The 230686-nt window shown below is 60.9% G+C and carries 198 protein-coding genes, 2 tRNA genes and 1 pseudogene (2 of these 201 running past the window's edge); 97 read left to right on the top strand and 104 right to left on the bottom strand.

Translation table 11 applies throughout. From position 1 onward, the window contains the following. Nucleotides 1-1181: the 3' portion of an ABC transporter ATP-binding protein gene (locus ACR0FC_RS14395; protein ID WP_170341933.1), read on the top strand. 586 nt of this gene lie to the left of the window's left edge; only the last 1181 of its 1767 coding nucleotides appear in the window; its start codon lies beyond the left edge, outside the window; it ends in the stop codon at nucleotides 1179-1181. Here ACR0FC_RS14395 and ACR0FC_RS14400 read toward each other — a convergent pair whose 3' ends face one another. The 5 genes from ACR0FC_RS14400 to ACR0FC_RS14420 all read right to left on the bottom strand — a co-directional run bounded on the left by ACR0FC_RS14400 (nucleotide 1182) and on the right by ACR0FC_RS14420 (nucleotide 10656). Next, nucleotides 1182-2492 (bottom strand): HlyD family type I secretion periplasmic adaptor subunit, encoded by a 1311-nt coding sequence (locus tag ACR0FC_RS14400; RefSeq protein ID WP_170341934.1) that lies wholly within the window; start codon nucleotides 2490-2492, stop codon nucleotides 1182-1184. Further along, nucleotides 2476-4623, bottom strand: a complete 2148-nt coding sequence (locus tag ACR0FC_RS14405; RefSeq protein WP_170341936.1) for a type I secretion system permease/ATPase — start codon at nucleotides 4621-4623, stop codon at nucleotides 2476-2478. The genes ACR0FC_RS14400 and ACR0FC_RS14405 overlap by 17 nt, the downstream gene beginning before the upstream one ends. A gap of 2 nt (nucleotides 4624-4625) precedes the next feature. Beyond that, nucleotides 4626-6008 (bottom strand): TolC family protein, encoded by a 1383-nt coding sequence (locus tag ACR0FC_RS14410; protein WP_170341938.1) that lies wholly within the window; start codon nucleotides 6006-6008, stop codon nucleotides 4626-4628. Further along, nucleotides 5950-6774, bottom strand: a complete 825-nt coding sequence (locus tag ACR0FC_RS14415; RefSeq protein WP_170341940.1) for a SapC family protein — start codon at nucleotides 6772-6774, stop codon at nucleotides 5950-5952. The genes ACR0FC_RS14410 and ACR0FC_RS14415 overlap by 59 nt, the downstream gene beginning before the upstream one ends. A 63-nt stretch (nucleotides 6775-6837) precedes the next feature. Further along, nucleotides 6838-10656 carry an Ig-like domain-containing protein gene (locus tag ACR0FC_RS14420; RefSeq protein ID WP_254437828.1) on the bottom strand — a complete coding sequence of 1273 codons (3819 nt, stop codon included), beginning with the start codon at nucleotides 10654-10656 and terminating at the stop codon, nucleotides 6838-6840. Nucleotides 10657-10891: 235 nt separating this feature from the next. Here ACR0FC_RS14420 and ACR0FC_RS14425 point away from each other — a divergent pair, with 235 nt between their 5' ends. Next, a complete protein-coding gene (locus ACR0FC_RS14425; protein WP_254437829.1) occupies nucleotides 10892-12931 on the top strand; it encodes a dockerin type I domain-containing protein in 2040 nt (679 codons plus the stop codon). A gap of 160 nt (nucleotides 12932-13091) precedes the next feature. On the opposite strand, the gene ACR0FC_RS14430 is transcribed toward ACR0FC_RS14425, so the two are convergent. Continuing rightward, a complete protein-coding gene (locus ACR0FC_RS14430) occupies nucleotides 13092-13967 on the bottom strand; it encodes a MurR/RpiR family transcriptional regulator (protein WP_170341384.1) in 876 nt (291 codons plus the stop codon). A gap of 104 nt (nucleotides 13968-14071) precedes the next feature. Here ACR0FC_RS14430 and ACR0FC_RS14435 point away from each other — a divergent pair, with 104 nt between their 5' ends. The 7 genes from ACR0FC_RS14435 to ACR0FC_RS14465 all read left to right on the top strand — a co-directional run bounded on the left by ACR0FC_RS14435 (nucleotide 14072) and on the right by ACR0FC_RS14465 (nucleotide 21946). Next, nucleotides 14072-14857, top strand: a complete 786-nt coding sequence (locus ACR0FC_RS14435) for an N-formylglutamate amidohydrolase (RefSeq protein WP_170341945.1) — start codon at nucleotides 14072-14074, stop codon at nucleotides 14855-14857. Nucleotides 14858-14873: 16 nt separating this feature from the next. Further along, complete coding sequence (locus ACR0FC_RS14440) at nucleotides 14874-15392, top strand: TRAP transporter small permease subunit (RefSeq protein WP_170341947.1); 519 nt, start codon at nucleotides 14874-14876, stop codon at nucleotides 15390-15392. Further along, on the top strand, nucleotides 15392-16717 hold the full coding sequence (locus ACR0FC_RS14445) for a TRAP transporter large permease (RefSeq protein WP_170341949.1): 1326 nt from the start codon (nucleotides 15392-15394) through the stop codon (nucleotides 16715-16717). The genes ACR0FC_RS14440 and ACR0FC_RS14445 overlap by 1 nt, the downstream gene beginning before the upstream one ends. A gap of 70 nt (nucleotides 16718-16787) precedes the next feature. After that, nucleotides 16788-17819 (top strand): TRAP transporter substrate-binding protein, encoded by a 1032-nt coding sequence (locus ACR0FC_RS14450; protein WP_093963096.1) that lies wholly within the window; start codon nucleotides 16788-16790, stop codon nucleotides 17817-17819. An 85-nt stretch (nucleotides 17820-17904) separates the two neighbouring features. After that, a complete protein-coding gene (locus ACR0FC_RS14455; RefSeq protein ID WP_170341951.1) occupies nucleotides 17905-19257 on the top strand; it encodes a glutamine synthetase family protein in 1353 nt (450 codons plus the stop codon). A gap of 94 nt (nucleotides 19258-19351) precedes the next feature. Then, complete coding sequence (locus tag ACR0FC_RS14460) at nucleotides 19352-20734, top strand: aldehyde dehydrogenase family protein (protein WP_170341953.1); 1383 nt, start codon at nucleotides 19352-19354, stop codon at nucleotides 20732-20734. A 66-nt stretch (nucleotides 20735-20800) separates the two neighbouring features. Further along, a complete protein-coding gene (locus ACR0FC_RS14465) occupies nucleotides 20801-21946 on the top strand; it encodes an iron-containing alcohol dehydrogenase (RefSeq protein ID WP_170341955.1) in 1146 nt (381 codons plus the stop codon). 43 nt (nucleotides 21947-21989) lie between these two features. On the opposite strand, the gene ACR0FC_RS14470 is transcribed toward ACR0FC_RS14465, so the two are convergent. Then, nucleotides 21990-23957 (bottom strand): RiPP maturation radical SAM C-methyltransferase, encoded by a 1968-nt coding sequence (locus ACR0FC_RS14470; RefSeq protein WP_170341957.1) that lies wholly within the window; start codon nucleotides 23955-23957, stop codon nucleotides 21990-21992. 6 nt (nucleotides 23958-23963) lie between these two features. Beyond that, complete coding sequence (locus tag ACR0FC_RS14475; RefSeq protein ID WP_170341959.1) at nucleotides 23964-24245, bottom strand: Os1348 family NHLP clan protein; 282 nt, start codon at nucleotides 24243-24245, stop codon at nucleotides 23964-23966. 151 nt (nucleotides 24246-24396) lie between these two features. On the opposite strand from ACR0FC_RS14475, the gene ACR0FC_RS14480 reads away from it, so the two are divergent. Then, nucleotides 24397-27273 (top strand): ATP-binding protein, encoded by a 2877-nt coding sequence (locus tag ACR0FC_RS14480; protein ID WP_170341961.1) that lies wholly within the window; start codon nucleotides 24397-24399, stop codon nucleotides 27271-27273. Nucleotides 27274-27324: 51 nt separating this feature from the next. Here the strand turns inward: ACR0FC_RS14480 and ACR0FC_RS14485 are convergent, their stop codons facing one another. The 13 genes from ACR0FC_RS14485 to ACR0FC_RS14545 all read right to left on the bottom strand — a co-directional run bounded on the left by ACR0FC_RS14485 (nucleotide 27325) and on the right by ACR0FC_RS14545 (nucleotide 46910). Continuing rightward, the gene (locus tag ACR0FC_RS14485; protein ID WP_170341963.1) at nucleotides 27325-28083 is read right to left on the bottom strand and encodes a maleate cis-trans isomerase family protein; all 759 of its coding nucleotides are present in this window, start codon (nucleotides 28081-28083) and stop codon (nucleotides 27325-27327) included. Further along, nucleotides 28080-29162, bottom strand: a complete 1083-nt coding sequence (locus tag ACR0FC_RS14490; RefSeq protein WP_170341965.1) for a pyridoxal phosphate-dependent aminotransferase — start codon at nucleotides 29160-29162, stop codon at nucleotides 28080-28082. The genes ACR0FC_RS14485 and ACR0FC_RS14490 overlap by 4 nt, the downstream gene beginning before the upstream one ends. Continuing rightward, nucleotides 29159-30808 carry a hydantoinase B/oxoprolinase family protein gene (locus ACR0FC_RS14495; RefSeq protein WP_170341967.1) on the bottom strand — a complete coding sequence of 550 codons (1650 nt, stop codon included), beginning with the start codon at nucleotides 30806-30808 and terminating at the stop codon, nucleotides 29159-29161. The genes ACR0FC_RS14490 and ACR0FC_RS14495 overlap by 4 nt, the downstream gene beginning before the upstream one ends. Continuing rightward, complete coding sequence (locus tag ACR0FC_RS14500; RefSeq protein WP_170341968.1) at nucleotides 30805-32904, bottom strand: hydantoinase/oxoprolinase family protein; 2100 nt, start codon at nucleotides 32902-32904, stop codon at nucleotides 30805-30807. Before ACR0FC_RS14500 ends, ACR0FC_RS14495 begins: the two co-directional genes overlap by 4 nt. A 227-nt stretch (nucleotides 32905-33131) precedes the next feature. Continuing rightward, nucleotides 33132-35792, bottom strand: a complete 2661-nt coding sequence (locus ACR0FC_RS14505) for a nitrate reductase (RefSeq protein WP_170341970.1) — start codon at nucleotides 35790-35792, stop codon at nucleotides 33132-33134. Then, complete coding sequence (gene nirD / locus ACR0FC_RS14510) at nucleotides 35792-36124, bottom strand: nitrite reductase small subunit NirD (protein ID WP_093963084.1); 333 nt, start codon at nucleotides 36122-36124, stop codon at nucleotides 35792-35794. The genes ACR0FC_RS14505 and nirD overlap by 1 nt, the downstream gene beginning before the upstream one ends. Beyond that, nucleotides 36121-38556 carry a nitrite reductase large subunit NirB gene (gene nirB, locus ACR0FC_RS14515; RefSeq protein ID WP_170341972.1) on the bottom strand — a complete coding sequence of 812 codons (2436 nt, stop codon included), beginning with the start codon at nucleotides 38554-38556 and terminating at the stop codon, nucleotides 36121-36123. Before nirB ends, nirD begins: the two co-directional genes overlap by 4 nt. A gap of 4 nt (nucleotides 38557-38560) precedes the next feature. Further along, nucleotides 38561-40240 carry an ABC transporter ATP-binding protein gene (locus tag ACR0FC_RS14520; protein ID WP_170341974.1) on the bottom strand — a complete coding sequence of 560 codons (1680 nt, stop codon included), beginning with the start codon at nucleotides 40238-40240 and terminating at the stop codon, nucleotides 38561-38563. A gap of 5 nt (nucleotides 40241-40245) precedes the next feature. Further along, complete coding sequence (locus tag ACR0FC_RS14525) at nucleotides 40246-41328, bottom strand: ABC transporter permease (RefSeq protein ID WP_170341976.1); 1083 nt, start codon at nucleotides 41326-41328, stop codon at nucleotides 40246-40248. A 72-nt stretch (nucleotides 41329-41400) separates the two neighbouring features. Continuing rightward, nucleotides 41401-42768 (bottom strand): CmpA/NrtA family ABC transporter substrate-binding protein, encoded by a 1368-nt coding sequence (locus tag ACR0FC_RS14530; protein ID WP_170341978.1) that lies wholly within the window; start codon nucleotides 42766-42768, stop codon nucleotides 41401-41403. A 294-nt stretch (nucleotides 42769-43062) separates the two neighbouring features. Beyond that, a complete protein-coding gene (locus tag ACR0FC_RS14535) occupies nucleotides 43063-44232 on the bottom strand; it encodes an ABC transporter substrate-binding protein (protein WP_170341980.1) in 1170 nt (389 codons plus the stop codon). Beyond that, entirely contained in the window at nucleotides 44229-44813 is a 585-nt protein-coding gene (locus ACR0FC_RS14540) for an ANTAR domain-containing response regulator (RefSeq protein ID WP_170341425.1), read from the bottom strand. Before ACR0FC_RS14540 ends, ACR0FC_RS14535 begins: the two co-directional genes overlap by 4 nt. A gap of 408 nt (nucleotides 44814-45221) precedes the next feature. After that, on the bottom strand, nucleotides 45222-46910 hold the full coding sequence (locus ACR0FC_RS14545; protein WP_170342991.1) for an RNA-directed DNA polymerase: 1689 nt from the start codon (nucleotides 46908-46910) through the stop codon (nucleotides 45222-45224). A gap of 247 nt (nucleotides 46911-47157) precedes the next feature. Here ACR0FC_RS14545 and ACR0FC_RS14550 point away from each other — a divergent pair, with 247 nt between their 5' ends. From ACR0FC_RS14550 to ACR0FC_RS14570, 5 genes are all read left to right on the top strand, one after another. Continuing rightward, complete coding sequence (locus tag ACR0FC_RS14550; RefSeq protein ID WP_170342993.1) at nucleotides 47158-47559, top strand: helix-turn-helix domain-containing protein; 402 nt, start codon at nucleotides 47158-47160, stop codon at nucleotides 47557-47559. A 1442-nt stretch (nucleotides 47560-49001) separates the two neighbouring features. Next, nucleotides 49002-49691 (top strand): helix-turn-helix domain-containing protein, encoded by a 690-nt coding sequence (locus ACR0FC_RS14555; protein WP_170342995.1) that lies wholly within the window; start codon nucleotides 49002-49004, stop codon nucleotides 49689-49691. 664 nt (nucleotides 49692-50355) lie between these two features. Then, nucleotides 50356-50766, top strand: coding sequence for a GFA family protein (locus ACR0FC_RS14560; RefSeq protein WP_170342997.1), 411 nt, complete (start codon nucleotides 50356-50358; stop codon nucleotides 50764-50766). A 443-nt stretch (nucleotides 50767-51209) separates the two neighbouring features. Continuing rightward, nucleotides 51210-52211 carry a tryptophan--tRNA ligase gene (gene trpS, locus ACR0FC_RS14565; protein WP_170342999.1) on the top strand — a complete coding sequence of 334 codons (1002 nt, stop codon included), beginning with the start codon at nucleotides 51210-51212 and terminating at the stop codon, nucleotides 52209-52211. A 314-nt stretch (nucleotides 52212-52525) separates the two neighbouring features. After that, on the top strand, nucleotides 52526-53029 hold the full coding sequence (locus ACR0FC_RS14570) for a hypothetical protein (protein ID WP_170343001.1): 504 nt from the start codon (nucleotides 52526-52528) through the stop codon (nucleotides 53027-53029). Between the two features lie 326 nt (nucleotides 53030-53355). Here the strand turns inward: ACR0FC_RS14570 and ACR0FC_RS14575 are convergent, their stop codons facing one another. Beyond that, the gene (locus tag ACR0FC_RS14575) at nucleotides 53356-54150 is read right to left on the bottom strand and encodes an SDR family oxidoreductase (protein WP_170343003.1); all 795 of its coding nucleotides are present in this window, start codon (nucleotides 54148-54150) and stop codon (nucleotides 53356-53358) included. A 228-nt stretch (nucleotides 54151-54378) separates the two neighbouring features. Here ACR0FC_RS14575 and ACR0FC_RS14580 point away from each other — a divergent pair, with 228 nt between their 5' ends. Further along, nucleotides 54379-55338, top strand: a complete 960-nt coding sequence (locus ACR0FC_RS14580; protein WP_170343005.1) for a TAXI family TRAP transporter solute-binding subunit — start codon at nucleotides 54379-54381, stop codon at nucleotides 55336-55338. A 72-nt stretch (nucleotides 55339-55410) separates the two neighbouring features. Next, nucleotides 55411-57204: a TRAP transporter permease gene (locus ACR0FC_RS14585; RefSeq protein ID WP_170343007.1), complete on the top strand. Its 1794-nt coding sequence runs from the start codon at nucleotides 55411-55413 to the stop codon at nucleotides 57202-57204. Nucleotides 57205-57344: 140 nt separating this feature from the next. Here ACR0FC_RS14585 and ACR0FC_RS14590 read toward each other — a convergent pair whose 3' ends face one another. The 5 genes from ACR0FC_RS14590 to ACR0FC_RS14610 all read right to left on the bottom strand — a co-directional run bounded on the left by ACR0FC_RS14590 (nucleotide 57345) and on the right by ACR0FC_RS14610 (nucleotide 61737). Continuing rightward, a complete protein-coding gene (locus ACR0FC_RS14590) occupies nucleotides 57345-57542 on the bottom strand; it encodes a hypothetical protein (RefSeq protein ID WP_170343009.1) in 198 nt (65 codons plus the stop codon). Nucleotides 57543-57908: 366 nt separating this feature from the next. Beyond that, on the bottom strand, nucleotides 57909-58835 hold the full coding sequence (locus tag ACR0FC_RS14595) for a porin family protein (protein ID WP_170343011.1): 927 nt from the start codon (nucleotides 58833-58835) through the stop codon (nucleotides 57909-57911). A gap of 427 nt (nucleotides 58836-59262) precedes the next feature. After that, a complete protein-coding gene (locus ACR0FC_RS14600) occupies nucleotides 59263-59595 on the bottom strand; it encodes a thermonuclease family protein (RefSeq protein ID WP_367646573.1) in 333 nt (110 codons plus the stop codon). Between the two features lie 82 nt (nucleotides 59596-59677). Further along, the gene (locus tag ACR0FC_RS14605; RefSeq protein WP_170343015.1) at nucleotides 59678-60457 is read right to left on the bottom strand and encodes a COG3904 family protein; all 780 of its coding nucleotides are present in this window, start codon (nucleotides 60455-60457) and stop codon (nucleotides 59678-59680) included. Next, nucleotides 60457-61737 carry a hypothetical protein gene (locus ACR0FC_RS14610; protein WP_170343017.1) on the bottom strand — a complete coding sequence of 427 codons (1281 nt, stop codon included), beginning with the start codon at nucleotides 61735-61737 and terminating at the stop codon, nucleotides 60457-60459. Before ACR0FC_RS14610 ends, ACR0FC_RS14605 begins: the two co-directional genes overlap by 1 nt. 200 nt (nucleotides 61738-61937) lie before the next feature. On the opposite strand from ACR0FC_RS14610, the gene ACR0FC_RS14615 reads away from it, so the two are divergent. The 7 genes and pseudogenes from ACR0FC_RS14615 to ACR0FC_RS14645 all read left to right on the top strand — a co-directional run bounded on the left by ACR0FC_RS14615 (nucleotide 61938) and on the right by ACR0FC_RS14645 (nucleotide 67833). Next, nucleotides 61938-62825, top strand: coding sequence for a LysR family transcriptional regulator (locus ACR0FC_RS14615; RefSeq protein ID WP_170343019.1), 888 nt, complete (start codon nucleotides 61938-61940; stop codon nucleotides 62823-62825). A gap of 107 nt (nucleotides 62826-62932) precedes the next feature. Then, nucleotides 62933-63556: an NAD(P)H:quinone oxidoreductase gene (wrbA, locus tag ACR0FC_RS14620; protein WP_170343021.1), complete on the top strand. Its 624-nt coding sequence runs from the start codon at nucleotides 62933-62935 to the stop codon at nucleotides 63554-63556. Beyond that, on the top strand, nucleotides 63556-64194 hold the full coding sequence (locus tag ACR0FC_RS14625) for a DsbA family oxidoreductase (RefSeq protein ID WP_170343023.1): 639 nt from the start codon (nucleotides 63556-63558) through the stop codon (nucleotides 64192-64194). The genes wrbA and ACR0FC_RS14625 overlap by 1 nt, the downstream gene beginning before the upstream one ends. Before the next feature lie 177 nt (nucleotides 64195-64371). Next, on the top strand, nucleotides 64372-65271 hold the full coding sequence (locus ACR0FC_RS14630) for an EamA family transporter (RefSeq protein ID WP_170343025.1): 900 nt from the start codon (nucleotides 64372-64374) through the stop codon (nucleotides 65269-65271). A gap of 116 nt (nucleotides 65272-65387) precedes the next feature. Then, entirely contained in the window at nucleotides 65388-65897 is a 510-nt protein-coding gene (locus tag ACR0FC_RS14635) for a hypothetical protein (RefSeq protein ID WP_170343026.1), read from the top strand. Nucleotides 65898-66697: 800 nt separating this feature from the next. Then, a pseudogene (locus tag ACR0FC_RS14640) lies at nucleotides 66698-66832 on the top strand (excisionase family DNA-binding protein); the annotation flags it as partial. Nucleotides 66833-66849: 17 nt separating this feature from the next. Then, nucleotides 66850-67833 carry a tyrosine-type recombinase/integrase gene (locus ACR0FC_RS14645; protein ID WP_170343028.1) on the top strand — a complete coding sequence of 328 codons (984 nt, stop codon included), beginning with the start codon at nucleotides 66850-66852 and terminating at the stop codon, nucleotides 67831-67833. A gap of 71 nt (nucleotides 67834-67904) precedes the next feature. On the opposite strand, the gene ACR0FC_RS14650 is transcribed toward ACR0FC_RS14645, so the two are convergent. Continuing rightward, nucleotides 67905-67981 (bottom strand) — tRNA-Pro (locus ACR0FC_RS14650). A gap of 105 nt (nucleotides 67982-68086) precedes the next feature. Beyond that, nucleotides 68087-69199: a THUMP domain-containing class I SAM-dependent RNA methyltransferase gene (locus ACR0FC_RS14655; protein WP_170341473.1), complete on the bottom strand. Its 1113-nt coding sequence runs from the start codon at nucleotides 69197-69199 to the stop codon at nucleotides 68087-68089. A 298-nt stretch (nucleotides 69200-69497) separates the two neighbouring features. Here ACR0FC_RS14655 and ACR0FC_RS14660 point away from each other — a divergent pair, with 298 nt between their 5' ends. The 6 genes from ACR0FC_RS14660 to nqrF are packed head-to-tail and all read left to right on the top strand — an operon-like array spanning nucleotide 69498 to nucleotide 75357. Continuing rightward, nucleotides 69498-70841: a Na(+)-translocating NADH-quinone reductase subunit A gene (locus tag ACR0FC_RS14660; RefSeq protein WP_170341475.1), complete on the top strand. Its 1344-nt coding sequence runs from the start codon at nucleotides 69498-69500 to the stop codon at nucleotides 70839-70841. A gap of 5 nt (nucleotides 70842-70846) precedes the next feature. Next, nucleotides 70847-72055, top strand: coding sequence for an NADH:ubiquinone reductase (Na(+)-transporting) subunit B (locus ACR0FC_RS14665; RefSeq protein WP_170341477.1), 1209 nt, complete (start codon nucleotides 70847-70849; stop codon nucleotides 72053-72055). Beyond that, nucleotides 72048-72863, top strand: a complete 816-nt coding sequence (locus ACR0FC_RS14670; protein ID WP_170341479.1) for a Na(+)-translocating NADH-quinone reductase subunit C — start codon at nucleotides 72048-72050, stop codon at nucleotides 72861-72863. Before ACR0FC_RS14665 ends, ACR0FC_RS14670 begins: the two co-directional genes overlap by 8 nt. Beyond that, nucleotides 72863-73516, top strand: coding sequence for an NADH:ubiquinone reductase (Na(+)-transporting) subunit D (locus tag ACR0FC_RS14675; RefSeq protein WP_170341481.1), 654 nt, complete (start codon nucleotides 72863-72865; stop codon nucleotides 73514-73516). Before ACR0FC_RS14670 ends, ACR0FC_RS14675 begins: the two co-directional genes overlap by 1 nt. Beyond that, nucleotides 73516-74124 (top strand): NADH:ubiquinone reductase (Na(+)-transporting) subunit E, encoded by a 609-nt coding sequence (gene nqrE / locus ACR0FC_RS14680; protein WP_152460185.1) that lies wholly within the window; start codon nucleotides 73516-73518, stop codon nucleotides 74122-74124. Before ACR0FC_RS14675 ends, nqrE begins: the two co-directional genes overlap by 1 nt. A 12-nt stretch (nucleotides 74125-74136) precedes the next feature. Beyond that, nucleotides 74137-75357 carry an NADH:ubiquinone reductase (Na(+)-transporting) subunit F gene (gene nqrF / locus ACR0FC_RS14685; protein WP_170341483.1) on the top strand — a complete coding sequence of 407 codons (1221 nt, stop codon included), beginning with the start codon at nucleotides 74137-74139 and terminating at the stop codon, nucleotides 75355-75357. A 205-nt stretch (nucleotides 75358-75562) separates the two neighbouring features. Here the strand turns inward: nqrF and ACR0FC_RS14690 are convergent, their stop codons facing one another. The 6 genes from ACR0FC_RS14690 to ACR0FC_RS14715 all read right to left on the bottom strand — a co-directional run bounded on the left by ACR0FC_RS14690 (nucleotide 75563) and on the right by ACR0FC_RS14715 (nucleotide 79900). Further along, complete coding sequence (locus ACR0FC_RS14690; protein WP_170341484.1) at nucleotides 75563-76042, bottom strand: polysaccharide biosynthesis protein; 480 nt, start codon at nucleotides 76040-76042, stop codon at nucleotides 75563-75565. Between the two features lie 39 nt (nucleotides 76043-76081). Next, nucleotides 76082-77365 (bottom strand): Vi polysaccharide biosynthesis UDP-N-acetylglucosamine C-6 dehydrogenase TviB, encoded by a 1284-nt coding sequence (gene tviB / locus ACR0FC_RS14695; RefSeq protein ID WP_170341486.1) that lies wholly within the window; start codon nucleotides 77363-77365, stop codon nucleotides 76082-76084. A gap of 22 nt (nucleotides 77366-77387) precedes the next feature. Further along, nucleotides 77388-78401 carry a GDP-mannose 4,6-dehydratase gene (locus ACR0FC_RS14700; protein WP_170341487.1) on the bottom strand — a complete coding sequence of 338 codons (1014 nt, stop codon included), beginning with the start codon at nucleotides 78399-78401 and terminating at the stop codon, nucleotides 77388-77390. Between the two features lie 113 nt (nucleotides 78402-78514). After that, nucleotides 78515-78943: a polysaccharide biosynthesis/export family protein gene (locus ACR0FC_RS14705; RefSeq protein WP_437342521.1), complete on the bottom strand. Its 429-nt coding sequence runs from the start codon at nucleotides 78941-78943 to the stop codon at nucleotides 78515-78517. 194 nt (nucleotides 78944-79137) lie between these two features. Beyond that, nucleotides 79138-79665: a polysaccharide biosynthesis/export family protein gene (locus tag ACR0FC_RS14710; protein ID WP_170341491.1), complete on the bottom strand. Its 528-nt coding sequence runs from the start codon at nucleotides 79663-79665 to the stop codon at nucleotides 79138-79140. Beyond that, nucleotides 79625-79900: a hypothetical protein gene (locus ACR0FC_RS14715; protein ID WP_170341493.1), complete on the bottom strand. Its 276-nt coding sequence runs from the start codon at nucleotides 79898-79900 to the stop codon at nucleotides 79625-79627. The genes ACR0FC_RS14710 and ACR0FC_RS14715 overlap by 41 nt, the downstream gene beginning before the upstream one ends. 158 nt (nucleotides 79901-80058) lie before the next feature. Between ACR0FC_RS14715 and ACR0FC_RS14720 the strand changes: the two genes are divergently transcribed. The 4 genes from ACR0FC_RS14720 (at nucleotide 80059) to ACR0FC_RS14735 (ending at nucleotide 83580) form a co-directional block, all read left to right on the top strand. After that, nucleotides 80059-80859: a metallophosphoesterase family protein gene (locus ACR0FC_RS14720; RefSeq protein ID WP_170341495.1), complete on the top strand. Its 801-nt coding sequence runs from the start codon at nucleotides 80059-80061 to the stop codon at nucleotides 80857-80859. 116 nt (nucleotides 80860-80975) lie between these two features. After that, entirely contained in the window at nucleotides 80976-81497 is a 522-nt protein-coding gene (locus tag ACR0FC_RS14725; protein ID WP_170341496.1) for a sugar transferase, read from the top strand. Between the two features lie 330 nt (nucleotides 81498-81827). After that, a complete protein-coding gene (locus tag ACR0FC_RS14730; RefSeq protein ID WP_170341498.1) occupies nucleotides 81828-83258 on the top strand; it encodes a GumC family protein in 1431 nt (476 codons plus the stop codon). Nucleotides 83259-83298: 40 nt separating this feature from the next. Beyond that, a complete protein-coding gene (locus ACR0FC_RS14735; protein ID WP_170341500.1) occupies nucleotides 83299-83580 on the top strand; it encodes a tyrosine-protein kinase family protein in 282 nt (93 codons plus the stop codon). A gap of 4 nt (nucleotides 83581-83584) precedes the next feature. On the opposite strand, the gene ACR0FC_RS14740 is transcribed toward ACR0FC_RS14735, so the two are convergent. Then, entirely contained in the window at nucleotides 83585-84109 is a 525-nt protein-coding gene (locus ACR0FC_RS14740; protein ID WP_093963355.1) for a CBS domain-containing protein, read from the bottom strand. 125 nt (nucleotides 84110-84234) lie between these two features. On the opposite strand from ACR0FC_RS14740, the gene ACR0FC_RS14745 reads away from it, so the two are divergent. The 7 genes from ACR0FC_RS14745 (at nucleotide 84235) to ACR0FC_RS14775 (ending at nucleotide 91534) form a co-directional block, all read left to right on the top strand. Then, nucleotides 84235-84420, top strand: coding sequence for a hypothetical protein (locus tag ACR0FC_RS14745; RefSeq protein ID WP_093963354.1), 186 nt, complete (start codon nucleotides 84235-84237; stop codon nucleotides 84418-84420). 66 nt (nucleotides 84421-84486) lie between these two features. Continuing rightward, a complete protein-coding gene (locus ACR0FC_RS14750; RefSeq protein ID WP_170341502.1) occupies nucleotides 84487-85512 on the top strand; it encodes an FAD:protein FMN transferase in 1026 nt (341 codons plus the stop codon). 15 nt (nucleotides 85513-85527) lie between these two features. Continuing rightward, complete coding sequence (nqrM, locus tag ACR0FC_RS14755) at nucleotides 85528-85773, top strand: (Na+)-NQR maturation NqrM (RefSeq protein ID WP_093963352.1); 246 nt, start codon at nucleotides 85528-85530, stop codon at nucleotides 85771-85773. Beyond that, on the top strand, nucleotides 85774-87441 hold the full coding sequence (locus ACR0FC_RS14760; RefSeq protein ID WP_170341503.1) for a sulfatase-like hydrolase/transferase: 1668 nt from the start codon (nucleotides 85774-85776) through the stop codon (nucleotides 87439-87441). A 92-nt stretch (nucleotides 87442-87533) separates the two neighbouring features. Continuing rightward, nucleotides 87534-89051, top strand: coding sequence for a 2,3-bisphosphoglycerate-independent phosphoglycerate mutase (gene gpmI, locus ACR0FC_RS14765; protein WP_170341505.1), 1518 nt, complete (start codon nucleotides 87534-87536; stop codon nucleotides 89049-89051). Next, on the top strand, nucleotides 89048-90181 hold the full coding sequence (locus ACR0FC_RS14770; RefSeq protein WP_170341506.1) for a murein hydrolase activator EnvC family protein: 1134 nt from the start codon (nucleotides 89048-89050) through the stop codon (nucleotides 90179-90181). Before gpmI ends, ACR0FC_RS14770 begins: the two co-directional genes overlap by 4 nt. A 6-nt stretch (nucleotides 90182-90187) precedes the next feature. Next, the gene (locus ACR0FC_RS14775) at nucleotides 90188-91534 is read left to right on the top strand and encodes a S41 family peptidase (RefSeq protein WP_170341507.1); all 1347 of its coding nucleotides are present in this window, start codon (nucleotides 90188-90190) and stop codon (nucleotides 91532-91534) included. Between the two features lie 54 nt (nucleotides 91535-91588). On the opposite strand, the gene ACR0FC_RS14780 is transcribed toward ACR0FC_RS14775, so the two are convergent. The 3 genes from ACR0FC_RS14780 to ACR0FC_RS14790 form a co-directional block, all read right to left on the bottom strand. After that, on the bottom strand, nucleotides 91589-93115 hold the full coding sequence (locus ACR0FC_RS14780) for an MFS transporter (RefSeq protein ID WP_170341509.1): 1527 nt from the start codon (nucleotides 93113-93115) through the stop codon (nucleotides 91589-91591). 110 nt (nucleotides 93116-93225) lie between these two features. After that, a complete protein-coding gene (locus ACR0FC_RS14785) occupies nucleotides 93226-93585 on the bottom strand; it encodes a hypothetical protein (protein WP_170341510.1) in 360 nt (119 codons plus the stop codon). Nucleotides 93586-93596: 11 nt separating this feature from the next. Then, nucleotides 93597-94358 carry a DUF6478 family protein gene (locus tag ACR0FC_RS14790; protein ID WP_170341512.1) on the bottom strand — a complete coding sequence of 254 codons (762 nt, stop codon included), beginning with the start codon at nucleotides 94356-94358 and terminating at the stop codon, nucleotides 93597-93599. A gap of 245 nt (nucleotides 94359-94603) precedes the next feature. Between ACR0FC_RS14790 and ACR0FC_RS14795 the strand changes: the two genes are divergently transcribed. From ACR0FC_RS14795 to ACR0FC_RS14810, 4 genes are read left to right on the top strand one after another with little or no spacing between them, the layout of a single operon-like run. Further along, entirely contained in the window at nucleotides 94604-97684 is a 3081-nt protein-coding gene (locus ACR0FC_RS14795) for an ABC transporter transmembrane domain-containing protein (RefSeq protein ID WP_170341514.1), read from the top strand. 1 nt (nucleotide 97685) lies between these two features. Continuing rightward, nucleotides 97686-98585 (top strand): CPBP family intramembrane glutamic endopeptidase, encoded by a 900-nt coding sequence (locus ACR0FC_RS14800; protein ID WP_170341515.1) that lies wholly within the window; start codon nucleotides 97686-97688, stop codon nucleotides 98583-98585. Nucleotides 98586-98643: 58 nt separating this feature from the next. Next, a complete protein-coding gene (gene accD / locus ACR0FC_RS14805) occupies nucleotides 98644-99588 on the top strand; it encodes an acetyl-CoA carboxylase, carboxyltransferase subunit beta (protein ID WP_170341517.1) in 945 nt (314 codons plus the stop codon). Continuing rightward, on the top strand, nucleotides 99585-100859 hold the full coding sequence (locus ACR0FC_RS14810; protein WP_170341518.1) for a bifunctional folylpolyglutamate synthase/dihydrofolate synthase: 1275 nt from the start codon (nucleotides 99585-99587) through the stop codon (nucleotides 100857-100859). Before accD ends, ACR0FC_RS14810 begins: the two co-directional genes overlap by 4 nt. 39 nt (nucleotides 100860-100898) lie before the next feature. Here ACR0FC_RS14810 and zapE read toward each other — a convergent pair whose 3' ends face one another. Beyond that, entirely contained in the window at nucleotides 100899-101957 is a 1059-nt protein-coding gene (zapE, locus tag ACR0FC_RS14815) for a cell division protein ZapE (protein WP_170341982.1), read from the bottom strand. A 145-nt stretch (nucleotides 101958-102102) separates the two neighbouring features. Between zapE and ACR0FC_RS14820 the strand changes: the two genes are divergently transcribed. Then, on the top strand, nucleotides 102103-103344 hold the full coding sequence (locus tag ACR0FC_RS14820) for an MFS transporter (protein ID WP_170341520.1): 1242 nt from the start codon (nucleotides 102103-102105) through the stop codon (nucleotides 103342-103344). A 2-nt stretch (nucleotides 103345-103346) separates the two neighbouring features. Here the strand turns inward: ACR0FC_RS14820 and ACR0FC_RS14825 are convergent, their stop codons facing one another. The 6 genes from ACR0FC_RS14825 to mbfA all read right to left on the bottom strand — a co-directional run bounded on the left by ACR0FC_RS14825 (nucleotide 103347) and on the right by mbfA (nucleotide 108849). Next, nucleotides 103347-103967 carry an HAD family hydrolase gene (locus tag ACR0FC_RS14825; protein WP_170341522.1) on the bottom strand — a complete coding sequence of 207 codons (621 nt, stop codon included), beginning with the start codon at nucleotides 103965-103967 and terminating at the stop codon, nucleotides 103347-103349. A gap of 73 nt (nucleotides 103968-104040) precedes the next feature. After that, nucleotides 104041-104496, bottom strand: a complete 456-nt coding sequence (locus ACR0FC_RS14830) for a YaiI/YqxD family protein (protein WP_170341524.1) — start codon at nucleotides 104494-104496, stop codon at nucleotides 104041-104043. After that, on the bottom strand, nucleotides 104493-105962 hold the full coding sequence (gene sthA / locus ACR0FC_RS14835) for a Si-specific NAD(P)(+) transhydrogenase (RefSeq protein ID WP_170341525.1): 1470 nt from the start codon (nucleotides 105960-105962) through the stop codon (nucleotides 104493-104495). The genes ACR0FC_RS14830 and sthA overlap by 4 nt, the downstream gene beginning before the upstream one ends. 3 nt (nucleotides 105963-105965) lie before the next feature. Next, nucleotides 105966-106799, bottom strand: coding sequence for an S-formylglutathione hydrolase (fghA, locus tag ACR0FC_RS14840; protein ID WP_170341527.1), 834 nt, complete (start codon nucleotides 106797-106799; stop codon nucleotides 105966-105968). Between the two features lie 101 nt (nucleotides 106800-106900). Then, the gene (locus ACR0FC_RS14845) at nucleotides 106901-107830 is read right to left on the bottom strand and encodes an AEC family transporter (RefSeq protein WP_170341529.1); all 930 of its coding nucleotides are present in this window, start codon (nucleotides 107828-107830) and stop codon (nucleotides 106901-106903) included. 44 nt (nucleotides 107831-107874) lie between these two features. Next, nucleotides 107875-108849 carry an iron exporter MbfA gene (gene mbfA, locus ACR0FC_RS14850; RefSeq protein WP_093963335.1) on the bottom strand — a complete coding sequence of 325 codons (975 nt, stop codon included), beginning with the start codon at nucleotides 108847-108849 and terminating at the stop codon, nucleotides 107875-107877. 127 nt (nucleotides 108850-108976) lie between these two features. Here mbfA and ACR0FC_RS14855 point away from each other — a divergent pair, with 127 nt between their 5' ends. After that, nucleotides 108977-109594 carry a TetR/AcrR family transcriptional regulator gene (locus tag ACR0FC_RS14855; RefSeq protein ID WP_170341531.1) on the top strand — a complete coding sequence of 206 codons (618 nt, stop codon included), beginning with the start codon at nucleotides 108977-108979 and terminating at the stop codon, nucleotides 109592-109594. Between the two features lie 9 nt (nucleotides 109595-109603). Here the strand turns inward: ACR0FC_RS14855 and ACR0FC_RS14860 are convergent, their stop codons facing one another. From ACR0FC_RS14860 to ACR0FC_RS14915, 12 genes are all read right to left on the bottom strand, one after another. After that, complete coding sequence (locus tag ACR0FC_RS14860; protein ID WP_170341533.1) at nucleotides 109604-110443, bottom strand: EamA family transporter; 840 nt, start codon at nucleotides 110441-110443, stop codon at nucleotides 109604-109606. Between the two features lie 175 nt (nucleotides 110444-110618). Further along, entirely contained in the window at nucleotides 110619-111254 is a 636-nt protein-coding gene (gene ureG / locus ACR0FC_RS14865) for an urease accessory protein UreG (protein WP_170341535.1), read from the bottom strand. Continuing rightward, nucleotides 111251-111904: an urease accessory protein UreF gene (locus ACR0FC_RS14870; RefSeq protein WP_254437821.1), complete on the bottom strand. Its 654-nt coding sequence runs from the start codon at nucleotides 111902-111904 to the stop codon at nucleotides 111251-111253. Before ACR0FC_RS14870 ends, ureG begins: the two co-directional genes overlap by 4 nt. Further along, the gene (locus ACR0FC_RS14875; protein ID WP_170341538.1) at nucleotides 111888-112334 is read right to left on the bottom strand and encodes an urease accessory protein UreE; all 447 of its coding nucleotides are present in this window, start codon (nucleotides 112332-112334) and stop codon (nucleotides 111888-111890) included. The genes ACR0FC_RS14870 and ACR0FC_RS14875 overlap by 17 nt, the downstream gene beginning before the upstream one ends. Nucleotides 112335-112348: 14 nt before the next feature. After that, complete coding sequence (gene ureC, locus ACR0FC_RS14880; RefSeq protein WP_170341540.1) at nucleotides 112349-114058, bottom strand: urease subunit alpha; 1710 nt, start codon at nucleotides 114056-114058, stop codon at nucleotides 112349-112351. Beyond that, complete coding sequence (locus tag ACR0FC_RS14885; protein ID WP_170341542.1) at nucleotides 114058-114363, bottom strand: urease subunit beta; 306 nt, start codon at nucleotides 114361-114363, stop codon at nucleotides 114058-114060. Before ACR0FC_RS14885 ends, ureC begins: the two co-directional genes overlap by 1 nt. Next, nucleotides 114360-114518 (bottom strand): hypothetical protein, encoded by a 159-nt coding sequence (locus ACR0FC_RS14890; protein ID WP_170341545.1) that lies wholly within the window; start codon nucleotides 114516-114518, stop codon nucleotides 114360-114362. Before ACR0FC_RS14890 ends, ACR0FC_RS14885 begins: the two co-directional genes overlap by 4 nt. An 11-nt stretch (nucleotides 114519-114529) precedes the next feature. Beyond that, on the bottom strand, nucleotides 114530-114832 hold the full coding sequence (locus ACR0FC_RS14895) for an urease subunit gamma (protein ID WP_005976933.1): 303 nt from the start codon (nucleotides 114830-114832) through the stop codon (nucleotides 114530-114532). Nucleotide 114833: 1 nt separating this feature from the next. Further along, nucleotides 114834-115601: an urease accessory protein UreD gene (locus ACR0FC_RS14900; protein WP_315901699.1), complete on the bottom strand. Its 768-nt coding sequence runs from the start codon at nucleotides 115599-115601 to the stop codon at nucleotides 114834-114836. A 311-nt stretch (nucleotides 115602-115912) separates the two neighbouring features. Further along, entirely contained in the window at nucleotides 115913-117892 is a 1980-nt protein-coding gene (locus ACR0FC_RS14905; RefSeq protein ID WP_437342519.1) for a bifunctional 2',3'-cyclic-nucleotide 2'-phosphodiesterase/3'-nucleotidase, read from the bottom strand. 223 nt (nucleotides 117893-118115) lie between these two features. Next, a complete protein-coding gene (locus tag ACR0FC_RS14910; protein ID WP_170341546.1) occupies nucleotides 118116-118835 on the bottom strand; it encodes a glutathione S-transferase family protein in 720 nt (239 codons plus the stop codon). Beyond that, nucleotides 118822-119430, bottom strand: a complete 609-nt coding sequence (locus ACR0FC_RS14915; protein ID WP_170341547.1) for an NAD(P)H-dependent oxidoreductase — start codon at nucleotides 119428-119430, stop codon at nucleotides 118822-118824. Before ACR0FC_RS14915 ends, ACR0FC_RS14910 begins: the two co-directional genes overlap by 14 nt. Nucleotides 119431-119558: 128 nt before the next feature. Here ACR0FC_RS14915 and ACR0FC_RS14920 point away from each other — a divergent pair, with 128 nt between their 5' ends. Next, entirely contained in the window at nucleotides 119559-119924 is a 366-nt protein-coding gene (locus ACR0FC_RS14920; RefSeq protein ID WP_170341548.1) for a winged helix-turn-helix transcriptional regulator, read from the top strand. Between the two features lie 4 nt (nucleotides 119925-119928). Here ACR0FC_RS14920 and ACR0FC_RS14925 read toward each other — a convergent pair whose 3' ends face one another. Continuing rightward, complete coding sequence (locus tag ACR0FC_RS14925; protein WP_170341549.1) at nucleotides 119929-120942, bottom strand: LacI family DNA-binding transcriptional regulator; 1014 nt, start codon at nucleotides 120940-120942, stop codon at nucleotides 119929-119931. Nucleotides 120943-121188: 246 nt separating this feature from the next. Between ACR0FC_RS14925 and ACR0FC_RS14930 the strand changes: the two genes are divergently transcribed. The 6 genes from ACR0FC_RS14930 to ACR0FC_RS14955 all read left to right on the top strand — a co-directional run bounded on the left by ACR0FC_RS14930 (nucleotide 121189) and on the right by ACR0FC_RS14955 (nucleotide 127057). Next, complete coding sequence (locus tag ACR0FC_RS14930; protein WP_170341550.1) at nucleotides 121189-122457, top strand: ABC transporter substrate-binding protein; 1269 nt, start codon at nucleotides 121189-121191, stop codon at nucleotides 122455-122457. Between the two features lie 101 nt (nucleotides 122458-122558). Continuing rightward, nucleotides 122559-123404, top strand: a complete 846-nt coding sequence (locus ACR0FC_RS14935; RefSeq protein ID WP_170341551.1) for a carbohydrate ABC transporter permease — start codon at nucleotides 122559-122561, stop codon at nucleotides 123402-123404. Beyond that, nucleotides 123401-124240: a carbohydrate ABC transporter permease gene (locus ACR0FC_RS14940; protein WP_170341552.1), complete on the top strand. Its 840-nt coding sequence runs from the start codon at nucleotides 123401-123403 to the stop codon at nucleotides 124238-124240. Before ACR0FC_RS14935 ends, ACR0FC_RS14940 begins: the two co-directional genes overlap by 4 nt. A 21-nt stretch (nucleotides 124241-124261) precedes the next feature. Further along, nucleotides 124262-125302 carry an ABC transporter ATP-binding protein gene (locus ACR0FC_RS14945; RefSeq protein WP_170341553.1) on the top strand — a complete coding sequence of 347 codons (1041 nt, stop codon included), beginning with the start codon at nucleotides 124262-124264 and terminating at the stop codon, nucleotides 125300-125302. A 10-nt stretch (nucleotides 125303-125312) separates the two neighbouring features. Next, nucleotides 125313-126590 carry an amylo-alpha-1,6-glucosidase gene (locus ACR0FC_RS14950; RefSeq protein WP_170341554.1) on the top strand — a complete coding sequence of 426 codons (1278 nt, stop codon included), beginning with the start codon at nucleotides 125313-125315 and terminating at the stop codon, nucleotides 126588-126590. Nucleotides 126591-126634: 44 nt separating this feature from the next. Next, the gene (locus ACR0FC_RS14955) at nucleotides 126635-127057 is read left to right on the top strand and encodes a GNAT family N-acetyltransferase (protein ID WP_170341556.1); all 423 of its coding nucleotides are present in this window, start codon (nucleotides 126635-126637) and stop codon (nucleotides 127055-127057) included. 17 nt (nucleotides 127058-127074) lie between these two features. Here the strand turns inward: ACR0FC_RS14955 and ACR0FC_RS14960 are convergent, their stop codons facing one another. From ACR0FC_RS14960 to ACR0FC_RS14975, 4 genes are read right to left on the bottom strand one after another with little or no spacing between them, the layout of a single operon-like run. After that, nucleotides 127075-128058: a glycosyltransferase family 4 protein gene (locus ACR0FC_RS14960; RefSeq protein WP_170341558.1), complete on the bottom strand. Its 984-nt coding sequence runs from the start codon at nucleotides 128056-128058 to the stop codon at nucleotides 127075-127077. Between the two features lie 14 nt (nucleotides 128059-128072). Beyond that, entirely contained in the window at nucleotides 128073-129059 is a 987-nt protein-coding gene (locus tag ACR0FC_RS14965; protein WP_170341560.1) for a glycosyltransferase family 2 protein, read from the bottom strand. 20 nt (nucleotides 129060-129079) lie between these two features. Further along, nucleotides 129080-130000 carry a glycosyltransferase family 2 protein gene (locus ACR0FC_RS14970; protein ID WP_170341562.1) on the bottom strand — a complete coding sequence of 307 codons (921 nt, stop codon included), beginning with the start codon at nucleotides 129998-130000 and terminating at the stop codon, nucleotides 129080-129082. Next, nucleotides 129997-131235 carry an oligosaccharide flippase family protein gene (locus ACR0FC_RS14975; RefSeq protein ID WP_170341564.1) on the bottom strand — a complete coding sequence of 413 codons (1239 nt, stop codon included), beginning with the start codon at nucleotides 131233-131235 and terminating at the stop codon, nucleotides 129997-129999. The genes ACR0FC_RS14970 and ACR0FC_RS14975 overlap by 4 nt, the downstream gene beginning before the upstream one ends. Nucleotides 131236-131430: 195 nt before the next feature. On the opposite strand from ACR0FC_RS14975, the gene ACR0FC_RS14980 reads away from it, so the two are divergent. Continuing rightward, nucleotides 131431-132660 carry a polysaccharide biosynthesis/export family protein gene (locus ACR0FC_RS14980; RefSeq protein ID WP_170341566.1) on the top strand — a complete coding sequence of 410 codons (1230 nt, stop codon included), beginning with the start codon at nucleotides 131431-131433 and terminating at the stop codon, nucleotides 132658-132660. On the opposite strand, the gene ACR0FC_RS14985 is transcribed toward ACR0FC_RS14980, so the two are convergent. The 4 genes from ACR0FC_RS14985 to ACR0FC_RS15000 all read right to left on the bottom strand — a co-directional run bounded on the left by ACR0FC_RS14985 (nucleotide 132650) and on the right by ACR0FC_RS15000 (nucleotide 138153). After that, nucleotides 132650-135208 (bottom strand): hybrid sensor histidine kinase/response regulator, encoded by a 2559-nt coding sequence (locus ACR0FC_RS14985; protein ID WP_170341567.1) that lies wholly within the window; start codon nucleotides 135206-135208, stop codon nucleotides 132650-132652. The genes ACR0FC_RS14980 and ACR0FC_RS14985 overlap by 11 nt on opposite strands. Nucleotides 135209-135269: 61 nt before the next feature. Continuing rightward, on the bottom strand, nucleotides 135270-135770 hold the full coding sequence (locus ACR0FC_RS14990) for a putative pterin-binding protein (protein WP_254437822.1): 501 nt from the start codon (nucleotides 135768-135770) through the stop codon (nucleotides 135270-135272). Nucleotides 135771-135870: 100 nt separating this feature from the next. After that, nucleotides 135871-136758 carry a UTP--glucose-1-phosphate uridylyltransferase gene (locus ACR0FC_RS14995; RefSeq protein ID WP_170341569.1) on the bottom strand — a complete coding sequence of 296 codons (888 nt, stop codon included), beginning with the start codon at nucleotides 136756-136758 and terminating at the stop codon, nucleotides 135871-135873. Nucleotides 136759-136779: 21 nt separating this feature from the next. Further along, entirely contained in the window at nucleotides 136780-138153 is a 1374-nt protein-coding gene (locus ACR0FC_RS15000; RefSeq protein ID WP_170341570.1) for a WecB/TagA/CpsF family glycosyltransferase, read from the bottom strand. Nucleotides 138154-138406: 253 nt separating this feature from the next. Here ACR0FC_RS15000 and ACR0FC_RS15005 point away from each other — a divergent pair, with 253 nt between their 5' ends. The 3 genes from ACR0FC_RS15005 (at nucleotide 138407) to ACR0FC_RS15015 (ending at nucleotide 141898) form a co-directional block, all read left to right on the top strand. Further along, nucleotides 138407-139021 (top strand): response regulator transcription factor, encoded by a 615-nt coding sequence (locus ACR0FC_RS15005; RefSeq protein WP_170341572.1) that lies wholly within the window; start codon nucleotides 138407-138409, stop codon nucleotides 139019-139021. Nucleotides 139022-139136: 115 nt separating this feature from the next. Further along, complete coding sequence (locus tag ACR0FC_RS15010; RefSeq protein ID WP_170341574.1) at nucleotides 139137-140618, top strand: GumC family protein; 1482 nt, start codon at nucleotides 139137-139139, stop codon at nucleotides 140616-140618. Next, nucleotides 140615-141898 (top strand): O-antigen ligase domain-containing protein, encoded by a 1284-nt coding sequence (locus ACR0FC_RS15015; protein ID WP_170341576.1) that lies wholly within the window; start codon nucleotides 140615-140617, stop codon nucleotides 141896-141898. Before ACR0FC_RS15010 ends, ACR0FC_RS15015 begins: the two co-directional genes overlap by 4 nt. On the opposite strand, the gene phoB is transcribed toward ACR0FC_RS15015, so the two are convergent. The 6 genes from phoB to ACR0FC_RS15045 form a co-directional block, all read right to left on the bottom strand. Continuing rightward, on the bottom strand, nucleotides 141883-142566 hold the full coding sequence (phoB, locus tag ACR0FC_RS15020) for a phosphate regulon transcriptional regulator PhoB (protein ID WP_170341577.1): 684 nt from the start codon (nucleotides 142564-142566) through the stop codon (nucleotides 141883-141885). The two genes, ACR0FC_RS15015 and phoB, sit on opposite strands and share 16 nt — an antisense overlap. Further along, the gene (phoU, locus tag ACR0FC_RS15025; RefSeq protein WP_254432954.1) at nucleotides 142566-143294 is read right to left on the bottom strand and encodes a phosphate signaling complex protein PhoU; all 729 of its coding nucleotides are present in this window, start codon (nucleotides 143292-143294) and stop codon (nucleotides 142566-142568) included. The genes phoB and phoU overlap by 1 nt, the downstream gene beginning before the upstream one ends. Continuing rightward, nucleotides 143291-144088 carry a phosphate ABC transporter ATP-binding protein PstB gene (gene pstB / locus ACR0FC_RS15030; RefSeq protein ID WP_093963750.1) on the bottom strand — a complete coding sequence of 266 codons (798 nt, stop codon included), beginning with the start codon at nucleotides 144086-144088 and terminating at the stop codon, nucleotides 143291-143293. The genes phoU and pstB overlap by 4 nt, the downstream gene beginning before the upstream one ends. Nucleotides 144089-144107: 19 nt before the next feature. Beyond that, nucleotides 144108-145412, bottom strand: a complete 1305-nt coding sequence (pstA, locus tag ACR0FC_RS15035) for a phosphate ABC transporter permease PstA (RefSeq protein WP_170341579.1) — start codon at nucleotides 145410-145412, stop codon at nucleotides 144108-144110. Nucleotides 145413-145423: 11 nt separating this feature from the next. Next, complete coding sequence (pstC, locus tag ACR0FC_RS15040; RefSeq protein ID WP_254437823.1) at nucleotides 145424-146800, bottom strand: phosphate ABC transporter permease subunit PstC; 1377 nt, start codon at nucleotides 146798-146800, stop codon at nucleotides 145424-145426. A 66-nt stretch (nucleotides 146801-146866) separates the two neighbouring features. Then, the gene (locus ACR0FC_RS15045) at nucleotides 146867-147904 is read right to left on the bottom strand and encodes a substrate-binding domain-containing protein (protein WP_170341583.1); all 1038 of its coding nucleotides are present in this window, start codon (nucleotides 147902-147904) and stop codon (nucleotides 146867-146869) included. Between the two features lie 303 nt (nucleotides 147905-148207). Here ACR0FC_RS15045 and ACR0FC_RS15050 point away from each other — a divergent pair, with 303 nt between their 5' ends. Further along, nucleotides 148208-148870, top strand: coding sequence for a L,D-transpeptidase (locus ACR0FC_RS15050; RefSeq protein WP_093963303.1), 663 nt, complete (start codon nucleotides 148208-148210; stop codon nucleotides 148868-148870). Between the two features lie 4 nt (nucleotides 148871-148874). On the opposite strand, the gene ACR0FC_RS15055 is transcribed toward ACR0FC_RS15050, so the two are convergent. Beyond that, the gene (locus ACR0FC_RS15055) at nucleotides 148875-149147 is read right to left on the bottom strand and encodes a hypothetical protein (protein ID WP_170341585.1); all 273 of its coding nucleotides are present in this window, start codon (nucleotides 149145-149147) and stop codon (nucleotides 148875-148877) included. Between the two features lie 248 nt (nucleotides 149148-149395). Here ACR0FC_RS15055 and ACR0FC_RS15060 point away from each other — a divergent pair, with 248 nt between their 5' ends. From ACR0FC_RS15060 to ACR0FC_RS15140, 17 genes are all read left to right on the top strand, one after another. Further along, nucleotides 149396-151906 carry a heavy metal translocating P-type ATPase gene (locus ACR0FC_RS15060; RefSeq protein ID WP_170341587.1) on the top strand — a complete coding sequence of 837 codons (2511 nt, stop codon included), beginning with the start codon at nucleotides 149396-149398 and terminating at the stop codon, nucleotides 151904-151906. A 13-nt stretch (nucleotides 151907-151919) separates the two neighbouring features. After that, nucleotides 151920-152306: a Cu(I)-responsive transcriptional regulator gene (gene cueR, locus ACR0FC_RS15065; RefSeq protein WP_170341589.1), complete on the top strand. Its 387-nt coding sequence runs from the start codon at nucleotides 151920-151922 to the stop codon at nucleotides 152304-152306. Between the two features lie 177 nt (nucleotides 152307-152483). Next, nucleotides 152484-153149, top strand: coding sequence for a Crp/Fnr family transcriptional regulator (locus ACR0FC_RS15070; RefSeq protein WP_170341591.1), 666 nt, complete (start codon nucleotides 152484-152486; stop codon nucleotides 153147-153149). A gap of 96 nt (nucleotides 153150-153245) precedes the next feature. Continuing rightward, nucleotides 153246-153461, top strand: a complete 216-nt coding sequence (locus ACR0FC_RS15075) for a YgaP family membrane protein (RefSeq protein ID WP_170341592.1) — start codon at nucleotides 153246-153248, stop codon at nucleotides 153459-153461. 1 nt (nucleotide 153462) lies between these two features. Then, nucleotides 153463-153894: a YeeE/YedE family protein gene (locus ACR0FC_RS15080; RefSeq protein ID WP_170341594.1), complete on the top strand. Its 432-nt coding sequence runs from the start codon at nucleotides 153463-153465 to the stop codon at nucleotides 153892-153894. 4 nt (nucleotides 153895-153898) lie between these two features. Continuing rightward, entirely contained in the window at nucleotides 153899-154336 is a 438-nt protein-coding gene (locus tag ACR0FC_RS15085) for a DUF6691 family protein (RefSeq protein ID WP_093963297.1), read from the top strand. Nucleotides 154337-154421: 85 nt separating this feature from the next. Beyond that, complete coding sequence (locus ACR0FC_RS15090; protein ID WP_170341794.1) at nucleotides 154422-155306, top strand: MBL fold metallo-hydrolase; 885 nt, start codon at nucleotides 154422-154424, stop codon at nucleotides 155304-155306. A gap of 15 nt (nucleotides 155307-155321) precedes the next feature. After that, entirely contained in the window at nucleotides 155322-157004 is a 1683-nt protein-coding gene (locus ACR0FC_RS15095; RefSeq protein ID WP_170341596.1) for a bifunctional protein tyrosine phosphatase family protein/NAD(P)/FAD-dependent oxidoreductase, read from the top strand. A gap of 65 nt (nucleotides 157005-157069) precedes the next feature. Further along, nucleotides 157070-158806 (top strand): SulP family inorganic anion transporter, encoded by a 1737-nt coding sequence (locus ACR0FC_RS15100; protein ID WP_170341597.1) that lies wholly within the window; start codon nucleotides 157070-157072, stop codon nucleotides 158804-158806. A gap of 88 nt (nucleotides 158807-158894) precedes the next feature. Further along, nucleotides 158895-162455 carry an AAA family ATPase gene (locus ACR0FC_RS15105; RefSeq protein WP_170341599.1) on the top strand — a complete coding sequence of 1187 codons (3561 nt, stop codon included), beginning with the start codon at nucleotides 158895-158897 and terminating at the stop codon, nucleotides 162453-162455. 30 nt (nucleotides 162456-162485) lie between these two features. Then, the gene (locus ACR0FC_RS15110) at nucleotides 162486-162743 is read left to right on the top strand and encodes a DUF4242 domain-containing protein (RefSeq protein WP_093963294.1); all 258 of its coding nucleotides are present in this window, start codon (nucleotides 162486-162488) and stop codon (nucleotides 162741-162743) included. Nucleotides 162744-162848: 105 nt separating this feature from the next. Further along, nucleotides 162849-164264 carry an FAD-binding oxidoreductase gene (locus ACR0FC_RS15115; protein WP_170341600.1) on the top strand — a complete coding sequence of 472 codons (1416 nt, stop codon included), beginning with the start codon at nucleotides 162849-162851 and terminating at the stop codon, nucleotides 164262-164264. 105 nt (nucleotides 164265-164369) lie between these two features. Beyond that, nucleotides 164370-165185 carry an ABC transporter substrate-binding protein gene (locus tag ACR0FC_RS15120; protein ID WP_170341601.1) on the top strand — a complete coding sequence of 272 codons (816 nt, stop codon included), beginning with the start codon at nucleotides 164370-164372 and terminating at the stop codon, nucleotides 165183-165185. Between the two features lies 1 nt (nucleotide 165186). Beyond that, on the top strand, nucleotides 165187-166020 hold the full coding sequence (locus tag ACR0FC_RS15125) for an amino acid ABC transporter permease (RefSeq protein ID WP_170341603.1): 834 nt from the start codon (nucleotides 165187-165189) through the stop codon (nucleotides 166018-166020). Continuing rightward, entirely contained in the window at nucleotides 166020-166751 is a 732-nt protein-coding gene (locus ACR0FC_RS15130; protein ID WP_170341604.1) for an amino acid ABC transporter ATP-binding protein, read from the top strand. Before ACR0FC_RS15125 ends, ACR0FC_RS15130 begins: the two co-directional genes overlap by 1 nt. A 98-nt stretch (nucleotides 166752-166849) precedes the next feature. Then, the gene (locus tag ACR0FC_RS15135; RefSeq protein WP_170341605.1) at nucleotides 166850-168694 is read left to right on the top strand and encodes an amidohydrolase; all 1845 of its coding nucleotides are present in this window, start codon (nucleotides 166850-166852) and stop codon (nucleotides 168692-168694) included. A 41-nt stretch (nucleotides 168695-168735) separates the two neighbouring features. Next, the gene (locus ACR0FC_RS15140; RefSeq protein ID WP_170341607.1) at nucleotides 168736-169554 is read left to right on the top strand and encodes a M90 family metallopeptidase; all 819 of its coding nucleotides are present in this window, start codon (nucleotides 168736-168738) and stop codon (nucleotides 169552-169554) included. 7 nt (nucleotides 169555-169561) lie between these two features. Here the strand turns inward: ACR0FC_RS15140 and nadC are convergent, their stop codons facing one another. From nadC to ACR0FC_RS15180, 8 genes are all read right to left on the bottom strand, one after another. Continuing rightward, nucleotides 169562-170410, bottom strand: coding sequence for a carboxylating nicotinate-nucleotide diphosphorylase (gene nadC / locus ACR0FC_RS15145; RefSeq protein WP_170341608.1), 849 nt, complete (start codon nucleotides 170408-170410; stop codon nucleotides 169562-169564). Beyond that, nucleotides 170383-171975, bottom strand: coding sequence for an L-aspartate oxidase (locus ACR0FC_RS15150; protein WP_170341610.1), 1593 nt, complete (start codon nucleotides 171973-171975; stop codon nucleotides 170383-170385). The genes nadC and ACR0FC_RS15150 overlap by 28 nt, the downstream gene beginning before the upstream one ends. Nucleotides 171976-171983: 8 nt before the next feature. Beyond that, nucleotides 171984-173036, bottom strand: a complete 1053-nt coding sequence (gene nadA / locus ACR0FC_RS15155; RefSeq protein WP_170341611.1) for a quinolinate synthase NadA — start codon at nucleotides 173034-173036, stop codon at nucleotides 171984-171986. A gap of 142 nt (nucleotides 173037-173178) precedes the next feature. Continuing rightward, complete coding sequence (locus ACR0FC_RS15160; protein ID WP_170341992.1) at nucleotides 173179-174189, bottom strand: endonuclease/exonuclease/phosphatase family protein; 1011 nt, start codon at nucleotides 174187-174189, stop codon at nucleotides 173179-173181. Then, nucleotides 174189-175229, bottom strand: coding sequence for an ABC transporter ATP-binding protein (locus ACR0FC_RS15165; protein WP_170341612.1), 1041 nt, complete (start codon nucleotides 175227-175229; stop codon nucleotides 174189-174191). The genes ACR0FC_RS15160 and ACR0FC_RS15165 overlap by 1 nt, the downstream gene beginning before the upstream one ends. Nucleotides 175230-175239: 10 nt before the next feature. Continuing rightward, entirely contained in the window at nucleotides 175240-176124 is an 885-nt protein-coding gene (locus tag ACR0FC_RS15170; RefSeq protein WP_093963283.1) for an ABC transporter permease subunit, read from the bottom strand. A 36-nt stretch (nucleotides 176125-176160) separates the two neighbouring features. Beyond that, nucleotides 176161-177042: an ABC transporter permease subunit gene (locus tag ACR0FC_RS15175; protein WP_093963282.1), complete on the bottom strand. Its 882-nt coding sequence runs from the start codon at nucleotides 177040-177042 to the stop codon at nucleotides 176161-176163. Nucleotides 177043-177105: 63 nt separating this feature from the next. Continuing rightward, nucleotides 177106-178413 carry an extracellular solute-binding protein gene (locus ACR0FC_RS15180; protein ID WP_437342520.1) on the bottom strand — a complete coding sequence of 436 codons (1308 nt, stop codon included), beginning with the start codon at nucleotides 178411-178413 and terminating at the stop codon, nucleotides 177106-177108. 219 nt (nucleotides 178414-178632) lie between these two features. Between ACR0FC_RS15180 and ACR0FC_RS15185 the strand changes: the two genes are divergently transcribed. Further along, nucleotides 178633-179646 carry a LacI family DNA-binding transcriptional regulator gene (locus ACR0FC_RS15185; protein ID WP_093963281.1) on the top strand — a complete coding sequence of 338 codons (1014 nt, stop codon included), beginning with the start codon at nucleotides 178633-178635 and terminating at the stop codon, nucleotides 179644-179646. Nucleotides 179647-179668: 22 nt separating this feature from the next. Here the strand turns inward: ACR0FC_RS15185 and ACR0FC_RS15190 are convergent, their stop codons facing one another. The 6 genes from ACR0FC_RS15190 to ACR0FC_RS15215 form a co-directional block, all read right to left on the bottom strand. After that, nucleotides 179669-180442 (bottom strand): LamB/YcsF family protein, encoded by a 774-nt coding sequence (locus ACR0FC_RS15190; protein ID WP_170341614.1) that lies wholly within the window; start codon nucleotides 180440-180442, stop codon nucleotides 179669-179671. Between the two features lie 17 nt (nucleotides 180443-180459). Then, nucleotides 180460-181476, bottom strand: coding sequence for a 5-oxoprolinase subunit C family protein (locus ACR0FC_RS15195; protein ID WP_170341615.1), 1017 nt, complete (start codon nucleotides 181474-181476; stop codon nucleotides 180460-180462). After that, on the bottom strand, nucleotides 181473-182201 hold the full coding sequence (locus ACR0FC_RS15200) for a 5-oxoprolinase subunit B family protein (RefSeq protein WP_170341617.1): 729 nt from the start codon (nucleotides 182199-182201) through the stop codon (nucleotides 181473-181475). The genes ACR0FC_RS15195 and ACR0FC_RS15200 overlap by 4 nt, the downstream gene beginning before the upstream one ends. Nucleotides 182202-182209: 8 nt before the next feature. Continuing rightward, on the bottom strand, nucleotides 182210-183505 hold the full coding sequence (locus tag ACR0FC_RS15205) for a TRAP transporter large permease (RefSeq protein ID WP_170341618.1): 1296 nt from the start codon (nucleotides 183503-183505) through the stop codon (nucleotides 182210-182212). 9 nt (nucleotides 183506-183514) lie between these two features. Continuing rightward, a complete protein-coding gene (locus ACR0FC_RS15210) occupies nucleotides 183515-184066 on the bottom strand; it encodes a TRAP transporter small permease (protein ID WP_306372397.1) in 552 nt (183 codons plus the stop codon). Between the two features lie 65 nt (nucleotides 184067-184131). Continuing rightward, complete coding sequence (locus ACR0FC_RS15215; RefSeq protein WP_170341620.1) at nucleotides 184132-185103, bottom strand: TRAP transporter substrate-binding protein; 972 nt, start codon at nucleotides 185101-185103, stop codon at nucleotides 184132-184134. Between the two features lie 182 nt (nucleotides 185104-185285). Here ACR0FC_RS15215 and ACR0FC_RS15220 point away from each other — a divergent pair, with 182 nt between their 5' ends. After that, entirely contained in the window at nucleotides 185286-185807 is a 522-nt protein-coding gene (locus ACR0FC_RS15220) for a winged helix DNA-binding protein (protein WP_170341622.1), read from the top strand. Between the two features lie 44 nt (nucleotides 185808-185851). Here ACR0FC_RS15220 and ACR0FC_RS15225 read toward each other — a convergent pair. Further along, nucleotides 185852-185936 (bottom strand) — tRNA-Leu (locus tag ACR0FC_RS15225). A gap of 644 nt (nucleotides 185937-186580) precedes the next feature. Here ACR0FC_RS15225 and ACR0FC_RS15230 point away from each other — a divergent pair. The 12 genes from ACR0FC_RS15230 to ACR0FC_RS15285 all read left to right on the top strand — a co-directional run bounded on the left by ACR0FC_RS15230 (nucleotide 186581) and on the right by ACR0FC_RS15285 (nucleotide 202568). Beyond that, nucleotides 186581-187108, top strand: a complete 528-nt coding sequence (locus ACR0FC_RS15230) for a hypothetical protein (RefSeq protein ID WP_254437824.1) — start codon at nucleotides 186581-186583, stop codon at nucleotides 187106-187108. Nucleotides 187109-187110: 2 nt separating this feature from the next. Then, entirely contained in the window at nucleotides 187111-189123 is a 2013-nt protein-coding gene (locus ACR0FC_RS15235; RefSeq protein WP_170341625.1) for a dynamin family protein, read from the top strand. A 7-nt stretch (nucleotides 189124-189130) separates the two neighbouring features. Continuing rightward, the gene (locus tag ACR0FC_RS15240) at nucleotides 189131-190849 is read left to right on the top strand and encodes a dynamin family protein (protein WP_170341627.1); all 1719 of its coding nucleotides are present in this window, start codon (nucleotides 189131-189133) and stop codon (nucleotides 190847-190849) included. Between the two features lie 126 nt (nucleotides 190850-190975). After that, entirely contained in the window at nucleotides 190976-191377 is a 402-nt protein-coding gene (locus ACR0FC_RS15245; RefSeq protein ID WP_170341629.1) for a hypothetical protein, read from the top strand. A gap of 26 nt (nucleotides 191378-191403) precedes the next feature. After that, on the top strand, nucleotides 191404-192258 hold the full coding sequence (locus ACR0FC_RS15250) for a hypothetical protein (RefSeq protein ID WP_254437825.1): 855 nt from the start codon (nucleotides 191404-191406) through the stop codon (nucleotides 192256-192258). A 71-nt stretch (nucleotides 192259-192329) separates the two neighbouring features. Further along, a complete protein-coding gene (locus ACR0FC_RS15255; RefSeq protein ID WP_170341633.1) occupies nucleotides 192330-194372 on the top strand; it encodes a dynamin family protein in 2043 nt (680 codons plus the stop codon). Next, entirely contained in the window at nucleotides 194369-195652 is a 1284-nt protein-coding gene (locus ACR0FC_RS15260) for a dynamin family protein (protein WP_170341635.1), read from the top strand. The genes ACR0FC_RS15255 and ACR0FC_RS15260 overlap by 4 nt, the downstream gene beginning before the upstream one ends. 340 nt (nucleotides 195653-195992) lie before the next feature. Further along, complete coding sequence (locus ACR0FC_RS15265) at nucleotides 195993-198134, top strand: serine/threonine-protein kinase (protein WP_170341638.1); 2142 nt, start codon at nucleotides 195993-195995, stop codon at nucleotides 198132-198134. A 207-nt stretch (nucleotides 198135-198341) separates the two neighbouring features. Beyond that, nucleotides 198342-199352 carry an FHA domain-containing protein gene (locus tag ACR0FC_RS15270; protein ID WP_170341639.1) on the top strand — a complete coding sequence of 337 codons (1011 nt, stop codon included), beginning with the start codon at nucleotides 198342-198344 and terminating at the stop codon, nucleotides 199350-199352. Between the two features lie 3 nt (nucleotides 199353-199355). Continuing rightward, nucleotides 199356-200141 (top strand): PP2C family protein-serine/threonine phosphatase, encoded by a 786-nt coding sequence (locus ACR0FC_RS15275; protein ID WP_170341641.1) that lies wholly within the window; start codon nucleotides 199356-199358, stop codon nucleotides 200139-200141. Nucleotides 200142-200163: 22 nt separating this feature from the next. Continuing rightward, a complete protein-coding gene (locus ACR0FC_RS15280; protein WP_170341643.1) occupies nucleotides 200164-201414 on the top strand; it encodes a transporter substrate-binding domain-containing protein in 1251 nt (416 codons plus the stop codon). A gap of 44 nt (nucleotides 201415-201458) precedes the next feature. Continuing rightward, nucleotides 201459-202568 (top strand): transporter substrate-binding domain-containing protein, encoded by a 1110-nt coding sequence (locus ACR0FC_RS15285; protein WP_170341645.1) that lies wholly within the window; start codon nucleotides 201459-201461, stop codon nucleotides 202566-202568. A 50-nt stretch (nucleotides 202569-202618) separates the two neighbouring features. Here ACR0FC_RS15285 and ACR0FC_RS15290 read toward each other — a convergent pair whose 3' ends face one another. Together ACR0FC_RS15290 and ACR0FC_RS15295 are read right to left on the bottom strand one after the other, a co-directional pair. Further along, nucleotides 202619-203482, bottom strand: coding sequence for a polysaccharide deacetylase family protein (locus tag ACR0FC_RS15290; protein WP_170341646.1), 864 nt, complete (start codon nucleotides 203480-203482; stop codon nucleotides 202619-202621). Continuing rightward, nucleotides 203479-205254, bottom strand: a complete 1776-nt coding sequence (locus ACR0FC_RS15295; protein ID WP_302476855.1) for a carbamoyltransferase family protein — start codon at nucleotides 205252-205254, stop codon at nucleotides 203479-203481. The genes ACR0FC_RS15290 and ACR0FC_RS15295 overlap by 4 nt, the downstream gene beginning before the upstream one ends. A gap of 477 nt (nucleotides 205255-205731) precedes the next feature. Between ACR0FC_RS15295 and ACR0FC_RS15300 the strand changes: the two genes are divergently transcribed. Further along, nucleotides 205732-207309 carry a carbamoyltransferase C-terminal domain-containing protein gene (locus tag ACR0FC_RS15300; protein ID WP_170341651.1) on the top strand — a complete coding sequence of 526 codons (1578 nt, stop codon included), beginning with the start codon at nucleotides 205732-205734 and terminating at the stop codon, nucleotides 207307-207309. A gap of 12 nt (nucleotides 207310-207321) precedes the next feature. On the opposite strand, the gene ACR0FC_RS15305 is transcribed toward ACR0FC_RS15300, so the two are convergent. Beyond that, nucleotides 207322-208482, bottom strand: coding sequence for a glycosyltransferase (locus tag ACR0FC_RS15305; RefSeq protein WP_170341653.1), 1161 nt, complete (start codon nucleotides 208480-208482; stop codon nucleotides 207322-207324). A 64-nt stretch (nucleotides 208483-208546) separates the two neighbouring features. Next, entirely contained in the window at nucleotides 208547-209863 is a 1317-nt protein-coding gene (locus tag ACR0FC_RS15310; RefSeq protein ID WP_170341656.1) for a lipopolysaccharide biosynthesis protein, read from the bottom strand. A gap of 349 nt (nucleotides 209864-210212) precedes the next feature. Between ACR0FC_RS15310 and ACR0FC_RS15315 the strand changes: the two genes are divergently transcribed. Beyond that, nucleotides 210213-211166, top strand: a complete 954-nt coding sequence (locus ACR0FC_RS15315; protein ID WP_170341658.1) for a sulfotransferase — start codon at nucleotides 210213-210215, stop codon at nucleotides 211164-211166. 230 nt (nucleotides 211167-211396) lie between these two features. Here ACR0FC_RS15315 and ACR0FC_RS15320 read toward each other — a convergent pair whose 3' ends face one another. The 11 genes from ACR0FC_RS15320 to ACR0FC_RS15370 all read right to left on the bottom strand — a co-directional run bounded on the left by ACR0FC_RS15320 (nucleotide 211397) and on the right by ACR0FC_RS15370 (nucleotide 225760). Further along, on the bottom strand, nucleotides 211397-212590 hold the full coding sequence (locus ACR0FC_RS15320; protein WP_217358650.1) for a glycosyltransferase family 4 protein: 1194 nt from the start codon (nucleotides 212588-212590) through the stop codon (nucleotides 211397-211399). Nucleotides 212591-212641: 51 nt separating this feature from the next. Continuing rightward, nucleotides 212642-213775, bottom strand: a complete 1134-nt coding sequence (locus tag ACR0FC_RS15325; RefSeq protein ID WP_170341664.1) for a glycosyltransferase family 4 protein — start codon at nucleotides 213773-213775, stop codon at nucleotides 212642-212644. Continuing rightward, the gene (locus tag ACR0FC_RS15330) at nucleotides 213772-214773 is read right to left on the bottom strand and encodes a glycosyltransferase family 2 protein (protein WP_170341666.1); all 1002 of its coding nucleotides are present in this window, start codon (nucleotides 214771-214773) and stop codon (nucleotides 213772-213774) included. The genes ACR0FC_RS15325 and ACR0FC_RS15330 overlap by 4 nt, the downstream gene beginning before the upstream one ends. After that, a complete protein-coding gene (locus ACR0FC_RS15335; RefSeq protein ID WP_170341668.1) occupies nucleotides 214770-215723 on the bottom strand; it encodes an NAD-dependent epimerase/dehydratase family protein in 954 nt (317 codons plus the stop codon). The genes ACR0FC_RS15330 and ACR0FC_RS15335 overlap by 4 nt, the downstream gene beginning before the upstream one ends. A gap of 215 nt (nucleotides 215724-215938) precedes the next feature. Continuing rightward, nucleotides 215939-217153, bottom strand: coding sequence for a DegT/DnrJ/EryC1/StrS family aminotransferase (locus ACR0FC_RS15340; protein ID WP_170341670.1), 1215 nt, complete (start codon nucleotides 217151-217153; stop codon nucleotides 215939-215941). A gap of 19 nt (nucleotides 217154-217172) precedes the next feature. Further along, nucleotides 217173-218300, bottom strand: a complete 1128-nt coding sequence (gene rfbG / locus ACR0FC_RS15345) for a CDP-glucose 4,6-dehydratase (protein ID WP_170341672.1) — start codon at nucleotides 218298-218300, stop codon at nucleotides 217173-217175. A gap of 7 nt (nucleotides 218301-218307) precedes the next feature. Then, on the bottom strand, nucleotides 218308-219117 hold the full coding sequence (rfbF, locus tag ACR0FC_RS15350) for a glucose-1-phosphate cytidylyltransferase (RefSeq protein WP_093963249.1): 810 nt from the start codon (nucleotides 219115-219117) through the stop codon (nucleotides 218308-218310). A 106-nt stretch (nucleotides 219118-219223) separates the two neighbouring features. Then, nucleotides 219224-220846, bottom strand: a complete 1623-nt coding sequence (locus ACR0FC_RS15355; RefSeq protein ID WP_170341674.1) for a hypothetical protein — start codon at nucleotides 220844-220846, stop codon at nucleotides 219224-219226. A gap of 164 nt (nucleotides 220847-221010) precedes the next feature. Beyond that, nucleotides 221011-223134, bottom strand: a complete 2124-nt coding sequence (locus ACR0FC_RS15360) for a polysaccharide biosynthesis protein (RefSeq protein WP_170341676.1) — start codon at nucleotides 223132-223134, stop codon at nucleotides 221011-221013. Nucleotides 223135-223608: 474 nt separating this feature from the next. Next, a complete protein-coding gene (locus ACR0FC_RS15365; RefSeq protein WP_170341678.1) occupies nucleotides 223609-224475 on the bottom strand; it encodes a sulfotransferase family protein in 867 nt (288 codons plus the stop codon). A gap of 64 nt (nucleotides 224476-224539) precedes the next feature. Then, the gene (locus tag ACR0FC_RS15370; RefSeq protein WP_170341680.1) at nucleotides 224540-225760 is read right to left on the bottom strand and encodes a polysaccharide biosynthesis/export family protein; all 1221 of its coding nucleotides are present in this window, start codon (nucleotides 225758-225760) and stop codon (nucleotides 224540-224542) included. Between the two features lie 668 nt (nucleotides 225761-226428). On the opposite strand from ACR0FC_RS15370, the gene ACR0FC_RS15375 reads away from it, so the two are divergent. From ACR0FC_RS15375 to ACR0FC_RS15395, 5 genes are all read left to right on the top strand, one after another. Continuing rightward, complete coding sequence (locus ACR0FC_RS15375) at nucleotides 226429-227055, top strand: sugar transferase (RefSeq protein WP_217358651.1); 627 nt, start codon at nucleotides 226429-226431, stop codon at nucleotides 227053-227055. After that, the gene (locus ACR0FC_RS15380; protein WP_170341682.1) at nucleotides 227052-227966 is read left to right on the top strand and encodes a methionyl-tRNA formyltransferase; all 915 of its coding nucleotides are present in this window, start codon (nucleotides 227052-227054) and stop codon (nucleotides 227964-227966) included. Before ACR0FC_RS15375 ends, ACR0FC_RS15380 begins: the two co-directional genes overlap by 4 nt. Further along, the gene (locus ACR0FC_RS15385; RefSeq protein ID WP_170341684.1) at nucleotides 227963-228658 is read left to right on the top strand and encodes a PIG-L deacetylase family protein; all 696 of its coding nucleotides are present in this window, start codon (nucleotides 227963-227965) and stop codon (nucleotides 228656-228658) included. Before ACR0FC_RS15380 ends, ACR0FC_RS15385 begins: the two co-directional genes overlap by 4 nt. A 13-nt stretch (nucleotides 228659-228671) precedes the next feature. Next, nucleotides 228672-229853 (top strand): DegT/DnrJ/EryC1/StrS family aminotransferase, encoded by a 1182-nt coding sequence (locus ACR0FC_RS15390; RefSeq protein ID WP_170341686.1) that lies wholly within the window; start codon nucleotides 228672-228674, stop codon nucleotides 229851-229853. Between the two features lie 78 nt (nucleotides 229854-229931). Continuing rightward, nucleotides 229932-230686: the 5' portion of a glycosyltransferase gene (locus ACR0FC_RS15395; RefSeq protein ID WP_170341688.1), read on the top strand. Its footprint extends 364 nt past the window's final position; only the first 755 of its 1119 coding nucleotides appear in the window; its start codon is at nucleotides 229932-229934; its stop codon lies off the right edge, out of view.

Here is a 230686-nt window from a genome sequence, read left to right on the forward strand (position 1 = left end):
AATCCGAGTTGAGGTCTGTTTCCGAGATCATCCGCGTTCTGCAAGAAACATCCTCAGGGATTAAAATCATCAAGGTTTTCGCACTGGAAGACCGAATGACCGAGCGGATGACCGCAGCCGTGCGCAGCGTCGAAAAGCGATCGAACGAAATTGCCAAGCTGCAGTCCATTGCCAGCCCGATGATGGAATTCCTTGCCGGAGTTGCCGTTGCCGGCGTGTTGGTCGTCAGCACCATGGGAATTGCCGGGACTGAACCGCCGACCGCGGGTCAGCTGATGTCCTTTATCACGGCGCTTCTGATGGCCTATGAACCGGCCAAGCGGCTGTCCCGGATGCGGGTGACCATTGAGTCCACGTTGGTTCCGATCGAGATGATGTTCGAACTGCTGGATCAGGAAGACCCAATGCGCGAAAGTCCGCAACCGCAAGAGCTGCGGTCCGGTCCGGGCGAGGTACGCCTGCGGAACGTCACCTTTGGCTACAGCGGCGGCATGCCTGTGATCAATGGAATGAACCTGACCTTCGAGGCCGGAAAGACAACCGCTTTGGTGGGGCAGTCGGGTGGAGGCAAGTCGACCATCTTCGGGCTCATCATGCGGTTCTACGATCCTGACCAAGGCTACGTCGAGATCGACGGACAGAATTTGCAGGATGTCAGCTTTGCCTCATTGCGGCGCAAGATTTCTTATGTTGGCCAGGATACGTTTTTGTTCTCCGCGACGGTCATGGAAAACCTGCGATATGCCCGTCCCGATGCGACCGAGGACGAGATTCGCGATGCGGCCAAAGCCGCGCATGCGCATGATTTTATCATGTCGCTGCCCAAGGGATACGACACCGAAGTCGGTGAGAACGGTGCGTTTCTGTCTGGAGGACAGAAACAGCGTCTGGCAATTGCCCGCGCCATTCTTCGGAAGGCTGAAATTCTGCTGCTCGACGAAGCCACCAGCGCGTTGGATGCTGAGTCCGAGGCACTGGTGAAGCAGGCTTTGGATAAGCTGACGGAGAACGTGACCACGATCGTCATTGCTCACCGGCTGTCGACCGTGCTTGAGGCAGACAAGATCATGGTTGTCCAGGACGGTCAGGTGATCGAACAGGGCAAGTTGGATGAGTTGATGGAACAGAATGGTAGCTTCCGCCGCCTGTTCGATCAGCAATTCAAGACACCGGCTGCGTGATCAATCCCGTAAAGCCTGGTTTTTTACCTTGAGAACAGGCTGGATGAGATAGTCGAGAACGGTCTTCCTGCCGGCCAGAATGTCAACTTGTGCGATCATTCCCGGAATGATCTCTACCGCCAGTCCATCGGCGTCCAACAAGGTGCCGCTGGTTCGGATCTCGACCACGAAGACTTCCTCGTCCTGCCGCTCTGACCGTGTAATCGTATCCGCGCCGATGCGAACAATTTCGCCATCCAGCGCGCCGTATCTGGCAAAATCGTAAGCGGTGATCTTGACCTTCACCTGCTGACCCGCACGCAGGAACGCGATGTCGTCAGGGCGGACATAGGCTTCGACCAGAAGGTTGTCGTCCAACGGAACGATTTCGACCAGATCCTCGCCGCTGCGGGCCAAGCCGCCCAAGGTCGTGCGGTGGATTCGGTTGACGATGCCCCTGACTGGCGCACGAACCTGCGCGCGCGCCGCGCGGTTCTCCAACGCGGGCAGGGTGGGCTCAAGCGCCGCAAGCTGCGCAGTGGCAATGGCAAGATCGGTCAATGCCGCGCTGCGAAACCGGCTTTTGGTGGCCGTGATGCGGTCATCGATTTCACTCAGCCCGGTTTCCAGACGGCTTGCAGCGGCCTCGGCCCTTACCTTGCGGCCCTTCCATTCCGCCTCGCTGCGTCGCAGGGCTAGCAGAGTTGTCGCAGGCTCCATCTTGCGGCGGACCAGCGGCTCCATCAAAGCGCGCTCTTCGGACAGGACCTTGAGTGTTTCTTCCGCAGTGACCCGGTCCACCAACCCCTCTTCCAATTCGCGCTGCTTCTGCTCACGTTGGCGTTCCAGAATGGCGATCTCGTCGGCCAATTCCGATTTTCGGCCGAGATACAGAGCCGTTTCCGAGCGAACGACGTCCGGTGCTTGTTGAACAAGCTCGGGCTCGAACCGCAAATCGGATCCGTCAATTTCGGCCTGCAACCGCTTAATACGCGCCCGTAGTCCCAATGCCCGTTGCCGCTCGGTGTCCAGCTCGCTGCCGATTTGCGTTGCGTCCAATTCCAGCAGCAAAGCGTTCTTGTCGACGATCTGACCCTCTTGAACATGAACAGCCTGAAGAACCCCAGGTTCGGTTGCTTCGATCACCTGAACGTCGCCTGACGGTACGACGCGACCGTCCGCGCGGACCACGTCGTCCAGTTCGGTGACGAAAGCCCATGCGCCGGCGGTCAACATGCAGCCCATTATGGCCAGCAGCAATACCGAGCCGCGAAACCCCGAGCCGCCGTTCATCTCGCGGGCCAATCTTGCAAGGTCAGGATGCCGCGACATTCATGTGCCTCCGCGCGTCTTTGGCTCGGTTGGTGAAAACTGACTTGACGGCGTCAACGCCCACTTTGCCGTTTTCGATCACGATGACCCGGTCGACCAGTTCCAGCAGACTTGCCCGATGGGTAACGATGACCATAGTCGTATCCGCAGCCGCTGCTTTCAGCCGCTGAATGATGTTCGCCTCGTTCGCGAGATCCATCGCGCTGGTGGGTTCGTCCAGCAACAGGACGGGCGGCTGCCCGATCAATGCCCGGGCTAGGGCGATCGTCTGACGTTGCCCGCCCGAGAGCCCCTCACCACGTTCGGCCAGCATCAAATCGTACCCGCTGGGATGCCGCGATACAAAGTCTTCAACGCCCGAAATACGTCCGGCCCGGATCAGATCTTCGTCGCGCGGGCGGACGGCGCCGGCCGCGATGTTTTCGCGGACCGAGCCCGAAAACAGCCAAACATCCTGTAGGACCGACCCAATGTTGCGCCGAAGGTCCCCCGGATCAATCTGGCGGATGTCAATCCCATCCAAAAGAACCGAACCGACACGGGGTTGATACAATCCCAGAAGCAGTCTTGCGATGGTGCTTTTTCCTGATCCGATCCGCCCGAGAATCGCAACTTTCTCCCCCGGTTTGATGTCGAAGGACACGCCTTTCAGTGTGTCCTCATCCTGGTCTGGGTAGGCGAAATACACGTTGTTGAACGTGATACGCCCTTTGAAGTTGGAGCGGCTGATCCAGGTGCGACCCGATGGCCGCTCGCTGTCGGCTTGCATCATTGCGTCAAGGTTCCGGTAAGCACTGCGCGCCTGGTTGAACCGGGTCAGGGTTTGTGACAGCTGACCAAGGGGTGCCAAAGCCCGTCCAGTCAGCATCACTGAGGCGACCAAAGCGCCCATGCTGGTTAGGCCGTCCGCTATCAGAAAAACACCATAAAACACGATCAGAACCTGGGCCGCCTGTTGCGTGAAACCGGTCAGATTCAATGCGAATTGAGTGATGGCACGCGACCGAACACTGTTGCCGGATTGTCGTTCGATCGCCTCTTCCCAGCGTCGCCGCATCGTACCGTCCGCAGTTGTCGTCTTGATCGTTTCCAGACCGGCCAGAGTTTCGATCAGCACGGATTGCTTTGACTGGCCATCAAAAAAACTGCGTTCCGCCAAGCGGGACAAAAGCGGCTGAATGGCGAGCCCGGCGATCAGCACGATTGGTACGGCGAGAGCTGGGATCAGAACCAGCGGTCCGCCGACCATGTAGATCGTAAGCAAAAACAGACCGATGAACGGCAAATCAACCACCATGACCAGCGTAGCCGACGTGAAGAACTCGCGGAGTGTTTCGAACTCACGCACCGTGTTCGCCATGGCGCCGGTTGATCCGGTTCGGGACTTCATCTGGATATTCAGAAGTTGATCGAAAACACGCCGACCCATCAACATGTCGGCATTCCGACCTGCCCTGTCGATGAAACTGGCGCGCAGGATCTTCAGCACAAAATCAAAAAACAGCGCGATGCCGACACCGATGGTCAGGGCGACCAGAGATTCCACGGCTTCATTTGGCAGAACCCGGTCATAGACGGTCATGATGAAAACCGAGGTTGAAAGCCCCAGAATATTCGTCAGAGCCGCGGCCAGAGCAACCTGCAAGTACGACCACCGATTGGCCACAAGCGCTGATCGGAACCAGTGACGGCTCGGCTGGCTTGGGTTGTTTTTGATTTCCTCGGAGTATGCTCGACGAAACAACATCGCATAGCCGGAATAGACGGCGTCGAGCTGGCATTCATCCATCTCACCAATGCTGTCTCCAAGCTCTGGGTCGTGGATCAACAGACGGCCAGACTTCGAACGGCCATGGTAGACCACGGCCCGCTGGTCCTCGAGCAACAGTATCGCCGGTGCGAGGCTGGGATCAAACTCCGACAGCCGGCGCGGCCCGAAGCCCGCCTGCAATCCATGGTCATGGGCCAGTGCGATCGCGTCCTGCACCTTCAACCCACCAGAGACCGAGGATTGGGCCGCCAAAAGGCTGGCTTTGGTCAATGGCCGGCCAAGCTCTGCCGCCACATGCAGCAGACATTCCTCAAAGTTGGTGAGGGGCAGGGATGTAGGAGGCTGGCTGCGTTGGGTCATGGTCAGTTGCCCCATGTTCTGAGCTGGATGCCGAGCAGATCAATGATGTCGCCCGTAAGGCTGAGCGCGGCGTAGTTCGTTAGGAAGAAATTCTGCTCCGCCAGGATCAGTCGCTCTTGGGCGTTCACAAAATCGCGCTGCGCGTCCAGTATTTCGATTAGGCTGCTGCGCCCGATCTGGAATTGCTCTTGAGTGGCGGCAACGCTGTCGGCATTTGCGGCAACTGCGATGCGGGCCTCGCGCAGACGCTGGGCGCCGGCCTTTTGGTCGGATCGAATGAAACCTAGCTCGCGCTGGATTTCCCGAACAAGAACCTCACGGGCATATTCCGCTTGTTTGACCCGCGCTTCGGCGGCGGCAATTGCAGCCCGCCGTTGACCGGTGCTGTCCAGCTCGTAGTTGACCGAGAGGTCTACGCCGAAATTCGCGTCCCTGCTGTCGTCCTGGTTGGCAAATGCCGAAACCCGCACGTCCGGCTGACGCCTCGCAGTTGCGGCAGAGCGGTCTGCCTGTGCCGCCAGAACCGCAGCGTCTGCGCGTCGAACCTGCGGGCTGTCCATCACGATGACGGCGTCGCTTCTCGACAGGTTGGGCGCTGGGACAGGGGGATCCAGTTTGCCTGGTGGGGTACCGAACACCTCTTGGAATCGCGCATTGGCACGATCAGCCTGAGCCCGGGCATCCGCCAACTTGGTCCTGGCATCCGCGACCCGAGAACGCGCCGTCAGAACGTCGGCAGCGGAACCGGCCCCTTGCGCGGCGCGGTCGGAGATCTGCTTCTCGATCTCCTCATGGCGACGAACGTTTTCTCGAGCGATTTCAACGATTTTCCGCCGGTCGATGACCAACACATAGGTTTCAATTGCGGCAAGGGCCGTCGCGGCTGCGGTTTGAAGCTGATCGCCGCGGCTTACGAGCACGCGGGCCCGTGCCGCTGCCAAGTCTCCGGCGGCAGCTCCCCCGTCGTATACAAGCTGTGATACCCGCAGATATGGCGATACATCCGCAACATCTGAATCCACCCGTTCCGATCGGGCATTTACGCCAAGTGACACCTGCGGAAGAAAGGCTCCTTCTGCCGCGTCCATATCTGCAAAGGCGGCGTCAACGCCGGTCTCGCTCTGCGCCAGGTTCGGGCTGGTTTCTACCGCGCGCCGTATTCTCTGGCCAAATGAACTGCGAGTCAGATGGTTTGACGGCTTAGTCGCGCCAGCACCCGTTGATCCCTCTGAAAAAGCCATCTCAACCGGGGCAAGATCCGGAACCGGCTCACAAGCCGCAGTGAGCACGGCCACCAAACCGATCAGCAGAGGTAAGATGAGTCGATCAAAGGTAGGCATATTTGGCCTCCGCGTCCGACAAGTCTCGTTCCGTGGCAATGGCATCCAAGAATCTCACAAGGTCGGAGTCCCTGCCGTTTGCGGGAGTGCTGATCACCTTGGGAGAATGCGTCTGGCAGTGGTGCATCCACAGAAGATGGTTGAGCGAGACTTGATGAGCGTAAATCAACTGCATCGCTCCACTAGATTGCAGAACCGTTGTCTGCGCCGGCCCAAGTTGGTTGAAGCGTCGAAAGTCTACGCTCATCCAACCGTCGGGCAACTCCGCATCCTTAAAACGGGTCAATTCGACGAATAGGCCCAATTCCTTTATCAGCGCGCAGGCACGTCGGGTTGCGTTGCGATCGGCCAGAAAGCTCTTCAAGAAGCCCTTCAGGGTTTCCAGTTCAGAGGAGATCGAGCCGTCCTTTGCGAAGAACGGGCTGCCGGATTGGTCACAGGACACGAGTCCGGTGGTTTCATCTACAACAAGCTTGCCTGAGTTGGTGCGCGATCCTGCTTCGCCACCGACCATTTCGATTGAGAACGGATGGCATCTCAGCAAGGAAGGAACATAGGTGGCCCGCCAGCGTCCTTGGTCCGAAACAAATGGTGTTTCCGGAGAAGCTGCGGTCGCCAGAATAGCATGCGGCGATACCCCGCCCCCCGAGGATCGAAAAGCAATTGGAAAAGAGGCGGCTGCTTCTGAGACTTCCGCACTTACGATCTCGTACTCCAATCTGCAGCGCGCAAAATCGTAGGATGAAAATCTGTGCCACGAGCGATCGGAATGTCTGTCGAAAGTGACGGGTACTGGGCCGTTCTGTGCCATTGATGTCTCCGCTGGTCCGTTAGGAAGGGCCGGGGCGGCCCCACCTTTTCATGTTTGTCAGGATCAACTTGACGCGCCGGTCGGATCGGTATGCAGTATGTTGTCGCTGCTCAGACCGCTCAGATCACCCAGGCCGTCAAACTGCGCGACCGTGCTGACCGTGGCTGAGGTTGGGGCGGAATAGTCCACCTTGACCAGCACACTGTCAGTTCCATCGCTGGCCAGCAGATAGATCTCATCTCCGGCTTGAGCCCCGGTAAGCGTTTCTGCGGCGGCTTCCAGAGTATCGGTTGTCAGATCGGTGAGTGTGGTTGTCAGCCCTACAAAACCTGTGTCGGTCGCGATCATGTCGCCAATCGCGAGTGTTTCGACACTTGTTCCATCACCGCGAAGCGATGAGACATCCAACCCGCTGAACATAATGGCGTCGGCCATGTCGGCTGCAGGCCCCAGGGTGAAACCCGTTACGATATCGGTGCCGTTGGCCGTCGGGTCCGCTTCGAAAACGATAAGATCTCGGCCAGCGCCGGACAGATCGATCACATCGTCGCCGTCCCCACCGCGGATGACATTGTCGATACCCGTGGCCGCCAATGCGTCTGCGCCGTCTGTTCCCAATACCCAATGGGTCGGGCCACCGTCGGGCGTGTTGATCGTCAACTCGATCGGCTTCGTCGGGTCCAGCACCGTCATCGTGAACGTGACGACAGGCTGGGTCAGGTCGCTAAAGCTTGTCGCGGCCCCGCCAAAACTGATTTCCGCCGCCCCGTTCGGGTTTGCCAGAAACAGATCAAAACCGGTGTTTTCGACCTCGGATCCCATGTCATAGGTCACGACCGCGGGGTCAAAACCCAAGTTGGCCGTGAAAGCCAACCCACTGGATATGTCCCGGTCCGCTTCGGCATGTATTTCGAAAGTTATCGTCGACCCGCTCCGGCCTGCCTCGGAAATGAAATAGGCCGCTGGAACGTGAGCCGTCGCCTGTTCTGTCGCGGGTAGGGGGTTCGGTCCTCCGGCAACCGTCGCTGAAACCGAAAAATCCAAAAGGTCACCCGCCGTTGTGCCCGAAAACGCCGTGGCAGGTACGTTCAGGCTCCACGTGCCGTTGGCCGCGACCGTGGCTGTGCCGACAGAGACCGAGTTCAGCATCACCTCAACGGTTTGTCCCGCGCCGAGACCTATGGATGAACCGCTGACTGTCAGGCCGCTGGATTGCGCGTCACTCAGCGAAACCGCGTCGTTGGTTCCGACTTCATTCAAGGTCAGGATGGGTCGGTAGTCGGTGGTCACCGAGGCTGCCGCCTGAGAAGCGGGGTTGCCAGCGGTGTCCGAAACCGATGCGGTGATAGAATAGGTTGTTCCGTCAGAAAGCGCGTTCAGATCAGCTGTAGGTATGGTGGTCGACCAGACCCCACCCGAAGCGGTGGCTGTGTAGGTCTGCCCGTTCAGCCCTACAGTAATGGTTTGCCCATCTTCGGCTGTCGTTGTCCCCGATACTGTCAGGTCGCTGTCCTTCTCGGTGACGTCTAGAACCGATCCAGTTCCCAGGGGGGTCAGTGAGATGGTCGGGGCGCTGAAATCGGTGTTGAACCCAGTCGAAGTCGTCTGTGTATTTCCGGCTGCGTCGCTGACCGACGCGGAAATCGTGTAGGATTCGGCATCTTGCAGGCCGCTAAGGTCGAGGGGTGAAGCGGTGTAGGTCCACGCGCCACTCGTCACTGTAGCGGTGCCTGAGACATCCACAGTCCCGTCCGCTCGTTGAACTTGGATCGAGACGACCGTTCCATCAGGCGCGTCGGAAATGCCGGAGACCGTCATTCCGCCGGATTGCTCTGCCAGGTTCATGGTGCCCCCGGCCGATACCGTCGAGATTGACAGGGCGGGGGCCGTAAAGTCCGTGTCGAAGCTGCCAGTGGCCTGTGCGGCCGGGTTCCCAGCAAGGTCCGAAACATCGGCGGTCACGGTGACGGTGGCACCGTCGGAGAGGCCGACCAGATCGGCTGTGGGAATGCTGACACTCCAGTTGCCACCTGAAACGGTGGCGCCGTAGGTTTGACCGTTCATTCCAATGGTCACGACCTGGCCGTCTTCGGCGGTCGTCGTTCCGGATATGCTGAGGTCGGTTCCCTGTTCGACCGCGTTCATGACCGCGCCGTCCGAAAACGTGTCGATGCTTATCGTTGGGGCGGTCGCGTCTTTGGAAACTCCTGCACTCGCCTGTGGGGCCACGAGGCCATCGGCATCCGTCACGTCGGCGGTGATGGTGAAAGTTGCGCCGTCGGCCAGGGCAATCAAATCCGCGTTCGGCACGGTCACGCTCCACGTCCCTCCGGACACAGGGCCCGTGTAGGTCTGACCGTCCAAAGTTACCGTGACTGTCTGGCCATCGGTTACATTCCCGGTTGTGCCGCTGATCGTCAGATCTGCTCCGGCTTCGGCCGCGTTCAAGACCGCACCGACGGGCAGAGGCGAAATAGAGATAGACGGTCCGCTCAGGTCCACGGGCACCGAAACCGCAGCAGGCGTGGCCGGGTTTCCGGCGGCATCGCTGATCGTGGCACTGATGTTGATGGGGCTACCGGTGACCAGAACGCCGAGGTCGGCTGTGGGAACTGTCACACTCCAAACACCGCCTGAAGCGGTTCCGCTGTAGGTCTGGCCATTGAAAGTCAGCACAACCGGTTGGCCATCTTCGCCGGTCGTCGTGCCGGTAATCGTCAGGTCCGATCCGACGTCCACAAGGTCGATCTGGCCGCCTGCGACAGGGTCTATTGTTATGGCTGGGGCGAAAAAGTCAGTATCAAAGCTGTTGGTGGCTTGAGCCGCGGGATTGCCTGCGCGATCCACCACATCAGCGGTCACATTGACGGTCGCACCATCGGGCAGAGACGCCAGATCGGCGGCCGGAACCGTGACGCTCCAAGTGCCGCCGGACACCGTTGCGGTATAGATCTGACCGTTCAACCCCACAGTCACCATCTGACCATTTTCCGCATCGGTCGTACCACGGATTTCCAGATCTGACGCGCTCTCGGCCGCATTCATGACCGCCCCGTGGGAAAATCCTGTTATCGCGATGGCCGGAGCGATGGTGTCGATGTTGAACGTGGCTGTTTCGACAGCGATCTCACCTCCGGCTCCATCCAGGTGCCGGATCGTCACGGATGCGACCCCCTGAGGCAACCCTGCCGCCTCGATTTGGCTCAGCGAAACGCTCCAACTGCCGTCCGGCCCCGCTGATACGGTTTTGGTGACCGACCCGATGGTTACTTCGACCGAAACGGTGCCATCAGGTGCTGACGCCTTGGCGGTGGTGCTGTTCAGCGAATTTCCCTGCAACTGGGATAGGTTCAGGCTGGACGGGCTCGGCGACTCCGCGGGTGTCGCGGCATCTTCGCCGCCACCGCCGCCAGCGGCGGCCGCGCCGGCCAGACCCAAACCACCCAGCACCGCGCCTGCGGCTCCCATACCGCCACCACCAGCTGCCGCTGCTCCGGCGGCTTCAGCGGCCACTGCAAGCTGCGCGACTTCAACGGCCACGTCTTCGGCAATCATGATTGACCCGTTTTCCAGAACGTGCACGTTTTCCGCGGAAACCAGGACTGTGCGACCGTCCAATAGCTTCAGTTGAACGTCGCCGTTGAGCAGCAGTTTGACCGACTGGACACCGGGCAGGACATCGGCAAACTGAAATGTGCTCAACTCCTCCTCAGTGGCTTGGGCCAGCGCGGGCAAGGCCAGAAGGGCAGAGGCCAAACCACCGCCGACTCCCGATCCGGCCCATCGGCGCAGACGCGCTTTGACCCATTTGCGGACATGCTTCTCATGCCCTGCATCTGGTGAGTCCTTCTGGATGGAGACTTCGTGCGAAACAGGTTTCATCGTCATCATGTCCTCACAATCGGTGGCCGCGGATACCCGCGCGACAAGACCGAAGAAGCCAAGTTCTGTTCTTCTTTCCTGCTGCCGAGTTATTCATGCGGTCGGACCTTGAAAAATTGAGTTAATCTGGAGCCGAATTCCTCGTTTTCACCACAATTTCGTTCTCGTCTTTGCCTTGGCACCGCGTCACCCTCGAAAGGACTGCCAGCGATGGCATTGGGGGTGATCTGAGTTGATGCTTCAGTTCGAAAGAGTGGTTGCAACGGGGAGTCCGGCGCTCGATTCAGGTATCGGCGATACGGCTTTAAAAACGTTTAACGGTGTTACGTATCTGTACAGCACGACCCGGGCTGGCGGCGGCATCGTGGTCTGGCAGCTTGTGGATGGTGGGGCTCTGCAATTCCACGACGATCAATATTTCAGCGGCACCATATCGTTGCAGGTCGGCAGCCTTGGTGCTCTGGTCGCATTGGGCGCAAGCGATCTGTTGGCACTGGACGTCGATAACGCAACAGGCCTTGTCGGATACGAGTTGAATACGGATGGCACGATCGGGGCGCTGCAAGAAACGGCGGCGATTCCCGGAGGCGGTGATGTCACAGCATTGGTCCAATACTCGGTGGGTGCGGTCGACTACCTGACGGTGGCCCATCAGGACAGCGGGCTCATCGGCACCTACGTGGTGAACTCGAATGGTGCACTCAGTCATGTCGGCTCGGTCGCGGGCAATGCCGGGACGATGCAGACTGCGGCGGTGAGCAGCAACCAGTATGTCGTCACTGCCAATGCCACCGACAATGCGATCCGGGTGTTCAACGCCGATCAGGGAAGCGGGACGCTGATCGAAGTTGACAACACGACAACCCAAACGCTTGGGATCAGTTCTCCGACAGCGTTGGAAACCGTTGATGCGTATGGACACACGTGGGTTCTAGTAGCCGGGTCCAGCAGCAACTCCATCAGTGTGATGGAGCTGCGCGCAGACGGAACACTGGTTCCAAAGGATCATGCGTTGGACACGTTGGGTACCCGTTTTGGCGCAGTTCAGGACATGAAGGTCGTCGAAGTCGATGGACGTGTCTTTGTCGTTGCCGGCGGCGGAGACAACGGAGTGACCCTGCTGACAATGACCCCTGATGGCAAGCTGATCTACCTGGACAGCTTTGCTGATACCGTGGATAGCGGTATTCAGAATGTTGAGACCATCGAGGTGGCCCATGTTGGCGGCGACCTTCAGATCTTTGTGGCATCGCAGCAGGATGCAGGGCTAACCCAGCTGACAGTGTCTTTGGACTCCTTGGGCAATGTCATCGAGGGGAATGGAATCGTAACCGGAACCGCTCAGGACGACATGCTGAGCGCAGGCGTCCTGGACACTGATTTGCAGGGCGGTGCCGGTGACGACATTCTGATTGCCGGTCGCAGTGAAACCACCATGCAGGGCGGCTCCGGCGCGGACATCTTCGTTATGCGGTTCGGCAGTGGATTGACGACGATCACGGATTTCGAGGCCGGAACTGATCGGTTGGATCTGTTCGACTACCCGATGTTGCGCAACCCCGGCCAGCTGACCGTGACGTCAACGGCACAAGGGGCTCGGATTGAGTTCATGGATGAAACCGTTGAGTTATTTTCGACCGACGGTGGCACACTCACCAGCGCCGAAATTTTCGGGTCCGGTTTTGAGGGGCCGGATCATATCCCCGTTGACTTTGGCGTGCTCACGGGGCCCGAGGCCTCGGCCGGTGTGACGGGTCCAATCACGGTAGAGTCTTCCGGTTCAAACCCCGCGCTGAGCGATGCTGAGATCGTGTTCACGCCAGTTGGAAACAGCCCGATATCGGTACAGGCCGACGATCAGGGCCAATTCGATCTTGATTTGCCATCAGGTTCGTTGCCGGGTCATGTGGACATCATCAAGTCCTATTCAAATGCCAGCGGAGAGATCACGGCCCTCGATGCGCTGCAGGTTTTGCGGATAGCGGTCGGTTTGGGACCAACCTGGGGACCTGCAGCCCCCGAAAACCTCATCGCGGCCGATATCACCCAGGATGGCACCGTCAATGCACTGGATGCCCTGGCGATCCTGCAGATTGCCGTTGGGTTGCCCACCGCACATGAGCCGGAATGGGTCTACCTGGACCAGACCGCCGATCTTTCCTCAATCACACCCACGAATGTCGACTATCAAACCGGCGCTGCGGTTACCGCCATGGATGGGGTGTTCAGTGTGGACATGACGTCAATCCTGCTTGGGAATCTCGAGGCGGTGTGAACTGGCTATTCGCGGAACGCAAAAGGTATCGTGCTTCCGCGCAGACGTAGGCTAATCTTAGCAGAACAGCCTAGCCCGGTTTTTTAGAGATTGCCCAATGGCTACCAAGCAGATGCGGCATTTCCAACCAAAATCCGGCGCACAGGCGATGGTTCGTTCGTCACGCCTCGTGGCTGCGGAAGATCCGTGTGGTCGAGAAATAGCGCTCCAACTCCTCGATACGCTCCTTGCTTTCTTCCCAGCGCGCCTCCTGAACCTCCGCAATCAAGGTTTCCGAAATGAGTTGAAGGGCGATCGTCGAATCCCAGCTTGATGGAGCTTCGACCAGAGCGTGAAAGGTATAGTTGGCCGATTTGCCGATGGGCGATCCCCATTGGTCGGTGAACAGCACGACGGTCACCCCGCGATCGGACGCAACTTGCGCCAGCTTTTCCAGATGCGCCTCGTAGCGGCGGATGTCGAAGATGACCAGAACCGAGCTTTCGTCCATGTCCAGCAGGTATTGCGGCCATACGTTGGCCGAGTTGCCCAACATCGTCACGTTGGGCCGGATGATCTGCATGTGGTTGAACAGATAGTCGGCGTTCGATCGGGTGATCCGACCGCCGACGACATACAAATGGCGCTCGGTATTGGCCAGCAACTGGGCCACCGCGTCGAACATCGACTTGTCCAACCGCTCCAGTGTGTGTCGCATGTTGGTCCAGACGGCTTGGGCAAAACGCGTGATCGGATGCTCGGTTTCATCATCCACGATCCAGGCGTCGCGCTTCGAGATCGGCTTTTGGATCTGTGCCGCAACTTCTTCACGCAGCGCCTCCTGCAGCGCCGGGAACCCATCGAAACCCAGTTTTCTCGCCATGCGAATGACCGTCGGGGTGGACACTTGGGCCGCCGCGGCCAGCTTGGTGATCGATTGCAGCCCACCCATCGGATAATCCTGCAACAGGACCGATCCCAGCTGCCGTTCCGAGCGGGTCAGGCCTTCAAGTTCGTCCTGAATGCGTTGTTTGACCGTTTTGGCGACAGAGGCCATCGGCGCCCTCGTATTATTCAATTTGCTACAGGATATGAGTGATTGTAATTTTGTCTACAGAAATTTTCTTGACAGGCCCAAGGCCGCTGTAACAAATGCTACGCATGCAGTCCAAGACCGAGTCATCCCTGTTATCCCCGCTGGAAGCGCCCGCCGCACGTGTGTTGAACGCGCGTGGCGTGGCACGCGCGGTTCTGGTGTGCGAACACGCAAGCCGGTTCATACCTGCGGCATTGGATGGGCTGGGGTTGGACGACGTGGCGGCCCGTTCACACGCCGCCTGGGATATCGGGGCGCTAGAGGTTGCGGTTGAACTGGCCGGCGCCCTGGATGCACCTCTCGTACATTCGCGGGTCAGTCGGCTGGTCTATGACTGCAATCGTCCGCCCGAACGAGAAGATTCGATGCCTCCGCGCAGCGAGGTGTTTGCGGTGCCCGGCAATCACGGTCTGACGGTGGATCAGCGCGCCCAGCGAGTTCGCGACATTTACGAACCGTTCCGGGGTCTCTTGTCGCAGACGCTGGACCGCCGCCCAGAACCGCCTGTCCTGATTACGATCCACAGTTTCACACCAATCTACAACGGCAAGACCCGGGCGGTCGAACTGGGGATTTTGAATGACTCTGATGACCGTGCGGCTCAGGTCATGCTGAACCATGCAGCGCATTGCGGGCTGAGAGTGGCGTTGAACGAACCCTATTCGCCAGAAGATGGCGTCACGCACACCCTGCGCGAGCACGGTATCGCGCGGGGCTTGCCCAACGTGATGATCGAGATCCGCAATGATCTGATCGACACACCGACCGGGGTCAATCGGATCGTGGGGCTATTGACGCCAATACTGGCCGCCACGGTCGAAACCTTTTCGGACGCAGGGCAGAACACATGAGGGTAGGGGTGCAGGTATGAGTTTCATGCGGGGATATATTGCGGTCATCGACCGAATGAACCGCTGGATAGGGCGGATCGTCATGTACGGTATCTTCGTGATGATGGGCATCCTGCTGTGGTCGTCTATCTCGAAGACTTTTTTCCTTCCGTCGCTCTGGACGCTCGAAGTCGCGCAGTTCGCGATGGTCGCCTATTACATCCTAGGCGGGCCGTATTCGATCCAGATGGGTTCGAACGTGCGGATGGACCTTCTCTACAGCGAGTGGTCGCACCGGCGACGGGCCTGGACCGACGCGTTCACCGTTCTGTTCCTCATCTTCTACCTGGGCGTGATGATCTATGGCGGGTTCGACTCGCTCAGCTATTCCCTGCAATATGGCGAGCGCAGCCCGACCGCGTGGCGCCCCTATCTGTGGCCGATCAAGGTGATCATGGTCGTGGGGCTGATCCTGATGCTGCTGCAGGCCATTTCCGAGCTTTTCAAAGATATTCTGCGCCTCATGGGCGATGACATCCCGCGCGAGGTGATCTGATGTCGTATGAGTTGATCGCCATCCTGATGTTCTCGACCATGATGCTGATGCTGCTGACCGGTCAGCGCGTATTCGGCGCCATCGGTTTCGTGGCCGTGGTGGCTGCGCTTCTGCTGTGGGGCGACCGTGGCGGCTATGACATCGGGTTTTCGGCCGCGATGAAGCTGATGAAATGGTACCCGCTGCTGACGCTGCCGATGTTCATCTTTATGGGCTATGTTCTGGCCGAGTCCAAAATCGCCGACGACCTGTACAAGATGTTTCATGTCTGGATGGGTGGACTAAATGGCGGGCTGGCCATTGGCACGATCGGGTTGATGGTGCTGATCTCGGCGATGAACGGGCTGAGCGTGGCAGGCATGGCGATCGGGGCCACGATTGCGCTGCCCGAACTGCTCAAACGGGGGTACGACAAGAAAATGGTCACAGGGGTGATCCAGGCCGGATCATCACTTGGGATACTTGTGCCACCCTCTGTTGTACTGGTTCTCTATGCGATGATCGCGCGTCAGCCGGTGGGGCAGCTGTGGTTGGCGGGCATCCTGCCGGGCCTGATGATGGCGGGCATGTTCATCCTGTACATCGTGATCCGCTGCCGGATAAACCCGGAACTCGGCCCGGCCCTGTCCAAAGAAGAGCGCGACGTGCCGATGGCGGAAAAACTGCGGCTGCTGCGCGCGGGACTGCTGCCGTTGGCGATCTTCGCGGCGATGATGGTGCCATTCGTTAATGGCTGGACCTCGCTGGTCGAAAGCTCGGCCATCGGTGCGCTGACGGCTTTTGCGGCCGCCGTGCTGAAAGGGCGGATGACGCGGCAGGTGTTCGAGGTTTCGGTGCGCTCGACCCTAGGCATCACCTGCATGTTCATGTGGATCATCCTGGCCGCGCTAGCCTTTGGTGCGGTATTCGACGGGCTGGGCGCCGTGCGCGCGATCGAGACCCTGTTCACCGAACGGCTGGGCCTGAACCCCTGGGTGATCCTGATCCTGATGCAGCTGAGCTTCATCGTCATGGGCACCTTTCTGGACGACACCGCGATGCTGGTGATCGTGGCGCCGCTGTACGTGCCGCTGGTGGGGGAACTGGGCTTCGACCTGATCTGGTACGGGGTGCTGTACACGATCACCACGCAGATCGCCTATATGACGCCGCCCTTCGGCTATAACCTGTTCCTGATGCGGGCCATGGCCCCGCCCGAGATTTCGCTGCGCGACATCTACGGTTCGATCCTGCCCTTCGTGATGGTGATGACGCTGGCGCTGGCCATCATCATGACCTTCCCGCAGATCGCGCTGTGGCTGCCCGACTACATCTACAACAAATGACCCCGGACATACCGGGGCACATGCGAGAGGATGGTCTCTCGCCCATCGAAACCGACAACGGAGAGAGAAGATGACGAACAGACGCACATTCCTGAAAGGGGCCGCCGCGGCCCCGGCAGCCGCGCTGGCCACCCCGGCGCTGGCGCAATCCACAATCCGCTGGCGCATGCAGACCTATGCCGGCCCCGCACTGGCCGAGCATGTGATCGACCCGGCCATCAAGATGTTCAACCAGATCGCCGGCGACCGGATGCAGATCGAGCTGTTCTATGCCGACCAGCTTGTGCCCACGGGCGAGCTGTTCCGCGCCATGCAGCGTGGCACGATCGACGCGGTGCAGTCGGATGACGACTCGATGGCTTCGCCCACCGAAGTAACCGTGTTCGGCGGCTATTTCCCCTTTGCCTCGCGCTACTCGCTGGACGTGCCGGTCCTGTTCAACCAATACGGTCTGAACGAGATCTGGGACGAAGAGTATTCCAAGGTGGGCGTCAAGCACATCTCGGCCGGCGCCTGGGATCCGTGCCATTTCGCCACCAAGGACCCGATCAACAGCCTGGCGGACCTTCAGGGCAAGCGGGTCTTCACCTTCCCGACGGCGGGCCGGTTCCTGTCGCAGTTCGGCGTGGTCCCGGTGACCCTGCCGTGGGAGGACATCGAGGTCGCCGTGCAGACCGGCGAGCTGGACGGCATCGCCTGGTCGGGCATCACCGAGGATTACACCGTCGGCTGGGCGGATGTGACCAACTACTTCCTGACCAACAACATCTCGGGCGCCTGGGCCGGGTCGTTCTTTGCCAACATGGACCGCTGGAACGAACTGCCCGAAGACCTGCAGACCCTGTTCCGCGTCTGCACCGACCAGTCGCATTACTACCGTCAGTGGTGGTATTGGGGCGGCGAGGCATCGCTTCGCGTGAATGGTGACAAGATGAAGCTGACCTCGATCCCGGATGAAGAATGGGCGCAGGTCGAAGCCGCCGCAGTGGCGTTCTGGGATGAGATTGCAGCCGAGTCCGAGACCAAGGCGAAGGTTGTCGAGATCATCAAGAAGTACAATGCCGACATGCAAAAGGCTGGCCGTCCCTACCGGTACGGCTAAGGTGAAACCGGCCTGCCCTCATACCGGGGCAGGCCGATGCAAACGTCAGTCCGGCAGGTGGCGCCGGCGCAGAAATAGGTGGCTCATGCTCAACTTCGACACGCTCAAGACCCAGGTTGCCGAAGGCTCGGTCGATACGGTTCTGGTCTGCATGGTGGACATGCAGGGCCGCTTGATGGGCAAACGATTCCACGCGGGCCATTTCGTGGCCGGGGCCTGGGAAGAAACCCATTGCTGCAATTACCTGCTGGCCACCGATCTCGAGATGGCGACGCCGGATGGCTATGCCTCGACCAGCTGGGAGCGCGGCTATGGCGACTATGTCATGAAGCCCGACCTCAGCACCCTGCGCCCGGTGCCGTGGCTGGAGGGCACGGTGATGGTGATGTGCGACGTGCTGGATCACCACACGCATGAAGAGGTTCCACACGCGCCTCGGTCTATTTTAAAGAAGCAGGTCAACCGGCTGAAGGCTATGGGCTATGACGCGATGTGCGCCACCGAGCTGGAGTTTTTCCTCTTTGAGAAGAGCTTTGACCAGATACGCAAAGAAGGTTTCCGCGATCTGGAACCGATCTCGGGCTACAACGAGGATTACCACATCCTGCAGACCACCAAAGAAGAGCATGTGATGCGGCCGATCCGCAATCACCTGTGGGATGCGGGCATTCCGATCGAGAATTCCAAGGGCGAGGCCGAGGCCGGGCAGGAAGAACTGAACATCAAATACGCCCCGGCCATGCAAACGGCCGAGTATCATTCGATCGCCAAGAACGCGGTCAAGGAGATCGCGTGGCAGCACGGCCATGCAGCGACCTTCCTGCCGAAATGGCATCATGACCGGGTCGGGAGTTCGTCGCATGTGCATCAGTCGTTGTGGGCGGACCGGCAACCGGCATTTTTTGACAAGGCCGATCCGCTGGGCATGTCGGACCTGATGAAAAACTACATGGCGGGCCTGCTGAAATACGCGCCCGACTATACCTGTTTCATGGCGCCGTACATCAACAGCTACAAGCGGTTCATGAAGGGCACCTTTGCGCCGACGCGCATCATCTGGTCGGTGGACAACCGCACCGCGGGGTTCCGGCTGTGCGGGGATGGCACCAAGGCGGTGCGGGTGGAGTGCCGGATTCCGGGTTCGGACATGAACCCCTATCTGGCCATCGCGGGCATGCTGGCCGCAGGGATCGCGGGCATCGAGGAGGGGCTCAAGCTGCAGCCGCCGACCAAGGGCGATGTCTATCAGGGGGATACGGGCATGATTCCGGGCAACCTGCGCGCGGCGCGGGATGCGTTGCATGGGTCGTCCATGCTGAGGGCGGCCATGGGCGATGACGTGGTGGATCACTATGTCCGCGCCGCCGAGGTCGAGATCGAGGAATTCGAGCGCGTGGTGACCGATTGGGAGATTGCCCGCGGGTTCGAGCGGGCGTAGAGGGCGGATGTGAGGGGCCAGCCCCTCACGCTCCCCGGAATATTTTTGGCCAGATGAAGCAGCGGGTCTGCTTTGCTTGAGGATGGAGTGACCAATGGGTCAGGTGTTGAAATGTATCTCGCCGATCGACGGATCGGTGTTTGCCGAGCGGAACACGCTGGATCGTGACGCGGCATTTGCCGCAGCGGGCCAGGCGCGGGCGGCGCAGGCGGATTGGGCAGCGCGGCCCCTGCAGGAGCGCATCGATCTGGTGATGGCCGGCGTTGCCGCCGTGGGTGCGATGAATGACGAGATCGTGCCGGAACTGGCCCGGATGATGGGGCGGCCGGTGCGTTATGGCGGCGAGTTCGGCGGTTTCAGCGAACGCGCGACCTATATGGCGGGCATTGCGCGCGATGCGCTGGCTGATATTGCCGTGGGCGAGGACGAGACGTTCAAGCGTTACATCAAACGCGTTCCGCATGGAGTGGTGTTCGTCGTGGCGCCCTGGAACTATCCGTACATGACGGCGATCAACACTGTGGCGCCGGCCTTGATCGCGGGCAATACGGTTGTGCTGAAACATGCCACGCAGACCCTGTTGGTGGGTGAGCGCATGGCGCGGGCCTTTCACTCGGCTGGCGTGCCCGAGGACGTGTTCCAGAACCTGTTCCTGAGCCACGACGTGACCAACGATCTGATTGCAGGCAAGGCGTTCGATTTCGTGAACTTCACCGGCTCGGTCGCCGGAGGGCAGGCGATGGAACGGGCCGCGGCCGGAACCTTTACCCCCGTCAGCACCGAGTTGGGGGGCAAGGACCCGGGCTATGTCATGGATGACGCCGATCTGGATGCGGCGGTCGAGACGCTGATCGACGGTGCCATGTTCAACTCGGGCCAGTGCTGCTGCGGGATCGAGCGGATCTATGTGCATGAGAGCCTGTATGACGATTTCGTCGCCAAGGCGGTCGAGATCGTCAAGGGTTACAAGCTCGGCAATCCGCTGGATCCGGAGACGACGCTGGGGCCGATGGCCAACGTGCGTTTTGCCGACGAGGTGCGCGCCCAGATCACCGAGGCCGTGGCCGCCGGTGCCGTGGCGCATATCGAGACCTTTGCCGAGGATGACGGCGGCGCCTATCTGACGCCGCAGATCCTGACCAACGTCACCCACGACATGCGCGTGATGCGCGACGAAAGCTTTGGCCCGGTCGTGGGGATCATGAAGGTGTCCTCGGATGACGAGGCCATTGCCTTGATGAATGACAGCGAGTTCGGCCTGACCGCCTCGCTGTGGACGCGCGATGTGGCGCGGGCCGAACGCATTGGCGACCGGATCGAGACCGGAACCGTGTTCATGAACCGGGCCGACTATCTGGACCCGGGTCTGTGCTGGACCGGCTGCAAGAATACCGGCCGTGGCGGCGGCCTTTCGATCATCGGATATCACAACCTGACACGTCCCAAATCCTACCACCTGAAAAAGGTGACGGGCTGAGGACGATTTGCCTGCCCCGGACCGACCCCCTCGCCGGGGCAGGCCTTAGACACAAGGAAAGCTGACATGAGTCTTGTTGGAAACTGGTCCTATCCGACCACGATCAAATTCGGCGCGGGCCGCATCAAGGAACTGCCCGAGGCCTGCGCGGCGGCGGGGATCAAGCGCCCGCTTCTGGTGACCGACCGCGGCCTGGCCGATCTGCCGATCACCGCCGCGACGCTGGACATTCTCGAGGCCGCCGGGCTGGGCCGGGGCCTGTTCAGCGAGGTCGACCCGAACCCGAACGAAAAGAACCTCGAAGCTGGCGTCGTCGCCTACAAGGCGGGTGGGCATGACGGTGTGATCGCATTCGGCGGCGGCTCGGGGCTGGATCTGGGTAAGATGGTTGCCTTCATGGCCGGTCAGACGCGGCCGGTCTGGGATTTCGAGGACATTGGCGATTGGTGGACCCGTGCGGACGCCGAGGCGATCGCGCCGATCATCGCGGTGCCGACGACGGCCGGCACCGGCTCGGAAGTGGGCCGCGCCAGCGTCATCACCAATTCGGAAACCCATGCCAAGAAGATCATCTTCCACCCCAAGGTTCTGCCGGCCGTGGTGATCTGCGACCCTGAACTGACCGTGGGCATGCCGAAATTCATTACCGCCGGGACCGGCCTGGATGCCTTTGCGCATTGTGTCGAGGCCTATTCCAGCCCGCACTATCACCCCATGAGCCAGGGCATTGCGCTGGAAGGGATGCGGTTGGTCAAGGACTTTCTGCCGCGCGCGTATGCGGACGGCACCGACATCGAGGCCCGCGCCCAAATGATGAGTGCGGCCGCCATGGGTGCGACGGCGTTCCAAAAGGGGCTGGGCGCGATCCACGCCATGAGCCACCCGATCGGCGCGGTGTTCAACACCCATCACGGCACCACCAACGCGGTCTGCATGCCACCGGTTCTGGAATTCAACGCGCCTGTGATCGCCGACCGGTTCGACGTGGCCGCAGCCTATCTGGGCATTTCGGGCGGGTTCGACGGGTTCCGGGCCTTTGTGCAGGAATTCAACGACTCGCTGGGCATCCCGCGCAAGCTGTCCGATCTGGGCGTGACCGAGGATGCAATCCCGGAGTTAGTCAAAGGTGCGATCATTGACCCCTCGTGCGGTGGCAACCCCATCGAGTTGACCGAGGAAAACCTGACCGGATTGTTCAGGGCCGCTCTTTGAGTGTCAGTCGGATCCGGGGCATCGAGAAGCTCCGGGTCCGATCTCATTCCGCCGGTTGCGGTCCCGGTACCTGTGCACTTGCGAATTCTGAGGGAAATTGAGCGGCGAAAGCACGTTCAGGCGCATTGCGGATCTCGGACCAGGTCGGCGCCCGCTGGAATCCTGGGGACCTGAGGGCGAGGGACAGTACGGATTTGTCCTCGACATAGATCAGCCCAAGCTTCTCAAGGCGGTCCATCGCGGCTTCAAACGCGTCCGCCCCGTACAAGTCGGACACCTGATCGCCAAGAAGCGCCCTGCCTATGATCGCTGGGCTCAGGTCAAGGATGGCCCGAGCCGTCTCGTCCAATTGGTGAACAACTCTTTGTCCTGACGCCCGCAGGTCGATCACCGTGTCGCCCTCGACGTAGAGGGCTGACGTACCGGCCTCGTTTTGCCATGCGGCAAGCGCATCCAACGTCGACGCCGCGCGCTGCGCTGGCGGGCTTGGACCGTTGTCGACGATGTCGAAATGGTAGGCGAAATTCCAGACTTCTTCGGGCGGCAGGTCGAATATGAATGAATACGGCTTCGCTGGTTCGACCTCGACCCCAAATGCTTCGGGGTGTTCAAAATAAGGGCTGAACCGGTCCGCTCGCACCGGTCCTATCGAGCCGGGTGGTTGCAGGTGATGCAGCAGCGGAATGAGCTTTGCCATCCGTTCGAAGGCTGCTGCGCTTTCTCCGGGAAACCCGTAGAGGAAACACCATTCGACAAAAACCCCGGCCTCGGCACACAGCTTCAGCGTCTGGATGTTCTGAATTCCGCTGACCCCTTTTCTCATATGCGCAAGGGTCGGAGTATCGAAGGTCTCAATACCCGGCTGGATCTTTCGAACGCCGGCGTCGGCCAGACGGGCGATCACGGTCGGCGAAAGGTTCGATTTGACCTCGAAATGCATCAGGAATGGTCTGGTGTCCTGCGCAAGCTTCGGGATCAGGGTCTTGAGGTAGCGGTGATCCAGAATGTTGTCGACCACGACAAGATCCGGGCCATAGAGATCGGCAAGCGTGCAGAATTCGACATAAGCCCGCTCGGCGGACTTGCTCCGGTAGGTCATCGATTGGCCGTTCAGCCCGCAGAAAGTGCAATGGTGTTTCGCGCCCCACCAGCAGCCGCGCGATGTTTCGATCGTCGCAGATGGCACAAGGCGCTCTGATAGCCCCGGAGTGCTTTGAAATTGTTCAAAGAAAGCGTTGAAATCCGGGATGGGCAGCGTATTCAGATCCGTGGTCAGGCGCGGTCGAGACTCCTCCAGCGGGTTATCCAATTGGCTTTGGTTCAGAAACCCCTCGACCACGGGCAAGGGTCTGCTGGGCCCCAGGGCTTTCAGAAACTCGGGAAAAGCATGGTCGCCCTCGCCAATGCAAACCGCGTCCAGTTCAGGATGGGCCTGCAAAAGCGCGCGCCCGAGCGGCCCTTCGCAATTTGCGCCGCCCATGACGATGATCACGTCGGCTGACCGTCTCCGCACGGCCCGGGCCAGTGCGATCGAGGCCATGACCTGTTGGAACGAAGACGTAATCCCGATCACGGTCGGGTTTTGTTCCATCACCGCATCGGCGCAACGTTGGACGAATGCTCCGGCTTGCTTTCGGGCGGCAATGGCGTTTTGCATGAACGCCAGCCATTCGACACCCGACACATAGTCACCAAGAACCGTGGTCAGGTAGTCCATCGCGTCCAGATCGCTGCGCGGATAGATCAGATCGCTGAATATCCATTCACCCAGCAGCGCCTGATAGCAGCGGCCATCAGACAGCATGAAATACTCATCGAGGCCGATCGCCTCGGCATAGTCGAAGCTGAAGTACTTCTCGGTCGTCGCAAAGCCGTTGTCCCGTGCCAGCTGCGCAAGAAGAGACATCCCAAGCCCTGGATGTTGCAGGGAAGAAAACGGCATGGACACCAGACACAGCTGATGCAGGGCTGCGCCTTGGTCCTGACTGGAGACGGTCGCGCTTTCGCTCATGCGAAGTTACGCGCAGCGGGGCCGGATCACACCGTCGGACGTATCTTCATAGGCTTTCTTGATGTCTTGCATCGCCGACTTCAGGTCGGATTCACCGGAAAAGACGTTCCCAATCGCGGCCAACAGCTTGCGCGCCTCGCCATCCTGATCGAGCGAGATTCCCAAGCGGTTTACTACGCCTTCGGGGTTGTCGATGAATTCTTTTCGAAAGGCCTCGTCAAGGATGCCGCGGCCAATGATCTGCTGAACATCTTCCAGGGTCAAACCCCGAGTATGGTGGTCACTCATAATTGTTCCTTTCGCAATACAAGGCCAATTGTTAATAGTTTTTTTACTCAATATCAATGCCGTGGATGGTCCGCGCCACCCTTGCGTGGTGTCTGGAAAAAGGCCGGGATCAGCGACATACTGTACTCGGGCAGTCGGGGGGCGCTTGAACATGAGGAAACAGGTCCAGATCGAACCGACCGAGCGCAGAATGTGCACGGTTCTGTTCGCCGACATTGTTCGTTCGACCATGATGATCGGCAGTTTGGATCCCGAAGACGCCGTCAGCCATCTGGGCCCTGCCATCGAACTGATCATGTCGATCTGCGAAAATTTCGGCGCAACGACATTGTTCACCGGCGATGGAGCGCTCGCGGTTTTTGGATCACCGAACGCGGACGAGGATCACGCGGTCAAGGCAATAGCCAGCGCCCAGCGGATCATCGAACGCATCGGCAAGCTGGACGATCGGCAGTTGGATGTGCGGGTTGGCGTTCATTCCGGCGAATTGCTGGTGGGCCAGTTGCAACACACCCTCGGGGAAGAGCAGGCCTTTCTAGGACCGGTCATGAACATCGCCAGCAAGATCGAGGCCGCAGCCAGAAAGAACGTGGTCACGGTTTCCGGTCAGGTTTTGGAGAATGCCGGCGATCTGTTCGACCATACCCATGTGGGCGATCTCGAGCTGGACGGGGGTGCGGGTCCGATCAAACTGTTCGAAATCACCGGCCGCAAAGAACAGGTGTCGCGCTGGATGGCGCGGGCGCGCCGCGAACGTTCGCCATTTGTCGGACGCGAAAGGGAACTGGCCGAGCTTGTTGCGGCGTGGAACCAGGCGCGCGACGGCAAGGGCAACTCGGTTCTGTTGTTGGGGGCGGCTGGCGTTGGCAAATCTCGGCTGCTGCATGAGTTGGTCGAGAACTGGCCTCTGGGCGCGCACCAGGTTCTGGAGTTCAACTGCTTTTCGCTGGATCAGGAAGCTGCGTATCTGCCGATCACCCGCGTGATCAATGCCCGTTTGGGACTGTCGGACACCAAATCCGATGCAGAACTGGACCAAAAGCTGTCCGACGTTCTGGGCGGGACCAAGTTCCTGGATGCGCATACCCGATCGGCCCTGTATTCGCTGTTCAGCCGTTTCCAAATGGAACCGGCACTGTCGGCTGTAGACCCGTCTCGCCGACGGAGGCAATTGAACCAGATGCTGTCGCGGCTGGTTCTGTCGATGAAGCAGGACAAGCCCCTGCTTCTGTTGTTCGAGGATTTGCATTGGGCCGACCAGGGCACTCTGGACGTCATCGACAACCTGCTGGGTCAGGTGCGGGGAACGAATGTTCTGATCCTTCTGACCTCGCGCAACGCGAACCTGTTCACGAACGACCCGATGGGTTTGCTCAAGGTCGTTCCGGTCGCCCCGCTGGGCGAGGCGGCCTGCAAGGACCTGATCACGCGCTTGCTGGGCCAGAGCGACATCGATGGTCAGCTGGGCTCATACATCGAAGCCATGAGCGGCCGCACACCGCTTTTCGTTGAAGAATTTGCCCACCACATGCGGGACCGCATGTCGCAAGCCGGGTTCAAGGACGGAGCGATGGACAGCCTGGGCGACATTGAGATCCCCGCCCGGGTTCAACCGTTGATCGCATCCCGGATTGATGCACTGCAAAGCGAGGACCGCAAAGCTCTGCAGCTGGTTGCCGTCGGCGGGTTGCAGTGGACGTGGGGTGTTCTGGCCGACACGCTTCAACGGCTGGGCTTCGACGCCAAAACCCAGATTTCGACATTGGTAGAACGCGGTTTTCTTGAGCTGCCGGAATCTCAGGACGGTCAGCAGCTGCGGTTCAGCCATGCGTTGGTGCAGAAGGTTGGGTATCGCAGTATTCCCCGCCAGCGCCGCGCAAGGCTGCACCGTGCGATCTATGAAACTCTGCTGAGCCGCGGCACATCCGACGATCTGGACGTGGCACAGTCCATCGCCCGTCACGCGGACAAGGGCGAGTTATGGCTGGAGGCTGCCGAGGCCTATACGCGGTGCGGCGAGCTGTCGATCAAGCTGTTTTCGTTTGAGGCCGCCGTCTCATATTTCGAAAACGCCCTGCGGTGCATCGACCAAGTTCAAAAGCGGACCGGCACTCAGGTGGCTGTTGACCTCGGGCTACGCGCCCGGCGCGGTCTGCGCGTTTCGCTGGTGGCCAGCGGGAACTTCAACCGTATCCTGACCATCTCACGCGAGGCGGAAGCCTTGTCCGATGCGTTGGGGGACACATCCGCGCGCGTTGCGTTTCAGGTCGACCAGGCGATCATGCTGACGATCCTGGCGGATGTGCGGCAAGCTATGGAGGTGTCTGAGCGCGCGCTGCGGAGCGCAACCGACGCCGAAGATCCGCGCCTGCAGGCAAACGCGGCCTTTGCGCTGGCCCAGGCTGCGTGGTTTCACGGTAACTTCGCGGCCGCACGGTCGGCGATTGATCAACATGCGGACCTGTTCCAGACGGTGTTCCGTGTGGCCGAAGCGGGCACCACCGGGTCGATTTCGGTGCTTGGGCTTGCAACCCGTGCCAACGCCAACAGCATGATGCATCGGTTTGACGAAGCGGATGCCGGTATCCGCGAGGTCCTGTCGATCGCCGAAGAAACCGGCAAGGCCTATGACTTGAGTTTTGCGCTGATCGCGCGGGGGATCTGGTGCTGGCAGCGAAACGAACCGGCTGACGCCGCCATTGCGTTGCGTCGCGCCTTGCGCGTGTCGGACGATGCTGGAATCGATGTTCTGTGCTGTTTCGCAGCGGCTCCCCTCGCTCGGGTGCAGTCGGTTCTGGGTGAACTTCCGGATGCCCGGCTGGTCCTGAACCGAGGTCTCGAACTGGCGCGGGACATGGAGATGGAGGCCTTCGTCGCCTGGCTGCTGTCGGCCGAAGTGCAGGTTCTGGCGCAGGAAGGCAGAACGAAGGAGGCCAAGGAACTGCAATCCGATTTGAACGACCTGTGTGACCGCAACGGGTATTTCCAGCACGAGCAATCCAAGGCATTGAGGGCGTTTGAGACTTGAACACCCCGAAAAATCTCGGCTGAAACGACTGCGCATTCTGGCGCTACGACTTCAGCGTTGCAGGTTCAGCATCAGCCGGCCAAATCCGGCCGGCGGCGTGGTGATCCCGGCCATTTCCATTGCCTGAAATGCCATCGCCTGATTTGAAGTGACAACGGGCTTGCCAACAGTTTTTTCAAGCCGGTCGATGATTTCCACGCTGCGCATGTCCGTACAGGACAAAACCAACACCTCGGCCTCGGGGCAGTCTGCAGCCAAACCCAGGTCAAACACTGCCTGTGGGGTCAGAGCACCTTGGCCGTAATTGTCCAGCTGGCCTGCTACTTCGGACCGCGACACGGTTGAAATGCCAGTCTCGGCCAGGAACCGGATTGCCGAGTCATTGATGTCTGCGACATAGGGAGAGGCAAAGCCGATGCGTGTCGCCCCCAGCGTACGCAGCGCATGCACCAGGGCGCCCGCGGCCGTAACGGTCTGCGCCCCGCTGCTGGTCCTGATACGATCGGCAAGTTCGCGATCGAAGGCCGGGCCATGGGTCAGCGTTGCCGAGGTACACCCGTAAAGAATGACATCCGGCCGGACACCGAGCAAAAGCCTGAGCGGCTCATCCAGATCGGCGGCGCCAAGACCGTGCATTTGGGCAGCATCGGGGATTTCTTCCTGATCATAGCCACCCATCCGGGCAAAGTGCAGTGAAACGCCCTCGGGCCGTAGCATCGTCATGTCGGGTTCGAGATTGGTGTTCGTGAACGGCACGAGAATGCCGAAACGGGACCGGCCTCTGGATGGGTGGAAATTTGGCTGTGTCATGGCTGAAGCTCCTCGGCCCAATGTTCCAGAACTGCGGCCATGAGTTCGAGGTCTGCAGTCTGACCGATGGTGGCACGTAGGCAATTGGCCAGTCCCGCGCTGGATTGCGGTCTCAGGAATATGCCTTTTTCCCGTAGGGCTTTGTCGGCTCTGGTCGCGGTGGATTGGTCCGCAAAGCGGATCAGCAGAAAGTTGGTATGGCTTTTGGGAACGTCGTACCCGGCGGACCGAAGGCGATTGGCAAACCGGTCGCGCAGCTCGGCAGTGAGGGCACATGTCTCGAGCATGTAGTCCTGATCGTTCAGAGCGGCCAAGGCGGCGGCCTGTCCGCACACCGACACATTGTTTGGGTTCATCACCTTGCGTATCTGGACCGCGATCTGCGGTGGGAACAGGCCCCAGCCCACGCGAAATCCGGCCAGCCCGTAGGCCTTGGACAGAGTTCGAAGAACGACCGTGTCCCCCCGCGCGACAAGGTCGAACATCGGCTCGTTCAGATCATCGGCGAACTCGCCATAGGCCTCGTCGATCACAAGCAGGGTGTTTTCACGCAACCCTTCACGAAGCCGCAGCAGATCGCGGCGGGAGATACGGGTGCCTGTCGGGTTGCCGGGATTGGCCACAAATACCAACCTAGTATCCGGCTGCACGGCTGCCAGCAGCGCGTCGAAGGATACGCATCCGTCCACCTCGGCGGCGGTGTCGAAACGGGCGCGGGCCAACTGCGCCACGGTACGAAAAAACGGGTATGCGTTCGCAGGAGCAAGAACGGCGGCGTCTGGCCCGGCAAAGGCCTGCGCCAGACCCGCAATCAACTCCATCGACCCGTTCCCGCACAACAGACCTTGCTCGGGCAGATCATGAAGCTCGGCCAGTCGCGCACACAATGCCGTCCAGTCCGGGTCCGGGTAGAGGTGGCCGTTTGCGGCCGCCTCTGCGACGGCCTGTGCGATCAAGGGACTTGGCGGGCGCAGGCTTTCGTTTTGCGATAGCGAAACAAGGCGCTGTCCTGCCGGCGGATCCAGCTGGGCCAACGCGTAGGGCGACATGGCAGCGACATGGGAAACGGGCCGGATCATGGCTTTATCCCATAGACATGCTGCGCGGCCCGGGCGCTCACAAGCTCGTTCCGCACATCCTGTCGAACGGCCACGGGTGACCTTTCATTGGGTGGCCCAAATCCGCCGCCGCCCGGAGTTTGGAAGATCAGCGTTTCGCCGCCGCCAATCCGCACCTCACCTTTGCCCGGCAAGTCCGCACCGTCGGGGCCGAGACGGATGCGACCGGGCGCGCCCGCCAGTCCGCCGTGCCGTCCCTTGGCTGGGTTTGCGATGCGTTCGACCGAAAGGAACAGCATGAAATCCTCGCTGGTGGAGGAGCGTATTTCGATGTCCTGCCCCAATCCGCCGCGGAGGCGACCGGGGCCACCGCTGTCCTGGCGCAATTCGCGACGTGTGATCAGGACAGGCGCGACAGCCTCGGTTGTCTCGACCTGGCTGCCCCAAACACCCGAGGGGAAGGCCGTCGCCGACAGGCCATCCAGGCTTGGCCTGGCGCCGGTTCCGCCGCTGAACACCAGTTCCAGTGCAAACTGCGTGCCACCGCGGGAAACCGCCTCGGGTGCGTGGCGCAGAGGCAGGTCGTACATGCACGAGGCGCCTTCGGCCGGCACGGCGTCCGGCAGAGCCTGCGACAGGCAGCCATAGACCAGATCCGGGGTCATCTGTCCCAACGTATGGCGCATGGCCACCGGAGCGGGTGGCTGTGCATTCAGAATGCAATCCGGCGGGCCGGTCACGAGGAATGGCGCCAAAGAGCCTGCGTTGTTGGGGATGTCTGGGCCGATGAGGCATCGCAGGGCAAATACCGTGTAAGCCGTTGCATAGTTGAGTGGCACGTTGATGCCTTTGCGCGACAGGCCCGATGTGCCCGAAAAGTCGACCAGAACCCGGTCATCCTTAATGGTCAGGGCCGCGCGCAAGTCGATCTCACACTCGTACCCATCGACGGTCAGCACATTGTGCCAAGTACCCTTTGGCAGTGCCGAGATGGCCTCGATCGTGCCACGGCGCGAGGTTTCGATAATGTAATCGGCCAGACTGTCCAAAGTGTCGATGCCAAACTCGGCCATCATGTCGGCCAGACGCGCTGCGCCTGTTTCGCAGCACGCGATCAATGCGTAGATGTCGCCCTCATTGGCGATGGGCTCGCGCGAGTTGGCTTTGACGATATCCATCAGCAGCGCGTTCAACTGACCTTGGTCGACCAGTCTGCACGGCGGGATACGGAGCCCCTCATCAAAGATATCCGAGCCTTCGGGACCCATGCCCAAACCGCCAAGGTCGACCAGATGCGAGGTGCAGGCCGTAAACCCAACCACATTGCCACGATGAAAGACCGGCATCATCAGCAGGAAATCGTTCAAATGGCCGGATGCGATCCAAGGATCGTTGGTCAGAAAGATGTCGCCCGGCTTCATTTCGGAGCGGGAGTATCGCCCGCACAGGGTCTTCACCGCTTCGGCCATCGTATTGATATGACCCGGCGTTCCGGTAACGGCCTGGGCCAGCATACGGCCGCGTACATCAAAAATACCGGCGGATATGTCGCCGCATTCACGAACGATCGGAGAAAAGGCGGCGCGGATCAGCGCCTGGCCCTGTTCTTCGACCACCGCTAGCAGCCGGTTCCACATGACCTGCAGACGGGTATTCGTCGTGTTCATTCGGCGTCCTCCTGTATCCGGTTGAGCCAGAGATTGCTGCCGCCATCGACGCTGGCCTGAAAATCCGCGCTGACGAATGTGGTGGTTTGAGGCTCGGTAATCAGCGCCGGTCCGCGCAAGCTATCGCCGGGTTCAAGCACGGATCGATCGTAGATACCGGCGTCGCACCAATGCCCGCTGACATCACACAGAATGCGTCGATGGCCGCACGGGCGCACCGTGCGCTGGTGGGCTCCGTCAGGAACCCGGCTGAGGGCAGGAGCGGGCGACGAGATCTCGACAGACCAGTTGAGAATCTCGATCGACATTCCCGGTACCGCGCGGCGGAACAACCGGCTGTACTCGGATTCGAAATCCCGGCGCAGGGTTTCGATGTCTGCAGGCCCAAGTGCCCGATCCGGAAGTGCGATCTCGATCTCATGACCCTGGCCGTGGTACCGCATGAAAGCCTGTTTTCGGATCGACAACTCGGCTTCAGGTGCACCGGCACGGACCACGGTCAGCGCCTCGGCTGTCATTTCGTCAAAAAAAGCGTTGAGACCGTCGAGATCCGGCTGATCCAGAGTGGCATAGCGCGACCGGACGATTTCGAAGGCGACCGGGGCATAAAGAAATCCGACCGCTGACCCTACGCCCGGGTCCTTCGGGATCACGATTTGGTCGACCTGACACCGCCGGGCCACTCGCGTTGCGTGCAATGGCCCATTGCCGCCAAAGGCGATCATCACTCGGGTTGCCAACTCTTTTCCGGACTCGACCGCGTGCATCCGACCTGCGGCGGCCATGCTTTCGTCGACGATTTCGCTGAGACCACGTGCGGCCAGGTCCGGCGCCAAATCCAGTGCGCTCCCGATTTCCACGGTGATGGCCTGTTCGGCGGCTGCCGTGTCAATCGTCAGTCGGCCTTCGGCAAACCGGCCGGGTTCGATCAGGCCCTGCACCACATCGGCGTCTGTCACGGTCGCCGCCCTACCGCCATTGCCGAAAGCGGCAGGGCCTGGCTGTGCGCCGGCACTTTCGGGGCCAACCTGCAGGCGACCTAGCCGGTCGACTCTGGCAATCGAGCCGCCGCCTGCGCCGATTTCGATCATCTCGATCACGGGGATGCGCACCGGCATGCCTGAGCCTTTGATGAAGCGCGCGGCCCTTGCGATTTCGAACCTGCGCGCGGTCTGCGGGCGGAAAGCATCAATCAGACACAGCTTGGCCGTCGTCCCGCCCATGTCAAAGCTGGTTACGGCGCGCGCACCGGTTTCAGCCGCGATCCGTGCGGCAAGGATGGCCCCGCCGGCCGGGCCGGATTCGACCAATCGGATCGGCAGGCGGGCGGCCGTTTCCAGGGTTGTCATACCACCGCCGGCCGTCATCATGAGAATGGGACAGGTCAGCCCCTCTGCGGCGAAGCGGAACTGGAACTCGGCCATATACCCGGCCATCTGGGGCTGGATATAGGCGTTGGCGATAGTGGTGCACAGGCGGTCAAATTCGCGCGCCTCGGGGCTGACTTCGTGCGAGAGCGAGATGGCCAGGTCGGGGAGCGCGCTGAGCAACTGGTCCCGCAGAGCCAGCTCGTGCTTTGGGTTGGCATAGGAATGCATCAGGCATACCGCTACGGCCTGGGCGTCGCTATCCGCAATCTGGCGCACCAGATCGTCCATTCCGGCGACATCCAGCGGTGTCAGTTCGTCACCACGGGCATCCATTCGCCCGCCGATCGTGAAGGCACGGGCGCGTGGGACCAGCAGGTCGGGCTTGACCAGATTGATGTCATACTGGCTGTAGCGACGTTCATACCCAATCTCGAGTATGTCCCGAAACCCGTCGGTGGTTATTGTCGCAACCGGGGCACCGCGCCTCTCGATCAGGGCATTGGTGGCCAGAGTGGTGCCGTGAATGAACCCGGAAACCTGCGAGAAACTGGCGTTGGCGTCATCCAGAACGCGCGTTGCACCAGTCAAGGCGCCGGCGGTTGGATTGTCCGGTGTCGTCGGAGTTTTGGTCGTTGCGAGGATATTGGATTGCCCGTCCATCAGAACGGTATCGGTAAAGGTGCCGCCAATATCGACGGCCAGCCGAAGCCCAGCGTGATTGTGCATAAAATGAAGCCATGGGCAGAAGTTTCAGATCATTCCGGGATGCTGGTTCAGCATCCGGAGACTGCGCAAAAGATCCGTCCCTCGTCAGACGACGAGGTTACAACCGGTTGCCCGGCGGCCTTGGGTGTCTTTGGCGCAGTCAATCACGGCTTGGTCACTCTGATTGTCGATCCGATGGAAAAATGCTGCCCATCGCGGGATCACCTGTCAACAGAAATGCGACCGGCCTAGGCGACGTCTCCCTGCAACTGTAGGCTTAGGTTGTCGGCGGCATCCGGGGCATACCGGTCGATCAGGGCACCCAATTCAGGCCGGCAAGACCCGCAATTTGTTCCGGCGTTCAACGCCGCGCCGATAGCGTCGACACTGATCGCTTTCCCGCACGAGATCGCGTCGACGATCGTCTTCAACCCGACGCCAAAACAGGCGCAGATAATCGGTCCGGTGTCCTTGGCATCTGCGGGCGCGCGGCCGGTCAGAACCTGTGCGGGTGGTATGTCCGGCATCGTCGCAAGATAGTCCCGCATCAAGGGCAGGGGGCGCGGCGAAACGAACAGTGCCGCTTGCAGGCATCCGTCTTGCGACAACGCAATGCGGAAAGACCCTCGGGCCGGATCACCTGCCGTGACCGCGTCCGCATCGGCCAGCGCAAACCATTCGCGGGCGGTTTGTTCCCAATCCTGTATCCGGGCATGATCAGCCAGCTCTGTCCTGTAACCGTTGTCCGTTCGGACCGTCGCGCGGTAGGCGACCGAGGGGGTCAGGGGTTTCCTGGAGACGGCAAAGGCGTACCACGCCGCCTGCATGACACAGATCGAAACGGGTGTGGCCTTGCTTTCAGGTTGTCCGGAAATCGGATCAGTGGTGCCGGGAACCAGCATGTCCACCCGGCCCGAAGGGGCCGTTTCCGCAGTCCAATGGATGGGGGCAAAGACGTGACCGATGCGAACATCTTGGGTGATGCGCGCGCGAAAAATACCACGCCCAGAGGGACTGGTGACTTCGACAAGGTCTGCGCTGGATATCCCCTCGCGGGCGGCGTCCTGGGGGTGAATGTCCACAAACGGCTCGGCCAGATGCGCGGACAGGCGGGCTGAAAGACCGGTCCGGGTCATGGTGTGCCATTGATCCCGTGTGCGTCCGGTGTTCATCACAAAGGGATATTGCTGTCCGGGCAAGGCTGCCGGAGGTCGATGGGCAACGGGAACGATCCGGGCCTTCCCGTCGGAATGAAAGAAGTGTCCGTCACCGAAAAATCTTCCACCTGCGCGCCTGCGATCCAATGGCCAGCGGGTGGGCTCCAATTCGGCATAGCCCGCCTCGTCAATGTCGGAGAAGCCCGAAATGTCGAAGTCTTTCCCGAACCGCGCGGTGATTTGGGACATGGCGGCGTATTCCCGGAATATTTCGGCCGGTGAAGCGTAGTCGAACGCGGTTTTCCATCCCATGCGGCGGCCAACTTCGGCCAAGATGTCCCAATCCGGGCGCGCTTGGCCCGGTGGCTGCAAAACGGCGCGTTGCCGGCTGATGGTTCGGTCCGAATTCGTGACTGTTCCGTTCTTTTCGGCCCACCCGGCGGCCGGCAGCACGACGTCGGCCAGACGCGCCGTGTCGGAGTGCAACGTCAGATCACTGACGACCGTGAACGGGCAGGCGGCGATTGCGTGGCTGACCCTGTCAGCTTCGGGCATGGTTGCCGCCGGGTTGGTGTGGATGATCCAAAGGGCCTTGATCTGCCCATCTTCGACCGCGCGGAACATGTCCACGGCCTTCAGCCCCGAAGACTGCGGTATTGAAGGGGATTGCCAAAACGCCTGAACCGCGGCGCGATGATCGGCGTTTTCGATGTCCAGATGGCAAGCCAGCGTGTTGGCCAGACCACCCACTTCGCGCCCACCCATCGCGTTGGGTTGGCCGGTGACCGAGAACGGGCCCATTCCCGGCCGCCCGATCCGACCGGTGGCCAGATGGCAGTTCAGAATGGCGTTTACCTTGTCGGTCCCGCTGGAGGATTGGTTCACTCCCTGGCTGAAGATCGTCACGACGCGCGGGGTATTGATCCATAGATCGAAAAAGGCGGCGAGTTTTTCGGCGGGCAGGCCGGTTTCCGAGATCTGGTCGTTTCCGGCCGTTTCCAGAGCGGCTTCCAGACCCGAGGTTTGCTTGACGAAGTCCGGGTCCACGGCCCCGCGCCGATGAATCTCGGTCAGCAGCCCGTTGAACAGCGCCACGTCGCTGCCCGGATTCAGCGCCAGATGCAGATCGGCCTGATCGCAGCTGGCGGTGCGCCGTGGGTCGATCACCACGATCCGGGTCCCGCGCGCCTGCCGGGCCGCCAGAACCCGCTGATAAAGAACCGGGTGGCACCACGCCAGGTTCGACCCTACCAGCACCACCAGATCGGCCTGGTCCAGATCCTCGTAGGTGCCCGGCACGGTGTCGGTGCCAAAGGCCCGCTTGTGCCCGGCCACGGTCGAGGCCATGCACAGCCGCGAATTGGTGTCGATATTGGCCGATCCGATGAAGCCCTTCATCAGCTTGTTGGCCACGTAGTAATCCTCGGTCAGCAACTGCCCCGAGACATAGAAGGCCACGCTGTCGGGACCATGCGCCGCGATCGTTTCGCGGAACCGGTCGGCCATCAGTTGCAGCGCCTCGTCCCAGCCCACGTCCCGGCCAAAGGCGCACGGGGTCAGCAGGCGGTGCTCCAGCCCGACCGTTTCTCCCAAAGCTGTGCCCTTGGAACACAACCGTCCGAAATTCGCCGGGTGGTCCGGGTCGCCCCGCACGGTCAGACCTCCCGCCCCGTCCGGGCGCAGCAGCACGCCGCAGCCCACGCCGCAATAGGCGCAGGTGGATCGCACCTCGGGCAGGTTCGAGCCGTCCATCACGCGGCGCTCCGCTCGGTGACGGCGCGGGCGTCCAGCAGGATGCGCCCGCCCTCCAGCCGAACCGGATAGGTGGTGATCCGGCCTTCATCCGCGCCTTGGGCCTCGCCCGTATTCAGGTCGAACACCCAATTGTGCAGCGGGCAGGTCACCGACTGGCCATGCACGATGCCTTCGGACAGCGGCCCTCCCTTGTGGGGGCAGGCATTGCTGGCCGCGAACAGTTCCGCCTCGGCCGTGCGGAAGATGGCGATGCAGCCAAGACGGGTTTTCACCAGACGGGCGCCCCGCAGCGGCACGTCGTCGATATGTCCGATGTCGATCCAGCTCATTCCGCGGCCTCCAGGGTGAAATCTGCAATCGGGGCATAGCTCGGCGCCTTGTCGCGCACATGCTCGGCCCAGGGATCCTTGCGATAGATGCTCTGCGACAGTTCGAACCGCTCGACCAATGCCCGACGGTTTTCGAGGTCGTCGACCACATTGGCCCTGACCCAGTCCATGCCGACCTTGGCCAGCCATTTGTACAACCGGTCCAGATACTTGCCGCCCTCGCGATAGGCCTGGGTGACGGCCATCACAACCTCGATCGCCTCGTCCTCGGTCGGGACCTGGCAGAGCAGCTCGGTTTCCTTGACGTCCATCCCGGCCGCCCCGCCGATACCGATCTGATAGCCCGAGTCCACGCAGACTACGCCGATATCCTTGCAGGTCGCCTCGGCACAGTTGCGCGGGCAACCCGAGACCGCGAGCTTGAGCTTGTGCGGTGTCCACGAGCCCCACAGGATCTGTTCCAGCTTGATGCCAAGGCCGGTGCTGTCCTGGGTTCCGAAGCGGCAGTGATCGGTGCCGACACAGGTTTTGACCGTACGCAAACCCTTGGAATAAGCGTGCCCCGAGACCAGGCCGGCCTTGTTCAGGTCGGCCCAGATGGCGGGCAGGTCCTCGCCCTTGACGCCCAGCAGGTCGATGCGCTGACCGCCGGTGACCTTGACGGTGGGCACGTCATATTTCTCGGCCGCGTCGGCGATGGCGCGCAGCTCGGCCGGGTTGGTGATGCCGCCCCACATGCGGGGCACGACGCTGAAGGTGCCGTCCTTCTGGATGTTGGCGTGTTTGCGTTCGTTGACGAACCGGCTTTGCGGGTCATCACGGTATTCCAGCGGCCAGTCGGCCAGCAGATAATAGTTGATCGCCGGCCGGCAGACATGGCAGCCATTGGGCGTTTTCCAGCCCAACTCCTGCCAGACGGCGGCCTGGCTTTTCAACTCTTGCGCCTTGATCAGGCGGCGCACGTCCTCGTGGGTCAGATCGGTGCACCCGCAGATCGGTTGCGCCGCCGGCATCTGGAACTCATCGCCAAGCGTGACCTGCAGGACCTGTTCGACCAGACCCGTGCACGTTCCGCAGGATGCGCTGGCCTTGGTGCTGGCGCGCACGGCGGCCAGATCGGTGGCCCCGGCGGCGATCGCCTCGACGATGGTGCCCTTGCATACGCCGTTGCAGCCGCAGATCTCCGCCTCAGGCGGCAATGCTGCAACGGCTGAGAGAGGGTCCGCGGTGTCGCCTCCCTGATAGGCCGGGCCGAAGATCAGCGTGTCGCGCATCTCGTCGATGTCGGTGCCGTCCTTGATCAGGCCGAAGAACCAGCTGCCATCGGCGGTGTCGCCATACATGACCGCGCCGATCAGGCGGTCGTCTTCGATCACCAGCCGCTTGTAGACCCCGCGCGCCGGGTCGCGGAACACGATGTCATCGCGTCCCTCGCCCTCGGCGAAGTCTCCGGCGCTGAACAGGTCGCAGCCGGTGACCTTCAGCTTGGTGGCCAGTTCCTTGACCACGAAAGCATCCGGCTGGCCCAGCAGGGTATTGGCCACGACCTTGGCCTGATCGAAAAGCGGCGCCACCAGGCCGAACAGGTGGCCGTCGAATTCGACGCATTCGCCCACGGCCATCACATCCGGGTCCGAGCTTTGCATCTGCGCGTTCACCTCGATCCCGCGGGCAACGTCCAGCCCGGCATCGGTGGCCAGCCGGGTTTCGGGGCGGATGCCGACGGCCATCACCACCAGGTCGGCGGGCAGCGTCTCGCCGCTTTCCAGCAGCACCGCCTCGGCGCGACCCTCGCCCAGAATGGCCTTGGTCGAGGCCTGGGTTCGCACGGTGATCCCCCGCCTTTCCAGATCCTTGCGCAGCAGGTATCCGGCGGCCTCATCCAGCTGCCGTTCCATCAGATGGCCCATCAGGTGCACCACGGTGACGGTCATGCCGCGCTCGGCCAGCCCCGCCGCGGCCTCGAGCCCCAGAAGCCCGCCGCCGATCACCACCGCGTTGCCACCCTTGGCGGCCGCGTCGATCATCGCGTTGGTGTCGTCCAGATCGCGATAGGTGATGACGCCGGGCAGGTCCTTGCCCGGAACCGGAATGATGAACGGGGCCGAGCCGGTGGCGATCAGCAGCTTGTCATAGGGCACATGACCGTTTTCGCCCTCGACCACCTTCATCTCGCGGTCGATCTTCACCACATGCTCGCCAAAGCGGCAGGCGATGCCCCGCTGCGCGTACCAGTCGCCGTCATGGGTGACGATGTCCTCATAGGTCTTATCGCCCGAAAGAACCGGGCTGAGCATAATGCGGTTGTAGTTTCCGCGCGGTTCGGCGTTGAACAGGGTGATGTCGAACGCATCCGGCGCGGTCTCGGTCAGATGTTCAAGCACGCGGCCCGACGCCATCCCGGCACCGATCACGACAAGTTTCTGTTTCATGGGGTCACTCCGCTGCAATGGCCTTGGGGGCGGGCGATTTTGGCTTGGCGCCGTGTTCGTATTCTTCGAGGAAATCCAGCACTTCCTGCCGGTAGGCGTAATAGTCGGGATGTTCGAGCAACGCCTTGCGGGTGCGCGGGCGGGGCAGGTCGACGCGGGTGATCTTGCCGATCGTGGCCTGCGGGCCATTGGTCATCATCACCACCCGGTCGGCCAGCAGGATCGCCTCGTCCACGTCATGGGTGACGCAGATCGCGGTGACCTTGGTGCGCGACCAGACCTCCATCAGAACCTCCTGCAGCTCCCAGCGGGTCAGGCTGTCGAGCATCCCGAAAGGCTCATCCAGCAACAGCAGCTTGGGCGACAGGGCAAAGGCCCGGGCGATGCCGACGCGCTGTCTCATGCCGTTCGACAGGTCGCTGGCCTGCTTGTCCATCGCATCGGCCAGACCGACGCGTTCCAAGTAATACTCCACCACGTCCTGCCGTTCGGCCTGGCTGGCGTTCGGATAGACCTTGTCGACACCGATCGCCACGTTCTCTTTCGCGGACAGCCACGGGAACAGGTTGGGCGACTGGAACACCACCGCGCGTTCAGGGTCGGCACCTTCGACGTGGCGGCCATCCAGCTTGATCGCGCCTTTGGAAATCTCGTTCAGCCCCGCCGCCATGGTCAGCACCGTGGATTTGCCACAGCCCGAATGACCGATCAGCGAGATGAACTCGCCCTTGTCGATCTTCAGGTCGAAATCCTCGACCACGGTCAGCGGCCCCTTGGGCGTGGGATAGACCTTGTGCAGTTGCGAGAAATCCAGGAACCGGCTGTCGATCATGCCCTTCTGCGCCTCGGTCACGGCGGCGGGCACACCGTGGATCGGCGTGACCTCGGGCAGGATGCGGGTGCCTTCGACCTTGGCCTCGATCCCCACATCCATCAGGTATTTGGTGACCTCGGCGCGCAGGCGCTTGAAGGTTTCATCGGTGTTCATCGCCGCCCGGTCGCGCGGGCGCGGGATCGAGACGCGGAACTCCTGCCCCAGCGTGCCGTCGGGGTTCAGGGCGATGATCCGGTCGGCCAGGATGATTGCCTCGTCCACGTCATTGGTGATCAGCACGCAGGTCTTGCGGTCAGCTTCCCAGATGCGCTCGATCTCGTCGGCCAGGTTGGCGCGGGTCAGCGCGTCCAGCGCCGACAACGGCTCGTCCAGTAACAAGACCTCGGGGTTCATGGCCAGCGCCCGGGCCACGTTGACCCGCTGGCGCATCCCCCCCGACAATTCGGCCGGACGGCGCGACGCCGCGTGGCTGAGGCCGACCATCTTGACGTAATGGGCCACTTTCGCGGCCTTCTCGGCCTTGGGCAGGCCCGGAAAGACCGTATCGACCGCCAGCCCGACATTGCCGCTGACCGTCAGCCACGGCATCAGCGAGTAGTTCTGAAAGATCACGCCGCGTTCCGGCCCCGGCCCCTTGATCGGCGCGCCCTTGAAGGTGACCTGACCGCGGCTGGGCATGTCTAGCCCGGCCAACAGGTTGATCAGCGTGGTCTTGCCGGTGCCGGAAAAGCCCAGGATCACCAGGAACTCGCCCTCCTGCACCTGCAGGTCGATGCCGTTCAGAACATCGGTGTGCCCGGTGCCTTCGCCGAAGGATTTCGAGACGTTTTCGAAGCTGAGAATGCTCATTACGCTCACCGGTTGTTGGTAAAGGTAAACAGGGACTGCAGCGCGTACATCACTCGGTCCAGCAGGAAACCGATGATGCCGATGGTAAAGACCGCCACCATGATCCGGGCCAGCGAGCTGGACGAGCCGTTCTGGAACTCGTCCCAGACGAATTTGCCCAGGCCCGGGTTCTGCGCCAGCATCTCGGCCGCGATCAGAACCATCCAGCCCACGCCCAGCGACAGGCGCAGGCCGGTGAAGATCAGCGGCAGCGCCGAGGGCAGCACCAGCTTGGTGATCTTGGTCCAGGTGTTCATCTTCAGAACCTTGGACACGTTCACCAGATCCTTGTCGATCGACGCCACGCCCAACGAGGTGTTGATCAGCGTGGGCCACAGCGAACACAGCGTCACAGTGATGGCCGAAATCAGGAAGGATTTCGCGAACCAGCCATCATTGGTGACATAGATTGCCGAGACGATCATCGTCACGATCGGCAGCCAGGCCAGCGGCGAGACCGGCTTGAACACCTGGATCAACGGGTTCAGCGCCGCGTTTGCGGTGGGCGACAGACCCGCCGCGATGCCCAGCGGCACCGCCACGACCGTGGCGATCAGGAATCCGAAGAACACGGTTTTGATCGAGGTCCAGATCTGCTGGTAGTAGGACGGCGCGCCGGTATAGGCGACCTGCTTGACCTCGTCCGCGCGGCCGGCCTCGATCAGCTTCTGGTTCCGCTTTTCGACCATCGCCTCGAACTTGGCGCGTTTGGCGGCCTTGGCCTGAGCGTCCTGATTCAGGTTGACCAATTCCTCCCAGACCTGCGCCGGGCCAGGCACCGCCCCAAGCGAGGTCTGCACCTTGGGCGCCAGCGTAGCCCATAGCAGCAAAAAGGCGCAGATCGACAGGATCGGCACGATCAGCAGCCGCCAGATCTCGGCCATCTGGGCGCGGGGATTGTCGCCGGCGGCGGCCTTCAGAACCGGCGTGGCCCAGCTGAGGCCCAACACCTGGAACCATTTGTCGGCGGCGTTGATGCGGGTGAAAAGACGGGCGCGGCGCGCGTCCCGTGCGGCGTCTGCGTTGAATTCCGGATCGACCGTTGTCATCTGATGCGTCCTTGCGATGGCGGGGCGTTTCAGGGGCCCTGCCCGACCGCAGCCGGGCAGGGCGGTTCGGGGTCAGCCTTGGACTTCGGTCCCGACGACCTTCTGGTCGCCCTTCAGGCCGATCGGTAGGCTTTCGAGATAGGCGTTCGGCGCGCGGCCATCGAAGGGAATGCCGTCGATGATGTCCTCGGCCGGAGTGGGTGCCTTGTAGCCGTCGCTGTCCCAGGGAAAGTCGGCCTCGTCCGCCAGGCCTTCTTCGACCAGAAGGCGCGCGGCCTGCAGATAGATCTCGGGCTTGTAGACCGACTTGGCGACCTCGTCATACCAGTTGTCTGCCTTGGCTTCGGGGATCTGCCCCCAGCGGCGCATCTGGGTCAGGTACCAGACCGCGTCGGAATAGAACGGATAGGTCGCGTTGTAGCGGAAGAATACGTTGAAATCGGGCACCTCGCGCTTGTCGCCCTTTTCGTATTCGAACGTGCCGGTCATCGAGTTGGCGATCACCTCGTAATCGGCCCCGACATATTCCGGGCGGCTGAGGATCTCGACCGCCTCGGGGCGGTTGGCATTGTCGTTCTCGTCCAGCCACATCGCCGCGCGGATCAGCGCCTTGGTTACGGCCAAGGTGGTGTTCGGGTATTCCTCGGCGAATTCGGCGGTGATGCCGAATACCTTTTCAGGGTTGTTCTTCCACAGCTCGTAGTCGGTGATGACCGGAACGCCGATGCCCTTGAACACCGCCTGCTGGTTCCACGGCTCGCCCACGCAATAGCCATGGATCGTGCCAGCCTCGAGCGTGGCCGGCATCTGCGGCGGCGGGGTGACCGACAGGAACACGTCCGCGCCGATCTGGCCGGTCACGTTTTCGGGGCTGTAATAGCCCGGGTTCAGACCCCCGGCGGCCAGCCAGTAGCGCAGCTCGTAATTGTGGGTCGAAACCGGAAACACCATGCCCATGTTGAAGGGCTTGCCCTCGGCCCTGTACTTCTCGACCACCGGAGCCAGCGCCTCGGCGCTGATCGGGTGCTGCGGGCGGCCGTCGTCCATCACCGGGATGTTGGGTTTCATCTCCGCCCAGACCTCGTTCGATACCGTGATGCCGTTGCCGTTCAGGTCCATCGAGAAGGGCGTGATGATATGCGCCTCGGTTCCATAACCAATGGTCGCCGCCAGCGGTTGACCGGCCAGCATATGCGCACCGTCCAACTGGCCGCCGATCACGCCGTCCAGCAGAACCTTCCAGTTGGCCTGCGCCTCGAGCGTCACGAACAGGCCTTCGTCCAGGAAATACCCCTGCTCATAGGCCACGGCCAGCGGCGCCATGTCGGTCAGCTTGATGAAGCCGAAGGTCAGTTCGTCCTTTTCCAGCTCCAGCATTTCTGCGGTGGCCGGCGCAACAAGGGCTGTCGTCGCAACAAGACTCAGAATGAGTTTTTTCATCTTTGTTCCTTTCGGTCCGGCCCAAACCGGGCTGGGTGGCGACCCGAGCAACGTTCGGGCCAAAAAAAAGCCGCCGACACACACCGCCGGAAGGAGAAGGCGGTTGGTCGAGCGGCTTTGCTCAGAAGTTTTGCCCAAGACATCGGGCGAATTCCTACGGTGGGCGACGTTGCCTGCCGTTGTCCTGATAAACGCACCGGTGAGCAGATGAGTCATCCAAAATTGACGGCCATCAGGCGAAAATTCTGCAACGCAGCATTATTTGACGCTGCAGTGCAAAAAAATTAGGCGCACTTACTGGGAAGGCTCAAAAATCCGACTGTCGAAAAAGACATTTCGCGGCAACATCAGCTTTCCGCCCGGCCCGGCCATTAGCGTCGGGTCGTCGCCGGCACCCTCGGGCTTTTCAGATTCGATGGGCATGACAACACCGATTCCCTGCAGCTCGCGCCGATACAGGTCACTTTGGAACACATCGGCCGCCGTACGCTCGGCATTTGACGGATCAAGACCATATCTTCGCGCCATGTGATGCGCGATCCATTTGGCTTGACTGCGCCAAGGAAAGCCCGTTGCTCCTTCATGAAAAGTGACAAACCGGTCGACCTGACGCTGATCACCGCGCGCTGAAATCGCAAATTGACCGGTCAATGCCCGGTCGACCAGGTCCGCCGGAACATCCAGGTATAGCCTCTGCGCCAGCATCTCCGACGCCGTAGTCAGGCTATCGGGATTTGAAAGCCACCGGCCCGCCCGCCAGATCGCCCGCAGCAATGCGCCTGTCAGATGTGGTTCCGTCTGTGCCCAATCCGTTCGCACGGCCAGGACCTTTTCCGGGGCACAGGACCAGATCGCGTTTCCCGGCAGCAGGAGCGCACCCACCCGGTCATCGACGGAAAACGACCCCCAGGGCTCACCCACGCAGAAAGCATCGATCTCACCGGCGGCCAGGGCCTGGGCCATCAGCGGTGGGGGAACGGTGCGGATCTCAACCTGGGTCGAGGCGAGTTCCGTGCCGCTGACCCAATATCGCAGCAGTTCCACATGCATGGAAAACGGAAACGGAACCCCGAAGGTCAGCGTTCCACCGGCCGCTTTTGCCAATGCCGCTCCGGCCGCAGTGGCGTTGCTGAAATCGAAGGCATAGCCATTTTCGCGCAGCCGCGCCTCCAGTTGGCGGCCAACGCCGATCACGTTTCCATTGACCGACAGGACCGACACGGCCGAAAGGGGCGTGACGATCCCCCCAAGCCCCAGCGCCATGGCCACCGGGACAGGGGACAGCAGATGTGCCGCATCAACATGTCCGAAGGCCAGCATGTCCCGCAACGAGGACCAGGACGGGGCGGGGCGCAGGTCCAAGGAGATGCCCTCGGCCTGATCATATCCCATCTCGTGCGCCACGATCAGGGGGGCCGCATCGACCAACGGCATATAGGCCGCTCGGAGCGAGACCGCCCTCATGACAGCAGCCCCGAAGCGGTCACCAAAGCCTCGGCAACATCGGCCACCCGACGATTCTGATTCATGGCGGTCTTGCGCAGCAGGGCATATGCTTCATCTTCCTGAATGCCCTTTGCTTTCATCAACAGCCCTTTCGCGCGGTCGATCACCTTGCGCTCTTCCAATGCGCGTCGGGTTTCCGCCAACTCGGTCCGCATCTGGCGCAGTACTTGGAAACGGGCGATGGCGGTGTCGATGATGGGCTTGACCCTTTCGGGATGCAGACCGTCGACGACATAGGCCGAGACACCTGCTTCGACCGCAGCTTTGGACAGGCCGCCTGCAGCCCCGGATACGAACATGGCAACCGGCCGCTCCATCGGGCCGGAGGCGGTTGTCAGTTCTTCAAGCATGTCCCGAGATGGATTGTCGATGTCGATCAGAACGACATCGGGATTGTGGACAGCAATCTTGCGCGGCAATTCAGACACGCCATCGATCACGTGCGCCTCGACGCTCCCCGCCGCTTTCAGGGCCTCGAGGATCGCATCGGCGCGGTCCGGGTTCTGTTCGACTACAACAACGGTCAACGTTTGGTTCATAACATCGAACTGACCAAGCCGGCAGAGCGAGGCAATGCCACCCTCGGAGCGCTGCGCTCAATTCTCTGGAAAGCGCCTATCCAGATGGCAGATCGTGCGCAGATGCCGAATAATTGAGCACGTTGCTGCCCCGGACATATTTGGAGATACGACCAACCAACAAAAAAGGCGCCGCAGGGCGCCTTGTTTTATTGGTCGGAGTGAGAGGATTCGAACCTCCGACCCCTGCCTCCCGAAGACCGGGGGCAATGGCCAAGTTGTTGTTTTTTAGTCACGAGAGCCCTGTTTCTCAAGCGGTTCAACCAATCAAACCAGTCAAGTTCTGGTTCGGCTGGTTCATTGAACCTGGGAGCACTGTCTACTGAGTTGCCCACACTCTGACCAACGCGGTTTTGCCTGGCAAATTGATTAGTAGATGTCGACATCTTGGCCATTCAAATCATCGAGGTCTTCATCAAACTCTTCTGTTTCGAACTCGAAGTCAGACAGGAAATCCAGGCGCAAACGCTGTTGCCGGCTGTTCTCCCCTCTTCGGCTCCTGAGCACGCTTGCAACCGACGTGAAACCCTCGTCAATCGCCAAGAAGCTGATCTTCTTATCGAGGAGAGGGGAGAAAAATGGGTTGTTCTCAATGAAATCGGAGTTTCCGACTGGGTTCACACCTTGTCTCACGCTTTCATAAGCATATAACCACATTGGTCCTTGAAGAGCATCGTCACTGAGAAAGCTCGACCAGGTCGAATAATCAACATTGCCAGACACAACGTTTCTAGATGCAGCGACGTTGACGAGCAGCGCAACCATCGAGTTCTCGATTTCGAACAGTGCTTCAATTCGCTTCGCTGGTAATTCCACCTGAAGACGTAGGGCTAGAAAAAGCAGCCAAATTATCTCACCAGTCCGATTCTCGCTTGCTAGTGCTGGAAGTCGGCTTTCTAGAAAGCTCTTGAGCGAAGCGCGGTTTACGTCGCCATGGGCCACCTCACGAAGGATGAGTATTTCTACGAGAAACGATACTAGGCTCGAATTTCTTCGATAAGCATTAATGAGTTGACCCTGTATACGATCCCACTCCAGTGCCAGCACAAACGCTGATCGTGCATTCTGAAATGCAAACTTTTCGGCATTGATGTCTGGCTGCTCTACGCAGACCCGGCCAACCTCATAGAAAAAACGCTGAAAAGAGCTAAAACTCAAGTCTCCACTAGGGATGTAGTCCCTTACCGCTTGCTTCCAGCCAGAGCTAAACCTGACCGAAGTGGGGAAAACGGCTGACTTGTCACTGTTGAGCTCCAGCTCATACGATGCGGCGGCTTGACGAAGAGCAGCTATCAAGCTTTCGCCGTTCGCGCCGTCTACGGATCCTATTGTGTAGTCGTCGACATACCGTGACGCAGTTTTGTTGGTTACATTTATTCGATTACGAAGTGAAACATCTATGGCTGACGCGACAACTTCAGCAATTAGGCGCGAAGTGTCGGGGCCAACGGGTAATCCAATGGTTTGGCCATCCTGAGCGTTCCGACAATACAAGTCCAACAGATTGCCGAAATGAGTGTAAGATCTGTTCTGTTTGGCCCATGCCTTTCCATAGATAGCCCACGGGATTGCGTGTGTGTAAATCGAATGAAAGAACGCGCGAATGTCGGCGACGGAAAAGTGCTCCATGCGCGATGCAAGATCAACCCGGAAGTCGTCTCGAAGATCGATGCTTGGTCGAAAAAGTGCCCTTTGCCCTGTCCAATCGAAGACTAAGGGAGATGCCGACAAACCAGATTTCTTTGCAACTTTCCGGAGGGCTACAAAGTGTTCAGAAATGGTGTGAGCTATTGCCAGGTAAGATATTGGGTTAATAACGCCGTGCTTGCGATCGTCGCGCCCAAACCTTGGAAAATAGAAGCTGCTTGGCTCCGATGTATAGGTTCTTATCGCGGGAGGACCACCGTTTCTCCGAGGTGGGATCGCTTGAAGCGCTGCCCAGATCGATCGCCGATACTTCGCAAGGTCTTCGGAAACGAAGCATGGCGGCAACTCAGGTGCAAAAAAGCCATGCGAGATTAGACGACGAAACCTATCTGATTTGGTCTTCGCGGTCATACCTCCACCCTCGTGAAATTGAAATTGGCCCTGAATCCAAGCTCGACTTTAATAACGTCGACTGCGAAGCATCTTGACCACAAAAAAACACACAACTCAAGGTAGATTTGATCGGCAGGCGAGACTGGTAAGGCTCACCTGCATTTTAGTTTGCTAGAGTAATTCTTTCCCACCACACATCCCCAACCTGGCCGTCGCTATATCGAAGACAAGCAGCTCGTGCTGCGTCACATTTGAGAGAGTGGAAATGACCAAGAAACCGCATGCAGACACCAGACTGGCGAAATACGTAGAACGCCGGGTGCTCGAATTGAAACCGACCAAGAGCCAGGCCGATATTGCATCACAGGCCGGATATACCAACGCCAATATGATCACTATGATCAAACAGGGAAGTTCAAAGGTTGCGCTTGATCGCGTGCCTGCTCTTGCCAAGGCGTTGGAGTGCGATCCTGCCTACTTGATGCGTCTTTCATTAGAGCAGGCAATCGGAGAAACCGCCGCTGCGTCCGTTGTCGAGATTTTCGGAGATCCGGTGACCGAGAACGAACGCTCCTGGCTGAAAGCGATCCGTGAGGCCTCCGACAATTCCGATCCCCGGCTAACCAGCAGATCACAGGCCTCGATCAAGTCGATCTTTGGAAAATGAGAGACGAGAGTATGCACAACGAAGCATTGACGTCCAACGAGCACGCTTGGTTACGCTTCCTGCGTGAGTTGAGCAATCACAGCGACCCGGAACCCACATTGCATCAGGTCCAGCTGTTGAGACGCGTCTGCTCTCGCAGACCGGAATAACGCCGTGAGCGCTGGGGCAGTTCAAGCCATCATTGTCTGGGCTGCCTCTTCTATCCGGCTTGGAAACCCCGGCCGGGTTGCGCAAGGTTGACAAAGGTTTACATCGCTCCTGCCCGGCGGCTGTAGATGTAAACCTTTTCTTGCTTCCGAAGCCGGATTATTAGCCATAAGGTTTACATTAAGTTTACCCTAAGTTGACAGATTCACCCGAGAATCCGATTTTTTCGTCGAAAATGTAAACCTTCATACAGCAACCTAGCGCAAAAGGTTCGACCTCGCAGTGAATGACTTTGGATTGACGCAGTTGTTCGTTCTTCTGATGTGCGGTCGCGGAGGTCAGTGTCATTGGCAAGACGGTTTCCCGCGCTCTGTCGCATCCAATGGCTTGTTGTCTTGCTTGGTCATGCGGTGGATGTTTAGCTCGGCACAAACCTCTCCTAGTCGAGTATCGAACGATGTAGCGGAGGCTTGGTTGGCGAAGAGCGAATGGAGCGAAGAGCGCTAGCACTGCTCAAACTTCCTCAATGTTCGATTTCCGTCGCCACATTAGCATTTGGCAGCGGTTTGACCGGCGTCGGTGGAGCAAGCGTCACCGGCGACAGGCGCTTGCTGCGATAGAGACGCTCGTATTCGAGCCACAACAGATGCGAAATGCCCCCTGCTGTCCTTGTGGCACGATGTAGAAACCGATGAAAACAGGCCAGAGATGTGCGCAGACCGACAATAAGGAGCCATTCGACAAAGGCCTACACATTAAGGTAGAAAAGCCAGAATTGCCGACGCTACAAGCTGATCAAACGACTATCAAGGGCGGGAAGCAGCAATTTGCCGCGAACAATATCGATAGCTGCAACTCGAAGGAAGCGGACGCTGATATTCAAATGATGGCGCAACGTTACTTGATCGCAAGGCACCTTAAACATTAGCAGTTTCATTTAGTGACCGTTCCAACCAGTCTCCAAATTTCATAAATCGTCATTATGCAGAAGTATGCGTGTTTATGCGGTGCGTGCAGGTTTAATCGATGATCTGAGAAGGCCATTAAGGCATCATCGTCAACCTGATGCGAATGGAGAGCATGATGAAAAAACCGAACCACCCCGCAGACATGAAGAACGCGAACAAAGGGACGTCCGGGCAGAACCCGACCCACGCCAAGAACCAGGGCAATCGGGGTAAGCAATTGAACCCAAAATACCGCCCCTCCACCCCGAAGAAATCATGACAATACGGGTGGGGCGCTTGGCGTCCCACCCTGAGATGCGGAAAGAAGGAAAGGGAAAGAAGGATAGAATGCCAACAAAAAAGGGGCCGGAATACGAGCAGACGCAGCGGCTGATAAATATCGCGATAAAGGCTGGCCAAACACAAGAGAAGATCGCGAAGCTATGCCGGGTTGATCAATCGACAGTCAGCCGATGGAAGAAAGGGCAATCTCGGGCCCGACTGGGACAGGTAAAGCCACTGTTGAAGCAATATGGCGACAGGATAGAGCGATCGCCCTTCCAGCTGTATCAGAGGAATATTCCGGAGGGTTGTGCTCCGTCTACCTCGATGTTTTTGAAGGTCGAAGGCCGCCTTCTTTTGCGAGAAGCCTTTGAAACAATCCCTGAAGTCCGCGATCCGCCCGAGGCAGTTCGTATTTCTGTGCAGGAGGTCACGAAAGGGTGTTTCGCGTTAGTGATTGAACGTGCCATTGGTCGCCTGCCTAGATCGCGAGACAAATACAAAGTCGTCAATCTTCGCAGCAGAGACATGCCTTGGCACTTGCCGGAAAAGGGTTACGCTCTTCTCCTGGATCAGGAACAGATTCTGGGAACCACAATCACTCTTCATGAGTTTTGCAAAAAGAACTGGAGCAGAGAATTTGCGGGATTGGATCGCCTCGGTCTCCTGACGACGCTCGCCTTAATGAACCATGGTTATATTGTCGACGGACTTGAAGCTCTGACCGTTTCAGTTGGTGAGGCTGAACAAACTTGAGTTCCCTGAGCAGTGCCAGTAACATTCCCGAACAACCAATGAATGCCTAAGTGGCAGTAAATGACGTCAACCCAGAGGGTTGAACGTGTCAGAGGTCGCAGCCGAGAGGCAAAGCCGCGCAGCGGGACATTTCGTCCTTGCGCCGCTGCGATGTCGAAAGGTCCGAACGGAAGGGGCAAGGCGCGTTCCTAACACGTCGCGCACTTCCTCCTTTCCTAGGGGTATGGGGTGGGAGCCTGTGGAGCCCCGAGAGTAGTTGCTTTCGACGTTCCGCAGGCCATTTCACGCAGCAGTTGGTTGCCATGGTGCAACCGGCAGTCATCTCTCTGCTCTGATCTATCGGCACAATGTATTTGGTGGATCAGGATTTTCCGAAGCCCCTCGCAGCTTGATACCTCGACCAGCTGCGCGAGGCTGTCAGTGCTAGGTCTTGGATATGAAGCCTCAAGCACTTATGACTGAAACCGGTCATTCGAGAAGCTCGGAGTGAACGGCAGCTTTGAGCCGTGAACGACGGAAGGCATGGTTTTCAATCCTGAGGTGCTCTGCGGCGCTGATAGACACTCTCTTTGAGCCCCTTTTGACCGGGATCCAGCACGCGGATACAAGCGAACAAAGAAATGAGTTCACTGGCCGCAGGGCTTGCCGGTCGCGAGGAGTGTGAATGGACAACAATCCGACCACGGGACAATGCCTTTGTGGCGCTGTGAAATTCCGCATATCGGGAGAGTTCGAGAGCTTTTTCCTGTGCCACTGCTCCCGCTGCCGCAAGGACAGCGGATCGGCCCATTCAGCAAACCTGTTTTCGTCCACAGCCAAACTCATCTGGGTTTCAGGTGAGGCAAACATCAAAACGTTTCATCTCGCTGGTTCACGCCACATGAAAAGCTTTTGCTCCGACTGCGGATCCGCACTGCCTATTTCCCAGCCGGAGATTGGTTTGATTGTGGTGCCTGCAGGGTCGCTAGACAGCCAGTTCGACATGCGACCCAGCGCGCATATCTGCTGTTCCAGTCGCGCGAACTGGGACAACGACCTAGCCTCCATCGAAAGGATCGACGGACTTCCTGGCTGAACGGTCGCGCCGATGATGTATCTCAGACAACAGCCAGACGAAAAGGACGCGACCACCGGCTTCGTCCGGCTCTGCTCTCATGCGAGGGAAAGAGACGCTGCGCTCTGTATGAATGGCCGCAATGGCGGACCGCATTGCAGCATTTTGAAGTGGTGGCCAAGGTCGGCTCTGGGCCGTCCTTGCATCACATATCGACCGCGATCGGGCACGTCCCGCCCCATCCGAGGTCAGTTTCGAGCCCTTTCCTCCATTTGATTGACGAGTAATCTCACAGACGATAGCAAGTGTTTTATGGAAAACACTACGATCATCGCAATGACTTGGTGGCTGGCCTCCTGATAGGGTGGCCGGATGACCAAACGTATTCCGAGGCCGCCGCATGGGCGGCCTTTTGTTTTCCGAGCCTCCCGATGCGCGGCCTCTCGTTTCAAGAGAAGACGCAAATGAACAAACCAACCATTCTGACAGGCGACCGCACCACGGGACCGCTTCACATTGGGCACTATGCAGGCTCGCTAGCCAACCGGCTGCGCTATCAGGGCAGCCATGAACAATTTCTGCTGCTGGCGGATACCCAAGCCCTAACCGACAACACCCATGACCGGGAGAAGGTGCGTCGCAGCGTGATGGAGGTTGCGCTGGATTATCTTGCCGTGGACATTGATCCATCGCGAACTACGATCTGCCTGCAATCGCATCTTCCGGCGTTGGCCGAACTGTCGATGCTCTACCTGAACTTCGTCACGGTGGCGCGGCTTGAACGGAATCCGACGATCAAGGACGAAATCCGCGCGCGCGGGTTCGGGCGCGATATTCCCGCCGGGTTTCTGTGTTATCCGGCAGCACAGGCGGCGGATATCACGGGCTTCAAGGCGACAGTCGTTCCGGTCGGCGAGGATCAGGCTCCGCTAATCGAGCAAACGAACGAGATCGTGCGGCGCATAAACGCAACCGCAGGTCGCCCCGTGTTGCCGGAAGCGCGGGCGATCATCCCCAAGGCGGGCCGGTTGCCCGGGGTCGACGGCAAGGCAAAGATGTCGAAATCCGGAGGCAACGCCATTCCGCTCTCCGCTTCGCCCAACGAGATCCGAAATGCTGTCAGGGCGATGTTCACAGATCCGAATCACCTGCGTGTCGAAGACCCAGGCCGTATAGAGGGCAATGTCGTCTTTAGCTATCTCGATGCATTCGACCCGGACCAAGACCGGCTCGCCGAACTTAAGGCGCACTATCAGCGCGGTGGACTTGGCGATGGCAAGATCAAGGCGCGTCTGGAAGCCATCCTACAGGAACTCATAGCGCCAATTCGCGAGCGAAGGGCGCAGTTGTCCGAGGACCAAGGATACGTTCTCGAGGTGATCAAAAAGGGCACGGAACGGGCGCGAGAGCGCACCGAGGCGACAAAGAACGAGGTGGTGAGCGCCTTGGGTCTGTTCCAGTTGTAGATGGCCAAAGGCGGGCGAGCCGGATGAAGGTCCGATCCGTCGGAGGTCCCTACCTCCAAACTGATTGCGATTTTGCGGTTGCAGCTAAGTCTGGAATGCGGGCTGCGACCGCAGCATTTGAGAACCGTGCTCAAGGTCCGCTCAGGGCCGGAGGCGTCGGGAAGCTCCACCAAGGTGGTCACGCGGCCCGCTTCAGCGCCGCATGGCTGCTTAGAGCCCAAAGCGGACACGTTTGGCGGTTCAATCAAATACCGAGCTTGTTGACCATGAGATGAACCAATAGCGTAGCGAAGCAACAATCTTGGGGAAAAGATTTGGATAGAGAACCACTGGGTCCGCGTAACGCGATTTGGGAAGACGGAGAATGGATAAGTTGGCGCAGCATCAATAGTCATCTAGAGCGGCTCGAGTTGCAAGCTCGCTACCCAAACGCAGATGTCGACTTGGTGCCGGTTTTCGAAGAGCTCTTGAATGTTGCTCAGCACTATCACATCACGACAGGAAAACATCTGAACATATATGGCGATATCGGTGAGCTATATGGCGCGATAATGTATGGGATCAAGCTCCATAAGGACTACGCCAAGGGTTCTGACGGACGCCTGGGAAACGACTTTGTTGAAGTGAAGACCATCACACCCTTTAAGAAGACCCGATCTGTGACCGTTAGGCTCGACCGGCATTTCAGCCAACTCCTTGTGGTGAAAATCGATGAGTGCTTTGAGGTTTCCGGTCTACTCGTCAAACGAAATAAATTGCCAAAAGTTGGTGGGAAGGCGCTTCGTATTGACTGGGATGATCTTGTTCAGATCGAGTGACGGGTTTGCCCGCATATCGGACGTCGACCAACTGCATGATTATGATGGCGCAGCGAATGTCGGCTATGTGGGACTGCAGTCGCAGCATTTGGGACGCCCGCTGGAGGGCGGCTTTGGGCCGGAGTGCAGACCCTAGATTGCGATCAACGAACGAGGGCATCGTCCGCAGCTTCGCCGTTGACGCAGTTCTTCCCACGTTCGGTTGTGGGTAGAAGCCGCCGCTGAGAATGTGGATATTTTTGGGTCCCGAGCCTAGTTGTCGGACTGCGATTTGGCCGATACGTTCGCTCTTGGTTAGGTCGCCAATCATCCCTGATGATATTGTGCTAGCTTCCCGGGGTCGCTGCGGAACCTGCCAGTATGCCTCCGTCAATCGACAGCTCGGCGCCGGTGATGTAAGTAGCTTCGTCGGAAGCGAGAAGCACGGCCACAGCCGCGACTTCTTCGGCCGTTCCAAACCGTCGCAACGGGGTGTCCGCGACCATCGCAGCTTCACGCTCAGCTCTGTCTGGTCCTTCACCCAGCATCGGCTCCCACATCGGTGTCATGATCGCAGCGGGATGGATGGAATTGCATCGGATCGCAAGGCCTTGGCTTGCGCAATACAAGGCAACGGACTTTGTATGATTGCGAACAGCAGCCTTGGAGGCCGCATAGGCCGACGCCATCGGAATTCCAACAAGGCCAGATCGGGAAGAGATATTGATGATCGATCCGGCACCATTCCTTCGCATTGCCTTGATCCCATAACGGCACCCCAAGAAGGTCCCGTCATTGTTCACGGCATGGACGGCTCGCCAGTCAGCCAGGCTGGCGTGCTCAGGATCGTGTGCAGGAGGGGTGCCGGTAGCGGAAGACTCAAAGCCCGTTACGCCAGCGTTGTTCACCAACACGTCCAACACCGGAAACTCAGCCTCAACCCTTTGCCAATCCGCCTCCGACGAAACATCCAATTCGCGGAATATTGCGCCGATTTCATTTGCGCAACTCTGGCCGTTTTTGGCGTCGACATCTGTCAGAATGACGTCAGCGCCTTCTTCGCGAAACGCTCTGGCGATGGCGAACCCAATTCCTCGGGCTCCTCCGGTCACAACAGCGGTTTTATTTTCCAACCTGGACATCACACGCTCCTGAGACAGATCTGCAAAGGCTTGGCGATTCACCTAAGTGCGGTTTCCCACCTGCATTTTTCATGTAGTCAAATAGCAAAGACAACACCAGTCTGTCGGACCTTGGTTCGAAGCTTCCTGGTTGGTGAACCGGCTACGCCCCGCGCCACCGAGATGCCGAGCCATTGACCCCGGATCGGTCAGAGTGCTTTATCGCTGCTATCAAAGGGAGACTCTCAAATGTTCGACAATTTCAAGTGCATGGTTGCCGCCGTAGCCGCTGCGGTGGTCGTATCATCGCCGGTTTGGGCTGAAACGCGCGTGACCTACAAATCCGCCAAGGCGGGGACTTCATACTACCAAATGGGTGTTCAGATCGCCGAAGCCATGAAGGCCGGATCGGACGGGAACATCATTGTGACCGTGGAAGAAGGTCAGGGTTCGGTTCAGAACGTAATGGAAGTTCGCGCGCGCGGTGGCGACTATGTGTTCACTACACCGCCGGCCTTGGTTGGACTGGCTCAGGGCGGAAAAGCGATGTTTGAGGGCAAAAGCGATCCGTCCTTTGACGAGATCCGCGCCCTGTTCCCGATCCCTTCCTTGACCATGCATTTTGTTGTTTCCGCGGACAGCGGGATCGACAGCTTTGAAGACATGGAAGGCAAAACCATCCTCTTGGGAAAAGGCAGTTTTGGCGCGCGCGAAGGCGAGAAATACCTGAACTTGTTTGGACTTGAAGGCAAAGTCAACATTGCTGATGCGGAGCTCTCCAACGCTGTCGCCGCCCTGAAAAACGGCCAGATCGACGGCTTTGTCACCGCCGGCTCCTGGCCCGCCCCGAATGTGGTGGAAGCTGCTGCCTCGGCTGGTGTGAAAGTGTTGTCCCTGAGTGACGACCAAGTCGCGCAAACTAAGCGTGCCCGTCTGGAAATCCCGGCCGGCACCTATGCTGGTCAGGATGAGGATATAGTGACGACCTCTTTGCCAGTTGTTGCGTATACCACCACCAAGATGGACGACGAAACCGCTTATCAACTGACCAAGACCTTCTGGGAAAGCAAGAAAGCGATGGCTGATACTGCGGCCTGGTGGGCCGGTGTTGATACCGAGCTGATGGAAAACATCACGGGCAAGATCCATCCCGGAGCAATCCGCTACTACAAGGAAGCGGGCATTGCGCTGACTGACGACCAAATGTAACTCGACCCTCGGACAGGTTGAGCAGAGGCCGGGCCGGATCAGGCCCGGTTTTTCTGTCGGGAAGGAGACAACATGAGCGGATCGGTCGATCTTCCGCAAAAGTGGAGCCTGCGAGCCTTGTGGTTTGCCTTGGCATTGGCTCTGGTCGCTTTCCACATCGGGTTGGTCTTTCTAGGCCTTGTTCCCAACCTGGTCAGTCGACCATTGCACCTGGCGCTCATTCTGCCTTGGGTGTTCTTGTTCGGCGTGGCCGATCGCGCCCGTTTGGCTTCAGGTGCGGTGCTTTCCGCAATCGGTGTCGCCTCGGCGCTTTGGGTGGCCTGGAACCACGAAATGCTGGGGGACCAATATGGTTTCCTGGAAAGCCGTTTTCAAGTCGCGGTAGGTTTTGCGCTCTTGGCGGTGGTGATTGAAGCCGCAAGGCGCGCCATCGGCTGGCCGCTTCCCACTGTGGCAGCTCTCGCGCTTATCTATGCATTTTTCGGTCAGCACATTCCTGGAGAGTTCGGTCATTCGGGAATGCCTCTGCGTTCCTTCCTTGGTTCGATGACCATTGCGGAAGGTGGCATCTGGGGCAGCCTCACGGCTGTTTCCGTCGGCGTGGTCTCGATTTTCGTGATCTTCGGCGCCGTCTTGAACGCCGGCGAGGCGGGACAGGGCTTCATGAATGTAGCGGCTGCTGCCGCTGGCCGGCTCAAAGGTGGAGCGGCCAAGGTTTCCGTTTTGTCGTCTGCGCTGTTTGGCTCCATATCCGGTTCGGCCAGTGCAAATGTTGCTTCGACCGGAGCCATTACGCTCCCCGCCATGATGCGGCTGGGATACCCGAAGCGGCTGGCGGCGGGTGTCGAAGCCGTTGCAAGTTCGGGCGGACAGATCATGCCGCCGCTAATGGGAGCAGGCGCCTTTGTCATGGTCGAGCTCACGGGCGTCCCCTATACCCAGATCATGGGAGCCGCGCTTCTGCCTGCCATACTCTATTTCCTGGCGGTCTGGGTGGGTATCAACGCCTATGCCACCCGGTTCGAGCTCAGGGGTCTGGACCCGTCACAACGCCCGCAAACGCGCGATGTGGTCGTAACGTCCATGTTCTTCCTCGTGCCCTTCAGCGTGTTGATGGTCGGAATGTTCGCAGCCGACTATACGCCCCAATATGCGGCATGCCTTGCCATTTTCGCAGGGGCGTTCCTGTTGCTGATCGATGGCAAGCTGACGTTCGACGTAAACAGGACCGCAGACCGCATAACCCAAGCGCTGGTCACCGCATCCCGGCAAGTGTCCATGATCGCGGCTATCATCTTCTGCGCTTCGATCATTATCGGTGTCTTGGGGGCAACCGGGCTGGGCGTAAAGATCACTTCCGTGATCCTTGAAGGGTCTGGGGGCGTGTTGTGGGCATCCTTGTTGTTGACTGCAATTGCCTGCCTGATCCTCGGCATGGAAGTGCCGACAACGGCGGCTTACGTGATCTGCGTATCGGTGGCCGGCCCGGCCTTGATGCAGCTTGGCCTTGAGCCGCTCCAAGCACATTTGTTCGTTTTCTGGTTCGCGCTGTTATCCACGATTACGCCACCCGTTTGTGGGGCGGTTTTCATCGCTGCTGGGATGGCGGGAGAAAACTGGATCAAGGTGGCGCTGACAGCGATGGCTTTAGGTGTCGGCCTCTATTTGATCCCGGTCGGGATGATCACTTGGCCGGATCTGATCCAACTTCCGTCAGAGCCAGCTGCTGCTATTACGGCATTTGTTGCCTTGGCCCTTGGGCTGTCAGCGTTGTCTTTCGCGCTGATTGGGCGGGCAAATATTTTGGTGAGAACAGCCTTGGGCCTTGCGAGCGTTGCGATCCTTTTGGGGCCGGTGATTGTGTGAGTTGGATCACGACCTGCGGTATTGGCCAACGCATCATTTTTCGGCAGGCGCGGCCTGTTGCAAGAATTCGGACTTATCGCCTTCGATCAGTGCATAGTGGTGATGAAATTCGCCGATGTCCTGAGGCAACGAGAAAGACATCAAGACAAAAGCTTCATAGACCCTTTGAGACGCTTTTCCGCATCGCTCGCAATGGCACGCAATCGTTCTCGACGAGCCGCATTATCGCCGGACCCCTCCTGGTTTGGTGACAAACCAGTTTGTGCGCGCCCTGTGTTTTCATCCTGAGCCGGACGCTTTTGGGTGTCTTGTTTTTTGCTTTCGTCGATCTTTGCCATTCCGTTTCTCCGTCTAACCCTGAATCGTAGGGAATGGTTCCACCCATGGCAATCACCAAAGAAACCGTTTGCCTTTGAATAGCCGATGGGTTGGACCACAACCCGCTTTGCTCGGGGTCCAGGAATGGCCGAAGATTCAACTTGCGGGATCCGTAGCCCTTGTGAACGAAGTCCTAGAATTCTCTCAAAATGCTGAAGGGGATGCGTTCCGGCTTCGCGCAGCTCAGAGAGCCAAAGCTCCCATTCAGTAAGAGACAAGGCACGCATTTTTCGATGGCTGCGATCTTTCGTCTAGCAACTCGAAATTCCGTCGGATTCGGGGCCAGCATTTCAGTTGGCTGGCCCCGGCAAATTGTTTCGTGCGTGTTAGAACAGTGTGTCCGTGAAAGTGGTCAAAGCGTTGTGACGTGGCGCCATGGCTGCACGTGCTACGCTGTTGACCGGGGTCGCAACTTCACGTTGTCCGAGCGGGAAAGTGAGACCAAGACGCACGGTATCAAGATCGCCGCTTACACCACCAACATCCAGGTCGGACCGAACAAGTTCAAGGGAGACCTGACCAGGGAACTGGCTAATTTGACGGAGGTCGTAGTCGATGCCTACGCCAATTGTCGTTGCATCCGCATCAATGTCGCTCAGCGATTGGCGGCTGATACCGGCAAACGCTCCCCAACCTTGAGCGAATTGATAATATCCACCGATACCAAAGCTCGACAGAGCAATGCTTTCACCATAGCCCGAAAGCTCGCTGCGGACATAGTGAATACCGAGGACAGTCTGCTCGGAGGGTTGATAGCGGAACAGCGCGCCGTAGTCCGTCCAGTCCACGCCATCAATATCCGGGGAGAACTCGGTTTCACCAATCCATGCCTCGAAGCCATAACCGTTGGCGGAGTAACCGCCCGTGACACCATAAGAGGTTGTGTCACCTGACAGATCGAACCCAAGCCCGGTATCGATATCCGCATCGGCATAGTCGAGGTAGGCACCTGCCGTTGCACCGTTGCTGAATTGATAGGTCAGGGTCGAGCCCAGATCTAGCAAACTCATATCGCCTGAGACGTCGTCCGGATCGATATTGGTAAGCTTGCCGTCCAAGCCTAGAAACAGGCTATTTTCAAAATCAAAAACACCAAAAGCGTCTAGCGATGGCGTTCCAATATCACCGCCTCCATCAGAAAGGGATGTATGCCCATAACCAACTGTTGCTGCCCCTTGAAAACTCTGAGCTGCGGCGGTAGTGGATGCGAAGATGGCGATCAGAGCGATCGATGTTTTGTCTATGGAAAACAAAGTCTTTTCTCCTTTTTTTTGCTGTTTCCACGCGCCGAATTATCCAAGGTCGGTAGCACATTCAATATCAAAATGAGACTTTTTCGAGTCTCTAACTCGCGAGGCAGAATCTATTAGTTTCCAATGAAAAAAGTGCGTAGTGGCTCAATACAGACTACCCATGAGCCTGTTTTTTTTCGGACTGGCGCGCGCGCAAATGATGCATGCTTCGGCAGCATTGTCTCTATCAATCGCTATAGCTTTTTGATGTCATAGCGCACCAGCAGCTTATGAGTGAAGATGACATAGTATGACCGTCGTATACGTTAGCAGGGCAACGGAAACTTCGACCCGATGATGGCGGGTCTGGCTGCTAAGCTCGGTATCGGGAGGACGGAAATTGTCGCTTTAGGGCGTCGCTAGTGCTAGTTACTTGTCAGAATCAAACTCAACAATATGGAGCTCTTCGCAACCTCGATCGCGCGGCCGAAGTCTCTAAACTCCGATAGCGACCGCCACTATATCGCGCACAGTCAAGAGCATAGCCAGCTGCAATCACAGCTGCTCCAATGTCTCTGCCATCGGCGTAGCAAACGCCGACATAGCGATCATAGGTTCGCTCTCCTGTGAGCTTGCACTCAATGGATTTGCCACGCAGGTAGTTGACCATCCATCGGCGTGCATCTCGCCCAGCAGAGGTTCCCAATTCCGGTGCATCTACACCCTGCAATCTCACCGGTGTTCCATTTACAACAATCGTATCAGCATCTCGCACCTGCACGCCACCGGCCCATGCGGTGCTTGCAGTAAAAATCAACGTGGCAACTAGTCTCTTCAAAACAAATACAATCCTAGGTCTTTCGTCATTCGAGAATCTGAGTGGCAAGCCTTGTTTGGATTAGCTCATCTGCAACTAAGGCGTAAATCTGATCTGGAGGTGTGTTCAGCGAATAGAGCATGAGCGCTGGGTCGATGCCCATTTCGATAAGGTGCTGCATCGTTTCGCCTTGGCCCTTCTGAATGCCTTCTACGGCAAACACCACCGGGATCATACGCGGCTGTTCATAGTAATGCTGGTGCATTCCGACGACCCCTTTTTGAGACACAAGACGATCAATCCCACCCGCGAGAATATACGGGCATGAGGACATGCACACAGAACCTGCAAGAACTCCGGTATTTACTCCGGCTTCCCTCAAATGCTGTCCGATAATCAGTGCCTCTGAGACACGTCCACCGGGGCTGTGTAGCGCGACCAAGCCGGGTTTCTCGGTCATGTTTGAAAGGTATGAAATGAGCCGAGCAGCGTCCCCAGTCTCTATCTGACCGCTTAACAGAAGCACCTGCCCAAACTCGTCGAGCTCACTGACAGAAAAATCCAAACGCGCTGAAAAATTCGCCGGAACCGGCAAATCCTGCGGCCCATCGTTCAAAAATAGCGTCGGGTCAGTCCGATCGGTTCGATATTCACGCCGCTGGTCACCAGGTGATACCGGTCCAGACGGCAGTTCAACCCGATTTTTGAACGGATTTGAGAACTCTTCTGCGACATCGCTAAAGATAAGAACCGCTGCGATGACAAGCTGTAGGATCAGCACATATCTAAGACCGGAACGCGGATCGAAGCGCGATAGGTATTTCATCACGCGTCGTCTTTTTTCTGGGTCGCCCGCTCAATTACGGCAGCGTCTGCGACACCAAGCGTGGCCTCGACATCCTTCATCGCATTCATCGCCGCTCTCAGATCGGACAGCGTTAGAGTGTCCTCGATACTCATGCCGTCTTTTCCACTACGAATTGCGGCTTGAGTTATTGCCAGCACGAAGACCAGCACCGCAGGCAACAAGTCGATGGCAATTGCCCCCGCCCACGAGGGCACAAAGTTGCCCGCATAGATAATCACCGCGTCAGCGCTGGAGATTGGATTGTAGGCTGTCTCAATCGGCGGCTCCATGTCCAAAACCTCGTCAGCGGCGTTCTTAAGCGTCTTGCTGCGTTGATCGAGTGCGTTCAACACAGAGTTGATAGTTGAAGACTGCGCACTGCGGACATCAGAGCTACGTCCATCCAGCTCTGGGAGAACGACTGAAGAAGGCAGGTCTTCCGCCGCGCGCGCCACAAGAGGTGCTACGCTGTATTGGTTCAGGCGAGAGATTACTCCAGCCAGCTTTACGCTCTCTTCAGAAAACTGCACTGAGCGGCGCTCAACTGGCCCGGGCGCAACGGTTAGTTCGCGCATCTTTGCGAGGATTTCATTTCCCTGCTGGAAAGCTTCTTCGATCGGTTGCTGCTGGGCGGCGATTTGCTCTTCCAAGTTTCGGAGTTCTTCAGCCTTCTGTGTCAGCACGCGAAAGACAGCACCCCGTCCGGCTGTTCCGGAAAGATCGCCGGACTGCTCCAATTCCGCCAGTTCCTCAAAACTTTGGCGCGCACGCTCCACTTCACGACCCAGAGCTTGGCCGCTCAAAGCAATATCATTGGCTTGTTCTAATGCCGCCTGATAATCCCGAACCGTGTTCTCTAAGTGTTGTTCAACCGCAGCAGAACCGGCTAGTGCCGCCGCATTCAACCAACTGGACATCGCTATAATTGCGATTGACCCAACTATCGTAGAAATGGTCAATCCAATGAAGCCACTTGCTGTGCGCATCGACGGAAGCAACCTCAGCATATAGCTCCAGAACACGAAGATGCCGACAGATACCGCAACGGAGTAAGCCACAGCAGCAAAAAAAGAGACGGCTCCGTTATCTTCAAGCAGCGATGAGACACCAAGATAAGTGTAAATCCCGGAAGCTATTGCCAGGACCCCGAGAGCTGCTGGGGTGAACGTGTCAAGCCAGGCCAGGTGACTTTCAAGTTCCTTTGCAGTTCGAAGACCTTTTGCTTCTTCTGCCGTCAAACGCCCATTCCGTTCCGTCATGTTGACTCGCTACCCACTATCGAATTTGCACTCATCGAATAGTTAATCATCCGCTTTCGGGATTCAAACCGCAGATACCTCAATGGTTGAGCAGCTATCTGCGTCAAGCCTTCCCGCCATCGCACAACGCCAGGACGCGTGCTATCAGTAGGTCCAGTCGTCTGTAAGATCCATCAATTCGGTAAGAAGGGTGCCCGACTTTGGACAAATTGGCGGTCATGCATGCCTTTAGGCGCATTGTGGAACGTGGAAGTTTTGCGCGCGCGTCCGAGGACTTAGGCGTGTCACCAGCGTTGCTGAGTCGAGAAGTCAGACTCTTGGAAGAAAGCTTGGGCACGCTTCTTCTGACCCGGACCACTCGGTCCATGTCACTCACCGATGCCGGCCGACTGTATTACGAGGAGGCGCAGAACATTCTCGCTGCGGTAGGCGGCGTTGAGAACCGCATACGGGAGGGGGCCGGAGCGGTTCGCGGACACCTGCGCGTCAATGCGTCCAGCTCATTTGGCCAAGAGGTGATTGCGCCGATGCTGCCGAACTTCATGACGTCCTATCCTGATTTGCGGGTCACGCTGTCGATGGATGATCGCGTCGTCGACATGGTTGAAGGCGGTTTTGACGTGTCGATCCGCATTCGTGCAGCGATGCCAGACTCGGCGTTGGTTGCCCGAAAGATCGGTGCGGTGCGGCAAAGAGTGTATGCCTCGCCAGCTTATGTTGCGTCGGCCGGAATGCCGGAAAAACCCGAGGACGTAGCCCGGCACAAAGTGATCGGATTTCTTCTTGCCGATCACCTCACCACATGGACGCTTACTGGTCCGGATGGGACAACCACCGTTGAGCTCGACCCAATGATCCGCGTGGGGAACAGTCTTGTTCTGCGAGACTTGCTGGTTTCTGGACAAGGTATAGGGACATTGCCCGATTTCGTTTCGCGCCGCGCCGAAGCGCGGGGAGATCTGGTCCGCGTTCTTTCTGACTACGAGCTCCCAGCGCCTGAAATCTTTGCTGTCACAACATCAAGACTGGGTGCGGATGCAAAGGTATCGGCCTTTGTCGATCAATTGCGATCGGCCTTGCGCGACTAAGATTATTCAACCTGCGTAAAGAATGAAGTCAAACCAGACCGCTTACTGCGTGGTCGGGTATTTCCCATTCTCTCTGGCAAGCAAACGTCACGCCTGAGAGGTTCAAAATGACACGCATTCTCGTTCTTTACTATTCCAGCTACGGTCACGTCCGCGCCCTTGCAGAGGCTGAGGCGGAAGGCGCACGCAGCGTCGCCGGCACACATGTCGATCTGCGCCGCGTTCCGGAAACCGTTCCTGAAGATATTCGCCAAAAAGCAGGGTTCACAGAAGACAGAACCCCTATGGCAAGCCCTGCCGACCTTGAGCACTACGACGCCATCATCTTTGGCACACCAACCCTGTTTGGCATGATGGCGGGTCAGATGAAGTCTTTTCTCGATCAAGCCGGAAGCCTGTGGGCGCGTAATGCATTGGTTGGCAAGGTCGCGGCGGTTTTTGCCTCCACCGGCTCGCAGCATGGTGGGCACGAAGCGACGCTGCTGACCACGCAAGTCCCGCTCCAGCACTTTGGAATGCTGATCGTTGGCATGCCTTATACCTATGTTGGCCAAACCACGGCTGACGAAATCGTCGGCGGCGCGCCCTACGGTGCTGGCACCATCGCTGGCGCGGATGGCTCGCGCAGTCCGACAGATAAGGATCTCGCCGGTGCGCGGTTTCAGGGCAAACATGTTGCGCGGATCGCAGTGCGGCTGGCCGGGGCGAACCTTCATGAGGAGGCCGCGTGATGGCGACCCTCACTGTAGAGTTCTACCACGATGTCGTGTGCTGCTGGTGTTTCAACATTTCCTCGCGGCTGCGCGAACTTGCCACCGAGTTCGATCTGAAGGTCGTGCATAGAACTTTTGTCCTGCAGGCAAGCCGCGCAGAAATGGCAGCCCGGTGGGGCACACCGGATCGGGCCCGTGAGACCATTCTGGGCCATTGGTCGGTTTGCCGACAGGTCAGCGACCGGCCCGAATTGGTAGATATCGATGCGATGCGCACGGCTAAATTCGACTATCCGCACGGATTGACCGCAGCCATCGGTTGCAAGTCAGCGGAACGCTTGGGCGGACAGCCTGCCCATTGGGATATGTTCGACCGCCTCCAATTGGCCCATCTCAGCGAGGCGCGCAACGTCGCGGACACCGAGGTTGTGTTTAGCGTCGCAGACGAACTGGGTCACGACGCGCGCTTGTTCGCCGAAGTGTTCCGGGACCCAGCATCGGTCCGGGCGGTGGAGCAAGACCGACACCGCGCGCGCGCTCTGCAAGTTCACTCTGTTCCGACCCTCATCATACGAGAAACCGGCACTCGTCTGGTCAATGGGCCGACCGATGACCTTGCCGCGCAGTTGCGAACTGCCATGCGCCTGGTCGCCTGAAAGGAGAACGCCATGAAACGCATCATTCGACGGGTTTTCAATCCCAACCAACCGCCACGCCATGTGCGTTGCGATCTGCCACCTGAAATGCGTCGCGACATGGGGCTTCCGCCGTGTCCGCAACGTCCCCGCTTGAAGATCCACACTCTGTGGTGATTGAGAATCTGGAGCTCAGCCATGTCCCGCTCAACCGACATCTTTTTGACCGCTCTGGCGCCCGCCATCTGGGGCAGCACCTACCTGGTTACGACCGAGGCTTTGCCGGACGGCTACCCGATCACCTTGGCGGCTTTACGCGCGCTACCGGCCGGACTGCTTCTTCTGGCGCTCACACGCTGTCTGCCTCATCGCACCTGGCTGGGTAGGGTCTTTCTGCTGGGCGCCTTCAATTTTGCAGTGTTTTGGGTGCTGCTTTTCGTTGCAGCCTATCGCCTTCCGGGCGGCGTTGCGGCGACCTTGGGTGCTCTTCAGGCAATGATGGTTATCTTCATGGCGCATGGTTGGCTCGGCACACCCATCCGGATCGCGGCAGTTGGGGCAGCGGCAACCGGTGTGCTGGGAGTGGCCCTACTGCTTGTCACACCGGAGGCCGCGTTGGATCCTGTCGGTATTGCCGCAGGTCTTGGCGGGGCCGCGTCGATGGCGGCGGGAACTGTTCTCAGCCGGAAATGGCAACCACCGGTCTCAGCATTGAGCTTCACCGCCTGGCAATTGACGGCAGGTGGTTTGATACTGGTGCCATTGGCACTGATTTGCGAGCCGCCCCTGCCAACGCTGTCTGTCACAAACGTTGTGGGACTGACTTGGCTAGGACTCGTTGGCGCAGCCGCAACCTATGCCCTTTGGTTCCGAGGCGTGGCGCGAATTGAACCTGGAGCTGTGGCCATGTTGGGCATGATGAGCCCTGTAACAGCTGTGGCCCTCGGCTGGATCTGGCTCGACCAATCTTTGTCACTTGTTCAACTCGTGGGTGCCTTGATCATCATTGGCTCCGTCTTGGCAGGCCAGAGGGCCAACCGGGTCCTTCCCGAGCCACTTCCCGCAGGGAAGAGTAATCTTTCCAAGGTCTCCGTTTGAATATTGCCGGGAAAGAGATTTCTCAGCCGACAAAAAAATATTGCTCAACTCCGCAGTTCGACGACGCGCTCGCTATAGACACATTTGTCATCTGGAACTTATGCGGAGAGCAGAGCGTGAACACCCGGACGTGTTTCAACTCAAAATGGCCAAGCCATTTCCATTACAAGCGCATGCGGAATGAGTTGCGGCGCAGGCTATGTGAATTTCAGTTTGACTACTTCGTGACCCTTGCGAGCAACCACAAGCCGCTGGGCTATCCGCGTATGCGTGAGCTTTTGAAACAGTGGGACGCTCGTGTGAATAGGGAGATCAATGGACCCCGCTGGTCGAAGCGTCCGGACGAACGTTTGTTGTGGTTCGCATTTCCGGAAAAGCTCGACGTGAATCCGCACTGGCACCTGATCGTTCAGGTTGACCCCCATGTCGAAACCCAGACCCGTGCCGATCGGACGCTGCAACTGCCGCAGATTGCAGAAAAACACTGGATGCAATTGCTTCCACAGGGGTCCTTCGACTGCCAAGGTGTTGAGGATTATGCAATTATCGAGTATATTACCAAGGTGAGCGAAAGAGAGGATCTGTTCCGGAGATTTATGGTCTCCAGAGAGTTTCTGAAGAATTAGGCGACTGCTTCGGGCCCGTTTGCGACGCTATGGGTGCCAAGCGACTTTCTATACATCCTCAGCTCCAAGCGGCCCATCTCCGGTCGTAATTGTTTTCTATTGCGTAGAGGGAAGCTCTAACCGTAGCGCACTCATCCTAAGAAAAATGACCTGGCTGAGCGCCGACCGAAGGGAGGTGCTCCTCGGACTGAGTGAGGCCGAAGGCCGAACGAGGGAGAATTCCTTCTTGTAAAGCACAGGTGGCACAATCCCGGACCTGGGAGCAGTCACACGGATACAAGCGCTCTACGTCGGATATAACACTCCCAGACTCTTACCTACTCGAAGTCCTAGGTTGAACCGACCGTCCCAAAGGGGATGCATACTGGCGCCACCACCTTCGGATGTTCCAAACCTCCTGTAGGCATGGTGGAATAGTGGTCGAGTAACCAAGCGCCGAGAGCGCTCAGGGCTTGTGACCTGCCCCCCCGCAAAATCCCTCACCGTGAAGTAGAGTCTGCCCAACCTATTTAGGAGCAGACGAATGCAGAAGAGCCGTTTTACAGCACTGGTGGGCCGCACCCATCGCTCGGGAACAAAACGCCGGCAGAAGCGCGCCGGACGCTTGAGCAATTTGAGGGCTCCGCGCCCGGCGCGCTCCCCAAACCCGCAAACTCTCATCATGAACGAGGGGCCAGCGGGGGGGCAGGTCAGAATTTCTTTCGTTTATTTTCAATATATTATACTTTTTTTCCCAAAACTTCGCGCATCGCAGCTCCTCGTCGCTATAGACAACTCATCTTGATCGAGGAGAGCAAAAGGTGACACGACCGTATACCCCGGAATCCCTTGCGGAGCGTTGGGATTGTAGCGCTGAAACTGTGCGGCAGCTCTGCAAGTCAGGCCGACTGAGTTCGTTTAGAATTGGCCGGCTTTTTCGCATCCCTTCACAGGCAGTAGAGGAATTTGAGCAGTGCAGGAATACACAATCGGCCGCCTCAAAGGTCGCTTCGTCGTTGTCTGGTATGAGAAAGATGGAAAAAGACGCCGGTATCGTCTTGATGCGGAAACCCGTGAGGCAGCCGAGGCAGAAGCTCGGGATATCCTCCTCTCCGCGACAGCCCAGAAAAGCCAGTTGACCGTGGAAATGATCTGGCATGCATATAGCGAAACCGTAGTAGGTCGCCCGGTCTATGAAGACATGAAATACACAGGGCGTTCGGTTCTGCCTTGGTTCGGATCTCTTCGCCCTGATCAGATCAGTGCGAATGACTGCCGTGCCTATATTGCGGACCGGAAGAGAGCGGGAATTCAGGATGGAACGATCTGGACCCAACTGGGGAAACTGAGAACATGTTTGAATTGGGCGGAGAAGACAGGGTTGATTGAGCGAGCGCCCTACATAGAACGCCCTAGCAAACCTGCGCCGAAAGAGAGATACTTAACGCGAGACGAGATCAAGAAGCTGCTTTCAGTTGATTGCGCACCCCACATCAAGCTTGCGATCCGGCTGATGCTGTCGACAGCGGCACGAGTGACTGCCGTCTTGGAACTCACCTGGGACAGGGTAGATTTTTCGCGCCGCCAAATAAATCTTCGCGCCGGTGAGGGGCGCAGAAAGGGGCGCGCCATAGTGCCCATGACCGACGGTCTCCACTCAGCATTGATAGATGCACAAGAAGCGGCACTTTCGGGGTATGTGATTGAATGGGCGGGCGGTCCAGTGAAGTCTATCAAGAAAGGGTTCAAAGCGGCTGCGGACGCCGCTGGGCTGCGGAACGTTTCGCCGCATGTTCTTCGGCATACTGCGGCAGTTCATATGGCTGAAGCAGGAATTTCGATGGATGAGATAGCTCAGTATCTCGGCCACACCGATACCAGAATCACGGCGTCGACCTATGCTCGGTTCAGTCCCGAGCATCTGCGGAAGGCTGCCAGAGTTCTGGAGTTCGAATAGCAATGAGGTTCAACGAACCTTGGAGCTCTGTCTTACCAACAAAAAAGGCGCCACAGGGCGCCTTGTTTTATTGGTCGGAGTGAGAGGATTCGAACCTCCGACCCCTGCCTCCCGAAGACAGTGCTCTACCAGGCTGAGCTACACTCCGACCGTGGCGCGTGATCTATACCCAGTGGATTTGATGCGCAAGAGGGATTCTGTGTGCTTTTTGTCCGAACTGACTCTGCCGCTTGGACCCGCAGGAATTGGCCGGTCAGGGCAGGGCCTCGGTTTGATAGAGGCGGATCTTCGTGCCGCCATGATCGACGATCGGACCCGGAGGCAGCAACGGCAGGCGGGTGGCGCGCGCCAGGGACTGGTTGCTGGTGACGACCCCGACACGCCAGCCTGAAAACTTGGACAACATCACTTTGCCAAAGCTGCCATACAGCGACCGCAGGCGTTTTTCGTCGCCGATGCGTGCCCCATACGGTGGGTTGACGATTACCAGGCCCGGCCCGCCCATGGGCGGTTTCAGGTCAGCGACTGCGCGTTTTTGGAATCGCGTCCCGCCGTCCACCCCGGCGCGGCTGGCATTGGCCTGCGCGGCCGCAATCGCCCCGTCATTACGGTCCGAGCCATGGAACACGGTATCTGTCTGCGTCGCGACCCAGTCGGTGCGGAGTTCTGCCCAAGCCTTGGGGTCGAATCCGGCAAAGTCCTGAAAGGCAAAGGCTCTGTCGCGGCCGGGCGGCAGGCCCATCGCGATCTGCGCGGCTTCGATCACGAAAGTGCCCGAGCCGCACATCGGGTCCAGCACCGGCTCGGATCCGTCAAAGCCGCAATTGCGCAGAAACATCGCCGCCATCGTTTCGCGCATGGGGGCCTTGGCCACCGCTTCCTTGTGCCCGCGCTTGTGCAGCGCCTCTCCGGAACTGTCGAGGGAAAATGTGCAGATGTCTTTCTCGATTCGCAGCAGAACACGGACCGTCGCCTCGGACGAGATCGGGGCCCCCAACGTGTCAGAGATTGCGCCTTCAATCCGTTGCCGTGCTGCGCCGGCATGATAGATGCGGGATTTTCGGCTGGTGGCCTCAACCCGAACCGGGACGTCGGGTTTCAGAAAATCTCCCCACGGAAACTTTCGTGCCCGCTTGTCCAGCTGAGCCAGATGCACAGCCGGGAACGAACCCACCCGAACCAATACCTTGTTGGCACCGCGCAACTGGAGATTGGCACGCCAGACCTCGCGCAGGTTGCCACGAACCGTGACACCTCCGGGGGCGAGCCGGGCCTCTACGAATCCGGCCTCCTGCGCTTCGGCGAGGAGGGGAGCCTCCAGACCGGGTGTCGCGACCAGAAAAATCTCAAGATCGGTATTCTCCATTCCGGCTGCTTATATCAGCAGGGCCATCCGTGCGACACGAAATTTCCTACCAAGTTTTTGGTACTCCACCCGAGGTTTCGGTTAAAAATAGCTACACGGCACGCGATTTGGGCGGTAACAGGTTTGCGTTTGGCCGCTTCGCCGCGTAAAGGGGCCGTAATCAGAGAGACGCCCGCGGATTTCGGCCGGTCCTCGTCGTTTTTACGACGGGCTTTACGAAACTCCGCGCTATGCAGTGCCCAAAACAAAGGGCGCTGTATGACGGGCGCAAGAAAAAGGCTTGGAAGAACGTAGCGACATGCAAACTTTCAAACTGAAAAAGGGACTGGACCTTCCGATCGAGGGATCGCCTGAACAGGTCATTCAGCCAGGGCCAGCATATTCTTCGGTTGGCGTGCTGGGTGGAGACTATATCGGGCTCAAACCACGGATGCTGGTGCAGGAAGGGGACACTGTCCAGCGCGGCACGCCGCTGTTCTGCCACAAGGACGCGCCCGAGGCGATGATGGTGGCGCCGCTGACCGGCAAGGTCGTGGCCATCAACCGCGGCGCGCGGCGCGTGCTACAGAGCGTCGTGATCGAGTTTTCGGACCCCAACGACCCCGGTGTCGATTTCTCGGGCGTGGGCGATGCCGAGACCGCGCAGGGCCTCACCGCCAAGCTGTGCGCCGCCGGCCTGTGGACCGCGTTCCGCACGCGGCCCTATTCCAAGATGCCGCAGCCGGGCACCGCGCCCGCCGCGATTTTCGTCACCGCCATGGACAGCGAGCCGCTGGCCGCCGATGCCGCGCTGATCATCAATGACGCGAGCGAGGCCTTTGCCGCCGGTCTGGCCGCCGTGGCCAAGCTGACCGAAGGCAAGACCTATCTGTGCCAGAAGGATTGCGACACGATCCCCGGCGTCGATCTGCCGGGCGTCGAGGCCGCGGCTTTCAGCGGCCCCCATCCGGCGGGCCTGGCCGGGACGCATATCCACTTCCTCGAACCCGTGACCGCCGAGAAAACCGTCTGGACCATCGGCTATCAGGACGTGATCGCCATCGGGCGGCTGCTGCAGTCGGGGCATCTGGACCCGAACGTGGTGGTCGCTCTGACCGGTCCCGGCGCGCGTCAACCGCGTCTGGTCCGCACCGTCATGGGCGCCTCGACCGAGGATCTGACCCGTGACGAGATCAATGTTGATGGCGAAGCACGGGTCATTTCGGGTTCGGTCCTTTCGGGTCGTCACGCCACCGGGCCGTTCGCCTATCTGGGACGCTTCGCGCGCCAGATCTGCATCATCCGCGAGGATCACGACCAGATCCCGATGGGTTGGATCCGTCCGATGCCGTCGAAATACGCGGTGCAGCCGGTTCTGGGTTCGGCCTTTGCCAAAAAGCTGTTCGCCTTCACGTCAAACCTGAACGGCGGTCGCCGCGCCATGGTGCCCACCGGCACCTTCGAAGAGCTCATGCCGCAGGATTTCCTGCCGACGCAACTGTTGCGGGCGCTGTTGGTGATGGATACCGACACGGCGCAGGCCCTGGGCGCGCTGGAGCTTGACGAAGAAGATTTGGGCCTTGTGGGCTTTGCCTGTCCGGCCAAGTATGAATACGGGCTGGCGCTGCGCGACTGCCTGACCAAGATTGAAAAGGAGGGCTGATCCACATGGGTTTGCGCAGCTTCTTTGACCGGATCGAGCCGAACTTCACCAAGGGCGGCAAGTACGAGAAGTTTTTCCCCATCTACGAGATGGTGGAAAGCTTTATCTACACTCCGAAAACCGTAACATCCGTGGCGCCGCACGCGCGGTCCTACGTGGATATGAAACGGATCATGACCTATGTCGTGATCGCCACCATCCCCTGCATCCTGTGGGGCATGTACAATACCGGCTTCCAGGCCAACTCGGCCATCGTGACGCTGGGCCCGGAGTCGGCGACCGGGTGGCGCATCGCCATCCTGCAGGCCCTGGGCATTTCTCTGGATCCCTCCAGCATCTTTGCCAACGTGATGCACGGGCTAATGTATTTCCTGCCGATCTATATCGTGACACTGGTCGCGGGCGGCACCTTCGAGGTTATCTTTGCCACCGTGCGCGGGCATGAAGTGAACGAGGGCTTTCTCGTCACCTCGATGCTGTACACGCTGATCATGCCGGCCACCGCGCCGTTGTGGCAGGTGGCGCTGGGGATCATCTTTGGTGTGGTCATCGGCAAGGAAGTGTTCGGGGGCACCGGTAAGAACTTCCTCAACCCCGCGCTGGTGGGGCGCGCCTTCCTGTATTTCGCCTATCCCGCATCCATGTCGGGCGACGCGGTCTGGACCCCGGTCGACGGTTTTTCCGGCGCGACCGCGCTGGCCGTTTCAGCCGCCGACGGCTACCAGGCGCTGGCGGCCGAGGGCATCACATGGTGGAACGCCTTCTTCGGCTCGATCCAGGGCAGCTTTGGTGAGACATCGACCCTGGCCTGCATGGTCGGGCTGGCCTTCCTGCTGATGACCAAGATTGCCAACTACCGCCTGATCGTGGGCTGTCTGGCAGGGACCATCGGCTTTACCCTGCTGCTGAACCTGATCGGATCGGACACCAACCCGATGTTCGCGATGCCGTGGTACTGGCACGTCGTGCTGGGCGGTTATGCGTTCGGTCTGGCCTTCATGGTGACCGAGCCGGTCTCGGCCAGCCACACCAACATGGGCCGCTATATCTATGGCGCGCTGATCGGGGTCATGGTCGTGATGATCCGGGTGGTGAACCCGGCCTTCCCCGAAGGCATGATGCTGGCCATCCTGTTCGGCAACGTCTTTGCGCCGCTGATCGACCATTTCGTCGTTCAGGCAAACATCAAACGGAGGGCGCGTCGCCATGTCTGATACGCAATCCCCTGAACCCAAAGGCGCCATCGCCCGGTTCCTGGCGGCCTCGCCGGACTCGGTTGGCAAGACAATTTTCATCGCGGTCGCCGTGTGCCTGGTTGCTTCGATGATCGTGTCGGCAGCGGCCGTCAGCCTGCGCCCGGTGCAAGAGGCCAACAAGCTCAAGGACAAGCAGATCAACGTTCTGCAGGTCGCGGGCGTTTATGAGCCGGGCATCGACGTGGCCGAGGCTTTTGCCGCTTTCGAACCGCATGTGCTGGAACTGGCGACGGGTGAGTTCGTCGACGACCAGTTCGACCCGGCCACGTTCGACGACATTGCCGCCGCCAGTGACCCCGAGTTGAGCGAGCCGCTTGCCGACGACCCTGCCGGCATCGGCCGCAAGGCGAAATACCGCGTGATCTACCTGCTGCGCGACGAAAACGGCGCGCTGGACAAGGTGATCCTACCGGTCCACGGCTATGGGCTGTGGTCTACGCTCTATGGCTTCATCGCGCTCGAAGCGAATGGCAACGACATTTTCGGGCTGCAATTCTATCAGCACGGGGAAACGCCGGGCCTGGGGGCCGAGGTGGACAACCCGCGTTGGAAAGCCCTCTGGAGCGGCAAGAAGCTGCGCGACGATACGGGTGATCTGCAGATCACGGTCGCCAAAACCATGCCCGCCGCAGGGCCTGACTTCTATATCGATGCGCTGGCCGGCGCGACCCTGACTACGGTCGGCGTCGACAACCTGGTGAAATTCTGGATGGGGGACGCGGGCTATGCTCCGTTCCTGGCCAAGCTGCAAGCAGGAGAGATCTGATGTCACAGACCAAGAAAGATCTGCTGGTCGACCCGCTTGTCGACAACAACCCGATCACGCTGCAGGTGTTGGGTATCTGCTCGGCGCTGGCGGTAACTTCGTCGCTGCAAGTGGCCTTCGTGATGTCGCTGGCCGTGATGTTCGTGACGGCGTTTTCGTCCTTCTTCATCTCATGCCTGCGCAACCAGATCCCCGGCTCGATCCGGATCATCGTGCAGATGGTCATCATCGCGTCGCTGGTGATCCTGGTCGACCAGATCCTCAAGGCCTATGCCTTCGAGATATCGAAAACGCTGTCGGTCTTCGTGGGCCTGATCATCACCAACTGCATCGTGATGGGCCGGGCCGAAGCCTTTGCCATGAAGAACCCGCCCGTGGCGTCCTTCATCGACGGCTTGGGCAACGGCATGGGTTATGGCCTGATCCTTATGCTGGTCGGCGTCATCCGCGAGCTGTTCGGCTCGGGCTCTCTGTTTGGGGTGACCATCCTGGAAACCGTGAACAACGGTGGCTGGTACGTCCCCAACGGCTTGCTGCTGCTGCCGCCGTCGGCCTTTTTCATCATCGGCCTGATCATCTGGGCCTTCCGTACGTGGAAGCCGAACCAGGTCGAGGAACGTGAATACAAGATCCAGCAGGTAGAGGCGCACTGATGGAAGGTCTCATCTCACTGGCCGTGAAGGCCATCTTCGTCGAAAACCTCGCGCTCAGTTTTTTCCTGGGCATGTGTACCTTCATCGCCGTGTCGAAAAAAATCTCGACGGCGCTGGGGCTTGGGATCTCGGTCATGGTCGTGCAGGCCATCACCGTTCCGGCCAACAACCTGTTGCTGAACTACCTGCTCAAGCCCGGTGCGCTGGCGTGGGCCGGGTTCCCGGATGTTGACCTGACCTTTCTCGGCCTGATTTCATATATCGGCGTGATCGCGGCGATGGTGCAGATCCTCGAGATGGTCTTGGACAAGTATTTCCCGCCGCTCTACAACGCGCTGGGGATCTTCCTGCCGCTGATCACGGTGAACTGCGCCATCCTGGGCGGCTCGCTGTTCATGGTCGAGCGCGACTACAACTTTACCGAGGCCGCAACCTATGGCCTGTCCTCGGGCTTTGGTTGGGCGCTGGCGATCACCGCCATGGCTGGCGTGCGCGAAAAACTGAAATATTCCGACATTCCGGACGGGCTGCAGGGCCTCGGCATCACCTTCATCACCGCAGGTCTGATGGCGATGGCCTTCATGTCCTTCTCGGGCGTCAAACTGTAAAGGGGCAGGGGCATGGAAACTTTCTCGCTCGGCGTTGTCCTTTTCACCCTGATCGTTCTGGCCTTGGTCGCGCTGATCATGGCGGCCCGGTCTCGGTTGGTTTCATCGGGCAACGTCAACATCACCATCAACGGTGAGAAAACCATCTCGGTTCCTGCCGGCGGCAAGCTGCTGCAGACGCTGGCAGCCGAAAAGCTGTTCGTTCCGTCGGCCTGCGGCGGCGGCGGTACCTGCGCGCAATGCCGGGTGCGTGTACTGGAGGGCGGCGGGTCGATCCTGCCGACCGAAGAAAGCCACATCACCAAGCGCGAGGCCACTTGTGGAGACCGCCTGTCGTGCCAGGTGGCCGTCAAGCAGGACATGAAGATCGAAGTTCCCGAAGAGGTCTTTGGCGTCAAGAAATGGGAATGCACCGTCCGGTCGAACGACAACGTGGCGACCTTCATCAAGGAACTGGTGCTGGAACTTCCCGAGGGCGAGGATGTGAATTTCCGCGCTGGCGGATACATCCAGATCGCCGCCCCGGCGCACAAGGTCGACTACAGCGATTTCGACGTCGCCGAGGAATACCGTGAGGATTGGGACAAGTTCAATCTGTGGCAGTACAAATCCACGGTTACCGAACCGATCGAGCGGGCCTATTCGATGGCCAACTACCCCAACGAAAAAGGCATCATCATGCTCAACGTGCGGATCGCCTCGCCCCCGCCGGGGTCCGAAGGCATTCCGCCCGGGCAGATGTCGTCCTACATCTTCAACCTGAAGCCGGGTGACAAAGTCACGATCTCGGGTCCGTTTGGGGAATTCTTCGCACGCGAGACCGACAAAGAGATGGTGTTCGTTGGTGGCGGCGCGGGCATGGCCCCGATGCGCAGCCACATCTTCGACCAGCTCAAGCGTCTGAACACCAAACGCAAGATCACTTTCTGGTACGGTGCCCGGTCACGCCGCGAGATGTTCTATGTTGAAGATTTCGACCAGCTGGCAGCCGAGAACGAAAACTTCGAGTGGCACGTTGCTTTGTCCGACCCGCAACCGGGCGACGATTGGGATGGCTACACAGGGTTCATCCACAACGTGCTGTTCGAGGAATACCTCAAGAACCACCCGGCGCCCGAAGACTGCGAATTCTACATGTGCGGTCCGCCGATCATGAACCAGTCGGTCATCAACATGCTACTGGATCTGGGTGTTGATCGCGAAGACATCATGCTGGACGACTTTGGTGGCTAAGAAAAAACCGGCGCAATCTTGCGCCGGTTTCATTTTGTAACATCAAGACCCAGAGCGCTGCGTATTGCCGTCGGTGGGTCAACGCGGTTGTCCCGCATGTAGCGTGCTACCAACGCCAACGTCCGGTCGACTCGACGACGATACCAAAGACCCTGCAGCCGGTGAAACCGCCGCCCTTGACGGCTGTCCAAAAATCCCAGCCAGATCACGTATCGCAACAGGAAATAGGCCCAGGCCCTGAGCCCACCGGACGACAACGTGCTGCATTCCCCATCGCAATCAGCGCGCTGAGCGCGCCGTTCAACAACGAATACGGCAACACGGAAAGAACTAGCAGCGCAGTGGTGGCGGCGCCAGTCAGCGCTGACACAAAAGCAAGGACGCATAGCACCGCGGAACACGCACCGGCGGCCTGCAGGTACTTTTTGCAGACGCAGCTTCGATAGGCCGCCAACGCCCGCCGCTGCTCGGCCAGTGCGTACAATCGTGTTATGGCTTGGTTCAGACCACCGAAACCGGCCACCTGCCCAAAGCTGAAGACCGTCAAGGCCAAAGCCAAGTGCGCATAAACCGACGGCTCCAACAGGCCGGTCTGCACCCGGACCAGCGCCAGCCCGCCGGTCAGAAGGCTGAAATGGCCGGCGGCAACCCACAGGGCCTCGGACCTTGCGGACAGAGGTTTCACAGTCAGAGAGTGTCTCTCATGTCAGTGTGCTGGCGCGGGTCAGAGCCTCAGATCACTGGCGCTGCGCGGCAGGCAGGATTTGACGTCGAACAGGACATTCCGGGCCTTTCCGAACGCTCGGATTTCGGCCGGATCCATCGCAAGATATGCGTCATGGGCAACCGCAAGGACGATACCGTCATAGGTGCCGGGCTTGGGGTGCTCCAGCAGGTCGATCCCATATTCGTCACGTGCGGCTTGCGGGTCGGCATGGGGATCGTGCACGTCTACGATCACGCCGTAGCTCTGCAACTCGTGAACGATGTCCACGACCCGGGTGTTTCGCAGATCAGGGCAGTTTTCCTTGAAGGTCAGCCCCATGACCAGGACCCGGGCGTCCGTCATCTCGATCCGCTCGCGGATCATCCGCTTGACCAACTGGGCCACGACATATGCGCCCATTCCATCATTCAGGCGCCGCCCTGCCAGAATGACCTGGGGATGATGGCCAACGGCCTCGGCCTTGTGGGTCAGGTAGTAGGGGTCGACCCCGATGCAATGCCCACCGACAAGGCCGGGGCGGAAGGGCAGGAAATTCCATTTGGTGCCCGCCGCGCGCAGCACGGCATCGGTGTCGATGCCGAGGCGGCCAAAGATCATGGCGAGTTCGTTCACCAAGGCGATATTCAGATCGCGCTGTGTGTTCTCGATCACCTTCGCAGCCTCGGCCACGCGGATGCTTTCGGCCTTGTGCGTTCCCGCCCTGATGATCCGCGCATAGAGCGCGTCCACCAGATCGGCGGCCTTAGGCGTCGATCCGGACGTCACCTTGCAGATATCGGCGATGCGATGCGCCTTGTCGCCGGGATTGATCCTCTCAGGACTGTACCCGGCAAAGAAATCCACGTTGAAACGCAAGCCGGATTCCCGCTCGAGGATCGGGACGCAGTCTTCCTCGGTCGCGCCGGGGTAGACGGTTGATTCATAGATGACCAGATCACCAGGCTTCAACACCCGTCCAACCGTTTCAGAGGCGCGCATCAATGGTGCGAGGTCTGGCTGTTTTTGTGCTGTGATCGGTGTCGGCACCGTCACGATATACGTGTCACAGCCCGTCAGATCGGCGGGGTCGGTGGTAAATCTTAACCCCCCGGCGGCGGACAGCTCGTCTTCGCTGACCTCATGCGTGGCGTCCTTGCCTTGGCGCAACGCGTCGATGCGCGTGGGATTGATGTCAAAGCCCAGAACCGGTCCAATCTTTCCAAAGGCAGCGGCCAGCGGCAGGCCGACATAGCCCAGACCGATCACGGCGATCCGACGGGAATTGGGGTTCGTTTCAAGCATACGTCAGGTCCGGGTCACTAGATCATTTGCCGTGGTATTCGCGGAACCATTCGACGAACTGAGCGATTCCATCCTTGAAATCGGTCTGCGGACGATACCCGGTCAGGCGTTGGAGCAGGTCGGTATTGGCCCAAGTCGCCGGAACATCACCCATCTGCATGGGCATGTAATTCCGGATCGCCTTCTTGCCCACGGCTTCCTCGATTGCTTCGACGAAATCCATCAGACGCACCTTGTCACCATTCCCGATGTTGACCACACGATAAGGCGCGACCGGCGACAGGCTGTCACCCTCCTCGATATCCTCGGGGCTGTCCGGACGGACGGGGACCGCATCGATCAACAACCGGATTCCGCGCACCAGGTCGTTCACATTGGTGAAGTCGCGATACATTTCGCCGTGATTGTAAATGTCGATCGGGCGCCCATCCAGAATTGCATCGACAAACTTGTACAGAGCCAGGTCCGGACGGCCCCAGGTGCCGTATACGGTGAAGAACCGGAACATGGTCGTGGGCAGATCCCAGAGATGGGCATAGGAATGGCCCATCGCTTCGTTCGCCTTCTTGGTGGCAGAATAGATCGTCAATTGGGTGTCGGCCTTTTCCACCTCGGTAAAGGGCATGTCTTCGTTTGCCCCGTAAACCGAAGAGGTAGAGGCCATGAGCAGGTGCCCGACCTTGTGCTGACGGGCCACCTCCATCACGTTGAACGTACCCACAACGTTTGAATCGATATAGCTGCGCGGGTGTTCAAGGCTGTAACGCACACCCGCCTGAGCGGCGAGGTGAACGATAACCTCGGGCTGGAATTCGTCTGCAACCTGCATGAGGCGTTCGTGGTTTTCCAACAGATCCTCGGTTGCCGAGAAGCCGGGCGTCTGCAACAGCATCTGATGGCGGCGCTGTTTGAGAGTGACGTCGTAGTAATCCGTCATCCCGTCATAGCCATGGACCTGAAACCCTTCGGACAACAGCAGCTTGGCCAGGTGGAACCCGATGAAGCCCGCAGTGCCCGTAATCAATACCCGTTGCATAAAACCCTCGAACGCAAATCAACAATCCCGACCATCAGGGACCCTTTCGACCCGCCAAGGTCAAGGGGATTATCGGTCGGTGGGACCTCATATCCGATGCAGGGCAGGGCGCGTCAACCATTTGCCGCGTCCAGACCCGCATTGACCAGCGAGGGCAGGAATTGATCCAGCGCCCGACCCCAGGTCGTGATCGGCTGTTCCTGGATGAAAACAATATCGTTGGGACGCAGTTCCATACGGGCCGCGATCGACAATGCCGCGGGATTGCGCGCATCGAGGTGCCAGGCAGTGAACGCACCGATTTCCTCAGGTTTGGGAGAGGCACGCAGTACATAGATTTGCGACGCGTCTGCCGTTCTGGTGCTGTAACCGCCTTCGCCGAACAAAGCGTCGGCCAGGCTCAGGTGCTGGCCGTAGGGCAGGGGAACACGAGCATTCTTGCGGAACTCTCCCCCTAGATAGACATTTTCGCGCTGTTCGGAACCCAGTTGGCTGCGAACCGTGAAATTGTCACGTAACTCCGTCAGTTCGGCGCTGCGCAGATCGACCTCCTGCTAAAGTTCGGCCAAGGCGACCCCCCGAGCCTGCCGGTTCAGGCTGATGACGTCGATCTGATCGCGATAAATCGCAAGAGCCGGTCCAGGTCATAGCTGGTATCGGCAAACACGGCGTCCCCGTTCAAAAGGACCAGTTGCCGGAAGTCCGGTCGGGCCAGGTAGTTTCGCAACGGAATCTTTTACAAATCCCCACTACGGTAGATGCGGATCGTGCCCAGCTCTCGATCCCGGGTCGTCAGGCCTCCGGCCGCGGCAATCGCCTGACCGAGTGTCAAGGGAGTGACGGTCAGCGGCACCACGACCGGCGTTGCAACCAGCCCGCCTACTGCGACGTGTTTCGAGTTGTACGCCACCACCTCCAGCGACACGGTTGTTTCCGCCTCACTTATCGTTCGGCCGGGGACTTGCACCCGACCGGCGTCGGGGATCGAGATCGTGCCGTCATCGCGGACGGTGAAGGTATTCCGCTGAGCGCCCGCGCCAGCAAGTTCGGCAACCCGTGCGGGGCGTATGATCGCCACCATATCACCCGGTCCCAGGTGGTAGGGTGGAGCCTTCACTCGCGGAGGCGCGCGCAACTCAAGCGGCTCTGGGGTGAAATCCGGAACGGCAGGACCATCCGGCAGCGCAGCCAACCGAGAGTGGGCCGGTCCGGTGCTTGCGGTTTCATAGAAGGACTGCGGCAGACTGCGTGGCCGATAGGGCATCGTCACCGACCAGCCATAGGCGCTCGCCTGCTCTGATCTGCGTCGCAAAAGACCGCACCGGTTGAACCGTGTGACCCAAAGCCGCTTCCAATTCAGGGATGGCATCGTCGGTGGCGATTTCAAAGCGGATCGATGCACCACCCACGTTGCTGAGAAGAATGCCCTGGTCCGCGGCCGCAACGTGGCGGTTTTCGACAGACCACTGCGCGGCCGGTTTGTAAGTCATAGAAGGCATGGAAAGCTCCTGTTGTTTGTCGGCGGCCACTCTAGTGCCGAGGACCCTTGCGTTGCCCGCCCGCCTCAATAACCTGTTGTTCACATCTACGGCGGTGGCGTCAGCCGGCCCTGTCCACCATTGCTGCCGGGGCCACGGCGCGATAGGGAACAGGTCTGATGATAGGATCGTGGATCAAAAAACTCAGGCGAAGTACCGGCGAGCCTGAGCAGGAATCGCTGCTGGGGACCCTGGCACCCGATCGGCGGTTCTATGTTGTTGGTGACATACACGGGCGGCTGGACCTGTTGCAGCAACTGCTGATCCGGCTCGATCCGGACATTCCTCTGGTATTTGTAGGGGACTATGTCGACCGTGGAGATTGCAGCGCTCAGGTTTTGCATCACCTGCGGCATCTTTCGGAAAACGGCGAGCGCGAAGTGATTTGTCTGCTGGGCAATCATGAAGAGATGCTGCTTCGATTTATCGAGGAGCCCAAGCGGACCAGTCGCTTGTGGCTGGGAAACGGTGGGCTTCAGACACTCGCGTCGTTCGGCCTGACGGGAATAACCGAAGCGACACTGGGCGAAGATGCTGTCCAAATCTCGCATCAGTTGCGGTCTGTGATCGGTGACCCGGTTCTGACTTGGCTCGAAAACCGGCCACTGACCTGGTCAAGCGGGAATGTCTCCATCGTCCACGCGGCCCTTGATCCGGCTTTGCCAATCGATGACCAACCGCGCCATGTCTGTTTGTGGGGGCACCCCAATTTCCCGTCCACCGCTCGAACGGATGGCCAATGGGTCGTGCACGGGCATACCATAGTCCCAGATCCAAAGGTCAGTGGCCGGGTGATTTCGATCGACACCGGCGCGTTTGCAACCGGTCGGCTCACGGCGGCAGACATCAGCCCGGGCACCGTCAATTTCGTATCAACAAGCCCCGAGAATGAAGCCTCGGACACCGCCAGTCGAGCATGACGGCTATAGTCAAAAGATGATCTCGTAATACTCCATTAACGCTAACTCGGCATTTACCATTCCGCAGCGAAACTCCCGCTGAGCCTACGCGGCATCAGACGCTCAAAAGGGGATGGATGAGTATCGATTTTGTTGGTTCCCAGACCACTTTTTCCGGTATTGCCGCGCCGCGCGTAAGTCTGACATTCAGTGTCGCCAAACGCTTCATGGATGTTGCTGTTTCTCTGGCCCTGTTGCCACTTGTAGCGGTTTGTGCAGTTCTGTTGCTGGTCATGAACCCCATTCCAAACCGAGGGCGCTTGTTTTTCCGCCAGATCCGTATGGGCAGAGGAGGAAGAGCGTTCGTCGCCTACAAATTCCGTTCAATTAAGCCCGGGCACGGTGAGATCAGTGGACCCTATGGCCCGGTCGAAACGTCGTGTATCACGCCCCTGGGTCGCGCATTGCGCCGATCCCGGATTGATGAGCTTCCGCAAGTCATCAACGTGCTGCTTGGTAACATGAGCTTGATCGGTCCCCGCCCAGATTGCATCCACCACGCGCGGTTTTATCTGCGAGATGTGCCCGATTACCGCGCCCGGCTTGGCGTCCGCCCCGAAATCAGCGGCTATGCCCAGACCGAAGTCGGTTACGCATAAAACCCAAAAGATATTCGGAAAAAAGTTTGGGCAGACCATTACTACATCAATAATCCGAGCCTTGCTTTCGAATTTTGGATTGTTCGGCGGACGCTGCAGGCGGTTGCCGGATTCAAGGACAATCGACGCTGAGAGACGTTGTCAGATCGCAAGCACTTGCAAAGGCCTAACAAAACTGACGAAAAACCTCATGGCGCGAACAGGCGCGAGGAAACCGTGGGCGGTTTGAACCTTCTGGCCTTTGTCCGGCTGTGTTGGGCGCACTGATACACAATCGCCGCCTGCGCGGGTCGCGGCCTTTTGCAGGGATTTGGGATCTCGACCTTTGCGATGAAACCCCGCTTCCGGTCCGAAACGACGCTGGTTCTGACACGCCCTGCGGGCTATTCCGACGTGCCGTCGCAGGCCATGACGGGGCTAGGCGGAGACATCTCCGGCATCAATACTCAAGTCGAAATCCTTGGCTCTGCTCGTATGATGCACAATCTAGATTTGGAGTTGACCCTCCAGAATGATCCCGAGTTCAATCCAGCCATCCTCGCATCGCGTTGGACCGTACCTTGGCATAAACCGGCGGACCGGCCGGACAGCGAAGACCTGGGCATTGTCGCGGAAAACGTCACACAGGCGATATCTATCAAGAACGTCCGGAATTCAGATGTTATCCGGAGAAGCACAACAACCAATGACCCTCAGAAGTCGGCTGAGATTGCGGATACCTTGGCCCAGCTTTTTTGTTCGGGATCAGATCAACGGAAAAGCCGAAGGACTGACCGAAACTGTTTCATGGTTGTCGGACCGGGTGGCCGGGCTGGAGCAGGAAATCGCCCGGCAGGAGGACGCCATCAAGATCCTGCGGCCGCCAACCCCGATGCACTGGCCGCGCAGCTTTCGGAAACCCGAACAACGTTGGCCAATCTGCAGAGCCGTCTTCAAGAGCTTGACCAACTGGACCAGACACTTGTTGACTTGGACCCCGAACACTTCAGAGGCGAGGTTCCTGAAATCATTCATGATCGCATTCTCAGCAGCCTTTCAAGGCAGGTCGCCACGGGAGGCGCAGCCGCTAGGATAGCTCTCGCCGAACGTGTTTCAGAATTGATCGCCCAGAATGCCCGCGAACGCGCCGAACTCGATCACCAGTCCCGAACCCTGTCTCAACTGCTCACGACACTTGAGTTGGAATATGAAAAGAATGCCGGTGTGACGGCCGAATTACGCCAGTTCGAACGCGACGCCCGCGCAACCCAGTTGCTGCACGAAACCTTTCTTTCCAGGCTGAAGGAAGCCGCCGTCCAACAGGGCGCACAAACGCCGGACTGCCGCATAATTTCGACAGCCACTCCGGGCAAACAAGTTGCACCGCGTTCTGGTCTGACCATGTTTCTTGGGGTGATCGCCGGGGCGGCATTGGGGCTGGGCATCGTTCTTGTCCGACAAATCCAGCAAGCCGCGGTTCCGACGGGGTCCGATCTGGAGCTGACTACCAGCGTACCGGTTCTGGGCCATTTGCCATTGGCGACGATCCGCCAGCGCAGTCAGTTGGCCGGGTACGTGTCCACAAATCCGACGTCACCGCTCTCGGAGGCGGCCAGAAACCTGCGAACGTCTCTGCTGTCGCCAAATTCGGACGCTCCACCGCAGGTCATTCTGTGCACCTCGTCGGCACCGGATGAGGGTAAGACCACGATGTCGATTGCCTTCGCGCAAAGCCTGGCGGGGCTCGGTCGATGTTCTGATGGGCGAGCGCAGCACACATAGCGCTGCAGATACTTTTTCGTCTTCGCGCTTTCATGACCTCATGACGGGGTTGCGGGCAGACTACGAAAATATTCTGATCGACAGCCCACCGGTACTGGCCGTTCCTGACGCCCGGGTAATCGGGCAGGCCTGTGACGCGATCCTTCTGTCGGTTGCGCCGGCCATCACGTCCCGTGCCCAGTTGGAACAGGCGCTGCGCGAGTTTTCCAGCGTGAACTTGCAGGTCACGGGGCTGGTCATGTCGGACCTGAGGTCTGCCCGAAAACAGACCAAGGCAGGCGGGCAGGCCTATACGGCCTATGCCCGTTGCTACAACGTGTGACTATCTAGCCGACGATCATCTGCTTCATGCGCAGGGCTTCGTATTCCAGCTCTTTCAGCCGGAAATGCACGACATCTCCGATGGTGATCATGCCGCAGAGCTTGCCGTCGCGAAGAACCGGCATGTGCCGGAAACGCCCCTCGGTCATTGTCTTCAGCACGTCCATCAGCAGGTCGTCCGGCGTGCAGGTCCGGACATCGCGTGTCATCAGCGCCTCGACCGATTGTGGCAGCGTCTGACCCGGAGTATCCGCCATGCGGCGAACGATATCCCGCTCGGACAGGATCCCCTGCAGTGCGCCGTTCTGATCGGTGACGACAACCGCCCCGATGCGTTTCTCCTTTAGAATTTCGACCACCGAATGGATGGTGTCATTCGGCCGAACCGAAAACACCGCATCACCTTTTCCTTCCAGCAATTTGGCGACAGTGGTCTGAGTATGTGACAAATTCGACTCGGCGGATTGGCTGTAAGTGCTTGACCCGGCCTTGTCGCCACGTGTCGGGGGCTGGTAAGAGCTTGGGGCCATGGGCGGTCTCCTCCTTCAACGCTACAGGCTGTCCTCACCACCTTATCGCAGCAGAGAAACCTGTATAGGGTGCAAATTCAAAAACCGGCGCAACCGCGCCGGGTCGCAAGGAAAAACCGGACCCCGTGACCCAACTCCATCTGTCTCCTGCGGTTGCCGCCCTGATCTTCCTTCTGGTCGTGATCTGCGGACATAATTTTCGCAAACTGTGGAAAGAACAGCCCCCTGGTTGGCAGAAACGCGCGTGGCTGTTTGGTGTGCCCGCTGCGGCCGGGCTGCTGGTCCTGGGCTTCCTGCCGCTGGTGCCCTGACGCAGGTTTGACTCTGGGTGGGGCCGCTGGCATATGCCGGGCAACACTTTTCCAGGAGATCGCCCCATGCGCCGACTGCTTGCTCTGGCCCTGCCGCTTGTTGTTTCTGGCTGTCTGTTCGACGAGGAGCCCGAGATCGTCCGTCTGTCCGGCGAAACCATGGGCACGACCTATCACATCACCGCAATCGGCGAGGATCTGGACGAGGCGGCCCTGTCCACCTCCGTGGAGGAAACGCTGGCGCAGGTGAATGCCAAGATGTCCAACTGGGACCCGAATTCCGAAGTCTCGGTCTTTTCCGCCTCGGCCAGCACCGACCCGATGCCGGTGTCACAGGAATTCGCCTATGTGATCGCGGCGGCCAACCAGGTGCACGACCAAAGCGGCGGCGTGTTCGACGTGACGCTTGGCCCGCTGATCGAGCTGTGGGGCTTCGGCCCGCGCAAGCCCGAAGACCCGGTACCGTCGGATGCCGAGATCGCGGCAGCGCTGGAACAAGTGGGGCAGGCGCGCCTGCTGACGCTGGATGAACAGGCCGGGACGCTGGCCAAGGCGCAACCGGGCGTGGGGATCAACCTTTCGGCCATCGCCAAGGGCTACGGGATCGACGCCGTGGCCGAGACGCTGCGAGAGGCCGGCATCGAGAACTACATGGTTGAGATCGGCGGCGACCTGGTGGCCCGCGGTCAGAACGACAAGGGCGAGGCCTGGCGCATCGGCATCGAAAAGCCCGAAGCCGGGTCGCAGACCGTGCAATTCATCGTGCCGCTGGACAACCGTGGCATGGCGACCTCGGGCGACTACAAGAACTTCTTCGAACAGGACGGGGTGCGGTATTCGCACATCATCGACCCGATCACCGGACGCCCGATCACGCATCGGACGACCTCGGTCACGGTTCTGGCCGAAAATGCGATGATGGCCGATGCCTGGGCCACTGCGATGCTGGCGCTGGGGCAGGAGCGGGGGCTGAAACTGGCCGATCAGCTGGGTTTGGCGGTGTTTTTCATCTCGCGGGATGTGACAGGCGGCGAAGATGCCTATATCACGGTACAAAGCAGCGCGTTCAAGGATGCGCTGGGATCGAACTGAAGGGCGGGCCGGCTGATGAGCACCTTTATTCTCGCGTTTGTTCTGCTGCTGATCATCATGGTCGGCATGTCGCTGGGCGTGATGCTGATGGGCAAGACCATCAAGGGCAGTTGCGGCGGGCTGAACGCGATCTCGGGGGCCGACAAATGCGTGGTGTGCCAAAAAGACGTGGACCCCAACAGCCCTCTGCGTGACAAGCTGCAATGCAAGCGCGCCCGCCGGATGGTGGAACAGATGGAAAGCCAGGGCGCGCAGCACTGAATGGCCAAGGCCCGCAACATCCTGTTCATCATGTTCGACCAGCTTCGCTGGGATTACCTGAGCTGTTACGGCCATCCACATCTGCACACGCCCAATATCGACCGGCTGGCCGCGCGCGGCGTGCGGTTCACGCGGGCCTATATCCAGTCGCCGATCTGCGGCAGTTCGCGCATGTCCACCTATACCGGGCGCTATGTGCAGTCACATGGCGCCTCGTGGAACGGCATTCCGTTGAAGGTGGGCGAACAGACCATAGGCGACCATCTGCGCAAGGCGGGGATGGACTGCTGGCTGGTCGGCAAGACCCATATGCGCGCCGACGCCGAGGGCATGGCGCGGCTGGGCTTGGAACCCGACAGCCTGATCGGCGCGCGCGTGGCCGAATGCGGTTTCGACGTGTTCGAGCGCGACGACGGGATGCGCCCCGAAGGCCCTGACGGGTTCTATGACCCCGACGGGGCCCGCGCCTACAACGCGTGGCTGGCCGACAAGGGCTATGACGGCGACAACCCCTGGCACGACTTTGCCAATTCCGGGCTGGACGAGGACGGCAACGTGCTGTCGGGCTGGTTTCTGAAAAACGCGCCGCAGGCCGCGAACATCGCCGAAGAAGATAGCGAGACCCCCTATCTGACCACGCGCGGCATCGAATTCATGGAAACCCATGACGGCCCGTGGTGCTGCCACCTGAGCTACATCAAACCGCACTGGCCCTATATCGTCCCCGAGCCCTATGCCTCGATGTACGGGCCCGAGCATGTTCTGCCCCCCAACCGGTCGGAGGCTGAACGGGCCGACGCGCATCCCGTGCTGAGCGCCTTCATGCATACCAAGATCGGTCAGACCTTCTGGCGGCAGGATGTGCGCGAGGCCGTGATCCCCTCCTATATGGGCCTGATCAAGCAGGCCGATGACCAGATCGGGCGGTTGCTGGACTGGATGGACCAGACCGGCCGCATGGACGACACGATGATCGTGCTGACCTCGGACCATGGCGATTTTCTGGGCGATCACTGGATGGGCGAAAAGACGTTCTTCCACGACGCTTCGACCAAGGTGCCGCTGATCATCTACGACCCGTCCGAACAGGCCGATGCCACGCGCGGCACCGCCTGCGACGCGCTGGTCGAGTCGATCGACCTGGCCCCCACTTTCGTCGAGGTCGCGGGCGGTGCGGTGCCTGATCATATCCTAGAAGGCCACTCGCTGCTGCCAATCCTGCACGGGCAGGCGGACGAGACCCCGCGCAAATTCGTGATCTGCGAATACGACTATTCGGCCTCGCCCATCGCGGAAACGCTGGGCGTGTCGGTGCGTGATGCGGCGATGTTCATGGTGGCCACGAAAAAATGGAAGCTGATCCATTGCGAAGGCGGGTTCCGCCCGATCCTGTTCGATCTGGAAAACGACCCCGACGAACTGACCGATCTGGGCGACAGTGCGGCCTATGCGGATGTGATCGCGCAAATGTACGACCACCTGTTCGACTGGGCCCGGCGTCCGTCGCAGCGCACCACCCGCTCGGCGGCCGAGCTGGTCGAGATGCGCACCAAAAGTCGCGGCAAGGGCGTGATCCTGGGCGCTTATGACGAACGCGACGCCCCGCCCGAACTGACGGTCAAGTATCGCGGCCGCAAGGCCCGGCCCTGGCATCAGATCAGGAAATAGCCCGACGCGGGTCGTATCGCCGCAAAAGGCGGTTCACGATGCGGCGGGCAGGGGATAGAAGAACGGACAAGAGCAGTTATCGGAGACCCGACATGAGCGCACCCAAACCCGTCGTCCTGTGCATCCTCGATGGCTGGGGCCTGTCCGACGACACGCAGGCCAATGCGCCCTATCTGGCCCACACGCCCACATTCGACGCGATCATGACCAAGGGTCCGCACGCGCGGCTGATCACCCATGGCCCTGATGTGGGCCTGCCCAGCGGCCAGATGGGTAATTCCGAGGTCGGCCATACCAATATCGGGGCCGGGCGGGTCGTGGCCATGGATCTGGGCCAGATCGATCTTGCAATCGAAGACGGCTCGTTCTTCGAAAACGCTGCGCTGCAGGACTTTGTCGCCAAGGTGAAGGCGGCGGGTGGGACCGCGCATCTGATGGGGCTGGTCTCGGATGGCGGGGTGCATGGGCACCTGAACCATATCGTCGCCGCCGCAAAGGCAATCACCGATGCAGGCGTTCCGGTGGCTCTGCACGCCATCACCGACGGGCGAGACGTGGCCCCGAAATCGGCGCTGGACTTCCTGGCCGAGCTGGAGCGCCGCCTGCCTGCGAACGCGCGCGTCGTCACCGTCTCGGGGCGGTACTATGCCATGGACCGCGACAACCGGTGGGAACGGGTCGGCCGCGCCTATGATGCCATCATCAAAGGTGAAGGCGCGCCGGCTGATACCGCAAGCGCCGCGATTCAGGCCGCCTACGACCGGGGCGAGACGGACGAGTTCATCGCGCCCACGGTACTACCCGGCTACGACGGCGTCCGCGACGGCGACGGCTTCTTCTGTCTCAACTTCCGCGCCGACCGCGCCCGCGAAATCCTGCGCGCCATTGCCGAACCCGGATTTGACGAATTCGACACCGGACCACGCCCGCAGCTGTCGGCGCTGCTGGGCATGGTGGAATATTCCGACGGTCACAACGCCTACATGACCACGGTGTTCCCCAAGCGCGAGATCGTCAACACGCTGGGCGAATGGGTCGCCAAGCAGGGCCTGCGCCAGTTCCGTCTGGCCGAAACCGAGAAATACCCCCATGTCACGTTCTTTCTGAACGGCGGCAAGGAAACGCCCGAGCCCGGCGAGGATCGCTATATGGCCCCGTCGCCCAAGGTGGCGACCTATGACCTGCAGCCCGAGATGTCGGCCGCCGAGGTCACCGACAAGTTCGTCGAGGCGATCGATGCCGGTTATGACCTGATCGTCACCAACTATGCCAACCCCGACATGGTGGGCCATACCGGTGACCTGCAGGCCGCGATCGAGGCCTGCGAGGCCGTTGATCAAGGCCTGGCCCGTGTGGTCGCCGCTCTTGAAAAGGTGGGCGGGGCCATGATCGTGACCGCCGATCACGGCAATTGCGAAACCATGATCGACCCCGAAACCGGCGGCCCGCATACCGCCCACACGCTAAACCCGGTACCCGTGGCGCTAGTTGGCGGACCCGACGGCGCAACCCTGCGCGAAGGTCGCCTGTCCGATCTGGCGCCTACGGTGCTGAACCTGATGGGCCTGCCCAAGCCTCCGGAAATGACGGGTCAGAGCCTGCTGTCATGAGGCTGCGCGCGCTTCTTCTGGCGGCCCTGATGGCGGGGCAGGCGGCCCGGGCCGCGCCGGACCCCGCGCAGGCGGCACTGGAGGCGGCGCAGATGCTGGAACAGGCCTCGATCGCCCTGACCGAGGCCGAAACCGCCCGCGACCGCGTGCTCGCCCTGACCGAGACGATCCAGGCCTACGAGGCCGGGCTGGCCGCCATGCGCGACGGGCTGCGCCGGGCGGCTTTGCGCGAAAGCCAGCTGACCGCCGAGTTGAACGCGCGCGAACGCGAAATCCGCCAGTTGCTGGGCGTGCTGCAAACCATCGAAACCACGGCGCCACCGGTTCTGATGCTGCACCCGGCCGGGCCACTGGGGGCGGCGCGCACCGGGATGATGCTGTCCGAAGTCACGCCTGGCCTGAACACCAGGGCCCAGGCGCTGGCTCGGGATCTGGACGAGGTGCAGACCCTGCGCCGATTGCAACAAAGCGCTGCGGACACTCTGACCGAAGGGTTGGAAGGCGTGCAGAATGCTAGGACGAAGCTGAGCGAGGCCATAGCGAACCGTACCGACCTGCCGCGCCGCTTCATCGAAGACCCAGTACGGACAGCCATCCTGATCTCATCGACGGAGACTCTGGATGGGTTCGCCAGCGGTCTGTCTGAAATATCGGATGGAGAAATCATAACCTCGAACGCGGATGTGTCCCAACTGAAAGGACAGATTCCGCTGCCGACCCAAGGCGTCATACTCCATCGTTCCGGCGAAACGGACGCCGCCGGGGTCACGCGTCCGGGGCTTGTACTGGGAACCAGACCACGTGCATTGGTGCTGTCGCCGACAGCGGCCACGATCCGATACAGAGGGCCGCTTCTGGACCTTGGAAACCTTGTGATCCTGGAACCGCAGCCGGGTTTGCTTTTTGTCTTCTCCGGCCTTCAAGAGGTGTATGGGGACCCCGGTCAGGTGATCCCCGAAGGAACGCCAGTGGGCCTGATGCCCGGTCAAACACCAGAAATCGGCGCGATTTTGTCAACAAGCGGTGATGGCACTGGAACTGATCGTCCAGACACGCTCTATATAGAGGTAAGAGAGAACAATAGCCCCGTGGATCCGGAATCATGGTTCCGGACAGACAAGGATGGATAGACGAGTATGAAGAGATTTGTGATGGCCGGTCTGGCCGGCACCGTGGCAGGGATTATTGCGACTACCCAGATCGCCGGGCCACTGCTGGCGCAAGAGGCCGAAAACAAGGCCGGAGTCTATGAACAACTTGACCTGTTCGGAGACATCTTCGAACGGATCCGCGCCCAGTATGTCGAGGAAGTCGCCCCTGAAGAGCTGATCGAGGCTGCGATCGACGGCATGTTGACGTCTCTGGATCCGCATTCAAGCTATCTTTCCCCGGACGACGCCGAGCAGATGCGCGTTCAGACGCGCGGTGAATTCGGTGGGCTGGGCATCGAGGTCACCCAAGAGGATGGGTTCGTCAAAGTCGTCTCGCCAATTGACGGCACGCCTGCGGATGAGGCGGGCATCGAGGCCGGCGATTTCATTACTCATGTGGACGGCGAGAGCATCCTGGGCCTGACGCTGGACAAGGCAGTCGACCTGATGCGCGGCCCGGTCGGTTCGGAAATCGTGATCACCGTCGTGCGGGAAGGCGAACCAGACCCATTCGATGTGACCATCATCCGCGACACGATCAAACTGACCGCCGTTCGCGCCCGAACCGAAGGCGCCAGCGTGGTGCTGCGTGTGACCACCTTCAACGATCAGACCTTCCCGAACCTGAAAGAGGGCATGGAAAAGCAGATCGCCGAAGCTGGCGGCATCGACAAGGTGAATGGCTTTGTTCTGGACCTGCGCAACAACCCCGGCGGGCTGTTGACCCAAGCCATCAAGGTATCGGACGCATTCCTGAACGAGGGCGAGATCGTCTCAACCCGTGGGCGTAATCCCGAAGATGGTGAACGTTTCAACGCAACCCCGGGTGATCTTGCCCAGGGCAAGCCGATCGTAGTGCTGATCAACGGCGGATCGGCGTCGGCATCCGAAATTGTTGCAGGTGCATTGAAGGATCACCACCGCGCCATCGTCGTCGGCACCAAGAGCTTCGGCAAAGGATCGGTTCAGACCGTGATGCCGCTGCGTGGCGATGGGGCGATGCGTCTGACCACCTCGCGGTATTACACGCCGTCGGGCCGGTCGATCCAGGCTTTGGGTGTCAGCCCCGACATCATCGTGGAACAACCCCGCGTCCGTCCCGAAGCCGAGGAAGAGGAAGAAAGCAACGCCCGCACCCGGTCCGAGGCCGACCTGCGGGGCAGCCTGAACAATGACAGCTTGACCGAGGATGAAGTGCGCCAGATCGAGGAGGACCGCACTAAAGCGGAAGAAACCGCCGAACTGCGCAACGAGGACTACCAGTTGGCCTATGCGATCGACATTCTCAAAGGCCTGTCCGCCTTCAATCCGACAGAGCGGGCATCGCAATAAGATGCGCAAACACTGACCGAAGGGCCGCGGTTTTCCGCGGCCTTTTCTTTTGGCTCAGCTCTCGATTTTGTGCAGTTTCTTTTCGTCAAGCATCAGCGCCAGAACCAGGCCGATCGACACCGACAGAGTTGAAAAGACAAAAGCCATGTCCATCCCGCTGTCAAAGGCCATCGACAACGCGGATTTGATCTTTTCGGCCTCGGGCGCGCTGAATTTCTGCATGACAGCCTGCGCGGTCTTGGTCGTCAACGTACCGCCATTGATGGCTTTTTGATCGGCCAGGGACATGTCGATGCCGGCCTTGGAAAGGTGTTCGCGGAAGCTGGACAGGCTGACCATGTACATGATGGCCGTCGCGCAGGCGACCGAAATGGCGCCATAGACCAAGTGCACCATGAAGCTCAGACCGCCAACCAGGCCTGCACGTTCAGGCTTGACGGCGCAAACGGCGGCGGTGCCCGACGGGCCAACCGTCAGTGTCGCTCCCAACCCGATCAGAGCCATCCCCGGAAGAATTTGGAAATACCCCAGCCCGGCCGGCATCACGACGACACTGGCCGCGCCTATCGTAGCGCAGAGATACCCCCAGAACAGCAGGCGCTTGGGTCCGAAATCATTATACAATGTGCCTGACACGATCGACCCGACCGCCAAAAGAACGGTCAGCGGTGCTAGGCCCAGAGCAGATTCAAATACCGACCAGCCCAGAACCTTTTGCATGTATTGCGGAAAATAAAGCAATCCCACAAAGGCCGCCGAGACGTTGAACATGTTCAGCCCCAAGGTGATGCGAAATTGCGGATTATGCATCATCTGCGGCAGCAAAAGCGGTTCTTTCACCCGTTTTTCCACGCGTGGGAACAACAGAAACAGCGACGCGCTGAGGAAAAACAGAAACATCAGCGGAACCGACAGCCAGCCCCAGTCAGATCCGACATCCAGCGCGTACAGCAGCAGAAGGACAGCAAAAGAAAGGACACCCATTCCGGCAAAGTCGATGTGCTCACCCGTCTTGTGGGTCTTGTCACGCTGCATCAGCAGGACTGCCGTGGCCATCGAGATGCACGAGAAGACGACATTCGCCAGAAAGAACAGGCGCCAATCCCCAAGATTGACGACAAACCCGCTGATCATCGGACCAAATACGTTGCCCGTCGTGACACCGGCAAGGATCAAACCCATGACCATCGCACGGTGTTCCTCACGGGATACCCTCGTTGCCCCGAAGGCCAGCGTGCACGGCCACACGCATCCCGCGCCGATACCTTGAAGCGCGCGTGCGCCGATCAGGAAATCAAGGCTGGGAGATACGAAACACATGACCGAGGCGAAAAGAAACAGCGACAATCCGATGATCATGATCTTGCGATGACCGTACATATCGCCCAGCCGGCCGCCTGCGACCATCGTCATGGCGAAGAACAGCGCGTAGATGTTCAACACCCACTGAGTACTCGTGATATCGGCATCAAACGAGTTTTCGATCGCCGGAACCAGCATCAGCGCACCGGTAAAGTCTATGCCGATGCCAAACGCCGTTACCATCAGCGCTATGACCTTGACAATGCTGTCACGTTCCATTCGGCCACCTAAGTTTCCTTGGTGGCTCAATCATGCATGAATTCAGCAAAAAAGATAGGAATGCGTCCAAGCGGGTTTCGACTACGTAGATCCTGCAGGCTTTTGGCCGATCAACCCTGATCAGCGCTCAACCGACGCACCACGCGCTTCAAAAGATCAAGTTCAGCGCGCAGCAGGTCCATCTCGGCTCGGATATCGCCTACGGCCGGCGCGCCCGCGATTACGGTGATGTCGCCCACTTTTTCCTGTGAAGCGCTGTCGAGGATAATCACACTGTGGACACCTTCGGACAACAGGACCGTTGGTACGGGAACCCGAACATGCCAGCCACCTTCGGCCTCGGAAACCTCGATACCTTGCAGGACCTGATCCCGGTACCGGGCTTCAAGTTGGGGTGCGGTACTTCCTGAAAAGTGGCCTTCCCATACGCCGTCTTCGAACCGGATCGGGACGAGTTTTGTTTCCACCATGGCCTTTCCTTTCACAAGTCAGCGCGATGATGGCGGCACAGGGTCAAATCCCGCAGCACCACACGGTTCATACCAGGATCCTGGATGATAAGGTCCAGCCACATCTTCTCGATGCGACGTTCGTTCAAGGACAGATGCGCAAGATCAAAATCGATGTCGGATGTCGCATCTTTCGGTTCCAGCTTTCGCAGCACCTGCTCGGTATTCGGTCCATTCTGGATATTCAGCCTGGCAAAGACCTCGGCCGGGCGTTCACTGTCGACCGTCACATGGGTCCGGACCAGGTGTTGCCGCGTCAGACCCTCGGCGGCGCTGCCCGGAAGCTCGACAGACACGGAGAGGAACGAGCCTTGAAAGCTGAATACGTCGATCGCCAGGCTGAAAGGCGCCAGGTCCTTTTCCCCGCTGTTGCGGATTTGCCGGATTGCAATCTCGGCCAGCGGACAGTCATGGAAAAGCGCCACGCTGTCATCAAGCTGCACCTTGCGAGACAATGATACCAGGCCCGTAACGGGCAGGGGGCTGCCCCACAAATCCGGGCGCCATGCCCAATCCGTGCCAAGCGGTCTGGGGAAATTCTGGGTGCCGATATGCGGGCGGGTCAGGCGCCCGTCCGCAATCTGGATCAGCCGATCAAGTTGGGCGCGAAGAACCCGCGCCTGATCACGCTGCTGGCGAAGCAGGGGCAGGTCTTCGTGCGGCGCGTTCTGCGCCGTCCGTTTCCAATGCCCAACTGCCTTGCGGCTGAAATACCGATCCAGAAGTCTGCTCATGTGCCCAGTGCCTGAAACTGCACCTCTTTAGTCGGATTCCGCGGGCGGAATAAACCCGCCTTCGACAGATAGCACTGCAAAATTCCCGAATTGTGAACGACGCCGGTCGTGCCGGCCGGATTTTTGCAAGATCACGCCAGGGCACGTTCTTGAAATAGCACGGGGCAAAGCTTACCGTCAGTCACCCGGTCGCCGTGGATCCTCCGCAACGGGCCGCAGTCCAAAAAACAAGACGAGGCCGGGGCATGGAACCCACCCTATTCGCGTTCATCTGGAAACATTCCAAGAAACAGCAGTTCATTCTTCTGCTGTTGACCGTACTTTCGTTTCCGTTTCTCTATGCCTCGCTTGAATTGCCCAAGCAGATCATCAACGACGCCATCGGCGCGACCGGAAACACGGTAACGCTGTTCGGCACGAAGGTGACCCAGGTCCAATACCTGCTGATCCTGTGTTTTGCGTTCTTGGGAACCGTCCTGGCTGGCGGCCTCATGAAGATGCGCATCAACACCATGAAGGGGATCCTGGCCGAACGCATGTTGCGTCGGCTCAGATTCACCCTGATCAGCCGGATGCTGCGCTTCCCCAAACCGTATTTCTCGACCACAAGCCAGGGCGAGCTGGTGTCGATGATATCGTCTGAAGCGGAACCGATGGGCGGACTGATGGGCGACGCGATCGCCCAGCCGGTTTTCCAGTTCGGTCAGATGATGACGATTGTCACATTCCTGTTCATGCAGAGCGTCTGGTTCGGGCTGGCCTCGATCGCGCTGATCCCGCTGCAAGCCTGGCTGATCCCGCGCCTGCAGCGCCAGATCAACCTTTTGAACAAGGACCGTATTCAGGAGATCCGCCACCTGAGCACCGAGATCGGTGAAACCGCCGCCGGTATCAGCGACCTGCGCGCGAACGGTGGTTGGCGCTATCGGCTGGCGCAGTTCAGTCATCGTCTGGGAACCTTGTTCGATATCCGGGTCCGGATCTACAACAAGAAATTCTTCATGAAGTTCCTCAACAACCTGATCACGCAGATGACGCCGTTTCTGTTCTATTCGGTCGGCGGCTATCTCGCGATCACGGGCGAAGTGACAGTCGGTGCGCTGGTTGCGGCGCTGGGGGCGTACAAGGACCTCAGCGGCCCTTGGCGCGATCTGCTGACTTATTACAATCAGGTTCAGGACATGTCGTTGCGCTGGCAGGTCGTCACCGAACGGTTTGCACCCGAGAACATGATCCCCGAAGAACTGTTCTATGGCGAACCGGAGAGCATCCCGCACCTGCAGGGCGACATCGAATTGCGCAATGTCACGGTGCGCGACGAAGACGGCAAGTTGATACTTGAAGACATCGACCTGACGATCCCAAAGGGCGCTCGGGTCGCCATCAAGGCCTCGCACGACTCGGAAAGACAGGCGCTGGCCCAGTTGCTGATCCGCGAGATCCTGCCGGTTCAGGGCGAGGTCCTTCTGTCTGGGCACAACCTTCGCGAACTCCATCAGGCGGTGATCGCCGCCCGTGTCGGCTATGCCCACTCGCGACCCTACTTGTTCAACGGCACGCTTGGGGACAACCTGCTGATGCCTTTGCGTCCCCATCCCCAGCACGAGGCCGAAGCTCTGAAGGCCCCATCACGTTATCAGGTCGAAGCCGTGCGCGCCGGCAACTCCCCGGACCTGCTGGAGGACGAATGGGTCGACCCTCGCCTTGCAGGGCTGCAGAACATCGACGAGATCCGGGATTGGTGGTTCGAACTGGTCGAGGCGATGGGCATCGACGAATTCATGTTCCGGCGGACGTTGCGTTCGCAATTCGATCCCGAACTGCACCCCCATCTGGCCAAGGCGATCGTGGATGCGCGCGACAAGGTTGCAGCGCGTCTCAAGGAAAAGGGCTTGGACAAATACGTTTACCGGTTCGATCCGGACCGGTTCAACCCGGCCGTACCTTTGGGGGGCAACCTTTTGTTTGCCTCACCGTCGCGCAACATTTCACCGGACATCCTCGCCGGGGACGCTCGATTTCTTGCCATGCTGAGGGCCCATGATCTGGACAAGGACGCCCTGAGCATCGCGACGGCGGTTCTCAGCACGCTGCGCAAAACATTCGGCCGCGAAGGGACGGATCACCCGCTGTTCCTGCGCTTGGGCATGTCCAAGGACATGTACCACCGACTGCTCGACATCGACGAACGCCGCATGTCGAAAGGTGAGGCAACCCTGTCCGAACGTGAAATGGCGCTGTTGCTGACGGTGCCGTTCATGCTGACCGCCGAACAGATCGGCCCCAGTTTCCCCGAGGAATACAAGGAAAAGATCCTGTCGATCCGGCGCACGCAGGCCCAAAACCTGCACGCATCTTTCGACGGGCTGTTCATTCCTGTGGCCCCCGAAACCTATGTTCCGCGCCTGACCGTCATGGAAAATGCCCTGTATGGCCGCGTGTCGCTGATGGCCGGGGCACATGCCGAAGAGATCGAGGATGCCGTAGCCGAAGTCCTGATCGAGGCCGGCCTCACCCGTCGCCTGGCGGCCATCATCTACGATCTGCCGACCGGTCTTGGCGGGGCCAACCTGCCCACGGTTTTCCAGGAACGTGCCGCGTTTTCACGGGCAGCGATCAAGCGGCCCGACATCCTGATCTTGGACAAGGTTCTTGCCAGCCACGATTCGGAAAGCCGTCTGCGCACGCGCCTCAAGCTGCGTGAGTTGCTTCCCGACTCGGTCATGATCTTCATGGAAGATCATTTTGGCCATCCCGAAGCCTATGACATGTACGTGGAAATCAAGGACGGCCGAATCGACGGTGTATCGCGTTCCAAGGCCGAGGCGGATGACGAACAACCCGAAGACTTCAGCCGAAAACTCAAGATCATTTCGGCGACGGAACTGTTTTCGAGGCTTGACGGAAAACATCAGCGTCTGCTGGCCTTTTCGGCACAATGGTACGACGCGGCGGCGGGGCAGACCATATTCTCGCGCGGCCAAACGCCCGACGCGGCCTATCTGTGCATCTCCGGGCAGGCGAGCCTGGAATGGACGATGCCGGACGGTGAAAAGCGCAACATCTCCGTCGTCGAGCCAGGCCGCCTGATCGGCGACCTGTCGATAATCACCGGAGCGCCTCGGCAACTTGACCTCGTCGCAATGACCGACTGTTCGTTCCTGCGGATCGGCGCGGAAGAGCTGCGCGCCGTGGTAGAGGGTGACGCGGCTGTTTCGATGCGCCTTCTCGAAACGGTGGCCGGGTATCTGACAACCGTCTCGGAACGACTGTTGCTGTCTAATACCCCGTTGACACCCGAAGCCGAGACCGGGGCGGGCGGTTAGGATGCGCGACCCGCAGCCACACCCGGCCTATGCCCCGCACGAAATCCTGGTGGCGCCGGCCAGGGCTTATCCCGAACTCTGGCGGATGCTGCTCGGGTTCGCCATCATCACGGTCGTCGTTCTGGCACTCAACTTGGTTCTCCTTGCCGCTATAACCTCGTTTGGTTCGGCCGAACTGGTGTCCGGTTTCGAAGACGGGTCCTCGGCCCTGGCGCTGCTGGTAATCCTTTCCAGTTTCGCCTTCGCCACGCTGGGCGTCGGATTGGCCGTGCGACAGTTGCAGCACCGGAAACTGATCTCGGTGGTCGGGCCACCGATTCTGACTGCTCGACAATTCTGGCGGGTTCTGCGGGCGCTGGTCGTGCTGGGCGCTCTGCTTTTTGTTCTGCCCCCATACGATATGGGACCGCCGTTGGAGCCAAACCTGCCGGTTTTCAGGTGGCTGCTGCTGTTGCCGCTGGCGCTGGTGGCTGTCCTTATTCAGGTCAGCGCCGAAGAGATTCTGTTCCGCGGGTTCCTGCAACAATCGCTGGCCGCCCGGTTCAGGGCCCCGTGGATTTGGGTGGGCGTACCCTCCCTTATTTTTGCCGCCGGGCACTACGCACCTCTTGCCGCCGGTGACAATGCGATCCTGATCGCAGGTTGGGCCTTTGTCTTTGGGCTGCTTAGTGCCGACATCACCGCCAGAGCAGGGACGCTGGGACCCGCAATCGCCATGCATTTTGCCAACAATGTAACAGCTCTGCTGATTGTATCGTTGCCTGACGGTCTGGGTGGGTTGGCCCTCTATCATCTTCCGTTCGAAACATCGGACACCGGTATCCTGCGCCAGTGGCTTGTCGTGGATTTCGCGGTGATGATCGTCAGCTGGCTTGTTGCGCGACTTGCACTCAGGCGCTGATTGCATTTCCTTCCGTAGCGTCTTATTTGACTGCAACCCGCATCAGCAAGGTTCCGACATGAACTGGATCACAAACTACGTCCGCCCCCGGATCAACTCGATCTTCTCCCGCCGTGAGGTGCCCGAGAATCTCTGGCACAAATGCGACGAGTGCGGAACGATGCTGTTCCACCGTGAACTGGCGGACAACCAGAATGTCTGTACCCAGTGCGGACACCACATGCTGATCACCCCGCGCGAACGGTTCAAGCACCTGTTCGACGGTGGTATTTTCACCGAAGTCGCAGTGCCCGCGCCCAAGGAAGACCCGCTGCAGTTCCGCGATCAGAAGAAATACCCCGACCGCATGAAGGCAGCGCAGAAAAAGACCGGCGAGAAAGAAGCGATGCTGGTTGCCACCGGCGAGATCGGCCGCACGCCGATCGTGGCCGCGGCGCAGGATTTCTCGTTCATGGGCGGTTCGATGGGTATGTATGTGGGCAACGCCATCATCGCCGCCGCACAAGAGGCGGTAAAGCTCAAGCGCCCGCTGATCCTGTTTTCCGCCGCCGGCGGTGCCCGGATGCAGGAGGGCATCCTCAGCCTGATGCAGATGCCGCGCACTACGGTCGCGGTGGAGATGCTGAAAGAGGCGGGCCTGCCCTATATCGTCGTTCTGACCCATCCCACTACCGGCGGTGTGACGGCGTCCTACGCGATGCTCGGCGACGTGCATATTGCCGAGCCGAACGCGTTGATCTGTTTCGCTGGCCCCCGCGTGATCGAGCAGACGATCCGTGAGAAACTGCCCGACGGCTTCCAGCGCGCCGAATACCTGCTGGATCACGGCATGCTGGACCGCGTCACCAAACGGACCGAGTTGCGGGACGAGCTGATCACCATCACCCGGATGCTGATGGGTCTGCCCCCGGCGGTCAAAGGCGATCTGCCCGCCCCGAAAGGGGGCGAAGCCGAACAGCCTGACGCTCAGAGCAAGCCTGCCGAAGACCAGCCCAAGAAATGACCGCGCCCACATCCGACGTCATCCTCGACCGGATGATGGCGCTGCACCCCAAGATCATCGACCTGACCTTGGACCGTGTCTGGCGTCTGCTCGAAGCTTTGGGCAACCCGCAGGACAAGCTGCCCCCGGTGATCCATATCGCTGGCACCAACGGCAAGGGCTCGACCCAGGCGATGATCCGCGCCGGGCTGGAAGGGGCAAGGCTGACGGCCCATGCCTACACCTCGCCGCATCTGGCACGCTTCCACGAGCGCATCCGCCTGGCGGGCGAGCTGATCTCGGAACCCGACCTGACCGCCGTTCTGGATGAGTGTTACACCGCCAATGGCGACGCGAACATCACCTATTTCGAGATTACCACCTGCGCGGCCCTGCTGGCCTTTTCCCGCGTGCCCGCCGACTACACGCTGCTCGAAGTGGGGCTTGGCGGGCGGCTCGACGCTACCAACGTGATCGCAAAGCCCGCGGTCACGGTCATCACCCCGATCTCGATCGACCATGAACAGTTCCTCGGCAACACGCTGGCCAAGATCGCCGCCGAAAAGGCCGGCATCATCAAGCGCGGCGTGCCCTGCATCGTCGGCCCGCAGCCGGACGAAGCGATGGAGGTCATCGAGGCCACCGCCGCCCGCCTCGGCGCACCGCTGCTGGCTTACGGACAGCACTGGCACGTCTACGAGGAACATGGCCGCCTGATCTATCAGGACGAAACCGGCCTGCGCGACCTGCCGCTGCCAAACCTGTTGGGCGCCCACCAGATCCAGAACGCCGGCGCCGCGCTGGCGGTGCTGCGCCACCTCGATCTGGGCGATGAGGCCTACGAGGCAGCGGTCACACGCGCCGAATGGCCCGCCCGGATGCAGCGACTGAAGACCGGCCCGCTGGTCGAACAGGCGCCTCAGGCCGAACTCTGGCTCGACGGCGGCCACAACGCCGCCGCCGGCGTCGCGCTGGCGGACGTCTTGGCCAAGCTGCCCCCGCGACCCACACACCTGATCTGCGGCATGCTCAACACCAAGGACGTGACCGGCTACCTCTCCCCGCTGGCCCAGCAAGCCGCCAGCCTGACCGCCGTTTCCATCCCGGGCGAGACCAACACGCTGAGCGCCGACGAAACCGCCGCCGCCGCCAAATCGGTGAACCTGCCCGCGACGACCGCCAGCAGCGTGTCCCAAGCCCTCGACACCATCATCAAAGCCGACCCTCAGGTGCGCGTGCTGATCTGCGGCTCGCTCTACCTCGCGGGCAACATCCTACGCGAAAACGGCTGACCATTCATTGAGCCACAGCTACGGCAGAGGCAACGCTCGCTATTGTCCCCAGTCCTGTGCCTGCATCTCCCGCAGGCGCGAGGCTGTGCGCTCGAACTCAAAAACACCTTCCCCCTCGACATACAGCATCTCGGGCTCGGCGGCCGCTGAACAGATCAACCTCACCTTCGCCTCATACAGCGCATCGATCAACGTGACGAACCGCTTCGCCTCGTTGAAGTTGTTGCGCGACAGGCGCGGTATGTCCTCGAGCACCAATACTTTTACCGCATCAGCAATGGCAAGATAGTCCCCCGGCCCCAGCATCCGGCCGCACAGATCGTAGAACGAGGCCCGTGCCACTCCATTGCGAAACGCGGGCAAAACCACCTCGCGCCCCTTGACATGGAGGGTCAATGGTTCGGCCGGCCCACCGGACAGGTCGGCCCAAACGGCCCGGATCTTCTCTCGCGCCTCGGGTCCGATGGGTGTGAAATAGACCGGCGAGCCCTCGAGCCGGTTCTGCCGGTAATCCGTGGGCGACGTCAGTTCCCACACTTCGAGCTGCTGCTTGATGTGGTGGATGAAGGGCAGGAACAGCTGCCGGTTCAGGCCATCCTTGTACAGATCGTCGGGATGCCGGTTCGAGGTGGTCACAACGACGACGCCTCCCGCGTGCAGCAGGTCGAACAGCCGCCCGACGATCATCGCGTCAGTGATGTCGGTGATCTGCATCTCGTCAAAGGCCAGCAGGCGCACGGAATTCACGACCGAGGCCGCCACCGGCGCCAGTGCATCCTGCACGCCGGTTTCGCGCGCCTCATGCATGCCCGCGTGGATTTCCTGCATGAAGGCATGGAAATGGACGCGCCGGGCCGGAATATGCCCCAGTGTTTCGACGAACATGTCCATCAACATGGACTTGCCGCGCCCCACGCCGCCCCACAGGTACAAGCCTTTGGGCGGCGGCAGTGCCTTGCGGAACAGCCCGCGTTTCACCGGCGCGGCCAGAGCCGCCCGGATACGCTCGAACTGGGGCAGAACGGCCTCTTGCGCGTCGTCGCGGTTCAGGGTGCCATCGGCAACGCGGGCCTCGTACAACGAGATCATGTCGGTCATGGCCCGAGCCATAGCGCCCACCCGCGCCATTGAAAAGAAGGCATCCCCCGACATGCATCAATTTTGGTTAATCGTGACCGCAAAACTCCTGAATTGACGAGCGAGCCCAAGTGGATACTGTCGGCGGGCTGAAACCGGAGGCCCCATGACCCCAACCGCCCGTCTGCTCAACCCGGTGCTGATCGTCGGATGCGTGATCATTACGGTCAGCTTCGCCGTGCGCGCCTCGTTCGGCGTGTTTCAGATTCCGATCGCCGAGGAGTTCGGCTGGCTGCGCACCGATTTCTCGCTGGCCATCGCGATCCAGAACCTGGCCTGGGGCATCGGCCAGCCGATCTTTGCCGCCATCGCCGAAAAGATGGGCGATCGGCGGGCGATCATTCTGGGCGCGTTGACCTATGCGGCAGGGATGGTTCTGTCGGCCTGGTCCGTCACGCCCTTCGGGCACCAACTCTATGCCTGGTTGGTCGGCTTCGGTATCGCGGGCACGGGCTTCGGCGTGGTGCTGGCGGTGGTCGGGCGGGCCGCGACGGATCAGAACCGCTCGATGTCACTGGCGATCGTGACGGCAGCGGGCAGCTTCGGGCAGGTGATCGGCGCGCCCACGGCCGAATGGCTGCTGACATTCCTGCCTTGGCAGCAGGTGTTCATCATCTTCGCCATTGCCATTTTGGCCCTTGTGCTGACGCTGCCTTTCATGCGCGCACCCGCGCAGGTCAGCAAGGCCGAATTGGAAGAAAGCATGGGCCAGATCCTGGGCCGCGCCTTCCGCGACCCGTCCTATGCGCTGATATTCCTGGGTTTTTTCAGCTGCGGCTATCAACTGGGTTTCATCACCGCGCACTTCCCGGCCTTCGTGACCGAGATGTGCGGGCCGATACAACCCGGCGGTGTCCTGCATGCGATGGGCATCACAACAACGTCTGCTTTGGGTGCGCTGGCGATCTCGCTGATCGGGCTCGCCAATATCGGAGGCACCCTGCTGGCCGGGTGGGCGGGCAATCACTTCCCCAAGAAATACCTTCTGGCGGCGGTTTATACCGGGCGCACGATCGCGGCCGCAGCGTTCATCCTGTTTCCTATCACGCCTCTGACCGTGATCCTGTTCTCGCTGGTCATGGGGTCACTATGGCTGGCGACGATCCCGTTGACCTCGGGCCTCGTCGCGCATCTTTACGGCTTGCGCTACATGGGCACGCTGTATGGCATCATATTCTTCAGCCATCAGGTCGGCAGTTTCCTGGGCATCTGGCTGGGCGGCCGCATGTATGACCTTTATGGCGACTATACCGTGGTCTGGTGGATCGGCGTGGCCATCGGCGCCTTCAGCGCGATCGTGCACCTGCCGATCCGCGAAAACCGCCCGGCGCAGCCCGCTGCCGCCTAGGATCAGGCGGCCTCGTCCAAGGAGAGCAGACCTTCGGCCACCAGCCTTTCGGCCCAGCCCTTCGGGCCGTCGAAATGGTGGGTCTGCCATCCACGGCCACGGGCGGTTTCGATATTGTCGATCCGGTCGTCGGTGAACAGCAGCGTCTCGGGCGGCAGGCCGCAATCCTGTTCGACCATCTGGTAGATCGGGGCATGCGGTTTCACCATCTTCATCCGCCCCGAGACATAGTGCCGGTCGAACTCTTTCAGGAACGGATAGACGGTGGTGGCATAGTCGAAATTCTGCACCCCGAAATTGGTCAGCGCAAAGACTGGCACGCCCTTGGCCCGCAGCGCGCGCTGCAGCCGGACCGAATGCGGGATCTCGGGCGCGGCCAGTTCGATCCAGTTGTCGTGCCACATGCGGATCTCATTGCGCCAATCGGGGTATTTCTCGGCCCAGGCATAGATCGTGTCGGTGAAGTGATGCCCCTGATCGACCAGGTCGTTCATGCCGTGCAGATCGACGGCCGAGAACATGGCGCGGCGCCTGTCCTCGCCGATCACACGGTCATAATACCGCTCGGGCTGCCATTCGATCAGAACGTTGCCGATGTCAAAAACAACCGCTTCTACGGGCATGGGGGTTCCTGTTCGCTTGTGTTGCGTTTGGGGCTGACTGAACCAACCCGCCGAGCGGGATGCAAGGCCAAACTCAGCCGCGCAGGGCGGCGCGCATCTCACGCTCGAGCGCGTCCAGAAACCGCGATCGGTCGGCCTTGGAAAACGGTTTGCCACCGCCCCCGGCGCCCAGCGGATTGGCGGCGCGCAGATCCGCCATCAGATCGCGCATCGCCAGTTGCTGACCGATATTGGCAGCGGTGAAGGCCTCGCCATTGGGGCGCAGCACCCGCGCGCCGGCCTGGACGCATTTGGCGGCTAACGGGATGTCCGAGGTGATGACGATGTCGCCCGCGTCGCACCGCTCGGCGATCCACTTGTCGGCTTCGTCAGCGCCTTGCGCCACGGTCACGATCTGAACCAGCGGGTTGGCCGACGGGCGCAGCCCGCCATTCGCCACCACCACCATCGGCACCTTGTGCCGCGTGGCGACGCGTTCGGCCTCGGCCTTCACCGGGCAGGCGTCGCCATCGACATACAGGGTCGTCACGCCTGCTTGGCCTTCTTGGGCGCCAACTTTGCTGGCTCGGGGGCATCGGATTTGCGCACCTTGAACTCGTCCGGGATCGGCATCCGGTTGAAGGCGTCGAGCCCGGCAATCTTGTAGGCCTCGGCCAGGGTCGGATAGTTGAAGGTGTTCTGCACGAAATAGTCCACCGTGCCCTTCAGGTTCAGCACCGCCTGGGCGATGTGGATCAACTCGGTCGCGCCTTCGCCGACGATCTGCACGCCCAGCACCCGGCGGGTTTTCAGCGAGAACAGCATCTTCAGCATCCCGTGCTCGAGCCCCATGATATGCCCGCGCGAGGTCTCGCGGAACCGGGCCACGCCCACCTCATAGGGAATGCCGCGTTCCTGCAGCTCTTCCTCGGACATGCCGCAGGTCGAGATCTCGGGCACCGAATAGATGCCATAGGGAAACCAAGGGCTTTCTGGCAGGGTAGGGGTCTCAAGCGCGTGGCAGGCCGCAACGCGTCCCTGCTGCATCGAGGTCGAGGCCAGCGACGGATGCCCGATCACGTCCCCGGTGGCATAGATATGCGGCACCGAGGTCTGATAGGTCTTGCGATCGACCGTGATGCGGTTGCGGTGGTCGGTTTCGATCCCAACCGCACCCAAATTCAGCGCCGCGGTGTTGCCCATACGGCCCGCCGCGAACAACAGCATCTCGGCCCGGACATGGCGGCCGTTTGACATGGTGATCTCGACATGCTTGCCGGCGTCCTCGATCTTTTCCACGGCCGAGCCCAAGCGCAGGTCCACCCCGTTTTCACGGATCTGATGGGTGAATTCCTGGATCAGGGTCTTGTCGATGAAATCCAGAAAGGTCTCGCGCGGTTCGATCAGCGTCACCCGCACATCCAGCGCCGAGAACATCGTGGCGTACTCGACCCCGATCACGCCCGCACCGATCACGCAGAGCGAGCGCGGGATCTCGGCCATTTCTAGGAACTCGTCGCCATCGACGATGGTCTTGCCGTTGAAGGGCACGTAATCGGGGCGATAAGTTTTTGTCCCGGTCGAGATCAGGAATTTCGCGGCCGTCAAGCGGGTGGTGTCGCCCGCATCGGCGGTGACCTCGATCTCGTGCGGGCCGGTGAAGCGGGCTACGCCGTCCATGGTTTCAACGTGGTTGCGGTTGAACTGGTGTTCCAGCACGTCAACCTCGTAATCCAGCGTCATGTGCAGCCGGGCCTTGAGGTCTTCGGCGCGGATCTGGTCCTTGACCCGGTACGAGCGGCCGTAAAAGCTGCGCTCGCGCCAGCCCGACAGGTTCAGCACCGTTTCGCGCAGGGTCTTCGACGGGATCGTGCCCGTGTGCACCGACACGCCGCCCAACCGGTCACGGCGGTCAACCACCAGAACCTTGCGCTTCAGCTTGCCCGCCTGAATCGCCGCCGCGCGGCCCGATGGGCCCGAGCCGATGATGATCAGGTCATAGTCGTATTTGCTCATCCCTCAGTCTCCGTACAGGGCTTCGGCGTGGAAGGTGACGTGGTCCTCGATGAAGGTGGACACAAAGAAGTAAGAGTGGTCATAGCCGGGCTGCAGCCGGACCGTTGCCTGCTGGCGGCGCTCGGCGATGGCCTGGGCCAGAGCCTCGGGGCGCAGCAGGTCGATGAACTGGTCGTTGGTGCCGGTGTCGATCAGGATCGGGCCGTCAAAGCCCTTTTCCTTCATCATCAGAGTCGCGTCATGTTTGGCCCAGGCGGCCGGGTCATCGCCCAGATAGGCGCCCAGTTGCTTGCGGCCCCAGTCGCTGGCCGTGGGGTTCGAGATTGGCGCAAAGGCCGAGACCGAGCGGAAGCGGCCCGGAAGGTTCATCGCCAGCGTCAGCGCGCCGTGGCCGCCCATGGAATGGCCGGTGATGGCCTGGCGGTCGCCATCGATGGCGAAGTGTTCGACCAGCAGCGCGGGCAGTTCCTCGGCCACGTAGTCCCACATGTTGAAATGCGGTGCCCAGGGCGATTGCGTGGCCTTGACGTAGAACCCGGCGCCTTGGCCCAGGTCGTAATCCTCATGATCGGCGATCCCTTCGCCGCGCGGCGAGGTGTCGGGGAAGACCAGTGCGATGCCTTGTTCGGCGGCCCAGCCCTGCGCGCCCGCCTTGACCATCGCGTTTTCATGGGTGCAGGTCAGGCCCGACAGATACCACAGGACCGGAACCGGGCCGTCCTTGGCCTCGGCCGGCAGGAACAGGCCAAAGGTCATGTCGCACTGGCACGCCGCCGAGGCGTGGCGGTACACGCCCTGCACGCCACCGAAACAGGCGTTTTCGGAAAGGGTTTCCATCTGGCATCATCCTTACGTTGGGTTCGTGCCATGGCTAACGGGCGAAGGCCCCGGCGTAAAGTCCGGGCACCAATGTTCGCACGCATTTTGAAGTCGCCGCGTCAGAATGCGGCAACCCACGCGATGACCACCGGCACGGTCAGAATGCTGACAATGGTCGACAGTAGAATGGCGGCAGATGCCCGGTGCGGCGCCACGCCATAGTGGGCCGCCAGCATGTAGACATTGCCGGCCACAGGCAGGGCGGCGGCGGAGATAGCCACCGCCGCGGCAAAAGGATCAGTCTGCAGCAGCCACAGCAGCACCACAGCCACACAGGCCGGATGCACGGCAAGTTTGCAAAAGCTGAGCCAGAGCGCGATCTGAACCCGCTCGGCCGATTTGCTGGCCAGCGAGGCGCCGATGGCGAACAGCGCCCCCGGCGTGGCGGCGCCGCCCAGAATGGTCAGAAAATCGTTCAACGGGTCAGGCACCGGCATCTGCAGGGCCGACCAGATCAACCCAGCCGATATCGAGACGATCATCGGGTTCTTCAGCAAACCAAGGCCGATCAGGCGCAAAGTTCCGGCACTCAGCCGACCATCCCGCCCGCCGTTGATCAGGATCACGATCAGAGAGGAAAACACCACCAGATCGACCGTCAGAACCAGCATGACCGGCCCGATGGCGGATTCGGAAAACAGCAGGGCCAACATCGGCAGACCCAGAAAGCCCACATTTCCGATAGCGGCGCATTGCGCCTCGACCGCCGCGGTGGGGATGTCGAGCCCGCGCAGATAGGCGACCAACGTGGCCAGCGCGTATACGCCGGCGGTGCCGATCAGATAGCCCAGCATCAGCCGCGCGTTGAAGATCTCGGCAAAGGGCAGCGTGGCGGCAAAGCGGAACAGCATCGCCGACAACGCGAAATAGAACACGAACTTGGTCAGATAGGCCGTGGCGTCTTCGGTGAAGAACCGGCTGCGCCCGGCCCAGTATCCCAGGCCGATGATCGCAAAGAAGGGCAGGGTGCGCAGAAAGATATCGACCATGCGCAGATTGGTAACATAGAATTACCACATCGCAAGCAGGGTCATCACCCGCTGCCGATCAAAATCCCGGCTGCCAGCACCAGCGATCCGCCCAGAACGACCTGAAAAGCCGCACGGAAGAACGGAGTTTCCATATAGCGGTTCTGAATCCACGCGATCGCCCACAATTCGAAAAACACCACGATGAAGGCAATGATCGTGGCCGTCCAGAATTCCGGGATCAGATAGGGTAGGGCGTGGCCCAATCCGCCGACCGTGGTCATCACCCCGGACGCCAAACCCCGCTTGACCGGTGATCCACGGCCCGACAGCTCGCCATCGTCCGATGCCGCTTCGGTGAAGCCCATGGAAATGCCCGCGCCCACTGACGCTGCAAGGCCCACAAGAAAGGTCGTCCAAGGGTCGTGCGTGGCAAAGGCCGTCGCGAAGATCGGCGCCAAGGTCGACACTGACCCGTCCATCAGCCCGGCCAATCCCGGCTGGACCCAGGTCAAGATGAATTGCCGGTGCGAAATCACCTTTTCAGCTTCTTTTTCATCGTGATCCAGGTGAGCTTCTTCCAATTCGGCGGCCGCGGCTTGATGTCCCGCTTCGGCCGCAGCCAGGTCGCCCAGAAGTTTGCGTGTTGCTGCATCGGTCGTACGACCAGCAGCCGCCAGATAGAAGCGTTCCGCGTCGCGCTCCATCATCTCGGCTTCTTCGCGGATTCGCTCGATTCCGAGATTCTCGACCAGCCAGATCGGACGGCGGGCGTAGTAACCGGCGACATGCTCGCGCCGGATCAGAGGGATCACCGGGCCGAACCGATCCTCGTGCAGACCGATCAGGCGACGGCGGTGCTCGTCTTCCTCGGCAGCCATGCCATCGAAGATTTTGGCTGTCGCCGGATAGTCGGGGCGCAGCATTTCGGCATATGACCTATAGATCCGCGCGTCGTCTTCCTCGGACGAAATCGCTAGCGCAATAACTTCCTGCTCGGTCAGATCTCTGAAGTGTTTGCGCTGAGTGAAAAACCGCATTGCCACCCTCGTTTTAGAATTATTCTAATCTACGCTGCGTAACGGAACTTTCAAGCCGAATTGAAAACCGTTGAAACTGAACTGACTGGTTTATAGATTTGTCGCAGCACCCAGCCAAGGAGACACCATGACCCAAGCCGCCACCATCGTGCGTACTGGACGGAAATTCGACCAGGTTCTGAACGGCGCCCGAGAGGTTTTCATGGCGGATGGGTTCGAAGGCGCAAGCGTCGATGATATCGCGCGCGCGGCGGGTGTGTCGAAGGCGACGCTCTACAGCTATTTCCCGGACAAACGACTTCTGTTTTCCGAGGTGGCGCAGACCGAGTGTTGCCGCATGGCTGAAAACGTGCTGGCCATGATCGACGAAACCAAACCGGTACGCGAGGCGTTGATGATCACCGCCACGCATTTGACTCGGTTTCTGGTATCGGATTTTGCGCAGCAGGTGTTCCGCATCTGCGTAGCCGAGCGTGACAGGTTCCCGGAACTGGGCAAGGCGTTCTACGAGGCCGGCCCCGCCAACGGTCAGCGCCAGATGGCCGAGTATCTGGAAAAAGCCGTGGCCAAAGGTGAACTGGCGATTGACGACGTGCATTTTGCCGCCGAGCAGTTCTCGGAATTGTGCAAGGTGCGCCTGTGGACACTCGCGGCTTTGGGGATCCAAACCCGGTTCTCGGACGAGGAAATCGAGGAAGTGGCCACCAACGCCGTTGACATGTTCATGGCGCGCTACGGCACCTGACGGATCGGCTCAGCCCGACAGTCCAACCAGCGCCACGCCCCCCGCCATCAGGATGGCGGCCCCCAGCCTGCGCACCCAATAGCCTTCGTGCAGGAAGACGAACCCGATCAGGGCCGCAAAAATCACTGAGGTTTCCCGCAACGCCGAGACCGCCCCCAGCGGCGCGAAATTCTTGGCATACAGCACCAGCCCATAAGCCAGCATCGACACGAAGCCGCCCAGGATGCCGATCGCCCAGGTGCGGGCCGGGAGTTGTGTCAGAACCTGCCGCCGTCGAAGACCCACAAAGCCGGCGATGAACAGGTGCAGAAACGCCCCCCAAGCCCAGTAGCTGAGCGTGTTTCCAGACAGCCGCACTCCGATGCCGTCCACAACCGAATAGACCGAGATGCAAAGTCCGGTACCCACCGCAAACCCCAGCGCTGCGCCGCCGACGCCTTGCCGGAGCGAGCTCCAACTGCTGAGCTGGATGCCGACCGCAATCAGACCGATGCCGATCCAGGCTTGCAGGGGCAGAACCTCATCCAGCAAAAGATAGGCCCAAAGCGCCACTAGCGCCGGAACGATGCCCCGGGCGATCGGGTAGACGACGCTGAGGTCGCCATGCTGATAGGCTTTGCCCAGCATGAAGTAATAACCGAAATGCACGACGGTGGACAAAAGGATGTAGACAAAGCTGTCGCTGCCCGGAAAGGGCAGCACAAGGATCATGACGCTGGCTGGGATCACATGCCCGAAGGCCACAAGCCCCAGCGTCGTCGTCCGGTCGCCCGCGGTTTTGACGATGGCGTTCCAGACGGCGTGCAGGATGGCAGCCGACAGAATGATCGCGACGACGAATGAGCTCACCGGCGGTCCTCAGGTGATGGGGCGGCCCCTAGAAGGATCGGCCCGGCTGCAACTTTCTCGCACCAGGCTATCGCTAGGACAGCTTCGGTGGTCGAATCCGGTTACATCGAATTGCCTTGCAGGCGCAAGGTTCCAAATTCTGGAACCGGAAACGCCCATAGTCGTGTTGAGGGTCTTACGCCGTTACACGTCGTCCGGCGCCGATGCCGGCGATCTTGTCCAACAGGTCGATGATTTCACTCGTTCCGCTGCCGCTCCGCAGGTTGGTGAATACGAATGGTCGATCGCCGCGCATCCGGGCCGCATCGCGCTGCATCACCGACAGGTCCGCTCCGACATGCGGAGCAAGGTCGATCTTGTTGATGATCAGGATTTCTGAACGGGTGATCGCGGGGCCACCCTTGCGGGGGATCTCTTCGCCCGCGGCCACGTCGATCACATAGATCGTCACATCCGCCAGTTCCGGGCTGAAGGTGGCCGACAGGTTGTCACCGCCAGATTCGATCAGAACGATCTCGACCTCGGGGTGACGGCGCACCATCTCGGCCACCGCGGCCAGATTGATCGAGGCATCCTCGCGGATCGCCGTATGCGGGCAACCTCCGGTTTCCACGCCGATCACCCGGTCCTGCGGCAGGATCTGCATGCGCATCAGCGCCTCGGCGTCTTCCTGCGTGTAGATGTCATTGGTGATCACCCCGATCGAGTGGGTGTCGCGCAGCGCGCGGGCGAGGGCGGCGGTCAGGCTGGTCTTGCCCGCACCGACCGGGCCGCCGATGCCCACCCGCAGAGGGCCGTTCATGCTGCTCATGTGCGGAAAATCCTTGGTTGTTGGGTTTCATGTTGCATGGCCGCGATCTCGGCCAGAAAGGCGGTGCCGGACAGGGCGGACAGATCGGCCTCCACTGCCGCGTGCGCCTGATGGGCGCACAAGGGCGCCATGTCCCGGACGACCCCTTGGGCAGCGGTCTGGCCCAGGGGCATCAGCCGCTGCGCAGCCGAAACAAGATTGCTGATGAACGCATGCAGATACAGCCGCGCGGTTGGCTCCACCGGCAAACCAGCCTGGCGCGCGGCGCAGCCGACGGCGACGGGGTAGGTCAGATCCGTCAGCTCGATGCCCCAGACTGCAGCCGTCACACCGCAGAAGGCCGCGCCCTGTTGCGCGGTCTCGAACCTGCGCTCGAAGGGGCCGGCGAAGGCGCGGGCCATATCGTCAAGTTCGGCCACGGCCAGCTCGGATTTGGCGCGCCAAGCGGAGGTCAGAAACAGGGCATCCGACCATCCGGCACCGTGTTCCAGCACATCATGCAGCCAGTCCCGCAGGCTGGCCGCATCGTGCACCGCGCCCGATTGGACCAAGCGTTCCAGCCCATGCGAATAGGCAAACGCCCCGACCGGGTAGGCGGGTGACAGCCATTGCGTCAGCGTCAGCAGATCAAGGTCAGTGGCTGTGGCCATGCGTCCGTCCGTGCCCATAGGCGCCACCTTCGGGGCTGAAGGGCGCGCGGATGTCCTGGACCGTCGCGCCAAGCTTCAACAGCATGTCGCGGATCACATGGTCGCGGCGGATCACCAGGCGTTCAGGCTCGATCTGGCAGGGGGTGTGACGGTTGCCGATATGCCAGGCCAGCCGGGTCAGATCGGGGCCGGTGACGGCGAACAGGTCCTCTTCGGCGGCGACCACCTCGATCAGGCGGCCATCAGCCAGTTCGAACGCATCCCCCCCGTCCAGCGAGGTCGTCTGCGACAGATCCACCAGGAACTCTTCATTCTGTGCGGTGCGCAGCATCCGGCGGCGCAGAAAGCGGTCTTCGTAGTTTAGCGTCACGGTGCCATGGGTTTCGTCCCACTGCCCGTTGCGGCGGATTTTCTGTGATGTGGCAAGCATCAGGGCGTCCCTTCTCAGAACAGGAAATAGCGTTGCGCCATGGGCAGGGTTTCGGCGGGCTGGCAAGTCAGCAATTCGCCGTCGGCGCGCACCTCGTAGGTTTCGGGGTTCACCTCGATCTCGGGCAGGGCATCGTTCAGCCGCAGGTCGCGCTTGCCGATCGCGCGTGTGTTGCGCACGGCGACGGTCTGCTTGGCCAGGCCAAGACGCGCGGCGATGCCGTCCTCCTGCGCGGCTTCCGATACGAAGGTCGCCGCGCTCTGTTCGACCGAGCGGCCATAGGCCCCCCACATCGGCCGCGAATAGACCGGCTGAGGCGTGGGGATCGAAGCGTTCGGGTCGCCCATCTGCGCCATCGCGATGGTGCCGCCCAACAGCACCATCTCGGGCTTCACGCCGAAAAAGGCGGGGTTCCACAGCGCCAAATCAGCGCGTTTGCCCTCTTCGATGCTGCCGATATGGGTGCCAAGCCCGTGCGCGATGGCCGGGTTGATCGTGTATTTCGCGATATAACGGCGCACGCGGAAATTGTCGTTGTCGCCCGTCTCTTCAGGCAGGCCCCCGCGTTGTTTCTTCATCTTGTCGGCGGTCTGCCAGGTGCGGATCAGCACCTCGCCCACGCGGCCCATCGCCTGGCTGTCGGACGCGATGATGCTGAACGCGCCCATGTCGTGCAGAATGTCCTCGGCCGCAATGGTCTCGCGCCGGATGCGGCTTTCAGCAAAGGCCACGTCCTCGGGGATGGATCTGTCGAGGTGATGGCAGACCATCAGCATGTCCAGATGCTCTTCGACCGTGTTCACGGTAAAGGGCCGGGTCGGGTTGGTCGACGATGGCAGCACATGCCCTTCGCCGCAGATCTTGATGATGTCGGGAGCGTGGCCGCCGCCCGCGCCTTCGGTGTGGAAGGCGTGGATCGTGCGGCCTTTCATGGCGGCCACGGTGTTTTCGACGAAGCCGCTTTCGTTCAGCGTGTCGGTGTGGATCATCACCTGCACGTCCATCTCGTCGGCCACCGTCAGGCAGCAATCGATGGCCGCCGGGGTGGTGCCCCAGTCCTCGTGCAGTTTCAGGGCGCAGGCCCCGGCCAGGACCTGTTCGCGCAGGGCCGCCGGTTGCGAGGCGTTGCCCTTGCCCGCAAAGGCCAGGTTCATCGGAAAGGCGTCGGCCGCCTGCAGCATGCGCCCGATATGCCAGGGGCCGGGCGTACAGGTGGTGGCCAGCGTGCCATGCGCCGGGCCAGTGCCGCCGCCCAGCATGGTGGTCAGGCCGGAATGCAGCGCATCCTCGATCTGTTGCGGGCAGATAAAATGGATGTGGCTGTCGAACCCGCCGGCGGTCAGGATGCGGCCCTCGCCGGCGATGGCCTCGGTACCGGGGCCGACTATGATATCCACGCCGGGCTGCGTGTCGGGGTTGCCCGCCTTGCCGATCTTGGCGATGCGCCCGTCCTTGAGGCCCACATCCGCCTTGTAGATGCCCGTCCAGTCGACGATCAGCGCATTGGTGATGACGGTGTCCACCGCCCCTTCAGCGCGGGTGGCCTGAGACTGGCCCATGCCGTCGCGGATCACCTTGCCGCCGCCGAACTTGACCTCTTCGCCATAGGTGGTCAGGTCGCGCTCGACCTCGATGATCAGGTCGGTATCCGCCAGCCGCACCTTGTCGCCCTTGGTGGGGCCGTACATGGCGGCATAGTCGGAACGTTTGATCCGGGCTGGCATCAGAGGTCTCCCATAACTGCGCCGTTGAACCCGAACACGCGCCGCGCGCCGCCGATCGGGATCAGCTGCACCTCGCGCCGCTGGCCGGGTTCGAAACGCACGGCGGTTCCGGCGGCGATGTCCAGCCGCATGCCGTGGGCGGCGGCCCTGTCGAAGTCCAGCGCCGGATTGGTTTCGGCGAAATGATAGTGCGAGCCCACCTGCACGGGCCGGTCGCCGGTATTGGCCACCATCAGGGTGATCGCCGTCGCGCCCGCGTTCAGCTCGATCTCGCCGGGGGCGGTGATGACCTCTCCGGGGATCATTTGCGTGCCTTCAGCCAGAATGCGACGCCGCCGATCGCCAGCAGCAGGACCAGCACCAGCCAGGTGCCTGAGTCATGCGGGTGCAGGTGCGGCCCGTCATGCGCCAGCGCGGGCGCGGCCATCAGGGCGAAGGGCAGGGAAGCCAGGTTTCTCATCGTCATCTCCTTCAGCGGATGGGGTTGTGAACGGTGACCAGCTTGGTGCCGTCGGGGAACGTCGCCTCAACCTGCACCTCGTGGATCATCTCGGGGATGCCGTCCATGCACTGATCGCGGGTGATGACCTGCGCGCCGGCCTCCATCATGTCGGCGACCGAGCGGCCGTCGCGGGCACCCTCGACCACGGCATCGGTGATCAGCGCGATGGCCTCGGGGTAGTTCAGGCGCACGCCTCGGGCCAGGCGCTTGCGCGCCACCTCTGCGGCCATGGCAATCAGCAGTTTGTCTTTTTCACGCGGCGAGAGTTGCATGTCAGATCATCCAGGGTCTTGGCAGGGAATTGCGGGTCAGCCGGTTCAGTAACGGCACAAGGGTCTGGCGCAGCGTGAAACCGTCGGGCGCCAGCAGGCGCATCAACAGCATGTCGTCACCCACAAGGCTGACGCCGCCGGTGTCAGGCAAGGCCGCGCGGATCGGGTCCAGATGCGCGGCGGCATCCGGGCGGATCAGTATCAGGCTGCTGAGCGCGCCTGCGCCGTCGCCAACGCCCGGCCGGGCCACTTCCGCCGCCAGATCACCGGTCAGACGCAGCGCGTCCAGATGGGCCAACCGGCCCGCGCGCCAGATTTCGATGCGGTCTTGGAAGTGGGCCGCAGTAATCCGCTCGCCCATCGCGGCGCGTCCGAAGATCAGCGATTCCACCAGCAGCACGCCGGCATCGGGGGCCAGATCGACACGCAGGCGGCGGTCGATCGCGCAACCATCGAACAGGATCGTTTCCTGCGGTAGCCAGTTCAACTGGCCGCCTGCCGCAACGGTCAGATCTGTCCGAATCCGGCCCGGAGTTGCTCCGGACGCGCGGTAGGCGCGCTCGGCGGCCTGCGTGGTCAGGGTCAGATGTGCATTTCCTTGAGCGGTGGCGGAAAGGTCAAAATTGTCTCCGCCGGTGACGCCGCCGGCGGTATTGACCAGAACGGCCTGCATGTCAGCGCCATCGCGCCGAGGAAACAGCAGCTTCAGCGACCCCTGCTGGCGCAGGTCCTGCAACTCGGTCCGGCCCGCGCGGCCAATCACGGACACAACACCCCGCCCGACGGCTCGGGGGGGCGCGGCGATCGCTTGCGCGGGAGTTATTGCGGACAAAGAGGTTATTGGAAGCTCCGGGCGAGAGGACTGTCGGATGCGAAAGCACCACAGCCTTTTCCTCGAGTCAGCGCAGCCCGGCAGAGGCAATTGAGTCAGAATACTTGTCCGCCCGCTTTATGGGCATTATTACCCCCATCGCCCGAAAAATAGGCATCACACCAATGCGTGTGATGATCCGGCTCTCGGCTCCAAACCAAAAGAAAAGGGCGGCCAGTTTGGCCGCCCGATCCGATGTCTGTCGCCGGTCAGAGCGTGATGCGGAAGGCCGCGAAGCCGTCGGCCCCGTCGCCTGCATCTTCCAGCGCCAACCCTTTGACGTCGCTGATGTAATCACGCGCCTTGGGGCCGGTTTCGAATAGAACGGTGGTGTCGCCCAGCGGTGCGAAGGACCAGTTGCCGTCGGCCTTGGGGTCGATCGTGCCCTGTTCGACGATATAGCGCACGATCACGTCGCGGTTGGTGTCGGGGGCCTCGAAAACGATGGTGTCGCCCATCGCGCCCGGGAACGATCCGCCGCCCGAAGCGCGGTAGTTGTTGGTGGCGATGATGAACTCCATGTCGTCGGTCACCGGGGCACCGTTGAACTGCAGGTTCACGATGCGCGCCGCGTCTGGGTTGACCTCTTCGCCTTTCGGGCCAAAGCGCGAGGGCTGAGACAGGTCGATCTGATAGGTCACACCGTCGATCACGTCGAAATTGTAGGAGGGGAATTCGGGGTTCAGCAGCAGCGCATCCTTGGCGCCCGGCTCGATCTGGTTGAACATCCCGGCCGAACGCTCCAGCCAGCCGCGCAATTGCGCGCCGTTCACGCGAACCGCGCGCACGGTGTTGGGATAGAGATACAGATCGGCCACGTTCTTGATCGCCACATCGCCCACCGGCACGTCGGTATAGTATTCCGGGCCACCCCGGCCACCGGCCTTGAACGGCGCGGCCGCCGACAGGATCGGCAGGCCTTCATGCTCGGTGCCTTTCAGCATCTCTTGGACATACCATTTCTGCGCGATCGACACGATCTGGACCGACGGATCATCGGCCACCAGCGCGAAATAGCTGTGCAGCGGGGCCGAGGTCTTGCCCACCGCGCGGCGCACATAGGCCAGTGTTTCTTCGTGATCCTGCGCGACCGAGGCCAGCACTTTGGGGTCGTCCTCGACCAGCGCGGTGATCGAGCGGTCTTCGTTGCGCTTCGAAATCGGCCGCGCCTCGGAGGTGGTAGTGACCACGCGCCATTCGTTGCCGTCGCGTTCCAGCAGCAGGTCGAGCACGCCCAGATGCGACCCCCAGAACCCGCCCATGACGGCCGGCTTGCCCATCAGCGTGCCTTTGTCCACGTCAACGCCCGCACGGTCGGCGAAGGTGGGCGAGGGGAAGACCAGGTGGTTGTGCCCGGTCACCAGCGCGTCGATGCCATCGACCCCGCCCAGCGGAACCGAGGCGTTCTCCATCCCGTCCGCGTGATCGGCCGCGCCGATGCCCGAGTGCGACAGGGCCAGGATCAGATCGCAGCCTTGCTCTTTCATCTCGGGCACATAGGCCTTGGCGGTCTCGACGATGTCGCGGGCCTGCACGTTGCCTTCCAGGTGGCGGCGGTCCCAGTTCATGATCTGCGGCGGGGTGAAGCCGATGACGCCGATGCGGATCGGCTGCTTGCTGCCATCGCCCAACTCGATCTCGCGGTCGAGAATGACATAGGGCTGCACCAGCGTCTTGTCCGCGCGCGGGTTGGCGCCCTGTTCCTTGGCGATATTGGCCAGCACGATCGGGAACTGCGCCCCGGCCAGCGATTTTTCCAGAAAGCTCAGGCCATAGTTGAACTCGTGGTTACCCAGCGTCGCGGCATCATAGCCCAACGTGTTGAACGCATTGATGATCGGGTGGGTGTCGCCATCGTTCATGCCACGCTCGTAAGCGATGTAGTCGCCCATCGGGTTGCCCTGAAGAAAGTCGCCATTGTCGACCAGCATCGAGTTGGTGGCCTCGGCCCGGATCTGGTTGATGATCGAGGCCGCGCGCGACAGCCCCACCGTATCGCGCGGCTTGTCGGCGTAGTAGTCGTAGGGAAAGACGTGAACGTGAATGTCGGTCGTTTCCATGATCCGCAGATGCGCCTGATTGCTTGCGGCGGCGGCGGAGAACGGGTGCAGGGAAACCATGGCGACGCCGGCCGTGGTGGTGGCCAGGAATTGACGCCGCGACATCGCGAATTTGCTGGATAGGGTCATGAGGCACCTCTCGAAATAAATTGGTCGACGCATCATCTGAACGTTTATGACGACAATGATGTGACAGCGCGATCCGAGGGGATCACCCGGCGCACCGATGGTTCAGACTGACCGCTTTTGACACCCGAGTAAAGCGTCCACCCGGCCATCGACCCGCGCTTGGGCCGTGCGGCGCCCAAGGTGCTGTTGTGCGGGCCCGGGCTGGGGAGCCCGGGCCGCGGCCTCAGTCCTTTTTCACGTCACCGGCAAACCGCGCGGCGTTTTCCCGCGCAAAGGCGCTGGCATCAGCCGAAGCATCCCAGAACTGGGGATTGGCCTTGGGAATGGTCAGCGCCTTCTGCACTGCGGGCCGGGCATCAATGCGGTCGAACCATGCGTTCAGATGCGGAAGGTCATCGACCTGAACCCGCGCCCAGACATAGGCCCGCGCCCACGGGTACAGCATCATGTCCGCGATCGTGTATTCGCCCGCCGCGATCCAGTCGCGCCCATTCAGGCGATCATTCATCACCTCCATCAGGCGGCGGCTTTCGTTCACGTAGCGGCGGATCGAGAACGGCTCGGTATGGCCATTGGGTGCAGCAATATGCTGGAAATACATGGCCTGGCCCATCATCGGACCCACATGCCCAACCTGGAACAGCATCCACTGCATCACCTCGGACTGTTGCACGGGGTCTGAGGGCAGAAACTGACCGTATTTCTGCGCGAGGTGCCACAGGATCGCGCCGCTTTCGAAAATCGCACGACCTTCGGCCCGGTCCTCGATCACCGGGATCTTGCCGTTGGGGTTCAGCGACAAGAACGCCGGCGTCTTTTGTTCCTGCTTGGAAAAGTCGATGGGGGTCAGGTCGTAGGCCACGCCTGCCTCTTCCAGAAAGATCACCGGCTTGTAGCCATTCATTGTGGCCGCGGTGTAGAGGTGAATGTCAGGCCGCGACATGCGCGATTTCCTCGAAATGCTGCTTCAGATGCGCGTCGAACCGCTGGAAATCCTGCTCGATCCGGGGGTTCTTCATCACGTCGAAAGCCGCGAAGGTGGGCAGGGGCTGCATCGCCAGAAACTTGGCGTTCAGGTGCATGGGCCACAGCAGGTCATCGACGCTGGCCCCTGCAAAGAACGGCTCGGCGGTGTTGTCGAACGCCTCGCTCGGGGCGTTGAAGGTCACCGACAGCATGTATTTCGTTCCGTGCAGCAGGCCACCGGTGCCGTAGTTGGCCTTGGGCGCCTCGGCGGTCCGGCCGTCGCCGGCCAGCAACCGGCCGTCCATGCCCGCGGTATAGACCTCGTCGATGTATTTATTGAACACCCACGGTACACCCATCCAGTTCACCGGAAACTGCATGATGACCACATCCGCCCAGACATGGGCGTCGATCTCGGCATTGATGTCGTACCCTTCGGCAACCGTGGTCACGCGCACCTCGTGGCCCATACCGGCCAGTGCGTCCTGCGCCCGTTGCACCAGCGACGCATTCAGGCGGCCAGGTGCGAATTCATAAGGCTGCGTACCGTTCACGATCAGGATCTTGTTCATGTCCATATCCTTGGTTTTGAAACTGCTTGCCCCTTGACTTCGGTTGGGGTGAAACCGAACTTGAGAACGGTAGTGATGAAATGCAACCAGTTTACTTTTTGTAACCTGAAACTGGACTGGAGTAGGCGATGCGTGCCCGTATCGAACAGGACGACCAAGGCAAGCGGCAAGCGGTGGACGCGTGCCGCGAACCATGCCCCATCGAGCGCGGCATGCGGATCATCGGTGGCAAGTGGACCGGGTCGATCCTATGGCACCTCAAAGACGAGCCAGTGCGCTTCAATGACCTGTCGCGGATGATCGGCGGCGCCAGCAAAAAAATGATTGCCGAACGCCTGCGCCAATTGGAGCAACAGGGCCTGGTACTCCGCCAAGTGCTCGAAACCTCACCGGTTTCAGTGCAGTACTCCGTGACCGAACGTGGACGCACCGCGCTGGGTTTTCTGGACGAGCTGCGGAAGTGGAGCGAGACCTTGCCGGATACGCGCGCCTGATCCGTCAGCGGTCCTTCTGCAGCGGCCCCGTGGTTTCCCGTGCGATGAACCGGGCTGAAACTTCGGACACGATTACCGGCATATCAGGGTCTTTTATCCTGTCCAGCAGAGTGCGCGCGAGCTTGCGGCCCAACCGCTTTGGCGAAACCGCCATGGTACTGAGCGCGGGAATTGCGACCGAGGCATCCTCGGTATCGTCAAATCCAACAATCGAAACATCCCGCCCCGGCTGCAACCCAGCCCGCATCAAACCGAAACACGCCCCCAAAGCGACCATGTCCCCATTGCAGACCACCGCCGTGACCTCTGGATGGGCGTCATGCAATTTCAGCATCTCCTGCATACCCGCACGCTTGGTGTCAGGTGAGGGCCAGATGATCGGCGGACCCAAAGACAAGTCCTGCAGCGTACGCTGGTACCCGGATATGCGCTGCTTTCGAACGGGGTTCATGCCAATACCGCCGAAAAATGCTATGTGTCGATGCCCAAGATCTGCCAAGTGATTTGTCGCGGTCGCGGTCGCCTCGGCATTTCTGATGCCCACATGATCAAAATCGGGGCTGACATGGCGCAGAAAGGTCACCGTCGGCAAACCATGCGTGCGCAAAAGTTGAAGGGTTTCTGCCGTGGTCTCCAGCGCAGGCACCCACAGCAGGCCGCCGCGCCCATTGCGGATGAAATCCCGCAATTGCTTGCCCTGCCGGTCCGCGTCGTCGCGCGTGTCCAGGATCGAAACCAGATACCCCTCGGCCTCCAACAGTTCGACCGCTCCGCTGACGACTTCGGCGTTGAACGGGTTTGCGAACTGGTTCAGAACGAACCCGATTTCCCTGTTCTCGCCCGATCGCATCGACGCCGCGCGCGAGTCAGTGACATAGTGCAGGTCCTCGGCCGCCTGCAGCACTTTCTTGCGGGTCTGCTCGGAAATCCGCCCGGTGCCGCGCATCACCTGACTGACCGTCGGGATCGAGACTCCGGCGGCTTTGGCGACACTGGCGAGGGTGGGTTTGGCGGGCATTTCTCGGACTTCTGATATATCGTTGCATCATCAAAATGCCCAACCCACATGGGTATTGCAACGAGCAATTCCTACGAACTTCAAAACTTTGGGCCAACCGATTGGAAAAAATTCGTTGACGCAAGATATATCGTTATATCATGCTAACGGCATCGCCTGGGGTGAGTCGCCGCACGACACGCACAGCAAACCGACCCCGCCGGGCAGAACGGGCAAAAGGCCCAATCGAAACTCTGGGAGGAGTCCATGTCAATTCAATCCAAGCTGGTCGGTGCCGCATCCGGCCTTGTTCTGGCCCTGGTCACAAACGTGGCGCAGGCGGAGGTTCTGTTCTGGTCGACGCAGGCCAAGCCGGTCGAAGAGGCGCAGGCCATGCGCGAGCAGGTTCTTTCAGGCTTCGAGGGTGGCGTGGACTACCAGCCCAATGACGGCGGCCCCTGGCTGACGCGTCTGCAGGCCGAATTGCAGGCCGGTTCGGGCACGATCGGCGTTCTGGGCGCGCTGCATGGCGACTTCTCGGCCATGAACCCCGATGATCTGGTCGACCTGAATGATCTGGGCATCGCCTCGGCCTCGGACACGTTCAACGAACTGGCGACCCTGGGAGCAGGCAGCCTGCAATACATCCCCTGGATGCAAGCCAGCTATATCATGGCGGCCAACAAAGAGGCGCTGCAGTACCTGCCCGAAGGCGCAGACATCAATGCGCTGACCTATGACCAGCTGATCGAATGGGCCGCCAACGCGCATGAGGCTGCCGGCGAGCCGAAATTCGGCTTCCCGGCCGGGCCCAAGGGCCTGAAGCACCGCTTCTTCCAGGGCTATCTGTACCCGTCCTATACGAACGGCGTGGTGCGGACCTTTGCGAGCGACGATGCCGTGACCGCGTGGGAAAAATTCCGCGAGCTGTGGACGCATACCAACCCGGCCTCGACCAACTTCTCGTTCATGCAGGAACAGCTGTTGTCGGGCGATGCCTGGATCGTGTTCGACCACACCTCGCGTCTGGCGCAGGCCTTCAACGAGCGGCCTGATGACTTCGTGGCCTTCCCGGCCCCGGCGGGCCCGACCGGGCGCGGCTTCATGCCGGTACTGGCTGGGGTTGCGATCCCCCGGACGGCCCCCGACATGGAAGCCTCGAAGGCTCTGGTCGCCTATATGATGAAGCCGGAAACCCAGATCGCCACACTGCGCGCGACGAACTTCTTCCCGGTCGTCGCGGTTGACCTGCCCGCCGACCTGCCGCCGGCCGTCAAGGCCGCGGGCGACGCGGTCGCCAAGATGAGTGGCTCGGCTGATGCCAACCCTGGTCTGCTACCCGCGGGACTGGGCGACAAGGGCGGTGACTTCAACCGTGTTTATACCGACGCGTTCGAGCGGATCGTACTGGGCGGTCAGGACATCCGCACCGTGCTGGACGATCAGAAAGGCGCATTGGAGGCGATCATGCAGGAGACCGGCGCGCCCTGCTGGGCTCCGGATGCGCCTTCGGACGGTCCATGCCCCGTCGAATAAGGGTCTGACCTGATCCCGACACCGGGCTTGACGCAGGCCCGGTGTCCCCCGACCTCTCTGCCCGAAACCACCGGAACTTCCGCAAGGAAAGGAGCGATCTGATGAACGCTCGTGTGTTGCCCTATGTGCTGATCCTGCCTGTGACGGCGTTTCTGTGCCTGTTTTTTCTGTATCCTTTCGTCCTGGTCGCCAAGCAGGCTTTCAACACCGGCGACGGATTTACGCTGGACAATTTCCGGCAGGTGGTCGGGTACTGGAAATTCCCGATCTCGCTGCAGAATACGCTGCTGCTGGCGGCGGCGGTGGTTCCGGTGCAACTGGCGCTGGCGCTGCTGATGGCCACGATGGTCAACAAGATGCAGCGAGGGCGCGACCTGGTGCTGTATGTCTGGACCATCCCACTGGGTATCTCGGATCTGGCCGCGGGCATCATCTGGCTGGCGATCTTCGAACAGTCGGGCTTCCTGAACTCCATGCTTTCTGGGCTGGGCGTAGTGGACCGGCCGGTGAATTTCCTCAGCTATCAGCACCCCGGCGTGGTGTTCCTGGCCATCGCCCTGGCCGAGATCTGGCGCGCTACGGCGATCATGCTGGTAATCCTGGTGGCCGGGATCGGCCTGATCCCCAAGGAATACTACGAGGCGGCCGAGGTCTTTGGCGCCTCACCCTGGAAACGCTTCACCCGCATCACGCTGCCGCTGCTGCGCCCGTCGCTGCAGACGGCACTGGTGCTGCGCGTGATCCTGGCCTTCGAGGTCTTCGCCGTGGTGCTGGCCCTGGGCGGCACCCTGTTCCCCGTCCTCATGAGCGAAACCTACGCCTATCAATTCGACCTGCTTGACAGCGGCGCAGCGGCGGCGATGGCGCTGATCATCCTCGCCATCTCGATCGGGTTCACCCTGATCATCCTGCGCGCCCTGCGTGTCCCGAAAGGAGCCACGATATGACGACCGTCACGACCGATGTCGCCGCGCCCGATACACGCCGGGCCGGACGATATGTCTACATCGCCGCGGTGGTGCTGCTGTGCGCCTGGGTGCTGGTGCCGCTGTATTTCCTGCTGATCAACACCTTGTCCTCGCCGGAAACGGTGAACAGCTTCCCCAAGCCCTTCATCCCCGAATTCGACCTGGGCAGCCTGGGGTTCTTTGCAGGCTTCGCGGGCATCCTGACCGCACTCAAGAACTCGATCCTGGTGGCGGGACTGACGATGATCATGTCGATCCTGATCGGCGCGCCGGCAGGCTATGCCCTGTCCCGGTTCGACTTTCGCGGGAAAGAGGCGTTCCGCCTGCTGATCCTGCTGACCCGGGCCTTTCCGCTGCCGCTTCTGGCGCTGCCCTTGGCGGTGATGTTCATCCAGACCGGACTGGATGACACGGTATTCGGCCTGTCTCTGGTGCACACCACGCTGGCCATCCCGTTTGCGGTGCTGATCACGTTCTCGCTGTTTTCCGGCATCCCGCTGGAACTGGAAGAGGCCGCCTGGACGCTGGGCTGCACCCGGCTGACCGCCTTCACCAAGGTGGTGCTGCCGTTGATCCTGCCGGGGATCACGGCCTCGGCCATCTTCGCCTTCGTGATCTCGTGGAACGAGGTGTTCGCCGCCGCCGTCCTGACGATCGAGAACCGGACCCTGACGGCCTTTTTGCTGCAGAACCTCGACACCTCGCCGCTGCATCTGAAATTCGCGGGCGGTTTCATCCTTGTCGTTCCGGCACTGATCTTCATCTTCGCCGTGCGCAAATACCTGTTCGCCATGTGGGGCATCGCCAACCGCTGACAGCCCCAAGGAGTTGGAATAATGGCAGAAATTCAAATCAAGAATGTCGCGAAACGCTTTGGCAGCTACCAGGCGCTGCACGACATCAACCTGACCATCCAGGACCAGGAATTCATGGTTCTGCTGGGGGCCTCGGGCTGCGGCAAGACCACGCTGCTGCGGATCATCGCCGGGCTGGAGACCGCGACCGTGGGCGAGGTTTGGATCGGCGGGCGCCGGGTGGATCACCTGCCGCCCAAGGATCGGGGCATCGCCATGGTGTTCCAGAACTATGCCGTATTCCCGCACCTGACCGTGTTCGAAAACATCGGGTTCGGCTTGCGGATGCAGAAACTGCCCAATGACGAGGTCAAGCGCCGGGTCGAGCGCACTGCGGGCCTGATGCATATCGACCAGCTGCTGGGGCGCTATTCGGGCGAGCTGTCCGGCGGTCAGCGCCAGCGCGTCGCCGTGGCCCGCGCCCTGGCGATGGAGCCCGACGTGATCCTGATGGACGAGCCCCTGTCGAACCTGGACGCGCTGCTGCGGATGGAGATGCGGGCCGAGCTCAAGGGCGTTCTGGCCGAAAGCAACACCACTGCCATCTATGTCACCCACGACCAGGTCGAAGCCATGAGCATGGCCGACCGGATCAGCGTGATGCATCAGGGCAAGATCGTTCAGGCGGCCTCGCCGATCGAGGTCTACCGCAACCCGGCGGCCGAGTTCGTGGCCGGATTCATCGGCAATCCGCCGATGAACTTCCTGCCCGCCACTCCGACCAGAGACGGCAAATGGACAGTCGCGGGCCAGATCCTCGACGGGCCGTCCCGGACCACGCCGCTGCATTTCGCCATCCGCCCCGAGGATCTGCGCCCGGCCGACACGGGCCTGGCCGCCACGGTCAAGGTGGTCGAGCCCTTGGGCGCGCACCTTCTGGTCACCTGCAGCGTGGATGGCGCCCTGTTCCGCGCGGTTCTGGACAGCGATCTGACCGTCCGCCGCGGCGACACCCTGACCCTGGCCCCGCAGCCCGACCGGGTGCGCTGGTTCGACCCCGAAACAACCCTGGCCGTGGCCTGAGGAGCGCGCAATGAAACAGGATCTGATCGAACAGGCCCGCGCCGTTCTGGCCCGAAACGACCGGGGCGACTACACGGTGCCCACCCACGGCCTCTATCCGTTCCAGTGGAACTGGGATAGCGCGCTCAGCGCCCTTGGGTTCTCGCATTTCGACGAAGCCCGCGCCTGGCGCGAGATCGAGACCTTGTTTCGGCATCAGTGGGATGACGGCTTGGTGCCGCATATCATCTTCCACGAGATGAATGACGGCTATTTCCCGGGGCCGGATGTCTGGGCCACGAGCCGCGCGGTTCCCACCTCGGGCATCACGCAGCCAGCGGTGGCCGGGTTCGCCGTGCGCCGGATCCATGCGCGGGCAAAAAACCGGGCGCTGGCCGATGCGCAGGCCCGCAACCTGCTGCCCAAGATCCACGCCTGGCACCAATGGTTCTATACCAACCGCGACCCGCAGGGCACCGGTCTGGTCGCCATCATCCACCCGTGGGAGTCTGGGCGCGACAACTCGGTCGATTGGGACGCGGCGCTGGCCCGTGTCCCGACCGAGGGCGTGGGCCCGTTCCAGCGTCGCGACGTAGCCCATGCCAACCCGGCCCACAGGCCGACCGATGAAGAATACCGCCGCTATATCTGGCTGGTGCAACATTTCCGCGACCTTGGCTGGGACAATTCCAGGCTGCATGACGCCTCGCCGTTCCGGGTCGTCGATCCGGGGTTCAACGCGATCCTGATCCGCTCGTGCCTCGACCTTGCCGCGCTGGCCGACGACTTGGGCGAAGCCGAGATCGCAAGCGCCTCACGCGCCTTTGCGCAAGCGGGCATCGCGGCGATGGACGCCCTGTGGAGCGAGACCCGTGGGCAATATCTGTGCTTTGATCGGGTCACCGGGGAGTTGATCGACAGCCCCTCGATCGGCGGGTTGCTGGCGGCGTTCTGTCCCATCCCCGAGCACCGCGCGCAAGCCATTGCCCAGCGGTTGGAAGCCATCGGTGCCACGGTCCCGTATCTGGTGCCCAGCCACGACCCGGCGGCCCCCGAATTCGACGGGCTAAGGTACTGGCGCGGGCCGGTCTGGCTGATCGTGAACTACATGATCGCAGATGGTCTGCAACGCGCCGGGCAAACCCGGATCGTGCAGCGGATCGTCGACGACAGCCTGCGCCTGATCGAGCAAAGCGGCTTTGCCGAATATTACGACCCGGTCACCGCCGAACCCTGCGGCGGCAGCAGCTTCACCTGGACGGCAGCGATGGTGATCGAGATCCTGAACGCGGAAACTTCCCCGGCATGAGCGGTGCCGCACCGATCCCCACTCAACGGGCATGGGCCTGACCGATGACGGGCCCGTCCATTGTTTCCGCCCCCGGGCAGGAGGACTGGGTCGAGCAAGCCCTTCTTGCGGAACTGCGGGCCACCGCGCCGCAAGGGGTCAATGACAGCATCACGCTGATTGCGCAGGACGGCGCCAACCGGGTGGGCGGCCTGCATGGCGCAACCTCCTATGGGTGGCTGCTGATCAAGACCTTATGGATCGACCCGGCCCATCGACGCTGCGGTTTGGGCCGGCAGTTGCTGGACCACGCCTTTGCCGAGGCGCGCCGGCGCGGGTGTCATTCTGCGTGGCTGGACACATCCAACCCGTCCGCCGCGCGGTTCTATGAGGCTTTGGGATTCGAGCCCTTTGGTCGCCTGGCCAACACGCCCACGCAAAACCCGCCCGGACATTGCCGCTGGTTCTTGCGGCGCGCCTTGCCGTAGCCGTCACCACGCCGCCCTCACAACCGTTTGGCCGGATCGAACACCTGCTGCCACCGCTGTGCATAGCGGGATCTATCAGCCTTGGGTGCCAGGGCGGGAACCACCGGAGGCGTGCCCGCCAGAACTGCCTCGATCGATTTGCGCCACGCCTTGGGATCGGACCCGCACGGGATCACGCCGCTTGCCCCGATCCGGTCACGCAGACCGTCGACCATGCTGACGATGACCGGACGCCGCGCCGCGCGCGCCTCATCCGCCACCAGCCCGTAGGCCTCCCACCGCGAGGGCATCGCCACCACGTCCACGGCCCGGTAGGCCTCGGCCGGGTCGTCGGCGTGGCCCCGAAACTCGATCCGCCGGTCGCCTGCGGCCAAGGCTGCAAGGCGGTCGCGCTGGCTGCCTTCGCCAAAGATCACAAGCCGTGCATCGGGGTTGGGGCACATGCGAAACCCTTCGATCAGCAGATCGAAACCTTTCTGCGGCTCGAGCCGTCCGATCGCACCGATGACCCGGGCCGCCTCGACCGGCCCGGCTGCGCGGGCAACCGCGCTCAGGTCGACCTGGGGCGAGATCACGCTCAGCTTGGATGCGGGGGTCAACCGCCGGTCGGCCATCCAGCCGGCCTGCGCCTTGCTGACGGCGATGACCTGATCGAACAACGAATAGGTCACGCGCAGCATCGCAAAGAACCGCCGCTTGTGCGGCACGTTCAAGGCGGTGAAAGACCGGGTATAGCTGTGTTCGACATGAACCAACCGCGTGGTGGGATGCATCGCCCGCAAGGCCGAGAAGGCCGGCAGGCAGCGCCAGCCGGGGGCAATGTGGCACACGATGACATCGGCTTGGAAACTGCCCCAGCTGAAGGCGGTCCGCTTGACCGGGCGAACCTCTTGGTGGACTTCGTCGGCCAGTTCGGGCAGCTGCGCAAGATGGTCGAGCATACGCATGACCCCACCGGTCGTGGTGTCATCAACAAGGTGAAGAACGGTGATCTTGGACATTTGGAAACCTCGGTTCAGATGGAAGTCTGGCGGCGCATGAGGCGACCGGCTTGAACAACAGGCGCCGGCCCGACCGCGCGCAGGGCTGCGGCTGCGATGATGGTGGTCAACGTTTTTGCGGGTTCTTCGATCAGGGGCCGGGCGCTGGTTGAAATCGACCGCTGCGCAAGCTCCCAAGCCTTGTGCGCATCCAGATTGCTGACCGCGCGGCGCGCAAGATAGCGCAGCTGATAGGCGCGCGCCGCCGCCTCGTGCCGGGCAAAGAATTCAGGGTTCAGTGGACGCAGCTTGTCGACCATCCGCTCCCACGCCTGCAACTGACGGTCCAAGGCCGCCGACAGGCCGGTCGCATGGATCCGGTAGCGGGTCAGCAGCCCCGGCACGCCTGCGATCTGCCAATCCGTCGTCAGCATCAGCCGCAGCCAGCATTCGATGTCCTCGGACTGGCGAAAGGTTTCGTCAAAGACCCAGTCGCGCTTGGTCTCGAACGCTGGGCGGTAGGCCAGATCCAGCAAGGCCGATTTGCGCGCTACCGCTGCCGACCCATTGCCGATCGGGTTGCGTTTCAGGACATGTGCCGCCGTCACGTCCCGCAGGCGCGGCGACTGGCGGACGCGCATCAGCCGACCACCCTCGTCGATCATGGCACTGCCGGAATAGCTGATCGCAAGGTCGGGTTCGGCCTGCAGGTGACGCACATGGGTGGCCAGCTTTTCCGGCAGCCACAAGTCGTCGGCGTCGCAGAAGCCGACGAACTCTCCCCGCGCGGCCGCGATGCCAGTATTGCGCGCCCCGGCGAGGCCGCGGTTTTCCTGCCGGATCACCCGCACTTTGGGGTCGGTCGCATGGGCGCGGGCAATGGCGGGGGTTTCGTCCTGCGAGCCGTCATCCACGATGATGATTTCGAAATCATCATGGGTCTGCGACAGAAGCGAGGCCAGAGTCTCGGTCATGGTCGCGGCGGTGTTGTAGGCGGGAACGATGATGGATGCCTCGGGCATTTTTGGTCTCCTGGTTGGAATCAGCGGGCAAACAGCGCCTGACGGATCGGGCGGGGCAGGGCAGGGGCCAGTGCCGCGCCAAGTGCAGTGGGCACACCGCGGCGGATTGGGTTGAGAAAGCTGCGCGCGCTCAGCGCCAGACCGGCGCGGGCATAAGCGCGGGCCATCGACGGTTCCGCGCCCAGACGAAGTGCGCGCCGGGCCAGATACCGCATGTAGATCGCCTCGGATGCGCGCGACGGTGCAACGCCGTAGCGGGCCGCCGTTGCAACCGCCCGAGCGCGCCCGGCCCGCATCGCCTCGAGGTCCGAAGACAGGCCGCTGCCGCTGGTCCGGTACCAGACCTGCAGGCGGTCAACCCCGATGATCACGTGGCCTTCGCCCGCCAAGCGGATCAACAGCTCAAGATCTTCGTTGTGGACCGCAGCCGGGTTCAGCCCGCCGACAGCAGCGAACACCTGGCGGCGCACTGCAAGGTTCGACATCGTGCACACCGCATTTTCCGCCAGCAGGTCCGGAATGGTCAGGGGATCGGTGGGAACCGTCGAGCGCGTCGGACAATCGCCGGGGGTTTCGGAAAAGAACCCGATCTGGCCAAAGGACGCATCAATGCTGGTATCCGCAAACAACCGGTCCAGTTGGGCCAGCTTGTGGGTGACCCACAGGTCATCCGCGTCGCAGAACGCGAGGATGTCGCCCGAGGCCACTGCCGCACCGTGGTTGCGCGCAGAGCTGGGACCGCGATTAGGATTGGCCTCAACCCGCACCCGGGTGTCCCGCGCGCAGAATTGCCGGACAACTTCGGTCGTCTGGCGCGAGGGCTTGTCGCCCACGCAGATGAGTTCGAAATCCGAAAAGCTCTGCCCAAGTAGGCTGTTCAGGGTGGCGACAATGGTTGCCGCGTCATTGTGGAAGGGAACGATGATGGAAAACCGGGTCATTGGGCGCGCGCCTCCTGAGTGATTGCAGAACCCCGCGGCAGCAGCGCCCAGGATGCGGCCAGCATGATGGCGGTGCAGGTGCAGACATACCCGACGGCGACGGGCATCAGGCCCAGCGGCGCCATCAGGGCGGTATTCGCGATCAGGCCCACGGCCAGAACCGTGCTGACCCGCAATTCCGTGACGGGGCGGTTTTCCGACCGCAGCCATCCGGCGACCGCCGACCAGATCACCGTCGGCAGGGCCGCCAGGCACAGAACCGACACCACCGGGGCGATCTCGGCCCAGCCCTGTCCCAGAAGCAGCGGCACATAGACCGGGGCCAATGCCGCCTGCAGCAAAACCAGCGGCGTCAGGATCAGCAGCGACAGGCCCAGCCCGTGGCGCAGCGCCCCATGCTTGTCCTCGGCCGCGCACAGATGCGGGAACAGAACGACCGAGAAGGCTTGCGTGAACGAAGTGGCCAGCCCAAGCCCCGCATTGAAAGCCATGAAATAGATACCAAGCGCCTCGGCGCCCAGCATGGCGCCCACCACCAGCTTGTCGGCCTGCAGGCGCAGAACCTTGACCAGTTCCACGCCCAGAACGGCCCAGCCATAGCCCACGAACGGTTTCAAGGCTGCAAACCCGGCACGACGATCCGGCGACCACCGACGCAGGCGGCGCATCAACACAAGCCAGACAGGTGCAGTCAGCAGGCGCGGCAGAACCAATGCCAGAGGCGAGGCCCAGACCACCGCCAGCAGCGCCGTCAGGGCATTGGCCCCCACGACTTGCCCGCCCGCGATCGCGGCGGTCTGCTGCAGCTTGCCCTCGCGCATCGCCAGTGCGGCCTGAACCAGGCCCGCCGGCATGAACAGGTATTCCCCGGCCAGCACCGCCAGCAGCATCGCCAGCATTGCGTGGCCCATGACGAACAGTGCCGCTGCGACCGCCAGTTGCAGCAGGCACAGCCCCGAGCACCAGACCCAGAAGATGCGGTGCGCCGTGTTGCACCGCTGTGCCAGTTCCTCGGACGGGGCTTGAATGATACGCTGGTTCACCCCGTTCTCGGTCAGCGCCTTGAGAATGTCGCCCGCCGCCAGAGCCGCTGCGGCCAGACCGATCGCTTCGGGGCTGAGGGTACGGGCAACGGCCACCACGACGACCAGGCGCGACGCCTTGGCCGCCACTTCGGAGACGGTGTAGGCCAACAGGTGCCGCAGAAAACCGGATTGTGCAAAACTGTGCGTCATGACGCCGTGATCCCGAAAAACAGTTGTTGGATCTGTTGTACGGGTGGCCAAGGCCTGTGTCCCGGACGCGGTCGGACGGGGCAGGGGACCGTTCGGAGAGGGACCTATCCGAATGGGACAAGCCGCCATACCGATGCCGGGCTGACGCAGGCCGCGCGGCAGGGTTTATCTTCTGTGACAGATCAGGAGATGAAAATGACCATGAATTTCAAGACCTTCCTTATTACGGCCGTCAGCGCCTCGACCCTGCTGGGGTGCAGCAGCATGCAGACCCCGCGCAACATCGAAGCCGTATCACGCGGCGAAAGCTATCAGGCGCAATACCGCGAACCCGAACGTCGGGGGGGCGTCACGCCATTGCTGCAGGCCGCCGCGATGAACGGCCAGACCTGCATGCCGCAGGCCGGCGATCAGGGCGCAAATGCCTATGCGAAATGGTCGCAACCGGGACTCAGCCCCTTGCTGGGCGAGAAACTGTCGCGCAACGACATGGTCCAGATCACCATCGAAGGGGACGACCTGCTGAGCGACGCTTATGTCGTTTCGCGTGACGGAGACCTCAAGCTGCCCTACCTGCCGCCCGTGCGCGCCCAGGGCCGCACCACCGAGCAAGTCGAACAAGAGGTGGCCCGCGTTCTGGTTGCGGCCCAGTTCTATGACGCCGAACCCCGCGTGACCGTGCGGGTCAGCGATTTCGCCTCGGTGACAGTGGGTGTGCGCGGCGCGGTGTTCGAGCCGCACTCGGTCGAGATCGGCGGTGTTCCGGGCGATTCCCTCGACCGTCGGCGCCAAGGCGCGCTGGGGGCCTCGACCGAGGGGCGCAACCTGTCGGTGGCGCTGCGGGCCGCGGGCGGGGTGCGGCCGGATGCCGATCTGTCAGCGGTCGAGCTGCACCGCCAGGGGCGCATCTATCGCATGGATCTGCGCGGCGTGTTCGAAGGATCGGACCCGACCGACATCATGCTGCTGACCGGCGACCAGATCGTGGTCAACAGCCGCGGCTGCTTCCAGGACGCGCTGATGCGCCCCAGCCCGATCAGCCCGCCCGGCGTGACGCTATACATGTCGAACCTGACCCAACCGGCCGCGGGCAATGCAGAATCCGCCATCGGGCGCGACGTGCGTGAAGTGCCTTATGGCACCCGTTTCCTGCAGGCCGTGGTCGACAGCAACTGCGTCGGCGGGTCGAAGACGACAAACGCCAACCGCAGCGCAGTGTTGTTCACGCGCAACCCAGTGACCGGGTCCTCGGTCGTGATCGAGCGCAATATCGAAAAGCTGCTGCGGCGCGGAGACCGTGACGACTTCGACCCCTATGTTCTGCCGGGTGATGCCGTGGCCTGTTACGACAGCAAGGTCACCGGAGTGACCGAAATCGCCCGGTCGCTGGGCATCGTCGGGGCCGCCGCGCTGCTCATCCCTTAATCGCACCGGGGGCGGGCAACACAGCCTTTGCCCGCTCCCAAACCTCGGGCAGACCGTTCAACAGAAGGGCGACCTGCTGACGTTCTGCTGATTTTGCGGCCATCTCGATCGCAATCAGCGCATCGCGGAACCCCATCGCACCAAAGGTCGCCGCACTTCCCGCCAGCCTGTGACACTCCTGCGCGACCTGGTCCAGATCGGCTTCACCGGCCTCCAACTGGGCAAGCTGAGCGACGACGGCATCCCCTTCGGACAGGTACTTGCCAAGCAACCGGTCAAAGACGTCGGCGCCGAGGCTGACGCGCAGATCTCCGATATGATCCGTTTCGTCCTCGGACCGGGTCGAAGCTCCGAGGTTGGTGACCACCGACAAGGCCTTGCGCAAGGCATCCAGGGCAATCGGCTTGCCGACAAAGGCGGTCATACCGGCGGCGCGGAACGCGTCGACCGCATCAGGCAGCACGTTGGCCGAAACGGCAATGATCGGTATCTCTGCCGAAGGCCCGCCCCCGCTGCGGATGTGGCGCGTGGCCGTCGGACCGTCCATGACCGGCATGCTGATATCCATCAGGATCACGTCGAACCGATGCGCAGCCGCCGCGTCCACGCCCAGTTGGCCGTTCTCGGCAACCGTCACCCGGTGACCGTCCAGTTTCAGCATGTTGCAGATCACCTCGCGGTTGATCTCGTTGTCTTCGACCACCAGCACGTCCAACGGCTGTGCGTGCTGAACCTCTGGCTGGTCGCTGTCAACGTTGGCGTCCAATTCGGCGTCCTGCAGCGGCAGACGAACCCAGAATACACTGCCCTCGCCGGGTGTGCTTTCAACGCCGATCTCGCCGCCCATGGCCCGAGCAAACCGACGTGCGATGCCCAGGCCCAGACCGGTGCCGCCGGCGGCCCGACCGATGCTTGGATCGCTGGTGTGAAAATCGTCAAAGATGACGTCGACCTCATCAGGGCCGATACCGATACCCGTGTCGATGATGCGGAATTCAAAGATGTTGACGCCGGCCGTTGGGCCAGGCTCGGTTACTTCGACCTCGATCGAGATCCGGCCGTTTTCGGTGAACTTGATGGCATTGCCCACAAGGTTCAGAAGAATCTGCCGCAACCTTTGGGCATCGGCGGCAACACAGGGGCGCGCCTCGCCCACCCATTGCCACGAGATGGAGTTCCCACGCGAGGCAGCGTTGCCGCTTTGACCGTCCACAATCTCTTGCAGGATGTCGTTCAGGTTCGAGGGCTGCAACGGCACCGACAGTTTCCCGGCCTCAAACCGGGCGATGTCCAGAACGGTGTCGACGTGGCTCAGGAGGATCTGGCCCGAGATTTCCATGTTCTCGACGAACCGCGCCTGTTCGCGGGTGGTGCGGGTGTTTTTCAGCAGCGTGAGGTTGCCCAGCAACCCGTTCAGCGGCGTGCGGATTTCGTGGCTCATCACGGTCAGGAAATCGGCCTTGGCCTTCTCGCCGGCCAAGGCGCGGTCACGAGTGCTGATCAATTCCTGCTGGGCGGCAACCCGCTGCGAGATGTCACGGACAAAGCCGATGACGATTTCCTGATCGCCTGCCCGGGCCGATTGCAGCGCAAGTTCGACCGGGAACTGCTCGCCATCCGCGCGCATCGCCTCCAACTGGACACGGCCTTTGCCGACGACATGACGTTCTCCGCCAGACTGCATGCGCACCATGCCGGCGCTATGTGCCTCACGCAGATGCGGCGGCACGATCAGGTCACCGATCGCGCGACCCCGGGCCTGATCCGCCGTATAGCCGAATATTGCCTCGGCAGCTGGGTTGAACTCGATCACGTCGCCCTTGGCATCGACCACGATCACTCCGTCCAACGAAGTTGAGAGGATCGTGTTCATCCGTTCATTCGCCTGCCGCAGCGCCCGGCCGCGGCGCGTGGCGCGCCGGTTGACAACCAGAAGATAGGCGCTGACGGCGCCCAGGGTCAGAAGCAAGGCCCCCGACAGAATCGCCAATCGCAGCAAGTTTGCCGCCGTCTGGATGCGCTGCTGGTCCGACTCGGTGGCAAAATACGAGATGCCCGAAACAGCCAACGTGCGGACATGCGGGCCGATCTCAAGGGCGGCGCGTTTCAGATCGTCCAGTTCTTCGGACAGCTCCCCATCCGGCGCGTCGATCAAGGGGATCGCGGCGTTCAGGTGCCGGGTCACCCGCTCCAACGGCAGGCGGAACCGGTCATCCTGGCGCAAAGGCTGGAACACGCGGGATTGGGCCAGCGTATCGACACGGCTGTAAAACAGATCGAACCGCCGGCGCACCAGATCCAACGTGCCATTTTCCGCGTCCTGTGCCGCCGACGCGGTTTCCAGAGCATTCAGGTAGGACAGATAGTCGACCTCAACCTGCGACAGCGTCCATTGGACATTGTCCGAAGGTGCCGCTCGCCGGTCGTTGAAATCGGTAAACACCTGCGCCGACAGCCACGCCACCGTGACCAGACCCAACAAAACGCCGAAGCCGATGAGTCCGAAGACCCATCGGCGGCGCAAAACCTGCGTATCGGTATCGCTCAATCCGAGCCTCATCGATTGTTCACTGCGCTTTACTCATTACTTCACTCATTCCGGTTGCAAGCTATTTAACGACCTCGAGACGATCGAGTTGCCAGATGCTGCGCGAATAGGTCACCTCGGTCTGGTATTTCGGGTCGCTGTCATAGGGGTAGACGATCCACAGCGGGCCCTTCTGCCGGCGTGACATCTCGGCACCGTTCATTTCATAGGCCACGATCGGGTCGCTTTCGGTGACCGAGTCCATCGGGATTTCAACCGCATAGTCGTTGATCGCCGTGGCGCGGATAATGCTGCCATCTGCACCGACTGCCTCCAGCACCACCGACAAGGGCACGCCGACAAAGGTGTTTTCACCTTCGGTCCAGATCGTCGAGGTCGCAAATGTCCGTGCGGGCAAGGCTTTCAACATGTCCATGTCGAACCGCGCTCCACCTTCGGCTCCGGGCTGGGTCAGGTTGCCGGTGATCGTCAGAACCACCTCTCCGGTGGGTTCGGCCAGATCCTGGGCCTGTGCCTGGCCCAAGGTCAGAACCATTGCCAAGGCTGCAAGTAAAATCCGCATGTCATTCTCCTCGTGTCCAATTGCACAAGATCAGAAAGCGTGACCGGGCAACAGACGGGCATCAGGATAAGCACCTATCCGAACGGATAGGTGCCCGCCGTTACGCGGCCGGGCGCAGGTGGCCCATGCGCTGTGCCATGATCCGCTCAAACCCTTCGCGCAGCTCTGACCGCTGCAGGGCAAAAACCGCGGTGGCCTCAAGGTACCCGGCGACTGAGCCGCAGTCGAAGCGTTCACCCGCGAAGGCGTAGCCCGAGCAGCCAGCGGTTTCGATATCCGCAGCGATGGCGTCGGTCAGCTGGATTTCATTTCCCGCACCCGGTGCCTGGCCGGCCAGACGATCAAAGATCGATGGCTGCAGGATATACCGCCCGACGATGCCGTAGTTCGATGGCGCCTGCTCGGGGCTGGGCTTTTCGACCAGGCCGCGCAGCTTTTGCACACGCCCGGCCTGCAGGGCGATATCGACCACCCCGTAGGACTCGATCCTGTCGGACGGCACGGATTGGGTCGCAACCATGTGGCCGCTTTGGTCACAATAGCTTTGGACCATCTGTGACAGAGCCGGGCGTCGGGCGCTGATGACGTCATCGGGCAGGATCACCGCAAACGGCTCATTGCCCACGCACTCGCGCGCCAGCGACACGGCATGGCCCAATCCACGGGGCGCATCCTGCCGGACAAAGCAGTATTTGCCATCCTCCAGATCGGCGCAGCGCAGGTTGTTCAAGAGCTCGGTCTTGCCACCATCCTTCAACTTGCGTTCAAGCGCCGTATTCCGCCCGAAATAGGCCTCAAGCGCGGTTTTCTCGGGTGACGTGATGAAGATGAATTCTTCGATCCCGGCCGCGCGCGCCTCGTCGACGGCATATTGGATCAGAGGGCGGTCGATCAGGGGCAGCATTTCCTTGGCCACGGTCTTGGTTGCGGGCAGAAACCTTGTGCCCAGTCCGGCGACGGGAAAGACGGCTTTGCGAATCTTGGTCATAACAATTCTCCTTGGGTTTTCTCAGTAGGCGCCGCGGCCGGACACGACGGCCCGCACGGTCATGGCAATCAGCATCAGATCCAGAAGGGCCGAACGGGACCGCACATATGCCGTGTCCAGGTCGATCATCCGGTCAAAGTCGATGGCGGCCCGGCCCGACACCTGCCACAGGCCGGTGATCCCGGGGCGGACGGCCATGCGTTCAAGCGCGCGGGGCGGGTATTTGGCGACCTCCTCGGGCAGGGCAGGGCGCGGTCCGACGATCGACATATCGCCCTTCAACACGTTGAGGATCTGCGGCAGCTCATCCAGCGAAAAGCGGCGCAGAACCTTGCCCACCCGCGTGACACGCGGATCGTGGCGTGCCTTGAAGCACACGCCTGCGCGGTCGGACTGCGCCAGCAGGCTGGCCCTTTGCGCTTCGGCGTCGGTGGTCATCGAGCGGAACTTGTAGACGGTGAAAGGCACCCCGTTCCTGCCCACCCGTGTCTGCCGGAACAGGGCCGGGCCGCGGCTGTCCAGCCGGACAAGGGCGGCAATGGCCAGCATCGGCAGGGCCAGAACCGTCATGGCCCCCAGCGCGAAGGTCAGGTCAAGACTACGGCTGGGCGTCAGCCCGCCAAGAGCCTGGGCGACGCACCGTCCCAGAAATTCGAAATTTCCGATCAGATAGCGGCGGGCCATGCGGCGCGGCTCCATCGCCAACCGCCACGCCCATTCCATCCGGACCCGCCGCACGATCCCGGGTGCCCGCCGGACGTTGCCCGCCAGAAAGTCGAACAACGCGCCGACACCCAGAACCAGATTCGGGTTCAGCCGGGCACGGTGCCGCGTAATCCACAGTTCTTGCAGCGGAACGCCCATGGCCACCAGCAGGATATCTGCGCCGGATTGGTTGATCTCGTCCAGGGCTTCGTCCGTGCGTTCGATGCCACCAAACCCGTCGCGTGAACCGGCAATCCTCAGGCCGGGTGCCATGTCTTGCAGGCGCGCTGCTGCGGCCTGTGCGGTGCCGGGCGTTCCGCCCAGCAGATAGACCGACTGGCCCAGCTTGGCCGCGCGCCGGACCAGGCGCGGGACAAAGTCGGTTCCGTTCAGGTTCTCGGTCAGGTGTTCGCCCTGCATCGCGGCGGCAAGCTCGACCCCGATCCCGTCGGGCAGGACGAAGTCGGCTTGCGTCAGGGCTGCTCGATATTGGTCATTCTTTGCCCGGACATTTGCGCAATGTGCGTTCAGGAAAAAGACGGTCCGGCGGTGACCATCCAAAAGCGTGGTGATGACCGGACCGGATTCTGCATTCACCACCGGCTGCCCGAGGATTTCGGTGATTGGCAGCGCGGTGCCGGGCGTGGTGTGTGCGCCGTCGAATAGGGCGTGTGCGGCTTGAAAGTGCATGGAACTCTCCGAACATGAACTGAACTCTTGCCCTGAACCTGCCCGCTGTGCCGGCGCCGCAACAGACGAGCATCGGGAGAGCGCGCGGAGAAATAGGCTGACTGACGCGGCCTGGATGCGGCACCGCAAGGAAATCCGGCCAGTTGCTCCTATCCGATCGGGTATCTGCCTGTCCGTTCGGTAGTCTTCACCGCCGATCATCAATGGTTTACTAACCTTTTCAGGTCTGGGTGGAGGCACATGGAGTTCATTGATGAAAGTTCTTATCGCCGACGATCACGAACTGGTTCTGGACACGCTCGTCGCCTTCATCGAGGCCGCAGGCGGGATCGAACCCACCACCGCGCCGGATTTTGCAACCGCAAGGGCCAAGATCGAATCCGACGGTCCGTTTGATCTGGTTCTGCTGGACCTCAACATGCCAGGCATGAACGGGCTGAGCGGGTTGGAAACCTGCATTGGCATGGATCGCGCGCGGCATGTGGCGCTGTTCACCGGCGATGCCTCGCGCGATCTGGCTGAACGTGCGCTCGAGCTGGGGGCAGCCGGGTTCGTGCCCAAGACCCTGCCGGCCAAGTCTCTGGTGAACGCCATCCGTTTCATGGCCATGGGCGAGCAATATCTGCCCGTCGGATTCATGAGCGCCGAGCAGCCGAACGACACCCACCCGATGGCCAAAAAACTGACCGAGCGCGAGCGCCAGGTCCTCAAGGGTCTGACCGAGGGCAAGTCGAACAAGGAGATCGCCCGCGATCTGGACCTGTCCGAGCCCACGATCAAGCTGCATGTGAAAACGCTGTACCGCAAAGTGGGTGTCAGCAACCGTACCCAGGCCGCGATGGCCGCGCGCGAGGCGGGCCTGTTCTGACCAGCGCCCATCCTTTCGGATAGGGGGCCTGTCCCAACCCGCCCCGGCCTAACCCCTTGCGCAGCGGACAGCCCAAGCCGCCCCGGTATATCATTCCTGTAAGAGAGGATTTGATATGCCGAACCAGATTTCCGACAACCAACAAACGCTTGCGCCAAACCGCCCCTGGGACTGGGCGCGCATCAGCCGCACTGACATCCGGTCGCTGGGCTGGCGGCGCGTTCTCAAGGGCGGGCGGCTGACCGATGCGGGACGGCTGCCGCGATACGTTGCGTTGTTTCTTTTGGGGTCCAGCTGCATTTGGGCTCCGATCAGCGGGTATCTGGCAACCGCGCCGGTCAAATACGCATCCCACGCCTCGTTGATCCTGCCGGGATCGGGCGCGTCGGCCACGGTCAATCTGGCCAATATCGGGCAGGCCTCGTCCTACGCCAATTCGGCCTTTGCCAACGGGTCGATCAGCCCCACCGAAACCTACAAGCGGCTGTTATCGGCCGATCGCATTCTGGATGCGGCCGCACGCGCCGTCGGGGCTGAGCGCGATGCGTTCGGCAAGCCGCGCATCCGCCTGGTGGACCAGACCAGCTTGATCCATGTCGAAATGGAGGCCGCCAGCCCGGGGGACGCGCAACGCCACGGCGATGCCCTTGTCGCTGCGTTCTTTGCCGAGATCGACGCCCTGCGCGCGGACGAGATCGCCACGCGCGAGGCCAGCAACAGCGGCGCAATCGACGCCTATCAGCGCTCGGTTCGTGAAACCCGCGCTGCGATCGAGCAGTTGCGGCGGCAGAGTGGGCTGCTCTCGGCCGCCCAATACCGTGAGCAGGTGGCCGCGAATGACCGCGCGCGCCAAACGCTGCGGGCCGAGGAAAGCACGCTGGCCCGGCAGGCCGAGCGGGTCGCGGCGCTTGAGGTCGCGCTTGATCTGCCGCCGGATGCCGCCGCGGTCACGCTGAAGCTGTACGCCGACGCGCAATACATGTCATTGCTCAAGGATGTTTCGGCCGGCGCGGCCAAGCTGGCGCAGGCCGATGCCAATTACGGGCCGCGCCATCCGGTCTATCGCGCAGTGCGGGACGAATATGAAGGCGCACGGAAGGTTGCCGTCCAACGCGCGGCCGAGGTGACCGGCCTGTCGGTCGATCAGCTCTCGGGTCTGGACCGCGCCCCCGAGGGAGAGCGTGCGCAGTTGCTGAGCGAGCTTGTCCGCGAAAACGCCCTGCGCGCGGGGCAGGAGAAGCATGTAAAAACCCTTGCCGCACAGGTCGCGGCCGAAACTGCGCGCCTGTCCGCGCTGGCGCCGGTGGCCGCCGAACTCGAAGACCGTCAAAGGGATTTTGCCGTGGCCGAAGCCGTCTTTGCTTCGGCCATCGCCCGGTCGGAATCGAAAAAGACCGATGTCTATGCCTCGTACCCGCTGATCCAGGTGCTGGAAAATCCGTCGCTGCCGGAACGGCCGTCTTCACCCAACAAGAAGCTATCGATCGCGGCCGGGATTGCCGCCACATTGATGCTTTTGATCGGGCTGACGCTGGCATGGGTCCGCAACCCGCTGATCTCGCGGCTGCTGAAAGACACAGGCGAGAACAAGGCATGACCCAGGCCGAGCCGCAGAACCCGGCCGAGCGGCTTGTCTGGCGCGCGCTGGTCTGGACATGGCCGTTCTATGCCATCGGCGCGCTCTATGTCGTCGGGCCGGTACTGGGATGGTCCCTGGCGGGGTTGGCGGCGCTGGCCTTGTATCTGGGGCCGACGATCCGTCCGGACCTGCGGGCCACCGGGCCGGTTCCGGCGCTGGTTTGGCTATGGATGGCCGGCATGCTGTTGATGCTGTTTGCACTGTGGGCCGGCCATCTGGATTGGGGGCTGGGGCTGGGTAAAACCATCAAGTCTTCGATCGGCTGGGCCAAGGGCTGGGCGCTTATTCCATTGTTCATTCTTGCCGGGGCCGTGCTGCCGATCCGGCGCGAGGTTCTGGTGCGGGGCCAGTGCAGACTGGGGCTGTGGACCCTGTGCCTTGCGCCCCCGCTGTTGGCGGCACCTTATCTGGGCCTGCCCAGCCAGATCTTCACCTCACCGCTCAAGGCGGTAGGTGGGCCGGGGCCCGAGTATTTCTCAGTCTATCTCTACACGATCGATCCGGCCAGTTGGACGCCCCGGTGGCAGTTCTTCGCGCCCTGGTCGCCATTTGCCGCCCTGCTGGGGGTATGCATGGTCCTGTTCGCGCTCGAAGAGCGGCACCGGGGATGGATGGCCGTCGGTCTGAGCGCAGGCATTGTGATGATCCTGGCGTCGAAATCCCGCATGGGGCTGGTCGGGTTGGTGGCCTGCACGCTGGGGCCGCGCCTTTTGCCGTTGGTGGCGCGCAGCATCGGATGGTTTCTGGTGTCGGCCGTGGCAACGGCGTCCGCGGCGTGGGGAGCCGCCGCGATCGACCTGGTCAACCAGGCGCTGCAGAATTTCAAATCGGCCCGCGCCGACAGCACCCGTGTGCGCGAAACCCTGCAACGCATTGCCTATGAACGCTGGCAGTCCGACGCGATGCTTTTTGGTCACGGAACGGTTCAGCCCGGTGCGCATTTGGTCGAGTATATGCCCATCGGAAGCCACCATACCTGGTACGGCCTTCTGTTCGTCAAGGGCATCACCGGCTTCGTGGCGTTTCTTGTCCCCTTCGCCGTGCATTTCGGCGTGGTGATCACCGACGCGGTCCGCTCGGCGCGCGGCCGACTGCCGCTGGGCCTGCTGATGACCCTGCTGCTGCTGACCTTCGGCGAAAACATCGAGATCGAGGCCTATCTGCTCTGGCCCGCGCAGCTGATGCTGGGATGTCACCTGCGCGAAATGGCAGAGGCCAGGGCTCAGCCGAGCGCGTAACCGGCCCCGCGCACGGTGCGGATCGGGTCAACCCCTCCACGCACGGTCAGAGCTTTTCGCAAACGCCCGATATGCACATCGACGGTCCGGGTGTCCACGTAGATGTCGCGCCCCCAGACCCGGTCGAGCAATTGTTCGCGACTCCAGACCCGGCCCGGCTTTTCCATGAAGGTCGACAGCAGCCGGAACTCTGTCGGGCCCAGCTTGATGTCCTCGTCCGCGCGGGTCACGCGGTGCGTCTCGGCATCCAGGACGATGTCATCGTATTCCAACCGCTCGCCTACGGCTGCGGGGCGGGTCCGCCGGAACTGGGATTTGACTCGGGCCATCAGCTCGATCACCGAATAGGGCTTGGTGACATAGTCGTCGGCACCGGTTTCCAGCCCGCGCACCTTGTCGACCTCTTCGGATTTTGCCGAGAGCATGATCACCGGAATGGCACGGGTCGCGGCTGTCATCTTCAGCTGGCGGCAAATCTCGATCCCGGAAACGCCGGGCAGCATCCAGTCCAGCAGGATCAGATCGGGCGGAACTTCCTTGATCTGCAACAGCGCCTCGTCACCGGTTTCGGCCTGGCGCACGTCAAAGCCTTCGGCCTCGAGGTTGTAGCAGATGATCTCGCGCTGTGCGGGTTCATCTTCGACGACAAGGATCGATGGCGTTGGCATCACAGGACCTCGGTGGTTTCCGTCGGTGTCTTGTCGAGGCGCGGGCGGTCATCATCAGGCAACTGCCCACTGACAAGATAGATGGTCTGCTCGGCGATCCCGGTGGCATGATCACCGATCCGCTCGAGGTTCTTGGCCACGAAATGCAGATGCATGCCCGGGGTGATATTGCCTGGGTTCTCCATCATATGGGTCAGCAGAGCGCGAAACACGTTATTGTACATCGCATCCACATCGGCGTCACGTTCACGGATGGCCTGGGCCCTGTCCGCGTCCCGCTGGATGAAGCAATCCAGGGCATCCGCAATCATGCTCTGCACCAGCTGGGCCTGACGCGCGATGGCCGATTTGACTTCGTCCAAACTCGCGGAGTCCGCCAGGGTCACGGCCCGCTTGGCGATGTTTTTGGCATGGTCCCCACTGCGCTCGAGCTGGTTGGCGATGGTGAAGGTCGCCAGGACCACGCGCAGGTCGATGGCCGTAGGAGCGCGCCGTGCGATGATGTTGGCGCTGTCGTTCTTGACCATCTCTTCCAACTCGTCGATGGCGCGATCGGCCTTGACGGTGCGCGCGGCGAGTTCGACATCCTTGTCGCACAGTGCCCGGATCGCGTCCGACAGGCAGCTCTCGACCAAACCACCCATGCGCATCAGATGCGCCTGAACGGATTCGAGTTCCTGATCAAAAGATCGGACGATGTGCTTGTCCTTCATGGCGTCCTGGGTCATCCGATTCTCCCGGTGATGTAGGATTCCGTGCGCGGGTCTTCGGGATTGGTGAAGATGTGCCCCGTGTCCCCGTATTCCACCAAGCTGCCGAGGTGGAAGAACGCGGTTTTCTGGCTGACTCGAGCCGCCTGCTGCATCGAGTGCGTGACGATCACCACCGAGAAATTCAGCTTCAACTCGTCAATCAGTTCCTCGACCTGGGCGGTCGCGATCGGATCCAAAGCCGAGCACGGCTCGTCCATCAACAGGACCTCGGGCTCAGTGGCCACCGCGCGCGCGATGCAAAGGCGCTGCTGCTGACCACCGGACAAGCCGGTGCCGGGCTCGTGCAGGCGATCCTTCACCTCATCCCAGATGGCGCCACGGCGCAGGGATTTCTCAACGATCTCATCCAGATCGGCTTTTGTTCTGGCCAGTCCGTGGATCCGGGGACCATAGGCTACGTTGTCGTAGATCGACTTGGGGAACGGGTTCGGCTTTTGGAACACCATACCCACCTTCGCACGCAGCTGCACCGGGTCGATCCGTTTGTCGTAGATGTCTTCGTTGTCGATCCGGATGTCGCCTTCGACCCGGCAGACGTCAATCGTGTCGTTCATCCGGTTCAGGCAGCGCAGGAACGTGGACTTGCCGCATCCGGACGGGCCGATGAAAGCGGTTACCGTTTTGTCGAGAATGTCGACCGATACGTCCTTGATTGCCTGGTTGTCGCCATAAAAGACCTGGACGCCCTTCGCCTGAATTTTGATGGCGTCGACGGCGGTACTCGGCTCGATCTTGCTCATGTCGTTCATCATGATGACCCCTTTGCGCTTACCAGCTGCGCTCGAATTTGTTGCGAAGATAGATCGCGATTGCATTCATCGTGACCAGGAACCCCAGCAGCACCAGGATCGCGGCCGAGGTCCGGCTGACGAAGCCGCGCTCGGGGCTGTCAGCCCAGATGAAGATCTGCGTGGGTAGGGCGGTGGCACTGTCGAACGGGCCAGCCGGGGCCGAGGTGATGAACGCGTTCATCCCGATCAGCAGCAACGGAGCAGTTTCCCCCAAGGCCTGCGCCAGCCCGATGATCGTACCGGTCAGGATGCCGGGCATCGCCAGCGGCAGCACATGACCGAACACCACCTGGTGCTTGGACGCACCGATGCCCAGGGCCGCCTCGCGGATCGAGGGCGGCACGGCCTTCAGCGCCGCGCGGGTGGCGATGATGATCGTCGGCATGGTCATCAGCGCCAGCGTCATGCCACCCACGAACGGGGCCGAGCGCGGTAGCCCGAACCAGCCGATGAACACCGCCAGCGCCAACAGGCCGAAAACGACCGACGGCACCGCGGCCAGGTTGTTGATGTTGACCTCGATGAAGTCACTGACCTTGTTCTTGGGCGCGAATTCCTCAAGGTAGATCGCCGCGCCGATGCCCAGCGGGAAGGAAATCACGAAACACACGAACAGCGCCCAGAACGACCCGATCAGCGCACCCTTCAGGCCCGCCAATTCGGGGAACCGGCTGTCGGCATTGGTGACCAGGCCGGTGTTCAGCGGCTTGCTGATCACGCCTTCGGCCTTGAGCTGATCGAACCACGCAATCTCGGCATCGTTCAAGCGGCGGTTCTGTTCGGGCGTGTCGCGGTCGATGGTGCCCTTGTTCAGCTGGTCATACGGGTCAGATACCGGCACGGTCATCGTGATGGTCTGACCAATCAGCGCAGGGTCGGCCACCACCCGGTCGCGCAGATCAAACTGCGCTCCGTTGGACAGAATGCCTGACAGGGCCTTTCGGGTAGCCCGATCGCTGGTGTCCACCTCGGGCAGCAACTCGGACAGCGAGGCTTGCAACACGTCCTTGAAACCGCCCCGCGGCAGCTTTTCGGGCTCGATCTCCTCGGGGTCGACATAGACCTCGAGCGTGATCTTGGTCTGGGTGAACGCCTGGTATCCGGATGACACCAGCGAGGCCACCAGGATGAACAGCATCAGAAATGCAAACCCAATCGCGCCCAGGCCAAGGCCCTGCAGTATCTTCTGCTTGCGGTTGCGGCGGGCTAGGCCGGCGCGCACGGCGTCGGCGGTGTCTCCGCCTTTGGGCGAGTTGTTTTGTCCTGCAGTCAGGTCAGCCATGATTCTTGGCCTCAGTCATAGGCTTCGCGGTACTTGCGCACGATGCGCAGCGCGAAGACGTTGATGATCAGGGTGACGACGAACAGCATCATGCCCAAGGCAAAGGCTGCCAGCGTCTTGGGGTTGTCGAACGAGGTGTCGCCGATCAGAAGCGTGACGATCTGCACGGTCACCGTGGTCACGCTGTCCAGCGGGTTGATGGTCAGCGAGGCGATCAGGCCCGCCGCCATCACAACGATCATGGTTTCCCCGATCGCGCGGCTGACGGCCAACAGGATGCCACCGACGATGCCGGGAATGGCGGCGGGGAACAGCACGTTCAGAACCGTCTCGGCCCGTGTCGCACCCAGCGCCAGTGCTCCGTCACGCAGAGATTTCGGCACGGCTGACAGGGCGTCGTCGGTAAAGGACGAGATAAACGGGATCAGCATGATGCCCATCACGCTGCCTGCGGCCAGCGCCGTGTTGGGCGAAACCGGAATGCCCAGTGAGGCTCCGAAACTGCGCATGGCCGGGGCCACGACCAGGATCGCGAAAAAGCCATAGACCACGGTCGGCACGCCGGCCAGAATCTCCAGCACTGGCTTGGCCACCGCCCGCAAGCGGTCGGGCGCGAATTCGTTCAGGTAGATGGCCGACAGCAGGCCCACCGGCACCGCCAGGAACAACGCGACCACGGTAATGACGATCGTGCCGAGGATGACCGGAAGCCAGCCAAAGGCACCTTCGGCCGCAATCTGGTCCTCGCGCAGAGGAATCTGCGGTTCCCAGTTCAGCCCGAAGAAGAACTCGGTGATTGGCACCATCTCGAAAAAGCGGATGGATTCGAACAGCAGCGCGGCAATGATGCCGACGGTCGTAAAGATGGCGACGGTCGAGCAGAAAATCATTAGGCCGGAAACGATGCGTTCCACACTGTGGCGGGCGCGGAATTCGACGCCGACACGCGACCGGGCAAATGCCACGATGGCCAGTGACAGAATGACAACGATCGACAGCAGAACCCATCCCGACATCTGATGCAGTTCAAGATACCGCTGGGCTGCGTCCGTCTTCCACTGTTCCGGCTCGCCGAAAATCTGACCGCGCGAGATCGACTTGATCTCGGCCAGCACCAGCTGGCGCCCGCCAGTTTCCAATCCGTCAAGGCTGCCGGCAGGCAGGCCCGACATGACCACATGGTCGATCACCGGCCCCTGCAAGATCAGCCAAAGTACGATCAGCACAAAGACTGGAACCAGCGTGGACAGAAAAGAAAACAGCCCGTGATAGCCGGGCAGGGAGTGCAGGGACGTCCCATCTGCGCGCAGACCGGCCGCAGCCCGTCTGTTCAGCAAATATCCAAGGATACTGACGCCCAACAGCGCCGCAAACACGAAAGTAGTCATCTGCCCCCCAGGCACAAAAATGGGCTGCCCGGTTTCGCGGCCGGACAGCCCTGTGAATTGCAAATCTTACGACTTGGGTTCCATGTTCTGGCCGTCCAGAATTGCGTCCTGCAGCTCTTCACGGCGCTCGTCGGACAGGCCAACCAGACCACGTTCGGCCAGGTAGCCGTCGGATGCCAAAGCATCATCCGACATGTATTCTGCCAGGAACTCGTCCAGGTTCGGGATCACGCCGCGATGCGCATTCTTTACATAGAAGTACAGCGGGCGGGACACCGGATAGGATTTGTCGGCGATGGTGTCGGCATTCGGCTCGACGCCTTCGATCGTGACCGGCTTCAGCTTGTCCAGGTTCTCGTACAGGAACGAGTAGCCGAAGATGCCCACGGCGTTCGGGTCCGCCTCAAGGCGCTGAACGATCAGGTTGTCATTCTCGCCCGCTTCGACGAAGGGTCCGTCGGTACGCATGCGCGAGCAGTTTTCCTTGACCCATTTCTTGTCGAAGTCACCGCTCTTGACGAAGTCCAGCTCTTTGCAGCCTTCATGCATGGCCAGCTCGACGAACGCGTCGCGGGTGCCCGAGGTCGGCGGCGGGCCATAGGCCAGGATTTCCACGGCCGGCAGGTCGGGGTTGATTTCGTTCCAGGTCTTGTACGGGTTGTCCTTCCACTCGCCATCAACCGGCACCTGGGCGCCGAGAGCCATGTAGATGTCGGCCAGCGACAGGTCCCAATCCTGTTCATTGCTGCGCGAGATGGCGATCGACAGGCCGTCGAAACCGATCAGGGCTTCCGAGATGTCTGTGACGCCGTTCTTTTGGCACAGCTCGTATTCCGAAGCCTTCATGGCACGCGATGCGCCGGTGATGTCGGCGGTGTTTTCACCGATGCCTTCGCAGAAGATTTTCATGCCGCCGCCGGTACCGGTCGATTCGACGATGGGCGAAGCTGCGCCCGTGTTGTTGGCGAACTGCTCGGCCACGGCTTGGGTGTACGGGAATACGGTCGACGATCCGACGATACGGATGGCGTCGCGCGCCGAGGCAGCGGACGCGGCGATCGCGGTGATTGCCAGAACCGAAGCGGTCAGTTTGATGGTGGTCATGGTCACTCCTGAGAATCAGCTTTGGCCGCCCCCTGCGGCCTTGATGAGTGCAGTAGTCCGGGCGTGCGAAGCTTATGTAACGCTTCCGTAACAGTTTTATGACAACCCACCCGAGGCGGCTCAGAAATTCGTCTTATCCAGATGCGTGGCTTTCGGCAGCCGTTTGTGCACGACCTCAAAACACCAGTTGCGACAAGGTTTTGCATCAAACGAACAAGTGAATGGACTCGGGGTCTGTTTCAGGGAATCGTTTAGTCCGATCTTTTTTCTTGCTGCCACGGCAAGGCGACTGGAGGTGCAGACATGCTGACCAGAAGACATTTTGTTGCGACTTCGCTTGCTGTTTTCTCGCAACCGATTCTCGGCGCGACATCGGCCGAAGCGTCGACCGCATCTCAATGGGCGGCTTGGGACAGGCAGGTGACGCCGGCCAACTATGACCCGGCCACCTCGAACCCTTGGGGGTTGAATCCCCGGTTTCTGCCGCAACGGGTCGAAACCAATCGGTCGCTGGTGCCCGGTGACATTCACGTGGATGCGGTCGCGCGCTACCTGTATTTCATCGAAGAGGGCGGAACCGCGATGCGATACGGCGTGGCGATCGCCCGTGGCAATCTCTACGAACCCGGGACCTATACCATCCGGCGCAAGGCCAAATGGCCGCGTTGGACCCCAACCGCGGACATGATCAAACGTGATCCGCAAGACTATGCGCAGTTTGCCGACGGAATGCCCGGCGGACCCAACAACCCCTTGGGCGCACGCGCTTTCTACCTGTTTCAGGGCAATCGCGACACATATCTGCGCATCCACGGAACACCCTATTCCCGGTCTATCGGCGGGCGGGCAAGCTCAGGGTGTGTGCGCATGGTCATGGCCCATATCATAGGCCTGTATGACCGGGTGCAGCCGGGTGCGACGGCTCATCTATACCCACCCGAAAGATTTGCGACTGCCAGCAGCTGATCCGTCACGCCCGGGCACAGATCGGGCGGCCATCGGCGGTTCTCAGCGGTAGGTATGTCGTTTCGACCGGACCCACGTAACGGTACCAGTAACAACCGTCTTCGGGCATGATCCGAACGGCGGTCAGGTCCTGCCCCGGAGCAGCGATTTCGACCACGCCCTCGGGCACTTTGGCAAGATCACCGGGGGCTTTGTCGCCGGACATCGACGTGGTCTCGGTGCAGGCGGCAATCAGGGACAGCGCGCATAGCCCAATCAATGCTTTCCTCGTTGTCATGCCGCACCTTTCCGATTCCCAAGTGATTCTCTTTGCGTGATACCCTCGCATCCAAGCGATTCCGCTTCAATTCACCAAGGATCCGTCGCCATCCATCGTTGCCCTGTTGCCGACGGAGCACAGCCGCAACTGCTCTTGCCCTGACGGGATGGTTTGCTTGGTGTGCAGGGATATTCCGCAGAGGGCCTTGACCTTCCACTTGCTGGAACCCTTATGTACAGGGTCGACCGGATAATCGTGGTGACGACATGGCCAATATTTCACATGCCAAATTTCAGGTTCAGGGGATGAGTTGCGCGTCTTGCGTGGCCCGGGTTGAGCGTGCGCTCAGCGCGGTTCCGGGCGTCGACTTGGCTGCAGTAAACCTGGCGAATGAGAGCGTCCAAGTGGATTTCCATGCTCCGGCTGATGTCAAATCCATCGCACAGGCGATGGAGGCGGCGGGCTATCCAGCCGTAACCGAGACCGTCACGCTCAACATCCAGGGCATGAGCTGTGCTTCATGCGTCGGCCGGGTCGAGAAGGCTTTGCTTGCCGGGCAGGGGGTGCTGGCGACGTCGGTCAACCTCGCCTCGGAAAGCGCGACCGTCCAGTTTGCAGCGGGCGCCACGACACCCGAAGCGATTGCTGCATTGGCCAACGCGGCCGGGTACCCGGCGACGCCGCGCAACTCGGCTCAGGCAGCGGCGCAGGATCGCAAAGCTGACGAAATCCGCATACTGGCACTGCGAACGGGGTTTGCGGCAATCCTGGCCTTGCCGGTTTTCATCCTTGAAATGGGCGCGCATGTCATTCCCGGCATGCATCATCTGATTGCAAGCACCATCGGTCTGCAAGCCAGCCACTACATTCAGTTCGTCTTGACGACACTGGTCCTGTTCGGGCCCGGTCTTCAATTCTACACCAAGGGCTTTCCAGCACTTGCCAAGGGTGCGCCAGACATGAATTCGCTGGTCGCTTTGGGCACGTCGGCGGCTTATGGGTTCTCGCTGATCTCGACCTTTGCGCCCGAAATCCTTCCGACCGGCACGGCCAATGTCTATTACGAGGCGGCCGCGGTCATCGTGGTTCTGATCCTGCTGGGCCGCTTTCTTGAAGCACGCGCCAAAGGCCGAACCGGCGAGGCGATCCGCAAGCTGGTCGGCCTGCAGGCCAAAACCGCGCGGGTCGAACGGGAGAACCGCATCGTCGAACTGCCTATTGATCAGATCGCAGTGGGCGATCTGGTTCACGTGCGGCCCGGCGAAAAGATCCCGGTCGATGGCTCGGTGCTGGGCGGCAGTTCGTATGTTGACGAAAGCATGATCACGGGTGAGCCCGTTCCGGTCGAGAAATCCTCTGACGCAACCGTCGTAGGCGGCACCGTGAACGGTACCGGAGCGTTGACCGTCCGCGCCGAAAAGATCGGAGCGGATACGATGCTGGCGCAGATCATTCAGATGGTCGAACAGGCTCAGGGCGCGAAGCTGCCCATTCAGGGCATGGTTGACCGTATAACCCTTTGGTTTGTTCCCGCGGTGATCGCAGTTGCGGTCGTGACAGTCCTTGTTTGGTTGCTGTTCGGACCGGACCCGGCTCTCAGTATGGCTCTGGTTGCCGGGGTCGCGGTGCTGATCATTGCCTGCCCCTGCGCAATGGGTCTGGCTACGCCGACATCGATCATGGTGGGCACGGGGCGCGCTGCGGAAATGGGCGTTCTGTTCCGCAAGGGGGACGCGCTGCAGATGTTGCAGGAAACCACTGTTGTAGCGGTGGACAAGACCGGCACCCTGACGGAAGGCTGCCCGGAACTGACTGATCTTGTGGTTGCCCAAGGGCTGGATGAGGACACCGTCCTGCGCCTGGTCGCAGCCGTCGAGGCCACTTCGGAACATCCGATCGCCACCGCCATCGTGCGCGCGGCCGAGACACGCGGCCTGAATCTGCCGAAACCCGAGGATTTCAAGTCGATCACCGGCTATGGGGTTCAAGCGGCTGTCGAAGGGCACAGCATCCTCATTGGTGCCGATCGTCTGATGGAGCGTGAAGGCATCGACATCAGCGCGCTGTCAGAACACGGCGCGTCGCTGGCCGCCAAAGGAAGAACACCGCTCTACGCCGCAATCGACGGAACCGCTGCCGCCGCAATCGCGGTGGCCGACCCGATCAAGCCCAGCACACCGGAGGCCATCGAAGCCTTGCACGCGCTGGGGCTCAAAGTGGCGATGATCACGGGCGACAACAGGGCGACGGCCGATGCCATCGCAGCACAGCTTGGGATCGACACAGTCGTCGCCGAAGTCCTGCCCGAAGGCAAAGTCGCTGCACTGGAAAACCTGCGCGTGAACGGCGGCAAGTTGGCTTTTGTCGGTGATGGGATCAACGACGCTCCGGCGCTGGCGGCCGCGGATGTCGGCATTGCCATCGGCACCGGGACCGACGTTGCGATCGAGGCCGCAGACGTGGTGCTGATGTCGGGCGATCTGATCGGCGTGGTCAACGCCTTCGATATCAGCCAGCGCACCATGCGCAATATCCGGCAGAACCTGTTCTGGGCCTTTGGCTACAACACGCTGCTGATCCCGGTGGCCGCGGGAGTTCTCTATCCCTTTGGCGGACCCTTGCTGTCCCCGGTTTTGGCGGCTGGCGCCATGGCGCTGTCCAGCGTGTTCGTCTTGTCAAACGCATTGCGGCTGCGTTGGGTCAAAGCGGCCCGGCCGCCGAGCGGATCCGACCGCAAACCGCAGACCATCGCACACGCACCCACACCCGCCGAATAGGAAAGGAGCCGCCATGAACATCGGGGACGTCGCCGAACGCTCGGGTTTGCCGGCCAAGACCATCCGGTATTATGAGGATATCGGTTTCATCAAACCCAGACGCTCGACCAATGGATACCGCCATTTCGACGAGAAAGAACTGCACAAGCTGGCGTTCATCGGGCGCGCGCGGTCGCTGGGGTTCACCATCGAAGACTGCCGCTCGCTTCTGGCGCTGTATGAGGACAAGCACCGCGCCAGCGCGGACGTCAAGCGGATCGCCAAACAGAACCTCGAAGAGATCGATGCCAAGATCGAAGATTTGAAAGCCATGCGCGAAACACTGTCGCACCTGATCCAGGAATGCGCCGGAGATGACCGCCCGGATTGTCCGATCCTCAAGGATCTGGGTCGCGACTGACAGGATGGACCCGAGGCACCTTCGGGCGCTTTCCCTTGATCGCGACCACGGTTCTGTCCTAGGCCATGCGGCAGGTGCACAGGACGCGTTGTTACGAACGTATCGTCTAGGCCGGGCGAAAGACGGCAGAACCGTAATGATCTACGAGGGCTTTGGGCCACCCATGCAAGCAGCCACATGACAATCACTGACTGGACCCAGCGGTTCCACGGAACCAGCCACCTGCCCGATGTGGTACGCGCCCGGTTGCGCGCGGCCGCGCGGATCGTGAAGTTCCCGAACGGGGCCGAGGTGTTCGGGCCCGACAATGTGCCGGACAGCCTCATGTTTCTGTACGAAGGCCGGATCCGCGTTTCACAAAGCTCGGATACGGGGCGCGAAATCGTCTTGTATCGGGTCGAAGCCGGCGAAAGCTGCGTGCTGACCACGGCATGTATGCTGGCCGAAGAGGCCTATAACGCCGAAGGCATTGCTGAAACAGATGTCACCGCGATCGTCCTGCCCAAGCTTGCCTTCGACCGCCTAGCTGCGGAAGAGGACGCGTTCCGCGATTTCGTGTTCCAGGCCTATTCCCGCCGATTGATCGACCTTCTGCGTGTGGTCGATGACGTCGCCTTCGGCCGGATCGATGTCCGGCTGGCGGAACGTCTGCTTGCATTGGCCGATGCCGCGAACGAGGTGCAGGCCACACATCAACAACTGGCCAGCGAACTGGGAACCGCGCGTGAAGTTGTCTCGCGGGTGCTCCACGACTTCCAGAAACGCGAGTTGGTTTCGCAATCCCGGGGCAAGATAACGCTCACCGACACAACGGCTTTGCAGGCTTTGGCCCACAGCACCTGATTTTTCGGGAATCTTCTCGGCTTTCGTGACATTGTCACTGAAGAGACGCTCCTGGCGTCATATATGCCATTCAGAAACCTGAATATGGAGGGCGATATGACCAACAACGTCGGAACGATCGACCGCACGCTGCGCGCGGCTCTTGGGTTGGTCCTGCTGTACCTTGCACTCTTCAGCGGGCTGGCCCTGTTCGCCGCACCCCTTTTCAAATATTGCTCTGTGATCGTCGGCATCATCATGCTGTTGACCGCGACCATGAAATTCTGCCCAGTGTACACGCTTTTGGGCATCAAAACCTGCAGGACCAGATAATATGGAAACCGTATTCACGCCTTTTGCATCCTTTGGCGGCGGCCTGCTGATAGGCTTGGGCGCCGTGTTGTTGATGCTGGGCCTCGGCCGCATCATGGGTGCCACCGGTATCATGTCCGGTCTGGTCTTTCCTGACAGCGGGTCCGAGTTTTCCTGGCGTCTGGCGCTTGTTGCCGGAATGATCGTTGCGCCGGGTCTGATCTACGTGTTGACCGGCTCCATGCCGGCCATCGAGGTACCGATCAGCCCGCTGATGATCGTTGTCGGCGGCGTCATCGTCGGTCTGGGCGCCAGCCTCGGCTCGGGGTGCACCTCGGGTCACGGAGTGTGCGGCCTGTCGCGGTTGGCGACCCGGTCCCTGGTCGCCGTTCCGACCTTCATGGCAACTGCCGCCATCACGGTTTTCGTAATCCGCCACATGTTCGGAGGGTGAGGCAATGAAACTGTTTCATACGTTCCTGACCGGCCTCGTCTTCGGCACAGGCATCGCGATCTCGGGCATGATGAACCCGGCCAAGGTGCTGAATTTCTTCGATCTGGCCGGAACCTGGGACCCCAGCCTCGCCTTCGTAATGGGCGGTGCGCTGGTGGTGACATTCATCGGCTATCGCTTGGTATGGCGCCGCGCCGCGCCGCTTTATGCGGACCGGTTCCAGATTCCGGGCGCAAAGCACATCGACATGAAGCTTGTCGGCGGCTCAGCCTTGTTTGGCGTGGGCTGGGGCATCGCAGGATTCTGCCCGGGCGCGGCAATTCCGGCCCTGGGCACCGGACGGTGGGAGGTTCTGCTGTTTCTGGGCGCGGTCGCCGCCGGGCTGGCGTTGGCGCGCATTCTGCAAGGGCAACCATTGATTACACGTTCGGCCAAGGCCTGAGCGTCAGAGAGGAGGCACGATCATGACCGACCAAAAGGCAATCGACACCCACAACCAGAAAATGGCTGACGCAATCGCGACACCGATTTCCGCGTATCCGGTGGATCTGAGCGTCAAACCCAAGGTTCAGGGCTTCTACGACGAGGCCACGGCGACGATCAGCTATATCGTTTCGGACCCGACATCCAACGCTTGCGCGATCATCGACAGCGTGATGGACATCGACTATGCCGCTGGCCGGATCACATTCGAACATGCCGACCTGCTGATCGCCGAGATCGAAAAGCAGGGCCTGAAACTGGAGTGGATCATCGAGACCCACGCCCATGCCGATCACCTGTCGGCGGCGCCCTACATCCAGCAGAAGCTGGGCGGCAAGATCGGCATTGGCGAGAACATCAAGATCGTGCAGGAGGTCTTCGGCAAGATCTTCAACGAAGGCACCGAGTTCCAGCGTGACGGCAGCCAGTTCGATGCACTGTTCACCGATGGCATGACCTACAAGATCGGCAACATGACCGCCTTCACCATGCACACACCGGGCCATACACCGGCCTGCATGGTGCATGTGATGGGCGATGCGGCGTTTGTGGGTGACACGCTGTTCATGCCCGATGGTGGTTCGGCCCGAGCCGACTTTCCGGGCGGAGATGCGGGAACGCTTTATGACTCGATCCAGAAGGTGCTGAGCCTGCCGGACGAAACCCGCCTGTTCATGTGCCACGATTACGGCCCCAACGGCCGCGACATTCGCTGGGAAACCACGGTGGCCGAGGAAAAGGCGCACAACATTCACGTGGGCGGCGGCAAGTCGCGGGACGAGTTCATCAAGATGCGCACCGAGCGTGACGCGACGCTGGCGATGCCGACCCTGATCATCCCGTCGATCCAGGTCAATATCCGGGCGGGTGACATCCCGACCGACAAGGACGGCAACCAGATGCTCAAGGTTCCGGTCAACAAGATCTGACCGCAGGAGACAACAATGGAAATCCGAAAGATTTCGGGCGCACTCTCGGTGTCGCCACAGGTAACGCTTGCCGATATCCCGGCGATCAAGGCCGCGGGCTTCCGCGCCATCATCTGCAATCGCCCCGACGGTGAAGGGTCCGACCAACCGACATTCGGGGAAATCGAGGCCGCTGCAGAAAAGCTTGGCATCGAAGCCCGGTACGTTCCCGTCCAGACTGGCCTGGTTCGGGATGAGGACGCGCAGGCCTTCGGTCAAGCCCTGACCGAACTGCCAGGTCCGATCCTGGCCTATTGCCGGACGGGCACGCGCTCGGCCACGCTTTGGTCGCTGCACGAGGCCGCGCAGGGCCGAGCCTTGCCTGACATCCTGACCTCAACCAAGGCTGCCGGATATGACATGAGCGGCGTGGCCCGCCGCATCGCCAATGGCGGCAAAACGCCCACCGACACCGGCGACGCGTCCTTTGACGTGGTGATTGTGGGCGGCGGGGCAGGGGGCATCGCCACCGCTGCCAGCCTGCATGCGCGCAAATCCGACCTGTCGATCGCCATCATCGACCCGTCGGACGTGCACTATTATCAACCCGGCTGGACCCTAGTGGGCGGCGGCGTGTTCACCCCGGAACAGACGGCCAAGACCATGGGCGCGCTGATCCCGCGCGGGGTCAAATGGATCAAGGCCGCCGTGGCCGCGTTCGAGCCACAGAACAACGCTGTCATTCTGGATGGTTGCCGGGTGGTCAAATACGACCGTCTGGTGGTGACCCCTGGGCTCAAGCTGGACTGGGGCGCGGTCGAAGGGCTCGAGGAAACTCTGGGCCGCAACGGGGTGACCTCGAACTATCGCTATGATCTGGCGCCTTATACTTGGCAGCTGGTCGAGGGTCTGAAAGCGGGCCGGGCGCTGTTCACCCAGCCGCCGATGCCGATCAAATGTGCCGGCGCGCCGCAAAAGGCGATGTACCTGTCGGGCGATGCGTGGGTCCGGCGCGGAGTTCTCCAGGACATCGACATCCAGTTCATGAACGCGGGCGGGGTGCTGTTCGGGGTCAAGGACTATGTCCCGGCGCTGATGGACTACGTCAAGAAATACGACGCCGCGCTGAATTTCTTCCACAATCTGGTGGCGGTGGACGGAACGGCGAAGACCGCCACGTTCAAGGTGGCCAAGCCCGACGAGCAGCCCGAGCAGGTGACGGTCGAGTTCGACATGATGCATGTCTGCCCGCCGCAGGTGGCGCCAGACTTCATCCGGGTGTCGCCGCTGGCGGATGCGGCAGGTTGGGTCGATGTGGATCAGACGACGCTGCGCCACAAGAGCTTCGACAACATCTGGTCGCTGGGCGACGTGATGAACGCGCCGAACGCGAAAACCGCGGCGGCGGCGCGTAAGCAGGCGCCAGTGGTGGCCGACAACATCGTGGCCGATATCCAAGGCCGCGCCCCGGTGGCGGCCTATGACGGCTATGGCTCGTGCCCGTTGACGGTGGAGCGCGGCAAGATCGTGCTGGCCGAGTTCGGCTATGGCGGCGTCCTGAAGCCCAGCTTCCCGAAACTCCTGATCGACGGGACCAAACCCAGCCGCGCGGCCTGGTTCCTGAAGGAAAAGCTGCTACCGCCGGTCTATTGGTCAGCGATGCTGAAGGGCAAGGAATGGATGGCCAAGCCCGAGCCGCTGAAGGTGGCGGCCGAATAGGTCGCTAGGGCTTCTTGCCCTGCGCCATCCAACACCCGCCCTGCGCCCTCTTGAACGTGGAACCGATGCACAACCTGTTGCGATACTTGCCAATTCTGGATTGGGGCCGCCGGTACGACCGGGAGGCGCTGTCGAACGACCTGATCGCGGCGGTGATCGTGACGATCATGCTGATCCCGCAATCGCTGGCTTATGCGCTGCTGGCGGGGCTGCCGCCCGAGGCGGGGATCTATGCCTCGATCGTGCCGATCATCCTCTATGCGATCTTCGGCACCAGCCGGGCGCTGGCGGTGGGTCCGGTGGCGGTGGTGTCGCTGCTGACGGCAAGCGCGGTGGGGCAGGTGGCTGAACAGGGCACCGCCGGATATGCGGTGGCGGCGCTGACACTGGCCTTTCTGTCGGGCGGGTTCCTGGTGTTGCTGGGTGTGTTCCGGCTGGGCTTTCTGGCCAACTTCCTGTCTCATCCGGTGATCGCGGGTTTCATCACCGCCTCGGGCATTCTGATCGCCACCAGCCAGTTGAAACACATCCTGGGGGTCAGCGCGCATGGCCATACCCTGCCCGAGATGCTGGGCTCTATCTTGGCGCATCTGGACCAGACCAGCGGGATTACGGTGGTGATCGGCGCACTGGCCACGGCCTTCCTGTTCTGGGTGCGCAAGAACCTCAAACCCGCGCTGCGGCGCATGGGCGTACCGCCGCTTTTGGCCGATTTGCTGACCAAGGCCGGGCCTGTGGTGGCGGTAGTGGCAACCACGATGGCGGTCTGGGCCTTCGGGCTGGACGCGCGCGGCGTCAAGATCGTGGGCGAGGTGCCCCAAAGCCTGCCTCCGCTGACCCTGCCGGGGCTGTCCTCGGACCTGATCGGCGCGCTGCTGGTGCCCGCCATCCTGATCTCGATCATCGGCTTCGTCGAAAGCATCTCGGTCGCGCAGACGCTGGCGGCCAAGAAACGTCAGCGCGTCGATCCCGACCAGGAACTGATCGGCCTGGGCGCGGCCAATCTGGGCGCCGCCTTCACCGGGGGCTTTCCGGTCACCGGCGGATTCTCGCGCTCGGTGGTGAACTTCGACGCGGGCGCCGAGACCCCGGCGGCCGGTGCCTTCACCGCCGTTGGGCTGGCGGTTGCCGCACTCTTCCTGACCCCGCTTGTCTATTTCTTGCCCAAGGCGACGCTGGCCGCGACGATCATCGTGGCGGTGCTTAGCCTGGTGGATTTTTCAATCCTCAAAAAGACCTGGGGCTATTCACGGGCCGATTTCACCGCCGTCGCCGCTACAATCGTCCTGACCCTGATGGCCGGCGTCGAAGCGGGTGTTGCCAGCGGCGTGGCAATCTCGATCCTTCTGCATCTTTACAAGACTTCACGTCCACATGTGGCCGAACTGGGGCTGGTGCCGGGCACTCAACACTTCCGCAACATCCTGCGCCACAAGGTCCAGACCGACCCCACGCTGGTCACGCTGCGGGTGGATGAAAGCCTGTACTTCGTGAATGCCCGCTTCCTCGAGGACCTGATCCAGTCGCGCGTGACCGAGGGCTGCGAGATCCGCAACGTGGTGCTGATGTTCTCGGCGGTGAACGAGGTCGACTTCTCGGCGCTCGAAAGCCTTGAGGCGATCAACCACCGCCTGCGCGACATGGGTGTCGGGCTGCACCTGAGCGAGGTCAAAGGCCCGGTCATGGACCGTCTGAAGCAGTCGCATTTCCTCGACGAACTGAACGGGCAGGTGTTCCTGTCGCAATATGACGCTTGGCAAAGACTGACCGCGCCTGACCGGATCACGTGGGCCGCGGAATGAGTTCTGATCCCTGAGCCGCGTAATCATGATTATGTAAATTTTACTCCTCACGCTTGATTGACGAATTGCAACCACGCATGATCCGTCAATGGGGTTCACGGTCAAAACATGGCTGAACGATCTTGGTCTGGGCCAATACGCAGAGACCTTTGCGGAGAATGACGTTGATGCACGCGTATTGCCTCTGCTGACCAATGACGATCTCCGAGAGCTTGGAGTCAGCCTCGGGCATCGCAAGGTCATTCTGGCTGCCGCCCGCGTCCTGTCTGATGAACACGCGCCCGAGCAACCCACATCTGACATCGCAGCGGCCGCAGCCGAAATACGGCCCGACACGGATGGGCAACCGTCGCGCGCTCCGGCCGAGCGGCGCCATCTGACGGTCTTTTTTGCCGACCTCGTCGGCTCGACCGAATTGACCAACCGGATCGACCCCGAAGACATGCGGATCCTGTTGCAGAGATACCAGGATTCCGTCGCAGGTGCTGTCAGCCGGTATGGAGGATATGTCGCAAAATACCTTGGCGACGGGCTGCTGGTCTTTTTCGGGTGGCCCCGCGCCTATGAGGATCACGCCATTCGGGCCGTCAAAGCCGGTCTCGAAGCCGTGCGAAGGGTCCGGCAGATGACGACGCCCGACGGAACCCCGCTCGCCGTCCGCATCGGCATCGCCAGCGGTGACGTGGTTGTCGGTGACGCGATCGGTGAAAACTCGTTCGAAGAAGGCGCCATGACCGGGCCGGTGTTGAACTTGGCCGCCAGGTTGCAGGAAAAAGCCCCGGCAAACGCCGTCGTCATGCCCCATGCAGACCTGACAGGGTCGTTGGATGGCGTGTTCGAGGTTTCATCCTTGGGCCGCGTGCCTCTGAAAGGCTTCGATGCCGCGCACGACCTGGTTCAGGTCATGGCTGAACGCAACGCCGAAAGCCGGTTCCACGCGGTTCGCGGGGATGGTGCCCACGGATTCCTGATCGGCCGTAGTTTTGAAAAGGGCATCCTTCTGCAATCCTGGAAACACGCGCAGGACGGCAAAGGCGAGGTGGTCCTGCTGTCAGGTGAAGCGGGAATCGGCAAGTCGCGCCTGATCGAGGAGTTTCTGCAGGACGAAAGCGTGGTCCATCAGGCCGACATCATCAGACTGAACTGCTCACCCTACCTGACCAGCAGTCCGTTTCACCCGGTTGCCGAACGGATCTCGCAGGATGCGGGCGTCGACCCGGATTTTGACGACGACAGGGTGCAGGAGAGTGTTCACGACATGCTGGCCCAACGGCAGGGACTGGATCTGGACCTAGTTCTTCCTGCCTTCGCCGCCTTGGTCGCCCCGCGAAGCACCTTGGCCCAGCAGGTCCTGCAACTGTCGCCCCAGGAACAGCGAGACCTGACGATCCAAGCGCTGATCACCACGGTAAAGGCCCGGGCCGTCCAACGTCCGGTCATCCTGTTTGTCGAGGACGCCCATTGGATCGACGCCTCGACCCACGCGCTGCTGGACCGTTTCAAAGCGTTGTGCGTCGACCTTCCCCTTCTGATCGTGATCACGCATCGCCCCGGCTGGGAAATGCAGAAGACCGAAGGGGACAGCCATGTCCAAACCCTGCATCTGGGGCGGCTTGATGCCGAGCAGGTCGCCCATCTGGTGCAACGTGTCTCGGGCCGCGATCCGGATCCGGAATTGGTCGACCTGATTGTCGACAAAACCGACGGCGTGCCCCTTTTTGTCGAGGAACTGACCCGCGCGATACACGAAACCGGCGGGGTAGGTGTGAACGTGCCCTCGTCCCTCAGCGGAGCATTGATGGCCCGGTTGGACGCCGTATCGCCCGACGCCAAGCAAACGGCTCTTGCCGCGTCCGTTATCGGTCGCGAGTTCGAACCGGCTCTGCTTGCCGCGTCGATGCCGGAAGCCCCGGCAGAGCTCGACACTTGTCTGGCTGAGCTATGTCGTGCTGGTCTGGTCTTTGAAAGCGGACACCACAAAGGGCACTATGTATTCCGCCATGCGTTGATAAGGGACACCGCCTATCAGTCCATGCTCAGTAGCACGCGCAAGGCCCAACACGCCAATGTCGCCCGCGCGCTGATGCAGTTGCGGTCGGCCGAGATTGAACGGCGCCCCGAGTTGGCCGCCCGGCACCTGACCGAGGCCGAAGACTGGGCTGCCGCCTATGACCGATGGCGCGCTGCGACGGAAATGGCCCTGTCACGGTCGGCCAGCCAGGAGGCCCTGGCCAATGCGACGGAAACCCTGAAAGCCGCGCAAAAACTCGGCGACGAAAAAAGCCCTCAGACGATCGTTGGAAACCTGCTGCTTGGGCGCAGCTATGACAGCGCAGGCAGGTTGCCGGAAGGAATCGCCAAACTGAAGGAAGCTTCGGACGCGGCCCGGCACTCAGGCCGGACGGACCTTGCTGCCGACGCGGCACATCACTTCGCCGATTCATGCATGATGGCCGGTCAACGGCACGGCCAGGCGATCAGCCTTTGCCTTGAGGCATTAGACAACCTGCCGCCAACAGATGAAGTTCGGCGGTGTCGTCTGATGGCCCAGATCGCCCGCGCCTACATGTTCATCGGCGACTTTTCCGAGGGCGCCAAATATGGCCAGCTATGCATGGAACTGGCCGCCCGGCTGGGGGATCACAAATCCCAGTTCGCCGTCATGATGACCCGCTTCGGCGCTCCCTTCGTGGCGCGACAGGGCGAAGATCGGCGGAACTGGCGCAAGAACCTCGAATCCATGCACGAAGTTGCGGAAAAGCTTGGAAACATCGATCAGGGTCGCGACCGTACCCTGAGCCTGTTTGTCGGTGCCGAAATGGCGGACCGCCAGTTGGTCGACACCTCGTTGAAACTGCTGACCGAGATTTCGGACAAGGACAACCACCGACAGCTGTATTGGGTCCAGATCCACGCCCGTGCAATGGTGGCCATCCTGAATGGTGATTTCGAACGCGCCGAGACCTATGCAGACGAAGCGGTCAAAATTGGGCGTCAGACACACGGCGCCCATGTCGAGGGTGTCTACGGCGTTCAGATGTTCACCATCCGGCGCGAGCAGGCCCGGCTGCATGAGGTGGCCCCTGTGATCAAACGGCTCATGTCCGACAGCCCCGGCGAAACCAGCTGGAAACCCGGATTCGGCCTGATAGCCGCCGAACTGGGGTTTCGCGAGCCCGCCGAGCGAATTCTCAATGAGATCGCGGACACCGGTTTTGACCTGCCTCAGGACGCGATGTACTCGACCACCCTGTCCTATCTGGCGGATATCTGCGTGGCAGTCGAGAACACGCACCATGCCCAAACGCTGATCGACAAGCTGCTGCCCTATAGGGACCTGACGATCACGGCCGGCGCGACAACCGTCTGCACCGGATCCGCGGCCCGGCGGCTGGGAGCTCTGTCCGCCGTGTTGGGTGATTGGGACACCGCCGACGAGCTGTTCGAAACCGCGATCCAAGTGGACACAGCGATGGCCGCTCCGCCGTGGATCGCCCACAGCCAAGCCGCGCGCGCCTGGGCTCTTCGCCGTCGCGGTCGCGCTCAGGATCTGCGCTCGGCCCTGTCGCTTGAGGCCGAAGCGTTGGCAACTGCCCGGGAATTGGGTATGGTTTCCCTTAGGTCAAAACTTGAAGGATCCGCGTCTTAGACTCCGAGCACATGCGCAGGGGGGTGCATAATGCCAAGGTACATCATCGAACGGAACTTCGCCGAACAGCTTGAGCTTGGCGACGATGACAAGGTAAAGATCAAGGAAATCAACGACGAAGAAGGGATCGAGTGGATTTTCTCGTTCCTGAGCGCGGACAAGCGAAAAACCTATTGCCTGTACGAGGCGCCGGACGCGGAAAGCCTGCGCAAGGCGGCCAAGCGTCTGAACATTCCGGCTGACGTCATCACACCAGTTGATCGGATCGATCCCGGCATCTTCGCCTGAAACGACCCAATTTGCATTGAGCGCCCTTCGCTCGAATGGGGCGCGCGACCCATTGCCCGAGGCAGCACCGCAGGAAACCTGTCCACCTGATCTGGAGGACTGATCATGTTTGACCTGATAACACTGAACGGCAGCACCAAAACCGTGGACCAAGACGGGCTGGACGCTTTGGACGCGTCGCTGCGTGGATCCGTCTTTCTTCCCGGCAGCCCGGAATACGATGAAGCCCGGACGACCTGGAACAGCATCGTCGACCGCAAACCCGGCTTTGTGATACGGGCGTTAGGGGCCAGCGATGTGCAGAAGGCCGTCAATTTCGTGCGCGAGGCGGGGCTGATCATGTCCGTCCGCTCAGGCGGGCACCAGATTGCAGGGCATGCGGTGGCCGATGATGCGGTGATGCTGGACCTGTCGCAGATGAAATCGGTGCATGTCGACCCGAAGGCCCGCACCGCGCGTGTCGCGCCGGGCGCGGTACTGGGTGACGTGGACCGCGAAACGCAGGCGCACGGGTTGGTGGTTCCGACGGGCATCAACTCGACCACCGGGATCGCCGGGCTGACACTGGGTGGCGGCTTTGGCTGGACGACGCGCAAGTTCGGTATGACCATCGACAACCTGATCTCGGCCGAGGTGGTGCTGGCCGATGGTTCAATCGTGACCGCATCGGAAAACAGCCACCCGGACCTGTTCTGGGCCATTCGCGGCGGTGGCGGCAATTTCGGCGTGGTTACCTCGTTCGAGTTCCGCCTGCATCCGCTGGGGCCGCAGGTGCTGTCCGGCCTTGTGGTGCATCCGATCGAGCAGGGCCCCGCCCTGCTGCCCGAATACGCACGGATCGCTGACACTGCGCCTGACGAGCTGACGGTCTGGACGGTGATGCGCAAGGCCCCTCCCCTGCCCTTCCTTCCCGAGAAATGGCACGGGCGCGAGGTGCTGATCTTTGCCGCCTGCTATGCAGGTCCCATCGAAAACGGCGAAGCCGCGATGGAGCCGCTGCGCGCCCTCGGAGACCCGATCGTGGACGTGATCTCGCCGCACGCGTTCGTCGACTGGCAGGCCGCTTTTGACCCGCTGCTGACCCCCGGCGCGCGGAACTATTGGAAAAGTCACGATTTTGATGCCCTGCCCACGGATGCAATCGCAGGGCTTCTGGACAGTATCTCGACCCTTCCGGACCCGTCCTGCGAAGTGTTCATTGCCCATGTCGGCGGTGCGATGGCCCGGGTCGAGGCTGCGGCTACGGCCTATCCCCAACGCTCGGCCCATTTCATCATGAACGTGCACACCCGTTGGGAAGATCCGGCCAAGGATGACACCTGCATCGCCTGGGCGCGTGCGCTCTATGACCGCATGTCGCCGCATGCAACCGGCAGCGCTTATGTCAATTTCATGCCAGCGGACGAGGCCACCGCCCTGTCATCGGCCTATGGTGCGAACGCGGCCCAATTGTCCCGGATCAAAGGCCGGTACGATCCCGGCAACCTGTTCCGAGTGAACCACAACATTCCACCCGCGTGACGACTTGAACTTCTTGCGGTGTCTGGCATAGACCGCGACCAACTGGACAGGGTCGGCGGGCAACACTACCGTGGGCCCGACATTCCCAACAGGAGACCCAGACTCATGTCCAAGATGCTTTCGATCGCGGCCGCAACCCTTGCGTTCACCGCAACTTCGGCCCTTGCGGACGGGCATTGCGCCGCGGGCAAGACCCTGACAGAGGGCAAGTTCACCGTGGCCACCGGAAACCCGGCCTATTACCCGTGGGTGATGGACGACGCGCCCGAATCCGGCCAGGGCTTCGAAGCCGCCGTCGCCTATGCCGTGGCCGAAGAGATGGGCTTTGCCGCGGATGACGTGGTCTGGGCCCGATCATCCTTTGACGAGGCGATCCAGCCCGGCGCCAAGAATTTCGACGTGAACATCCAGCAATACTCGATCACGCCCGAGCGCGATCAGGTCGTCGATTTTTCGGCCCCCTACTACACCGCGCCGATGGCCGTTCTGGTCAGCGCAAACGCCGTTGACACCCCGCCCACGCTCGAGGCGCTGAAGGGCCTGCAATGGGGCGCGGTCGGGTCGACCACCGCCGTGCCGAAACTGGCCAGCGTGATCCAGCCGGATGCCGATCCGCTGCTCTATGGCGACAATGCCGACGTAAATGCCGCAATGACCGCCAACCAGATCGACGCCGCGCTGTTCGACCTGCCCACCGCCCTGTTCCTGAGCGCGGTGATGATCGAAGGGTCCAAGGTGATCGGCCAGTTCCCTGCCGATCAAGGCGACAACCCCGATCAGTTCGGCATGCTGATGGAGGAAGGCAACCCGCTGAAATCCTGCGTGGATGCCGCCATCGCCGCGCTGACCGAAAGCGGCAAGCTGGCCGAGATCGAAGCTAAATGGCTGCAGGACACGACGGGCGTTCCGCTGATCAAGTGACATGACACAGAACAGAACGGCGGGCCCGACCCGCCGCGAACTTTTTGAGGCGCAGCAGCGGTGGCGGTCGATCCGGATCGCCGCGACCAGCACCGTTCTGGTCGTCGTGGCGCTGATCGTGCTGGTGCCGCTGGCGCCGGGCTGGGCCAAGGTCCAGCAGAGCTTTTTCAACGGCGAGGTTCTGGTCAAGACCTTCCCGAAGCTGCTTGAAGCCTTCAAGATCAACGTGATGATCTTTGCCTGGTCGGCGCCCGCGATCGCGGTGCTGGGGCTGCTGATCGCGCTGGCCCGCGACACAAAATCACCCGCGCTGTTCCCGTTGCGCATCTTCGGCGCGGCCTTCACCGACATCTTCCGTGGCGTGCCTGTGATCCTGACCGTCTATCTGATCGGTTTCGGCATTCCCGGGCTGGGCCTGACCCGGCCATGGAACTCGCCCTATATCTGGGGATCGCTGGCGCTGATCCTGACCTATTCGGCCTATGTGGCCGAGATTTTCCGCTCGGGCATCGACAGCGTCCATCACAGCCAGCGCGCCGCCGCCCTGTCGCTGGGCCTGACCGAAGGCCAGGTGATGCGCGACGTGGTGCTGCCGCAGGCCGTCCGCAACGTCGTGCCCTCGCAGATGAACATGCTGATCGCGCTGCAAAAGGACGTGTCGCTTCTCAGTTTCATCGGCCCGGTCGAGATCTTCCGCCAGGCCGGCGTGTTCAAATCGCTGCTGGCCAATTTCACGCCCTATGTGGGCGCGGCGATCATCTTCCTGATCGTGACCATCCCGGCGACGCGCTATGCCGACCACCTGATGGCCCGACAAATGCGAGAGCGGCGCTGATGGCGAAACTGAACCTGCGCAACGTCATCAAACGCTTTGGCGACCGCACCGTCTGCGACGGCATCGACCTGACCGTGGACGAGGGGCAGATGGTCTGCCTGATCGGCGCTTCGGGGGCGGGAAAATCCACCGTTCTGCGCTGCATCAACCTGCTCGAGCCGATCGAGGATGGTGAGATCCTGCTGGACGGGGTCGACATCTCGGTGCCGGGTCTGGATCCGCAATCGGTGCGCGCGCGCATCGGCATCGTGTTCCAGAGCTTCAACCTGTTCCCGCACATGACCGCGCTGGACAACGTGATGCTGGCGCCGCGCCGCGTGCGCGGCCGCACGCGCGCTGAACTGCTGCCCCAGATCGAAGAGATGTTCGAACGCTTCGGGCTGGCCGACCGGATGCACAACTATCCCGACCAGCTGTCAGGCGGACAGCAGCAGCGCGTCGCCATCGCGCGGGCATTGGCCATGCAGCCCGAGGTGATGCTGTTCGACGAGATCACCTCGGCCCTGGACCCGCAACTGGTGGGCGAGGTTCTGGACGTTCTGCTGATGCTCAAGCAGCAGGGCATGACGATGGTGATGGCCACGCACGAAATGGGCTTTGCCCGGCAGGCCGCAGACAAGGTGTGTTTCCTGCAGAACGGCCGCATCGTCGAGGAAGGCCCGCCCGAGCAGCTGTTCGACCACCCGCAGCAGGACGCCACACGGCAATTCCTCGCGCGCGCGCTCAAGTAAACGCCGGCGCGCCGGTTCGACAACTGAATATTGCACGGGCCAGACGCGGACTTCGTGCTAGACTCCATCGCATTGCCATATGCTGCTGGAGGTTCGGAATGCGTCTTTCATCCCTGTCTGCCGTGAGCGTTGCTGCCGGTCTGACCTTCGGCAACATGGCTTTTGCCCAACAGGTCGCGGACACGATCTATACCGGTGGTCCGATTCTGACGATCGATGACGCCCGGCCCACGGTACAGGCGGTCGCGGTCAGGGATGGGCGGATCATCGCAATAGGTGAACTGGCCGAGATGCGCAGTCATCAGGGCGACGATACGACGATCTTTGACCTGGACGGGCGCGCAATGCTGCCCGGCTTTGTCGACAGCCACGGCCACGTGGTCATGGGCGGTTTGCAAGCCCTGTCGGCGAACCTGCTGGCCCCACCGGATGGCAAGGTCACCGACATTGCCAGCCTGCAGGCGGCGTTGTCCGCGTGGGCCGAGGCCAATAGCGACACGGTCGAAACGATGGGGATGATGATCGGCTTTGGCTATGACAACGCGCAACTGGCCGAGCTGCGCCACCCCACCCGTTCCGAACTGGACGCGGTATCGCGCGACGTTCCGATCATGATCATCCACCAATCGGGCCATCTGGGGGTGGGCAATTCCAAGGCGCTTGAACTGGCCGGGATCACCGCAGAAACCGAGAACCCGCCCGGAGGCGTGATCCGAAGAGACGAAGCTGGCGAGCCGAACGGCGTGCTGGAGGAATACGCATTCTTCGGCGCCTTGGTGCCTCTGCTTGGCAATGTCGGCGAAGACGGGCTGCAGACTTTCGCGCGCGCCGGCAGCCGGATGTGGGCGCGCTTTGGCTACACCACCGCGCAAGAGGGGCGCTCCTCGGGCGCGGTGGTTCAGGCCCTGCGCCGGGTGGCCGCAGACGGCGACCTTCCGATCGACGTCGTGGCCTTTCCCGACGTTCTGGAATCGCGCGATTTCATCGCGTCGGACGCCTCGCGCACCTATGCCGACCGGGTGCGAGTCGGCGGGTGCAAGCTGACAATCGACGGTTCGCCGCAAGGATTTACTGCGCTGCGGGATCGGCCCTACTACGATCCGGTCGGGGATTACCCGCCCGGCTATGCCGGATACGCCGCCATCACGCGCGAACAGTTGCAGGATGCGGTGAACTGGTGTTTCGAGAACGATCTCCAGATCCTGACCCATTCCAATGGCGAGGGGGCCACGGATATGTTGATCGCCGCCATCGACGAGGCGCGTTTGACCTATGGCGATCCGGGCAACCGGCCGGTTCTGGTGCACGGTCAGTTCCTGCGCGAGGATCAGGTGGCCAGCCTCAAACGATTGGGCGTGTTCCCGTCGCTGTTTCCGATGCACACCTTCTACTGGGGCGATTGGCACCGCGACCACACGGTCGGGCCGGTCAATGCCGACAACATCTCGCCAACCGGCTGGGTGACCGAACGCGGCATGATGTTCGGCACCCACCACGACGCGCCCGTGGCGTTTCCCGACAGCATGCGGGTTCTGGCCGCAACGGTCACCCGGCGCACCCGGTCGGGCGACATCCTTGGCCCGCACCAGCGGGTCGACGTGATGACGGCGCTCAAGGCCATGACGATCTGGCCGGCATGGCAGCATTTCGAGGAAGATCAGAAGGGCTCGATCGAGGTGGGCAAGCTGGCCGATTTCGTGATCCTCTCGGATGACCCGACCGCGGTCGACCCCGAAACGCTGGCCCAGCTGCGGGTGCTGACCACCATCAAAGAGGATGCGGTGATCTTCGACGCCGATACGGCGGTCAAGGAGGGGCGACTAGACCGACGCCCCCTTGCTCCGGACCCGGTGACGGCACATCTGCTGCTGCATGCGCTGTATCAGGGCATGGATGTCGAACGGCCTTGGCTGGCGAACTTCACGCGACCCTCGACCGAATGAATCGACTTTCCGAGGTGGGGCAATAGAGATACCGTCGCCACATGGTGCTGTTTCTGAGCCTTTTTGCGGCAATCGCCGGTCTGGTGGTCTGGTATTTCTGGTCGAAGTCCAGGGCCAAGGCCGCGCTGCTGCTAACACCGCTGAGCGATGAGGAGCGGCGAACCATCCATGCGATGGTGCCGATCCTCGAGCGGTTGCCTGCCAAGTTGCGCGCCACTTTGGAAGGCAAGATCAACCTGTTCCTGAATCAGGTCGGTTTCATCGGCTGCGACGGGCTGGAGGTCACGGACGAGATGCGTCTGTCGATCGCCGCACAAGCTTGCCTTTTGGTCGTCAACTCGGACCAATGGTACGACAATCTGACGACGGTACTGATCTATCCCAATGCCTTCAAGTCCCGCCAACAGCGGCACAGCGGCTATGTCGTGACCGAACAGGAGATCATCCGTACCGGCGAAAGCTGGGATCGGGGGCCGGTGATCCTGTCTTGGGCGCACAGCCAACAGGGCGCGGCAAACGATCATGACGGGCACAACGTCGTGTTTCATGAATTCGCGCATCAGCTGGATGATCTGTCCGGCGGCACCAACGGCGTGCCAGTTCTGGCCAGAGATCAAAGCTATGCCGAGTGGGAACGTGTTTTTCTGGCCGCGTATGACGCGCATCTGCACGCGGTCGAGACAGGCCGGCGCACGGTGATCGACCCCTATGGCGCCACCGGACACGAAGAGTTCTTTGCCGTCACGGTCGAGCTGTTCTTCGAACGCCCCGAGGCCCTCAGGGATACCGCGCCCGAATTCTACGGGCAGCTGTCCAAATACTTCCGGCTGGATCCAATCAAATGGCCGAAACCATCGTGATCCGTGATCAGAAATCCAGACCCAGATCGACTGTGCGATAGGAATGGGTCAGAGCCCCGGACGAGATATAATCGACCCCGGTGGCCGCGATCGCTGCGACCGTCCCCACGGTGACATTGCCTGACGCCTCGGTCACAAGACGTCCGTCCACCATCGCCACGGCCTCGGCCAGCATGTCGGGCGTCATGTTGTCCAGCAACACGACATCGGCGCCGCCGGTTTCCAGAACCTCGGCCAGCTGGTCCAGCCGGTCCACTTCGATCTCAACCTTGGTCATGTGCGACGCACGCGCCTTGACCGCCCTCAGCGCCGCGCGCACTCCGCCGGCGGCGGCGATGTGGTTGTCCTTGATCAGGATCGCATCCGACAGCGAATGGCGGTGATTGAACCCGCCGCCATGCAGTACGGCCAGTTTCTCGACGATGCGCAGGCCCGGGGTGGTCTTGCGGGTGCAGGTGATGCGCGCCGTGGTCCCGGCGGTCTGCGCCACCAGTTTGGCGGTCAGGGTCGCCACCCCGGTCAGACGACCGGCAAAGTTAAGCGCCACGCGTTCCCCCGACAGGATCGAAGCCGCGCTGCCGGTGATCTCCATCAGGGTCTGGCCCTTGGTGCAACGGTCCCCGTCGGCCACAAGCGGCTTGATCTTCAACGTCGGGTCCACCAGCCGGAACGCCAAGGCCGCCACCTGCATGCCCGACACCACCGCATCCTCACGCGCGTTCAGCCGCGCGGCATAGGTCACGCCCGCCGGGATTACGGTGCGGGTGGTGATGTCGCCGCAGGTGCCCAGATCCTCGGTCAGCGCGGCGCGGACCATCGGCTCGAGGATCAGGTCGGGGACAGTGGCATGATGCATGTTGCCGTTTCCTTTAAGATTTTCGACCGCAGCGCCACGGCCTCGTCCAGTGTCAGATCAGACCGCCGCCCCGGCCCCGTGGCCGTATCAGGACAATCGGATCGGTAGTGCGCACCGCGGCTTTCGGTGCGCATCAGCGCAGCCGCCGCGATCAGCGTGGCGGTTGCGGTCATGTTACGGAATAGGTGCGACTGGCCGTGCAGCGACTCCAACACGGCAATCCGACCCAAGGCGCGGCGCAGCCCGTCCGCGTCGCGCACCACGCCCACACCATCGGTCATGACCTGACGCAGTTCGGCCACGGCTAGGGGGTCGGGCTCGGTGCCGCCCGATGGCAGGCCCAGCCGCACCTCGGGCGCGTCGACCACCGTCAGAGTACCGGCAATGTCACGGGCGCAGGCGCGGGCAAAGACCAGCGCCTCGAGCAGACCGTTCGAGGCCAGCCGGTTCGCCCCGTGCAACCCGGTCGAGGCCGCCTCGCCACAGGCCCAGAGCTCGGTCAGAGAGCTGCGGCCGTTCAGGTCGGTGGCCACGCCGCCCATGTGGTAATGCGCCGCCGCGGTCACCGGGATCGGTTGGGTCACGGGGTCGACACCGTTGCGCAGGCAGGCCTCGGTCACCGCCGGAAACTGACTGCGGATCGCCGCGCCGATCGCCGCGCGGGTATCCAGCGCGGGCCGGTTGCCGGCCTTGGTTTCCAGATAGACGGCGCGCGCCACGACATCGCGCGGGGCCAGCTCGGCATCGGGGTGGATGCCTTGCATGAACCGTTCGCCATGGCGGTTGATCAGTATTGCGCCCTCGCCACGCAAAGCCTCGGTAGCCAGAGGCATCGGGTCCTCGCCCACGTCGATCGCGGTGGGGTGAAACTGGATGAACTCGGCATCGGCGATCCGGGCCCCAGCCCGTGCGGCCATGCCGATCCCCTGCCCGCGGATCCGTGCCGGGTTGGTGGTGCGAGCATAGAGCCCTGCCGACCCGCCCGTGGCCAGTACATGCGCCGCCCCACGCAGTAGCACCGGTTCGGCCCCTGGCGCATCGGTCGGCGCCAGGTACACGCCCGAGACCTTGGCCCCGTCGCTTTCCAGCCCCACCGCCAGCGCCCCTTCGATCACCTGGACCGAAGCACGCCGCCTTAGCTCGGCTATCAGGGCGCGCATGATCTCGGCACCGGCTTGGTCGCCCTTGACGCGCACCACACGGGCCACCGAATGGGCCGCTTCCTGCGATTGGATGAACCCGCCATCGGCGTCCCGGTCGAACCCGGTGCCCAGATCAGACAGGTCCAGAATGTGATCCCGCGCCGCGCGGGTGACGAACTCGGCCACCTCCTGCAGGACGGACCCTGCACCGGCGCGCATCGTGTCGCGGGCATGGGCTTCGGGGCTGTCGGACGGGTCCATCGCCGCCGCCACCCCTCCCTGCGCCCAGGCCGAACTGGCACCCGAGCCCAGCGGCTCGGGCGAGATCATCACCATCGGGTGCGGGTCGAGCTTGAGCGCGGTATAGACCGCCGCCAGCCCACCGCCGATGATGACCACCCGAGGGGTCGAGACCGTCTGCATCGCCCCGATCAAATTCCCTTCTTGCGCGACAGGTCGATCATCCGCTGCACGGAAAGGCGCGCTTTTTCCGCCACGTCGGGGTCAACCTCGACCTGCCCGGTCATGGTGTCCAGCGCGTACAACACCTTTTCCAGCGTGATCTTTTTCATGTAGGGGCACATGTTGCAGGGGCCGACGAAATCGACCTGCGGCAGCGCATCTGCGATGTTCGACGCCATCGAACACTCGGTGATCAGCATCGCCTTTTCGGGCTGTTCGTCGGTGACATATTTGACGATGCCGCTGGTCGAACCCGAGAAATCGGCCTCGGCCACAACATCGGGCGGGCATTCGGGATGCGCAATCAGGCGGGTGCCCGGGTTCCATTCGCGGAACTCACGCAGGTCCTGCGCCGTGTATTGTTCGTGCACGATGCACGAGCCTTCCCACCAGACCACGTTCTTCTGCGGCACGTCGCGGGCCACGTTCTGCGCCAGGTACTGGTCGGGGGTCATGATGACCGTGTCGCTGTCCATCGCCGCCACGATCTGCGCCGCGTTGGACGAGGTGCAGCAGATGTCGGATGCCGCCTTCACCTCGGCCGTGGTGTTCACATAGGACACGACCGGCGCGCCGGGATAGCGGCGGCGCATCTCGGCGATGCCCTCGGCGGTGATCGACTCGGCCAGCGAACAGCCAGCCTCCATGTCAGGCATCAGAACCGTCTTTTTGGGGCTGAGGATCTTTGAGGTCTCGGCCATGAAATGCACGCCGCATTGCACGATCACCTCGGCCTCGACCTCGGTCGCCTTGATGGCCAGCTGCAGGCTGTCGCCGACGAAATCGGAAATGCCGTGATAGATCTCGGGCGTCATGTAGTTGTGGCCCAGGATCACCGCGTTGCGTTCGGCTTTCAGATCGTTGATCGCCTTGACATAGGGCGCGTAGATCGCCCAATCCGCTGGCGTGACGACACGCGACATGCGGTCGTAGATATCGCTCATGCTGGCGGCCAGCTCGGGCGACGGGGTCAGGTCGAATTTCTCGGAAAGATGCGCGCGCTGCGCGGGGAGGTCAAACACTGGACTGGTTTTCCGCCTGTTGAATAGGTGGCCTCGTTCTTATGGGGTTTCCAAACCGTTTTCCACAGTCGAACCGCGAAAAAACGCCCCGAAATTCATCGGGACGTTGGCCACGTGACCAAATATCGCGGACAGGCCGGAGTCACCCGGCGTCAGGCACTTCAACCGCGCACCAGACACAGTCATGATCCGAGAGCGGCTTGGCGTCAGCGGTCAGCGACGAAAGCAGACCCCGGTCGCGGCAGATCAGCCCCTTGCCGGCGAACCAGTCCAGCTTCATCACCCGGTCCGGGTGCGGCGTGATCAGGCTGGGCCGGGTGGTGTGGCCTTCGGTCGTGAACTCCCAGGAAAAGCCGCGCTGCTCCGCCAAAGCAAACAGGGTTTCCCGGCGCCAGTCGAAATCCGGTGGCAGGTGGTTGCCGGTATTCAGATCGCCACCGATCAGCACCGGCACCCCGGGCGCAAACTCATCGAGCGCATCCAGCAGAAGCTGAAACTGCGCATGGCGATGCGCGGCCGCGGCGTTGCTTTCCAGATGGGTGGAGACCACGCATACAGGCCCGTTCTCGGTCGCGACTTCTGCTGCAATCGCCATTCGGCCACCCAGCCGCGGTTGTTGCGGATCCGACGCCCCGGACTCGGCCGCAAACCAGTGGCCATGGTCGTCAAGACGGATCATGGCCACGCGTTTGAACGGAACCGAGGACAGAATCGCGTTCCCATGCCACCCGAGGGTGTTGAAATCATCCTTGCAAAAGGCGCGCTCGGTCGGACCGCCCAGATCCAGTTCGTGGAACTCGACCCCAAAAGCGTAGGCCATACCCAGCTTGTCGGCCATTTCTGCCGTCGTGTGACGTTGACCGGTACGGGACATACCATGGTCCACCTCGGACAGCAGAACGATGTCCGGGGTCACAGCCGCCAAGTGGGCTGCACTTTCTTCGGGGAACAGGCAGCGTTCCACATTCCAAGCTGCAGCCGAGAAACGCGCGCCCAAAACGTCCCGGGTTGCGTTTCCGCCCAGTTGCACCGCGTTCATCGCCGGTGTCTGCGCCATCAGGGCGCGGTGCGCCTTTGCCGTTCGCGGCGCCGCCAATATGCGGTTTCGGACATCATCCGAGACCGGCGGCAAAGACGACACGATCTCCGTGATCACAGGGCTTTTCCGGTTTCCGGATGGAACAGGCTTATCGCGTCAGGCTTGAGTGAGATCCGCGTTTCTCCGGGCGCAGCTTCGACATCCTTGCCCACGTGGATCGTGAACTCCTGATCGGCCAGACGCCCGTGCAGCAGGCGGTGCGCGCCAAGCTCTTCGATGATTTCGACGTGAAAGGCGATCGAGCCCTCCGCCCCGATCAGAACATCTTCGGGCCGCACACCTACAGTCACCGCGCCAGACCCTTCGGCCGTGGCAAGCACCGTATCGCCGTTGATCATCACGCGGCCGCCCTCCAGACGTGCGCCGATCAGGTTCATCGGCGGAGCGCCCATGAAGCTGGCCACGAAGGTCGAGGCCGGGCGGTGATAGATCTCGGCCGGGGTGCCGATCTGTTCGATCCGGCCCGCGTTCATCACGATGATGCGGTCAGCCATGGTCATCGCCTCGACCTGGTCATGGGTGACGTAGATCGAGGTCACGCCCAGACGCCTCTGCAACGCCTTGATCTCGATGCGCATCTGGTTGCGCAGCTTGGCATCGAGGTTCGAAAGCGGCTCGTCGAACAGGAACAGCGCCGGATCGCGCACGATGGCCCGCCCCATGGCGACCCGCTGGCGCTGACCGCCCGACAGCTGCGAGGGCTTCCGATCCAGAAACTCGTTCAGGTTCAGCATCGAAGCGGCTTCGGCCACCTTGCGGTCGATTTCGTCCTTGGGCGTCTTTCGATTTTTCAGACCATAGGCGATGTTCTTGCGCACGGTCATATGCGGGTACAGCGCATAGTTCTGGAACACCATGGCGATGTCGCGATCGGCCGGGTCAACGTCATTCATGACGCGGCCATTGATCGTCAATTCGCCTTCGGTGATTTCTTCCAACCCGGCCACCATGCGCAGCAGTGTGGACTTGCCGCAGCCCGACGGGCCGACAAGAACCACGAATTCGCCGTCACCGATGTCGAAACTGGACGGGGTCAGCGCCTCGGCGCCGTTGGGATAGATTTTTCGGATGTTCTTCAGGGATACCTGAGCCATTGATTCTGCCTTACTTGTCGGATTCCGTCAGGCCCTTGACGAACCAGCTTTGGAAAAAGATGACGACCATGACCGGGGGGATGATGGCGATGATCGCCAGCAAGTTGGCCCGGCCGTATTCGGGAATGCGGTTGCCCTCCAGCACCTGCGTGATCTGCTTGATCCCGCGCACCAGGGTGAACATGTCCTCTTCGGTGGTGATCATGGTGGGCCACAGATACTGGTTCCACCCGAACACGAACATGATGATGAACATCGCCGCAATCATCGTACGCGACAGCGGCACCAGGATGTCGATGAAGAATTTCACCGGGCCGGCGCCATCGATACGCGCGGCCTCGACCAGTTCTTCGGGGACCGAGCGGAAGAATTGCCGGAAGAAGAACGTGGCCGTGGCCGAGGCGATCAGCGGGATGATGAGGCCCTGATAGGTGTTCAGCATCCCTAGTTTCTGCACCACTTCGTACGAAGGCAGAATGCGCACCTCGAGCGGCAGCAACAACGTGGTGAAGATCACCCAGAAAGCCAGCGTGGCGAAGCGCAGCCGGAAATACACGATCGCATAGGCCGCCATCATGCCGATGATGATCTTGCCGAGGGCAAAACCGATGCCCAGGATGAACGAGTTCTTGAGCATGTTCATGCCCGTGTTCTGGCCGGAAAATCCCGAGGCCTCGAACATTGCCTTCTGGAAGTTGGGGGCAAGTTGGTCCCCGATCGTCAGGCTGGGTCCGGTCTTGATAACCTCGACATCCGGAACGGTCGTCATTTGGAAGATCATCAGCAGCGGCAGCATCATGAACAACGAGCCGACGATCAGGATCGTGTGATCAAGGATCGTGGACAGTCGGATGCCGCGCTTTCGCGTTTGGGTGGGTGAAGTGGCGGACGCCATCGCAGGGGTATGTGCTTCGGTCATTGTCTGCCCTCCTTACGTGTAGTGGATGCGGCGTTCGACCAGCCGGAACTGGAACACCGTCAGGGCCAGAACCAGCACCATCAGAACAACCGACTGCGCCGAGCTGCCACCCAGATCGTTGCCTCGGAAGCCGTCCACGTAAACCTTGTAGACCAGCGTCATCGGGTTGTTGCCCGGCTCACCCTTCACCATCGTGTCGATCACACCGAAAGTATCAAACAATGCGTAGGTGATATTGATGATCAGCAGGAAAAACCCGGTCGGCGCCAAAAGGGGGAAAGTCACGTCCCAGAACCGGCCCGTGGATGAGCGGTTGTCGATCAGAGCCGCCTCACGCACCGATCGCGGAATCGATTGCAGGCCAGACAGAAAGAAGATGAAGTTCACCGGAACCTGTTTCCAGACCGAAACGATAACCATCGCCGTGGCGGTGTCATTGAAATTCACGCCCAGTTTGAAATCCCACCCGATCGAACGCGCCAGTTCGGTCAATGGTCCCCAGCTCTGGTTGAACAGGATCAGGCCGATGAAACCCGCCACCGGCGGCGCCACAGCATAGACCCACATCAGCAGCGTGCGATAGGTCTTGGCGCCGCGCAGCACATTGTCGGCCTTCACCGCCAGCAACAACGCAATCGACAGCGAAAAGAAGGTCACCAGAACGGTGAAGATCACCGTGAACCAGGCAATGCTGAGGTATTCGGAATTCCCGGCAAGGTCGCTGTAGTTGTCCAGCCCGACGAAGGTCGACCCAAACCCGAACGGATCCTGTAGGAAGAACGAAGACTGCACCGCGTGAGCGGCAGGCCAGTAGAAAAAGACCGCGATGATCAACAGCTGCGGCAACAGCAGTAGAACCGGCAGCCAGCGAGTGGAAAAACCAGCGCGTTTCATGAAAACTCCGAAAAAGGGAGGACGGTCGCACTTCTGCGACCGCCCGTTTCTTGGCGAGTGGGATCAGCCCTGGGTTTTTGCGAAACGTTCGAGCAGACCGTTGGCTTCGTCCTCGATTGCCTTGAAGGCGTCCTCGACCGAGGTTTCACCGGTCAAGATCCGGCCATATTCGCGGTTCATCACGTCGCGGATCTGGACGTAAAAGCCCATGCGATAACCCTTGGTGTTCTCACCCGCAGGCAGCGACAGCTGCTTGATGCCGACCTCGGCCGCCGGAGCACGGTCATAGTGACCATCGCCCTTCGCCATTTCATAGGCGGCGGTGGTGATCGGAACATAGCCGGTCTCGCGGTGCCACATGTACTGGGTTTCGGGCTTGGTCAGGAACTCGAAGAACGCCGCGGTCGCTTTGTTTTCCTCGTCGCTCTTGCCGGCCATCGCGAACAGGGCCGCGCCACCGATGAAGGTCTGCTTGGGTTCTTTGGTCACAGCTTCCCAATAGGGCAGGAAGGTGGCCGAAAACTCAAACGGCAGGTCCTTCTTGGACAGGCCGCCGAACGAACCGGACGAACCCAGCCAGATGGCAACCTTGCCTTCTTCGAACGGGGTCTGGTTGTCGCTCCAGCCGGTGCCGTACCATTCGAAGAACCCGTTGTCTTTCCAGTCTTTGACGGCGCTGAAATGTGCCTTGATCGCGTCGTTGTTGACAAGAATCTTGGTGCCGTCAGCGCCTTCATAGCCGTTGTCGTTGGTGGCAAACGGCAGGTCGTGGCGCGAATGGAAGTTCTCGGTGAAGATCCAGGGCAGATGCGACTGCGACAGGCCGATATAGCCGGCCTCTTTCAGCGCCGGGGCCGTCACGGTCTGGAACTCTTCCCAGGTTTTCGGCGGCGTCACACCCGCTTTTTCCAGCGCATCGACGTTGTAATACATGATGGGCGAGGACGAGTTGAACGGCATCCCGATCATCTTGCCGTCGCTGTCGGCATAGAAGTAGCGAACGCCCGAGATATAGTCCTCGATGTCGAACGCAACGCCGTTCTGTTCCAGCAGGTCCTGAACCGGAACAGTCGCGCCCTTGGCGCCAATCACGGTGGCGGCGCCGGCGTCGAATACCTGCAGGACGTTGGGCTGTTCACCCGCACGGAATGCGGCGATGCCGGCAGTCAGAGTCTCTTCATACGTACCCTTGAAAACCGGCGTGATCTTGTAGTCGTCCTGGGACGCGTTGAAATCCTCGGCAATCTGGTTGACGGTGTCACCCAGGGCTCCTCCCATGGCGTGCCACCACGTAATCTCGACTTCGGCCGAGACCGTATTCGCCATCATCGCGAACGCGGCAGCAGCAGCACATGTTTTGACGTTTATCATGTAGTTCCTCCGATTCATGTTGCGCCCCTACGGGCGGGCCAAAGCCCTGGAAACTATGGGGTATTTTCCCCGATGACATATTTCACATCCAGAAAAAGGCTGACACCTTTCGCAAAATGTGCACACGTGTTCACTAGCTTCCAACCGTGACAGTTTGATGAAAGATTCGATTCATTGCAAGAATGTTGAAACCCTCTGAAAAGGCGAAACGCCAACCGCATGTGTAGCGATAGAAACAAGGACGCAAAACGCCCCCGGCGCGCAACGGCCCAGACCGTTGCGGACCTTGCGGGCGTCTCGCGTTCAGCTGTTTCGCGCGCTTTCACGCCCGGAGCCTACGTCGATTCCGAGAAGCGTCGACGTATCCTGAAGATCGCGGCCGATACAGGGTATCAACCGAATGCACTGGCGGCTGGCCTCAAGGCCGGGCAATCAAATTTGGTCGCCGTCTTCGTCGGCAACATGCGCAGCCCCTACGACTCGGCCTTTGTCGGTGAACTGGCCCAAGCCCTGAGCGGGTTGAAGAAATGGCCCATTCTGATCGACCGAACCGGCGCCAACACGGATCAGGCGCTGCGAGAGCTGCTGCGCTATCCGTTGGACGCATTGATTCTGCGCGGCGGCAGCATGTCCGAAGAAATCGTGGACAGATGTGCGCGCTTCGGCATCCCGATGATCTCGTCAGGCCGTCCTGTTCAAGGGCCCCGTGTCGACAATGTCTGCTGCCGCAATGCCGATGGCATGACCATGATCACCGACTTGCTGATCAGCCGGGGACGGCGCCGGTTCGGGTTTCTCAGCGGGCCCGAGGAGTTCTACTCGTCTTCGCGGCGGCGCGCCGGGGTCCTCCAGGCGCTGGATCGGGCGGGGCTTGACCTCGTGGCCGAACACCCGACTGATTACTCGGTCGACAGCGGATACGGCGCCGCGCGCAGCCTGCTGTCCCGCGCCTCTCTGGATGCGCTTGTCTGCGCCAATGACGCCACGGCGATCGGGGCGCTATCGGCTGCGCGCGATCTGTCTCTGAACGTTCCCGGCGATTTGGCGATTGTTGGTTTCGACGACATCGCCATGGCGAAATGGCCGACATTCCGCCTGACGACAGTCCGGAACCCCATCGACGCAGCCGTTGACGCGATCATTGCTTTGCTGGAGCGTAGGCTGGTCGATCCCGGCCGTCCCGAAGAGAGTATCTTTTTGGACCCCAGCGTCATCGAACGCGAGACACATTGAACAGCCGCGTCAATCGAGAAGCCTAGGCAGGGCCACCGGCGAACTGCTTGAGCTCCACTCCGCTCTCCTGCAGGGCACGGCGGACACCGGCCGCAATCGAGACCGCCGTCGGCGTGTCTCCGTGCAGGCAGATCGTGTCGATGCGGGTCGGGATATGCTTGCCGCTTTCGGTGATGATCGCCCCGGCCTTGACCATCTCGACCATGCGCGCGGCGGCCCGGTCAGGGTCGTGGATCACCGCGCCGGGCAGGCTGCGGTCGACCAGCGTGGCGTCATCGTTGTAGGCGCGATCGGCAAAGATCTCGCAGGCCACCGGACAGCCCAGGTCGCGCGCAGCGCGTTGCTGGGCGGTTCCGGCCAGAACCATGATGATCAGATTCGGAGCCACCGACAGCGCAGCCTCGTAGCAGGCCCGCGCCATCGCCTGATCTTCGGACGCCATGTTGGCCAGCGCACCGTGCAATTTCAGATGACGCACCTGTCCGCCGGCCGCCCGTGCCATCGCCTGCGCCGCGCCGACCTGATAGCGGATCAGGTTCTGCAGCGACGGCAGAGGATAGTGCATCCGCTGACGCCCAAAGCCGTGCAGATCGGCAAAGCCGGGATGCGCACCGATGCCCACGCCGTTTTCGACCGCCTGCGCCATCGTCGTGGCCATCACGTCCCAGTCGCCCGCATGAAACCCGCAGGCCACGTTGGCCGACGTAACGATCTTCAGCAGCGCCGCGTCATCGCCCATTTTCCAGGGGCCAAAGCTTTCGCCCATATCGGCATTCAGATCGACATGATGTGCCATGGCACAGGCTCCTTTTTCTACAAAACGTCCTCTTCGCGGGCGATGGCGCCGCTGATCAGTTGATAGGATAGCAGGTCGGACATGCTGCGCGGATCGCGGATCAGTGGGCGCGGCGCCCGGGGCAGCGCGGCGCGAGCCTCGGCGGCGGCGCGCTCGGCCGCCACCGCTTCGTCCAGCGACACGAAGCGGAACCGCAGGTCGGCCCCGGCCGGGGCCTGCGCCACCTTGGGCAGGTCGCAGGGCAGAACGGTGCCGATGCGGGGATAGCCGCCGGTGGTCTGGCACTCGGCCAACAGCACGAAGGGCGTGCCGTCCCCGGTGACCTGGATGTCACCCGGCACGATGGTTTCCGACAGCACGCTGCGCCCGCCCGAGACATGAAAGCCCGGTCCGTCGCTTTCCAGCCGCACGCCCATGCGGTTGGCGCGCGCGTCCCGACGGAACGCGGTGGCTTGCAGCCGCTCCAGAACGTCTGGGGCGAACAGGTCGGTCTGGAAACTGGCCACGATGCGGATTTCTCCGCCCGAGAACCGGTCGTCAGGGTCGAAGGTCATGCCGGTTGCACCGCCCGCGTCCGGGCCGATCGCCAGCCGGTCCCCCGCCTTCAGTACGGCTCCGATCCCCGCCGTCAGATGCGCCGAACAGGCGGCAAGAACCGGATCGCCCAGCACCCCGCCGCCGATGCTGAGATAACCATAGCTGCCCGCAACTGCCGGCCCGATGCTGAGCCGGGCACCCGCAGGCAGCAGGTGCGAGGCGTTCCAGACCGCGGTCGCGCCATCGATCTGCGCCCGCATCCGGGCGCCTGTCAGAGCGATGCGCAGGTCCTGATCAGCCTGGAACTCGCCGCCCATGCCGGCCATTTCCACGGCGGCAAGACTGTCGGGCTGCCCCAGCAACGCCGCGCCTTCGGCCAGGGCAAGGCGGTCTACTGCGCCACCGCGCGACAGGCCCATGTCCAGATATCCGAGCCGCCCCATGTCCTGCACCGTCAGGCCCGGACCGGCGCGCAGAATGGTCAGGCGCCCACTCATGTCAGCGCCTCGCAAGTTGCGCCGCCGCGCGGATCGCTGCGCATCCGCGCCAGCGTTTCCGGATCGGTGGGCGTGAACTGCACCTCGTCACCCGGGCGCAATAGGAAGGGCTCGGGCGCATGGGGCTGGAACAGACGGATGGCGGTCTGGCCCACATGCTGCCAGCCGGTCGGCGTGGTGACCGAGAACAGCACAAGCTGCCGCAGCGCCACCACCAGCGCGCCTTCGGGCACGCGCGGGGTCAATTCCTTTTGCCTGGGGATGTCCCAGGCGGGCGGCAATTCACCCAGATATGGCTGGCCGGGGGCAAAGCCGATGGTCTGCACCCGCACCCGCGCTTCGGACAGCGACCGGATCGCCTCGGCCTTGGACAAGCCCGCCGCCTGCGCCGCCTGCCCCAGCTGCGGCGCCAGATCCGTACCGAAGACGGTGGGCACCCGCCAGAACCTGCGCCCGCCGGGCAAGTCGGCCGCGTACCAGTCGCGCTGGTCCAGCAGCGCCTGCACCTGCTGGTGCAACGCGGCATGCGACATGTGCAGCGGATCGAACCGGACGAAGGCCGAGACCAGCGAGGACGAGGTTTCCTCGACCCCTGCCCAGCTTTCCGCCTCGAGCGCGGCGCGAAAGGCCAGCGCAGCCCGGTTGGCCGGTTCGCTGAGTGCGGCGGCAAAGCTGATCAGCAGCCCGTCCACCCCGGCGGTTCGTATGATCGGAAAATCCTGCATCGCCCCCGTCACATCTGGTTCGGCAGATAGGTCACGATGCCGGGGAAAACCACGATGATCACCAGAGCCACGATCATCAGGAAGAAGAACGGCAGCGCCGCATGGGCCACCCGCAGGATGTCGCGCCCGGTCAGTGATTGCAGCACGAACAGGTTGAAGCCCACGGGCGGGGTGATCTGCGACATCTCGACCACGATCACCAGGAAGATGCCGAACCACAGCGGGTCGATCCCCGCCTGCATCACCATCGGCATGATGACCGACGCCGTCAGCACCACAACCGAGATGCCGTCAAGGAAGCATCCCATGATCACGAAGAACACGGTCAGCGCCGCCAGCAGCGTGAAGGTGGACAGGCCCAGCGACCCGATCCATTCCGCCAGCACGCGCGGGATGCCGGTAAAGCCCATCGCCACGGTCAGGAACGAGGCCCCTGCAAGAATGAAGGCGATCATGCACGAGGTCACGGTGGCCCCCATCAGCCCGTCGACGAAGCTTGCGCGGGTCAATGTGCCCTCGCGCCAGGACAGCAGCAGCGCCAGCACCACGCCCACGGCGGCCGCATCGGTGGGCGAGGCAATCCCGGCATAGATCGAGCCGATCACACCGACGATCAGCAGGATCACCGGCACCAGTCGGCGCGAGCGGCGCAGCTTTTCCGCAAAACTCGCGCGGATGTCCTCAGTGGGCAAGTTGGCGCGGTTGATCAGCGCCCAGATTGCGACATAGCCCACGAACAGCCCCACCAGCAGCAGTCCCGGCAGAACTCCGGCCACGAACAGGCGGGCGATGGATTGCTCGGTCGCCACGCCATAGACGATCAGGATGATCGACGGCGGGATCAGTAGGCCCAGCGTGGCCGAGCCAGCCAGCGTACCAATGATCATTTTCTCGGGATAACCGCGGCGCGAGAGTTCCGGGATCGACAGTTTGCCGATGGTGGCTGCGGTGGCCGCCGAAGACCCCGACACAGCCGCGAAGATCCCGCAGGCAAAGACGTTCACATGCAGTAACTGTCCCGGCAGCCGGTTCATCCAGGGCGACAGGCCTGTAAACATGTCTTCGGACAGGCGCGAGCGGAACAGGATCTCACCCATCCAGATGAACAACGGCAGCGCAGCCAACGCCCAGGAATTGCTGTGCCCCCACAAGGTGGTCGCCATGACCAGCCCCAGCGGCGCATCGGAGAACAGCGCCATCGCCGCGATCCCGACCCCCAGCAGCGAAAACGCCACCCACAGGCCCGACCCCAGAAAGGCGAACAGCAGAACAAGAAGAATGATGGAAAGCGTGGCAATCGACATCTGCTGGCCCTATTCGCTCAGAAGGTTTTCGCCCTTGCCGTCCCAGCTGGGCGCGCGGCCCGCCAGCAGACCGACAAGTTCGTCGATCAGGGCAAGTGTCAGGATGGCCAGCCCCAGCAGGACCGGCATCTGCACGATCCACAACGGCACCGACACCATGCCGGGGCTGCGGTCGCTATATTCCAGCGACTCAAGCACCAGCAGACCCAGATACCAGGTGGCATACGCGCTCATGGCGAGGGCAATCGTCACCACGCAAATCTCGGTCAGGCGGCGCGGCCCATTGGGCATCCGCCCGATCAGCAGCGTCACCCGGATATGCCCGCCGGCGCGCAGCGCATAGGCCAGCGCCAGAAAGCTGGATGCGGCCAGAAAGAACCCGGTGAAATCGGCATAGGACGGGATGGTCAGGCCCACGCCCTGCCCGGTCAACGCGGCCCAGATCTTGTCGGCCAGGTTCAGCCCGACCTGCGCAAAGACCAGCACGACGATGGCCAGAATGAACAGCGCCGCCAATCCGCCGGCCGCACGATAGATGAAATCAAGACTGCGCCGCAGCATCGCCATCCCCTCCCCTTGTTGTCGAACCCCGGCCGGACGTGTCGCGCCCGGCCGGGTCGGATCGTTTACTGCTGATAGGCCTGCAGCAACGCAGCGCCCGAGTCGCCGGCCTCGGCGGTCCAGTTCTCGAGCATCTGCGCACCGATCGCGCGCAGGCCGGCCATCAGTTCTTCGGACGGCTGCACCACGGTGATGCCGTTTTCCTGCAGAACCGCGGTCTGCTTGGCGGTCTCGGCCTGGCTCATCTCCCAGCCGCGGGCTTCGGCGGCGGCGGCGGCCTCCAACACGGCGGCCTGAGTCGCGTCATCCAGACGGCGGAAGGCGCGCTTGTTCACCACGACCACGTTCTTGGGAATCCAGGCCTGGATGTCGGTGTAATGGGTCAGGAAGTCCCACGCCTTCGAGTTCACCCCGGTCGAGGGCGAGGTGATCATCGCTTCGACCCGGCCGGTGCTGAAGGCCTGCGGAATGTCCGGAACCTCGACCTGCGTGGGTGCGGCCCCCGCAAGGTTGGCGAATTCTTCCAGCGTAGCGTTGTAGGTTCGGAACTTCAGGCCCGCCAAGTCATCCACGCTGTTGATTTCCTTGGTCGTGTACAAGCCCTGCGGTGGCCACGGCACGGCGTACAGCACCATCATGCCCTGCTCGTCCAGCAGACCGTTTATCACGTCTTTCTGTGCCGCCCACAGCTTTTGGGCGTCGTCATAGTTGGTGGCCAGGAATGGCAGCGAATCCGCGCCGAAGGCCGGGTTGTCATTGGCCAGCAGCGACAGGAAGAACTCTCCGACGGGCACCTGGCCGCTGCGGACTGCCTTGCTGATCTCGGGGTGCTTGAACAGCGACCCTGCGGAATGGACCTTGATTTCAAGGGCGCCGTCGGTGGCCGCGGCTACGTCCTTGGCGAAGTCGTGGATGTTCACGGTATGGAAGGTGGCATCCGGATAGGGCGTCGGCATGTCCCAGGTCTCGGCCTGCACCTGCATGGCCAACCCGGCCAGCGCGGCAACCGCGCCACCGGCAATCTTCATCAGTTTCATTTTGGCTCTCCCTGCTTGAGTACTGGCGCAGAAGCTGACTCAACGTTTGCGATTTGTCAACGTTTTGTTATCGTTTTGACCGAAACGCCGCAGGGTCCAAAGGTCAGCACGTTGAAAACACACGCACTCCATGCCAAAACACTGATAATTTCTCAGCGTTTTGCAGATCAAAAGGCCGCAACATGACCGATTCTTCCCCAGACACGCGCCGCATCGTTTCCTCTCGCCACCTGGCCGAGGGCGAAGGCTGGGAACTGTCCGAACTCGAATTCGGGCTGATCATTGTCTACAATGCGTTCTCACGCTGGATGACCCGCTGCATGGCCGCGGCCGGGCAGGCCGATCTGGGACCGCTCGACATCCTGATCCTGCACAATGTCAATCACCGCGGACGCGACAAACGCCTGACCGACATCTGCTTTCTTCTGAACATCGAGGACAGCCACACCGTGAACTACGCCCTGCGGAAACTGCTGAAGGCCGGTCTTCTGACGTCGGAAAAGCGCGGCAAAGAGGTGTTCTACCGCACCTCACCCGAGGGCGTGGAGCTATGCGACGCCTACCGGAAAGTTCGCCAGCAGTGCCTGCTGGAAGGGCTGTCAGCCACCGACCTGTCGGGCCCGGATCTGAGGGACCTGGCCCGCGACCTGCGCGCCCTGTCCGGCCAATATGATCAAGCCAGCCGCGCAGCGGCATCTTTGTAGCGCCTCAGCATCCGTCCACGCAGCATGATCGGCAAGAAAGAAAATGGTGCGGGTGGAGGGACTTGAACCCCCACGCCTTGCGGCGCCAGAACCTAAATCTGGTGCGTCTACCAATTTCGCCACACCCGCAACACGGCGCCGACGCGCCGAATGGAAGGGCTGATAACAAACCTTTTGGACAAGCGCGAGAGGGAATCTTGCCGTCTGCGGCGGAATATTGACCCCCGTTGGGAAACAATGGAAATGACCAAGACGAGGGGAAGATCGACCCGCGCAACGGCGCAAGCAAGAATGTGTGGCATCCGGCTTCCCGGTTAATTTTTATCGCCAAATGGAATTCATAACGCTGAGACCCGTCGTTTTTGGAACGAAACAAAACGCCATAATTGTTCTGTTTTTGGACACATTCCCAAATTTTCGAAAATTACAAAATTCTCGCTGACGTTGTGGATCGCATGGGGACGTCTCGACCACCCTCATCAACCCCACACTGAACCCATAGCAATGCGGTCCCTCCGCCTTCTGCCGTGGCGTGCACTCAACCTCTGATCTGGTTTTCCATTTTTCACCTATTTTACAGAACAATAACCATCAGTCGAATTCATCACGACTAACCCAATCGCACGCCGAAACACACCCCGGTTTCAAACCCGGCGGTCCTGCCTATTTTGACTAATACATCCTGAAGTTGCGGCATTGTCATGCAACGGTCACCATAATTGCGCCACATTTCAAACGCCAAAATATCTCAATCACGTCAAAATAACACCGTGATGAAGGTAATTCTGTCTACCAAGGAGTTAATGAGTCTTTTTCGCCTTCTCGGCACCGTACGAGTTTTTTTGCTCAACTCCAGTACAAGGGTCTCAGTCGTGACCGAACAGATCAACTCCGCTGCCACCGAGCAAGACGTCGTCTTTCTTGCAAGAGAAAGCTTTGTCGGCGAGCTCAAAAACCTCAACCAGCAATTCCCGAACACGGGTTTCGGCATCGCCCTGAAGACACATGAGGGCAACGAATACCTGTTGGCTAATGCGCGAATGCCCCTTCCATCGGCCAAATCCAATGGGTTCCCGACCGGACGTCGGGTCGCGCGCCTGGACAATGGAACCCGCTTCAGCTCGATCGAAGTGCTGGCCGATTCGCGTGCCTTCGATACCATCTCGCCCGGAACCGAGGCCGAGATGCTGGGCAACGCTCTCGAACTGATCGCCCGGATCGACAGCTTTTCAGGCATTGCGCCTGCCAGTTTGACGGAATCCGGGCATACCCAAATCGCTGCAACCGGAACCGGAGGCTGAACATGGCCCGCAACGACCACCTTTTGTCCGTAGGAAACGAGGCATTGGCGCCGATGTCGGAAGCCATGTCCGCACTGACGACACAGATCGACCAACTGACAGAGGTGGCGGATGCGCGCTCGACTGCGCGGCTGGCCACGCTCAAGACCCGTATGGAAAACTTCACCGCCAGCGTCACTTTCGTCGGGCAGGTGAAGGCGGGCAAATCTTCGATCGTCAACATTCTGGCCGGTCGGCCTGGTTTGCTGCCGTCGGATGTGAACCCGTGGACCTCCGTTGTGACCACGCTGAACATCAACACCCGCCTGCCCGGTGAATACAGATCCAAGTTCACCTTCTTCGAGCAGGAAGAATGGGACAACCTGATGGTCGGCGGTGGCCGTTTGGGCGAACTGGCCAATCGCGCAGGCGCCGACGACGAAATGGAAGACATCCGTCGTCAGATCGCGCAGATGAAGGCCAAGTCCGAAGAACGCCTTGGCAAGCACTTCGACCTGATCCTGGGCCAAAGCCACCAGTATGACTATTTCGACGAAGAGCTGATCCAGCGCTATGTCTGCCTGGGTGACGAAGACGATCCGGACATCAATCCGAAAACGGGCCGGTTCGCCGACGTGACCAAAGCCGCGGAATTGTATATGGACATTCCGCAGTACCCGATTGCGCTGAAACTGTGCGACACGCCGGGCGTCAACGACACGTTCATGGTGCGCGAACAGATCACTCTGCGCAGCCTGCGCGGATCGGAAGTCTGCGTCGTGGTCTTGGCGGCAAGTCAGGCGCTGACCACGATGGACATGGCGCTGATGCGGATTATCGCGCAGTTCGAGAACCGGCAGATCGTCCTGTTCGTCAACCGGATCGACGAACTGACCGACCCGGTCAAGCAAGTCCCCGAAATTCGCGACCGCATTCAGGACACGCTCAAGCAAAATGGCATCGACACAAGCACCAGTGTCGTTTTCGGAAGTGCGTTGTGGGCCGAGGCCGCGCTGACCGGCAACCCCGATATTCTCACCGACGATTCCCGCCAGGCCCTCAACACGTTCTATCTGGCCGCCGGTTTTGGTGATCAGGCCGCATCGCTGGACAAGATCTGGGCCCTTTCTGGTCTGCCTGACCTGCTGTTGGCCATGAACGAACGGATCGCCCAAGGCGCAGGCACGCGTCTTCTGGATCGGGTCCGTCACCGCGCCCGCAACATCGCAAGTCAGATTCGCGCCACCTCGGTCGCCAAGAGCCTGTCTGGCGGAGGCGGTGTTGTTCGCGATCTGGACGGCGTGTCACCCGAAGATGCGATCGCCACTGTCGCGGCCGAATATGACAAGAAAGCTGCTGCCCTGACGACATCCCTGCGCGACAAGGTGTTGGAACGTCTGGCATCGGCCGAGGCAAACTTCGTCAAACGTGCTACCGACTCGTTGATCGCGCATCTCGAGCAGAACGGCGAACAGGGCACCTGGCAATACGATCCGGCCGGGCTTCGTACCCTGCAGAAGGCCGCCTATTTCAGCTTTGCCCGCGCAATGCGCAAGGACGCCGGCGCGCTGTATTCCGCAGCCGCCGCGGATGTCGAGGCCCTGTATCAGAAGCTTCTGGGCAACCACTTGGGCGAATTCAGCATCGAGGCACCCATTGTGCCGCGCGTACCGCCTCCATTGGGCATTGGCCGAACGATCGCCCTGGACCTTCAAAGCACATGGTGGCGACGCTGGTGGCAACGCCGCAAAGGGTTTGAAGCCTATGCGGCGGACTACACCCGCCTTATCGCATCAGAAGCCAATTCGATCACCAAGGACCTTGAAGAAACGCAGATCGCAGCCGTTCTGGAAAATGTTCGGGCCGTCCTGTCGGATTTCATGCGCGAGCAGCAGGAAACCCTTCTGAGCATCTCGCAATCGGCCGAGAAGGCACCGGGCACCTCCCCGGACCTGATGGCCGGGCTCGAGCCGAAGAAATCTCGTGACGAAATCCTCGGCGACATCCTCAAAGACCTCAGCAACGAAGCAGCGTAAGAAAGCCATGGCAAAAGATTCACAAATCCGCTTCGTCTCTCCTCGGGCATGGGAACGCATCGAGCAGTGGTCCCGCCGCAAACCAGTTTTTGCGCTGATGGGAGAGTTCAGCGCAGGCAAGTCCACGCTCATGAACTTCCTGCTGCGCAAGCAGGCCCTACCGACGCAGGTGACGGCCACCCAGCTGCCGCCGGTCTGGTTCAGTTGGGGCAACAAACCCGCTTACGTCCAGCGCCATGACGGGACCACTTCTCCGATTGGTTTGGACGAATTGGACAAGGTGGGCGTCAACGACGCGCAGTTCATCCGCATCTATCTTGAAGCGGACATTCTCGAGGCTGTCGACCTGATCGACACGCCCGGCATTTCAGACCCCAAAATCCAGGCCGATGTCTGGCGCCGTGCGGTGGGTCAGGCCAACGGGGTGCTGTGGTGTACCCACTCGACCCAAGCCTGGCGCGAGACCGAACGCGCCACGTGGGTTTCGTTGCCGGAACGGCTTCAGCACAACTCGCTTCTGTTGGTCACGCGCGCGGACGCATTGGATCTGAAAGACCGCCAGAAAGTGCTGCGCCGCATCAACCGCGAAGCGGGGCACCTGTTCAATCGGACAATCCTGTTTTCCGCCCGTGACGCGATCATCGCGCGTGACAAAACGGGCGACGCCGAGCTGTGGTCGCGCAGCGGCGGCGGCAAGATGATTGACAGCTTTCTCGAGATCACCGAGCAGATCATGGACAGCCGTGCGGAAAAGCTCGCCCGCTACCAGATCGACAAGAGCCTCGCCGGCACGCCCCCGGTCCAACCGGTGCGGCCCGAGCGGTCCGATCGCCAGACCGCGACCGAGGAACCCGCACCTTTCAAGCTGACCAACCCGCTGGATCAGGATGATGGATTCGAAGCAGTCCGGAACTCGGACGATGTGATCGCAACCTTCCCGGTTCGACCGGCCCGGGTGGAGCGCCGCGGCGAGTCGACCGAACGTGAGCGGATCAACCCGGATGACGCCGACCGTTTGCGCGCCGAAATGTCGCCGGTGCCCGATGACGATTTGCGGGCCTTGTTCCGAGACGAAATTGAGGATCGGCTCAGCGTCGCGGCAACTTCGACAGCGGTGTCTCAGCTGGACGACGAAGACTTTGACGAGATCGATGACGATACGCTCGATGTCGAGGACGACGAAATGCTGATCGCAGACAGCGATGACCAGACCACCGATCAAGGCGCGCAGGACAAAGACCTGCTGGCCACGCTGTCCGAACGTTTGGTTGGCGAGACCCCCGCGCCGGTAACGGACGAACAGGACGAGACCCCGGGACCCAGTGTCGAGGACTCGGTCTCGTCCATCGCTTCGCTGTTGTCCCAGCAACAGGGTGACGATGCCACGACCTATGAACCTGAGCCGGAATCGAACGGCCTGGTCGCGGCACAAACCCCTGAAGACCAGGAAGCCGAAGCGCCCTGTGAGCAGGTCGGTGAAGGCGAAACCTCGCTGGAACACCTTTTGAGCGTGCCGGCAGGAGCTCCGCTCAGCGCGGCGGCGATGTGGCGGGAAATCGCGGCCAGTGAAGATATTCCCCAAGACGTGGACGGGCTGCACGCCGTGTTCCAGGCCTTTCTTGAGGAGTTCGACAAGATCGCTCACGAGCACACCGGGCGCGACGAACAGGATACGATTCAACCCGTGCCAAATCCGAAAGACAGGGCGGAGTGGCATGTGTTGTAACCGGGCCTCAAGGGACACTTGGGAAACGATAGACCGTTTCCCGTCCCGAACGGCAATGCTACTCAGCGGCGCGACGGTTTCGAACCGCTGCGCCTTTGGGCTTAATAAGGGATAATAGAGCTTTAGATGACGATTGACGCCGCATTGACCACCGCCATGGAGACCATTCCCGACTGCATCGCAGCGGGATATGTCGACATGGAAACGGGCATGCTTCTGGGCATGTCGGCAACCGAGACCGAGGATGGCACAGCCTTGGAAACCCTCGCCGTTGCAGTGGCAAACCTGTTTCAGGGCCGAGGCGTTCAAGCATTCGAAGCGCTGTTGGCCTCGGCCGGACTACAGGATCCGGAGAACCCGGGATTTGGGGAAATCTCGGTGTTTTCGAACGACCGGCTGCACATCTTCATGCGGACCCGGGCCTATCCGGAACACGTGGTCTGCTACATCTGCCGCGACAGCGCGAATATCGGGCTGACGCTTACGAAATCACATCTCAGCCTGGGGCCGGTAGCGGCCGCAGTTTAGACGGGACCAGAGGGGGTCACGGCATGATGGCGACAGACATAATCGACATGCTCGAAAACATCGGGCGGTCTGCGACGCCCCGTTTGTCGCCGGCCGTTCGGTTGACCGGGGACACGGCCGAGGCCCGTCGGGCCAGCATACTGAACCTGATCCGGGGAACGGTTCTTCCAAGACGCTTGGAGTTCAACGCCCAGAACGGAACGATCCTGGCGATCGAGGTGAACAGCTCACGGATCACGGATGTTTATTCGGCAAGCACCGGCGCCCTTCCGGATTTCGAAACCGAACCGCGCGAAGCGCTGATCGAAAAGCTGGCGCGGCTCGTGTCCGACTTGGCCGCGACCGCACCTCCGATCGAAGTGGTGTCTTTGAAACCGGACGGGCCGCTGGAGGCGGATGACGTCGGCATCACGTTCAGCGAAATGCAGAAAGCCTGTGCCGAGATCGTTCTACCGTCCGAGCCACGGGTTTCGGTTGTCCCGGATCCCGTCGAGGATACGAAAGAGCAGGACAGCGCTGAAGGCACAGAACTCAGTGTAGCCGCGGCTTTCTTCGACGGCGCCGAGCGGTTCGCCATGGGACGCCTGCTGACAAGTGCGGAGGGTGCGACCCAACAGTTCGATGGCCTGTGCGCCGATGGACAGCCTCTTCACCCTTCGGACGATCTGCTGACCCGGTTCGCACAGGATCTGGCGGGATGGGATGCCGACAATGCCGGGCTGCTCGAACAGCCGCAACTGATCGTCATGCGGCCGTCAGGTGGCAAGGGCGCGGGTGTCGCTCTGGTCCGGGATGGTCGCAATACAGCCGCCGCCGTACATGACGCGCGCAAGCTGGGTGCCGTCGTCAACCTGTGGAAATCTCTGCGGGAGTCGGTCTGATGGCACCGATTTCGCAACAGTTGAAGTTAAGTTGGAAGCAAATCTTGGGTACCAGTTTTTAGGGTAGTGTTATGAGTGAAACCAACCGCCGGGAATTGATCCGGATCGCCAGCGAAATGAAAGAGGTGAGCAATGACGAGACCTGTCAGTTCATCTCTCGCATCGTTGACGATCTCAGCGGCCTGAAACCGTCGATTGCATTCGTCGGGCAGATCAAGGCCGGGAAGTCCCGTCTGATCAACGGCTTTACGGGACAGGCAGAATTTCTGCCGTCGGACGTGAACCCGTGGACGACCGTGATCACCGACATGCATTTCGGTCATCCCTCCGGGCGCACATCGGGGGCCGAATTCCATTTCTTCGACAACCGCCAATGGCAGGCGCTGATCGCCGAAGGCGAAGAACTGCGCAACATGTTCCCCGACGATGAGGACAGCTATAAGCGCGAGATGATCGAGGAGCAGGTCGAGGCGATGAAAAACCGCGCTCGTCTGCGCCTGGGTGACAGTTTCGAACAGCTGATGGGCCAGCATCACGACCTCGAAGAACTGACGTCTGATGACCTTGCCCGCTATGTCTGTGCCGGGGATGATCCGACCGACGAAGCCGAACATGATCCGGGATCGGACCGGGGTTTGTACAGCGACATCACCCGCAAGGCCGAGGTGTATTTTGATCTTGGACACTTCCCGTTCCCGCTGACCGTGACCGACACGCCCGGCGTCAATGATCCGCTGTTGATCCGCGAAGAGATCTCGCGCCAGTACCTCAAGGAATCCGACTTTTTCGTCGTGGTTCTGTCCGCGCACCAGGCCCTGTCGCGCGCCGATTTGAAACTGTTCCGGCTGATGCAGGCGCTTGAGCTGGGTCAGATCGTGGTTTTCATCAACCGGGTCGACGAATTGGGCGGCGGTGCGGAAGACGCGGCGAAAGTACGCGCCGACGTTTTGGACGGGTTGGAAAAGGCGCTGGGGAAGTCCAGCATCGACGTTCTGATGGGCAGTGCTCAGTGGGCGCATTACGCGCTGACCGGGGACGAAACCGGCGTCAATCACGATCACATCCTCGCCTGGCTACGGGCGCATCCCGAACAGATGAAGCAGTACCTTGCGGGCGTCGAAGAGATCAAACGCGGTCCTGGCCCGATCAGCCGCGAGGCGGTTCTGCGGTATGCTGCGATGATCGCCTCGGGCTTGCCTGACCTGCGCCGGCATGTCACCACCGCGCTGACTGACGGCCCGCGCAACGAACAACTGCGTATGGCATGGCAACATCTGAACGGCTTTGCCCAGGGCGAGCTGGAGCGCAACAAGGCCCGCCTCCGCGCGCTGGAAGAAGATGGCCAACCTTCGGACGATACGGCTGGCGAGAATGACAAGACCCTCGCCGAGTTGCGCAAGCTGGTATCGGACAAAACCGCAGAAATCACCCGGGACATGGATGATGTTCTGGCAAACCTGCGCGGTGTGATGGACGACACCGTGGCCGAAGCCGTCGTATCGGTTGTGCGCGGACCCGACGGGCAATCCCCGTTGCTTGCCAAAGGTGGTGCAACCGAACTGAACTTTACGCCGTTGCGCGAACGCATGCGCGAACTGGTCCAGGGTGCGACTCAGGTCATTCGCCAGCGGATGCTCAGCGAACTCTATGCCATCGATATGCAGGCCAACGCGTCCCTGCAGTCCTTGCCGGGCTGGCAGGAGCCGACCGACAGCCGTATGAACACCAGTGCCGTGCGTTGGTTCCGTCCGGACACCACCGCTCTGACCCGGGGGATTACGGTCGAGTTGCGTGTGAACTGGTTGTCGCGTCTGATTTCGCGGAAATCCGTCGTCTCTCGCGCCGAACGTATGATCGTGCAGGAATTTGAGATGATCGGAGATGATCTGATCGATACCGCACGTGAGAACCTGCTGGAGCGCTTGAACACCGCTCTGGACCATTTCCTGGCCCTGCTCGCCGGGCATCTTGAGAACCGTACCGCGACGGGCGAGACATGCGAGCGCACCCAGGCGCAGGTCGATTTCGACCGCGCACGCCGGATCGCGGACGAATTGCAATCGACCTTTGGCGCTGAACACAGCGACGAACGACAAGCGGAGGCCGCCGAGTGATTGAATTTCCCGGAACCGAGACGGAAGTGCGTCAGCTTGATCGCTTTCTGACCGCAACCGAACGCCTTTCGTCCACGCCCGAGTTGGACGACATGCGCGCGCGGGCACAGTCCCACGCCGAGCGGTTGTCAAACGCAGTCTCAATCGGTTTTGCCGGAGAATTCGGCGCCGGGAAGTCCAGTCTTGCCAACATGCTCGCCGGAGCTGACATCCTGCCCACGGGTCCGCAGCATCTGAAATTGCCTTTGGTGATTGTCACCTATGCGGACACGCCTGAAACGACCGTTGGGTGGTGGGACCGCGAGCCAAAGGTTTATTCCGGCATCGCGCTGCAAAAGGCCGCGGCCGACAATCCTGATTTTATCTCGGTGGGGCTGAACACCCCTGCCCTGCGCGAAATCTCGTTGTTCGACCTGCCCGGCTCGGGTGCGCTGGATGACACTTACAAGCAAACGCTCGATCTGTTGAAATTCGTCGATTGCGCCATCTGGTGCACGAACGGAACCAACGCTTGGCGTGAAACCGAGCGCCATTTGTGGGCACAAGTCCCACAAAACCTGCGCGACAACAGCTTGCTGGCCGTCACTCACACCGATCTGCCGCCTGTCCGCGACGCCCTCGATCGCGTTCTGTCGCGGTTGGAGAAGGAGAAGTCGGGCATGTTCCGCGCGATCGTGCCGATCGGGACACCGGTTGCCGTTCGCGCCATGGCGCAAGAGCCGGAACCGGACTTCGCCTTGTGGGAAACCTGCGGCGGTCAGAACCTTGCGGAGAAGGTGCTTGAAATTGCGTCGCATCGCCGCCGGACGGATCTGGAGGCCGCGCGGCAGGACCTTGCCGCGGACTTCCTGCCGTTCTTGGAGACCTTGACCGGCGCGGGCGAAGCCGCAGCCTCGGACACCAGAACGGTACAGCCCAGTCTGGAATCTGCGCTGCCGCCGCTGGACAACCCGATCCTCGAAGACTGGCTGGCGGCGATCGCCAGCATTTACGAAGACCTGCGCGACAGTTCGGACATCGAACCGGCCGCCTTCCTGCAAAGCTGTCAGGAAATTGTCGAGGATTTTGCTGAACGGCTGGAAAACGGGTCCGAGATCGATCCCGAAGCCGACTGGATTCCGGGCGAGTTCGAAAAGGCCACCGACCTGCTTCTGCTGCTTCAATTCGAGAGCGGCGAAGGGCCACTCAAGGATGCGATCAGCATACTGGCGCAGCTCAGCGACAACCTGGCGTGGGCCGGCAGCACGGTCGCTTCGGCCCCTCCGAAGACCGGAACCTGAGTCATTCCCGCAAAGATTGAGCCGCGGCGCGGCGAATCGTTAACACTGGAATCATGATTCCATTGTTTCGAATCCGTGGACCATGGGTCATCTGGCGCCCGGACTGAATCCTATTTGTTCGTCGGTCGACACTACATATATTCGCTTTATCAGCTCTTACATCAATATATTGATCTGTGTCCGAAGTCGTTCTCAGTGAAGCCACGAGGCGGCCCCATTAAAGTCAAATTTGAAACGTCTAACCGTTCTCAAGTGTCCTGCGGTTGTGTTGGTTGTGTGTTCGCGGGCTGATTGCCCGGTTATTTTGGCCGCAAGTTTTTGGAATGATGGGCGGGAAGAAATGAACCACAACCAGGCTGTCGGTGCATCGCACGACGAACCTCAAATTCAAGGTCTGCAACCGGGCGCGAAACTGCTGCGCGGCCAGTACGAAATTCTTCGCTTCCTCAGCAATGGCGGGTTCGGCATCACGTATTTGGCGCGTGACAGCCTGGAACGCGATGTGGTCATCAAGGAATGCTATCCGGGTGCCTTGTGCCGCCGCAACGGTGACCTGGTCGAACCCAATGACCCGGCCTTCAAGGACGACCTGCGCGCGATCATCGACCTGTTCATTCAGGAAGCCCGCAACCATGCCCGCCTGGTCCACCCCAATATCGTCGACGTGCACCAGGTCTTCGAAGACAACGATACTGCGTATATCGCAATGGACCTGATCCGTGGATGCGATCTGCTGGATTACATCGAGGACCCCAAGACCGAAACCGGCCCGGACTTTATCGTCCAAGTCACCGAAAAGATGCTGTCCGCGGTTTCATTCATCCACCAAAGCGGGATGCTGCATCGGGACATTTCGCCCGACAACATCCTGATCGACGAAAACGGCGAACCGATCCTGATCGATTTCGGCGCCGCGCGCGAACAGGCTGCCAACCAATCGGCGGCCCTGTTGACGCTTCGGGTGATCAAAGACGGGTACTCGCCGCACGAGTTCTACGTGCGCGGCTCGGAGCAGGGTCCCAGCAGCGACTTGTATGTGTTGGCGGCAACGCTCTACCACGCGATCAGCGGCGAGCGCCCGATCGACGGCCAATCGCGCCTGAATGCCTTCAACAACGGCCAGAAAGACCCCTATCAGCCGCTGACCAGTCGCTTCCAGGGTTACCCGGATGGCTTCCTTGAGGCGATCGACAAGGCCATGGAGGTCCACGCGACCGACCGCCTTCAATCCGCACTGGACTGGTTGCGGATGTTCCGCGGCCCCGGTGTCGAATTCGACAGCTTTGCCTATCGTCCCGTTTCGGTAATCGTGGCCTTGGACCGCAAGGACGAAGAGGCCGAAAAGGCCCGCATCAAGGCCGAAAGCGAAAACGCCGAAGCGGTGGTAACAGCCCTGCTGGCCGGCAATTCCGATCTGGCTCTTGGGCATGGCGAAAAAAACGACGACGGACCGGCAAGTTTTGCCCAGAAGGACGAGCCCGCAGCGGCGGTGGATACGGTCGTCCAAAAAGGATCGGGCGGCAACGGCAAGTTGATCGCGGGTGTCGCCGCAATCGCGATTCTGGCCGCTGGTGGCTTCTTCCTGATGTCCGGCGGCTCGACCGAGACGAACCCAACACCGATCCAGACCGCAACGCCAACCGAGACGGCCGAACCTGCCGAAACGCAGACAGCCGATTCAGTGATCGCGCCCGAAGCAACCAAGGCAGAAGAAACCGCAGCAGCAACCGAAACAGAACAGCAGGTGGCAGAAGACCAGCCTGTCGAGCAGACCGCTGCGGCTGTCTCACCGCCGGCGGTGGAAACACAGGAAGAAGCGGCTCAGCCCGAAGAACCCGTCGAAGTGGCGGCGGTTGCACCGAGCGCTCCGGTCAATCTGGCCGAGACCCAAGTCAGCTATGCCCATTGGGATGTCAAAATCCCGTTCTCGACTTCGCAGCGGCGCGCCTCGACCGGAAACATCATCGCCATCACCGGTGTGGATGCCGACCAGGACATGTCCACGATCGGTGAATGGGTTCAGCGAGGCGCAGCGATCTATACCCTGAACGGCAGCCCTGTGCGCGCCGGAACGACGCTTGCCGCACAGGTTCTGGACAACCTTCAGGTTGACCCGGACGGCTATATCCGTGTCGCGGCGCGGTATCGCCCCATCGGACAGACCCGCGCGCAGAACGGCCTGCTGGCCCTGCCCGCAATCCGCGAGTTCGGGCTGGCCAACGGTTACTCGTTCGAAGCCCGCGGCGCCGATTTGCCCGAATGGCAGACGGTTGTTGCCGGAGCACCGGCCGCAACGGCAGGTGGCCTGCAGACCGGCGACATTCTTGTCCGCGAGACTGTCTCGGGAACTGAGGTGATTGCTGCCGACAGTCTGGATACCGCGCTGAACGCGTTGGTTTCCGAAAACAAGCCCGAAGCACGGTTGGTTGTGCTTCGAAACGGGGCGGAAACAACCGCCGTGATGCCTTTGGCGCGGGAGTGATCAGGCCGGTACGTATGTGATCCGCCAGTTTGTGTTTGCTGAGGAGGATGCCGCGTTTTGGCCCTCCTGGTGGGGACCGGCCCGCCGCGGAAGATAAGAGTGTTTCAGGTTTCCAACTTCATAAGTGCCGCTGCGCCATGCGCAGAGGTTCGTAGCAGCCCCACGGGTCACCTAAGCCCGTGCAAGTAGTCAAAAGGTGTCGACACCATGTTCAAATACAAAAGCCCACTCAGCCGGCTTCTCGAGGGTGCCGGCAAAACCAAAGAAGCCGAAGGGTCGGAACCCGAAGTCGAAACGACCGACAAGGCCGAGCCGATTGCGGACTTCAATGCACTGCGCCAGGCTCTGGCTGGTGGAAACCTGAGCACGGACAGCTACGAGGAAACCGACGAGCTGATTCCGGAAGAGAAGATGCCCGATTTCGCCGAGACCGACCCGGCGGTGGAAGAGACAACAGAGAGCGAAGAAACAGCCGAAGCCGCGCCTGAAGCGCCGGAAGAAGCCGAACAGGTCGTGACGCTGCACGTCGCGGCAACCGAAGAAGAAGAAGAGACCATTCAGTCGGTCATGGCCGAAACTGCCGAACCCGATCTGGAGGAAGTCCAAGAGGAAGAGGCCTCGGCACCGACCCCGTTCGAGCTGCCGGAACCGATTGCAGTCGAAACCGCCCCGGACAAAGCAGCGGCAGATGCCGAACCTGTGGCCAGCGAGCCCGAAGAAGCCGAAGCCTCTCCGGATGCAACCGAAGCGCCGGCCTCGGATCGTCGGTCGCGCGTCAAGACCACCTTCCTCGGGTTCGAGCGCCCGGACACACATGTGCAGGAACTGATCGAAACCACCGAGCCGGTGGCCAAAACCGAGACCGCAGGCGCGACATTCCCGGTCGGTTGGCTGGCAGTGACCAGTGGCCCCGGCCGGGGGTCCAGCATAACACTGACCGAAGGGCTGATGCAGATTGGCCGCAACGATGACCAGGCGATCCAATTGGATTTTGGCGACACGGGGATTTCACGGTCGAACCACGCCGTCATTGCCTATGACCCCGAAGATCGCAAATGCTATCTGGGTCATGGCGGCAAGGCCAACCTTGTGCGCCTGAACGGCAAACCCGTCCTCAGCACCGTGCCGCTGTCCAGCGGCGACCTGATCCGCATCAGCGAAACGTCGCTGCGGTTCGTGGCCTTCTGTGACGAAAACTTCGACTGGCGGGACGCGTAACGGATGCTGGCTACTCCGGCATATGACATTGCACTGATCCTGGATCAGGGTCAGCGCGACACGCAGGAAGACGCGGTTGCCTCGCGGGTCTTTGACGCCGCCAACGCCGGTTATGTCGTGGTGGCCGACGGCATGGGCGGTCACGCCGCGGGCGAAGTGGCCTCGGATCTGGTGGTCAAGTCCTGGTGCGAAGTGCTCGACGCAGTTCTGGAGAATCCGGAATTGACCGAGAATACGCTGCTGGATGCGCTGCCCATGGCCGCAATGCAGGCCAACGCGGCCGTGGCGGGGTATGGCGACGACCAGCAACAAGGCTTCAACATGGGCTCGACCCTGCTGGGAGTTCTGCTGCTGGGCAACAAAGTGTTCTGGATCTCGATCGGCGACAGCCCTTTGTACCTGTTCCGCAACGGCGTTCTGTCCCAGATCAACGAAGATCACTCGATGGCACCGGTCATCGACGCACAGGTATCCCGAGGGGAGCTGTCCGAAGCCGAAGCGCAAGTTCATCCCGACCGCAACCAACTGACCTCGGTCATCATGGGCGCGGCGATCCCCAAGGTCGACTGCCCCGAAGACGCGCTGGAACTGACGACCGATGACATCCTCATCCTCGGCAGTGACGGGCTGCAATATCTGGGCAACCACGACATCCAGTCCATCCTTCAGGACAACGCTTCGGCCCTCTCCCAGGACATCGCCGACAGCCTCCTCAAGGCGCTGATCGCCAAGGGTGATCCGGATCAGGACAACATTTCAATCGCCGTCATCAAAACGGCCCGACAATAACAAAAGCAAAGCAACAGGACCCATGAGAACACACCTGATCATATCCAGCATTGCCCTGGCGGCAGCAACGGGGGCAGCCTCGGCGCAAGAGGCATGCTCGACCTACGAGATCCAGCGCGGCGACAGCCTGCGTGAACTGGCCATCAAGGTCTATGCGACCGAAGACTACCGGATCATCTACGACGCCAACCGCGACACGATCGGGTCCAACCCCAACATCATCCGCGTCGGCGACGTTCTGACCTTCCCCTGCCTCGAGGATGTCGGCCGCGCCGCACCTGAACCGGAAACCGAGGCCGAGCGCATGGCCGCCGAGATGGCAGCCGAACTGGTCAAGGCCGCGGAAGAGCGTGCCGCCAAGGCCATCGCCGACGCCGAAGCCCGCGTTGCGGAGGCCCAGCAGGCCAGCGACGAGGCTGTCATCGAAGCCAAGGCAGCCGCGAAGAAGGAAATCGAGGCCGCCCGCGCGGAAGGTGCCGCGTTGATCCGCAACGCCGGTGACGGCACCCGCCCCGAGATCCGCGACCGCCAGTTGCTGTTGATCACCGGGGGCAACTACGCGCCGTTTACCGACGAAGCCCTGCCCAATCGCGGTCTGTACACGAACCTTGTCGAAACCGCGATGCTGCGGGCGGCGCCGGAACAGGCCTACAAGATCCAGTTCGTTAACGACTGGTCGTCGCATCTGGACCTGCTGATGCCCACCCTGGCCTTCGATGCCACGTTCCCTTGGTCGCGCCCCAACTGCGAAGAAGCCGAGACACTTTCGGAGAGTGACCGGAACCGGTGCGAGACCTACAACTTCTCGAACCCGTTCTATGAAGTGGTCGATACGTTCTTCGCGAAGGATGGCTCAGGCTACGAAACCTCGCTCAGCTACGCGGAATTCGTCGGCACCACGATCTGCCGCCCCGAGGGTTGGTCAACCTCGCACATGGACGCTGTGGGTCTTTACGAGCCTGCGATCACCATCTTGCGCCCCGTCGATCCGGACGAGTGTTTCCACGCAGTCATGGACGGGCGGGCTGACCTGGTCGCCATCGAAGCGCATCTGGCCGTCGAGGCCATCGGTCGGCTGGGCTATGAACACAAGATCATCGAAAACCCCAACCTGGCGGCGATCAAGTCGCTCAACGTCATGACCCACAAGGACAATCCGGATGGGGAAGCGATCCTCGAGACGCTCAATCAGGGTCTGGCGATCATGCAGCAATCGGGCGAATGGCGCGACATCGTCTCGACCGCCCTGCGGTACCAAATGGAAAACGGATAAGGGCCGGAAAGGTCTGACAAAACAAAAGTCTGGAGGAAGTGGACATGTTTGAAATCAATCTGAAGAAACTGGTGGCGGCAGCCACCGCAGTAACCGCCCTCAGCGCCGGCGCCGCCGCCGCTCAGGAGGCCTGTACCAACTATACGGTTCAGGACGGTGACACGATGGCAACCATCGCCATCGCGGCCTACGGCACATCGAACTACCAGCCGATCTTCAACGCAAACCGCAACGTCATCACCAACCCGAACTCGCTTGAGCCGGGCATCGTTCTGGCCCTGCCCTGTGAAGACGGCAGCCTGCCGAACGGCCGCAGCGCGCAGGAAATCATCGCCGCGGAAGAGCAACGCGCTGCAAGCGTGAAACGCTCGAGCGTCTATGAGCCGCCGATCAAACTGGTCACCGGTAACGGCTGGGCGCCCTTCGCAGATGAATCGCTGAATGGCGGTGGTATCATCCCGCGTCTGGCAACCACCTCGTTGCAGCGGGGCGGCAACGCCCGCGACTATTCAGTCAGCTTTGTTGACGACTGGAACTCGCACCTGGAAACCCTGCTGCCGCTGGGCGCGTTCGACGTGTCGATGGCATGGAACATGCCGGACTGCACCAACCGCAGCTACGAATGGTCCTGGGAAACCGAGGTGCGCTGCACGCAGTTCGACTCGTCGGTCCCGGTCTATGACATCGTGGTCGGTTTCTACACCCTGCCCGAAAGCCAGTTTGCCAATGCGACCACTTTTGACGAGCTAAAAGGGTCGACCATCTGCCGCATGGACGGCTGGTTCATCCACGATCTGGAACAGCAAGGTCTGATCAATGGCGACACTATCACCTTGATGCAGCCGATCACCGCGCGGGAGTGTCTGGATGCCGTGTTGACCGGCACTGCAGATGTTGCAACCTTCGAGGTTCAGCTGTTCTCGGACACCATGGTTGAAATGGGTCTGAACCAGAACGACCTGATCGAGAACCCCTTCGTGACCTCGCTGTCGTCGCTGCGTTTCATTGCGCACCGTTCGAACCCGTTCGGCAAGCAGTACCTGGCCATGCTGAACAAGGGCCTGAACGAAATGCGTGAATCCGGCGAATGGTACGCGATCGTTTCGGACTCGCTGCGCGAGCACAACGACAAACTGATGGCCGCGTCGAACTGATCCCTCGGTTCCGCGAATGACTGGGGCTGGTCGACTGACCGGCCCCTTTTTTATTCTCCGATCAACTGATCCAGCCGACCCGCAAGGCCGCCTGCGGGTATCAAACCCTCCACCTTTCGCAGCAGTCGCGCGCCACCAAAGTTCAGCCACTGAGACTGCCGCAACGCCCAGTAAGCGGCTTTGGCAGATCCCAAGGCCGCGAGCTCGTCCCTTGAAACCATGAATGACTGAGGTTCCAAGATCTCGTAGGGATGCAGATAGACTTGCGGCGCGATACCCGCCTGTTCAGACCGTTCGATCAGTTTCCCCGCCAGATCCGAAGTCATGAACTTCAGATAGCTGCCTCCCAGACGCACCATCGGCCCCTTGCCCGCCAATGGCGTCATGAACAACGGCAAGATCCGGAGCGTGGTCAGCCCCATTTCCCGGGAAAACCGATCACATTCCTGCGCCGAAGCGAAGAATGACGAACAGTCGTAGTCGAAATGGCGTTCAATCAGTCGGTACTGTTCAGGCGTTGCGCGGTTCAATCGAAAGCGCGGGGCGCGAAACCCTCGAACAGGGGTGTTCCCGGCCTCTTCCAAAGCTTGCCGCGCCTGACCCAGCATACGGTCTATGGTCTCCGCAGACTGCAGGTCCATGCTGTCATGAAAATAGTAGTGGCAGGCAACCTCGTGGCCCCGCTTTGCGATTTCGGCCACCAGATCAGGCGCGTCGCGTGCCACGACCCCCGTGCAGAAGAACGTTGCGGCGCAACCCGTCGATCCGCCATGTGAGCGAAGGAAGTCATCAATGGTTTCAAAGCTTTGCCACAGCTCTTCAACTCTGAGGGGTCCGGTTTCCCAGACCCCCAGAAGGCGTTTCAGATCATGCGCAAAGTCTTCAAAATCGACGCTGAGAAACAGCCGGGTCACGCGACAGCTTGGGCCCGGGCGCTGTCATCCTTCAGCGCTTCGCGCAGCACGACGTAGTCACCGATCACCAGCGCATCTACTCCGGATGCCGCAAATGTCGCGCAAGCATCCAAAGGCGAATAGACGATGGGCTCCTGGATATTGAACGAGGTGTTCAACAACACGGGCACTCCGGTCTTTTCGCCGAACCGGGTCAACAGGGCGTGGTACAGCGGGTTCGCCGACTGCGACACCGTATGTACGCGTGCCGTCTGGTCAGTATGGGTGATTGCCGGGATGTCTGCCGCCCGATCGCCACGCACACGTGCAACGATGTTCATGTAGGGGCTGGTCTGATCGATCTCGAAAAAGGTCGAGGCCGCCTCCTCCGCAACGCTGGGCGCAAAGGGCCGGAAATGCTCGCGTTTCTTGATCTTGACGTTCAGATCGTCGCGAATGCTGTCCTTGCGTGGGTCTGCAAGGAAGGATCGGGCACCCAGGGCACGCGGGCCAAACTCTGCCCGCCCCTGGAACCAGGCGATGATCTTGCCCTCGGCCAGCAAGTCGGACACACGGTCCAGGAACTGATCGACAGGCAGGGCCTGCTGCGGTTCCGCACAAAACTGATCCAAGGCAGCGGTGATGTCGGCATCCGCCCAATCGGCACCCTGATAAGGGCTGCGGACCGAGGACAGATCGACCTGCTCGCTCGGAATGCAGGCCAGCGCTGCGCCAACTGCACAGCCAGCATCATGTGGGGCCGGTGGAATGATGACCTCGTCAAACGTGCCGTCCGCGATCAGCGTTCCATTCGCCGTGACATTCAACGCGCAGCCGCCGGAAATTACCAATTTGCGCAGGTCCGGATTGGCTTTGCGGACCGGCTCCAGAATATGGTGCAGGGCTGCCTCGAACGCGGCTTGCACGGATGCCGCCAGGTCCACGTGGCGTTCGTTCGGCGCGGTGCCGGGCTCGCGCCGGGTGCCGAACAGTTCTTCCATACGTGGATGGAACTCGCCGCGCAGGGCTGAGTGATAGTCGCACAGCGCGGTGTTCACGCGGTAACCGCCGTCATCGTCCAAGATCAGAATTTCGCGCAAGATGGCGTCGCGGTAGATGGGTTTGCCGTACGGCGCCAAACCCATCATCTTGTATTCACCTTCCAGCATCTTAAAGCCAAGAAAACCGGTGAAGGTCGAGTAGAAATGACCCAGCGAGTTGGGCCAGCGATGATCCGCCAGACCTTCCCGCTTGCCGTTCCGCACAACTGACACGATGGTCGAGCTTTCCTCGCCGCCACCGTCATAGGACAGCGAAACGAAGCTGCCCCAGTCACGCATCGCTTCGGCGTACAATTGATGGGTCAGATGGTGGTTGATGTAGTGCAACTTGAAATCGGCCGGACCATGCTCGGCCGTCAGGATCTTGCGGATGCGGAACAGGTCCATCCAGCCGCTGTCCTGTGACTCTTCCGACGAGGCATCTGACACGAACAGTGCCCCGATCCGCGCCGTTACGCTTTTGGCGGCCGAGGGTCGCTGCAAAATCTTGCGCATCGTGCCCATTCCGCGGCCGACCATACGCCAGGGCTGCCAATAGACCGCAACCTCGTCGATGTCCGAGAACTTCAGCCCGGCGATGCGCAGAACTTCGGCAATCGCCTGATGGGGAAATGCCCCGTCATTCTTGACCCGCGTCAGCCGCTCTTCTTCGATTGCGGCAACCAGCTTGCCGTCCTTGAACAGCGCGGCAGCGCTGTTGCTCATTGTAGCCAAACCCAAAATTACTGACATAACCTAAAACACCCTTGGCCAAAAAAACTTGCCTGATAACGCGGCTACGTTAACGCTCAGAGGCTGGTAGGTGCAACCCGGATGAAGGTGCCGCTCGATCAAATCTCAGCCTTTCACGGCCAACCGGAAGCCATGCAAGTGTGATTCACCGGACTTGTCAGCCTGTTGCACCGGTCTGGTGCCGGGCACTGCGCAGGGTACGCAACACCCACTCAGTGAACAATCGCGCCAAAAGTGCTCTTTCGTTCACGAATAGCCACTGCGTTAAGCCCGGCGGCAGCCGGTTACGAACTTGGGTTCCCCCAAACACCGAGCTTCTGCTAGGCTTAATCGTGGCATTTGTTTTGGTATTCGTGGAATGGATTTGCGGTTAATTCGATCCGTCAGCGCCCCGGTATTTTTGACCCGACGGACTGTCACATCTGTTTGCGAGGCACCTGGTCTTTGGACCGTGACTTGTCGAGGGAAGGGCTATTCATGAAAATCCTGTCTTTCAAATCCGGACATGACGGCACAGTTGCAGGTGTCGACAGCACCGACGGGCGTCTGCTGTTTTCCTACGAGGCGGAAAAGAACAGCTTCCCCCGGTATACGCCGGTTACGCCTGACACGTTCATTGACGCGGGTCTATGGTTCAAGGATTTGCCGGATGTCCTGGCCCTCAGCGGGTGGTCAAGCAACGGGGCCGACCACGTTACAACTTCGGGGGCCGGATACTTCGGTATCGGCGCGGGGTCTGAAACAGCTGGCAAACGAACCTTTTTTGGCAAGTCGGTCGATTATTACTCTTCAACTCACGAACGGGCGCATATCTGGTGCAGCTATGCCATGTCCCCCTTTCGTCAGGGCGAGCCCTGTTATGTACTTCTGTGGGAAGGCGCATTGGGAGATTTCTACGAGATCGACAGCGACCTGACCATTCATCACCGAGGGCAGGTGATGACGGCCCCGGGCACACGCTTTGCGTTTCTCAATGCCCTCGCCGACCCCGACTTTCCGGTCACGGGCAACTCACCCCGGCCACAGGATCCCGGCCGCCTGATGGCAGCCTGCGCATTTGGCGAAGACGGTCCACCAGATGCGGATGAGACGGAACTGATCAACCGGTTGCTTTCCTCGGACCTGGGCGGCGACGCACTTCGCAAAAGCGATTTTGTGACTTCACCCTTCTTCAACATTGGAACGGACAGCCAAAAGCTGAAGAACATGGCCACCAAGCTGTCCAAAGCGATATTCCAGAAGTTTCGCGACTATGCGGAACAGAACCTGCCTGAAAAGTATCCGCTGCTGATCGCCGGCGGGTGCGGCCTGAATGGACACTGGAATACCGCGTGGAAGCAAAGCGGGCTCTTCCGTGAGGTCTTCGTACCGCCGACGACCGGCGACTCGGGATGTGCCATTGGAACCGCCGTGGACGCGATGCGCCACTATACCGGCCAAGCCAAACTGGAATGGTCGGTCTATTCCGGCCAGTCCTTCTGCGACGACCGCATCGACACGCAGGGCATGACCGCAACCGAACTGAACCTAAACACGATCGCCAAAGACCTGCTGGACGGAAAGATCATTGGCTGGACCCGAGGCAATTGCGAGATTGGGCCGCGCGCTTTGGGAAACCGGTCGATCCTGGCCGCGCCGTTTTCCCCGAAGACACGTACGCGACTGAACCGGATCAAAGGACGGGCCAGCAACAGTCCAGTGGCGCCGTCTTGCCTGGAAGAGGATGCTGCACTGCACTTCGACATCAGCGCGCCCTCGCCATACATGTTGGACTTTTACCGCGTTACCAATCCGGACCTGGCCGCAGTAACCCATGTCGACGGTTCGGCGCGGGTACAGACGGTCAACCGCAACCAGAACCCCTATTTTTACGACCTTCTGGCCGCGTTCAAGGCGGCGTCGGGGGTGGGCGTGCTCTGCAACACCTCGCTCAATTTCAAGAACTCCGGCTTCATTAATACAACTCGGGATCTGGCACATTATGCCCGCCATGTCGGGTTGGATGGATTCGTCGCGGGCAATACCTATTACACATTCGACAACCCGCGCTGTTGACCGAACAAGCTATCAAGCGAGCAACCGATCATAGATCTCGCAAACCCCGTTCACATGAATATCCAAGCCGAAATTTGCACGGGCATAGTTCTTTGACGCTTGTGAAATCTCCTCGAACAACGCTCTGTCCTGATGCAACTTGCGCACAGGTTCCACGAATGTCTGAGGGTCGTCGGGGTCGACCAGCACACCGGTTTCCCAGTCCGTGATCGCTTCGATGTTGCCGCCGTGACGGGTCGCGATGACTGGAGTTCCCAAATACATCGCTTCGATCAACGTACGGCCAAACGGTTCGTCCAGAGCGGTCACCAGATTGGCATCCATTGCAGCCATGTACCCATCGATCGGCTGTCGGAAACCCATCATATGGATATGCTCGCTGGTCCCCGCCTCATTTGCGATGCGAAGGCAGGTCTGGCGCAACGGTTCGTCCCGCTCGGCCGCGCTGCCGAACAGAAGACCATGCACCGGAGTGTCGGGCATCGCATTTTGCACAGCCGCGATGACCCTTACAAAATGGTCGGGACGCTTGCGCGTGACGAAGTTTCCGAAATACCCGAGAAGCAGCGCGTCATCGGGCAATCCCATCTCGGCGATTACGGCTGCTCGGGCTTCGGACCTATCCGGTGGGTCAGGGTTGAAATCAAATGGGCTGCGGATCACGGTGAACTTCTTGTCGACCGACCGCACCGGGTTGCTTGGCTTCGAAAAATGCGAAACGCTGATAATGTGGTCGGAAAATAGCGGCGCCAGTTTGTTGATCCCGAACGCGGTCGGATCCTGCCGATGGTGCCAGATGTGTTTCCTGCCCGCCAGACGGGCCGGCAGCACCCAGTTGGCATGCATCCGACCTTCGTTTGTGTGAACGATGTCGGCATCGATGCGCTTTAGGACACTTGCCAGCCTCCATGCGCTAGAAGTCAGGTATCGCCCCGGGCCACAATCGCGCGGATAGCTGAGCCCGCCCGGAGACATCAGGCTGGGATCGTGCAGGATTTCGACGTCCAATCCCAGCGATCGGGCATACTCCGCCGCCGGGCCGGCCTCGTAGTGGACCAGGATATGGGGCACATACTTCGACCGGTCCAACGCCGCCGCAAGTTTCAAGGCTGACACGTGACTGCCGCCAATAACGGTGTCACCTTCGAAGGGAAATAGAATACGTCTTGGCATGGATGGTCTCAAAACACTCGTGACTCAAGGAATTTAGGGACAGGGCCGGAAGATCACCAACCCATCATGTTTCGTGTTTTCTGGCCAGATAAGACCGGATGGCGAATATGCAGCCCACCGTCCAGATCACATTGAACAACAAATGGGCCAGGGCAATCCCCTCGATCCCCATCCAATACAGCAACGGCAGAAATGAGGCCGTAAAGATCACCGTCGCAACAATCGTCGTGCGCACAAGTGCGCTGTCCAGCCCCATGCTCAGCAAGGCGGGGTTCAACACCAAGCCCCCCAGATACACGATCGCGGCATACATCAAGATCGTCATGACGGGCGCTGCGCCACGGAACTCTGGCCCGAACAGCAGAACGGCCAACTCTGGCATCTTCAGCGCCAACGGAATGGAGACCAGGATCGACACCCCGCAAACCGAGAGCGACACCAGCCGTACAAGACGCCAGAACCGGCCGAAATCGCCGACGGCCCATAGGCGGGTCATCTCGGGGTACAGGACTTGCCTGACGGGGCCGCCAATCCGAACAACATTGGCCATGATGCGCTTGCCCACCTGATAGAAGCCCACCGATGTCACGTCCAGCAGGGCGCCGACGACAAGTATGTCCAGCCGCTGAGTCGATTGTCGCAGGATTACGTTGAAATTCGAATTCCAAAGGAACCGCAGATACCCGGGGTTATGGGCAAAAGCCCGCCGCAGCGGCTGGGACAAAAACCTGTGCAAGTTGCGTTTTTTCAATTCGGCCAGTGCCAGAAAGAACGCAACCAGCCCGGTCAGGATCTGATGCATCAGCAACAGAGCCACAAATGCCCAGATCCCCAAGTCCAGCAGAAAGGCGATGATGACTCCGACAAGCCGAAGGCCGGCGATTACCATGTCCGAGATCGCCAGCACGTCGAACCGGTCGAAAATTCGAAGAACTCCAATGCCGGTTGGTCGGAGCGATAGAAACAACCCAAAGGCAACAAGCGTGATATAGGACGCGCCTTCAGGTTCAGACAGCCCGATGAACGGAGCAAGCTTTGGCGCCAGCATTATCGCCACCGAACCAGCCAGCAGCCCGCCAAGGCAATCGGTCACCACAGACATCTTGATCAATTGTCGGAATCTGTTCGGATCCTCTTCGATCAGAGCCTCGCTGCCGTACTTGATGGTTGCCTGCCATGGCTCGAGCCGGAACAACCTGTCCATCACCTGAATGTACGCGTCCACCAGCGCCAGAATCCCAACCGCAGCCGGCCCGATTGCGCGAGCCGTAAAGATGAGGCTGGCCAAACCGAACAGACCAACCAAGATCTGCGACAAGAACATCCATGACATGTTCTTGGCCAGCCGCTTCAGCAGCGGCTTCGAGCTTGGCTCACTCATCGGTTCACGCGAAACCACGCGGCGCTATCCACGCGGTGTTCAGGAAGCGGGTCATCAATTCACCCATGCACTCGGTACAATTCAATACGTTTCCAAAATTTGTGGCGGGTTAGGTCATGTTTCCGGTTGTTTCCGTTCCTATCATTTAGTTGTCTTGGATTATATCGTTTTACGAAAGCGCAGTTTGCCGATTGAATCCAGTACTGATTGTTGAAAGGGCTTTTGAAGTTGCGACAGAAACCAATTCTTGTTCGGAGCACCTGTCGGGGTGCCAACCGGTGCGGCTCGGATGCCGACCGCGCCCGAAGCCAGACTGAAAATACCCGGTCCGAAGGCTGAATATCCCGTCATGACCCGTGCACCCGTTCTTGTCCATATCGGCTATCACAAAACCGCTACGTCGTCCCTGCAACAGCAGCTGTTCTCGGCGCCGGACGCACCGTTCGCCACTCCGCATGGCGATCGCAAATACATTCTTTCGAACCGGATCGTGCTGCCGCAGCCGATGACCTATGATCCCGGAGAAACTCGCAAGATGTACGAGAGTTTCCTTAGAAAATCGCAGGATAACGGGCAGGTTCCGGTATTCTCTCACGAGAGATTCTCGGGTTACCCGGCCAGCGGCGGGTTCGACAGCACCATCATTGCCGACCGTCTGCAACGCACTTTTCCCGACGCCTACATCCTGGTCGTATTCCGCGAGCAGCTGTCGTCGATCCTGTCGATGTACAGCCAGTACATTACCGATGGCGGCCACGGATCGCTGAAGACATATCTGTCCGAACCTGAACCGAATCTGCGGCGCGCGCCGATGTTCTCGGAGGAGTTCTACCGGTACCACCGCTTGTTCAAATTTTACCAGGACAAGTTTGGCAAGGATCGTGTGCTTGGATTGGCCTACGAACAGTTCATTTCCGAGCCGGATTCCTTTGTGGAAACCCTGTGCAATTTCGTCGGCGTCGAGCACAAGAAGCGCGAATTTGAAGTCACGAACGAGAAGAGATCGGAGTGTTTTCAGATTCTGCAGCGATTTGTTAATTTCACGCTCAGCGACAACCAGCTGAGCAAAGGCGCATTGTTGCCGTTTCCGAACGCAACGCGCAGATTCGGAAAATTGAGCCGGCCGATCGGACGCATCTTTCCCGGCAAGTTGGATCAGATGCTCAAAGACCGGCTGGTCGGCAGAATTCAGTCCCGATTTGACGGTGCCTTTGCTGAGTCAAACGCCGAACTCCAATCCTTGACTGGCCTCGATCTAGGTCAGTTCGGGTATCAGCTGCCTTCGACCACAACCACAGACTGAACTGTGCTTTTCTGTCCCCCCAAAAAACAAAATGACCAGCACCCCATATGCTGGCCATTTGTCGAGTGAGTGGTCGGGCCAACGGCCCCACCGGTCGAATTTCGTTGTTGATATAAGGTTAGCCAGTCTCAGGCGGCCAGGGAATTAGGGGTTTCCCGTAGTTTCCGCGAATTCTTTCAAATATTCCCATTTATCATTAAATAACAAGTGTTTGGAAGAGCCGCCACCCCTCAAATTGCCTCATCCTCTCGGGTATTGGTCGAAAATCCCATTTTGCCGAGAAGGATCGCATTGATCCGACGGACGTCGAACGCATCCTCGGCACGCTTCCGCGATGCCAGACCCATTCGGGCCACCAGATCAGGACTCTCGACGAACGAGGCCATGGCGCGGCTCAGCGCCTCAGGGTTCCGGACCGGCACGACGTAGCCAGTCTCGCCGTTGATAACCGGATCTGCGCAACCCGGCGCATCCGACGTGATGACAGCCCGCCCCGACGACATCGCCTCGAGGATCGTGCGCGGTATCCCTTCGCGGTAGGCCGACGGCAGCACAAAGACCGAACACACTGCTAGATAGGGCCGGACGTCCGAAGTTTCTCCCAAGTATTCGATCACGCCCTCGCGCGTCCATTCGTCGATCTCGCGTTGGCCGATGGAATCCGGGTTGGCGTCCATCGGACCAAGCAATTGGCATCTTGCTTGGGGGTGCGTTTCTTTCAGTAAACGGGCAGCCTGAACGAAATCAAACACGCCCTTCTCGCGCAGCAGGCGCGAGATCATCAGAAAAACGGGCGGCCCAGCTGGCGGATCGGTATATCCGTAGCGATCCAGATTTACGCCAGACCCGGGCACGATGCTGAGCTTTGCATCTGGTGCAACAAGGCGCCTTTCTCGGAACTCTTCGGCATCTGCGTGGTTGTAGACGAGCACTTCGTCCACGCCTCTCAGCGCAATACGATAAAGAACCGATGACACGGCACGAACCGCCCGCCTCCGAAAAGTCAGGCCATGGGTGCTGTAGACATAGCCCAACCCGGTGTTCATGGCATAGATCCGGTCCACTCCCGCCCATTTTGCGGCCAGGCAACCATAGATGATTGGCTTCATGGTGTAGGCAAAGACACTGTCGGGTTTGAATTCCTTGAAAACGCGCACAAGAGCACGCAGCGTGCGCATGTCCTCAACCGGGTTCATCCCAGCACGTGATAGCGGAAACTGCACGAACTTCACACGGATTTTTGCAAGCGCAGTTTCCGTCGCCTCGTGGCGCTCGGGACCGCAGGCGACGACCTCAGCCCGCTCTGACAGCTCCTTCAGCAGGTCATAGCGAAAATTCAGCAAAGACGCAGTCAGATTGGCGACAACCACGATCCGTGGTCGCGCCCGTGCGGGGAGGGAGACCTGCGGTTTCAACTTTTGCAACAATGCCAACTCCTGATGGCAGAGCAGGCGCTGCGGCCCGCCTGGTTTGGTTCAACTCTCCGGGCGGCAGGTGCTATGGCCATGTTCGACCCCCGCTCCAACCCTGCGATGAGCAGCATCGGCAATGATCCGGTCCCATTTCTCAAGAATACTGTCTGGGGCCAGCCAGTCCCTGTTGTGTTGGTATCCCTGACGCATCTTGTCCAGCAATTCAGGATCGTCGCTCAGCTGCAGCACTGCGCGGGCCAGTTCCGCCGTGTCTTCGGGCGCAACAAGCAATCCATTCTCACCGTGTCGGATCAACTCTTTCGGTCCGTAGGGGCAATCAAAAGACACAACCGGCAAGCCTGCGACGGTCGCCTCTGCCACCACATTGGGAAACCCCTCGAAGCGGGAGGAAAACACCAGTATGTCCGCGCCCTTCATCCACGCTCCGGGTGTGTCGCTCGCGCCGGGCAAGGAGATGACGCCCTGCAGACCCAGCCGGTCCCGCTGAGCCTCGAGCGCGGCACGTTCCGGGCCTTCCCCGAAAATCGTCAGGCGCGCGTCCGGGTTTTTCTGGATGATTTCCGACATTGCATCGATCAACAGATCGAACCCCTTTTGCGGATCCAGCCGCCCCACCGCGACCAGCCGATTGCCACACGAACCAAGGAGCTGGGCTGCACCTTCGATTGGCGCACAGGGGTTTGGAATGACCTGCGCCTTGCTCCGCAATGACGGCGGCAGGTCCTGGCGTACCCGCTCAGTCTGCATGACCACGGTGCTGGCTCGATGTCCAAGGATGTTTTGAGCGTGGCGCCAGACAGGGTTGGCGTTTTGCACAATCGGGTTGTTCCGTTCTGAAACGATCACCGGAACATCCCGCCTCAGAGCTGCAGCGAGCGTCAGGACATTGATTTTAGTCAGAAAGGATACCACCACGTCGGGGTTCTCGTCCTGGATGAAGCGACGAATCCGGCGCAGGCGGGCCAGCTGTTTCAGCCTCCTGAACCCGTCGTTTCCGCCTTCGGCCACCAGCAGGCTGACGCCGTCAGGGAAAGAAAAATACGACCCGTCCTCGGGCATGGTCATGCCCGCAACCGAGACCTGATCGCCAAGCCCGATCCGATGGGCTGCAAGAACCGAGACGATCTTTTCGGCACCGCCAGCTCCGAACCCACCCTGAACGATCAGTATCTTCACTGCGCCCGCTCCACCATTTGCGCGCTGTCGGCGCGGTTCTGTTTCCCAGACGTGTTCAGTTGTTCCACCGGGCCATTCAGCTCGGCTTCAACCACGGGCTGGTTGAGGTTTTTGGCCTGCAGAAAGATCCGGCCGACGTATTCCCCAAGGATGCCAAGGAACATCGCATTCAGGGTCATCGACAAGAGCAGCAGGATGGTCGTGGTTGCAAAACCTGCGGGCCAATCCTGGCCAAAGAACAGCTTGCCGATGAGGTAGCCGATCATCAACAGGAACATCGACAGCCCTACTGTCAGGCTGATCAGCGAAGCCAGGCGCAGCGGGAGCAGAGAATGGTTGATCAACCCGTCCACAGCCAGCGCCACCATCGCCCGGACCGGAAACTTGGATTCCCCCGCTGTCCGGGCCGCGCGATCATACTCGAACCCGACCTGCGAAAACCCCATGCCGCTGATCAATCCACGAACATAGGGCGAGCGGTCATCGACCCGGCGCAATTCGTCCAATATCCGTCTGTCAGTCAGACGAAACTCACCCGCGTTGCGCGGAAGATTATCGTTGCTGATCATGTCGATCAGTGCATAGAACCCCCGCCGTGCAGCGGCAACAACAGGGCCATCGGGCAGGCTGCGGCGAATACCATAGACGACATGATTCCCCTGCCGCCACAGGTCCAACATCTGAGGGATCAACTCGGGCGGGTCCTGCATATCGCAATCGAGTTGCACCGCGCAGGCACCGGTCGCTGACCTGTATGCTGTCAGAACCGAAGCCTGGTACCCCATGTTCCGCGCAAAGCGGATCACTCGGACCCGAGGGTCCTTCCCCGCGATTTCAGACAGGATTTCAAACGTCCGATCCTCGGAATGATTGTCGTTGAAGATGATTTCAGGCTCGTACCCATCCAGTTTGTCGAACACCGCCAGCACGCGCTCATAGGCCGTACGGACGTTGTCTTCCTCGTTGTAGGCGGGGATCAGAATGGAAATGACCGTCATGCGTTTTGTCCTGCCATGTTCTTCTGCGCATCCGAAGAGGTGGCCCAATCGACTGTATCCCGCAGGCCGTCCTCCACCCCGACCCGCGCGGTCCAGGGATAAAGGGAATGGATAAGTCCGGGATTGTTGACCAGGTGCATCGGCTTACCTGACGGGTCGGCATAGTCGAGCTTCCCGGGTCCGGAACCGGTCAGCTCAGCCAGAATCGCGGCCGCATCACGGACTCGAGTAGCCACTCCGGTACTGACATTCACCACCGGAACGTCATCCCGCGCTGCATCCGCCAACATCAAAAGGGCGCGCACGGCATCGCCGACATGCAGAAAATCCCGGCTATCATCGGGGCGTCCGATGCGTGCGGCCTCCCCGTTCAGCAAAGTGCGGATCAGATACGGGACCAACTGAGGCCCGGTCTGACCCGGACCATAAGTCAGTGAAAGCCGGGCCGTCATTGCCGTGAATGGCAGGCGCGGCCGCAGCATGGTCAAGTACTTGGTCCCTGCCAGCATAGATGCCCCATAGCTGTCGCGCGGCATTTCGCATTGGGTTTCAGTGTAAGGTGAAGGAACCTCACCGTATTCGGCAATGGTTCCAAGGCGGATGAACGCATCCGGAGGTGCGTCGCAGGTCGCAGCGGCACCCAACACGGTCATCAACGGCACAAGATTGTCGCCCACGCTGGCTTCGGCATCTTTGAGGTCAGGCCGCGTTACAGCCCGGGTGTTTGCCGCCGCATGAAATACAACCTCTGGCTGGGACGCGTCAAACACGCGGCGCAAAGCATCCTTGTCGCCCAGGTCGACACGCTGCAATTCGACATCTGGTATTCCATCAGAGAGGAATCCGGGTCGGACCAAGGCCACGACCTGATCCCCCCTGTCCATACAGGCTCGGAGCAGATGCTGTCCGATGAACCCTCCGGCCCCGGTGATCAGAACGCGCCTCGTCATGACAACCCGCCGCCGGCCATGTTCTGGGCCAGATTGGTGAAACCCGCGCTTTGCGGGTTACCTGTATCATGATCAGTTGCCATCAGTTTCATTCCTGCGCCCTGGCCGGTCCCTTCGATACTATGGAATTTGGACCCCTTGGGATAGTTTCGCCAACACCGATCATTCCGCACCCACCAACCGCAGACGGAAAGCGACCGCTGGAAGACCTCGGATCAAGATGCTTTGCGCGGCATCCCGGTCATATGTGGCTTGAGGAATTCCTGCGTCTTTTCATGCATATAGTCGATATGAGCCTGAGTCAGCCCGTGATGGCATGCCAACAGAATACCGCCGCGCATCACGGCATCAGACACAGGATAACCTGCGGTTTCCGCGCGATACTCAACATCTTTCATGGCCGGCTGGCGCAAAATGTTGCCGGTAAAGACCGGCCGGGTCTGGATGTCGGCCTTCTCCAGGAAAATCTGCATCTCGCTACGGGTAAACGGAGCGCCTTCTCGCAGAGTCAGCGGGAACGCCAGCCAACCGGTGCGTGCGCCCGGCAGCTGTTCAGGCAGAATGAACCATTCCTCATACTGCGCGAAAAACGCGCGATGGGCAGCAAAGGCTTCCTCGCGGACCCGAATGTTGTTCTCAAGCTTGCCCAGTTGCACCAGGCCGAAAGCGGCGCTGATCTCGGAGGGTTCAAGATTGTAGCCGAGCGCCTCAAACAGGAACTTGGCATCGTATTCCATCCCATCCAGCTGAACGTTGAAGCGGTTCTCGATGGCCTCGGATTCGACGAACAGCGACGAGCTGCGCCCCCACGACCGCATCAGCAATGCCTTGCGTGCCAACTCGTCATCATTGACGCACAGCATTCCGCCATTTCCTGCGCCGTTGATGACATGGCTGCCGTAGAAGCTGGTGGTCGAAACATCCGACCAGACGCCCGTGCTGGTGCCGTCGATCGTGGCACCCAATGTGTCGGCACTGTCTTCGATCACCTTCAGGCCATGAGCATCGGCCAGTTCCCGGATCCGACGCCAGTCCGGGAGGTTGCCTATCAACGAGGGGATCATCATCGCCGAGGTCTTGGGCGAAATCATCCGCTCGATCTGTTCGACATCTATGTTGTAGGTTCCCTCGGCCGCATCAACGAATGCAGGCACAAGCCCTTGCCGCACCAGCGGAGCGACCGTGGTGGCAAACGTCAAAGCCGGGGTGATCACCTCGGATCCCTTGGGAAGATCCAGGATTTCGACGGCCAGATAGTTCGCCGAGGACCCGGAATTGACCATGATCCCATGTGCCTTCGAAAACAGTGCAGCGACTTTCTGCTGCATCTCCCGGACTTTGGGTCCCATTTGGGTGGATGTTTTCAGAACCTCGACGACGGCGTTGATCTCTTCCTGGCCGTGGACTGTCTGTCCGTAATTCACTCTCATCAAAAAATCTCCTGAAAATCTACTGTGCGGCCAGCCCGGTTTGGTCGCAACCCGTGCCGGACATGAGGTCTTGGTACGCGGTGATCTGCGATTGGGTGACCTTGCCCATGTCGTCGCCCGCAGCGTGGGCCTTGTACCAGTCGGTTGTAAGTTCAACGGCTTGAGACAGTTCAAGCCGAGGCCGCCAGCCCAAACGGGTCTGCGCCTTGGTGCTGTCCAACCGAAGTATGCCAGCTTCGTGGGGCGCCGTTGCGGACTCATCCGGGAAACGGAACCCGGGCGCGCCTGCCCCCCAGGCGCGCCACATCATATCCGCCAGATCCCGGACATTGACGGTGCCCGATACGTCTGGCCCGAAATTCCATGCCCCGGCAAAACGCTGTCCGTCGCTCAGAATCTTCTGGGCCAGCAGCAAATACCCTGCGACAGGCTCCAGCACATGCTGCCATGGCCGAATGCTATCCGGGTTTCTGATGGTTACCGGCTGGCCATCATGCCAGGCTCGAATGATGTCCGGTATCAACCGGTCTTCACCCCAGTCTCCTCCGCCGAAGACATTGCCCGCCCGAACCGTCGAAAGCTGAGGGCCACTCGTGTCAGAAAAGAAAGTATGCGCATACGACTGGGCCACAAGCTCGGTTGCCGCCTTGGAGGCACTGTACGGATCCTTGCCGCCCAAAGGGTCGTTTTCGCGATAACCCCACAGCCATTCCCGATTATCATAACATTTGTCGCTGGTAATCACGACCACGGCCTTCAGCGATGGCATTCGTCGCACGGCCTCCAGAACGTTGACCGTACCTTGGACATTGGTCGCAAATGTCTCGGCCGGTTCGCGATAGGATTTGCGCACCAGAGGTTGCGCAGCCATGTGAAACACCACTTCGGCATCCAGACCCTCGGTCGCCCGTGCCAAGGCCGCCGGATCGCGAATATCGGCAAAACGGCTGTCCATTGTCCGATCAAGTCCGCACGCCTGATAGAAGGAAGGCCCGGGCTCGGGCGGCAAGGCAATGCCTGTGACCTGCGCGCCCAGCCGGTTCAGCCAGGTCGAAATCCATCCGCCCTTGAACCCGCTATGCCCTGTCACAAGCACCCGACGGTCGGTGAATTGACCGCCGAAAATCTGATCGGACTGACCAGTCATTGGTTCCTCAGATCGCTATGGCGGGGTAATCAGACGAGGGCTTGGCATCAAATTGCAGCCAAGGCGGCGTATCATCCTCGCAGAGGGCCTCCAACGCGTTGCGGTCGCGGATGGTATCCATCGGATGCCAGAAACCCTCATGGCGATAGGCCATCAGCTCACCGTCGCGGGCCATCTGAGACAGCGGTGACTGTTCCAGCGGTTCCATATCGTCGACCATGTAATCCATGACCCCCGGCTCGAATACGAAATACCCACCGTTGATCCAGGTCTCGCGGCGACGCACCTTTTCGGTGAACGCGTCCACGCGGTCGCCCTTCAACTCGATGTTGCCGAAACGCGCGGGCGGCTGAACCGCCGTGACCGTCGCCAGCTTGCCGTGCGACTTGTGAAAATCGATCAACGCGTTGATGTCGATGTTCCCCAAGCCATCAGAATAGGTGCACATGAAGGTCTCTCCCGGATCCAGCCATTCCTTGAGACGCCGAATGCGCCCGCTTGTCATGGTATGAGCCCCGGTATCGACGACCGACACGTTCCAACCGCCGGGCGCCGAAGGCACCAGCTTGAGCTCTCCCGTATCCAGAGCGACCGAGATATTGTTGGCGATGAGGTGGTAATTCGCGAAGAACTGCTTGAGCAAAAGCGCCTTGTATCCGGCGGCTACGACGAAATCGCGATGCCCGAAATGGCTGTAGATATCCATGACGCGCGCGATGATCGGCCGGCCGCCGATTTCGACCATCGGCTTGGGGATCGAGACTGTTTCCTCGGCCAGCCGAGACCCCAGACCGCCAGCAAGCAGTATCGTTTTCATTCGTGCCACTCCCTCAAATACTTGTTACTAAAATCTGCATGTCTGCGTGGGCCTCACACCGGCCGCTTGACGAACCGGCCACCAGAGACCGCGGATCGGGTTGGGCTCATTCCGTTGCTCCCGATGGCTTCAAGTATACCACACCTTGCCCGTAGCGGTTGCCCAATCCCGAAATTTCCACGGGCTGGTAGCCGTTTGTTTCCGCATAGCGCAACAATGGCTGCTCAAGAGCCGGATCATATCCCAGCAGGAAAGCGGAGGGAGGGTTGGAATCAAACACTGCCTGCAACCCGGCCGCATCCGCCATCACGTATTTCGCGGCCAAGTCAGGTTCCGTATAAGGCGCGATCCGATAGGCAAAAGGGCCAGTAGACAGTTCCGGATAGACCGGCAGTTGCGCTTCAAGCGGGTAGATCGGCATGATCGTCGCCACGGGTCCGTCTGGATGGGCACTCGATTCAAGCGCGGCCTTCAACGCTTCGCCACCCTGCGCCACTCGGGTAGTCGTAAAGCCGCTGCGATCGCTCAGCGCTGCCAGACCGGGAACGAGGCGCGGCGCACCCAGCACTGCCAGCAGAACGAAACCGGCGGCAACGACCGGGGTAACCTGCGAACGCTGCTCTGGCCCGACCTTTCGGAAAACCAACGCGCCCAGTAGGGGGATCATGACCAAGGGCTGAATGTAGTACTGCGGAAACCCGGGCGACGGTACAAAGCTGAACGCGGCTGTCACGGCGATCAGAACCAAAACCAACAGAACCGCGCCGAGCTCGGAGAGCAGCATGCCGCCCGATCTGGCTAAAACGGTCAGATAGGCAACAACGAACAGGCAAACCAGTGCCGCTCCACCCAACCAGACTGAATAGGCCAACTGCACTTTGCCCCCAAGGCCCAGAGCCAGATCGGGTTCAGAGGCGGCGTTGGCCTGCCAGTAGGCCACGTGCGGACCCGTATGGAACTTGAGGACATGTGCGATGAAAACCGCGGGATCAACGGCCATGTACCAGAACAACGGCAAGGCACCCAGAAGCCCGCCCGCCAGCATCGGCAGGGTCACCCGTCGAACACGTTCTGCAAACGCCATATGTCCGGGCATCAGAAAAGTGGCAATCGCGACGGGCGGAATGAAGACCACTGCGCTGACTTTCATCCCCGCTGCGATCGACAGGCAGACCCCGATCAGCACGAAAACAACTGGCCGCGGATGGTCGCGCTGGATTTCCAGCAGAAAACCCCCGACACCCCATACAACGAAGGGCAACGGCAGCAGGTTGTTGCTAGCAGCCATTCCGGCCTGCGCCAGAAGTGTTCCGTCTACCATCAAGACCGCGATGAAGAATGCCGCCAGCAGAGCCGATCCGGACAGGCGCCAGGTCACCCAACCGGTACCGACGATCAACGCAATCCAGCCAAAGAACACACCAAGGCGCGCTGAGCCCAACAGACCCTCCTGACCGGTGATCAAATAGAAACCGCGGAAATACCACGCCGAATCCGGAACGTGATTGTAGAAGAAGTCCTGGTACAGGCGCCACTGGCCCAACAATTCTGCCGGTGCCACGAACATCAGTTCGTCCCGACGCAAACCAAAGGACATGATCCGGCCAAACAGGGCCGCCAATATCACGGCCAGCAGCCCTCCAAACAGGAGCCACAGCACCGCCCGACGACGACCAGACCCGGCCTGAGAAACGGCCCGGTCACGCATATGTTCGGCCTCAGCCGTCATATCGTTCTCGCTTTGCCCGTTCGGACGGGCCCGCCAAAATCTGCAGGTTGCCGTGAACCGCCAGGGTCGCAAATAATCATCAACAATATGCTCCGAAGAGCCCTTCTGAAATCGTAACCCGCGGCCGAAAATGCCGCTCACTTAAATGTACTTTTGACAAAATTTTAGCGACCGGCGTTGATCGTCTCCAGATTTTTCTGCGGTGCGAAGTTTGCAATCCGCTTGGGCGTCGGCACAGGTTTGATCTGCGGCTTACCGGTGCGCGCGGCCAGCTCTTTGCCATCGATCGGGCGCAGACCGTTTGCGCCGTAACCCGGCACCAGATCCTTGAGCAGCTTTTTGACCCCAAGATCACTGCCGTCCTGAGCAGCCTGTTCCAGCTTGAGAATCAGCGCCCGCAAACGCGCGGCAGAGACGCCTTCGGGAATAGCCGAGGAAACGCCAGGGATACCGCTTTCGCGACGCTCTTCGGTCACGTCGAACAGCTCTTCGTACAGCTTTTCACCCTGACGGATACCGATGAATTTGATGTCGATGTCCTGATAGGGCTCAAGGCCGGCCAGACGGATCATGCGCTCGGCGAGGTCCACGATCTTGACCGGCCGACCCATATCCAGAACGAAAATCTCGCCGTGGCTGTCTTCAAGGTTCAAACCCCGCGCGGCGGCAACCAGTGTCAGCTGCACGGCTTCACGGATGGTCATGAAGTACCGCTCCATTTTCGGATCAGTCACCGTCAGCGGGCCACCTTCCGAGATCTGGCGCTGGAACAGCGGGATCAGCGAACCGGACGACCCCAGCACGTTACCGAACCGAACCGAGAAGAAGCGGGTCTTCTCGTCGGTTTCGTTGGTCACACGGTCCTGCGCCTGAACGTAGAACTCGGCCACGCGCTTGGTGGCGCCCATGACGCTGGTGCTGTTCACCGCCTTGTCCGTCGAGACCTGAACCATGGCGATTGCACCCACATTGCGGGCCGCGTCCGCCACATTCCGGGTTCCGATCACGTTGGTCAGAACGCCTTCGCAGGGGTTCAGCTCAACCATCGGCACATGCTTCAGTGCAGCAGCATTGAATACCAACTCGGGGCGGTGACGTTCAAAGATCGCGTTCACGCGGGACGCGTTGCGAATGTCGGCCACGTAGATGCGGCGTGCGACATCCGGGAAGTTTTGACCCAGATCCATATCGATGGAATAGGCGTTATATTCCGTGTTCTCGATCATCACCAGCTCGGCCGGCTCGAACGAGGCGATCTGGCGTGTCAGCTCGCTACCGATCGACCCTCCGGCGCCGGTGATCAGGACACGGCGGCCCTTGAACATCTCGCGCAGCATCGAGCGTTCGACCGCTTTCTGCGGACGGTCCAGGATGTCTTCGGGATTGACGGTCCGGATGCCATTGCTCTCGGTGCCAAGTTCTTCGAGTCCCGCCAGACGCGATACCGGAATGCTGTTGGCCTCAGCCCAACGGGTCAGCTTGCGAATACCATCACTTTCAAAATGGGTTACGGGCTCGGTCAACAGAACGCGCTGCGGCAGTTGGTCATAATACTTCAGGCGTTCGATGACGGCGTCTGCATCCAACAGCGACCCGATGATCTTCACATCGTGGAAATACAGGCCTTGTGTGTTCCGCGCATCGTCGATGATGCCGACAGGTTCATACTTGGATTCCTGATTGTGCAGAGACCGCACGAACAGGTCGCAGCTGGCGCCGGTTCCGACCAGAATAACCGGGATTTTCCCGTTAGACGCATCCGGGCAACGGCGCGCCGGATCGCTCGTCAGCTCGGTGCTGCGCGCCAGGACGCGCAGAGTACCAAAGGCGGGAACCAGCAGCAGGAACTGAATGACATAGACCGCCAGCGGCACCTGTGCGGTAACGGGAAGGGCAGCGCCCAGCAATGCCAACAAAACAACCGACAGCCCCGCAGCACGCACGATCAGCGTCACATCGCGCAGCGAAGTCGACCGTGTGTGCCGTTTGTAGATGCCGGAAAGCGGCAAAACCGCCAGCGCCACCAGGCAAGTCATCACCACCAACGGCAACAGAACGGACCCGAACTGTTCAGGAACGATGCCACCATTAGCCAGAACGACGGCCGCGGCCACAGCTCCGGCGGATGCGAATACATCTCCGATCAGCAGGCGCCGGTTGGCGCTCAATTCGGTCAGCTTCTGTCGCAGCTTCGACTGGATGTCTCCGAAGGCGCGATCCTGTTCGATCGTGCTATCTGCATCCGGTCCACTTTTGAGCTTAACCAACTCTTGCTCGTATATACTCATAAGAACCCCCGGCAAAAATTGCCACTTACCACTCGACTGAAATGAGACGGGCCAAACACACCCGCTCCACCACTAAAAAGCCTCAATTCCCGATCGACACCACATGGCGCCGGCCGGCAAACACATTGCTTCGCTAAAAGTCCCCCACGTGAATCCGGGCGCCTAGAAACCTCCGCCCTGAACCAAACCCCCTTTTAAATCGTCAACTCGTTACACTACACGTGGTCTGGCCCATCACACGGTCCCGACCACGAACCCACGATTTCAACGCTACCACACCAACATTGGTATCAAAATCCCCTTTCCACCATTTGGACACCATAAAATCACAGAAATGCCATTTTTTGCAGCACGCGACCGCCGTCGCAGTATCAATTGTTGTATCCTCAGGGCCCGATAGTCCCGGTTCATCGTGCACGCACAGAGCCCTAAGGCGCTTTTGTTTCCTGAATGGAAACCAAATTATGGCTTCGATCATGACATGGCCTGCGATTCGCTTCTGTGAACTGCATCCGAAACCGTCCAATTCTGGCAGAGACCCGGATTGCGGCGGGCAAGCCATTCTACGTCGGCCGCATAGAACTCGGTCATCTTCGCCTCCAACTCGGGCGACAGGGCCGGGTAGGTCACCTTTCGAGCGACGGCGTTTCGGATGGACCGTACAGGCCAGGTGTGACGTACAGGGTCCAGAACAGCTCGAACCGGCTTCAGAACACGACGCAGCGACAGTGGCACCATGGGTGTATTCTTATCTTTGACTTTCTGCTGCACCGGCGGTTCCAGCTGTCCGTCATATCCAATATGGCCGGCCACCTTCTTCAGGTTCCCATGAGGGTTCACACGTACATCCTCATAGGCCAGCAGCAGGATCTGGTCCTCTGGGAACAAGTCGTAGAACCGCTTCAGATGGTGGCCGTATCGCCCATCGGACAGAAACCGCTGGTCGGCCGCGACCGCCGGATCCAGATAGTCTTCGATCCTCCCCGAGACCTCGCCGCGGCGGAACAGCATGCAATAGTCGGAATAGGCGCGCTGAACCGGGTCCCGCATCTGCAGGATCAACCGAGTTTCAGGGAAATGCTCCCGAATGCGTTGCGCAGCCAGGGGTTCAGTCAGGTACGAATTCGATTTTTCACCGATCAGATCTGCGCCATCGCAGTCTCCGAACTGGTCACGATACCAGTCCAGTCCGCTTGCATAATACCGAGAAAAGAAATGCAACTCGGGACCCGGCATATGAATGGCCGGCGTCTGCATCAGCGACTTTTGCAACCAGGTGGTTGCACATTTCGCGGCACCGAAAATCAGAAAGTCGACCGGACGACCGTCAGGGAGAGACATTGGAATACTCGTGACCTTGCGAACAGATTAAAAAACAAACCCGGCAAACCTCGCGCCGGAGAACTCAATTCGACGTAACAATGGTTCTTCGTACGACTTCTATGGTGTCCCCGGGCTGAACCGCCTCGGTCCCGTCGATCTTGCGTGGCGCCGTGCCACCCGCCCGTGTGACGATGTATTCAATCACAACTTCACTTGCGATGTCATCTTCGCTGAGCAAACCGGCGGCGGCCAGTTCTCCGTGCAGGCTCGCCGCGGTATCCAGGCGCGTCCGAAGCGCGGCCAACTCGCGTTCGACCGCGTTCAACTGGACCAGAGCATCAGAGCGCGCCTTGTCATCCAGTTCCAGCTCGTCGCGCTCGGCGCGGTTCAGCTCCTGACGGGCCAGCATCAGCGCAACCTCCTGATCCAGACGCTTGGATTCCAGATCGTTCAGAAGATTGGTCATAGTCGTCACCCGGTTCGATACGGTCAGACCTTTTTCCTTGAGCTGGTTCAGGTTTTCCAACTCCCGGCTGACATTCTCGATCTGCGTTTTGCGAAGTTCCAACTGGATGGTCAGGCTCGAGATCTGCTCTTTGAGCATCTCCTGCAGATCCCGAATTCGTTCACCCAAACCCTCGCGGGCGTTCATTGTCGCCTCGAGGATTTCCCCCTCGAGCCCTCCGGGAGCGTCAGGCGCCGCGTCGGTGCCGGTCTCAATCCCTTCTTCCTGCAGGCTCGCAAGGTCAGCTTTCAGCCGCTGCCTCTCATCTTCCAACTCATCGATCTGAGTGGATAGGAGCCGCATTTCGCCGCCCATCCGCATGATCTGGAAATCATTGTTTGCCCCAAACTGGATCGGAGGACGGATCGGGCCACCTGCAAGGGCCAGAACCTGCTGGGCGGTCATCCCGGGATGGTAGGCGTAAGCGCCCGGCGAATTGACGTCTCCAAGAACAAAGACCGGAAGGTGGCTGATCACTTCCAGCGCGACCTTTGGCGGCTCGGCCATGCCGGTCTGGCTGCTGAGCTCAAGCTCCAACATCTGCGACAGTTCCAGCGTGGTCAGCCCGGCCGCCTCAACCTGCCCCACCAGCGGAAACATCAGCGTTCCGTCACCGGCCAGAGCGAACTCGCCGGACACGCCATCCCAAATCATGTAACTTGCGGACAGTGGGTCCCAACGCATGGCACGAACCGACAGGCGGTCCTGCGGCAGCAGGCGATAGCTTTCGGCCAGGGCCGGCACAGCGGCCAGCACAAACAACAGCGTCGCCAGAATTACTCGAAAGAAGCTGCGCAAAACCTTGCCTCCCAACTCTTAAACACCAACAAGCCGGGCGTGGGTGCCGGGCACGATACTCAAATCTCGAAAACACAAACCGCACCCACAGCGCAAGTCGGTCGTCAAAAGCAATTTCGGTCATCGGCGGGACAGAAACGATCCCGCTCGGCAAATCATAGGCGCTTGGCCTCAGGCTGACAAGCAAAGCCAATGGCGCGTCGCCTTTGGCGCTGGCTTTCCTGTCGACACAGACCTGTCAGCGCCTGGGCCACCGCGTCGGCCGCGGTCGCAACCCCCTGTGAATGCAGCCCGAAGGCTGGTTGTTTTGGGCGAAACACCCGATCAGAACACCCCGCCTAGTTTCGCGGCAATCACACCGCGGCTCTGGCTCCTGCTTTTCCTGACTGGCAACAGTTCACAGCTTTGGCTCGAATCGTTGACGCAATACAGAAGCCAAATCAGCGTCAGCGTCTAGTCAGCCCAGCATTCTCAGCCCCCGCATCCCGCGGCGGCATCGACGGCTTGCAAACAGAATCCGTTTCGACCAATCTTGCTGCATCGCCGCTTGTCGACCCGGGTTGTCGGTATTTCAGTCGCGGTTGCTCGGGTGGCGTGTCGCGTCCCTTTGTATTGGTTGATTTTTTGTGTGTCGCGGGACCCCGCGTGTTGCGAGTTGGATTTGATTTGTGAACCGGTTGCTTGAAATCCTGATCTGCCTGCTTCTGGGCCTGCTCGCGCTTCCCTTGTTTGTCATTGCGTGCGTCGTGGTGCTCTTTTCCATCGGCCGTCCATTGATGTTTTCGCAGATCCGAGCCGGACGACAGGGTCGCAATTTCCGGCTCTACAAACTGCGCAGCATGAAAGAGACGCGCGCGGCGGATGGTTCGTTGCACCCCGATACGGATCGCCAGACACGCGCCACCGCAATGATCCGACGCCTGCGCCTCGACGAGATCCCGCAAATCGTTCTGATCCTGCAGAACAAAATGGCCCTGGTTGGGCCTCGCCCCTTGCTGCCTGAAACGATCGAAGACTTCGGACCCGCCGGACAATACCGATGTTCCGTTCGGCCGGGGCTGACCGGGTGGGCGCAGGTCAGCGGCAACACCAATCTCAGCAACAGTGAAAAACTGAGCCTTGATCTATGGTATGTGGCGCATCGGTCACTGGCGCTGGACCTGCAGATTCTGGGCGAAACGGTCGGAGCGGCCCTGCACAACGAACCCCGCCGCGACGACCGGATCGAGGCGGCCCGGAAATGGATAGACTCGAATGGCCCGTTGGCCCAGGACATGCAGGAGATGAACGCGTGAATATCGTACTTGTCGGCGCCGTCGAGACCACGCTTGCAGCCCTGATGTCGATGTGCGGTGCCGGGCATGTGCCGGCCCTTCTGGTAACCCTGTCGCCACGCCTGTCCGCGCGGCATTCGGATTTCGTCGACCTGTCGCCGGCGGCCGCGAAGTATGGCGTCCCGGTTCTGCATATCGAGAAATCCAACGACCCCGCGACTCTCGAACAGATTGCCAAGGTCAAACCCGACCTGATCCTGGTGCTCGGTTGGTCACAGATCTGCGGCCCCGAGTTCCGGGCGTTGGCGCGGATTGGCTGCATCGGATTTCATCCGTCGGCCCTGCCCCGCTTGCGGGGGCGCGGTGTCATCCCCTGGACGATCCTGTTGCAGGAACGAAACGTCGGGTCCTCGCTTTTCTGGTTGGGCGAAGGTGCCGATGACGGCCCTATTGCCGCTCAGGCCATCTATGCGGTCGATCCCGAAACCGTCACTGCACGCGAGTTGTACAATCGGGCTTTGCGTGCCGTCTCAGGACTGCTGCCGCCTTTGTTGAACCAGATTTCCAACGGCGATATCCCGGCCGAACCGCAACGCACCGACGGGATCAGCCTGTGCGCCCGCCGCCGCCCCGAGGACGGTCTGATTGACTGGACCAATCCTGCTGCGGACATCCACCGCCTGATCCGTGCCTCGGGTCCGCCCTACCCCGGCGCCTACACCTATGGCCCCGATGGCGTGAAACTGGTTCTGACAGGAGTCAGGTATACCGAGCCGGAGGGCTACTTCATCGGCTTGCCCGGCCAGATCCAAGCCATCGGCAACGGCGGCTTTACGGTGGCCTGCGGCGACGGGCGCTGTCTGGACATAACTGAATGGTCAGGGGCCGACACACCCCCTGCCCTTCACGCGAAACTGAGGACACATCCATGATCGCTTCCGACCTGACCACTGGCCACGCCGGCCCCGCGCTGATCGTCGCTCCGCATCCCGATGATGAGGTTCTGGGCGCCGGCGGCACGATGGCCCGCATGGCCGATGCTGGGCGCGAAGTGCATGTGGTTGTCGTCACTCGTGGCAAACCCCCGAAGTTTACCGATGAACAGGTCGCAACCACACGGCGCGAGGCACTCAATGCGCATGATCTGCTGGGCGTCACCGAAACACATTGGATGGACTTCAATGCGGCGGAGTTGTCAGAACATGCCCATTCGGACCTGAACGGTGCGCTGGGAAAGCTGGTCCGCGACATCGCCCCCAGCCTGATCCTGGCTCCGCATCCAGGCGACATCCATATGGATCACCAGCTGAGTTTTCTGTCCACGCTGGTGGCAAGCCGCCCGCATCAACATGACTATCCGGCCAATATTCTGGCCTACGAAACCCTTTCCGAAACAAATTGGAACGCCCCCTATCTGACCCCGGCCTTCGTGCCAAACGTGTTTGTCGACATCTCGGACACGATCGAACGGAAGCTTCAGGCGTTCGGCAAGTTCGAAAGCCAGGTCAAGCAGGCGCCGCACGAACGCTCGGTCGACAGCTTGCGCGCCTTGGCCACCCTGCGTGGCGCGACGGTGCACCGGTCGGCGGCGGAAGGCTTTGTTCTGGTCCGATCGGTGATTTGACAGGAGGTGCGAAATGCAGATATGGCCCATCTATGACCAGGAACAGATCGACGCGGTAGCGCAAGTTCTGGCCTCTGGCAAAGTCAACGCTTGGACCGGCACTGATGTTCGCGCATTCGAGGCCGAATACTGCGCATATACCGGAGCCAAACATGCGATCGCCATGGCCAACGGGACAGTGACGCTGGACGCCGCGATGCTCGGGCTAGACCTGCAACCGGGTGACGAGGTCATCGTAACCCCGCGCAGCTTCATCGCCTCGGCCAGCTCGGTGATGCTGGCGGGCGGTGTTCCGGTCTTTGTCGATGTCGATCCTGACACCCAGAATATCACGCCCGACACCATCGCCCAGGCGATTACGCCGCGCACCCGGGGGATCATACCCGTGCATCTGGGCGGTTGGCCCTGTGACATGGACGGCATCATGGATCTGGCCCGCGCCCACGACCTTTGGGTCATCGAAGACTGCGCCCAGGCCCACGGCGCGATGATTGGCGACCGCCATGTCGGAACCATCGGGACCTTGGGATCGTTTTCCTTCTGCCAGGACAAGATCATGACCACAGGCGGCGAAGGCGGTCTGCTGGTGACCAACGACTCTGATCTCTGGGGTCGCATCTGGAGCTACAAGGATCACGGCAAAGGTTATGACACCGTGTTCAACACGGAACACCCACCCGGCTTTCGCTGGCTGCACGACTCAGGACCCGGCACCAATCTGCGGATGAACGGCCCTTCGGCGGCACTTGGTCGAATACAGCTGAAACGCTTGGACGCATGGCGCGCGCACCGGACGGCAAATGCGGATATCCTGCACAATGCCCTTGCGACCTGCCCGGCCTTTCGCGTGCCAATGCCACCCGACGGCGTTACCCACGCATTTTATAGGTTCTACGCATTTGTGCGGCCGGAAACACTTGCGCCCGGCTGGAGCCGGGACCGCATCATCGCCGAGATCGCCGAGGCCGGCTTTCCCGCCTTTTCTGGCAGCTGCTCTGAGATTTACCTCGAGAAAACCTTCACCAGCCGAGGCCTGGGACCCAAGGAACCGTTGCCCGTGGCGCGCGAGCTGGGCGAAACCAGCCTTGCCTTCCTGGTCGACCCGGCCTGGTCCGCCGAGAACGTCGCTCGTCTGGCGCAGGTCATCGTTGATGTGGGCCAAAAGGCGACGGCCCGCCACATGGCACAGGGCTGAGCGCGAATTGGTGATGTGTGGCCGATCAACATACAGCTTGTGTCGAACGCCCACCGGTGAGCTGCGGAGGGTGACCCGATGATCTTGCATGTCACCACTGATTTCTCGGGCCAAGGTGGCGCACAAGCCATGTTGGCCCGACTTTTGGCCCATTCGGGCGAACGGGCCTGCGTCGTCGCCCTGACCGAGGTTTCGGACCGCTGCCGCGCAATGGCGGCGAATGACAAGGTCGAATACGTTTCGCTGCGTGCCAGATCGCCGTTGGCCCTGTTTCGCGCGGTTTGGCAGATCCGACGTTTGATCCGGACCCATCAGCCGGATGTGGTTCTGTGCTGGATGTACCATGCAATGGTCCTGGGCCTGATCGCCGGCAAACTTGCCGGGCGGCGCGTTCCAGTCGTTTGGACCGTGCGGCAAGCGCTGGACGACCCGGCTGCCTTCACCCGCAGCACCCGCGCTGCGGTGGCGCTGTCGAAGGTGCTTTCCAGATTCTGTCAGGGGATCCTCTACAACTCGACCCGCGCTCAAACTCAGCACGAGAAATACGGCTTTGCCGGGGACCATTCCACGGTGATTCCAAACGGGTTTATCCTTCCGCCCAATCCAACGTCGCGGCCGGGGCCCGCCCGCGTGCTTGGAGTGGCGGCAAGGTTTCACCCGCAGAAAGACTTCGAAACCTTCTTCCGCGCCTTCTCGATTGCGCGCCAGTCCGTCCCGGACCTGCATGCCCGTCTGGCCGGAGACGGCGTAACGCTGGAGAACCCTGAGATCCGCGCGATGCTGGCCGACAACGATCTGCCCGAAGACAGCGTGACGTTGTGCGGCGACCTGCA

The organism is Ruegeria sp. BB9, assembly GCF_056539345.1.

Bases quoted from the DNA above. Each gene is read 5' to 3' on its own strand.
- ACR0FC_RS14400 (WP_170341934.1), bottom strand. From the start codon at position 2,492: ATGTCGCGGCATCCTGACCTTGCAAGATTGGCCCGCGAGATGAACGGC.
- ACR0FC_RS14405 (WP_170341936.1), bottom strand. From the start codon at position 4,623: ATGACCCAACGCAGCCAGCCTCCTACATCCCTGCCCCTCACCAACTTT.
- ACR0FC_RS14410 (WP_170341938.1), bottom strand. From the start codon at position 6,008: ATGCCATTGCCACGGAACGAGACTTGTCGGACGCGGAGGCCAAATATG.
- ACR0FC_RS14415 (WP_170341940.1), bottom strand. From the start codon at position 6,774: ATGGCACAGAACGGCCCAGTACCCGTCACTTTCGACAGACATTCCGAT.
- ACR0FC_RS14420 (WP_254437828.1), bottom strand. From the start codon at position 10,656: ATGAAACCTGTTTCGCACGAAGTCTCCATCCAGAAGGACTCACCAGAT.
- ACR0FC_RS14425 (WP_254437829.1), top strand. From the start codon at position 10,892: ATGCTTCAGTTCGAAAGAGTGGTTGCAACGGGGAGTCCGGCGCTCGAT.
- ACR0FC_RS14430 (WP_170341384.1), bottom strand. From the start codon at position 13,967: ATGGCCTCTGTCGCCAAAACGGTCAAACAACGCATTCAGGACGAACTT.
- ACR0FC_RS14435 (WP_170341945.1), top strand. From the start codon at position 14,072: ATGCAGTCCAAGACCGAGTCATCCCTGTTATCCCCGCTGGAAGCGCCC.
- ACR0FC_RS14440 (WP_170341947.1), top strand. From the start codon at position 14,874: ATGAGTTTCATGCGGGGATATATTGCGGTCATCGACCGAATGAACCGC.
- ACR0FC_RS14445 (WP_170341949.1), top strand. From the start codon at position 15,392: ATGTCGTATGAGTTGATCGCCATCCTGATGTTCTCGACCATGATGCTG.
- ACR0FC_RS14450 (WP_093963096.1), top strand. From the start codon at position 16,788: ATGACGAACAGACGCACATTCCTGAAAGGGGCCGCCGCGGCCCCGGCA.
- ACR0FC_RS14455 (WP_170341951.1), top strand. From the start codon at position 17,905: ATGCTCAACTTCGACACGCTCAAGACCCAGGTTGCCGAAGGCTCGGTC.
- ACR0FC_RS14460 (WP_170341953.1), top strand. From the start codon at position 19,352: ATGGGTCAGGTGTTGAAATGTATCTCGCCGATCGACGGATCGGTGTTT.
- ACR0FC_RS14465 (WP_170341955.1), top strand. From the start codon at position 20,801: ATGAGTCTTGTTGGAAACTGGTCCTATCCGACCACGATCAAATTCGGC.
- ACR0FC_RS14470 (WP_170341957.1), bottom strand. From the start codon at position 23,957: ATGAGCGAAAGCGCGACCGTCTCCAGTCAGGACCAAGGCGCAGCCCTG.
- ACR0FC_RS14475 (WP_170341959.1), bottom strand. From the start codon at position 24,245: ATGAGTGACCACCATACTCGGGGTTTGACCCTGGAAGATGTTCAGCAG.
- ACR0FC_RS14480 (WP_170341961.1), top strand. From the start codon at position 24,397: ATGAGGAAACAGGTCCAGATCGAACCGACCGAGCGCAGAATGTGCACG.
- ACR0FC_RS14485 (WP_170341963.1), bottom strand. From the start codon at position 28,083: ATGACACAGCCAAATTTCCACCCATCCAGAGGCCGGTCCCGTTTCGGC.
- ACR0FC_RS14490 (WP_170341965.1), bottom strand. From the start codon at position 29,162: ATGATCCGGCCCGTTTCCCATGTCGCTGCCATGTCGCCCTACGCGTTG.
- ACR0FC_RS14495 (WP_170341967.1), bottom strand. From the start codon at position 30,808: ATGAACACGACGAATACCCGTCTGCAGGTCATGTGGAACCGGCTGCTA.
- ACR0FC_RS14500 (WP_170341968.1), bottom strand. From the start codon at position 32,904: ATGCACAATCACGCTGGGCTTCGGCTGGCCGTCGATATTGGCGGCACC.
- ACR0FC_RS14505 (WP_170341970.1), bottom strand. From the start codon at position 35,792: ATGGACGGCTCGAACCTGCCCGAGGTGCGATCCACCTGCGCCTATTGC.
- nirD (WP_093963084.1), bottom strand. From the start codon at position 36,124: ATGAGCTGGATCGACATCGGACATATCGACGACGTGCCGCTGCGGGGC.
- nirB (WP_170341972.1), bottom strand. From the start codon at position 38,556: ATGAAACAGAAACTTGTCGTGATCGGTGCCGGGATGGCGTCGGGCCGC.
- ACR0FC_RS14520 (WP_170341974.1), bottom strand. From the start codon at position 40,240: ATGAGCATTCTCAGCTTCGAAAACGTCTCGAAATCCTTCGGCGAAGGC.
- ACR0FC_RS14525 (WP_170341976.1), bottom strand. From the start codon at position 41,328: ATGACAACGGTCGATCCGGAATTCAACGCAGACGCCGCACGGGACGCG.
- ACR0FC_RS14530 (WP_170341978.1), bottom strand. From the start codon at position 42,768: ATGAAAAAACTCATTCTGAGTCTTGTTGCGACGACAGCCCTTGTTGCG.
- ACR0FC_RS14535 (WP_170341980.1), bottom strand. From the start codon at position 44,232: ATGAGGGCGGTCTCGCTCCGAGCGGCCTATATGCCGTTGGTCGATGCG.
- ACR0FC_RS14540 (WP_170341425.1), bottom strand. From the start codon at position 44,813: ATGAACCAAACGTTGACCGTTGTTGTAGTCGAACAGAACCCGGACCGC.
- ACR0FC_RS14545 (WP_170342991.1), bottom strand. From the start codon at position 46,910: ATGACCGCGAAGACCAAATCAGATAGGTTTCGTCGTCTAATCTCGCAT.
- ACR0FC_RS14550 (WP_170342993.1), top strand. From the start codon at position 47,158: ATGACCAAGAAACCGCATGCAGACACCAGACTGGCGAAATACGTAGAA.
- ACR0FC_RS14555 (WP_170342995.1), top strand. From the start codon at position 49,002: ATGCCAACAAAAAAGGGGCCGGAATACGAGCAGACGCAGCGGCTGATA.
- ACR0FC_RS14560 (WP_170342997.1), top strand. From the start codon at position 50,356: ATGGACAACAATCCGACCACGGGACAATGCCTTTGTGGCGCTGTGAAA.
- trpS (WP_170342999.1), top strand. From the start codon at position 51,210: ATGAACAAACCAACCATTCTGACAGGCGACCGCACCACGGGACCGCTT.
- ACR0FC_RS14575 (WP_170343003.1), bottom strand. From the start codon at position 54,150: ATGTCCAGGTTGGAAAATAAAACCGCTGTTGTGACCGGAGGAGCCCGA.
- ACR0FC_RS14580 (WP_170343005.1), top strand. From the start codon at position 54,379: ATGTTCGACAATTTCAAGTGCATGGTTGCCGCCGTAGCCGCTGCGGTG.
- ACR0FC_RS14585 (WP_170343007.1), top strand. From the start codon at position 55,411: ATGAGCGGATCGGTCGATCTTCCGCAAAAGTGGAGCCTGCGAGCCTTG.
- ACR0FC_RS14590 (WP_170343009.1), bottom strand. From the start codon at position 57,542: ATGGCAAAGATCGACGAAAGCAAAAAACAAGACACCCAAAAGCGTCCG.
- ACR0FC_RS14605 (WP_170343015.1), bottom strand. From the start codon at position 60,457: ATGAAATACCTATCGCGCTTCGATCCGCGTTCCGGTCTTAGATATGTG.
- ACR0FC_RS14610 (WP_170343017.1), bottom strand. From the start codon at position 61,737: ATGACGGAACGGAATGGGCGTTTGACGGCAGAAGAAGCAAAAGGTCTT.
- wrbA (WP_170343021.1), top strand. From the start codon at position 62,933: ATGACACGCATTCTCGTTCTTTACTATTCCAGCTACGGTCACGTCCGC.
- ACR0FC_RS14625 (WP_170343023.1), top strand. From the start codon at position 63,556: ATGGCGACCCTCACTGTAGAGTTCTACCACGATGTCGTGTGCTGCTGG.
- ACR0FC_RS14630 (WP_170343025.1), top strand. From the start codon at position 64,372: ATGTCCCGCTCAACCGACATCTTTTTGACCGCTCTGGCGCCCGCCATC.
- ACR0FC_RS14655 (WP_170341473.1), bottom strand. From the start codon at position 69,199: ATGGAGAATACCGATCTTGAGATTTTTCTGGTCGCGACACCCGGTCTG.
- ACR0FC_RS14660 (WP_170341475.1), top strand. From the start codon at position 69,498: ATGCAAACTTTCAAACTGAAAAAGGGACTGGACCTTCCGATCGAGGGA.
- ACR0FC_RS14665 (WP_170341477.1), top strand. From the start codon at position 70,847: ATGGGTTTGCGCAGCTTCTTTGACCGGATCGAGCCGAACTTCACCAAG.
- ACR0FC_RS14670 (WP_170341479.1), top strand. From the start codon at position 72,048: ATGTCTGATACGCAATCCCCTGAACCCAAAGGCGCCATCGCCCGGTTC.
- ACR0FC_RS14675 (WP_170341481.1), top strand. From the start codon at position 72,863: ATGTCACAGACCAAGAAAGATCTGCTGGTCGACCCGCTTGTCGACAAC.
- nqrE (WP_152460185.1), top strand. From the start codon at position 73,516: ATGGAAGGTCTCATCTCACTGGCCGTGAAGGCCATCTTCGTCGAAAAC.
- nqrF (WP_170341483.1), top strand. From the start codon at position 74,137: ATGGAAACTTTCTCGCTCGGCGTTGTCCTTTTCACCCTGATCGTTCTG.
- tviB (WP_170341486.1), bottom strand. From the start codon at position 77,365: ATGCTTGAAACGAACCCCAATTCCCGTCGGATCGCCGTGATCGGTCTG.
- ACR0FC_RS14700 (WP_170341487.1), bottom strand. From the start codon at position 78,401: ATGCAACGGGTATTGATTACGGGCACTGCGGGCTTCATCGGGTTCCAC.
- ACR0FC_RS14710 (WP_170341491.1), bottom strand. From the start codon at position 79,665: ATGCCCTATCGGCCACGCAGTCTGCCGCAGTCCTTCTATGAAACCGCA.
- ACR0FC_RS14715 (WP_170341493.1), bottom strand. From the start codon at position 79,900: ATGCCTTCTATGACTTACAAACCGGCCGCGCAGTGGTCTGTCGAAAAC.
- ACR0FC_RS14720 (WP_170341495.1), top strand. From the start codon at position 80,059: ATGATAGGATCGTGGATCAAAAAACTCAGGCGAAGTACCGGCGAGCCT.
- ACR0FC_RS14725 (WP_170341496.1), top strand. From the start codon at position 80,976: ATGAGTATCGATTTTGTTGGTTCCCAGACCACTTTTTCCGGTATTGCC.
- ACR0FC_RS14730 (WP_170341498.1), top strand. From the start codon at position 81,828: ATGAAACCCCGCTTCCGGTCCGAAACGACGCTGGTTCTGACACGCCCT.
- ACR0FC_RS14735 (WP_170341500.1), top strand. From the start codon at position 83,299: ATGACGGGGTTGCGGGCAGACTACGAAAATATTCTGATCGACAGCCCA.
- ACR0FC_RS14740 (WP_093963355.1), bottom strand. From the start codon at position 84,109: ATGGCCCCAAGCTCTTACCAGCCCCCGACACGTGGCGACAAGGCCGGG.
- ACR0FC_RS14750 (WP_170341502.1), top strand. From the start codon at position 84,487: ATGCGCCGACTGCTTGCTCTGGCCCTGCCGCTTGTTGTTTCTGGCTGT.
- nqrM (WP_093963352.1), top strand. From the start codon at position 85,528: ATGAGCACCTTTATTCTCGCGTTTGTTCTGCTGCTGATCATCATGGTC.
- ACR0FC_RS14760 (WP_170341503.1), top strand. From the start codon at position 85,774: ATGGCCAAGGCCCGCAACATCCTGTTCATCATGTTCGACCAGCTTCGC.
- gpmI (WP_170341505.1), top strand. From the start codon at position 87,534: ATGAGCGCACCCAAACCCGTCGTCCTGTGCATCCTCGATGGCTGGGGC.
- ACR0FC_RS14770 (WP_170341506.1), top strand. From the start codon at position 89,048: ATGAGGCTGCGCGCGCTTCTTCTGGCGGCCCTGATGGCGGGGCAGGCG.
- ACR0FC_RS14775 (WP_170341507.1), top strand. From the start codon at position 90,188: ATGAAGAGATTTGTGATGGCCGGTCTGGCCGGCACCGTGGCAGGGATT.
- ACR0FC_RS14780 (WP_170341509.1), bottom strand. From the start codon at position 93,115: ATGGAACGTGACAGCATTGTCAAGGTCATAGCGCTGATGGTAACGGCG.
- ACR0FC_RS14785 (WP_170341510.1), bottom strand. From the start codon at position 93,585: ATGGTGGAAACAAAACTCGTCCCGATCCGGTTCGAAGACGGCGTATGG.
- ACR0FC_RS14790 (WP_170341512.1), bottom strand. From the start codon at position 94,358: ATGAGCAGACTTCTGGATCGGTATTTCAGCCGCAAGGCAGTTGGGCAT.
- ACR0FC_RS14795 (WP_170341514.1), top strand. From the start codon at position 94,604: ATGGAACCCACCCTATTCGCGTTCATCTGGAAACATTCCAAGAAACAG.
- ACR0FC_RS14800 (WP_170341515.1), top strand. From the start codon at position 97,686: ATGCGCGACCCGCAGCCACACCCGGCCTATGCCCCGCACGAAATCCTG.
- accD (WP_170341517.1), top strand. From the start codon at position 98,644: ATGAACTGGATCACAAACTACGTCCGCCCCCGGATCAACTCGATCTTC.
- ACR0FC_RS14810 (WP_170341518.1), top strand. From the start codon at position 99,585: ATGACCGCGCCCACATCCGACGTCATCCTCGACCGGATGATGGCGCTG.
- zapE (WP_170341982.1), bottom strand. From the start codon at position 101,957: ATGACCGACATGATCTCGTTGTACGAGGCCCGCGTTGCCGATGGCACC.
- ACR0FC_RS14820 (WP_170341520.1), top strand. From the start codon at position 102,103: ATGACCCCAACCGCCCGTCTGCTCAACCCGGTGCTGATCGTCGGATGC.
- ACR0FC_RS14825 (WP_170341522.1), bottom strand. From the start codon at position 103,967: ATGCCCGTAGAAGCGGTTGTTTTTGACATCGGCAACGTTCTGATCGAA.
- sthA (WP_170341525.1), bottom strand. From the start codon at position 105,962: ATGAGCAAATACGACTATGACCTGATCATCATCGGCTCGGGCCCATCG.
- fghA (WP_170341527.1), bottom strand. From the start codon at position 106,799: ATGGAAACCCTTTCCGAAAACGCCTGTTTCGGTGGCGTGCAGGGCGTG.
- ACR0FC_RS14845 (WP_170341529.1), bottom strand. From the start codon at position 107,830: ATGGTCGATATCTTTCTGCGCACCCTGCCCTTCTTTGCGATCATCGGC.
- mbfA (WP_093963335.1), bottom strand. From the start codon at position 108,849: ATGCGGTTTTTCACTCAGCGCAAACACTTCAGAGATCTGACCGAGCAG.
- ACR0FC_RS14855 (WP_170341531.1), top strand. From the start codon at position 108,977: ATGACCCAAGCCGCCACCATCGTGCGTACTGGACGGAAATTCGACCAG.
- ureG (WP_170341535.1), bottom strand. From the start codon at position 111,254: ATGAGCAGCATGAACGGCCCTCTGCGGGTGGGCATCGGCGGCCCGGTC.
- ACR0FC_RS14870 (WP_254437821.1), bottom strand. From the start codon at position 111,904: ATGGCCACAGCCACTGACCTTGATCTGCTGACGCTGACGCAATGGCTG.
- ACR0FC_RS14875 (WP_170341538.1), bottom strand. From the start codon at position 112,334: ATGCTTGCCACATCACAGAAAATCCGCCGCAACGGGCAGTGGGACGAA.
- ureC (WP_170341540.1), bottom strand. From the start codon at position 114,058: ATGCCAGCCCGGATCAAACGTTCCGACTATGCCGCCATGTACGGCCCC.
- ACR0FC_RS14885 (WP_170341542.1), bottom strand. From the start codon at position 114,363: ATGATCCCCGGAGAGGTCATCACCGCCCCCGGCGAGATCGAGCTGAAC.
- ACR0FC_RS14890 (WP_170341545.1), bottom strand. From the start codon at position 114,518: ATGAGAAACCTGGCTTCCCTGCCCTTCGCCCTGATGGCCGCGCCCGCG.
- ACR0FC_RS14895 (WP_005976933.1), bottom strand. From the start codon at position 114,832: ATGCAACTCTCGCCGCGTGAAAAAGACAAACTGCTGATTGCCATGGCC.
- ACR0FC_RS14905 (WP_437342519.1), bottom strand. From the start codon at position 117,892: ATGACCCTATCCAGCAAATTCGCGATGTCGCGGCGTCAATTCCTGGCC.
- ACR0FC_RS14910 (WP_170341546.1), bottom strand. From the start codon at position 118,835: ATGTCGCGGCCTGACATTCACCTCTACACCGCGGCCACAATGAATGGC.
- ACR0FC_RS14915 (WP_170341547.1), bottom strand. From the start codon at position 119,430: ATGAACAAGATCCTGATCGTGAACGGTACGCAGCCTTATGAATTCGCA.
- ACR0FC_RS14920 (WP_170341548.1), top strand. From the start codon at position 119,559: ATGCGTGCCCGTATCGAACAGGACGACCAAGGCAAGCGGCAAGCGGTG.
- ACR0FC_RS14925 (WP_170341549.1), bottom strand. From the start codon at position 120,942: ATGCCCGCCAAACCCACCCTCGCCAGTGTCGCCAAAGCCGCCGGAGTC.
- ACR0FC_RS14930 (WP_170341550.1), top strand. From the start codon at position 121,189: ATGTCAATTCAATCCAAGCTGGTCGGTGCCGCATCCGGCCTTGTTCTG.
- ACR0FC_RS14935 (WP_170341551.1), top strand. From the start codon at position 122,559: ATGAACGCTCGTGTGTTGCCCTATGTGCTGATCCTGCCTGTGACGGCG.
- ACR0FC_RS14940 (WP_170341552.1), top strand. From the start codon at position 123,401: ATGACGACCGTCACGACCGATGTCGCCGCGCCCGATACACGCCGGGCC.
- ACR0FC_RS14945 (WP_170341553.1), top strand. From the start codon at position 124,262: ATGGCAGAAATTCAAATCAAGAATGTCGCGAAACGCTTTGGCAGCTAC.
- ACR0FC_RS14950 (WP_170341554.1), top strand. From the start codon at position 125,313: ATGAAACAGGATCTGATCGAACAGGCCCGCGCCGTTCTGGCCCGAAAC.
- ACR0FC_RS14955 (WP_170341556.1), top strand. From the start codon at position 126,635: ATGACGGGCCCGTCCATTGTTTCCGCCCCCGGGCAGGAGGACTGGGTC.
- ACR0FC_RS14960 (WP_170341558.1), bottom strand. From the start codon at position 128,058: ATGTCCAAGATCACCGTTCTTCACCTTGTTGATGACACCACGACCGGT.
- ACR0FC_RS14965 (WP_170341560.1), bottom strand. From the start codon at position 129,059: ATGCCCGAGGCATCCATCATCGTTCCCGCCTACAACACCGCCGCGACC.
- ACR0FC_RS14970 (WP_170341562.1), bottom strand. From the start codon at position 130,000: ATGACCCGGTTTTCCATCATCGTTCCCTTCCACAATGACGCGGCAACC.
- ACR0FC_RS14975 (WP_170341564.1), bottom strand. From the start codon at position 131,235: ATGACGCACAGTTTTGCACAATCCGGTTTTCTGCGGCACCTGTTGGCC.
- ACR0FC_RS14980 (WP_170341566.1), top strand. From the start codon at position 131,431: ATGACCATGAATTTCAAGACCTTCCTTATTACGGCCGTCAGCGCCTCG.
- ACR0FC_RS14990 (WP_254437822.1), bottom strand. From the start codon at position 135,770: ATGCGGATTTTACTTGCAGCCTTGGCAATGGTTCTGACCTTGGGCCAG.
- ACR0FC_RS14995 (WP_170341569.1), bottom strand. From the start codon at position 136,758: ATGACCAAGATTCGCAAAGCCGTCTTTCCCGTCGCCGGACTGGGCACA.
- ACR0FC_RS15000 (WP_170341570.1), bottom strand. From the start codon at position 138,153: ATGCACTTTCAAGCCGCACACGCCCTATTCGACGGCGCACACACCACG.
- ACR0FC_RS15005 (WP_170341572.1), top strand. From the start codon at position 138,407: ATGAAAGTTCTTATCGCCGACGATCACGAACTGGTTCTGGACACGCTC.
- ACR0FC_RS15010 (WP_170341574.1), top strand. From the start codon at position 139,137: ATGCCGAACCAGATTTCCGACAACCAACAAACGCTTGCGCCAAACCGC.
- ACR0FC_RS15015 (WP_170341576.1), top strand. From the start codon at position 140,615: ATGACCCAGGCCGAGCCGCAGAACCCGGCCGAGCGGCTTGTCTGGCGC.
- phoB (WP_170341577.1), bottom strand. From the start codon at position 142,566: ATGCCAACGCCATCGATCCTTGTCGTCGAAGATGAACCCGCACAGCGC.
- phoU (WP_254432954.1), bottom strand. From the start codon at position 143,294: ATGACCCAGGACGCCATGAAGGACAAGCACATCGTCCGATCTTTTGAT.
- pstB (WP_093963750.1), bottom strand. From the start codon at position 144,088: ATGAACGACATGAGCAAGATCGAGCCGAGTACCGCCGTCGACGCCATC.
- pstA (WP_170341579.1), bottom strand. From the start codon at position 145,412: ATGGCTGACCTGACTGCAGGACAAAACAACTCGCCCAAAGGCGGAGAC.
- pstC (WP_254437823.1), bottom strand. From the start codon at position 146,800: ATGACTACTTTCGTGTTTGCGGCGCTGTTGGGCGTCAGTATCCTTGGA.
- ACR0FC_RS15045 (WP_170341583.1), bottom strand. From the start codon at position 147,904: ATGACCACCATCAAACTGACCGCTTCGGTTCTGGCAATCACCGCGATC.
- ACR0FC_RS15050 (WP_093963303.1), top strand. From the start codon at position 148,208: ATGCTGACCAGAAGACATTTTGTTGCGACTTCGCTTGCTGTTTTCTCG.
- ACR0FC_RS15055 (WP_170341585.1), bottom strand. From the start codon at position 149,147: ATGACAACGAGGAAAGCATTGATTGGGCTATGCGCGCTGTCCCTGATT.
- ACR0FC_RS15060 (WP_170341587.1), top strand. From the start codon at position 149,396: ATGGCCAATATTTCACATGCCAAATTTCAGGTTCAGGGGATGAGTTGC.
- cueR (WP_170341589.1), top strand. From the start codon at position 151,920: ATGAACATCGGGGACGTCGCCGAACGCTCGGGTTTGCCGGCCAAGACC.
- ACR0FC_RS15070 (WP_170341591.1), top strand. From the start codon at position 152,484: ATGACAATCACTGACTGGACCCAGCGGTTCCACGGAACCAGCCACCTG.
- ACR0FC_RS15075 (WP_170341592.1), top strand. From the start codon at position 153,246: ATGACCAACAACGTCGGAACGATCGACCGCACGCTGCGCGCGGCTCTT.
- ACR0FC_RS15080 (WP_170341594.1), top strand. From the start codon at position 153,463: ATGGAAACCGTATTCACGCCTTTTGCATCCTTTGGCGGCGGCCTGCTG.
- ACR0FC_RS15085 (WP_093963297.1), top strand. From the start codon at position 153,899: ATGAAACTGTTTCATACGTTCCTGACCGGCCTCGTCTTCGGCACAGGC.
- ACR0FC_RS15095 (WP_170341596.1), top strand. From the start codon at position 155,322: ATGGAAATCCGAAAGATTTCGGGCGCACTCTCGGTGTCGCCACAGGTA.
- ACR0FC_RS15100 (WP_170341597.1), top strand. From the start codon at position 157,070: ATGCACAACCTGTTGCGATACTTGCCAATTCTGGATTGGGGCCGCCGG.
- ACR0FC_RS15105 (WP_170341599.1), top strand. From the start codon at position 158,895: ATGGGGTTCACGGTCAAAACATGGCTGAACGATCTTGGTCTGGGCCAA.
- ACR0FC_RS15110 (WP_093963294.1), top strand. From the start codon at position 162,486: ATGCCAAGGTACATCATCGAACGGAACTTCGCCGAACAGCTTGAGCTT.
- ACR0FC_RS15115 (WP_170341600.1), top strand. From the start codon at position 162,849: ATGTTTGACCTGATAACACTGAACGGCAGCACCAAAACCGTGGACCAA.
- ACR0FC_RS15120 (WP_170341601.1), top strand. From the start codon at position 164,370: ATGTCCAAGATGCTTTCGATCGCGGCCGCAACCCTTGCGTTCACCGCA.
- ACR0FC_RS15125 (WP_170341603.1), top strand. From the start codon at position 165,187: ATGACACAGAACAGAACGGCGGGCCCGACCCGCCGCGAACTTTTTGAG.
- ACR0FC_RS15130 (WP_170341604.1), top strand. From the start codon at position 166,020: ATGGCGAAACTGAACCTGCGCAACGTCATCAAACGCTTTGGCGACCGC.
- ACR0FC_RS15135 (WP_170341605.1), top strand. From the start codon at position 166,850: ATGCGTCTTTCATCCCTGTCTGCCGTGAGCGTTGCTGCCGGTCTGACC.
- ACR0FC_RS15140 (WP_170341607.1), top strand. From the start codon at position 168,736: ATGGTGCTGTTTCTGAGCCTTTTTGCGGCAATCGCCGGTCTGGTGGTC.
- nadC (WP_170341608.1), bottom strand. From the start codon at position 170,410: ATGCATCATGCCACTGTCCCCGACCTGATCCTCGAGCCGATGGTCCGC.
- ACR0FC_RS15150 (WP_170341610.1), bottom strand. From the start codon at position 171,975: ATGCAGACGGTCTCGACCCCTCGGGTGGTCATCATCGGCGGTGGGCTG.
- ACR0FC_RS15165 (WP_170341612.1), bottom strand. From the start codon at position 175,229: ATGGCTCAGGTATCCCTGAAGAACATCCGAAAAATCTATCCCAACGGC.
- ACR0FC_RS15170 (WP_093963283.1), bottom strand. From the start codon at position 176,124: ATGGCGTCCGCCACTTCACCCACCCAAACGCGAAAGCGCGGCATCCGA.
- ACR0FC_RS15175 (WP_093963282.1), bottom strand. From the start codon at position 177,042: ATGAAACGCGCTGGTTTTTCCACTCGCTGGCTGCCGGTTCTACTGCTG.
- ACR0FC_RS15180 (WP_437342520.1), bottom strand. From the start codon at position 178,413: ATGATAAACGTCAAAACATGTGCTGCTGCTGCCGCGTTCGCGATGATG.
- ACR0FC_RS15185 (WP_093963281.1), top strand. From the start codon at position 178,633: ATGTGTAGCGATAGAAACAAGGACGCAAAACGCCCCCGGCGCGCAACG.
- ACR0FC_RS15190 (WP_170341614.1), bottom strand. From the start codon at position 180,442: ATGGCACATCATGTCGATCTGAATGCCGATATGGGCGAAAGCTTTGGC.
- ACR0FC_RS15195 (WP_170341615.1), bottom strand. From the start codon at position 181,476: ATGAGTGGGCGCCTGACCATTCTGCGCGCCGGTCCGGGCCTGACGGTG.
- ACR0FC_RS15200 (WP_170341617.1), bottom strand. From the start codon at position 182,201: ATGCAGGATTTTCCGATCATACGAACCGCCGGGGTGGACGGGCTGCTG.
- ACR0FC_RS15205 (WP_170341618.1), bottom strand. From the start codon at position 183,505: ATGTCGATTGCCACGCTTTCCATCATTCTTCTTGTTCTGCTGTTCGCC.
- ACR0FC_RS15210 (WP_306372397.1), bottom strand. From the start codon at position 184,066: ATGCTGCGGCGCAGTCTTGATTTCATCTATCGTGCGGCCGGCGGATTG.
- ACR0FC_RS15215 (WP_170341620.1), bottom strand. From the start codon at position 185,103: ATGAAACTGATGAAGATTGCCGGTGGCGCGGTTGCCGCGCTGGCCGGG.
- ACR0FC_RS15220 (WP_170341622.1), top strand. From the start codon at position 185,286: ATGACCGATTCTTCCCCAGACACGCGCCGCATCGTTTCCTCTCGCCAC.
- ACR0FC_RS15230 (WP_254437824.1), top strand. From the start codon at position 186,581: ATGAAGGTAATTCTGTCTACCAAGGAGTTAATGAGTCTTTTTCGCCTT.
- ACR0FC_RS15235 (WP_170341625.1), top strand. From the start codon at position 187,111: ATGGCCCGCAACGACCACCTTTTGTCCGTAGGAAACGAGGCATTGGCG.
- ACR0FC_RS15240 (WP_170341627.1), top strand. From the start codon at position 189,131: ATGGCAAAAGATTCACAAATCCGCTTCGTCTCTCCTCGGGCATGGGAA.
- ACR0FC_RS15245 (WP_170341629.1), top strand. From the start codon at position 190,976: ATGACGATTGACGCCGCATTGACCACCGCCATGGAGACCATTCCCGAC.
- ACR0FC_RS15250 (WP_254437825.1), top strand. From the start codon at position 191,404: ATGGCGACAGACATAATCGACATGCTCGAAAACATCGGGCGGTCTGCG.
- ACR0FC_RS15255 (WP_170341633.1), top strand. From the start codon at position 192,330: ATGAGTGAAACCAACCGCCGGGAATTGATCCGGATCGCCAGCGAAATG.
- ACR0FC_RS15265 (WP_170341638.1), top strand. From the start codon at position 195,993: ATGAACCACAACCAGGCTGTCGGTGCATCGCACGACGAACCTCAAATT.
- ACR0FC_RS15270 (WP_170341639.1), top strand. From the start codon at position 198,342: ATGTTCAAATACAAAAGCCCACTCAGCCGGCTTCTCGAGGGTGCCGGC.
- ACR0FC_RS15275 (WP_170341641.1), top strand. From the start codon at position 199,356: ATGCTGGCTACTCCGGCATATGACATTGCACTGATCCTGGATCAGGGT.
- ACR0FC_RS15280 (WP_170341643.1), top strand. From the start codon at position 200,164: ATGAGAACACACCTGATCATATCCAGCATTGCCCTGGCGGCAGCAACG.
- ACR0FC_RS15285 (WP_170341645.1), top strand. From the start codon at position 201,459: ATGTTTGAAATCAATCTGAAGAAACTGGTGGCGGCAGCCACCGCAGTA.
- ACR0FC_RS15295 (WP_302476855.1), bottom strand. From the start codon at position 205,254: ATGTCAGTAATTTTGGGTTTGGCTACAATGAGCAACAGCGCTGCCGCG.
- ACR0FC_RS15300 (WP_170341651.1), top strand. From the start codon at position 205,732: ATGAAAATCCTGTCTTTCAAATCCGGACATGACGGCACAGTTGCAGGT.
- ACR0FC_RS15305 (WP_170341653.1), bottom strand. From the start codon at position 208,482: ATGCCAAGACGTATTCTATTTCCCTTCGAAGGTGACACCGTTATTGGC.
- ACR0FC_RS15310 (WP_170341656.1), bottom strand. From the start codon at position 209,863: ATGAGTGAGCCAAGCTCGAAGCCGCTGCTGAAGCGGCTGGCCAAGAAC.
- ACR0FC_RS15315 (WP_170341658.1), top strand. From the start codon at position 210,213: ATGACCCGTGCACCCGTTCTTGTCCATATCGGCTATCACAAAACCGCT.
- ACR0FC_RS15330 (WP_170341666.1), bottom strand. From the start codon at position 214,773: ATGACGGTCATTTCCATTCTGATCCCCGCCTACAACGAGGAAGACAAC.
- ACR0FC_RS15335 (WP_170341668.1), bottom strand. From the start codon at position 215,723: ATGACGAGGCGCGTTCTGATCACCGGGGCCGGAGGGTTCATCGGACAG.
- ACR0FC_RS15340 (WP_170341670.1), bottom strand. From the start codon at position 217,153: ATGAGAGTGAATTACGGACAGACAGTCCACGGCCAGGAAGAGATCAAC.
- rfbG (WP_170341672.1), bottom strand. From the start codon at position 218,300: ATGACTGGTCAGTCCGATCAGATTTTCGGCGGTCAATTCACCGACCGT.
- rfbF (WP_093963249.1), bottom strand. From the start codon at position 219,117: ATGAAAACGATACTGCTTGCTGGCGGTCTGGGGTCTCGGCTGGCCGAG.
- ACR0FC_RS15355 (WP_170341674.1), bottom strand. From the start codon at position 220,846: ATGACGGCTGAGGCCGAACATATGCGTGACCGGGCCGTTTCTCAGGCC.
- ACR0FC_RS15360 (WP_170341676.1), bottom strand. From the start codon at position 223,134: ATGAGTATATACGAGCAAGAGTTGGTTAAGCTCAAAAGTGGACCGGAT.
- ACR0FC_RS15365 (WP_170341678.1), bottom strand. From the start codon at position 224,475: ATGTCTCTCCCTGACGGTCGTCCGGTCGACTTTCTGATTTTCGGTGCC.
- ACR0FC_RS15385 (WP_170341684.1), top strand. From the start codon at position 227,963: ATGATCGCTTCCGACCTGACCACTGGCCACGCCGGCCCCGCGCTGATC.
- ACR0FC_RS15390 (WP_170341686.1), top strand. From the start codon at position 228,672: ATGCAGATATGGCCCATCTATGACCAGGAACAGATCGACGCGGTAGCG.